Origin of the sequence: Streptomyces antibioticus, from assembly GCF_002019855.1 — a bacterium.
In the GTDB taxonomy this organism is placed as follows: Bacteria; Actinomycetota; Actinomycetes; order Streptomycetales; family Streptomycetaceae; genus Streptomyces; species Streptomyces antibioticus_B.
Genome location: NZ_CM007717.1, coordinates 3,785,993 through 4,009,320, shown reverse-complemented (window position 1 = coordinate 4,009,320; position 223,328 = coordinate 3,785,993). Strand labels below are relative to the sequence as shown.

The window sequence follows — 223,328 nt, the reverse complement described above, 5'->3', positions numbered from 1 at the left end:
CTTGTCCCCCGGACCGTGCGGTTCCGTGCGCGGGGTCCGCTCCGTGTGCGCGCCGAGCAGCGCCCGCCCGTGCGCGGACAGCGCGCCCCGGCCGGTCATGCCCAGCAGCTCCGCCTCGGCGAGCGTCCAGCGGGCCAGCCGGGCCCGCAGATCCTCCTCGGGCCGCTGACCTGGTGCGCCCGGCGCGTTCTGCGCGCCCCGCAGCGGCCGCTCCCAGCGCAGCCGGGCCAGCACCGCCTCCGGGTCCGGCGCCGCGCCCTCGGGCAGCGCGGCCAGCAGCGCCAGCACCCGGTGCCGTACCTCGGGCGCGGCGGACCGGTCCAGGCCGGGGCCCAGCGCCGACAGCGCCCGCTCCTTCGCGTCCCGGCCGCCGACCAGACCGGACGTCCGGGTCGCCGTCAGCCAGGTCTGCGCGAGCAGCGCCCAGCGTTCGGGGGCGGGCCGCTCCAGCCACTCGTCGTACGCCGGGGTCGCCGCGTACCGCTCGTCGGCCTCGCCGTCGGAGGCCAGCAGCCCCGCCGCGTACGCCAGCTCCACCCAGAACGCGGCCACCGGCTCCGGCAGGTCCAGGGCGACGGCGGTCCGCTTGAGGTCCCGCACGCTCAGCCCGCCCGCCCGCAGCACCGGGGGCCCGCCCTCGTTCCAGTCGGTGAGCAGCTCCTCGACCGTCGCCAGCGCGGTGTACGCCTGCCCGGCCGCCGTCGCGTCCACCACCTGCGGGCGGTGCGCGGAGGCCGCCGTGACCGCCGGCGGCACCGGTTCCGGCGCGCGGTGCGCCCGGCCTGCCCGCAGATGCAGGGCGACCTCCCGGGGCAGGACGACCGTCCCGGGCGCCGTCGGCAGCAGCAGCCCCCGGTCCAGCAGCCAGCGCAGCCGCGCCGCCGGATCGTGCGTGACCTGCCCGTACGGCGGCCCCCACATCAGCCGCTCCAGCACCTCGCGGGACTCGGCGGGCGCGGCGGCGAGCAGCCGGGCCATCTTCTTGCGGTGCGTGAACAGGGCGGCCAGCGCCTGGACGGCGGACACCGAGTCATGCGTGGACGGCAGGCCGACGGCCGCCACGATCTCCTGGATCCGGCCCGGCGACATCCCCGCCGTCGCCTCCCGCACACTCGGGCCGAGCCCGGTCGGCGACGGATGCTGCGGGGACGGCGCGAGCAGCTCGCGGGCGGTGCGCACCAGCCGCAGCCGGTCGTCGGCGCCCCACACCAGCGCCTGCTCGCGCAGGGCGGCCAGGGCGGCGGGCAGCGCGGCGGCCACCTCGGGGTCGCGGTCGTCCCCGGCCATCAGGCCGAGCAGTTCGTCGTACGACGCCGGATCGCCGGCCACCGCCAGCGCCTCCGCCGTCTGGAGGGCGAACCGGTCCAGCCGCTCCAGCGCCCTTACGACCGAGGCGCGGGTGCCGGCCCGGGTGGCGAGCTGGGTGAGGTCGGTGGGGACCGGGGTGATGAGGTCGGGCCGACTGCGCAGCAGGGCGCCGAGGGCGGTGTCGTCCCTGCCGCGGAGCGCTTCCGCGAGGGAGCGGGGGGCCGGGTGGTCCTCGGTGCTCATCTTGCCCACGGTAGCGGGTGCCGTCCCTCCCGGGGCTGCCCCGGGACGCCGGCTTCGGCGCCGGACCGTTTCGCCTGCCCCGCGCGCGATACCGTGCCCCCGTGGGGATCGAGAGCGACCAGGTCGTCTACGAGTATCTGAGCCGCGTCGGCGACGTCGCACAGCAGCGGCACCTGTCGTCGGCCACCCGGATGCGGCTCGTCTCCGAACTGCGCAACGAGATCGACCGGCGCCGCGCCAAGGCGCCCGTCGACTCGCCCGCCGCCGTGCGCCGCATCATCGAGCGCCTCGGCGACCCGGACGACGTGGTCGCGGCCGCCGCCGACGGCACCGACGCCGCGCCGCAGGCACCGGCGCCGTCCGTGCCCGCGCAGCGCGCCGACGGGGACCGCCCGCGGCCCGAGGTGCCGCTCGGCAAGGTGCCGCGCCCCCGGCCGAGCACACCGGTGGACGATGACGGGCCGCGCGACTGGTGGCGCGGCCCGGCGGACCTCTTCGAGACCGACGACGAGGTCCCCGGCTTCGTCGGCGGAGTAATCCCGGACCTCCTCAAGCCCCCGCCGCCCCCCGAGCCCGACCCGGAGGAGCAGGCAGCGGCCGGGCCGGTCACGGAGAAGACGGCCGAGGAGGACACCCCGCCCGCCCGGCGCGGGCTGCTGCGCACCCTGCGCCGCCGGAAGAACGCCGACACGGATGCCGGCTGGAACAACCCCCTGCTTCTCGTGGCCGCCGCGTCGCTCGTCGCCGGGGCGGTGCTCGGCAACTGGTTCGCGCTGCTCCTGGGCTGGCTGATCGCCTACGCCTCGCACAGGCTGACCGAGCGGGAGACGAAGTTCGCCGTCGTCTGGCTGCCGGGACTCGCGGTCGCCGCCGGACTCGTCTGGCTGTGGGGCCGCTCCGAGGGCCGCTGGGGCGATCCCATCGCCGACGGCCACATGACCGACGCCCTCACGGAGACCTGGCCCTGGGTGGTGAGAGGCGCGGCCGTGACGACGGCCCTGTTCCTCCTCCACCGCTCACGACGCCGACGGTAGGGCCCCGGTTCCGGGTCCCGGCGGGACGCGCTGCCGTTCCGAATCGGCCGGATTCGAAGGAAAGGGCCTGGCCGGAAGAGGGCCCGCTCGCCCTGCTGGGCAGAATGGCCCCCATGACGCCTCCCGCCCCCACCGTCGGTTTCGATCTCGACATGACCCTCATCGACTCCCGGCCCGGGATCCACGCCTGCTGGCTGGAACTGTCCGCGCGGACCGGGACGTACGTCGACGCCGATCTGGTGGTCACCCGGCTGGGGCCGCCGCTGGAGCAGGAGATGGCGCACTGGTTCCCGGCGGAGCGGATCGCGGAGACCGCCGACCTCTACCGCGCGCTGTACCCCGAGCACGCCATCACCGGCACCCTGGAGATGCCCGGCGCGCGGGACGCGATCGCGGCCGTGCAGGCGGCCGGTGGCCGGGCCGTCGTCGTCACCGCCAAGTGGGAGCCCAACGCCAAGCTGCACATGCGGCACCTGGGCCTGACGCCGGACGCGGTGATAGGCAACCTGTGGGCCGAGCAGAAGTCGGCCGCGCTGCGCGAGCACGGCGCGAGCGTGTACGTCGGCGACCATGTGGGCGACGTCCGCGGGGCGCGCGGTGCCGACGCCCTGTCGGTCACCGTGCCGACCGGACCGTGCCCGGCGCAGGAACTGTGGGAGGCCGGCGCGGACGTGGTCCTCGCCGACCTGACGGAGTTCCCGGAGTGGCTGGCCGGCTACCTGGCGGCGCCGCGCGCCTGACGCCGCCCCGCCGCCGCGGAACGCAGGACTCCGGCCCCCGCGATCAGGAAGCCGACGCCCATCAGCATGCTCAGTCCGAACATGTACGGCGGAAAAGGCGTCGTTCCGAGGAACAGCGGGGCGACCGTGACGAGGGTGGCCACGGCGCCGACGAAGAACACGATGACACCGGCACGGATCAGTCGGTCACCGGGAGCGGCGGAATTCGTTTGGGTTTTGTCACGCACCGGACCAGGGTAGTTCCCTGCGCGTAGGAACAACCGGGCGACGTCTTGTCAGCCGCCCGAAGACCATTAGCCTTGGTACGGGCGGGTCATGGTCGACCCGCCCGACTGCTATCAAGAACGCTTCCAGAACTGTTTTCCGAAGCAGTTCTCCGACGAGTACGAGGACGAGGACAGACGTGCCCACCGGCAAGGTCAAGTGGTTCAACAGCGAGAAGGGCTTCGGCTTTCTCTCCCGTGACGACGGCGGTGACGTCTTCGTCCATTCCTCGGTCCTCCCCGCCGGAGTCGAGACGCTGAAGCCGGGCCAGCGAGTGGAGTTCGGCGTCGTCGCCGGACAACGCGGTGACCAGGCGCTTTCGGTCGTCGTTCTGGACCCGACCCCGTCGGTCGCGGCCGCTCAGCGCAAGAAACCCGACGAACTGGCTTCCATCGTGCAGGATTTGACGACCCTTCTGGAGAACATCACCCCGATGCTGGAGAAGGGCCGTTACCCCGAGAAGGCGTCCGGCGCGAAGATCGCCGGTCTGCTGCGCGCGGTCGCCGACCAACTGGACGTGTGACAGGGGAGAACCGTCAGGGGAACGACAGCGCGTCCGGGCCGAGGGGCGGTACCAGTCCCTCGGCCGCGGCGCGGGTCAGCAGCCCGCGGACCGCGGCGTAGCCGTCCGCGCCGAGATCCGCCGTGAACTCGTTGACGTACAGCCCGATGTGCTGGTCGGCGACGGACGGGTCCATCTCCTGGGCGTGCTCCAAGACGTACGGGCGGGAGACCTCCGGGTCGTCCCAGGCGGCGCGCACCGAGGCGCGGATCGCGTCGGCGAGCCCGGTCAGGGCCGTCGCGCCCAGCGAGCGCCGGGCGATGATCGCGCCGAGCGGGATCGGCAGCCCGGTCGTGGACTCCCAGTGCTCGCCCATGTCGGCGAGCTTGTGCAGCCCGTAGTTCCGGTACGTGAAACGGGCCTCGTGGATGACGAGTCCCGCGTCCACCCGGCCGTCGCGCACGGCGGGCATGATCTCGTGGAACGGCAGCACCACGATCTCGCCGACCCCGCCGGGGACGGTGGCCGCCGCCCACAGCCGGAACAGCAGATACGCCGTCGACTTCTCGCTCGGCACGGCGACGGTCCGGCCGGTGAGGTCGGTCCCGGCCTCCCGGGTCAGCACCAGCGGCCCGCAGCCCCGCCCCAGCGCGCCCCCGCAGGGCAGCAGCGCGTACTCGTCGAGGACGTACGGCAGGACCGCGTACGACACTTTCAGGACGTCGAACTCGCCTCGTTCGGCCATTCCGTTGGTGAGGTCGATGTCCGCGAACGTCACGTCGAGCGCCGGGCCGCCCGGCACCCGGCCGTGGGCGAGGGCGTCGAAGACGAAGGTGTCGTTGGGGCAGGGCGAGTACGCGATGCGCAGCTTCTGGTCAGGGTCACTGGTCATACGGGTGCCAACTCTCCAGGACGGGTCCGAGCTTCCCGAAGGCCGCGGTGAGCGCGGCGAGCGCGTCGCCGATGCGCCAGGCCGTGCGGTCGCGGGGGCCGACGGGGTTGGAGACCGCGCGGATCTCCAGGACGGGCGTGCCGTGCGCGGCGGCCGCCTCGGCGACCCCGAAGCCCTCCATGGCCTCGGCCAGGGCCCCCGGGTGGCGCTCGCGCAGCGCGGCGGCCCGTTCGGCGGTCCCGGTGACCGTGGACACCGTCAGCACGGTGCCGGGGCGCGCCCCGGTGGCGTCCGTGACCTGCCGGACCAGGGCCGAGGGCGGGCGGTGGGTGACGGCGCCGAAGCCCAGCTCGGTGACCGGCAGAAAGCCGTCCGGGGTCTCGGCGCCCAGGTCGGCGGCGGTGATCTCGTCGGCGACGACCAGCGAGCCGACCGGCGCGCCGGGTGCGAAACCGCCGGCGATGCCCGCGGAGACGACGAGCGCGTACGGGGTGCCGGCGAGCGCGGCCGCGGTCAGCGCGGCGGAGACGGACGCGGCGGCGGACGCCGGGCCGACCCCGGCGGCGAGCAGGTCGTACGCCTCGCCCGTGCGGTGCAGGACCGCGCCGGGCAGCCGTACCTCCCGGCCGGGGTCCGGGAACGCCTGGGCCACCGCGTCCCGTTCGGCGGGGACGGCGGTGGCGACGAGGACGCGGACGGGGGACGTGGTCAGTCGTCCTTCTTCAGCTTGAACGACCACAGGCCGGTGACCGCCTGGCTGTCCTTCTTGCCGTCGCCCGCCTTGATGGAGACGAGGGTGGAGTCGCCCTGCGCGCCGTACTGGGCGTTGAAGAACACGCTGCCCGGGATGGTGCGGTAGGTCTTGTCGCTGTCCTCGGTGAGCGGCTGGCCGTTCATCAGGATCGTCCAGCGCTTCTTCGCGACGTCCGGGTCGACGCCGAAGCGGACGGTCTCGTCCGGGTCGACGGTGATCGACTTGATGTCCTCGTCCTTGAGGCACTTGGTCAGGTCCGCGGCGTTGAGCTTGTCGCCGTGGCCGCCACACGTCGCCTCGGAGCTGACCGAGGTCCGGCCGACGGTGATCGTGGACAGCGGCGTCGGCTTGTCGCAGGCCGACAGGACGAGCAGTCCGGCACAGACGGCGCCGGTGGCGGCGACGGCACGGCGGCGTCGCGCAACGCCGAGAACATCAGCGGCTCCGCCGCGGGACATCATGGTCATGGCCGAAGGCTATCGGGCAGCCCCGGCGCTCTCTCTACGTGGGGTACGGCGTGGCTGTGTGTTACGCCACGCGGCGGGATCCCGCGGGTGGTGTCAGGTGACGCGGGAGCGGGGGGAGCCGCTGTGGCGGGCCGAGCCGATCAGGCCGCGGACCGTGGTCAGCCAGCCGACGGCGAGGACACAGGCGGCGACCGACAGGCCCAGCGCGCCGTTCAGCGGCATCGCGATGCCGACCGCGCCGCCGAACACCCAGGACACCTGGAGCATCGTCTCCGAACGGGCGAACGCCGAGGTGCGGACGACTTCCGGCACGTCCCGCTGGATCAGCGCGTCCAGGGAGAGCTTGGACAGCGCCTGCGAGAAGCCCGCCACCGCCGCCAGGCCGGCCACCACCACCGCCCCGAAGAACACCGCCGCCGTGATCGCCATGCACAGCACGAACGCCAGCACCGTCACGATGATCAGCTCCGGCGCCCTCGACCGCAGCCAGGCGCCCACCGATGTGCCGAGCGCGTTGCCCAGGCCCGCCGAGACCGCCACCATGCCCAGCGACACCGCCGCGCTCTGCCCGGTCATCGGGTGCTCGCGCAGCAGGAACGCCAGGAAGAAGGTCAGGAACCCCGACAGCCAGCGCAGTGCCGCGTTGGCGCCCAGCGCGTGGGTGACGGCGATGCCGACGGTCCGCAGGCCCGGCCGTTTGACCGGCTGCCGGTGCGGGCCGTGCAGATGCTCCTCGTCGGCGGCGAGCAGCGCCGTGTCCTCGCCCTTGGCGGAGTCCACCTTGGCCGGCAGCGAGAACGACAGCGCCGTCCCCGCGATGAAGATCACGAACGCGCCGTAGAGCGGCCAGCGCGGCCCGGCCATCTGGAGCCCCGCCCCGACCGGCGCGGCGACCGCGGTGGCCAGCAGGCCGCCCAGGGTGACCCGGGAGTTCGCCTTGACCAGGGAGAACCGAGGTGGCAGCAGGCGGGGCACGACGGCGCTGCGCACCACGCCGTACGCCTTGGAGGAGACCAGGACGCCGAGGGCCGCCGGATACAGCTCGATGCTGCCGGTGACGACCGCCCCCGACAGGACGAGCGCGAGCAGCGCCCGCGCGAACATGGCGCCCGCCATCGCGGCCCGCCGTCCGTGCGGCAGCCGGTCCAGGAGCGGGCCGATCACCGGGGCCAGGATGGTGAACGGCGCCATCGTGATCGCGAGGTAGAGCGCGACCCGGCCGCGCGCCTCGTCGGTCGGCACGGAGAAGAACACCGTGGACGCGAGCGCCACGGTGATCATCACATCGCCGGCGCCGTTCACGGCGTGCAGTTCGATCAGCTTGCCGAGTCCGGACTCACCGGCGCCGTGCGCGTGGGTGGCCCTGCGGATGCCGCGGGCGGTGCCGGTGAACGGGAGGTGCAGGGCACGTCCGACCGCGCGGACGGACCCGCCGACCCGGCCCGAACCACCGGTCCGGCTCCTCCCCTTGAACCCCTTGGTCCCACCGGTCCCGGTGGCGCCCTGGGGTGTTCTCGCGGCTGCCACCCCGTCATAGTGCCCCGAGAACGCCCTCCGTAGTGCGGTTACCGCGCGTACGGCGGTGTCGGATTCGGGGTTTCCGGGGGCGCGTGGGGTGACGGGAGCCGCGTCGGGGCGCGAGGCGGGGGCGGCTCGGGGGCGGCTTGGGGGCGCGTCGGGGGGCGGCCGGGGTAAGGGTCGGGGGCGTGTCGAGGGGCGGCCCGGGCAAGGATTGGGGGCGGCCGGGGCGTGGGTCGGGGGCGCGTCGGGGGCGGGAAACGTCCCGTCGGTGTAGGACGAGCGTCCGCGAACAGGTAGCGTGCGTAGCGCGCCGTGGCGATTGTTCTCGGCCGCGCGCCTCCCGGCCATCCCGCAGAATGGATGACAGCAGGTGCGCCCGAGCGCGATCGGGCGCGGACGTCGACGCGGCCCCCTGGTCCGCTCCGTCCGCACCCACGCCTTCAGGCCGGCGCACTCGAGAGACGGCGTAGGAGAGAAGCGATACCTGTGAGCGCAGCGACCACGCGAAGCCGCACCCCCGACCGTCTGTGCGCCGAGGCCGTCGACCTCGCCCGCACCGCAGCCGAGGAGGCCGCCGCGCCCGGCGTGGTCGGCGAGCACGTGGGCGTGGTCGCCGAGGGCGACCGCGTGGTCACCCACTACTTCGAGTGCAAGGAGCTGGGCTACCGCGGCTGGCGCTGGGCGGCCACCGTGGCCCGCGCCTCCCGCGCGAAGATCGTCACCCTGGACGAGGTGGTGCTGCTCCCCGGCCCCGACGCGGTCCTCGCGCCCGAGTGGGTGCCGTGGAGCGAGCGGCTGCGCCCCGGCGACATGGGCCCGGGCGATCTGCTGCCCACCGACGCCGAGGACCTGCGGCTCGAACCGGGCTACACCGGCGAGGAGGAGCCCCCGCCGAACTCCCTGGTCTCCGCGGAGCTGGCCGAGCTGGCCGAGGCGGAGGACGCGGATCTGACGGCCGCGCTGCCCACCGTGCCCCGGCGGGGCACGATCTCGGCGGTCGCCGAGGAACTCGGCATGCGCCGCGCCCGGGTCCTGTCCCGCTACGGCCTGCACACCGCCGCCGACCGCTGGGAGGAGGCGTACGGCGCCAAGACCCCGATGGCCCAGGCGGCCCCCGCGACCTGTGTGAGCTGCGGCTTCCTCCAGCCGATCGGCGGCTCCCTCGGCCAGGCCTTCGGGGTCTGCGCCAACGAGTTCGCCCCGGCGGACGGCCGGGTCGTCTCGCTCTCCTACGGCTGCGGCGGCCACTCGGAGGCGGCGGTCATGCCGACGCCCCCGCGCCCGCCCGCTCCGGTCATCGACGAGACCCGGGTGGACCCCTTCCCGCTCCGCCCGGCCCCGGACTCCGGCTCGGTCCCCCCGGCGACGGACGAGGACACCGCGGAGCTGGGGCACTCCTAGCGGCTCCGGTGACGGTCGCCTCCGGGGTGGCGGGCGGGCGGGGGCGGTGCCGGCACCCGGTACCTTCGTCTCCACGCCGACGAGGAGAGTGAACGTGAGCAAGTTCGTGCGGCCGGCACCGGAGGGCGCGGACCCCTTCGGTACGGCCCGACTGCGCCGCGGAGTCCTGGACGCCTGGGCGACGAGTCCCGCCCGGTTCCGGGAGGACGCCAACGCCGAGGAGGACCTCGTCCTCGGCGGGTACCGCGACCGGCTGGTCGTGGAGCTGGCGCAGAACGCCGCCGACGCCGCCGCCCGCGCCGGTGTCCCCGGCCGGCTCCGCCTCACCCTCCGCGACGGCGTCCTGGTCGCCGCGAACACCGGCGCCCCGCTGGACGCCGCCGGTGTCGAGTCCCTCGCCACCCTGCGCGCCTCCGCCAAGCGGGAGACCCACCCGGGTGCCGTCGGCCGTTTCGGCGTCGGCTTCTCCGCGGTGCTCGCCGTCACCGACGAGCCCGCCGTCGTGGGCCGGCACGGCGGGGTGCGCTGGTCCCTCGCCGAGGCCCGCGAACTGGCCGCGGACACCGCCCGGCACAGCCCCGGCCTCGGCGACGAGATCCGCCGCCGCGACGGCCACGTGCCCCTGCTGCGGCTCCCCTTCGCCGCCGAGGGCACCGCCCCCGACCCCTACGACACGGCCGTCATCCTCCCGCTGCGCGACGCCGCGGCCGCCGACCTCGCCGAACGGCTGCTCACCGCCGTCGACGACGCCCTGCTCCTCGCCCTGCCCGGTCTCGCGGAGGTCGTCGTCGAGATCGGCGACGGCACCCCGCGCACCCTGCGCCGCTCCGCCGAGGGCGCCCTGACCGTCGTCGCGGACTCGGAACACGGCACCACCCGCTGGCGTACGGCCACCGCCGACGGCCCGCTCACCGCCGAGCTGCTGGCCGACCGCCCGGTCGAGGAGCGGCTGCGGCCGCACTGGTCGGTCACCTGGGCCGTGCCCGTCACCGCGGACGGCGCCCCGGCGGCCCCCCGCACCAGCCCGGTCGTGCACGCCCCCACTCCCAGCGACGAGCGGCTCGGCGTGCCCGCCCTGCTCATCGCGTCCTTCCCGCTCGACACCACCCGCCGGCACGCCGCCCCCGGCCCGCTCACCGACCATCTGGTGGAGCGCGCGGCCGACGCCTACACCGCGCTGCTCGCCGAGTGGCGGCCGGTGACCGCCGCGATCATCGACCTGGTGCCGGGGCCGCTGGGCAAGGGCGAGCTGGACGGCGCCCTGCGCCGGGCCGTCCTGGAACGGCTGCCGCGCACCGCGTTCCTGCCGCCCGCGGCGACCCCCGCCGACCAGGAGGACGACCACCTCGACCACCTCCCCGAGGCGCTGCGCCCCCGGGACGCCGAGGTCGTCGAGGGCGCCGGCGCCGACACCGTGCGGGTGCTGGCCGAGGTGCTGCCCACCCTGCTGCCCGCCGGTCTGGAACGCCGGGCCGAGCTGCGCACCCTCGACGTGGCGCGGATCCCGCTGGCCGACGCGATCGACCGGCTGGCCGGCCTGGAGAAGGACCCGCACTGGTGGTACCGGCTCTACGAGAGCCTCGCCGGTGTGGACCCGGACCGGCTCTCGGGGCTTCCGGTGCCGCTGGCCGACGGCCGGACCGCGATCGGGCCCCGCCAGATCCTGCTGCCCACCGGCGGCGACGGGACGGGCGAGGACGCGGGGCGGGACGGGACGGGCGCGGGCGGGACCGGCGCGGACCCGGACGTCCTCGCCCGGCTCGGCCTCAAGGTCGCCCACCCGGACGCCGCGCACCCGCTCCTGGAGAAGCTCGGCGCCCTGCCCGCCACCCCGCGCGCGGTGCTGACCACCCCGCAGGTGCGGGCCGCCGTCGCCGCGTCCCTGGACGACGACGGCGGGGCCTGGGACGACGACCGGGGCACCCCGGACGCGGAGGAACTCGCCGACACCGTCCTCGCGTTGGTCCGTGACGCGGACCTGGAGCCGGGCGACGAACCCTGGCTGGGCGCGCTCGCGCTCCCCGACGAGGACGGCGAACTCGTCCCCGCAGGTGAACTCGTGCTGCCCGGCAGCCCGTTCGCCGCCGTGATCCGCGAGGACGAACTCGCCTCGGTGGACTCCGAGTTGGTCGACAGGTGGGGCGAACAGCCGCTCGCCGCCTGCGGGGTGCTCGCCGGTTTCGCCCTGGTCCGCGCCACCGATGTCGTCCTCGACCCGGACGAACTGGAGCCCCGCGAGGGCGACTTCGCCGAACCCGACGACGCCGGTCTGCTGGACGCCGTGGACGTCTGGGCCGAGGACATCCTCGACCGCTTCCCCGACTCCCCGGTGCCGCCCGTCGCCACCGAACTCGTCGCCGTCCGCGATCTCGACCTCGTCGACGACGACCGCTGGCCGCAGGCCCTCGCCCTGCTCGCCCAGCCGCCGCTGCGCGACGCCCTCACCCAGCCGGTCCGCGTCCTGCTCGCCGACGGCACCCACGAGGTCGTACGGCCCTACACGGCCTGGTGGCTGCGCGGGCACCCGGTGCTCGACGGCCGCCGCCCGGCCGGCCTGCTCGCCGCGGGCGGCGACCCGCTGCTGCGCGGTCTGTACGACGAGGCCGACGCGACCGGCTTCGACGACGAGCAGGTGCTGCGGGCGCTCGGGGTGCGCACCACCGTGGCCGCGCTCCTCGACGAGCCCGGCGGCGCGGCCGAGCTGCTGGAGCGGCTCGCCGACCCCGAGCGTGCCGTGTCGGCCGCTCAACTGCATGGTCTCTACAGCGCGTTGGCCGAGCTGGACCCGGAGCAGGTGACCCTGCCGGACGAGCTGGCCGCCGTCGTGGACGGGCGGGTGGAGGTGGTGGACGCGGCCGAGGCGGTCGTCGTCGACTCGCCCGACCTGCTGCCCTTCACCGGGGGTGTCCCGCTGCTGCCGGTGCGGCCGTCCCGGGCCGCCGAGCTGGCCGAGCTGTTCCAGGTGCGGCGGCTGAGCGAGTCCGTCACCGGCCGGGTCGACTCCGAGGGCACCGAGCACGACGTGCCCGAGCCGGTGCGGGTGCTGCTCGGTCCGCGCGTCCCGGACACCTATGTCGAGCACGAGGAGCTGGTGGTCGACGGCGTGGAGATCGACTGGCGGCTGACCGACGACGGCGTCCTGCACGCCGCCACCCTGGAGGGGGTGGCCGCCGGGCTGGCCTGGGCGGCCGGCCAGTGGCCCCGCCGCTTCGAGGTCGCGGCCCTGCTTGAGGACCCGTCCCGCACCCAGGAGCTGGCCCGGGACCGCTGGTTCGACTGACCGCCAGGGGCACATGACGACAGAAAATGCGGTGGACACAAGTCCTCCGCATTTTCTTTGTCGAACATGCAACCATCGGACAGGGGTGCGAGTCTCACTCGACGAGTCCTCGGTCACGACCGACTCGCCGAACACTCGGGCCCCGCCGGGACGGACGCTCTGCGGGCCCACCTACATGGGGGAAGTCCATATGCGTCTCCGCGCCACCGCCGCCGTGTCCTTCGGCGCCCTGGCCCTCGCCGGCCTGTCCGTTCCCGCGGCACAGGCCACCGAGATCACCCCGTTCGACGCCGGTTCCGGCAACACCAAGATCACCAAGGTGGTCGTCGACGGCGACAACAAGGTGGCCATGACCACCAACGCCGCGAAGACCGTCTCGGTCAGCGTCACCGCCACCGACAACTCGGGCATCGCGGGCGCCGAGGAGTTCACCCTCGTGGGCCCCGACTACGGCTTCGAGATCACCGGCAAGCCGGTCTGCAAGGTCGTCAACGCCACCACCTCCACCTGCACCGCCTCGGTGAAGGTGGACCCGCGCACGGACTTCTACTCGAACAAGAACGCCGGTACCTGGTACGTCGACGCGTGGATCGACGCCAAGGACGGCGACTTCGTGTGGAAGGAGAAGGCAGGTGCCTTCCACTTCCAGCGCGCCTCGAAGCTCACCACGAACGCCGCCCCCGAGCCGGTGAAGAAGGGCAAGACCCTCACGGTCACGGGCTCCCTCACCCGCGCCAACTGGGAGTCGCTCAAGTACGGCGGCTACGGCAGCCAGTCCGTGAAGCTCCAGTTCAAGAAGAAGGGCTCCACCACCTGGAGCACCTTGAAGACGGTCAAGACCAGCTCGTCCGGTGGGCTCAAGACCACCGTCAAGGCGTCGGCGGACGGTTACTTCCGCTACACCTTCGCGGGCAACTCGACGACGGCCGCGGTCACGTCCGCCGCCGACTTCGTCGACGTCAAGTAGGACGACCCTTTCCCGATCTCAGGGATCCGATCATGCGAGCCGCGAGGCTCGACCACTCGGGCCGACCGGAGCCAACCGCCGGGGGCCCCTTCCTCCCTTGGGACAGCCATGCGCATCCGTGCCACCGTGGCCGCCGTCTCCGGCGCCCTCGCACTCTCCGCCCTCGCCGTGCCGGCCGCTCAGGCCGCCGGTGACCAGCGTGACCCGGCCGCCACGCTGAAGGCCCTGCACCAGGCCGCCTCCGGCCGGTCGGCCCTCACCGGCGCCACCACCTACGCCTCGGGCACGCCGTACGCGCTCGACGCCACCTTCTCCAGCGTGAAGATCAACAACGGCAAGCCGATCGTCGTCGGCACCACGAACAAGGTCACCGTGCCCGTCACCTTCAAGGTGACCCACTCGGCCGACATCGACGTGAAGGCCCCCGACACCGAGATCGACCTGCTGATCTACCGCGGCTCCTCCAGCGCCCCGGCCAACGTCCTGTGGGGCGACAAGTACCCCGCCTGCACCGCCACCTCGGCCACGGTCGCCACCTGCAAGGGCACCGTCGACATCCGGCCGCGTGACGAGCTGTGGAACGCCGACGCCACCGGCTGGAAGGCCGTCGGCTACGTCATCGACTGGAACGACCAGTACGGGGCCGACGAGGACGTCATCGACTGGAGCAAGGTCGGCTACGCCGAGGCCGACGGCATCGCCACCACCAAGCTCCAGCGGTACTCCAAGCTGACGGTCAACGCCGCGCCGGAGCCGGTCAAGAAGGGCAAGACCATCACGGTCACCGGCAAGCTGTCCCGCGCCAACTGGGACGACGGTAAGTACCACGGCTACTCGACCCAGTCGGTGAAGCTCCAGTTCCGCAAGAAGAACAGCTCCACCTACACCACGGTCAAGACCATCAAGACCAGCACGACCGGCGCGCTGAAGACCACGGTCAAGGCGTCCGCCGACGGCTACTTCCGCTACACCTTCGCGGGCACCTCGACCACCCCGGCGGTCACCGCCGCGGGCGACTTCGTCGACGTCAAGTAGGCCCGCCTTCGTTCATTTCCTCCGCAGATCCGTTTCACCTGGGAGTTCTCCTTGCGCAAGCGCGCCATCGTGGTCGCCGCCTCCGGTGCCCTCGCCCTGTCCGCCCTCGCCGTCCCGGCCGCGCAGGCCGCGCCGACGGCGGGCCTGAACGTCACCTTCTCCAACGTGAAGGTGAACGCGGGCAAGACCGTCGTGGTCGGCCCCACCACCAAGGTCACCGTCAACGTGACCTACACCGTCACCAAGCCGGCCAATGTCAGCGCCGGCTCCTTCATCAGCGGCCCCGTGCTCTACCGCGGTGCCACGCTCAGCGAGCAGTCGGACAGCATCTTCGGTGACAACGAGGGCACCTGCACCACGTCCTCCTCCACCGTCCTGAAGTGCACGGCCAAGATCCAGTTCCGTCCGGACGCCCCGGCGGACTACGACGACCTGGGCAACGGCGACGCCGGTGCCTGGAAGGTCGGCGCCCTGGCCATCGCCAACGACGCCTCGTCCGCGGACGACATGAAGTGGCAGAGCAACCTGGGCACCGTCAAGGTCCAGCGCGCCGCCAAGCTGACGGTCGACGCCGCGCCGGAGCCGGTGAAGAAGGGCAAGACCATCACGGTCACCGGCAAGCTGTCCCGCGCCAACTGGGACGCCAACAAGTACGCCGGATACGCGGCGCAGTCGGTGAAGCTGCAGTTCAAGAAGAAGGGCAGCTCCACCTACACCACCGTCAAGACGATCAAGACCAGCTCGACCGGCACGCTGAAGACCACGGTCAAGGCGTCGGCGGACGGCTACTACCGCTACTCCTTCGCGGGCACCTCGACCACCCCGGCGGTCTCCGCCGCGGGTGACTTCATCGACGTCAATTAGGCGCAGGCATCACGCGGGAAAGCGGCGGTCGACCCAGGTCCACGTGACCTCCAGGGCGGCCGCCGCCACCGCGGCCACGGCCACCGCGATCCACGGCATCGTCATGCCGACCAGTTTCAGCGCGAAGAACTCCTGGAGCCACGGCACGGCCAGGACCAGCAGGAACGCCCCGCCCATCGAGGCCACCAGCAGCACCCGCCACAGGGTGTAGGGGCGGGCGATGATCGCCAGGACCCACATCGAGATCAGGAACAGCGTGAGCGTCGCGACGCTGGTCTCCGCGTCCAGCGAGCCCTCCCCGGTGTAGTGGTGGCGGGCGATCAGATACGTCACGAAGGTCGCCACCCCGGCCAGCACCCCGCCGGGGATCGAGTACCGCATCACCCGGCGCACGAAGTGCGGGCGGGCCCGCTCCTTGTTGGGGGCGAGCGCCAGGAAGAACGCCGGGACCCCGATGGTGAGGGTGGACAGCAGCGTCAGATGGCGCGGCAGGAACGGGTACTCGACCTGCCAGCACACCACCAGCAGCGCCAGCAGCACCGAGTACACCGTCTTGACCAGGAACAGCGTGGCCACGCGCGTGATGTTGCCGATCACCCGCCGGCCCTCCGCCACCACCGACGGCAGGGTGGCGAAGCTGTTGTTCAGCAGCACGATCTGGGCGACCGCCCGGGTGGCCTCCGACCCCGAGCCCATCGCCACGCCGATGTCCGCGTCCTTCAGTGCGAGGACGTCGTTCACCCCGTCCCCGGTCATCGCCACGGTGTGCCCGCGGGCCTGGAGCGCGCCGACCATGTCCCGCTTCTGCTGCGGGGTGACCCGCCCGAACACGGTCCCCTCGTCCAGCGCGCGCCCCATCGCGTCCCGCTCGTCGGGCAGCCGCCGCGCGTCGACCGTACGGCCGTCCAGACCGAGCTTTCCGGCCACCGCGCCCACGGACACCGCGTTGTCCCCGGAGATGACCTTGGCCTGGACGTTCTGCTCGGCGAAGTAGCGCAGGGTGTCGGCGGCGTCGGGCCGCAGCCGCTGCTCCAGGACGACCAGCGCGGTGGGCCGGGCGCCCTTGGCCACCGCCGGGTCGTCGAGGTCGCGGGCGGCGCGGGCCAGCAGCAGCACCCGCAGCCCCTGTTCGTTGAGCCGGTCGGTTTCGGCGAGGGCGGGGTCGCCGGGGTCGAGCAGCACGTCCGGGGCGCCGAGCAGCCAGGTGCTGTTCTCGCCGTTGCCCTCGCTGAAGCTGGCGCCGCTGTACTTGCGGGCGGAGGAAAAGGGCAGGGACTCGGTGCAGCGCCAGGCGTCGGTGTCCGGGTAGGCGTCGATGATCGCCTGGAGGGAGGCGTTGGGCCGGGGGTCGGACTCGCCGAGCGCCCCGAGCACCCGGCGTACGTACGCCCCGTCGCCGCCGTCCAGGACCCGGACCTCGCTGACGTCCATGCCGCCCTCGGTGAGGGTGCCGGTCTTGTCGAGGCAGACGGTGTCGACGCGGGCGAGGCCCTCGATGGCGGGCAGCTCCTGGACGAGGCACTGTTTCCGGCCGAGCCGGATGACCCCGATGGCGAAGGCGACGGAGGTGAGCAGGACCAGCCCCTCGGGGACCATGGGGACGATGCCGCCGACGGTGCGGGCGACCGAGTCCCTGAGGTCGTTGTCCTTGACGAAGAGCTGGGTGACGACCAGACCGAGCGCGGCCGGGATCATCATCCAGGTCACGTACTTGAGGATGGTGGAGATGCCGGAGCGCAGCTCGGAGTGGACGAGGGTGAACCGGGACGCCTCCTCGGCGAGCTGGGCGGCGTAGGCCTCGCGGCCGACCTTGGTGGCCTGGAAGGCGCCGCCGCCGGCCACCACGAAGCTGCCCGACATGACCGGGTCGCCGCTGTGTTTGACGACGGGGTCGGCCTCGCCGGTGAGCAGTGACTCGTCGATCTCCAGCCCGTCGGCCTCCACGCACACCCCGTCGACCACGATCTTGTCGCCGGGGCCGATCTCGATGAGGTCGTCGAGGACGATCTCTGCGGTGGCGACCTCCTGGGCGGCGCCGTCGCGCCGGACGGTGGGCCGGGCCTCCCCGATGACGGCGAGGGAGTCCAGGGTCTGCTTGGCCCGCCACTCCTGGATGATGCCGATGCCGGTGTTGGCGAGGATCACGAAGCCGAACAGGCCGTCCTGGATGGGCGCGACCCCGAGCATGATCACCCACAGGACGCCGATGATCGCGTTGAACCGGGTGAAGACGTTCGCCCGGACGATCTCGCCGACGCTGCGGCTGCTGCGGACGGGGACGTCGTTGACCTGACCGCGTGCGACACGCTCCGCGACCTCGGCCGCGGTCAGACCGGTGGCCGTCGACAGGCCGGCGGGGGCGTCGATATGGGTCATGCCATCGACGGTACGTGCGGACTTGGGGGTTCACCCCTCGGCGGACCGGAAGATCCGACCTGGGGAGGAGACGCCGGTTTCTACCGGAGCGCCTCGGTCCGCTTGATGGCGGCGTCGCGCTTGCGGACGTACCAGATGCCGATGAGCCCGAGCCCGCCGCCCGCCAGGCAGGTCCACAGCCACCACAGATGCCCGTGGTCGTCGAACCAGCCGTAGAAGGGGAGCTGCACGAGGAAGAGGACGAACCAGACGATCGTGCCGCCGGTGATGGTGGCGACCACGGGGCCCTCCAGGGGCTCCGGCGCCTCGTGCTGGGGGGTCCACTTCGCCATGGGGACAGCTTACGGGCCGCACCGGTCTACGCGCGGAGATGGCGTTCCGAGGTTTTATACGTTCATACTGAAACGGTTTTGGGTTTGTCCACTTCTGATCGTAGGAACCTCTAATGGTCGACCGCTACTTCAAGATCTCCGAGCGGGGCAGCACGCTGCCGAGGGAGATCCGTGGCGGTTTCGCCACCTTCTTCGCGATGGCGTACATCATCGTGCTGAACCCGATCATCCTCGGCAGCGCCAAGGACATGTACGGGCATCAGCTCGACAACGGCCAGCTCGTCACCGCCACCTGTGTGACGGCCGCCTTCACCACCCTGCTGATGGGTGTCATCGGCAATGTGCCGATCGCGCTCGCCGCCGGCCTCGGGGTGAACTCCGTCGTCGCGCTCCAGCTCGCGCCCCGGATGTCCTGGCCGGACGCGATGGGCATGGTCGTCCTGGCCGGTTTCATCGTGATGCTGCTGGTCGCCACCGGCCTGCGCGAGCGCGTGATGAACGCCGTGCCGTACGGGCTGCGCAAGGCCATCTCCATCGGTATCGGCCTGTTCATCATGCTGATCGGTCTGGTCGACTCCGGGTTCGTCAGCCGGATCCCCGACGCCGCGCACACCACCGTCCCGCTCCAGCTCGGTTCCGACGGTCACCTCAACGGCTGGCCGGTGCTCGTCTTCATCCTGGGCTCCCTGCTCACGCTCGCCCTGATCGTCCGCAAGGTGCCGGGCGCGATCCTGATCTCGATCGTCGCCATGACCGTCCTCGCGCTGATCATCAACGCCGTCGCCACGGTCCCGTCCTGGGGTCTGACCGTCCCGGAGTGGCCCGGCAACCCGGTCGCCACGCCCGACTTCGGGCTGATCGGCGAGTTCAGCCTCCTCGGCGGTTTCCACAAGGTCGGCGTGCTGACCGGCATCCTGTTCGTCTTCACGGTCCTGCTGTCGTGCTTCTTCGACGCGATGGGCACGATCATGGGCGTCTCCGACGAGGCGAAGCTGACCGACGCCCAGGGCCAGATGCCCGGTATCGGCAAGGTGCTCTTCGTGGACGGTTTCGCCGTCGCCGCCGGTGGCGCCAGCTCCTCCTCCGCCACCACCGCGTTCGTGGAGTCCACGGCCGGTGTCGGCGAGGGCGCCCGGACCGGCTTCGCGAACCTCGTCACGGGCGGCCTCTTCGCCGTCTCGCTCTTCCTCACGCCCGTCGCCACCATGGTGCCGTCCCAGGCGGCCACCCCCGCGCTGCTCGCGGTGGGCTTCCTGATCCTGGCGGGCTCGGTCAAGGACATCGACTGGGCCGACTACACGATCGCCGTGCCCGCGTTCATCACGATGGTGATGATGCCGTTCACCTACTCGATCACCAACGGTATCGGCATGGGCTTCATCACCTTCGCGCTGCTGCGCCTGGCGGCCGGGCGGGGCCGGGAGGTGCCGGTGCCCATGTATGTGGTCTCGGCGGTCTTCGCCTTCTACTACCTGATGCCGGCGCTCGGTCTGACCTGAGCCGGTTCGTACGGGGGCTACGGGCTCAGGTGAGCCCGTAGAACTTCTCCGTCTCCTCGACGGCGGCCTGGAACCGCTCGTCGAAGTCGTCACGGATGAGCGTCTGGATCACATAGTCCTGGACGCTCATTCCCCTTTTCGCAGCATGGTGGCGGAGCCGTTCGAGCAGCTCCCCGTCTATCCGCAGGCTGAGCACACTGGTCCCCATGGCTACGAGGGTCGCTGCACGGTTCGGGGTGGTGGGAGCCGTTCCGCGGTCGTATCACCCGTATGAGTGATTCTGCGTTTCCTCAAGACGGAGCGGGGGTGGGGCCCCGGGTGGTATTTAGCGAGGGTAATGAGTTATGTTAAAGAACATGCCGGACCTTACGCATGGCGACGACGCTGCCGCCGTGAACTCCCTGCGATCCGCCGTGATGCGGCTGTCCCGTCGGCTCAAGCACCAGCGGGTCGACGAATCGCTGAGCCCGACCGAGATGTCGGTGCTCGGCACCCTGTCCCTGTGCGGCAGCGCCACCCCCGGTGAGCTGGCCCGCAAGGAACACGTCCAGCCGCCGTCCATGACCCGCATCGTGGCGCTCCTGGAGGCCAAGGGCCTGGTCCGGCTGGAGCCGCACCCCGAGGACCGCCGCCAGAAGGTCGTCACCAGGACCGAGCAGGCCGAGACCATGCTCGAGGAGAGCCGCCGCAAGCGGAACGCCTTCCTGGCCACGCTGGTCGACGGCCTCGACGAGGACGAGTGGGCGAAGCTGCGCGCCGCCGCACCCGTGCTGGAGAAGCTCGCGCATCTGTAGCGCAGTGGCTCCGCCGACAGCACCACGCGACACACAGGAGGCGAACCCTTTGAGTCCGGGACCCGGAGCAGACTCCGCACCCGCACCGACCACCCCCGAATCCCCGCCCGCCCGTCCCGCCCGCGCGTCGATGTTCGCCTCGCTGAAGGTCAGGAACTACCGGCTGTTCTTCGCCGGCCAGGTCGTCTCGAACATCGGCACCTGGATGCAGCGGATCGCCCAGGACTGGCTGGTCCTCAGCCTCACCGGCTCCGCCACGGCCGTCGGCGTCACGACGGCCCTCCAGTTCCTGCCGATGCTGCTCTTCGGCCTCTACGGCGGTGTCCTCGTCGACCGCCTGCCCAAGCGGCCCACGCTGCTGTTCACCCAGGCGGCGATGGCCCTCACCGGCATCGCGCTCGCCCTGCTCACGCTCTCCGGGCACGTCCAGGTGTGGCACGTGTACGTCGCCGCGTTCGCCGTGGGTCTCGCGACGGTCGTCGACAATCCGGCCCGGCAGTCCTTCGTCTCCGAGATGGTCGGCCCGGACCAGCTCCAGAACGCGGTCAGCCTCAACTCCGCGAACTTCCAGTCCGCCCGGCTCGTCGGCCCCGCCGTCGCCGGCGTGCTGATCACCGGTGTCGGCACCGGCTGGGCGTTCCTCTTCAACGGCCTGTCCTTCGTCGCGCCCATCACCGGCCTGCTGCTGATGCGCGCCCGCGACCTGCACGCCGTCGAACGCGCCCCGCGCGCCAAGGGCCAGCTCCGCGAAGGGCTTCGCTATGTCGCCGGCCGCCCCGACCTGATCTGGACGATCACCCTGATCGGGTTCGTCGGCACCTTCGGCTTCAACTTCCCCGTCTACCTCTCCGCCTTCGCCGACGACGTCTTCGACGCGGGCGCCGGTGCGTACAGCCTCTTCAACACGCTGATGGCGGTCGGCTCGCTGATCGGCGCCCTGCTGGCGGCGCGGCGCGGCACGACCCGGATGCGGGTGCTCATCGCGGCGGCCGTGGCCTTCGGCGCGGTGGAGATCGCCGCGGCGGGCGCGCCCTCGCTGTGGCTCTTCGCCCTGCTGATGGCCCCGATCGGCATGTTCGGCATGACGGTCAACGTCACCGCCAACACCAGCATCCAGATGGGCACCGACCCGGCCATGCGCGGCCGTGTCATGGCCCTCTACATGATGGTCTTCCTCGGCGGCTCCCCGGTCGGCGCCCCGATCGCGGGCTGGATCACCGACGCGTACGGCGTCCGTGCGGGCCTCGCGACGGGCGGCGCGGTGGCCGCCCTGGCCGCCGCCACGATCGGCCTGACCCTGACCCGGGTGGGCAACCTCCGCCTCACGGTCGGCTGGCACCACGGCCATCCCCGGGTACGGTTCGTCCCTCGCCGGACCGAGAAAGAGACCGACCGGGACCGGGAACTGACCTCGGCGGCGTGAGGGGGCATGGTCGTGGGCGGGGGTGCCGGAAACGGGGCGTCGGCTCCCGGCCGCCGGAAATTCGGGAGCTGATCCCGCCGGTGTGAGGGAGGGAGGCCGCGCGTGCACGGCTTCGGCTGGAGCGGGGTCCGACCCCCGCGTGGCCTGGGGCTGGTCGGCTGTGTGGCCGTCGGCTGCACCCCCCGGCGGTCGGCCGGTGCCAGTGGTTGTCCGAGGTGCAGGTGCGCTCACCCCCTGGCCGTGGCCGGTCGTGCGGCGGGCTGTGCTCCTCCTGCGGCGTCACCGAGGGCTGTCCGCGGTGTGATGCGCCTGTCCCGGGGCAGGGCGGTCACCCCGCGCGGCACCGGCGGGGCCCGTGCACATGGTGGTCAGCGGCTCAGCGCCGCCGTGCGTGCCCTCCCCGGGAAGGGTGAGCGTCCCCGTCGGCGTCCGGCTCGGCAGCGGATGTGGGCGTGGGCGTAGTCCCGGAGGGAGGGGCACCGCCGTTACCGGTGGCGCGCCCCCTGTGAGTCCGGCCACACCCGCCCTGTGCCGCGCGGTCGGTACCCCGGTTCGGGAGAATCGGCCGTATGAGACTGTTCGCCGCCGTGCTTCCGCCGGACGACGTGGTGCGGGAACTCGCCGTCGAGGTGGGGGAGTTGCGGCGGCTGCCCAGGGCGGAGGCGTTGCGGTGGACCGGGCGGCCCGGGTGGCACTTCACGCTCGCCTTCTACGGCGAGGTCGACGACGACCTCGTGGAGGAGCTGTCGGCGCGGCTGGGGCGGGTCGCGCGCCGGAGTGAGCCGTTCGCGCTCGGTGTGCGGGGCGGGGGACAGTTCGGGCACGGACGGGCCCTCTGGGCCGGGGCCGCCGGGGACGTACCGGCGTTGCGGCTGCTCGCGGACCGGGCCGAGGCGGCGGGCCGGAAAGCGGGCCTCGACCTGGGAGGACACCGCCGCTACAAGGCGCATCTGACCTTGGCCCGCAGCCGCGACGCCGTGGACGTGACGCCGTACGTCGAGGCGCTGGACGCCTTCGCCGACCGTACCTGGACCGTGGACGAGCTGACGCTCGTACGCAGCCGGCTGCCGCGGTCCGGGGTGCCGGGGGAGCAGCCCCGCTACGACCCGGTCGGGCGCTGGCCGCTCGGCGGCGCCGGTTAGGCTCGACGCGTGGACCCGAAGACCAGGAACCGGATCATGGCCGGTGCGCTCGTGCTGATGTTTGTCGTGGTGGCGATGGCGGCCGCGGTCGGGAAGTAGAAGCAGGGGAGGGGGAGGGACGCCCGGGTGCGTCTCGGCGCCCTCGCCCCGCCCGAAGCAGCCCCCCCCGACTACCAGGCGAACGCCTCCGGGGACGGCCCCGGTCCCGGGAAGATCTCGTCCAGGCCGGTCAGCAGCTCCTCGCTCAGCTCCAGTCCCACCGCACGGATCGCCGACTCCAGTTGCCCGGCGGTGCGCGGGCCGACGATCGGTCCGGTCACGCCGGGCCGGGTGAGCAGCCACGCCAGAGCGGCCTCGCCGGGTTCGATCCCGTGCTTGTCGAGGAGGTCCTCGTACGCCTGGATCCGGCCACGCGCCACGGGGTCGGCCAGCGTGTCGGCGGCCCGCCCGGCCGCGCGGCGCCCGCCCTCGACCTCCTTGCGGATGATCCCGCCCAGCGCCCCGCCGTGCAGCGGCGACCACGGGATGACGCCGAGGCCGTACTCGCGCGCGGCCGGGATCACCTCCATCTCGGCGCGCCGCTCGGCCAGGTTGTACAGACACTGCTCGCTGACGAGCCCGATGGTCCCGCCCCGGCGCGCGGCGGTCTCGTTGGCCTGGGCGATCTTGTAGCCGGGGAAGTTGGAGGAACCGGCGTAGAGGACCTTGCCCTGCTGCACCAGCACGTCGATCGCCTGCCAGATCTCGTCGAACGACGTGAGGCGGTCGATGTGGTGGAACTGGTACAGGTCGATGTAGTCGGTTTTCAGCCGCCTGAGCGACGCGTCCACGGCCCGCCGGATGCTGAGCGCGGACAGCTTGTCGTGGTTGGGCCAGGCGTCGCCCTCGGCGGCCATGTTGCCGTACACCTTGGTGGCGAGCACGACCTTGTCGCGCCGCTCGCCGCCCTTGGCGAACCAGTTGCCGATGATCTCCTCGGTACGGCCCTTGTTCTCGCCCCAGCCGTACACGTTAGCGGTGTCGAAAAAGTTGATACCCGCGTCCAGCGCCGAATCCATGATCGCGTGGGACTCGGTCTCGTCGGTCTGCGGGCCGAAGTTCATGGTGCCGAGGACGAGACGGCTGACCTTGAGTCCGGTACGTCCGAGCTGCGTGTACTTCATGGGACCCCAGCCAACGACTTGGAGTGCGCTCGACGCAAGGGGGCCGGGGTCGGCGGAGCCCGGACCGGTCAGTCGCGGGCCCCGTACTCCCCGCCCACCCCCCACCCTTGATGCATCGCCGTCGCGAAGGCCGCCGCCAGTTTGTGTTCGCCGCGTGCGTTGGGGTGGGTGCCGTCGTAGGTGTCGGTGTGGAGATCCCAGGTGTCGGGGACCGAGGCCAGGAGGATCGGGGAGGACGGGGTGTCCAGGTCGGCGGCCGCCTTCGCCAGGCGTTCGTTGAAGGCGGTGACCTCGGCGCCGAAGGGCGGGTCGTCCGCCGCGCGCACGTTGGGGATCACCGGCAGCCAGACCATCCGCACCGCCGGGTTCGCCGCGCGCGCCTCGGCCGTGAAGGACCGCACGTTCTCCGCGGTCTGCTCGGCGTTGGTGTAGAAGCCCAGGTCGATCAGGCCCAGGGAGACCAGCAGCACGTCCGCCCGGTGCTCCCGCACCGCCGCGCGGATCAGCGGGGCCATGTGCAGCCAGCCCTCGCCCCAGCCGGCCAGATGGGCGCGCGGGAAGCCCGGTTCGGCGTACGCGTACGACGTGGGCGCGTCCGCCTGCTTGTCGTGGAGCGTCTCGCGCGGGCCGACCAGGGCGCAGGGGCCGTCGTACGTCGCGCACAGGTGCCGCCACATGCGGTAACGCCATGTGTGTTCGCCCGCGCTGCCGATCGTCATCGAGTCGCCCACGGGCATGAACCTAAGCATCCGCTCATGATGAGGGATCGCCGGACGATCACAGGAGTCCGGGGGCGTGTGAGGCTGACCACGGCCGACAAGGACACGGCCAGGGCCCGGCCACGACCCGGCCACGACCCGGCCACGACCTGCGCCGCGGTGATCGCCGCGCCCGGAACGCGCGGGCGGGATGGCAGGCTTGGGGCATGCGACGACCCTTCGCCGGCCGTGCCGGAGCCCTCCTCGCCGGTGCCCTCCTCATGGGCGCGGCCGCCGTACCCGCGCTCGCCGTACCCGCCTCCGCCGATGACGGGGACAAGGCCGGGAACAAGGACTTCACCATCGAGGACCCGCGCATCACCGAGTCCAGCGGTCTCGCCGCCTCCCGACAGCACCCGGGCGTCTACTGGACCCACAACGACAGCGACGACGGCCCCTACCTCTACGCCGTCGACAGCGCGACCGGGAAGACCGTCGCCCGCCTCACCCTCACCGGCATCGGCACCCCGCGCGACGTCGAGGCCATCTCGATCGGCCCCGGCAACGAGATCTGGGTCGGCGACATCGGCGACAACCTCGGCGGCGGCTGGCCGTACGTGTGGATCTACCGGCTGCCCGAGCCGAAGACGCTCACCGACGCGACGGTCCGCGCCACGCAGTACATCGTCAAGTACGCCGACGGCCCCCGCGACGCCGAGTCGCTCCTCGTGCACCCCAGGACCGGGCGGGTCTACATCATCGACAAGCAGGAGGACGGCGGACACCTCTACGAGGGCCCGGCCACCCTCGCCGCCTCCGGCACGAACGTCTTCAAGCCGGTCGCCCCCGTCGACCTGTGGGCCACCGACGCCGCGTTCTCCCCGGACGGCACCCACCTCGCCGTACGCGGCTACTTCGGCGGCATCTCCTACGAGTGGAACGGCGGCGACCTCCGACGCAAGGGCCGCCTCGACGTGCCCCTCCAACGGCAGGGCGAGTCCGTCACCTACTCCGCCGACGGCACCAAGCTCATGTACGGCAGCGAGGGCACCGGCAGCACGGTGGTGGCGGAGGACGCCCCCGATGCCCCGGCCGACTCCAAGTCGCCGTCGGGCTCAGGGAGTTCGGACAACGCCACGAGCGAGGACGACGGTTCCTCGACGGGCGGCGAGGTGAAACTGGGCGCGTTCGCCCTGGCGGCGGTGCTCGTCGCGGCGTTCGGCGTACGACGGTTGCGGCGGCGCCGCTGAGCGCACGGCGGCGCGTCGGCGACCGGCGTGCGCGGGCCGGGTCACCCGTCCGGACCGTCCCGCGCGACAGTGGGTGTCCGGCCCGGCAGGCTGGCGGTGTCTCGCGGGACGGGGGCGGCTTCGTACGGTCCCGCTCCTCACCGATGGGAGTCCCGATGCGCGGTCATGCCATACGCGCCGCCCGCACGTTCACCGTGAAGCTCAGCCTGCTCCTCGCCGTCCTGGGACTCGCCGTCCCGTCGGCGACGGCCGCCGCCGCCCAGCCGGCCCGCGCCGGTCACGCCGTCCCCACCCTGGGCGTGGACTGGCGTTCCGCCACCATCGCGCTGAGCGGCCCGATCGCGGGCGCCTCGGAGCAGATCAACCTCACCGGCACGCTCCACGTCACCGTCGTCACCAGGACGGGCGCGGACGGCGGCGGTACGGCACAGGTCATCAGCTCGCTGGGGAACACCAGGGGCGTCGGCGCCGTCACGGGTGCCACGTACCGGTTCGTCGGCGCCGACGTCGACCGGGTCACCGTCCCGCCGAACCCGATCACGCCGCTGCTCGTGCTCCCGACGTTCCTCCAGATCAACCCGGTCGTCCCGCCCAACCCGATCGTCCCGCCGAACCCGATCGCACCGGTGCGGGTCCTGGTGAGCCTCACGGCGACCGGCGGAATCGCCGGCATCGACGCCTCGCTGATCGGCCCCGGGGGCGGCGACGGAGGTACGGACGGGGGTACGGACGGGGGTACGGACCTGGGCACCGACGGTGTCACCGACGGGCCCGTCGAGAGCGCCTGACCGATACGCGTGAGCGGCGGCAGCCACGGGGTGCCGCCGCTCATCTTGACGAGTTCATGGCATCCCAGTTTCCTGGAGGTGCGCGGCGTATGGGAGCGCTCCCATATGTTCCGGACCCGCGCCGCCCCGAGAGGAAGCAACGTCATGTTCCGCAACCTCCGCAGAGCGCTGTGCGTCGCCGTCGCGGCCCTGCTGCTCCCCCTGGCGGCAGGCGCGCAGGCGGTCGAGGCCGAGGCTGCCGCAGGTGCCGGCTACTGGCACACCAGCGGCCGCCAGATCCTCGACTCCGCCGGGCAGCCGGTCAGGATCGCCGGGATCAACTGGTTCGGCTTCGAGACCGCCGACAACGTCGTCCACGGCCTCTGGTCCCGCGACTACAAGAGCATGATCGACCAGATGAAGTCGCTCGGGTACAACACCCTCCGCATCCCGTACAGCGACGACATCCTCAAGAGCGGCACCGCCCCCACCGGCATCGACTTCAGCGGCGGCAAGAACGCCGACCTGCAAGAGCTCGGCTCCCTCGGCGTCCTGGACAGGATCGTCGCGTACGCCGGTCAGGGCGGCCTCAAGGTCATCCTCGACCGGCACCGCCCGGACGCCGCCGGGCAGTCGGCGCTCTGGTACACCCCGGCCGTGCCCGAGTCGACGTGGATCGCCAACCTCAAGGCGCTGGCGGCCCGTTACCGGGGCCAGGACACCGTCATCGGCATCGACCTGCACAACGAGCCGCACGATCCCGCCTGTTGGGGCTGCGGCGACACCGCGACCGACTGGCGGCTCGCCGCCGAGCGGGCCGGCAACGCGGTCCTCTCCGTCAACCCGGACCTGCTGATCCTCGTCGAGGGCGTGCAGACCTTCAACGGCGTCTCCGGCTGGTGGGGCGGCAATCTGATGGGCGTGGCCCAGTACCCGGTACGGCTCGACGTGCCCGGCCGGCTCGTGTACTCGGCCCACGACTACGCCACGAGCGTCGCCCAGCAGAGCTGGTTCAGCGATCCGTCGTTCCCCGCGAACATGCCGGGGATCTGGGACAGGTACTGGGGTTACCTCTTCAAGCAGAACATCGCGCCGGTCTGGCTGGGCGAGTTCGGCACGACGCTCGCCTCGACGGTGGACCAGCGGTGGCTGGCGGCCCTGGTGGACTACCTGCGGCCCACGTCGACGTACGGCGGCGACTCCTTCCACTGGACCTTCTGGTCCTGGAACCCCAACTCCGGTGACACGGGCGGCATTCTGAAGGACGACTGGCAGACCGTGGACACGGTGAAGGACGGCTACCTGGCGAGCATCAAGGCGCCGGGCTTCCCGGCCGGCGGGGGCGGTGGAGGGGATGACGGCGGTTCGACGGCTTCCTGCTCGGCCACGTACACGATCAGCAGCGACTGGGGCGGCGGCTTCAACGCGGACGTGAAGGTGACCAACACGGGGACGACGGCGCTCTCCTCCTGGAAGGTGACCTGGACCTGGAGCGGCGCACAGCAGGTCACGACCATGTGGAACGCGTCGTACACCCAGAGCGGCGGGACGGTGACGGCGGTCAACGCGGCGCACAACGGCACGGTGGCACCGGGCACGTCGGCGAGCTTCGGCTTCGGAGCGGCACCGGGCGGTGCGGGTGCACCGGCGGTGAGCTGCACGGCGACGTGACGGAAGGGGCGCCCTGCCTCAGGGCGCCCCTTCACCTGCTGAGCGGACAGGCGAGGCCGGCGTGCCGCTCACGACGCGGCGAACACGCCACCACCGCCAACGACAGGAAGACCGGCCGCTCCAGATAGAACCCGAGGGACACGTCCCCGCCCCGCCGGAGCCGCTCGGCGGCGTGAGCGAGGTGCGCGGTGAGGCGCACCTCGGCCAGCCGCTCATGGATCCACGCCGCGGCTTCTTCCGGGTCCTCCCATGTGCCCCGCACCGATGAGCGGGGCTTGAGGAGCCAGTACGCCGTCTCCAGCGGCGGGAGGTCGGAGCCGGGGAACTCGGCAGCCACCTCGCGATACCGCTGAACCAGCTCCGGCCGGCTCCCGGCCGGGGGTGGTTCCGGGTGCCTGTTGCCGCCGCAGGCCTTCCTGAACGAGGCCGAGGTGATGTCGAGGGCGTAGAGCTTGGTTGCGTCGAGCATGGGTGACCCTCTCTGGTTTGCCGCCGTGGCGGGTTGGTTGTTCTCGGTGAGCGGCGTGGGGCGGAGAGGGGTTGCCAAGTGGCGAATATTCTCAACTATTCTCACGTCGTCACTCTGAATACATGGAGATTCACTCAGAGGTACCGACATGCTGGGGGAGCAACATCGTCGAGTCTCAAGGGAGTTGTCGCGTATGGCACGTCGGTTGCGGTTCAACGGGACCGGGAGCGGGGTCACCGGATGCCCGTCGGTGCACGAGGACTTGGACAGTGGCGAGGTGATCGTCCATGGTCCTCCGCTCACCGACGCGGACGACCTGGCGCAGCTCCAGCACTTCTCGGAGGGGGAGGTCGCCGTCGTGGTCCCGCGTGATCTGCTCGTGGACTGGACCCCGAAGGAGCGGGACCGGCAGGCGCGGACGATCGATCGGGACGAGTTCCAGAGCCTGTTCGGCAAGTTCGAGCACACGGCGTGGCGGTTGGAGACCCGGCGGAGGTACGCGAGCGACGAGAAGAACGAGCGCTGGAGGCAGTTCGTGGACACCGGCTCGGTCGGCGACGACTGGGCCGACGCCCCGGAGGTCAGGTGGTTCCGCGACACGATCCGCGCGCAGACCGAGCAGGGCAAGCGCATGGAACGCGTGCGCATCGTGGATCAGCCCGCCACGCTCGGCCAGCGCTACCTCCTCAGCAGCGCCAAGGGAAACATCGGCTTCGGTGAGGACATCCGCAACCTGTGGCGGGCCGACGCCGACCGACTCCGCCTCCCCGCCGAGGACTTCTGGCTGTTCGACAGCCGCCTCGTCGCGCTCCTGCGGTTCGACGACGCCGACGAACTCACACACGTGGATCTGATCACGGAGCCCGCCGAGGTGGTGCGCTGCTGCATGGTGCGGGACGCGGCCTGGCATCACGCCGTACCGTGGAAGCGGTTCACGGCCGAGTTGGACAGCGACACGTAGGGGTCAGAGCGGATACCGGTGAGCACGGACTATCAGAGGGCGCGCGAGGAACTGGGCCGAAGACTCAGGGAATTGCGTACCGAGTGCCCTGATGGCCGGCTCACCGGCACCGAACTGGCCCAGCGGCTGGACTGGCCGCAGTCGAAGGTCAGCAAGCTGGAGAACGGCAGGCAGACCCCGACGGACGACGACCTCCGCGCATGGACGGAGGCCGTCGGGCAGCCTGCCGCGTTCGCGGAACTGCGCGCCCGGCTGAAGGGCTTCGAAAGCCACATCCGCTCCTGGCGGCGCCAGCTCGCGGCAGGCCACGGCCCTGTCCAGGAGCGGTGGAACAGCCTCGTGGACGAGTCCCGCACCCTCCTCATGTGGGAGAACAGCACGATCAGCGGCATGGTCCAGACCGCCGACTACGCACGGCACGTCTTCGACCGCTACACGGACCTCCGGTGCTCCCCGCGAGACACCGAGGACGCGGTGCGAGCGCGCATGAAACGGCAGGAGTGGCTGTACCGGCCGGGCAAGCAGTTGAAGCTGCTCATGTGGGAGGGCGCCCTGTGGTCCAAGGTGTGCCCGCCGGAAGTGCTGGTCGCCCAACTGGACAGGCTGCTCGGCATGGTGGGCATGGACACCGTCCACCTCGGGATCGTCCCGTTGGACAGCGCCCTGCGCCTTCCGCCGGCCAACTCCTTCTGCATGCTGGACGACCGTATGGTCGCCGTCGAGGACTGGCACGCCGAACTCTGGCTCGACGACGCCGAAACGATTGCCCTCTACCGCCGCGTCTGGGACACCCTCGCCGAATCGGCGGTCTTCGGCACCGACGCCCAGCAAGTCATCGCCCGCGTCCGCCGAAGCATCAAGGTCTGAGGACGTACGGCCGCACCACGTCATCGGTCGTCGTCCAGCGGGGTCCGGCCGGGCGGGCCGGTGTCTGCCAGCAGGCTTCCTCGGCCGGGAACGGCAGGCGGTACCCGGCCGCCCGGGAGCGCTTGGCCCACCGGCGCCAGCGGGCTTCGTACGGGTCGGGGAGTCGCCATACGTACGGGTCCGGCGCCCTGACCTCCTCCGCGAGGGCAGGTGGTTCAACCTTCGTCCGCCGGGTCAGCGCCTCATAGATCCGCCGGAACACGCGGCCCCTCCGGGAGCAGGAAGCGCGCCCACACGCACTTCGTGAACCGCTGCTGTGCGTGTCCCCAGCCGTGGGCCAACCGCCCGACGAGCGCGAGGCCGCGTCCGCTCTCGGCGTCCGGGTCGCAGGCCCGCGGCTTCGGGAGCCGGTCCCGGTCGGGGTCGTGGACCTCCAGGAAGAGATACGGCCCCTGCACGGTGAGTGTGACCCTGACCTGGGCGTGGGACACCCGGCCGTGGGTCACGGCGTTGGCCACGAGTTCGCCGGCCGAGAGGACCACGTCGTCGGTGAGTTCATCGGCGATCCCCCAGCCGGCCAGGGCCTCGCGCACGTTCTGCCGGGCTGTTGACACGTGTTGCCTGCGCTGGGGGATGAGGAAGGTCTTGGTCGTTGGCACGAGGACGAAGCTAGATGTGGATTCCATACGCCCACAACTGGAACCTGCGAATATATGCGAGCGTCTCACTCGATCGTGTGATGCGCCCATGAAGGTGCCGTCCCTTGTGGCAAGGTTCTGCGGAATGGAGGGGAGATTCACATGCCCGCAGGTGGACGACCGACTGTGCGCAGCAGGCGCCTGGGTACGGCGCTTCGGCAATACCGTCAGGCGGCCAAGCTGGACCAACCGCAGGCCGCCGAGGTCATCGCATCAAGTCAGGCTCGGATCAGTCGTGTTGAGAGCGGGCAGGCGACGCCGCGCGTCATCGAGGTGCGGCTGCTGTTGGATGCGTACGGCGTCACCGACGAGGAAGTCCGCGACAAGCTGGAGGACTTGGCCAAGCACTCGAAGAACCGGGGCTGGTGGCTGGAGCACGCGGAGCACTTGAGGCCGGACTACGCCGACCACATCGCGCTGGAAGACGACGCGACCTACATCCGTGAGTGGCAGCCAGTCATGGTGCCGGGCCTGTTGCAGACCCCGGAGTACGCGGAGGCGGCCATCTCCGGCGGCCCCCACTATATCGAGCCCGAACGGGTCACCCACCTGGTCAAGGTCCGGATGGCGCGGCAGGCGAAGATTGCCGAGGGCGGAGCGTCGTACACCGCGATCCTCTGGGAGTCGGTCGTCACCCACCCGCTGCTTGGTGTCGAGATTCATCGCAACCAGCTCTCCGCGATTCTCGAGGCCGGCAAGCGGAAGAACGTCACGGTGCAGGTGCTGCCGTTCAGCGCGGGCGTATTGCCCGGCTATTCCTGCGCCTTCTACTCCTTCAGCTTCGACAAGGAACCGACCGTCGAGGCGGTCGCCATGGACAATCTGCGCGGCGCGTCCGTCCTTGAAGGGCCTGAGGACCTCGCCGCTTACGCCAATGCGTACGACCTACTACGATCGTCGGCATTGGCGCCGGACGCGAGCGCGAAGCTCATCCGGGGCATACTCCGGAGTCTGAAGGAAGACACATCGTGACCGAGGTCGTAAGCCCGTTCTGGAAGTCGTCCTATTCGGGGCAGGAGAACGCCTGCGTCGAGGTCGCCGACACCGCCCCCGGCGGCCGAGCCGTCCGCGACAGCAAGCAGACCGACGGCCCTCTCCTCTCCGTGTCCCGTGAGGGGTGGCGGGCTTTCATCGGGCAGTTCTGAGCGCTGCTGTTTCCTGACCACCCCGAGGGAGACCGACTATGACTGAACTCGTGGGCCCCTTCCGGAAGTCGTCGTACTCGCAGGCGGAGAGCAACTGCGTCGAGGTCGCCGACACGTCACCCGACGGCCGCGCCGTCCGCGACAGCAAGCAGACCGACGGCCCTCTCCTCTCCGTGTCCCGTGAGGGTTGGCGGGCTTTCATCGGGCAGTTCTGAGCGCTGCTGCTTCCTGACCACCCCGAGGGAGACCGACTATGACTGAGCTCGTGGGCCCTTTCCGGAAGTCGTCGTACTCCCAACCGGAGACCAACTGCGTCGAGGTGGCCCCCACCGTTGGCGACGGCCGCGCCGTCCGCGACAGCAAGCAGACCGACGGTCCCCTCCTCACCGTCTCCCGCGACGGCTGGCGGGACTTCATCGCGCAGTTCTGAAAAGGCGCCCGGTGACAGATCACCAGGCGCCTTTCCCGTCCCCGAGTGGAGCGTTACAGCTTCTCGATCACGAAGTCGATGCACCGCGTGAGGGCCTCGACGTCGGCCGGGTCGATCGCCGGGAACATCGCGACGCGGAGCTGGTTGCGGCCGAGCTTGCGGTAGGGCTCGGTGTCGACGATGCCGTTGGCGCGCAGCACCTTGGCGATCGCGGCCGCGTCGATCTCGTCGGCGAAGTCGATCGTGCCGATGACCTGGGACCGCTTGGCCGGGTCCGTGACGAACGGGGTCGCGTGCTTGGACTCCTCGGCCCAGGTGTAGAGCCGCGAGGAGGAGTCCTTCGTGCGGGCCGTGGACCAGGCGAGGCCGCCCTGGCCGTTGATCCACTCCAACTGCTGGTTCAGCAGGAACAGCGTGGCCAGCGCCGGGGTGTTGTACGTCTGGTTCTTGCGGGAGTTGTCGATCGCCGTCGGGAGCGAGAAGAACTCCGGGATGTGGCGGCCGGACGCGTGGATCCGCTCGGCGCGCTCGATCGCGGCCGGGGAGAACACGCCGATCCACAGGCCGCCGTCGGAGGCGAAGGACTTCTGCGGGGCGAAGTAGTAGACGTCCGTCTCGGCGATGTCGACCGGGAGGCCGCCCGCGCCGGAGGTGGCGTCCACCAGGACCAGGGAGCCGGAGTCCGCGCCCGCGACCCGCTTCAGGGGGGCCGCGACGCCCGTGGACGTCTCGTTGTGGGTGAAGGCGTAGACGTCCACGCCCTCCTCGGCCCGCGGCTCCGGGTGCGTGCCGGGGTCGGAGGAGACGACGGTGGGCTCGGCCAGCCAGGGTGCGAGCTTGGCGGCCTTGGCGAACTTCGAGCTGAACTCACCGAAGGTGAGGTGCTGCGACTTGTTCTCGATCAGGCCGTGGGTCGCCACGTCCCAGAACGCGGTGGAGCCGCCGTTGCCGAGGATCACCTCGTAGCCCTCGGGGAGGGAGAACAGCTCGGAGATGCCCTCGCGCACCTGGCCGACCAGGTTCTTGACGGGCGCCTGGCGGTGGGACGTGCCGAGGAGGGATGTGCCGGTCGCGGCCAGCGCGTCCAGCGCTTCCGTCCGCACCTTGGAGGGGCCCGCGCCGAATCGACCGTCGGCGGGCTTGATGTCAGCGGGAATCTGGATCTCAGCCACGAAGGGAGGTTAGCCGGTGGAGGAAACCTCGGCGAAACCTCGTCCGTCGGGTGAGACGGCGTTTCGTCGTGAGAGGCGAACACCGGGTGGGCTGATTTGCTGGCACCCATGACGGATCTGGAAGCCGCGCTGCGCGACGGCGTCCGGGGTGACGTGGAGTTCGATGTCACGGCCCGGGCTCTGGTCACCATGGACGCCTCCAACTACCGCCGGGTGCCGCTGGGCGTCGTCGCGCCCCGGGACGCCGACGACGTCGCCGCCGTACTGGAGGTGTGCCGGGAGCACGGCGTGCCGGTCGTGGCGCGCGGCGGCGGGACGTCGATCGCGGGGCAGGCGACCGGTACGGGCGTGGTGCTGGACTTCACCCGGCACATGAACCGGCTGCTCGACCTCGACCCCGGCACCCGTACGGCCGTCGTGCAGCCGGGGCTGGTCCTCGACCGGCTCCAGGAGGCCGCCGCCCCGCACGGGCTGCGGTTCGGCCCCGACCCGTCCACGCACAGCCGCTGCACGCTCGGCGGGATGATCGGCAACAACTCGTGCGGCGCGCACTCGGTGGCCTGGGGCACGACCGCCGACAGCGTGCGCGAGCTGGCGGTCGTCACCGCGCGCGGCGCGCGTCTGCGGTTGGGCCGGGGGTGGTCCGGCGCGCCGGACGGGCTGCGCGCCCTGGTCGACGCCGAACTGGCGCGCCTGCGCACCGGATTCCCCGACCTGCCCCGCCGTATCTCCGGATACGCGCTGGACGCGCTGCTGCCCGAGAACGGCGCCGACGTCGCCCGTTCCTTCTGCGGCTCGGAGGGCACGCTCGGCGTGCTGACGGAGGCGGTCGTGGACCTCGTACGGGCACCACGCGCGCGTGCCCTCGCGGTGCTGGGGTACGCCGACGAGAGCGCGGCGGCGGAGGCGGCGGCGGGGCTGCTGCCGTACCGCCCCCTGACGGTGGAGGGCATGGCCGCCGATCTGGTGCCGTCTCCGGTCGATCTTCCGCGCGGCGGGGCCTGGCTGTTCGTCGAGACGGGCGGTGACACCGCGGAGGAGGCACGCGCGCGTGCGGAGACGGTCGTGCGGGCGGCGGACGCCGTCGACGCGGACGTCGTCACCGATCCGGCCCGGCAGCGGGCGCTGTGGCGGATCCGGGAGGACGCGAGCGGTACGGCGACCCGGATGCCGGACCATTCCGAGGCGTGGCCCGGCTGGGAGGACTGCGCGGTGCCGCCGGCCCGGCTGGGCGCCTATCTGCGGGACTTCCGGGAGCTGCTCGCCGGGCACGGGCTGCGCGGGACGCCGTACGGGCACTTCGGGGACGGGTGCATCCACGTCCGGATCGACTTCGATCTGCTGACCGCGGCGGGCGTCGGCCGGTTCCGGGTCTTCTCCGAGGAACTCGCCGACCTGGTGGTGGCGCACGGCGGTTCGCTGTCGGGGGAGCACGGCGACGGGCAGGCGCGCGCGGAGCTGCTGCCGCGGATGTACGGCCCCGAGCTGGTCGCCCTCTTCGAGCGGGCCAAGGCCGTCTGGGACCCGGACGACCTCCTCAACCCCGGCATGCTGGTCCGGCCCGCGCCCCTCGACTCGAACCTCCGCTTCGCCGTCCTGCCCCGCGAACCGGTCGACGTGGCCTTCGGCTACCCGTCCGACGGCGGCGACTTCTCGGCGGCGGTACGGCGGTGCGTCGGGGTCGCGAAATGCCGTACGACGGAGGTGACCGGGGCCGCCGTGATGTGCCCGTCGTTCCGGGCGACGGGCGAGGAGGCCCACTCCACGCGCGGGCGGGCCCGTCTGCTGCACGAGATGCTCGCCGGTGAGCTGGTGACGGACGGCTGGCGGTCGACCGAGGTGCGCGACGCGCTGGACCTGTGCCTGTCGTGCAAGGGGTGCCGGACGGACTGCCCGGTGGGCGTGGACATGGCCACGTACAAGGCGGAGTTCCTGCACCACCACTACGCCGGACGCCGACGCCCGGCCGCGCACCTCAGCATGGGCAGGCTGCCGCAGTGGCTGCGCTGGGCGTCCCGTACGCGTGTGGTGCCCCTCCTCAACGCGCTGGCCGCCATGGGGCCGTTGGCGCGCCTGGCGAAGGCGGTCGGCGGCATCGCACCGGAGCGGGCGATCCCGCGGCTGGCGAGGGAGACGTTCAGCCGGTGGTGGAGCCGCCGGCGGCCCGCGTCCGGCGGGGTGGGCGGAAGATCGGGTGGGACGTCGTCGGGTGGTGAGCCGACCGGGGTGCGTGGTGGTGAACCGGGCGATGGCTCGGGCGGGAGGCCTGATGGGGAGCCGGGGGGCGGCCTGGGCCGGGAGCCGGGTGGAGAGTCGGCCGGTGCGGCGGTCCGGGAGCCGGTCGGGACGGCGGTCCCGGAGCCGGTCGGGACGGCGGTCCGGGAGCCGGACGGGGACCTCGTCGTGTTGTGGCCGGACACCTTCACCGAGCATCTCTCACCCTCCGTCGGGCGGGCCGCCGTGCGGGTGCTGGAGGCGGCCGGGCTGCGGGTGGCGTTGCCGCCGACGCTGCGGATGCGCGGGCGGCCGGTCGGGGACGGGCGTACGAGGTCCCCGATCGCCCTGTCGGCCGTTCTGCTCGGCGGGCGCCGGGACCGGGTCTGCTGCGGGCTGACGTACGTCTCCACCGGCCAGCTCGACCGGGCGCGCGCGGTGCTGCGGCGCACGCTGGACCTGATGGAACCGGTGCTGGAGACGGCCGCGCCGGTGGTGGTCCTGGAGCCGAGTTGCGCCGCCGCGCTCCGCACCGATCTGCCCGAGCTGCTGGCGGACGATCCGCGGGCCGCGGCGCTCGCCGCCCGGGTGCTGACCTTCGCGGAGACGCTGGAGCGGTACGCGCCGCACTGGCGGCCGCCGCGGGTGGACCGTCCCGCGGTCGGCCAGACCCACTGCCACCAGCACGCCGTCCTCGGCGCCGCGGCCGACCGCAGGCTGCGCGCGGCCGCCGGCATCACCGGTGAGCTGAGCGGCGGCTGCTGCGGGCTCGCGGGCGACTTCGGCTTCACGAAGGGCCACTTCGAGGTGTCGGTGTCCTGCGCGGAGGAACAGCTCCTGCCGGCCGTGCGCTCGGCGCCGCCCGGTGCGGTGGTCCTGGCGGACGGGTACTCCTGCCGGACGCAGGTGGAGCAGTTGGCGGGGGTGCGCGGGGAGCATCTGGCGGAGGTGCTCGCGGCGGCGCTGGACGCCTCGGGGGACGGCGGGTGACGGACACGCAGGCGTCGCGGGCCTGCGGAGTCCAGCCCGGCGGAGCTGGTTACCTGGGCCGGGGCGACCGACCGTACGGCCGTCCGTGACGGCGTGTTCAGCGCGTTCATCCGATCCGAGGGAGCCCGGCGTATGCGTCTGCGTGTCCAGCCCATCACCCGTGACGAGCACCTGGCGTTCGTCGCGGCCCGCCCTTCCGTCAGCCATATGCAGATCCCCGCGTGGGGTGACGTGAAGCCGGACTGGCGGGCGGAGAGCCTGGGCTGGTTCGACGAGCGCGGGGAGGTGGTGGGCGTGGGGCTGGTGCTGCTGCGGCCGCTGCCGAAGCTGCAGAGGTATCTGGCCTATCTGCCCGAGGGGCCGGTCGTGGACTGGTCCGCGCCCGATCTGGTGGAACGCTGGCTGGACCCGATGCTGGCGCATCTGCGGGCGCGGGGCGCGTTCTCGGTGAAGATGGGCCCGCCCGTCGTCGTACGGCGCTGGAGTGCCGACGCCGTCAAGGCGGCCGTGGCCGACCCGGACGCGCGTCGGCTGGGGGACGCGGAGCCGACCTCGGTGGAGCCCGGCGCCCCGGCCGTCGCCGAGCGGCTGCGCGGGGCCGGCTGGCGGCAGGCCGAGGCGGGCGGCGAGGACGGCTTCGCGGCGGGGCAGCCGCGGTACGTCTTCCAGGTGCCGTTCGCCGGGCGGTCGCTGGAGGAGATCCAGGGCGGACTGAACCAGCAGTGGCGGCGCAACATCAAGAAGTCCGAGAAGGCCGGGGTGAAGGTGGTCCGGGGCGGGCCGGAGGATCTGCCGACGTTCCACGCGCTCTACGTCGAGACCGCCGAGCGGGACCGGTTCGTCCCGCGTCCGCTGCCCTACTTCCAGCGCATGTGGACCGCGCTGAACGCCGAGCACCCCGACCGTATGCGGCTCTACCTCGCCCATCACGACGGCGAGGTCCTCGCGGCGGCGACGATGCTGACGGTCGGCGAGCACGTCTGGTACTCCTACGGCGCCTCCACCGCCCGCAGGCGCGAGGTGCAGCCGAACAACGCGATGCAGTGGCGCATGATGTGCGACGCGCACGAGCTGGGCGCCGCCGTCTACGACCTGCGGGGCATCACCGACACCCTGGAGGAGTCCAACCACCTGCTCGGTCTGCTCCGCTTCAAGGCGGGCACGGGCGGGGAGGCGGTGGAGTACCTGGGGGAGTGGGACTTCCCGCTGAACCGGCTGCTGCACCGCGCGTTCGTTCTGTATCTCAGTTACCGAGACAGAGGTGTAATGGGTTCACACTCCTGACGAAGTCTATTAGCCTGGACTCGGCAGTACATCGAGATGAACGATCGTCGTCGACCTACGAGAACCCTCCAGGACCCACCGTGACCGTCCCCGACACCGCGCCCGTCTCCGCCTCCGTCTCCGCTTCTGCGGCGACCCTCCCCGAGACCGGCCGCCGGGGTTCCCTCGGTCCCGTCGGCCTGGTGCTCGCGGGCGGGATCTCCGTGCAGTTCGGCGGCGCGCTGGCCGTGACGCTGATGCCGCGCGCGGGCGCGCTCGGGGTGGTGGCGCTGCGGCTGCTGGTCGCGGCGGTGATCCTGCTGGTCGTCTGCCGGCCCCGGGTGCGCGGGCACTCCCGCACCGACTGGGGCACGGTGATCGTCTTCGGGATCACCATGGCCGCGATGAACGGCCTCTTCTACCAGTCCGTGGACCGCATCCCGCTGGGTACGGCGGTCACCCTGGAGGTGCTGGGCCCGCTGGCCCTGTCGGTCGCGGTCTCGCGCCGAGCGGTGAACCTGATCTGGGCGGGCCTGGCGCTGGCCGGTGTCTTCCTGCTGGGCGGCGGCGGAGGCTTCGGCAGCCTGGACCCCCTGGGCGTGGCGTTCGCGCTGTCGGCGGGCGGGATGTGGGCGGCGTACATCGTCTTCAGCGCGCGTACGGGACGCCGTTTCCCGCAGGCCGACGGGCTCGCCCTCGCCATGGCGATCGGCGCGCTGCTCTTCCTGCCGCTGGGCATCGCGGAATCCGGCACGAAGCTGCTCGACCCGGTGACGCTGGGCCTCGGCGCGGCGGTGGCGGTCCTGTCCTCGGTCCTCCCCTACACCCTCGAACTCCTGGCCCTGCGCCGCCTCCCCGCCTCCACCTTCGCCATCATGATGAGCCTCGAACCGGCCATCGCGGCCACGGCCGGCTTCTTCATCCTGAACCAGGCCCTGACGGCGACGGAGGCGGCGGCGATCGCCTTGGTCATCGCGGCGAGCATGGGCGCGGTCAGGACCCAGGTGGGACGCCGAGCCCCCAAAATCACCTCTTGACGAATTCCAGCCAACGGGGGAACAAGTGTCCGGCATGGGCCAAGACGTGAATCCTCCCGAACCAGGCATCGAGCAGGTGGCCGCAGGCCGACTGCTCGATCTCGTGCGCTCCTTCGTCACCACGCACGTGCCGTGGAAGCCGCTGTTCATCGGTGCGGTCATCACGGGTGACGACCGCATGCGCCTCTATTTCCGTTCACCTGAACGGGACCGCACATACGGCGTGGACGTGCTGATCAGTCGTACAGGCCCTGGCCTGCTCGGTTCCCTGGTGTCCCCGGCGTTCCTGGCGAACGAGCATCTGCACCAGCCTTCCGGCGATCCGCACTGCGATGTGGTCGTGGATCTCACCGACTACTGACGCAGGGCGCCGGTCTCCTCGGTCGGCCGGCCTGGCGTGGTCCCCGGAACAAATTCATGCAAGCACGCTTGATTGTTTCCGGGACCGCTGCCAAGCTCCCCCCATGGCCGACCCGACGCCCGTCATCGATGATCTGCGTGCCGAGAGTGACGCCCTGGACGCCCTCGTGGCTGAGCTGGGGCCGGAGGAGTGGGCCCGGGAGACGCCCGCGCCCGGATGGACCGTCGCTCACCAGATCGCGCATCTCGCCTGGACCGACCACTCCGCGCTGCTCGCCGTCACCGACGTGGACGCCTTCCACGCGCTGGTGGAGAAGGCGCTCACCGCCCCCGGCTCCTTCGTGGACGAGGGTGCCGAGGAGGGGGCACGGCAGCCCGTCGCCGAACTGCTCAGCGGCTGGCGGGAAGGGCGCGCCGCGCTCGACGGCGCCCTGCGCGCCGCCCCCGACGGCGCCAGATTCCCCTGGTACGGGCCGCCCATGTCCTGCGCCTCCATGGCCACCGCCCGTTTGATGGAGACCTGGGCGCATGGGCTCGACGTCGCCGACGCCCTCGGGGTCACCGTCGCCCCCACCGACCGCATCCGGCACATCGTCCGACTCGGCGTCCGCACCCGCGACTTCGCCCACATCGTGCACGACCTCGCCCCGCCGATGGAGGAGTTCCGGATCGAACTCACCTCGCCCAGTGGTGAGTCGTGGACCTTCGGGCCCGAGGACGCCGTCGACCGCGTCACCGGCACCGCCCTCGACTTCTGCCTCCTCGTCACCCAGCGTGCCCACCGCTCCGACCTCGCCCTCACCGCCACCGGCGCGGACGCGGACCGCTGGCTGGACATCGCCCAGGCGTTCGCGGGCCCGCCCGGCGCCGGCCGCGCGCCCAAGGGAGGCGACGACGCATGACCGCCGCTCCCCTCCGCATCGGCAACTTCTCCGGCTTCTACGGCGACCGCGCCGACGCACTCCGCGAGATGCTCACCGGCGGCGAACTCGACGTCCTCACCGGCGACTACCTCGCCGAACTCACCATGCTCATCCTCGGCCGGGACCGCCTCAAGGACCCCTCCGCCGGGTACGCCCGCACCTTCCTGCGCCAGTTGGAGGACACCCTCGGCCTCGCCCACGAGCGCGGCGTGCGGATCGTCACCAACGCGGGCGGGCTCAACCCGGCCGGACTCGCCGACGCCGTAAGCGCGTTGGCCGACCGGCTTGGGATCCCCGTACGCGTCGCGCACGTCGAGGGCGACGACCTCGGCTCCCGGTATCCCGGCAGCCTCACCGCCCACGCCTACCTCGGCGGCTTCGGCATCGCCGCCTGTCTGCGCGAGGGCGCGGACGTCGTCGTCACCGGACGCGTGACCGACGCGGCCCTCGTCACCGGTCCCGCCGTCGCCCACTTCGGCTGGGCCCGCACCGACCACGACCGGCTCGCCGGGGCCGTCGTCGCCGGGCATGTCCTGGAGTGCGGCACCCAGGCCACCGGCGGCAACTACGCCTTCTTCCGTGACGGAGACGTCCGCCGCCCCGGCTTCCCGCTCGCCGAACTCCACTCGGACGGCAGCAGCGTCATCACCAAGCACCCCGGCACCGGCGGCTTCGTGGACGTCGGCACGGTCACCGCCCAGCTCCTGTACGAGACCGGCGGCGCCCGGTACGCGGGACCTGACGTCACCGCCCGTCTGGACACCGTACGGCTCACCCCGGACGGGCCCGACCGGGTCCGTATCGACGGCGTGCGCGGCGAGGCACCGCCCCCGGACCTCAAGGTCGGCCGCACCCGGCTCGGCGGCTTCCGCAACGAGGTCACCTTCGTCCTCACCGGCCTCGACGTGGCGGAGAAAGCCGCGTTGGTGCAGGCGCAGATGACGGAAGCCTTCGCCAAGTCCAAGCCCCAAGACGTCACTTGGGATCTCGTCCGCACCGACCGGGCCGACGCCGGTACCGAGGAGACCGCCAGCGCGCTGCTGCGACTCGTCGTCCGTGATCCCGAACAAGCTGTCGTGGGGCGGGCGTTGACCGGTGCCGCCATCGAACTGGCCCTCGCCAGTTACCCCGGCTTCCACGTCCTCGCCCCACCCGGGAAGCCTTCCCCCTACGGCGTGTTCGAGGCCGCCTACGTGCCGCAGGGCGAGGTCGCGCACACCGCCGTGCTGCCCGACGGGCGCCGTCTGCCCGTCGCCCCGGTGGACGAGACCCGCGCCCTGGACGCCGTAGCCGAACCGCCCCTTCCCGAACCGCCGCCCGCCGGACGGCCGGTGCGGCGCGCGCCCCTCGGGCTGGTCGCCGGGGCCCGCAGCGGTGACAAGGGCGGGGACGCGAACGTCGGGGTGTGGGTGCGGACCGACGAGGCGTGGCGGTGGCTCGCGCACACCCTCACCGTCGACCTCTTCCAGCAGCTTCTCCCCGAGAGCGCCGACCTGCCCGTCACCCGCCACGCACTACCCCACCTGCGCGCCCTCAACTTCGTCGTCGAGGGCATCCTCGGCGCCGGTGTCGCCTCACAGCACCGTTTCGACCCGCAGGCCAAGGCCCTGGGCGAATGGCTGCGCTCCCGTCACCTGGACATCCCGGAGGACCTGCTGTGACCGTCCTGCCGTCGGCGCTGGACCCCAACGGCCCCGACTTCCGCGCCCACCGCGACTCCATGCTCGCCAAGCTGGCCGATCTCGACGCCGAGCACGCCAAGGCGCTCGCGGGCGGCGGTGAGAAGTACGTCGACCGGCATCGCGCGCGGGGCAAGCTGCTCGCCCGCGAGCGCATCGAGCTGCTGCTCGACCCCGACACGCCGTTCCTTGAGCTGTCGCCGCTGGCGGCCTGGGGGAGCGAGTACACGGTCGGCGCCTCGCTCGTCACCGGGATCGGGGTCGTGGAGGGCGTGGAGTGCCTGATCACGGCCAACGACCCGACCGTGCGCGGCGGCGCCAGCAACCCCTGGTCGCTGAAGAAGGCCCTGCGCGCCAACGACATCGCGCTCGCCAACCGGCTGCCCTGCATCAGCCTGGTGGAGTCCGGCGGCGCCGATCTGCCCTCGCAGAAGGAGATCTTCATCCCGGGTGGGGCGATCTTCCGCGACCTCACCCGGCTGTCGGCGGCCGGGATCCCCACCGTCGCCGTCGTCTTCGGCAACTCCACGGCCGGTGGCGCGTACGTCCCCGGCATGTCCGACCACGTGATCATGGTCAAGGAGCGGGCCAAGGTGTTCCTCGGCGGCCCGCCGCTGGTGAAGATGGCCACCGGTGAGGAGAGCGACGACGAGTCCCTCGGCGGTGCGGAGATGCACGCGCGTGTGTCGGGTCTCGCCGACTACTTCGCTGTCGACGAGCGCGACGCGCTGCGGCAGGCCCGGCGGGTGGTCGCCCGGCTCAACCACCGCAAGGCGTACGGCGATCCGGGCCCGGCCGAACCGCCCAAGTATGACCAGGAGGAGCTGCTCGGGATCGTCCCCGGGGACCTCAGGACGCCGTTCGACCCGCGTGAGGTGATCGCCCGGATTGTCGACGGCTCCGACTTCGACGAGTTCAAACCGCTGTACGGCAGCAGCCTGGCCACCGGCTGGGCGCGCCTGCACGGCTACCCGGTCGGCATCCTCGCCAACGCCCAGGGCGTGCTGTTCAGCGCGGAGTCCCAGAAGGCCGCCCAGTTCATCCAGTTGGCCAACCAGCGCGACATCCCGCTGCTCTTCCTGCACAACACCACCGGCTACATGGTCGGCAAGGAGTACGAACAGGGCGGCATCATCAAGCACGGCGCGATGATGATCAACGCGGTCTCCAACTCGAAGGTCCCGCACCTGTCCGTCCTGCTCGGCGCCTCCTACGGCGCCGGTCACTACGGCATGTGCGGGCGGGCCTACGACCCGCGCTTCCTGTTCGCCTGGCCGAGCGCCAAGTCGGCCGTCATGGGCCCGCAGCAGCTCGCCGGCGTCCTGTCGATCGTCGCCCGCCAGTCGGCGGCCGCGCGCGGGCTGCCGTACGACGAGGAGGGCGACGCGGCGCTGCGCGCGATGGTCGAGCAGCAGATCGAGTCCGAGTCGCTGCCGATGTTCCTGTCCGGGCGGCTCTACGACGACGGTGTGATCGACCCGCGTGACACCCGCACCGTCCTCGGCCTGTGTCTGTCGGCTGTCCACACGGCGCCGTACGAGGGTGCGCGCGGCGGCTTCGGCGTCTTCCGGATGTGAGGGACCTACCAGTGATCACTTCTGTGCTCGTCGCCAACCGGGGCGAGATCGCCTGCCGGGTCTTCGACACCTGCCGCGCGTCCGGGATCCGCACGGTCGCGGTGCACTCCGACGCCGACGAGAACGCGCTGCACACGCGTGTGGCCGACACGGCGGTACGGCTGCCGGGGGCCGCGCCCTCGGACACGTATCTGCGCGCCGACCTGGTCGTGAAGGCCGCCGTCGCCGCGGGCGCGGACGCGGTGCACCCCGGGTACGGCTTCCTGTCCGAGAACGCGGACTTCGCGCGCGCGGTCCTCGACGCGGGCCTGGTGTGGATCGGGCCGCCGCCCGAGGCCATCGAGGCCATGGCGTCCAAGACGCGCGCGAAGGAACTGATGGGCCTCGCGCCCCTGGCCGCGGACGCGGTGACCGACGCCGATCTGCCGGTGCTGGTCAAGGCCGCCGCCGGTGGCGGGGGGCGCGGAATGCGGATCGTGCGCCGCCTGGAGGAGCTGAGCGCCGCGCTCGACGCCGCGCGCGCCGAGGCCGCGAGCGCCTTCGGCGACGGCGAGGTCTTCGTCGAGCCCTATGTGGAGCACGGCCGCCATGTGGAGGTGCAGATCCTCGCCGACACCCACGGCACGGTGTGGGCGCTCGGCACCCGCGACTGCTCCCTCCAGCGCCGCCACCAGAAGGTCATCGAGGAGGCGCCCGCGCCCGGCCTCACCGACGCCCTCACCGAGGAACTGCACGCGCTGGCCGTACGCGCCGCGCGCGCGGTGGACTACGTCGGCGCGGGCACCGTCGAGTTCCTCGTCGCCGACGGCCGCGCGCACTTCCTGGAGATGAACACCCGCCTCCAGGTCGAACACCCCGTCACCGAGGCCGTCTTCGGGCTCGACCTGGTCGCCGAGCAGATCCGGATCGCCGAGGGCCACGCCCTGCCCGCCGAACCGCCGCCCGCGCGCGGGCACGCCGTCGAGGCCCGCCTCTACGCCGAGGACCCCGCGACCGGCTGGACCCCGCAGACCGGCACCCTGCACCGCCTTGCCGTCCCCGCCGGCGTCCGCCTGGACACCGGCTACGGCGACGGCGACGAGATCGGCGTCCACTACGACCCGATGCTCGCCAAGATCGTCGCCCACGCGCCCACGCGCGCGGAGGCGGTCCGCCGGCTCGCCGGTGCGCTGGAACGGGCCACGCTGCACGGCCCGGTCACCAACCGCGACCTCCTCGTCCGCTCCCTGCGCCACGAGGAGTTCACCTCCGCCCGCATGAACACGGGCTTCTACGACCGCCATCTGCCGGAACTGACCACCCCGGCCCCCGACCCGGTCGCCGCCCTCGCCCCGCTCGCCGCCGCGCTGGCGGAGGCGAGCACCGGATCCCGCTTCGGGGGCTGGCGCAACCTGCCGTCCCAGCCGCAGCGCAAGCGCTACGCGGTCGCGGGCGAGGAGACCGAGGTCGCCTACGCGCACGGCCGGACCGGCCCGACCGCCGAGGGCGTCCAGGTCGTGCACGCCGACCCCGCCCTGGTCGTCCTGGAGACCGACGGCGTACGGCACCGCTTCGAGGTCGCCCGCTACGGCGACCAGGTCCACGTCAACGGCGTCACCCTCACCGCCCTGCCCCGCTTCCCCGACCCCGAGGCCCAGCGCGCCCCGGGCTCCCTGCTGGCCCCGATGCCCGGCACGGTCGTCAAGATCGCGGACGGCCTTGTCACCGGATCGGGTGTCCAGGCCGGTGAACCGATCGTCTGGCTCGAAGCGATGAAGATGCAACACGTCATTTCGGCCCCGGCGACAGGAACGCTCACGTCGTTGCCGGTCACAGAAGGCCAACAAGTACAGCTCGGAACTCTGCTGGCGGTAGTGCAAGCGCCTTAGGGGCGCGGGGCCGCATCGATATGCGGCTCCGCCGCGTGAGCGCGACCAGCCACACACAAGCCGCAGCCGAAGGAGCACAGTGACCACCCACATCGAATCCGACGAGCACAAGGCACTCCGCGCAGCGGTATCCGCCTTCGCCAAGAGCCACACCACCCCCGGCGAGGAAACGGACAACCGCGCCCTGTGGCAGGAGGCGGCCAAGCTCGGCTACATCGGCGTCAACCTGCCGGAGGCATACGGCGGGGGAGGCGGCGGCATCACCGAACTCTCCCTCGTCCTGGAGGAGATGGGCGCCGCCGGGAACCCGCTGCTCATGATGATCGTGTCCCCGGCGATCTGCGGCACGGTCATCTCCCGCTTCGGCACCGAGGCCCAGAAGCGGGAGTGGCTGCCCGCCCTCGCGGACGGCAGCCGTCTGATGGCCTTCGGGATCACCGAACCCGACGCCGGGTCCAACAGCCACCGCATCACCACCACGGCCCGCCGGGACGGCACGGACTGGCTGCTCACCGGCCGCAAGGTCTTCGTCTCCGGCGTGGACATCGCGGACGCCACGTTGATCGTCGGCCGTACCGAGGACGCCCGCACGGGCCGTCTCAAGCCCGCCCTGTTCATCGTCCCGAGGGACGCGCCCGGCTTCTCGCGCCGCCGGATCGAGATGGAACTCAAGAGCCAGGAGTGGCAGTTCGAACTGGTCCTGGACGACGTACGGCTGCCCGGCGAGGCCCTGGTGGGCGACGAGGACGCGGGGCTGCTCCAGCTCTTCGCGGGCCTCAACCCGGAGCGGATCATGACGGCCGCCTTCGCGATCGGCATGGGCCGCCACGCCCTGGCGAAGGCGATCGAGTACGCGCGTGACCGCACCGTCTGGAAGACCCCGATCGGCGCCCACCAGGCCATCGCCCACCCGCTCGCGCAGGCCCACATCGACCTGGAGCTGGCCCGGCTGATGATGCAGAAGGCGGCCCATCTGTACGACGCGGGGGACGACATCGGTGCGGGCGAGGCCGCCAACATGGCCAAGTACGCGGCGGGCGAGGCGTGTGTGAAGGCGGTCGACCAGGCCGTGCACACCCTCGGGGGCAACGGTCTGACGACCGAGTTCGGCCTTGCCCGGCTCATCACGGCCTCACGCGTGGCTCGCATCGCGCCGGTGAGCAGGGAGATGATTCTGAACTACATCTCGCACCAGACCCTGGGCCTGCCCAAGTCGTACTAGTCCGCACACCGTCGTGCCAGGAGGAACCATGTTCCGCAGCCAGTACGCAGACGTACCGCCCGTAGAACTCCCCATCCACGACGCGGTGCTGGGCCGGGCCGCCGAGTTCGGTGACACGCCCGCGCTGATCGACGGCGCGGACGGCACGACCCTCACCTACGACCAACTCGACCGATTCCACCGGCGGGTGGCCGCCGCGCTCGCCGAGGCAGGCGTCCGCAAGGGCGACGTCCTCGCCCTGCACAGCCCGAACACCGTCGCGTTCCCGGTCGCCTTCTACGCCGCCACCCGCGCGGGCGCCTCCGTCACCACCGTGCATCCGCTCGCCACGGCCGAGGAGTTCGCCAAACAGCTCAAGGACTCGGCCACCCGCTGGATCGTGACCGTCTCCCCGCTGCTGGAGACGGCACGGCGGGCCGCCGACCTGGCCGGCGGCGTCGAGGAGATCTTCGTCTGCGACAGCGCCCCCGGCCACCGTTCGCTGATCGACATGCTCGCCTCCACCGCCCCCGAACCGCAGGTCGCCGTCGACCCGACGGAGGACGTGGCGGCCCTGCCGTACTCGTCGGGCACCACCGGTGTCCCCAAGGGGGTGATGCTCACCCACCGGCAGATCGCCACCAACCTCGACCAGCTCGCCCCGGCGATCTCGGCGGCCCCCGGCGACCGGGTCCTCGCCGTCCTGCCGTTCTTCCACATCTACGGCCTCACCGCCCTGATGAACGCGCCGCTGCGGCAGGGCGCCACCGTCGTCGTCCTGCCCCGCTTCGAACTGGAGACGTTCCTCGGGGCGATCCAGAAGCACCGCATCACCGCGCTCTACGTGGCGCCGCCGATCGTCCTCGCCCTGGCCAAGCATCCGGCGGTCGCCGAGTACGACCTGTCGTCGCTGAAGTACGTGATCAGCGCCGCCGCCCCGCTGGACGCCGCCCTCGCGGCCGCCTGTTCCGAGCGTCTCGGCCTGCCGCCGGTCGGCCAGGCGTACGGCATGACGGAGCTGTCCCCGGGCACCCATGTCGTCCCGCTCGACGCCATGGCCGACGCCCCCGCGGGCACCGTCGGCAGGCTCATCGCCGGCACCGAGATGCGGATCGTCTCCCTCGACGACCCCGGTAAGGACCTCGGCCCCGGCGAACGCGGCGAGATCCTCATCCGCGGCCCGCAGATCATGAAGGGCTACCTCGGCCGCCCCGACGCCACCGCCGACATGATCGACCCCGACGGCTGGCTGCACACCGGCGACATCGGACGGGTCGACGACGACGGCTGGCTGTTCGTCGTCGACCGCGTCAAGGAACTCATCAAGTACAAGGGCTTCCAGGTCGCCCCGGCCGAACTGGAGGCACTGCTGCTGACCCACCCCGGCATCGCCGACGCCGCCGTCATCGGCGTCTACGACGACGACGGCAACGAGAGCCCGCACGCCTTCGTGGTCCGCCAGCCCGCCGCCCCCGACCTGTCCGAGGGCGAGGTCGCGATGTACGTCGCCGAGCGCGTCGCCCCCTACAAGCGCGTCCGCCACGTCACCTTCATCGACGCCGTGCCCCGGGCCGCCAGCGGAAAGATCCTCCGCCGCCATCTCAGGGAGACCGCATGACCGTCCTCGCGCGCGCCAGGGAGCGCGGGATCGAGACCCTCGCGCTCGACTCCCCGGACACCCGCAACGCCCTCTCGTCCGTCCTGGTCGGCGCCCTGGCCGACGCCCTCGCCGACTGCGCGGGCGACCCCGAGGTGCGGGCCGTCGTCCTCACCCACACCGGCACCACCTTCTGCGCCGGCGCCGATCTGCGCGATCCGCCCGACCCGGACGCGTTCGTGGGCCTGCTGCGCCGGATCGTGGAGCTGCCCCTGCCGGTCGTCGCCCGGGTCACCGGGCACGTCCGGGCCGGCGGGATGGGCCTGCTCGCCGCCTGCGACATCACCGCCGCGTCCACCACGTCGACGTTCGCCTTCACGGAGGTCCGCATCGGCGTGGCCCCGGCGGTGATCTCCCTGCCGCTGCTCCCGCGCACCGACCCGCGTGCCCTCGCCCGCCACTACCTGACCGGCGAGCGCTTCGACGCCGCCGAGGCTGCCCGCGCCGGGCTGCTCACGGCCGCGGGCGACGACGTGGACGCCGTCCTCGCGCCCGTCCTCGACGGTCTGCGCAGAGCCGCACCGCAGGGCCTGGCCGAGACGAAACGGCTGCTCACGGCTAGGGTGCTGGAGACCTTCGACCGGGACGCGGCGCAGCTCACCGCGCTCTCGGCCCGGCTGTTCGCCTCCCCGCAGGCCCGCGAGGGGATGACGGCCTTCCTCGAACGACGGGATCCCGCATGGGTGCTGTGAGCGCAGTCGACCGCGACCGCGCCCCCAAGCAGGACCGCAGCCGGGCCACCCGGCAGCGGCTCCTGGAAGCCGCTGTGGCCTGCCTCGCCGAACACGGCTGGGCGGGCTCCACGGTCTCGGCCGTCGCCGAGCGGGCCGGTGTCTCCCGGGGCGCCGCCCAGCACCACTTCCCCACCCGCGAGGACCTGTTCACCGCCGCCGTCGAGTACGTCGCGGAGGAACGCTCGACGGCCCTGCGCGCCCTCTTCCCCGAGGGCGGCGCCGACCGCCACGCGGTGGTCTCCGCCCTGGTCGACCTCTACACCGGCCCCCTGTTCCGGGCCGCCCTGCACCTGTGGGTCGCCGCCTCCCACGAGGAACAGCTCGGCCCGCGCGTGACCGAGCTGGAGGCCCGCGTCGGCCGCGAGACCCACCGGATAGCCGTGGACCTCCTCGACGCCGACGAGTCCGTGCCCGGCGTCCGCGAGAGCGTGCAGGGTCTCCTCGACATGGCCCGCGGCCTCGGCCTCGCCAACCTCCTCACCGACGACGGCGGCCGCCGGGAACGGGTCGTGGCGCAGTGGGCACGGCTGCTGGACGACGCGCTCGGCTGACCGCCCTCCCGGAGCCCGAGGCCCGAACCCGCTGTCCCGAACCCGCTGCCCCGACCCGCTGTCAGTGCCCTCGCCTACGGTGGCCGGCATGGGAGACACATTCCAGACGCTCGTCGACCGCGACGCGACGCCCGAGGACGCGCCGCGCCTCGCCCGTCCCCTGGTCGACTGGCTGGTGGCCGAGGGCATCGTGCTCGCCGACGCCGAGCCCGGCTGGGCCCTGAGCGAGCACCCCGCGCATCCGCCGGGCCCGCACTGGCACAAGGCGGTGGAGAACGCCCGCTGGGGTTCCCCCGAAGGCGTCGTCGTCCACACCGAGCGCCATGTCTTCTGGAGCAACCACCACGACTCCGACGCACCGGCCGCCCACTGCCCGCGCTGCGCGACCGCCGTCGCCGACCACTCGCTCTTCTCCGCCGAGGTCGACCGCTGGCACGGCACCGGCGAGGGCGCGGTCGACTGCCCCGCGTGCGGGGTGACCGTCCCGATCCCGGCCTGGAACTGGTCCGACGACCACATGGCCTTCGCCGTTCTCGGCCTGGAGTTCTGGAACTGGCCCTGGCTCAGCGAGGCGTTCCGCGCCCGGATATCCGAGTTCTGGCCGGGGCACCGCACGGTGTTCCTCGCGGGCAAGATCTGACCGCCCGCCGACGCGGAGCGGTCAGGGGCTGAGCCGCTCCACACGCCAGCCGCCGTCCGGCTCCGCCACGTACCGCAGCCGGTCGTGCAGCCGGTTCTCCCGCCCCTGCCAGAACTCCACCGACTCCGGCGCCACCCGGAAACCGCCCCAGTGCGGCGGCACCGGCACCTGCTCGCCCTCCGGATAGCGGGCGACCAGCTCGGCGTAGGAGGCGTCGAGGTCCGCCCGGTCCGCGATCACCGAGGACTGGCCGCTGGCCCAGGCGCCGAGCTGGGAGCCGTGCGGCCGGCTGCGGAAGTACGCGGCGGTCTCGTCCCGTCCGGTCCTGCGGGCCACCCCGCGCACGATCACCTGCCGCTCCATCGGATGCCAGGGGAAGAGCAGCGAGACGTACGGGTTCTCGGCGAGGTCCCGCGCCTTGCGCGAGTCGTAGTTGGTGTAGAAGACGAAGCCGTGCTCGTCGAACTGCTTCAGCAGCACCGTCCGTGAACCGGGCCGGCCCTCCGCGTCCGCCGTGGACACGATCATCGCGTTCGGCTCGAACAGATGGGCCTCGACGGCCGCCTCCCGGAACCAGCGCGCGAACTGCTCCACGGGCGTGGCGGCCAGGTCCGCCTCGGCGAGCCCCTCCGCGCGGTACTGCTTGCGCATGGCGGCGGGATCGGGGGCGGGGCCGGAGGAGACGGCGTGTGCGTCGGTCACGGTGGTCATCCTGCCGTATCGGCCCGCCCGGACCGCCACCCCCGCAAAGGTGGCACTGAGTGCCGCAACCACTCCCCAAAGGTGGCACTCAGGGATATGGTGAGGGGGCCATCCCAGGTGGGTGACCGTCGGCCGCACGGGGCATCACCGGGGTGACCGCCCATGACCGCGAGTCCCGCACCTCGCGTGCACCGGACCGCGGATCCGCCGGCGCCATCCGTCGCCCACATCACGAGGAGCCGCCCGATGTCCGACTTCGTACCCGGGCTCGAAGGAGTCATCGCGTTCGAGACGGAGATCGCCGAACCGGACAAGGAAGGCGGCGCCCTGCGGTACCGGGGCGTCGACATCGAGGACCTGGTCGGCCACGTCTCCTTCGGCAACGTCTGGGGCCTGCTCGTCGACGGCGCCTTCAACCCCGGCCTGCCGCCCGCCGAGCCCTTCCCCATCCCGGTCCACTCCGGCGACATCCGCGTCGACGTGCAGTCCGCGCTCGCCATGCTCGCCCCCGTCTGGGGCCTCAAACCGCTCCTCGACATCGATGCCGAGCAGGCCCGCGACGACCTCGCCCGCGCCGCCGTCATGGCCCTCTCCTACGTCGCCCAGTCCGCCCGCGGGCAGGGCCGCCCCATGGTCCCGCAGCGCGAGATCGACAAGGCCGCGTCCGTCGTCGAACGCTTCATGATCCGCTGGCGTGGCGAGCCCGACCCCAAGCACGTCGCCGCCGTCGACGCCTACTGGACGTCCGCCGCCGAGCACGGCATGAACGCCTCCACCTTCACGGCCCGTGTGATCGCCTCCACCGGCGCCGATGTCGCCGCGGCCCTCTCCGGCGCCGTAGGAGCCATGTCGGGGCCGCTGCACGGCGGCGCCCCCTCCCGGGTGCTCGGCATGATCGAGGAGATCGAGCGCACCGGCGACGCCACCGCCTACGTCAAGCAGGCCCTGGACCGCGGTGAACGCCTCATGGGCTTCGGCCACCGCGTCTACCGCGCCGAGGACCCCCGCGCGCGTGTGCTGCGCCGCACCGCCCGCGAGCTGGGCGCGCCCCGCTTCGAGATCGCGGAGGCGCTGGAGAAGGCGGCCCTCGAAGAGCTGCACGCCCGCCGCCCGGACCGTGTCCTCGCGACCAACGTCGAGTTCTGGGCCGCCATCGTGCTCGACTTCGCCGAGGTCCCGGCGCACATGTTCACCTCGATGTTCACCTGTGCCCGCACCGCCGGCTGGTCCGCCCACATCCTCGAACAGAAGCGCACCGGCCGCCTGGTCCGACCCTCCGCCCGCTACATCGGCCCCGGCGCCCGCGGTCCCCAGGAGATCGAGGGCTACGCGGACACCACGCACTGAACCGCGACCCGCACGGAAAGAGCCGTCACGCGGGGCTGAGCAGCTCCGCGTGATGCCGCTCCGCGACCAGCGGATGCGCCCGCAGCTTGCCCTTCAGCTCGTTGAAGCCGTACTCGGCGAACAGGGGATTGGCCGGATCGTCCGTCACGCCCGGCGCGGCCGACGCGTGCGGGAACACCAGCGGCTCCACGCGCGCGTCCAGCCGCGGGTTGTAGAAGAACGGCACGGAGAACCGCTCGACCGCGCTCGGCGGTGACACCACCCGGTGGTTGGTGGCGACGAGATACCCGTTGGTCGCCACCTCCAGCAGCTCGCCCAGGTTGACCACGAAGGCGCCCGGCAGCGGCGGCACGTCATGGAACCGGCCGTCCTCCCGCTGCACCTGGAGCCCGCCTATCCGGTCCTGGAGCAGCAGCGTCAGGAAGCCGTAGTCCTTGTGCGCGCCCACGCCCTGGCCCGAGCCGTCGCCCGCGCTGCCCGGGTAGCGCACCAGCTTCAGATGCGGATGCGCCCGCTCCCCGAACACCGCGTCGTAGAAGTCGGGGGCCGCGCCGATCGAGGCGAGCAGTTCGTGCAGCAGCCGCTCGGCGACCGCGCTGAGCCGGTCGATCCAGGCCAGCGCGGCGGTGCGCAGCTCGGGCAGTGCGGCGGGCCACTGGTTCGGGCCCTCCAGCCACCAGTACGCGGGCTCGCCCGGCCCCGGCGCGCGGGCCGGCCGCTCCGCGCCGATGTCGAGCTGGTCGCGCCAGTCCTGCCGCCCGCCGGTGCGCTCGTCGCCGGTGCGGGTGTAGCCCCTGAAGTGCGGCGAGTTCACGTTGTCGATCGCGAGCCGGTCGGCCTCCGGCAGCGCGAAGAAGGCGCGCATGGCGGTGAGCAGCCGCTCCGTCTCCTGCGGTGGCACCCCGTGCCCCACGAGCTGGAAGAAACCGACGTCGTGGGCGGCGGAGTGCAACTGCGCGTGCAGCAGCGCACGCGCCTGCGGCCCGCCGTCGGCGGCCGAGAGGTCGATGATCGGAAGTTGCTGGTACGACGGAGTCGTCGACGCGTTCGTCATGGCTGTGTCCGTGCGGTGGGAGGACGGAAAGAGGGGATACGGCGGGTGAGCCGGGAGAGCGCCGCCCGAGGCGGCCGGACGGACCGGTGGGTCCGTGAAGGTGGCCGGACGGCTCAGATAGAGCGTCGACAGCCCATGCTTGTGACGCGGACGTAGTCCACGTGGCGGCGTCGAACGAGCGCAAGCATGTCCCCACCCTACCGCCGACCGAAAAATCTCTCCGTGACGCCCACCACGTCCCGAAGATCCTTCGCCCCGGCTGCCCGTCGCCGCCGAAATGCGTGAACGGGCCCGGCAACGCAGACGACCCGCGAGTCGGGTCCTCCCAGGGGAGGGCCGGCCGGACGTACCGGCGACTCGCGGGTCGGGTGACTGCGTCGGATTGGCCGGCTGCACGCGTCTCACACGTGCTGGTCCGGCACCGCACTGGATGTGGTGACGGGCCGCTAGCCCGCAGCCACCTCACGCGTCCGGTTCTCATACATCTGCCGAACCACCTCCTTTCAGTGTGCTGCCACCTTAAGAACGGCCTCGCCACGCCATCAACCGTTTTTTCGGGAAGCGAACGCGACGGCGCGCAAACGCGTTGACGCGCGCGTGGGCGCACGGTTCCCTGCCCCCATGACTGAACTGCGTATCGAGGCCGTCGACGACGAGGCCGCCCTGGAGGACTGGCGGCACGTCCACAACGTGATCGTCCCGCCGGCCGCGCTCTCCCTGGAGGAGGTGCGGGAGCGGGCGGGCCGCTACCGGCTGGAGAACGCGTACGCCGGTGACGTCCTCGTCGGCTGCTCCACGGTCCGCCCGCCGCAGGGCGAGGGCGAGCCCGCGACCGTCATCGCGCGCGTGCTGCCCGCGCACCGCCGCCGCGGTTACGGCGGCGCCCTGTACGAGCACGCGCTCGCCCACGCGCGCGTGCTGGGCGCCGGGGCGGTCGAGACGTGTGTGCTGGCCGTGAACGAGGACGGGCTGCGGTTCGCGGCGGCGCGCGGCTTCGTCGAGACCGAGCGGTACGTACTGGACGGCGAGCGCGACGAATGGGTCGACCTGCGGCTGGAGAGCGTGCCGACCCGCGGCTGACGTCCGCAAACTTCCTCCGCAAACTTCCTCCGCAATCTTGCGGGAACCGCGTGTGTGCTGCATCACGTTCGAGTTGAATGAGGGCAAGCGAGCGAACCTGTCAGGGGGTCCAGGTGAGTGCTTCCCGGCGTAGCGGGACCACCGACGAGCTGGGGCCGGACGAGCCCGAGCGGCCGGACGGCCCCAAGGGCCCCGGCGGCGCGCACCTGCTCGCCGCACTGCTCGACGGCATGGACGCGGCCCTGTGCGCCTTCGACGCGGACGGGGTCGTCACCCACTGGAACCGCGAGGCGGAACGCATCCTCGGCTGGAGCGCCGCCGAGGCGGTGGGCCGGCCGGGCTTCGCCGGATGGGCCGTGCGGGAGGCGGACGCCGAGGAGATCGAGAACCGGCTGCTGTCGGCGATGCGCGCGACCGGCCGCCAGGTGCACGAGTTCGCGCTGCTCACCAAGGACGGCGGCCGGGTCCTGGTGCGGACCCAGTCCGCGGCCGTGCGCGGGCCCGACGGCAGGCCCGCCGGGCTGTACTGCGCGTTCAGCGAGGTCCACGCGCAGATCGACCTGGAGCGTTCCATCGCGCTCAGCGAGGCCCTCTTCGACGACGCCTCCTGGGGTGTCGTCCTGGTCGACGCCGACCTGCGCCCCGCCGTCGTCAACGCGCACGCCGCCCGCGCGCTGGGCACCAGCCGTACGGCGGTCCTCGGCCGTCCGCTGGGCGAACTGCTCACCCGGGGCGTCGAGGAGCTGGAGAACGCGCTGACGCACGTCCTCGCCGAGGGCGCGCCGCCCGCGCCCGCCGAGATGTGGGTCGGGGTGCGCACCCCGGAGGGCGAGCAGCGGCGCTGCTGGCGCAGCGGCTTCCTGCGGCTGGCCTCGCCGCTGGCGGAGGAGCCGGTGCCGCTCGGGGTGGGCTGGCTGTTCCAGGACGTCACCGAGGCCAAGCAGGGCGAGCAGGAGGCGGCGCTGCTGCGCTTCCGCGTCAACCAGTTGCACCGGGCGGCCCGCGCGGCGGCCGAGTGCGAGGACCCGACCGAGGCCGCCACGGTCCACCTCGACTTCGCGCTCGCCGGATTCGCCGACCACGCCGTCCTCGACCGGCTCCTGACCCCTCGGTCGGCCACCACCGCCCCGGAGGGCCCGCCGCGGCTGGTGCGGACCGCCGCCACCCCGTCCGGCGGACCGGGCCCCAGCGCGCTCACCGGCCACGCCGGGCTGCCCGTCCGCTACGGCGAGACGCACCCCGTGCTCCAATGCGTGGCCCGGGCCGGCTCGGTGCGGGCCGGCGCCGGATCCGTACCGGCCGAGGAGGCCCGGGAGTGGGCGCGGGCCCGCCTGTGGCCGGAGGACACCGTGCACGCCCTGTGCGCGGTGCTCCGCAGCCGGGGCCGCACCCTCGGTGTCGTCACGTTCCTGCGCGGGGCGGGCCGCAGCGCCTTCCAGCGGGCCGACGCCGCCTACGCCGAGGACGTGGCCGTCCGGATGGCGGCGGCGCTGGACCTGGCCGACCTCACCCGAAGCGGCGGGAACGACAGCGGCGGGAACGACGAGGATCAGCGCCGGTAGAAGATCCGGTCGCCGTACTCCCGCATGATCCGCGTGTTCCACTCGTGGCCGCCGTCGACGTTCCCGGAGCGCAGCAGCGGCGGTTCGACACCGCGCGCGGCGAGGTCGCCGGCGGCGGTGGCCATGACCGCCTGGAGCAGTGCCGAGGTGACGACGGTGGAGGCGGGCGCGAAGGGCGCCGGGACCGTGTCGAGGGTGAGCTCCGCGTCCCCGACGGCGATCTTCGAGTCCAGTACGACGTCGCAGTGGTCCTTGAGGAAGGTCCCCGAGGGGTTCCGGGCGGTGGTCTGGGAGGCGTACGCCACCGAGGTCACGCCGATGACCTTGATGTCCCGCGCGCGGGCGGTGCTCGCCATCTCCACGGGCAGCGCGTTGCGGCCGGACAGCGAGATGACCACGAGGGCGTCGCCGGCGCCGATCGGGGCGGTGTCCAGGACGGCGCTCGCGAGACCCTCGACGCGTTCCAGGGCGGAGCCCAGCGTGGCCGGCATGACGTCGACGCCGACGACACCCGGCACCACCAGCAGGTTCATCAGGGCCAGACCGCCCGCGCGGTAGACGACGTCCTGCGCGGGGAGCGAGGAGTGCCCGGCGCCGAAGGCGAAGAGCCGGCCGCCGTCGGCCACGGTGTCGGCGAGAAGCGCGCCGGCCGCTTCGACGGCCTCCGCCTCCTCGTCGCGGACCCGCTGGAGCAGCGAGATCGCGGCGTCGAAGAACTGCGCGCCGAGCTGGCGGTCGCTCATCCGAGGGGCCCCTTTGCCGTGTCGAGATTCTGCGTCGCGTGTCCGTGTCGCGGATCACCGTGCGGTCTGGACCAGTGCGCTGTCAATACGGCGGCGCGGGGCGGTGCGCCGGGCGGGAGTGGGGCGGGAGACGGGCGGGAGAGCGGCGGGAGACGGGGTCCCGAAAGCGGGGTGTAACCACCTCGTTTCACCGGCGCGGCACGCTTGTCAGTGGTATCCGGCAGAATTGACGTCAGGGCCAGCGCACGCGCACGCGCCGGAGAGCCGTCGAGCCTTCGGCAGATCTCATCGAGGGGCACGAATGTCCGGACTGATCGACACCACGGAGATGTATCTCCGCACCATCCTCGAGCTGGAGGAGGAAGGTGTGGTCCCCATGCGCGCCCGGATCGCCGAGCGGCTCGATCAGAGCGGACCGACCGTCAGCCAGACGGTGGCGCGCATGGAGCGGGACGGCCTGGTCGCCGTGGCCAGTGACCGGCATCTGGAGCTGACCGACGAGGGCCGCCGGCTGGCCACGCGCGTGATGCGCAAGCACCGGCTGGCCGAGTGCCTCCTGGTCGACGTGATCGGCCTGGAGTGGGAGCAGGTGCACGCCGAGGCCTGCCGCTGGGAGCACGTGATGAGCGAGGCGGTGGAGCGCCGCGTCCTGGAGCTGCTGCGCCACCCCACCGAGTCGCCGTACGGCAACCCGATCCCGGGCCTGGAGGAGCTGGGCGAGAAGGACGGCGCCGACCCGTTCCTGGACGAGGGCATGGTCTCGCTGGCCGACCTCGACCCGGGCCTGGAGGGCAAGACCGTCGTGGTGCGCCGGATCGGCGAGCCCATCCAGACCGACGCGCAGCTCATGTACACGCTGCGCCGGGCGGGCGTGCAGCCGGGTTCGGTGGTGAGCGTGACGGAGTCGGCCGGCGGGGTGCTGGTGGGCAGCGGCGGCGAGGCGGCCGAGCTGGAGGCGGACGTCGCGTCGCACGTGTTCGTCGCGAAGCGCTGACTTCCCGCGGTTCAGGCGGTTCTGACGGCTGGTCGCCTTCTGATGGCCGCTCAGGTTCTGTGTCGAATCGCAGCGCGGCGGCGGTTCGCGTGCCAGGCTGGCGTGAGGCATATGACCTGAGGGGGCGGGGATGGCGTGCCGCGGACATGTGGAGGGCCCCGGTGCCGTGCGGCACCGGGGCCTGTCCTCCCCTGGTACGACCTGGAGCCCCGAGCTCTCAAGGTCGTTCCCCTCGGACCGTTTTCCCCGAGCGGTCCGCCTCCCGTTGAAGATCTCCCCTCGACGACGGCGATCATTCCTTGCGAGTGGTCACTCGAACGAGGGGTGTTGCTCGCGGATGCGACGTTTTTCGAATAGGCATTCGATACTGTGCGTGTGACGGCGTGACGGAGCGCACCCGGCGTGCGCTGTTCCAGAGCTGATCCAAGGCAGCGGCAGCACAAGCGGTACGACGGCTAGGGGGTGCCAGGACCTATGGCGCGACGCATCGACGTGACCGGGGCGGGCGGTGTACGCCTCGCGGCCTGGGAGTTCGGTGACCCGCCGAAGGACGGGGCGGACGCCGTGATCCCCGCCCAGTCCACCGGGGAGCGCACCGGGGCCCCGGACATCCCGGCCGGACCCGAGAACAGGCCGGGCGTCCTGTTATTGCACGGGCTGATGGGCCGGGCCTCGCACTGGGCGTCCACCGCCCGCTGGCTCTCCGAGCGCCATCGCGCCGTCGCTCTCGACCAGCGCGGCCACGGCCGCAGCGAGAAGCCCCCGGAGGCCGCCTTCACCCGCGAGGCGTACGTGGAGGACCTGGAGGCGGCCATCGAGCAGCTCGGCCTCGCCCCCGCCGTCCTCATCGGCCACGCCATGGGCGCGCTGACCGCCTGGCAGCTCGCCGCGAAACGCCCCGACCTGGTGCGCGCCCTGGTCATCTGCGACATGCGGGCCTCCGCCCTCGGCGCCGCCTCCCAGCGCGAGTGGGCCGACTGGTTCAAGTCCTGGCCCCTGCCCTTCGCCACCCTCGCCGACGTCCGCAAGTGGTTCGGTGAGGACGACCCCTGGGTGGAGCGCCCGCACGCCTCTCGCGGCGAGTTCTACGCCGAGGTGATGCAGGAGTCCCCGGACGGCTGGCGCCCCGTCTTCGCCCCCGAGCAGATGCTCAAGTCCCGCGAGACCTGGGTGTACGACGCGCACTGGGAGGAGCTGGCGCAGGTCCGCTGCCCCGCCCTGGTCGTGCGCGGCCTCGACGGCGAACTGGGCCGCGCCGAGGCCCAGGAGATGGTCCGCGTCCTGCCGCGCGGGCAGTACGCGGAGGTCGCCGACGCCGGCCACCTCGTCCACTACGACCAGCCGGAGGGCTGGCGCACGGCGATCGAACCGTTCCTGGACTCGGTGTTCAGCACGCCGTAGCGACGCCGTAGCGATGCCGCGGCGGCCCGGCGGCCCGGCGGCCCGGCGGCCCGGCGGCCCGCTCACGCCTTGCTGACCGCCGCCAGGATCTCCGGCAGCCGGTCCGCCGTCCGCGGCGCCGCCAGCCGCAGCCCCAGCAGCGTGAGCGCCGCCCCGTACGCCGCGCCCCCCGGCAGCAGCAGCCAGGTCCACGCGTCGCCGTCCGCGCTCACGTTCAGCCAGATCGTCACCGCGATCACCGGCGCGCACAGCAGGGCCGCCGAGACCATGCCGCCGAAGACCGAGATCCAGGCGAGCCCGGTCTGGCCCGGCGCCACGTTCTTGTAGCCCTCCTGCGGGATCGAGTAGGGGAAGCGCGCCGAGGTCCAGACGCCGGTCGTCAGCATCGCGCCCAGCAGCGCGAGCGAAAGCCCCAGCACCTCGGGCAGTTGCTCCCAGGCGCCCAGCAGCGCGGTCGTCAGGACCGTCACCAGCGTGGCGTACGGCAGGGTGATCACCAGCAGGGCCAGCGCCCGCGCGCGCAGCTCGACGTACGCGTCCCGGGGCGAGGAGATCGTCATCGCGACCATCCAGAAGGCGGACGTGTCCTGCCCGAACTGGTTGTACATCTGGATGCCGAGCATCCCCGCGGCGAAGCAGGCGAAGTAGACGGAGCCGGTGCCCTGGAGCGCGTTGAAGACGGGCACGATCAGCCCGATCGCCAGCGAGGTCGCCCAGGCCGCCTTCGTCTTCGGGTCCCGCCACACATAGCGCAGGCTGCGCTCCATCACGGTGCCGGTCCGCCCGCCCGGCAGCAGCCGTGCCAGTCCCGACGCGCCGCGCCGCTCCCGCTCGGCCGGTTCGGCGGCCCGCAGGGTGGAGCCGTCCGGCGAGACCATCAGCCGGGTCAGACTGCGCGTCCACACGCCCAGCAGCAGCGCCAGCGCGCCCGCGCCGACCAGCAGTTGGGCGGCGGCGACACCGTACGAGCCGTCGCTCGCGGAGTCCGCCGCGCCGATCGCGGAGGCGGGCGGCAGCCAGCGCAGCACGTCCGCCACCGCGTCGAGCCGGCCGAGACCGCCGGATCCGAGCTGCTGCGCACCGAAGTTGACGGCCTGCGCGCCGATCGCGACGACCAGCCCGCTGAGCACCGCGAGATCGCGCCCCTTGCGGCTGCTCAGCAGGCGGATGTTGGCGGCCGCGACGGCGCGGGCGAGGGCCACGCACACCAGCAGGGCGAGCACGGCCCCGGCCACGCCGACCGCGATCGCGGCCGCGCCGTGCGCCACCGCGATCACCGACCCGGCCAGCAGGACCGCCGTGAACAGCGGGCCGATCCCGACCAGCGAGGCGGCGAGCAGCGCCCGTACCAGCGGACGGGGCCGCAGCGGCAGCATCACCAGCCGGGTCGGGTCCAGGGTCTCGTCCCCGCTCGGGAAGAACAGCGGCATCACCGCCCACCCCAGCCCCAGCACCGCCACCAGCGGCACCACGAGCGACGCGGCGTGCGCGTGCCCGCGCAGCGCGATCAGCGCGATGAGCTGCACCGCGGAGAACAGCAGCACGAAGGCGGCCGAGGCGATATACGCGGCCCGCCGCCCCGCGGACCGCTGGAGCCCGTTGCGCAGCAGCGACAGCTTCAGCCGTACGACGGTGGCGACCAGCGGTGTCATCGGGCGGCCCCGCCGCCGAGCCAGTCCAGATCGGACCCGGCGTCCCGGCCCTGTGCCCCGACCAGCTCCAGGAACGCCTGCTGGAGCGAGGGCGCCGACCCGCGCACCTCCGCCAGCGGACCGTGGGCCCGGATCCGCCCGGCGGCCATCACGGCCACCCAGTCGCACAGCGACTCGACCAGCTCCATGACGTGGGAGGAGAACACCACGGTGGCGCCGGAGGCCGTGTACCGCTCCAGGACGCCCCGGATGGTCTGCGCGGAGACCGGGTCGACGCCCTCGAACGGCTCGTCCAGGAAGAGCACTTCGGGGTTGTGGAGGAGCGCGGCGGCGAGCCCGATCTTCTTGCGCATGCCGGTGGAGTAGTCGACGACGAGCTTGTGCTGCGCGCCGGACAGATCGAGGACGTCGAGGAGCTGCCCGGCCCGCTTGTCGACCTCCGGGCCGGGCAGGCCGCGCAACCGCCCGCTGTAGACGAGCAGTTCACGACCGGAAAGCCGTTCGAACAGACGCAGTCCCTCCGGCAGCACCCCGATGCGCGCCTTGACCTCCACCGGATCCCGCCACACGTCGTGCCCGACGACCTCGACCGTCCCCTCGTCGGGCCGCAGCAGTCCGGTCACCATCGACAGGGTGGTCGTCTTCCCGGCGCCGTTCGGCCCGACCAGGCCGATGAACTTCCCGGCGGGAAGGTCGAGATCGATCCCGGCGACGGCGACCTGCTGACCGAACCGCTTCCAGAGATTGCGCACGCGTACGGACGTCATGCCGGAACCCTACGGTGACGGAACCGGCCGGGACCGGTACGGAGGCCCTACCGGTCGCGGCCGCACGCGTACGCGAGCGGGGAGATCAACTCCTCGGCGTCGGGCAGCCAGCGGTTCGCGGCGGTCGGCCGGCAGGCCCACTGCACGGCGCCGCGCTGCCCGAACCGGGTCGGCGGCGCGGCCACGTACGCCCCCTCGCCGAGGGTCACCAGATCGAGCGCCGACAGCGACCAGCCGAGCTTGCGCACCAGGTCCGGCACCTTCGCCGCCGCCCCCGGCAGCACGAAGAAGTGCATCCGCCGGTCCGGGGTCAGGATCACGGGACCGAGCGTCAGCTCCATGCGCTCCATCCGCGCGAGCGCCAGGAACCCCGCCGTCTCGGTGACGGAGATCGCGTCGAACGTGCGCCCCGTCGGCAGCAGGATGGACGCGGTCGGCTGTTTCTGCCACATCCGGCGGGCGACGGTCGCGCTGCCCGTCGCCTGGCTCGCCCAGTCGGGGCGCGTGGGGTGCGCACCGGGCGCATCGCACGCGGTGTCCTCGCAGGAGCAGCGCTGCACCCCGTCGACGGCTTCCAGCCAGGTGCCGGCGAAGACGTCCCAATGACGTTCCTCGGCATAGCGGACGGCGGTCTCCAGCAGCGATTCCCCGCGCTGCTTCGGGATTTGGGTGGCGTCGGCGCCGGCGATGGTCTCTTCCACGATCAGCACAACTCCCGCGGTCACCAGGGGTTACGCCCACCCCGACGGCGGTCGGCAGGAGCATCGGGTCCGCGTCCGGGGCGCATGGGTGCACGGGCGGGGGCGCGCGGCAGGAACGGGCGCGGGAGCGGGTAGTCACGAGGGGGGCGGGCATCCGTCGGAACCCGGAGACAGTCGGCAATCCTCTCATGCCTCGCATTTTCGTCATGTGTGCGGGGCATTGATCTTCCCGGCCGGAACTTTTCGGTGCGGAACTCCACAGGGGGTAGTGCCCATGGCCGCAAGGCCGCTAGTCGCGCGGCAGCCGAACGAACGGTTGCAGGCGCTCATCCAGGAGGCGGGCTGCTCGAACGCCGGGCTGGCCCGCCGGGTCAACATGTGCGGTGCCGAGCACGGGCTCGACCTGCGCTACGACAAGACGTCCGTGGCCCGTTGGCTGCGCGGACAGCAGCCGCGCGGACGCGCCCCGGCGATCATCGCCGAGGCGCTGGGCCGCAAGCTCGGCCGGACGGTCACGATCGACGAGATCGGCATGGCCAACGGCAAGAACCTCGCCTCGGGCGTCGGCCTCCAGTTCTCGCCGACCGTCCTCGGGGCCATCGAGCAGGTCTGCGAGCTGTGGCGCAGCGACGTGGGCCGCCGTGACTTCCTCACCGGATCCTCGGTCGCGGCGTCCGCGCTGGTCGAGCCCAGCCGCGACTGGCTGATCTCGTCGCCCGACGCCCAGGTGGCGCGGACGGCGGGACCGCGCGTGGGACTGTCCGACGTGGCCGCCGTGCAGGCGATGACCCAGGCCCTGGTCGACCTCGACCACCAGTACGGCAGCGGACATGTCCGCCCGGTCGTCGTGCACTACCTCAACAGCGTCGTCTCGGGGCTCCTGGCCGGCTCCTACCGGGAGGCGGTGGGCCGCGAACTCTTCGCCGCCGTGGCCCGGTTGACGGAACTGGCCGGGTACATGGCCGTCGACACCGGCCAACCGGGCCTGGCCCAGCGCTACTACATCCAGGCGCTGCGCCTCGCCCAGGCGGCGGGCGACCGCGGGTACGGCGGTTACGTCCTGGCCGCGTCCATGAGCCACCTCGCCGCCCAGCTCGGAAACCCGCGCGAGATCGCCCAGTTGGCGCGCGCCGCCCAGGAGGGCGCACGCGGGCGGGTCACCCCGCGCGCGGAGGCGATGTTCCACGCGGCCGAGGCGCGCGGGCACGCGCTGCTGGGCGACGCGCGGGCCGCGCAGCTCTCCTCCGGCCGGGCGGTGTCCGCGCTGGAGGCGGCCGATCCGGCGGCCGGCGACGACCCGGCGTGGATCGCGCACTTCGACGAGGCGTATCTGGCCGACGAGTTGGCGCACTGCCACCGCGACCTGGGACAGGCCGAGGCCGCCGCGCGCTGCGCCGAACAGTCCCTGGCCGGGCATCCGCAGAGCCGTGCGCGCCGGCGCGCGATCGGCTATGTGCTGCTGGCCACCGCGCAGGTGCAGCAGCGCGAGGTCGAACTCGCCTGCCACACCGGCCTGAAGGCGGTCGAACTGCTCGGCACCCTGCGCTCCAACCGGGGCGCGGAGTATCTGGAGGACCTTCAGCAACGGCTGGAGCCGTACCGGGAGGAGCCGGTGGTAAGGGAGTTCGGGGCCCGGCTGGATCTCCGGACCGCGGCGTGAACGGGCGCGACAGCGCCTCGGTCGTGTCACCTACGTCACTGGGAGGGAGATCACCACCTGAGCTGCGTGGCACGGGGTTCCGGGGACCCGGTAGCGTGAGCCGACGGTTCCGAAGGTTTCCCAGGCACAGGAGTCCCGGTGACGCAGAGTGGACAGGGCGAGGAGCCCTCGGCGCGGCCCGCGCGCGAAGGCATCGTGCTGCCCTCCGACGGTGGTGAACCCCTGCTTCCGGGGATGACGCCCGGCGGATCGCAGCCGGCCGCCCCCACGGGCGCGTACGGCTCGCCGCAGTACGGGCGGCAGGAGTACGGGCAGCAGCAGTACGGGGAGCAGCAGTACGACGGGCAGTCACCGGCCGCCGGCCAGACCTGGGGCGACCCCTGGGGCCCCGCCCAGCAGCAGCCGCCCGCCCAGCAACCGCCCGCCCCGCAGCAGTGGGGGACCCCGCAGCCGGACGCCTGGGGCGCGGGCGCGGGCGTGGGAGCGGGCCCGCTCCCGCCGGAGGCCGCGCCGGCGCCGTCGTACGACCAGGGCCCGCCGCAGCCGTCGTACGGCCAGGGCGGGCACGGCGGGCACGGGTCCACCGGTGTGCCGCTGCCGCCGGCGGACGAGGGCGCCACCCAGTACATCCCGCCGGTCGCGGCCGGTCCGGCCGACGACGGCCGCACCCAGTACCTGCCGCCCGTGCCCGCCGCGCCCGGCGGCGACGAGGGCGCGACGCAGTACATACCGCCGGTCGGGCCGGGCGCGCTGCCGCCCGAGAACCCGGCCGAGTCCACGCACTACCTCGGCGCCCGGCACACCGCCCAGGGCCCGACCCCGGGTGCGGCGCACTCCGACGCCGACGCCACCCAGTACATCCCGCCGGTGCCCGGACAGCAGTACCCGGCGCCCGGCGGCGGACCCCAGCCGCCCGCGGGCTTCGAGAACCTCTTCCGGGACGGCCCCGGCGGCGACGGCCCGGCCGGCGCCACCCAGCATCTGCCGCGCATCCCCGGCCAGGGCCAGGGCTACGGCACCGGCCCCGCCGCCGGGCGCACCGCGCCGCCGTTCATCCCGCCCGTCTCGCGCGACGACGACTACGGCGACGACGGCCGGGGCGGCGGCCGCGGCGGCCGTACCGGATCGCGGGTTCCGATGATCGCGGCGATCGGCGTGGCCCTCGCGGTCCTCGGGGTCGGCGCCGGCGCGCTGCTCGGCGGCGGCGGGGGAGACGACGGGGGCGACGACGGCAGCAAGAACGTCGCCGCGTCGGCACCCGCGGCCGAGCAGTCGCCTTCGGCGAAGGCCGACGCGGCGAAGGAGCAGGCGGTCGCGCTGGACAAGCTGCTCGCGGACAGCGGCAGCAGCCGGGCCGCGGTGATCGCCGCGGTGGCGGACGTCAAGGCGTGCAGCAACCTCCAGCAGGCCGCCTCGGACCTGCGGGACGCGGGCAAGCAGCGCACCGGCCTGGTGACGAAGCTGGCCGATCTGTCCGTGGACCAGCTCCCGGACCACGCCGCGCTGACCGCCGCGCTCACCAAGGCGTGGCAGGCGTCCGCGTCGGCCGACAACCACTACGCGGCCTGGGCCGACCAGGTCGCCCAGAACCGGAAGCGCAACTGCAAGAAGGGCCAGGCCCGGGGTACCGCCGAGACCCAGCAGGGCAACCGGGACAGCGGCACCGCCTCCACGCAGAAGGCGCAGGCGGCCGAGCTGTGGAACGCGATCGCCAGGAAGTACGGCCTGACCCAGCGCCAGCCGACCCAGCTCTGACCGGCTGACCCGACCCGGCTGACCGGCGGCAACCGCCGGTCAGCCGGGTCGGTCGGTCAGTCGATCTCCGCGGCCTCCAGCGTCTCCGTGGTGTCCACGAAGCCGCCCTTGGCCGCGACCAGCCGGCCCTCGCGGACGGTCTGGAGGGTCACGTCGGCGTTGACCATGCGCGGGAAGCCGATGGCGCCCAGCGGACCGGAGAACTGCCAGCGCAGCGTCGGCGTGAGCCCGTCCGTGCCGATGGACTGCCGGTCCAGGGCGCCGCGCACCCGGGTGGCGGTGACGTCACCGCCCTCCAGGGACTCCACGGCCTTGCGCAGCACGGTGTAGGCGATCCAGGTGGTCTGCACACCGGTGTCGTTCGGGCTGATCCGGGTGTCCGAGAAGGCCGCCTCGCTGATGACCTTCTTCATCGGCGCCCAGCGCTTGTCGCTCGCCACCGGGTACCAGCCGGTGACGTACGCCCCCTCGTACGGACCGGAGCCGCCGCCGGTGGCGTCGATCACGGTCTGGTCGACGCTGCCCAGCACACTGCCGGTGCGGACGTCGGGATAGTCGGCGCGGGTGCGCCGGAAGGAGTCCATGAAGGTGCTGGTGCGGTCGCCGAGGGCGGGCACCACACAGCCCTTCGTGCCGTCCGCCGTGGAGCCCGCCGGGGAACCGGCGGCGCCGGAGCCGCCCGTCGCCGTGTCCAGGGCGCTCTCGGCCTGCTCGGAGTACTCGGTGGCGTCCTCCGCCGCGAGCTGGTCCCGGGCGTCCGCGTGGCCGCCCGCGCGCAGCCCGGCGTTGAGCATGGTCGGCAGGGCGTCACCGGCGATGGTGTCCGGGCGCACCAGGGCGACCGGACCGCAGCTCGCGGCCAGCTCCTTGCCGAGGCCGGCCAGCAGGGCGGGCTGCCCGCCGTTGACCGGGTAGGACAGCGGGCTGGTGAACTCGGTGTTCGTGACGCCGTAGCCGCCTATGTAGGGGATGCCCGCGCCCTCCAGGTGCGGGAAGAACGCGGCGGAGTGCTGGCTGTAGGAGCCGACGACCGCGACGGCGCCCTCCTTGACCGCGCGCCGGGCGCAGGCCGCGGCGCCCACCGTGTCGTTGTGGTCGTTGCAGGTCAGGACCTTGAGCTTGCGGCCGTTCAGACCGCCCTGGTCGTTGATCCAGCGGGCGTAGGCGCGGGCGAAGGCCGGCATTCCGGGCATGTTGGTGGCGGCCGTGCCCTCGGGCGCCCAGGTCATCACGACGATCGGGCCGTCCCCGGAACCCGCCGCCGACCCGGGGACCACCCCGCATCCGGCGACGAGCGAGGAACACGCGGCCAGGGCGCCCGCCGCGAGGGCGGAGGCTCTGCCGCGCCCGGTGCGGCGGAGGGACCTGGGGAGGAAGGTGCGTCCATGGAACATGCGTCGCCTGCCGGTCATGGACACGCACGATTCCGTCACATCGATAACCCAGGAGTGACCCTTGCTCAACACCGGGTGACGGGAAGGTGAATTACCGGGGCCGAAGGGGGCCGGTGAGGCCCCCGGGACGGGAAAACGTACGATCTATCACCGTGCAAGGTTCGGAGAACTCTTCCCGTCGCGGCCGTCGCTCCCCCACCATGGGCGGCATGCCACTCAACGACATGCCGTGGTGGCGCTGGCGCAGCAATGTGCGCTCCGCGCTGCACATGCTCTCCGATCCGGTGTTCCAGCAGAACGTCTGGCTGGCCGGTGTCGACGGGTACGGCGACGTCACCGACGCCGTGTACCGCCTGGTCGAGGACACCTGGCTCGACAACTGGTCCGCCGAGAAGTACGTCGGCACGATCTTCCGCGACTCGCAGGAGGCGGCCCTCGTGGACACCGCCGTGCTGCGGGTGCTGCGGATCATGCACCAGGTCGGGCCGGACGCGCACGTCTCCGTCTACGTCCAGAACGAGGGCTGGCCGGAGGCCGTGCGGGCGGCGCGGGACGCGCATGTGCGGATGGCCGTGGCCGACGGCGAGGACCCGGACGCGCCGCCGCGCACCCTGGAGGTCCTGCGGATCATGACCAGGTCCGCGTAGCGGACGGAGCCCTCGCACGCGCGCGCGGTCATGAGACCCTGTGCTGCATGAACGAGCAGTCCACCCGAGCCGCGGCGGTCCCGGCCGACCAGTACGTCCTCACGCTCTCCAGCCCGGACAAGCAGGGCATCGTGCACGCCGTGTCGAGCTATCTCTTCATGACCGGCTGCAACATCGAGGACAGTCAGCAGTTCGGCGACCACGACACGGGTCTGTTCTTCATGCGCGTGCACTTCTCGGCGGACGCGCCCGTCACCCTGGACAAGCTGCGCGCGAGCTTCGCGGCGATCGGTGACTCCTTCCAGATGGACTGGCAGATCAACCGGGCCGACGAGAAGATGCGCATCGTCCTGATGGTCAGCAGGTTCGGGCACTGCCTGAACGACCTGCTGTTCCGCGCCAGCATCGGGGCGCTGCCGGTGGAGATCGCCGCGGTGGTCTCCAACCACACCGACTTCGCCGAGCTGGTCGGCTCGTACGGCATCCCCTTCCACCACATCCCGGTCACCCGGGAGACGAAGGCGGAGGCCGAGGCGAAGCTGCTGGACATCGTGCGGGAGCAGGACGTCGAACTGGTCGTCCTCGCCCGGTACATGCAGGTTCTCTCGGACGATCTGTGCAAGCGGCTCAGCGGGCGGATCATCAACATCCACCACTCGTTCCTGCCGAGCTTCAAGGGCGCGAAGCCGTACCACCAGGCGCACGCGCGCGGGGTGAAGCTGATCGGCGCGACCGCGCACTACGTCACCGCGGACCTCGACGAGGGGCCGATCATCGAGCAGGAGGTCGAGCGGGTCGGCCACGGTGTCACGCCGGACCAGCTCGTCGCGGTCGGCCGGGACGTGGAGTGCCAGGCGCTGGCGCGGGCCGTTAAGTGGCATGCGGAGCGGCGTATTTTGCTCAACGGGCGTCGGACGGTGGTTTTCGCCTGACAGCTCGGGGCGATCCGTTCGCGGGCGGCTGCGGGTGCGTGGGGCTCGTTCGCGCAGTTCCCCGCGCCCCTTGACGAGCGCCCGGCGTAGAAGGGGCGCGGGGAACTGCGCGATCGGCCACAGCCGGCCCGCAGCCGCCCACGAAACCGGTCGCACCCCTTACATCCGGCTCAAGCTCGCCGCCGCGAACAGGACGTCCCTGATCGCCTCGCGGTCGCCCAGTTGCCCGGCCGCCGCTTCCTCCGGAGGAACGTGGCCCGCGGCCAGTCGGCAGAACTCCACGTCGTCCAGGGCGACATGGGCCACCTCGTGCGCGGCGGAGCCCACCGCGGCCGGGGAGTCGAGGGGGATGAGCCACTGGCCGCCGCCCTCGCCCTCGATCTCCAGGCGCAGGCTGCGGCCGGGCGCCCCGGCCGCCACCAGCCGGCGTCCGGCGGGCGCGCCCAGCCCCGCGCGCCGGCGCGCCGCCAGCGCCTGCGGCAGCAGCCGGGCGGCCAGGTCGATCATCGCGTGCAGATGGCGGGGCGCGGGCGGCGCGTACGGGTAGTCGACGGCGTCCGCGATGTCCTCGGCGTGCACCCAGCACTCGAAGGCGCGGTCCAGCATGGCGTCCCGCAGCGGCAGGTCGAACGGACCGTACGACACCGGGAGCGTGCCGGGGCCACCGCCGGTGAAGGAGACCGTCCGCACCAGGGCGTGGGTCTGTTCGCGCCACGGGCCGCGCACCGAGCGGGTGCGCGGGAAACGCGCCGCGTCCCAGTACGCCTCGGTGCGCTCGCCCGGGGTGCGGGTGTCCCGCTTGTCGGGATCGTCGGTGCCCAGCGGGTCGTCCAGGCCGAGCGCGACGGCGACCAGGCCGTCCACCGCGACGAGATGGGCGATCACCCCGGCCACGGTCGTCCGGCGGCTCTGCGACCCCTCGCCCCGGTACCAGCGCAGCCGCACCGGCGCGTGCCATTCGGCGTCGCCGAAGTCCTGGAGCAGGGCGTCGAGACGCGCGGTCTCGGCGTCGTACGAGGCGGCCCAGGCGGGGACCGGGATGTGCGGCGGGCGCCGGTCGAGGCAGCCCTCCAGGACGCGGGTGCGCAGGCCGGGGTCGAGGTCCAGGCTCTCCGGGCGCTGGAGCAGGCCGACCGCCTCGCGCAGCCGACGGGCCTCGTCGGCGCAGGCGCCGCAGTCGCCGAGGTGCTCCTCGACGGCCGCCGTCTCCTCCGCCGAGCAGGCGGCGAGCGCCCACGCGCCCAGCAGGGACTTCAGCACCGGGTGCTCCAGGCGCAGCGGCGCCGGGCCGGGGAGGGGCGCCGGCGCGGGCAGCGGCAGCCCGGTGTCCTCGACGGAGGCGCGGGGCAGCGGGATACGGGCCGAGGGCGGGGGCGGGGGCGTGGGCACGGGCGCGTCCGCGCCGCCGGTGCCGTCGGGTGCGTCGTACCGCCGCCTGTCGTCGTCCTCCTCGCCGTCACCGTCGTACGCCTGGAAGCCGTCCGTGCCGCTCACGCCGCACCTCCGTAGCCGGGCGGGGCGCCCGGGGGAGCGGTCTCGTGGGCCGTGGCGAGGAGTTGGAGGCCGAGGCGGAGCCTGCGGCGCGCCTCGTCCTCGGTGACGCCGAGGTCCGCGGCGGTCTGGCGGTAGTCGCGGCGCTGGAAATAGGCCAGTTCCAGAGCGGCGCGCAGCGGGGCGGGCATGGCCTGGACGATGTAGTCGGCGCGGGCGGCGACCGAGGCGTGGCGCACCTTCAGTTCCAGTTCTTCGGTGGTGCCGGGGCCGCCGTCGGCGAGCGCGGCGGTCTCGGTGGCGCGCAGCCGCTGGACGGCGAGGCGGTGCGTCAGGGCAGCGATCCAGGTGCGCAGGGGGCTGAGCTGGGGATCGTAGGTGTCGGGGTGTTCCCAGACATGGGCGAAGACCTCGCGCGTGACGCCGTCCGCCGCGCGTTCGTCCCCGAGCACGCGATGGGCGAGTCCGTGCACGAGCGAAGCGAAACGGTCGTACAGCTCGCCGAGGGCGGCCGCCTCACCGCGTGCCAGCCGCTGCTGCATCCTGCGGTCCCAGCGGGGCGGTGCGTCCTTCTCGGTCATACGGCCCCCTCACCCGTGCTCGTGCGTGTGTCCAGCGTGCGTCCACCGTCACCTCGAATGTAGTCGGCACGTCCGACGACGCACGCCCCATTGTGGCAATGTGCGCCCCCTGCCGGGCGGGTGGTGGTATTGCGCCCCTACCCTCCCTTCGTGCGATCAGACCTGATCGACTTCGACTGAGAGGGATCGAACAGGACTGGAAGTGATTGAAACAAGCCTGTTTCCTGCGTTTTCTGTTTTCAGCGCCGTGTTTTGGGGCAGCGCCGCTGGGCAGCCGCGCTGCAAGGAAGCGAAGGGACAGCTTCCGTTTCGGCGAGGGAAAGGCTTGGTGGTGGCCTTCAAAGTGACCGGCGGCGAGCGGGGCGGATGGGCCGTGCTCCATGTGTCGGGCGAACTGGACCTGGTGACGTCGCCGGTGCTGCGTCAGCGGGTCCACGACGAGGTGGCCGAGGGCCGCCACGATCTCGTCCTGGACCTCTCCGAGGTGTATTTCTGCGACTCCAGCGGCGTCGGCGTCCTGATCGCCGCCCGCCGTCTGATCCGTTCCTGCCGGGGCCGCCTCAGACTGATCCTGCCCGCGCGCGGGGCCGCGGAGGGCTCGCACGTCAACCGGGTCCTGGGCGCGCTCGGCGTGCGCCGGCTCTTCGACGTGTACGGCGACCTTGCCGAGGCGGTGGACGAGGAGGCGGCGGACGAGAAGGGCACGGAACCGCTGTCGGCGTGACACGCGCGTGTGCGGAGCCGCCGTCCGCGTGACACGCGTGTGTATCGAATTCCCCCCGGTCCTGGCACAGCCGTCACCTCCCCGGCGCCCGCGCGGCGCCGGCGTCGTACGCTCCGTGCCGGGGCACACCCCGCAGACATCCGACGTGACGACGTGAGGCGGCGTGAGAGACATGGTCAGCAGCGAGTACGAACGCAGGATCGCCGCCCGGTTCGCCACTTTCGACCAGGACGGCAACGGCTACATCGACCGCGTGGACTTCGCCGCCGCCTCCCAGGCGCTGCTCGCCGAGTTCGGCACCGCCGCCCGCTCCGACAAGGGCCAGGCCCTGTACGCGGGCGCCGAGGCGTTCTGGCAGGGCATGGCCGGCATCGCCGACCGCGACGGCGACCAGCGCATCACCCGGGACGAGTTCGTGACCGGCGCGGTCAAGCGACTGCGCGACAACCCGGACCGGTTCGCCGAGATCGCCCGCCCGTTCCTGCGTGCCGCCCTGCGCCTCGCCGACGTGGACGGCGACGGCCGCGCCACGGTCGAGGACACCGCGCGCCTGCTGACCGCCCTGGGCGTCCCCGCGGACCTGGCCCGCTCCAGCGCCGCCGCGCTCGACGGCGACGCGGACGGCCGGGTCGGCGAGACGGAGATCGTCCCGGCGTTCGCCCGCTACTTCACGGTCCCCGAGTAGCCGTCCGCCACCGGCCCTCCGTCACTCGCTCCCGTCACCCGCCCTCCGCGTACCGCTCGCGCAGCTTGTACTTGAGCACCTTGCGCAGGGTGTCGTTGCGCGGCAGGGCGTCCACCACCTCCACCTGTTCGGGCACCTTGTGCGGGGCGAGTCCCGCCGCGCGCAGATACGACGTCACCGCCGCCAAGGTCAACGCCCCGGCCCCGGCGGGCTGTTCGATCACCGCGCAGACGCGTTCCCCGCGCTCGGCGTCCGGCAGCCCGATCACCGCGACGTCCCCGACGGCCGGGTGGGCGGCGAGCAGGTCCTCGATCTCCTTCGCGGAGATGTTCTCGCCCTTGCGGATGATCACGTCCTTCAGCCGTCCGGTGAGCACGAGATGCCCCGAGGCGGTCAGCCGCCCGAGGTCCCCGGTGCGCAGGAACCCGTCCGCGTCGAAGGCGGCCGCGGTCTGCGCCGGGTCCAGATACCCCCGGCAGACGGCCTCCCCGCGCAGCCGTATCTCGCCGTCCCCGGCGATCCGGATCTCCATGCCCGCCGGCGGCCGCCCCTCGGTCGTCGCGAGGTTCTCGTCGGTGTCGTCGGGCGCCCCCATGGTGATCATCGGCACCTCGGTCATGCCGTACCCGTGGGTGAGCCGCACGCCCATCTCGCGGACCACCGCGTGGTACAGCTCGGGCGGCTTCGGCGCCCCGCCCCCGGCTAGCAGCCGCAGCGAGGGGATCAACGGGGCCCCGGGACGCGCGCGTTGCTCGGCGAGGAACATCGAGTAGAAGGCCGTCGACCCGCCCGCCATCGTCACGCCGTGCCGCCGGTAGTCCTCCAGCGCGCCGGGCAGCGCGAACTGCTCGAACAGCACCGCCGGGAAGCCGTAGAGCAGCAGCATCACGGTGTAGTCGGGGCCGCCGATATGGGCGTACGGGAACGCGATCGAGCCCACGTCCTCGGCGGTGGGGCGCAGCGCGTGGGCGAGGCAGGAGCCGCCCGCGATCAGTGAACGGTCGGTGTGCAGCACGCCCTTGGGGTCGGAGGTGGTGCCCGAGGTCCAGTAGATCCAGCGCACCGAGGTGCCCTCGGCGGGCGGCGCGGGCAGCACCCGCGGATCGCCCTCGGGGAGGTCGTCGTACGCCTCGAAGACGCCCTTGGCGCCCAGTCGGCGGGCCATCTCGCCGTGGTCGAAGCCGCGTTGGACGCCGGGTACGGCGAAGAACTCGGCCCGGGACTCGCGCAGGGCGAAGCCCACCTCGCGGTCCCGGTAGAACGGGATCACCGGCGACTGGACGGCGCCCAGCCGGGCCAGCGCGAAGGACAGCACGGCCGTCTCCAGGCGCGTGGGGAGCTGCCAGGCGACGACCGTGCCGGGGCGCACTCCCATGCCGTACAGGCCGGCGGCGACCCGCTCGGCCCGGTCGTGGAGCCCGCCGAAGGTGAGGACCCGGTCGTCCTGGAGGAGGACGGGGCCGTCGGGGGTGAGGGCGGCGCGGCGGGCGAGGAGGTCCCACAGGGTGCGGGACGCGCTCAGTTCGCGGGCGGTCAGCTCGTGGGCGGTCTGGTGCACGGCGGCCCCCTGCCGATGGATGACGTGACCTGACGGAGTGACCTGACGGACAGTCAGATCGTGCGCAGAGCGTAGGGCCGCTCGCCTTGTCGGTCCAGAGCCGCGGGACTAGCCTTCGGGGGAGTGATATCTGACGAACCGTCAGATGCGTGTCGTGAGCGCCGGACCCATGCCTCAGGCCGGAGGGGACCATGACGGAACTGCCCCGCATCATCAGCGTCGACGACCATGTGATCGAACCCGCCCACCTCTTCTCGACCTGGCTGCCGCGGAAGTACCACGACCGCGGACCGCAGCCGCTCACCGCCGGGATCGGCGAACTGGCCTACGTCGCCGGGAAGTACCAGATCACCATGGACCCCGCGGGCACCCCCACCGACTGGTGGATCTACGAGGACCTGAAGTTCCCGTACAAGCGCAACATCGCCGCCGTCGGCTTCGACCGCGACGAGATGACCCTGGAGGGCATCACCCGCGAGGAGATGCGGCGCGGCTGCTGGGACCCCAAGGCGCGCCTCGCCGACATGGACCTCAACCATGTCGAGGCGTCCCTGTGCTTCCCGTCCTTCCCGCGCTTCTGCGGGCAGACCTTCGCCGAGGCGCACGACAAGGAGGTCGCGCTGGCCTGTGTGCGCGCCTACAACGACTGGATGGTCGAGGAGTGGTGCGGCGACAGCGGCGGCCGGCTCATCCCGCTCTGTCTGATCCCGCTGTGGGACATCGGCCTCGCGGTCGCCGAGATCCGGCGCAACGCGGCCCGCGGGGTGCGCGCGGTGACCTTCTCCGAGATCCCGACCCACCTCGGGCTGCCGTCCATCCACTCGGGCTACTGGGACCCGTTCTTCGCGGTGTGCGAGGAGACGGAGACGGTCGTCAACATGCACATCGGCTCGTCCTCGCAGATGCCGGCCGCCTCCCCCGACGCGCCCCCGGCCGTCCAGGCGTCCCTGTCCTTCAACAACGCCATGGCCTCGATGATGGACTACCTCTTCAGCGGCGTCCTGGTGCGCTTCCCACGGCTCAAACTCGCCTACTCCGAGGGCCAGATGGGCTGGATCCCGTACGCCCTGGAGCGCGCCGACGACGTGTGGGAGGAGCACCGCGCGTGGGGCGGCGTCCGCGACCTGATCCCGGAGCCGCCGTCGACGTACTACTACCGGCAGATGTTCTGCTGCTTCTTCCGCGACAAGCACGGAGTCGCCTCCCTGGACGTCGTCGGGCGGGACAACGCGACCTTCGAGACCGACTACCCGCACGTCGACTCGACCTTCCCGCACACCAAGGAGGTCGCCCTCGACCACGTCAAGGGCCTCGACGACGAGACGGTCCACAAGCTGATGCGCGGTAACGCCATCCGCATGCTCGGCCTGGACCTGGACGCGTAGGGACGCCCGGTGGACCTCTCGGACACCCCGAGCGACGCCGAGTTCCGTGCCCGGCTGCGGGAGTGGCTGGGCAAGGTGCTGCCCACGCTCCCGCCCCCGCCGCCCCCGGACGACTGGCCGGGCCGCCGCGCGCACGACCTCGGCTGGCAGCGGACCCTGTACGACGCCGGGTACGCGGACGTGCACTGGGCGGCCTCCCCGGCGGTACGGATGATCTTCCTGGAGGAGACCGAGCGGGCCGGCGCGCCCTATGTGGGCGCCAACTTCGTCGGACTGCTGCACGCGGGTCCGACCATCGCCGCCGAGGGGACGGCGGCCCAACGGGAGCGCTGGCTGCCGCCGATCCTGCGCGGCGAGGAGGTCTGGTGCCAGGGGTTCAGCGAACCCGGCGCCGGATCCGACCTCGCGTCGCTGCGCACACGCGCGTGGCGCGACGGCGACGACTACGTGGTGAGCGGCTCCAAGATCTGGACCTCGCACGCCGAGGTCGCCGACTGGTGCGAACTGCTGGTGCGCACCGACCCGGCCGCCCCCAGGCACCGGGGCATCACCTGGCTCGCGCTGCGCATGGACGCGCCCGGGGTGACGGTCCGCCCGCTGCGCACGCTCGCCGGATCCGCCGAGTTCGCCGAGGTGTTCCTCGACGACGTGCGGGTGCCGGTCGCGCACCGGGTGGGGGAGGAGAACGACGGCTGGCGCGTGACGATGGTGACGCTGTCCTTCGAGCGCGGCACGGCCTTCGTCGGCGAGGTCGTCGCCTGCCGGCGCGTGCTCGGCGAACTGGCCCGTGAGGCGCGCCGCAACGGCCGCTGGGACGATCCGGCGCTGCGCCGGCGGCTCGGGCTGCTGGACGCCGAGTTCCGCGCCCTGTGGCGCCTCACGCAGTGGAACGTGAGCGCGGCCGCGGCCGGCGGGGTCCCCGGCCCCGGCGGTTCGGTCTTCAAACTGAGGTACTCGCACGCGCGTCAGGAGCTGTACGACGCGGCGGCCGAGGTGCTGGGCGACGACGCCCTCGACCTGGACCGGCCCTGGGTGCTCGACCGGCTCTCCTCGCTGTCGTACACGATCGCGGCCGGTACCTCGCAGATCCAGCGGACGATCGTGGCCGAGCGGATCCTGGGCCTGCCCAGGGGGCGCTGAGCGGGGGAGATGACATGCGTTTCCAACTGAGCGACGACCAGCGGGCGTTGCGGACCGGGATGCGTGAGCTGCTGGCCCGGCGATTCGACCGGGAGGCGCTGCGCGCCGCCGTCGGACGGCCCGGCCTGGACCGGGCGCTGTGGCGGGAGCTGGGCGCGGCCGGGTTCTTCGCGCTGCGGCTGCCGGAGGCGGAGGGCGGGGTCGGACTCGGCCTGCCGGAGGCGGTGTTGGTGTTCGAGGAGGCCGGCCGGGTGCTGCTGCCGGGACCCCTGATCGCCACCCACCTCGCCGCCGGGACCGTACCCGGCGCGGCCGAGGGGGAGACGGTCGTGGCGGCCGCCGACGGCGGCGGACTGCTGGAGTGGCGGGACGCGGCGGACGTCGTCCTGGGGGAGACCGAGGGACCTGGGGGGACCGAGGGGCCCGGGGAGGCCGAGGGGCCCGGTCCCGGGGAGGCCGTGGCGCTGCGCTCGGTGGACCCGCTGACGCCGCTGCACCGGGTACGCGCGCGGGGCGCCCCGGACCCGGTGGCCGTCCTGCTCACGGCCGCCGAGCAGCTCGGCACCGCCACGCGCGCGTGCGAGCTGGCCGTGGAACACGCGCGGACCCGCGAGCAGTTCGGACGGCCGATCGGGGCCTTCCAGGCGGTCCAGCATCTGTGCGCGGACCTGCTGGCGCGCGTCGAGACGGCCCGTGCGGCCCTCTACGCGGCCGCCGTGACCTCCGCCCCCGCCGACATCGCGGCGGCCCGTCTGCTGGCCGACGAGGCGGCCGTACGCGGCGCCCGGGACTGCCTCCAGGTGCACGGCGGCATGGGGTTCACCTGGGAGGCGGACGTCCATCTGCTGCTGAAACGGGCCTGGGTGCGCGCCCGCCGCGCGGGGGGCGGCGCGGACGCCGAGGAGCTGCTCGCGCGCGAACTGCTGTCCGGGGCGGGCCGGTAGCGGAACCCGGCCGTACGGATGTCGCGGATTGTGGCATACCGGAATCACTGAGCGTCGATATCGGGTTGTGTCCGATGCGTGACCCGTCACGTCCCGGAGTCGGCGGGGTGCTCCGGTACCTTCTGTGGGATGCGAGTGGTTCTCGGCACGAGCCATGCCGGCGACGCCCCCGGGGCGGAGCCGGATCCGGCGGTGTGCGCCGCCACTCGCAGGGCCGACGGGCGGCGGGACCGCGCCTGTTCGACTCCCCTGGGCGAGCGTCGCACAGTATGCCGCACGAGTAATCCTTCGCGCTGGAATATGCCCGAAGCGCTTGTTGAGGTGACTGTCCGTCAACCAAGCTGTCTCGTAAGGGATTCACGTTCCGTCACCTTGCCTCTGGCCGTTGTTCTGGCCATGCAGAAAATGGCTACGATCGTGGCTCTCGTCGTCATGGTGCGCACGCGACTCGCGTGGCTTGCGTGGCGCACGGCCATGTGTCCGCCGGTTCGGATGGTGTGAGCGGTGCAGGTGCTTCAAGTGCAACTGGAGATCCGGCCCGACCCCGCTGAGGTGGGGCGCGCCCGCAGGTGGGCCCGTTCGCGCCTCGCCGGGTCCGGCATAGGGCCCGACGAGCCGCTCGCCGAGACCCTGATCCTGCTCATCTCCGAACTCGTCACCAACGCCGTGCTGCACACCGGGCGTCCGGCCGTGCTCCGGCTGTCCCTGCCCGGCCACGACGGCGACGGCGAGGCCACCGTCCGCCTGGAGGTGGCCGACAGCAGCGAGCGGGCCCCCGTGCCCCGCTGCGCGGGCGACGAGGCCACCAACGGCCGCGGCCTCGCCCTCGTCGACGGCCTCGCGGACCGCTGGGGCTGGAGCGTCGAGGGCGGCGGCAAGCGGATCTGGTGCGAACTGGACCGCTGTGCGCGGCCGTACGAGGAGACGGCCGAGCGGGGCGGGGCGGCGGACCTCGGCGGCGCGGTCTGTCACGCGTCGACCTACGAGGGGTTCGCCTTCGAGGTCGTGTGACCGGTGCCGGTGCCGGTGCCGGTGCCGGTGGCGGTGGCGGTGGCGGTGACTGGGGCGGTGCACGGTGGTGCACGGTCGCAGAAAGCGCTGTCGTCCGGTCGGGAACGGCCGCGGTGCGCCCCGGACGTGCTTCCGTGCGCGCCGTGACGCATCGGGCGTAAGTGATAAATCCCCTTCCAGGTGTTGACGTGCCCTGTCCGTTTGATCACGCTTGTGGCAGCGATTCGCCGTGAGGGGACGGCAAGGGTCTCGGTGACGGAGTCCCTCGCCGAGCGCGGGTCGTGACACGGCGTCGGCTCCCTCGGGGCCGGAGGGGAACCGGTGCCGGTACGCCGGGGTGGGACGGCGGCGCGCGGTGCCGTGCTCGGGGCGGGCAGCCGAGCGCCGCCGTCCGGGGCCCCGCGGAGACGGCTACAGGACGGCCACGGGGGCCACCGGCGTTCCCGTGCCGCCCATGAACGGCTCGGGCATGGCCGACAGCAGGAACGCGTACCGGCCCGTTTCTCCACAGGCTGTGGACAACTCTTCGAGATTCCAGTTCTGGCCCTGGAGCATCCCCATCTCGACCAGGTCGAGCGCGTGCACCGGCAGCCACAGGTCCTCGATCTCCGGCGGGAAGATCTCGAACGTGAGCGTGTCGTTGGCGACGGCGGCCACGTCGCGCGCGTGGAACCACTCCGGCGTACGGACCGACAGACCCGGCGAGGGGAAGCCGTACCCGTGCTTGTCGCCGGCCAGGTAGAGCTGGATCTGCCCGGTCCGTACGAGCACGACGTCACCGGCACGCACGCGCGTGCCCGCCAGTTCCTCCGCCGCCGCCAGGTCCTCCGGGGTGACCGCGTGGCCGCCGGGCAGCCGGTCGACGCCCCGCGCGCGGGCCACGTCCAGCAGTACCCCGCGCGAGACGACGTGCCGCGCCGTGCCGATCCCGCTGAACTCGGCGCCGCCGTGCGCGGTGACGGTGGACGCGGGGCGGCCGTTGTAGAGCGTCCCGGAGTGCGAGACATGGGTCAGCGCGTCCCAGTGGGTGGCCGCCTGGAGGCCCATCGTCACGGCGTCGTCGCTGCACGCCACCGTGCCGGGGCCGAAGATCTCCTGGTTGATCTGCACCATCGTGTGCAGCGGGTTGATCCGCCCCGGGATCAGCCCGGTCTGCACGCCGTCCTCCCGCAGCGGCAGCGCCAGCGGCACCCGGCGGCCGGTGCGGATCTCGGCGGCGGCCCGGCGCACCACCTCGTCGGTGATCAGGTTCAGGGTGCCGATCTCGTCGTCGGCGCCCCAGCGCCCCCAGTTGCGGACGCGCCCGGCGATGTCGTGGAACTCCTTCGGCAGTGCCATCCGGTGCCTCCCGGGGCTTGTCCTCGCCCGTCCGGCGGGACGTAGAATCTAACGGACCGTCAGATACGGTTCCGAGAGCATCTAACCGTCCGTCAGAAACCGCTGGAAGGGGAGAGGCGTGGGGAACTTCTTGGCCGGCAGGGTCATAGCCGTCACCGGCGCGGGGCGCGGCATCGGGCGGGCGGTCGCGCTGGCCGCGGCGGCCGAGGGGGCGCGGGTCGTCGTCAACGACTACGGCGTGGCCGTGGACGGGGGTTCGCCCGCGAGCGAGGTCGCCGAGGGGGTCGTCAAGGAGATCGAGGCGGCCGGCGGGCAGGCCGTCGCCGTCGCCGACGACATCTCCACCATGGCGGGCGGGCAGCGGGTTGTGGACACCGCCCTGGAGGCGTTCGGACGGCTCGACGGGGCGGTGTGCGTCGCCGGGATCCTGCGCGAGCGGATGCTGTTCAACATGACCGAGGAGGAGTGGGACCCGGTCGTCGCCACCCATCTCAAGGGCACGTTCACGGTCTTCCGGGCCGCCGCCGCCGTGATGCGCCGGCAGGGCTCGGGCACGCTGATCGGCTTCACCAGCGGCAACCACCAGGGGTCGGTGTCACAGGCCAACTACAGCGCGGCGAAGGGCGGGATCATCTCGCTGGTGCGCAGTGCGGCGCTCGGCCTGCACCGGTACGGGGTGACGGCGAACGCGGTGGCGCCGGTCGCGCGGACCCGGATGTCGGCGGGGGTGCCGACGGAGCTGGCGGAGATCGGCGAGCCGGAGGACGTCGCCGCCATGGTGATTTACCTCTTGTCCGACCGCGCGGCCGAGCTGGGGATAACCGGACAGGTCTACACGGTCGCCGGTGCGAAGATCGCCGTGTGGGCCCAGCCGCGGGAGCTGCGGGCGGCCTACGCGGAAGCGGGCGCGTGGACTCCGGAGCGGATCGCCGCGGTGCTGCCGGGGTCGGTGGGGACGGATCCGATGCCGATGCTGGAGCGGCTGGAGGAGATGCGGCGGGCGGCGGCGGAGGGGGCGCGGCCCAACGGGTGAGGTCCCCTGCCCGGGGTGGGTGCGGGTCGGGTGTGGCTGGTCGCGCTCACGCGGCGGAGCCGCATGTCGATGCAGCCCCGCGCCCCTGGGTGGGTCGTGGGTGTCGTTCGCTCAGGGAGGTGCACGTGGATTTCGGGTTCGATGCGGTGGACGACGGCTTTCGTGCCGAGGCGCGTGTCTGGCTCGCCGAGCACGCGCCGGGGGCCTCGGACCGGCGGGGCTGGGAGCGGACGCTCGGGGCCGCGGGATGGATCGGCCTGGGCTGGCGGGAGGGCGGGTACGGCAACCGGACCGCCACCCTCACCCAACAGGTCGCCTGGGCCGAGGAGTACGCGCGCTCGGCGGCCCCGGCGCGCTCCGGGCACATCGGGGAGAACCTCCTCGCGCCGACCCTGCTCGCGCACGGCTCGGCGGAACAGAAGGACCGGTTCCTGCCGCCGATCGCGGCGGGCGCGGAACTGTGGTGCCAGGGGTACAGCGAGCCCGGCGCGGGCTCGGACCTGGCCGGGGTGCGCACCCGGGCGGAGCGGTCGGCCGACGGCTTCCGGGTCACCGGCCAGAAGATCTGGACCTCGCTCGCCCATGAGGCGGACTGGTGCTTCGTGCTCGCCCGCAGCGATCCGGAGTCGACGCGGCACAGGGGCCTGACCTTCCTGCTGGTGCCGATGGACCAGCCGGGCCGTATCGAGGTGCGGCCGATCCGTCAGCTCACCGGCACCAGCGACTTCAACGAGGTGTTCTTCGACGGGGCGCGCGCCGCGCACGTGGTCGGCGCGGAGGGCGACGGCTGGCGGGTCGCGATGAGCCTGCTCGGCTTCGAGCGGGGGGTGTCGACGCTCGCCCAGCAGATCGGGTTCGCCGAGGAGCTGGGGCGGGTGATCCGGGCGGCCGTGGCGTCCGGGGCGGCCGACGACCCGGTGACGCGCGAGCGGCTGGTGGGGCTGTGGGCCGAGCTGCGGACCATGCGGTGGAACGCGCTGCGGACGCTGGGCGGTTCCGGCGGGCCGGGCGCGCCCAGTGTCGCCAAGCTGCTGTGGGCCGGCTGGCACCAGCGGCTCGGGGAGGCCGCGGTGGGGGTGCGGGGCGCGCCGGCGAGCGCGGGCCCCTCGGACTGGACGCCCACGACGCCGTACGAACTGGACGAGGCGCAGCGGCTGTTCCTGTTCTCCCGGGCCGACACGATCTACGGCGGCTCGGACCAGATCCAGCGCACGATCATCGCCGAGCGGGTGCTCGGCCTGCCGAGAGAGCGCAAGGGGGCCGTCTGATGCGTGGGGTGCTGTTCGACGGGAAGCGGGCCGAGGTCGTCGACGACCTCCAGGTGCGGGAGCCGGGCCCCGGGGAGGTGCTTGTCGCGGTCGCGGCGGCCGGGCTGTGCCACAGCGACCTGTCGGTGATCGACGGGACGATCCCGTTCCCCGCGCCGGTGGTCCTCGGGCACGAGGGCGCCGGGGTGGTGGCGGAGGTCGGGGCCGGGGTCACCCATGTCGTCCCGGGTGACCATGTGGCGCTGTCCACGCTGGCGAGCTGCGGGGCGTGCGCGGAGTGCGACCGGGGGCGGCCGACGATGTGCCGGCGGGCCATCGGACGCCCGGGGCGGCCGTTCACGCGCGCGGGGCGTCCGGTGCACCAGTTCGCCTCCAACTCGGCCTTCGCGGAGCGGACGGTCGTCAAGGCGGTCCAGGCGGTGCGGATACCGAAGGACATCCCGCTGACCTCCGCCGCGCTGATCGGCTGCGGGGTGCTGACCGGGGTCGGCGCGGTGCTCAACCGGGCCCGGGTGGGCTTCGGCGAGAGCGTCGTCGTCATCGGCGCGGGCGGCATCGGGCTGAACGTCCTCCAGGGCGCGCGGCTCGCGGGCGCGCTGCGGATCGTCGCCGTGGACGCCAACCCGGGCAAGGAGGAGGTGGCCCGGAGGTTCGGGGCCACGCACTTCTTTTCCACGGTGGACGGCGTGCGGGAGGTGCTGCCGACGGGCGCGGACCATGTCTTCGAGTGCGTGGGCCGGGTGGAGCTGGTCCGCGCGGCGATCGACCTGCTCGACCGGCACGGCCAGGCGGTGCTGCTCGGGATGCCGGCGGCGACCGCGGAGGCGTCCTTCGTCGTCTCCTCCCTCTTCCTGGACAAGTCGATCCTCGGCTGCCGCTACGGCGCCTCCCGCCCCCAACGCGACATCGCCCTCTACGCCACCCTCTACACCGAGGGCCGCCTCCTCCTCGACGAACTCGTCACCCGCACCTACCCGGTGGAGGACTTCGAGAAGGCGACGGAGGACGCGGAGGCGGGGCGGGTGGCACGGGGGGTGCTCACCTTCTGACGGCGGCGCCGCTGTCCGCCTCGACGGCGGTACCGCTCTCCGTGCGGAAGGTCCGCCGGTAAGCCGTCGGGGTCACGCCCAGGGCCGCCTGGAGGTGTTGGCGCATCGACTGGGCCGTGCCGAAGCCGGCGTCGCGGGCGATGCGGTCGACGGAGAGGGCGCTGGATTCGAGCAGGTGGCGGGCCCGTTCCACCCGCTGCTGGGTGAGCCATTGGCCGGGGCTGATGCCGGCCTCCTCGCGGAAGCGGCGGGTGAAGGTGCGTACCGACATGGACTCCTGGCCGGCCATGTCCCGCAGTTGGATCGGCTCGTGCAGCCGGGCCAGTGCCCAGGCCCGTGCCGAGGCCGTGCTCGACTGCTGGGGGTCGGGCACGGGCCGTGCGATGTACTGCGCCTGTCCGCCGTCGCGGTGCGGCGGGACGACGGTGTAGCGGGCCACGTGGTTGGCGACGGCGGTGCCGTGGTCGCGGCGCAGGATGTGCAGGCACAGGTCGATCCCGGCGGCCACGCCGGCCGAGGTCAGCACGTCCCCGTCGTCGACGAACAGCACGTCCGGGTCGACCCGCACGCGCGGGAAGAGCCGCTGCATGTGGTCGGCCTCGGCCCAGTGCGTGGTCGCGCGGCGGCCGTCGAGGAGACCGGCGGCGGCGAGCACGTACACGCCGGTGCAGATGGAGGTGAGGCGGGTGCCGGGCCGGATGTGGGCCAGGGCGGCGGCCAGTTCCTCGGTGAGCACGCCCCGCTCGAAGACCGGGCCCAGCTCGTAGGAGGCGGGGACGACCACGGTGTCGGCGGTGGCGAGCGTCTCGGGTCCGTGCTCGACCATGAGGGCGAAGTCGGCGTCCGTCCTGACCGGCCCCGGCGGCCGGACCGAGCAGGTCACGACCTCGTACAGCGGCCGCCCCTCGGCGTCCTTGGGGCGGCCGAAGATCCGGTGCGGGATGCCCAGCTCGAAGGGGATCAGCCCGTCGAGGGCGAGCACGACGACGCGGTGCGGGCGGTGGTGGGCGGCCGGAACGGCTTCCTGCGGCATGGCCCGATCCTAGCGAATGCTGACCCTCGGGCCACTAGTTGAAAGTGCATGAATATCGGAGTCTGTACGGCGTGTCCCAGACAGACGTGCCCCAGGCAGACGTGCCACCGACCGACGTGCCACCCACCGACGTGTCACCGACAAGCGAAGCGCCCGCCCCGGCCGGGGCGCGGCCCCCGAGGAAGCCGGCCCGGATCCACCGCGCGTGGTTCGTCGCCGCCGTCACCTTCGTCACGATCATCGGCGCGGCCGCCTTCCGCTCGCTGCCGAGCCTCCTCATCGACCCGCTGCATCAGGAGTTCGGCTGGTCGCGCGGCACGATCGGCGCGGCCGTCTCCATCAACCTCGCGCTCTACGGGCTCACCGCGCCGTTCGCGGCCGCGCTGATGGACCGGTACGGCATCCGCCGGGTGGTCGCCGTCGCGCTGACCGTGATCGCCGTCGGCTCGGGCCTGACCGTGTGGATGACGGCCGCCTGGCAACTGCTGCTGTGCTGGGGCCTGCTGGTCGGCCTCGGCTCCGGCTCGATGGCGCTCGCCTTCGCCGCGACGGTCACCAACCGCTGGTTCACCGCACGCCGGGGCCTGGTCAGCGGCATCCTCACCGCGGCCTCCGCCTCCGGCCAACTGATCTTCCTGCCGCTGCTGTCGTGGATCGTCACCCGGTACGAGTGGCGTCCGGCGGCCGTCACCGTCGCGCTGGCCGCCCTCGCCGTCGTCCCCTTCGTCTGGCTGCTGCTGCGCGACCACCCGGCCGACATCGGCGTCGCGCCGTACGGGGCCGAGGAGTTCGTGGAGAAGCCGCCGCCGGTGACGGGCGCCGCCCGCCGCACGGTCACGGTCCTGTTGAAGGCGGTCCGCACCGGCCCGTTCTGGCTGCTCGCCGGGACCTTCGCGATCTGCGGCGCCTCCACCAACGGCCTGATCCAGACGCACTTCGTGCCGGCCGCGCACGACCACGGCATGCCGGTCACGGCGGCGGCCTCGCTGCTCGCGGTCATCGGGGTGTTCGACGTCGTCGGCACGATCGCCTCCGGCTGGTTCACCGACCGCTTCGAACCGCGCCGCCTGCTCGCCGTGTACTACGCCCTGCGCGGCGTCTCGCTGCTCTTCCTGCCCCTCCTGCTGGCCCCCTCGGTCCACCCGCCGATGATCTTCTTCATCGTCTTCTACGGCCTCGACTGGGTCGCCACCGTCCCGCCCACCCTGGCCCTGTGCCGGGAGCAGTACGGCGAGGACAGCGCCATCGTCTTCGGCTGGGTCCTGGCCTCCCACCAGGTCGGCGCCGCGCTCGTGGCCTTCCTGGGCGGCGTCGCCCGCGACACCTTCGGCTCCTACGACGTCGTCTGGTACGCCTCGGGCGCGCTGTGCGCGGCGGCGGCCCTGATGGCCCTGGTGATCCGACGGCGTCCGGCGGCCCCCGTGCCGACGGCCGCCCTGCCTGCCTGACGGCCCAGCCGGCCCAGGGCTTCAGAGGAACCGCCCCCGGTGGAACAGCAGTGGCGGTTCCTCACCGGCCGTCGTGCCGAGCGCGGTCACCCGGCCCACCACGATCAGATGGTCGCCGCCGGTGTGCACCGCGTGGATCGCGCAGTCGATCCAGGCGAGGGCGCCGGTCAGGCGCGGCGCCCCGGAGACGGGCGCCGGATCGTGGCGGACACCGGCGAACTTGTCCGCGCCGCTCACCGCGAAGGCCCGGCACAGGGCGGCCTGGTCCGCGCCCAGCACGTTGACGCAGAACACGCCCGCGCGGGCGATGCGCGGCCAGGTCGTCGACGTACGGCCGACCATGAAGGCGACCAGCGGCGGGTCCAGGGACAGGGACGAGAAGGACTGGCAGGCGAACCCGGCCGGGCCCGGCTCGCCGTCGCCCGCCGGGGCGGTGATCACGGTGACGCCCGAGGCGAATGCGCTCAGCACGCGCCGGAACTCGCCCCGGTCCACCGGCGCGCGCTCGTCGTCGCGTACGCAGCGCAGCTCGGGCCGGGGCAGCGCCTCGACCGGCCGCGGATCCGGCCGCGCCCGCAGATACCGGACGGCCGCCGCCGCCATCCCCGCGTGTCCCATCACGCCATCCATTGAAACTGACGGAGCGTCAGATCGGAAGGGGTGTGCATCGCGCGTATCACGTACGCTGCCGCCCATGGGGTGGGAGAACATGCGTACGAAGACGGGTCTGAACTGGGGGAAAGCCGCGACGTCCGCCGCCGCGGCGGCAGGGGCGGCACAGCTCCCCGTGGCCTTCCTGCTGTGGTGGTTCCAGCGGCTGGACACCGAGGACTACGGACTCATGGGCCCCTCCTGGGGACTGGCCTGTCTGGCGGTCTTCGCGCCCCTGTACCTGCCGTTCCTGGGCCTGGCGCACGCCTGCGCGCAGACCCTGCCCGCCCTCACCCTCGCCCGCACCGCGCTGCGCCCCCTGCCCTGGCCCGAGTGGGTACGGCACCTGCTGGGCACGGTGCTGGTCGCGGTGGCCTGGGCCGGGGCGGCGGCCGCCCTGTGGAGGCTGCCGTTCGTCACCACCGCCGTGGTGCTCGCGGCGCTCGGTGTCCTGCCCGTCCTCGCCGTGTACCGGACGAGGCAGCGTCCCCGGGGGACCTGGGGCACCTGGTGGCGGGCGGGGGTCGCCTCCGTCGCGCTGTCCGTGCTCACCGTGCTGGGCGGCCTCCTCGCCACGGTCACCGGCCTGATCGAGGAGTACGAGCCCCCCGAGCTGTCCGCCGCCCGGCTCGCCGGCGTCTGGCGCGGCGCGGACGGCGCGGAGCTGCTGCTGCGGCCCGGCGGCCGGGCCGAGCTGACGGAGATCCCGGCGGACGAGCCCGGCTCCTACGGCGCGGTGATCGTCTGCGAGGGCACGGGCAGTTGGGCGCTCGGCCGAGCCGACGACTACGCCCGCCGGGACGCCGTCGTCCTGCGGATCGCCGAGGGCAGCGGCACCGGCAGCGGCTGCGGCGACGAGCTGACCTGGACGATCAGCGGCACGGACCGGGCCCCCGAACTCTTCGCGGTGCTGGGGGACCCGGACGCGGGGGACGTACGGATCCTGAAGTGGGCGCCGTCCTGAAGTCCCCCTGAAGTCCCCCTGGGGTCACCGGCCCCGGAAGCGTGCCCCCCGCCGTTCCACGAAGCTCGCCACGCCCTCCCGGGCGTCCGCCGTCGTCATGTTGATCTCCTGGGCGGCAGCCTCGGCCGCGAAGGCGGTGGCGCGGTCGGTGTCGAGGGAGGCGTTGACGAGCTGCTTGGTCAGGGCCAGGGCGCGGGTCGGGCCCGCGGCGAGCCGGGCGGCCCAGTCGTGGGCGGTCTTCGGCAGGTCGGCGTCCGGGACGACCCGGTTGACCAGACCGAGGCGTTCGGCGTCCGCCGCGGTGAGCGCGTCGCCGAAGAACATCAGCTCCTTGGCGCGCTGCGGGCCGATCAGCCGGGGCAGCAGATAGGCGCCGCCGCCGTCCGGGACCAGGCCCCTGCGCACGAACACCTCGATGAAACGGGCCGATTCGGCGGCCAGCACCAGATCGCAGGCGAGCGCGAGATGCACGCCGAGCCCGGCCGCCGTGCCGTTCACGGCGGCGATCACCGGCTTCTCGCAGTCGAGAACGGCGGAGATCAGCCGCTGGGCGCCGAGCCGCAGAGTCCGGGCCACGTCCCCGGCCAGGCGCTGTTCGGTTACGGGTTCCCCGGCGCCGTGCTCTGGGGCCGGGTGCTGTTCGGTTACGGGTTTCCCGGCGCCGCGCTGTGCGGCCACGCGCTCTCCGGCCCCACGCTGCTCGGCCACGGGCTCCCCGGCCCTCCGCTCTCCGCCCACGTGCTGCTCGGCCAGGCGCTCTCGGGCCCCGCGCTGCTCGGCCTCGCGCTCTCCGGCCCTTCGCTCTCCGCCCCCGCGCTGCTCGGCCTCGCGCTCTCCGCCCACGCGCTCTCGGGCCCCGCGCTCCTCGGCCACGGGCTCCCCGGCCCTTCGCTCTCCGCCCCCGCGCTGCTCGGCCTCGCGCTCTCCGCCCACGCGCTCTCGGGCCCCGCGCTCCTCGGCCACGGGCTCCCCGGCCCTCCGCTCTCCGCCCACGCGTTCCTCGGCCAGGCGCTCTCCAGCCCCCCGCTCCTCGGCCAAGCGCCTCCCGGCCCCCCGCTCACCCGCCCCCGCCCCGCCCCGCAGATCCGCGCCCGCGCAGAAGCCCCGGCCGGTTCCCGTGAGGATCACCGCCCGGATGTCCGGATCGGCGGAGGCGGCGGCGAGCAGGCCGATCAGCTCGTCGCGCAGGGCGGGGGTGAGGGCGTTGAGGGCCTCGGGCCGGTCGAGGGTGAGGCGGGTGACATGGCCGTCCACCGTGACCAGGATCCCGGCGCCGGGCGGCGTCACCGGCACACCGCCAGCGCGTCCAGGGCCACCGCGCCCTGCCCCCGGGGCAGCACCATCAGCGGGTTGATGTCGAGTTCGGCGAGGTCGTCGCCCAGCTCCAGCGCCATCCGCTGCACCCGAAGGATCACCTCGACGAGCGCGTCCAGGTCGGCCGGGGGACGGCCGCGGACGCCGTCCAGCAGGGCCCGGCCGCGCAGTTCGGCCGCCATCGCGCGGGCCTGGTCCTCGCCGAACGGCGGGACGCGCACCGCGGTGTCCCGCAGGACCTCCACCAGCACCCCGCCGAGCCCGACCGTCACCGTCGGCCCGAACAGGTCGTCGTGGGTGACGCCGACGAACATCTCCACGCCCCGCTCGACCATCTGGCACACCAGGACACCGTCCAGGCCGACGTCCTCGTAGCGGGCGATGTCGGTCAGCTCGCGGTAGGCGTCGCGGACCTGGCTGGCCGAGGTCAGGCCGATCTTCACCAGGCCCAGTTCGGTCTTGTGGGCGATCTGGCCGCCGGACGCCTTCATCACCACCGGATAGCCGACCAGCCCCGCCGCCCGGACGGCGGCCGCCGCGCTGGTGACGAGCTGCTCGCGCGGGACCCGGATGCCGTAGGCGCGCAGGAGCTGTTTCGCCGCGTGCTCGCTGAGCTGATGGCCCGGCCGCATCAGCATCCGCGCCTTGCGGCAGGACGGCGACGGGGTGCGCGGCGCCTGGTCGAAGGGGGAGCGGTAGTCGCGGACGAAGCGGTGGTGGTCGAGGAAGGCGCGGACCGCCGCGACGCAGTTGGCGAGGGTGCGGAAGGTGGCCACCCGCGAGGAACCGAGCAGGACTTCCCGGTACGCGGCCTCCGTGCCCACCGGGGAGCCCCACACCACGCACACCAGCTTGTCCGTGTGCTCGGCCGCGTCCACCAGGTCCTGGACGAGACGGTCGCTGAGCGGCGGGAACGGGCCGGTGATCGGACAGATCAGGACGCCCACGGCCGGATCGGCGAGGATCGTGTCGATGATCTTCCGGCCGCGCCAGTCGCCCACCGGATGGCCGCCGTTGTCCACCGGGTTGGCCACGTTCAGGTACTCGGGGATCCACTGGTGCAGTTCGGCCTGGCGGGCCGGTGAGAACACCGGCAGCCGCAGCCCCGCCGCCGTCGCGAGGTCGGCCGCGTGCGCGCCGGTGCCGCCCGAGATCGAGTAGACGACGACCCCGTCGGCCTGCGGCGGCCTGGCCCGCGCCAACAGGGCCGCGGTGTCCTGGAGTTCGTCGAGGCCGTCGACGCGGATCACCCCGAACTGGCGCATCGCGGCGTCCACGACCTCGTCGGCGCCGGTCAGTTTCCCGGTGTGGGAGGCGGCGGTGCGGGCGCCGGTCTCGGTGCGGCCGACCTTCACCGCGACCACCGGCACCCCGCGCCGGGCGGCCCGGTCGGCGGCGAGCAGGAAGGCACGCCCGTCCTTGAGTCCCTCGACATAGGCGGCGATGGCGCCGACGTCGGCGTGTTCGGCGAAGTAGGAGAGGAAGTCGGCGGTCTCCAGATCGGCCTCGTTGCCGGTCGGCGCCCAGTGGGAGAGGCGGACGCCGTTCTCCTGGAGGGCGAAGACCGGACGGCCCTGGTGCCCGGACTGGGTGATCAGCGCGATGGCCGGGCCCTTCAGGTCGTCGCGGAACAACTCGAAGGCGTTGAGGTTGGTGTTGGGCCCGAGCAGCCGCATCCCGGAGCGCCGCACCGCCGCCGTGAGCCGGGCCTGCGCGGCGGCCCCCGCCTCGCCGGTCTCCGCGAAACCGGAGGCGAAGACGACCACGAACCGCACCTTCGCCTCCGCGAGCCGCTCGATCACCGGCAGCGGATCGGCCACCAACAGCACGGCCACGTCGACCTGTTCGGGCAGCTCGGTCACCGAGGGGACGCAGGGGATGCCGAAGACCGAGGTGCGGGTGGGATGCACCGGGTGCAGCCGGGCCCCCACCCGCTCGGCCCAGCGCACCAGTTGCCGGGTGACGCCGGTGTTCGGGCGGCCCTCGGTGTCCGAGGCGCCGACGACCGCGACCGACCCGGGCCGGAAGAACCGGTCCAGATCGGGGGTGTCGGCGTACAGCGGACGGCCGCTGACGTCGAGGTCGTCCGCGTCGCCCGGCCGCCCGTGCACGGCCGGACCGGGCTGCTCGCCGCAGGCGAGGACACGGGCCCGGCGGGAGTCGGTGGTGAGGGTGCCGTGGGTTGATCCAAGCATCGGTCCGCCCCGCTCCTGTGTGACTGGAACTGCACTGTGACCGCCAAGTAACTGACGCTCTGTCAGATTACAGAACTGACAGAGTGTCAGGAATGGGTGTGCACACAGAAAGGACGAACGGGTGGTCGCACCGGCGGGACGGCCGCCCTACAGGGCGGCCAGCACCTCCTTCGCCACCCGCTCGCCCGACCGCACCGCGCCGTCCATGAACCCCATCCAGTGGACGGAGGTCTCCGTCCCGGCCCAGTGGATGCCGCCGACCGGCTCGCGCAGCGCGCGCCCGTACCGGGTCAGGACGCCGGGCGCGGCGATGGAGACGGGGCCGCCCCGGGTGTAACGCTCGTTGTTCCAGCGTTGCAGGACGAACGCCGTGGGGGAGGCGGCTTTCGGGCCGAAGTAGGTCACGTAGTCCTTGAGGACGGCCGCCCTGACCTCCGCCTCGCCCGCCGCGTCCAGCTCGCGTGCCCGGTCGGCCTCGATGAAGCCCATCAGCGCGCCGAAGGAGGCGTCCGGCGGGGAGTTGTCGAAGGTGGAGCTGATCACCCCGGTGTCGCTCACCACTTGGCCGTTGAGTCCGTCCGCCCGCCAGAAGGGGGTGTCGTAGACGGCGATCGCTTTGCCGACCGAGGCCATCGGCAGCCGCTGGGTGAGCTGGTCCCGGGCGGCCGGCAGCAGCGGGTCGTAGGAGATCCGGGCCGCCAGCGGCGGGGGTACGGCGACCACGACCCGCTTCGCCGTGACGGTGACGCCGTCCGCCGTCACGACGTACGAACCGCCGCCGGACCGGGTGATCGTGCGCACCGGGGCGTTGAGGACCACGCGGTCGCCGAGGGTGGCGGCCAGTTTCTCCGGCACCTGCTGCGAACCGCCGGTGAACCGCAGTTCCTGGGCGCCGTTCGCGGTCTCGGTCAGCCGCTCCAACGTGCCCGGCGTGCCCGGCTCTCCGGCGGCGGCGATGTAGAACAGCACGAACAGCAGGGAGAGTTCACGCGGCTCGGCCGAGAAGATCGACGTACAGGCCACGTCCAGCAGGAACTTGGCCGACGGGACGACGGCGTGGGCGCGCAGCCAGGTCTCGAAGGTCTGCCGGTCCCATTCCTCCGCCTTGGCGGCGGTCCAGGGCGCGTCGACCGGCACCTGCCCGGCCATGTCGTCCAACGCGGCCTGTACGGCGGCCGCGTTGGCGAGTCCGGCGACGTCGACCGGCGGGACCGAGCCGAGCAGGCCGTCGGTGGCGTACGGGGTCTTCCTGCCGTCCTTGTAGAGGAGGTTGTTGCCGGTGTTGTAGGTGGCGAAGGTCCGTACGCCGAGGGAGTCGGCGAGGGCCTTGATACGGGTCTGGGTGGGGCCGATGAACTCGCCGCCGCCCTCGGTGACTTCGCCGTTCGGCAGGGTGAGGCCGAGCACCCGGCCGCCGACGCGGTCGCGGGCCTCCAGGACGGCGACCGTCCGCCCGGCGGCGACCAGGTCGTTGGCCGCGGTGAGACCGGCCAGACCGGCGCCGACGATCGCGACGTCCACGTCCCGGGAGGCCGCGGCGGCCGTACCGGCCGAGGCCGCGGTCAGGGCGGTCGCGCCGGCGGCCACGGCCGTGACGGCGGCGGTCCGGCCGAGCAGGGAGCGACGGGAGAGGGGTCTTTCACTTGCCGTGTGCGGTCTTTCACTTGCCACGTGCGGCCTCCGTGGGAGAGGGGCGGGCGGAGCCGGAAAGATGAACAGGGCTCACATTCTGGCTCCGCGCCCGGGCACGGGACAACGCTCGGGTCACATTCGGCGCACGAGTAAGTGGGTTGGCGGCTAACGGAGTTGGTCGCCGCGGGGTGTCACCGGAACTGCCGGCGCACGGCCTTGGCGATCCGTTCCGCGTCGATGCCCAGCTCGCGCAGGGTGCCGCTGATGGGTGTGGTGAACCCGGTGAAGTACAGGCCGGGCGCGTTGGCCGGGGACTGCGGTCCGTGCGCGAGGGGCAGGCCGCGCTCGTCGAGCACGCCGAGATGACCGACCAGGGGCTCCAGGGCGCGGACGTAACCGGTTGCGGCGACCACGGCGTCCGGCGAGATCCGGGTGCCGTCCGCGAGGAGCACCTTGCCGCCCTCCTCGAAGGCGTCCACGGCGGCGACCACCTCGATACGGCCCTTGCGCACACCGTCGATCAGACCGACGTCCTGCACCGGGATCGCGCCCTCCCGGGCCCGGGTGTAGAGCCCGCTGTCGGGGCGCGGCAGCCCCTGCGCGGAGAGGTCGGGCAGGGTCAGCGCCATGACCCGGCAGATCCGGTCGACCAGGCCGACGGGCAGCCGCCGGACCAGGATGCCGCTGTACTGGGCGGGCCAGCCGGCGGTCGAGCGGCGGACGATGTGCGGGACCGTGCGGACCGCCAGCCGGACCCGGGACGCCCCGTGCTCCACCAGGTCGACGGCGATCTCGGCGCCGGTGTTGCCGACGCCGACGACGAGCACGTCCCGGCCCGCGTACGGGGTGCCGTCACGGTAGGCGGCGGCGTGCGCGAGGTCGCCGTCGTAGGTCTCGCGGCCCGGCCAGTCCGGCAGGTGCGGGGTGTGGTTGTAGCCGGTGGCGACGACGACCGCCGCGCCGGTCAGCTCCCGTCCGCCGGTGCCGTGCAGCAGCCAGCCGGTGCCGTCGGCCGAGCGCTCGATCCGGGAGACCTCGACGCCGGTGATGATCTCCAGCTCATGGACCTCGGCGTACTTCTCCAGGTACCGCACCACGTCGTCCCGCTTGGCCCAACGCCCGAAGCGGCGGGGCATCTTCAGCCCGGGGAGGGCGGAGGTCCGCCGGGTGGTGTGCAGCCGCAGCCGGTCGTAGTGGCGGCTCCAGGACGCTCCGACCTCGGCCTTCTCCACCACGACCGCGCGTATCCCCCGGGCGCGCAGGGCGTGCGCGACGGCGAGCCCGCCGGGGCCGCCGCCGACCACGTAGACCGGGCGGTCGGCGGGGTTCGCGGCGGGAGCGGCGCTGGTGGTCGCCACGGGAGCGGGGGTGGGCCCGTTGCCGGGCTCGGGCGGTGCGGAGTCTTCCATGAGCGCGAGCGTAATCACGTGCGCGGTTGATGGGTCTCGGTCAAGACCGGAATTGGTTGCGGATCGATCACGCTTGGGGGAGCGGTGGGTGGGACCGGTGACGTACTTCACCCGGTCGTGGAGGCGGGGCTTCCCGGTGTGCTGGATCTGACGTACCGTCAGATCCATGGACGCTATCTGGCTCACGGGTGCGGAATGGCTGGCCGTCCTGCGGATCGGGCTCGGGCTGTGGTGGCTGGAGAGCTGGCGGCACAAGGACAAGCGGAGCTGGTTCGAGGGCGGCGGTATCGCCTGGGCGGCGGAGATCGCGGCCAAGCACCGCTGGAACGCGGTCCGTTCGGGTTTCGGGGTGGTCGTACGGCCGCGCCCGCGCGTGATGGCGTACGTCGTCCTCTACGCCGAACTGGCCCTCGGGCTGGGTCTGGTCCTCGGCTTCCTCACGCCGATCGCCCTGGCGGCCGGGCTGCTCCTCAACCTGATCTATCTCGTCCTCATGATCCATGACTGGGCCGAGCAGGGGCAGAACGGGATGATGGCGCTGATCTCGCTCGTCGGCCTGGGCGGGATGGCGTGGCAGACATGGTCGGTGGACAGTGCGCTGGGGTGGTTCTGACCGGGGAGGCGGTGGTGACGATGGCCGGGACACGGCGGTACGACCTTCCCGAGGCGGACGCCTTCACGCGCGCGTACTGGGACGCGGCGGCGGAGGGCCGGCTGCTGATCCGGCGCTGCGGGGACTGCGGGCGGGCCCACCACTACCCCCGGGAGTTCTGCCCGTACTGCTGGAGCGAGTCCGTGACCTGGGAGAACGCCAGCGGCCGGGCCACGCTCTACACCTGGTCCGTCGTCCACCGCAGCGACCTGCCGCCCTTCGGGGAGCGCACGCCGTACGTCGCCGCCGTGGTCGACCTCGCGGAGGGGCCGCGGATGTCGACGGAGGTGGTGGACGTGGGGGTGTGTGCGCTGCGGGCGGGGATGGTGCTGGAGGTGCGGTTCCGGGAGGGGGTACCGGTGTTCGGCCCGGCGTAAGGGCCGGGTGTTTCAATGGCGGGATGATTCTCCACGGCCATGACCTGCTGCTTCGCCCCTGGGACCCGGAGGACCCCGGTGACGTCGACGCGTGGCTGCGCGGGCACGCCGACGAGGACTTCCGGCGCTGGAACACCCCGCTGCGGACGATCACCGACCTCGCGAGCGCCCGGGCCGCGCTGGAGGCGAGGGCGGCGGACATGTCCGCCGGCACGGGCATGACCTTCTGCGTCACGGACGCGGCCGACGGGGCGGTCCTCGGCCAGATCGGCGTCCACGCGATCGACCGGGTGATCAGCGTGGCCCGGGTCGGCTACTGGGTCCTCCCGGAGGCCCGCGGCCGCCACGTCGCCACCCGCTCCCTCCTCCTCGCGTCCCACTGGGCCTTCACCGACCTCGGCCTCCACCGCCTGGAACTCGGCCACGCCCTGGGCCACGAGGCGTCCTGCCGCATAGCGGAACACTGCGGATTCCGCCCCGAGGGCACGCTACGAGGCGCGATGTGGCAGGCCAACCGCCGCGACGCGTACCGAGACGTCCACCTCCACGGCCGCCTGTCCACGGACGGGGAGCCGGAGGTGTCGTGAGCGGGGGGCGCTCGTTCGGGTGAGCGCGGTGCCGGACGCGGCGAATGCGGTAGCTGCCGACGTACTTTCGACGCCATGCCCCCAGAGAACCCTGTCCCCTTCCCGTGGGTCCGCTTCCTGCCCGAGGCTGACGTCCAGGTCTTCACCGCCGAACTCTCCGACGCGTTGGGGGCGCCGGACTCCGCCGACAAGGACGCGTCCATCGCCCAACTCCTCACCGCCTGGCAGCACACGGCGGAGATCCACGCCGACCCCGAGCTATTGGCCGCGCTGACCAGGGACGCGGGTCAGGATTAACTGCCCTGGCGAGCACTGCCGTTCACAGCAGGTGGTCGGCTTTGCCTGCCTTGATGTTGAGGATGAGGGCGCGGAGAGCCTCGTGGGTGTCGGTGAGGGGGGCGTCTTCCTGGCCGGTGACGGCTATGTAGGCGTTGCCGGTGGGGTCGGTGCCTATGCGGAAGCAGTTGTTGCCTTCGCCGCAGTAGGGGTCTTCCCAGGTGATCTCGGTGCTCATGGGCCGTCCTCAGAGTTCGCGGGCGATAGCGAGGATGAGGTCACGTGAGGCCGCCGTCGGCAGCGCCGCCTCGTCCATCCAGTCCAGGTGAGCACGGTACTTGGTGAGTTGGGTCTCCGCGTCCGTGAATACCGGCCCGTGTGCCGAGTCCAGTTGCACGGTGTCGAGTTGGCGCACGGGGCCGTCCGCATAGAGCATCGCGTGTCCGGCCCCGGGGAAGCCGCTGACGCTCATGGGGATGATCCGTACGTCGATTCCGTCCTGCTCGGACCGCTCGGCCACGTGCCTCAACTGCTCGCGGGTCGTCCCGTCGCCGAACCGCATGCGCAGCGCCGCCTCATGGACGTAGGCGAGGTACCCGGGAGGGGAGGGCCGCTCGAAGACCTGCTGGCGCTCCATGCGATGGGCCACGCGCAGTTCGACGTCCAGACGCCTGATGGGTGGCAGTACTGCGCTGAAGACGCCTCGGGCGTACTCCTCGGTCTGGAGCAGCCCAGGTACGTGCATGAATTGCACGGTCCGGATACGTGCCGCGTGCCATTCCACCTCGGCGATGTCCAGCAGGCCCGTGGGGAGGGTGCCGCGATACTGCTCCCACCACCCCCGCTCCTTGGACTCAGTGATTGCGATCAGCGCATCGACGTAACTCTCGTCAGGACAGCCGTAGTTGCAGGCGAGGGTGCGAATCCGGTCCGCCGAGAAGGGGCGGATGCCGGACTCCATGTTGGACAGGCGCGTTCTGTTGATGCCGAGCAGCCCGGCGGCGTCCTCGGTGGTCACCCCCGCCGCCAGCCGCATTCTCCGCATCTCCGCGCCCAGGCGTTTCTGCCGCTCGGTCGGCGTGCTTCTCGTGGTCATCCCTGCCCTTTCCTGCCGAGGACACCCCGAGTCTGGCCCTCACGCCGCATCCAAGTCCAACCACGATAGGGGTAATTACCCCCATCTTTCTGGACACTGTGACCCCGCGATCTCTACAGTCAGTCATGGCTCGACCACAGAGCCGTCACAGATTCGCCCGGAAGCGCATCACGCACGTTCGCTCGGCTTCTCCTTCCCTGGGAGGGGTGGGCGTGTGGCAGGGAGACAGGCCACCGGGAGAAACCCCCCGTGAGGAAAGGGAGTTGTCGTGCACCTCGACGTCGTGTCCTGCCTGTCGCCGACCTCCGGCAAGGGTGACGCCCCGTTCGTCGCCAGTCGGCCCGAGGATCTCTGCTACAGCTTCACCCTTCCGGCGGCGCCCCGTAGTCCCGGGGTCGCACGGGCCACCACCCGCGCCGTCCTTCGGGCGCACCGGCTGGATGATGTGGCCGAGCCGGTCGTCCAAGTCGTGAGTGAACTGACCACCTGCGCCTACCGTCTCTCCCTCACCAAGGAGATGTACGTGTCGCTGCGTTACCGCGACGCCGCCCTCCGGGTGACCGTGTACGACGGGCACCCCCGCCACACCCACGCCCGCCTCGGCGCCCTCTGCGTGCTGAACCGGCGGGCCACCCTGCGGCTCCTGGACGAGGTCGTCCGGGCCTGCCGGGGCGACTGGGGCATCGGCGGGGCCCGTGAACCGGGCGGGGGCACCCGGATGTGGGCCGTGCTGCCCCGGGCGGGGGCCATGAACTACCTGGGCGGCCAGGACTGAGACCCCCGGTGTCTCATGGCCACAGAAGGCCCCGGGACCAGCCTTCACCCTCCCTCCGGTACGTCACCCGCACATGCCGCCGCCGTTCGTCGCCCTGGAAGAACTCCGCCTCCTCGGGGTGGAGGTGGTACAGCGTCCACGTCGGCGACTCCGCCGTGGGGTCCGCCTGGGCCTCGTGCCAGGCCGCCTCGGAGACGGCGGCCAGCTCCTCCAGGGACGTCAGGGGCTCGCTCTGGCGGCCGGTCAGCGCCGCGGCCAGCGCCCCCGTCGAGCGGGCGTGCAGGTCGGCCTGGGCTGCCCGGGCGGGGGCGATCGAGACCGGGCCCCGCAGCCGGACCTGGCGGCCGAGCACCGGCCAGTAGAAGGTCAGGGCCGCGTACCGGCGGGCGTCGAGCTGCCGGCCCTTGCGGCTCGTGGCGTGCGTCGCGAAGGACCAGCCGTCGGCGTCGGCACCGTGCAGCATCACGATCCGGGCGTCCGGCATCCCGTCCGCGTCCGCCGTCGCGAGGGTCATGGTGTGCGGCTCGCGCTCACCCGCCGCCACCGCCTGCGCGAACCACTCCGTGAAGAGGGCCAGCGGGGAGCCGGGGGCCGCCGCCGGGTCGAAGGGCCGCAGCTCCGTCACGCCGGGCGCCCACACCCGGAGCGACCTCAGCAGTTCATCAAGATCCCTGGTCATGGATCGAGTATCCGGGTGTCCGGCCCCGGCCCCCGCCCCGCTCCCGTCAGCGGCGGGCGAACTGGACCCCCGTCCCCTGCACCGCCTCCGCCCGCACCGCGAGCCCCTCCACCGTCAGCCGCTCGCCGTAGATGTCCGTGAGCCGGATCGCGCCCCCACAGCCGGTGCCCTGCTCGGAGAGGAAGTAGTTGTACTCCGCGCGCGGCAGGCTCAGCCACGAGCCGTCGCCGGTACGCACCTCCAGACGGGCCAGCGGATTGCGGTGGCCGAGCGCCTGGATCCCGCACCAGTACCGGCTGGAGCCCGTCTTGTAGCGGATCGAGACCGTGTCGGAGATCGCCGGGCTCAGCAGACTCCAGTCGACCGTGATACGGCCCGCCGAGAGCGGGGCCAGCTTCGCGAACGCCTCCCGGCTGAGGTCCAGTTGGCCCGCCACACAGGGCGCCGGGCACTCGTTCGTGATCCGGACGGTGATCGACTTCCCGCCCGCCCGCACCCGCACGAACGCCCCGCACGCCTTCGACGTCTCGTAGTCCGCCGTGTTCATCGCCGCGGTCATCACGTCCGAGGACGGCCCGAAGGAACAGGCGCCGTCGCCGTCCCCGATGTCGTACGAGGTCGCCACGCCCCGATAGCTCGCGCCGGGACGGATCCGGCCCGCGAGGGAGCCGGTCGCCGCCGGTGTGCGGGGAGCGGGCCGCGCGGAGGTGGAGGGGGAGGGGGCGGAAGGGGTCGGCTTCGGGGAGACGCTCTTCTTCTTCCCGGCCGTCGGGCTCGGTGACGCCGAGGACGGCTCGGCGGAGACCGACGGCGAGGCGCTCGCCTTCGCGCTCACCGCGGGTGCGGCGGCCGGTTCGCCGGAGCCCCCGTCGGGGCGGAACGCCACGACCAGGGACACGACGAGCGCCACGGCGGCCAGGGCCACCACGGAGACGACCGAGGCGCGGGCGGTGCGCCGCTCGGGGCGGGCGCGGTGGCGGCGGTGCGAGGCGGAGGGCACGGGGGCATCCTTACGTGGTTCAGGGGCCCACGTATGTCGAACGTGGCGAACGTTACGCGGCCCACCCCCACGGGCCCACCCCCGCGGGCCGACTCTCACTCCCGCCCCACCCCCACGGGCCGACCCTCACTCCCGCCCCACCCCCCACGGGCCGACCCTCACTCCCGCCCCAGCACCACCGTCCCCGAGGAGCAGAACCACCCGCCCGTCCCCGACGCCACCCCCAGCCGCGGCAGTTCGCCGTCCGGGCGCCGCACCTGCCGTTCCCCGGCCTCGCCGCGCAGTTGCCGTACCGCCTCCACGAGGAGGAACAGGCCCCGCATTCCCGGGTGTTGGGCCGAAAGGCCGCCGCCGTCCGTGTTCACCGGCAGCTCCCCGCCCGCCACCAGGAGCCGCCCCTTCTCCACGAACGCCCCGCCCTCGCCCTTGGCGCAGAAGCCGAGGTCCTCCAGCGTCACCAGCGTCATGTAGGTGAACGCGTCGTAGATCTCCGCGAAGTCCACCTCGTCCGCCCGCACCCCGGCCCGTGCGAACGCCAGCCGCCCGCTGACCGCCGCCGGTGAGACCGTGAAGTCCTCCCACTCCGACAGGCTCGCGTGCGACACGTGCTCGCCGGTGCCCAGCACCCACACGGGCGCCGTACGGCAGTCCCGTACGTACTCCTCGGCCGCCAGCAGGACCGCCGCGCCGCCGTCGGAGCGCAGGCAGCAGTGCAGCTTGGTGAAGGGGTCGGCGATCATCGGGCCGGACAGCACGTCGTCCACCGTCACCGGGTCGCGGAACATGGCCTCCGGGTTCAGGGCGGCGTTCGCCCGCGCCTGGACGGCGATCTGCGCCAACTGCTCGATCGTCGTGCCGAATTGCAGCATGTGGCGGCGGGCGGCCATCGCGTACTTGGCGACGAGCGTATGGCCGTACGGCACCTCGAACTGGAGCGGGCCGCCCCCGCCGAACGCGAACGTGCCCGTGCGCCGGCCGGCCCGGATGTCGGCGCGGGCCGTGGAGCCGTAGACCAGCAGGACGGCGTTCGCGTGCCCCGTCGCGATCGCGTCGGCCGCGTGGGCCGCCATCACCTCCCAGGTCGCGCCGCCGACCGAGGTGGAGTCCACCCACGTGGGGCGGAGTCCCAGGTAGTCGGCCACTTCCACGGGGGCCAGGGTGCCGAGTCCGGCGGAGGCGAAGCCGTCCACGCGGGACCGGTCGAGGCCCGCGTCCGCCAGCGCGCGGCGGGCCGCCTGGGCGTGCAGGGCGTACGCGGTCGCGTCGTCCACCCGGCCGCAGTCGGAGAGGGCCACGCCGACCACCGCCACGCGTCGGCCTCCTGCGACCATCGACGGTCACCTCCCTCTGTGCATCTCGTTGCCGGGCTCCTAATATGACGGACCGTCAGATGCGGAGGGAAGTGCCATGGACCCCAGCTTCACCGCCGAACAGGACGAGATCCGCCGTACGCTGCGCGAACTCCTCCACAAACGCTGCGGCTTCGAGGAACTGCGCGCCGCCGTCGGCACCCCCGCCGGACACGACCGCGCCCTGTGGACCGTCCTCGCCGAGCAGTTGGGGCTGCCCGGCCTCGCCCTGTCGGAGGCGTACGGCGGGGTCGGCTGCCCCGTCACGGACCTCGCCCTCGCGGCCGAGGAGCTGGGCCGGGCGCTCGCCCCCTCCCCGTTCCTCGCCACGTCCGTCCTCGCCGCGCCGCTGATCCTCGCCCTCGGCACCGACGCCCAGCGCACCGCCGTGCTGCCCCGGCTGGCCGACGGCAGCCTGACTGCCGCACTCGCCGTCCCGGCCCCGCGGCTCACCACCGCCCTCGCCCTGACCTGTGCGAACGACGGCGCCTGGGCCGGGGACGGGCGGGCCGGCGGGATCCAGGCACGCCGCACCGGGGACGGCTGGCGGCTGTACGGGGAGGCGGCCCAGGTGCTCGACGGGCACAGCGCCGGCCTGCTGGTCGTCGCCGCGCACACCGGCGGGTTCGTACGGTCCCGGGTGCTGCTGTTCCTGGTGCCGGGGGACGCCCCCGGGCTCGTCCGGACACGGCAGACCGCCCTGGACGCGACCCGGCCGCAGGGACGCGTCCAGCTCCGTGACGTGGCGGCCGAACCGCTGGGCGGGGAGGACGGGGACGTCACCGGGGCGCTCGCCGCCGTGGGGAACTCCGCCGCCGCGGTCCTCGCCTGCGAGGCCGTCGGGGCCGCCGGGCGGGTGCTGGAGCGGACCGTGGAGTACGCCGGGCAGCGGGAGCAGTTCGGGCGGGCGATCGGGTCCTTCCAGGCCGTCCAGCACCGGCTCGCCGATGTGTACGTGGCGCTCCAGGCGGCCCGCTCCGCCGCCTACTACGCGGCCTGGGCCGCCGGGCACGGGGAACGGGCCGGCGGGCTCGCGCTCGCCCAGGCGCTCCAGGCGCTGCGGACCGCCGCCGGGGAGGCGATCCAGGTGCACGGCGGCATCGGCTTCACCTGGGAGCACGAGGCGCACCTGTACTTCAAGCGCGCGGCGGGCGACGACCTGCTCTTCGGGCCCGTGCACCGGCTGCGCGCCCACGCGGCCGACGAGGCGGGGCTCTTCGCCGGGGCGGAGGTGGCGGTGTGACCGGCGTCGGAGGTGGTGTGGGCGGCGGTGCCGGTGCCGGAGGTGGTGTCGGCGGCGGTGCCGGTGCCGGTGCCGGTGCCGGTGCCGGTGTTCGCGCCGCCCTCGGCGTCCGCGCGGTGCGGAAGGTCTCCTCGACCCGGGGCTTCGCGAAGGTCGCCCCGCATGTCGTCCCGGCGCTCGACCGGGCCGTCCACCGGCTCACCCGGGGGAAGCTGCTGCTCAGCGCCCTGATGCTGCCGGGCGTGATCCTCACCTCCACCGGCGCGCGCAGCGGCCTGCCCCGGCGCACCCCGCTGGCCTGCATGCCCACGCCCGACGGTCTCGGCTGGACCCTGGTCGGCTCCAACTTCGGCCGCCCCGGCCACCCCGCCTGGACCACCAACCTCCTCGCCCACCCCGACGCCGACGTCAACTGGAAGGGCACGGACATCCCGATCACGGCCCGACTGCTGACGGGCGAGGAACGGGCGGCCGTATGGCAGGACCTGCTGGCGTTCTGGCCGCCGTACGCCACGTACCAGGCACGGGTGGAACGGGAGATCCGCGTCTTCCGGCTGGAACGGCGGACCTGAGTGACGGCCCCCGCCCCTCAGAACGCCCGCTGGATCAGCAGGAACGCCCCGATGCCCAGCATCGCCGCGCCCGAGGTGCGGGTGACCGCGCGGGCCGCCGTCGGGCGGGTGCCGAGGAGGGTGCGGGCCAGGGCGCCCACCGTGAGGTAGACGGCCGCGCAGCACGCCATGTGCAGCAGGCCGAGGACGGTGGTCTGCGCGGCGACCGGGAGGTGGCCCTCGCCCGGGGTGAGGAACTGCGGCAGGACGGAGAGGTAGAGGAGCAGCCCCTTCGGGTTCAGGCCGCTGATCGTGGCGCCCCGCAGGAACACCCGCGCCCCGCCCTCCGTGACCGCCTCGCCCGCCCCCGGCACCCCGGGCCGCCGCAGCACGCTCCACCCCAGCCACACCAGATACGCCGACCCCGCCACCGTCAGCGCCGTGAGCAGCGCCGGGGACCCCGCCACCAGCACCGCGAGCCCTGCCGCCGCCAGCGCCGTGTGCAGGGCGTAGCCGCTGACCAGCCCCGTCACCGCCGCGCCCACCGAGCGGCCGCGCAGCCCGGCGGAGATCACATACGCCCAGTCGGCGCCCGGTACGCAGACCAGCAGCAGGTCGAGGGCGAGGAAGGAGAGCAGGGTGGCGGAGTCCATGAAGGGGACATTAGGCGCGATGCGGCCGAAAGTGTTCCCGATGTTTTCCCGAAATGCGGGAGGGTGGGGGAAGATTTCCCTCATGGACGACGTGGACCGGAAGATTCTTGCCGAGCTTCAGCAGGACGGGCGGCTGACCGTGACCGAGCTGGCCGCGCGGGTGCGCCTCAGCGTCTCGCCCTGCCACCGGCGGCTGCGCGAGCTGGAGCGGTCCGGGGCGATCAGCGGGTACCGGGCGATGGTGGAGCCGACGGCCGTAGGGCTGGCCTTCGAGGCGCTGGTCTTCGTGTCCATGCGGCAGGAGGACCGGGACACGGTCGTGGAGTTCGAGCGGGCGGTCGGCGAGGTGGAGCACGTCCTGGACGCCCAGCGGCTCTTCGGGGAGCCCGACTATCTGCTGCGGGTGGCCACCGCCGACCTCGCGGCCTTCCAACGGCTGTACGACGAACGGCTCGCGACCCTGCCGGGGGTGCAGCGCCTGACGTCCACGCTGGTGATGAAGCATGTGGTGAAGGACCGGCCGTTGCCCGCGTGAGAGCCTCCCGTGCGGGCCCCGCGTAACGGCGCGGGCGGTGGTCCACCCTGTGAACCACCGCCCGCCAGACAGGACTTGGCGCCGCAGGCTGCTCGATCGCCTGCTTCGACTGCTTCGCCTACTTCGTCGGCTTCTTGCCCGTGATGCCCAGATACACCAACAGGGCGAGGTTCGGCTTCAGTTCAGCCTGCTTGACGCCCCACGACTGGAAGCCCTTCTGGTGCGAGGCGACCGCCGCGAGCATCGCGACCAGCGAACCGGCGACCGCGGCCGGGTTCACGTCCTTGTCGACCTTGCCCTTGGACTGCAACTCCGTGACGGCGTCCGCGAGGGAGTTGTTCACCGAGTTCAGAATCTTCATGCGGAGCTTGTAGAAACGCTTGTCGCCCTCGGCCGCGCCGAGATCGACGACGCGCAGGATCGCGTCGTTCCTCTTCCAGAACTCCAGGAATCCGTCGACGAGTTCCTGTGCCGTCTGCCATCCGGCCTTGCCGACCCAGGAACGGCCCTCCAGCACCTCGGTCAACCCGGCGCCCTCGGCGGCCATTTGGTCGGCGATCTCCAGGACGGCGCCCTCGACGTCCGGGAAGTACTGGTAGAAGGTCGCGGGTGAAGTGCCCGCCTTCCGGGCGACGTCGATGACCTTGACGTCGCGGTACGGAGAAGAGCTGAGCATCTCGCTGAGGCAGTCCAGCAGCTTCTGCCGCGTCGCCTGCCCGCGCCGACCGGCCACGCGGCCGTCGACGGTACGCACTTGTCCTGTCATGCCGTCAGCTTACCGAGGGGTGATCGGAGCGCGATTCGGCCGACTGCAAATGGGGTGCGCGAGGGTGCGGAGGCGGGTGTGCCTGGTCTGCGGGCCGCGGGGTGCGCCGTTAGTTTGGCAGCATGGCCGAAAACAGGGCATCGGTGTACACAGGGGGATCCCCGCAGGGATACCCTGAGGGCGTCCCCTGCTGGGTGGACGCGCAGCTCCCCGACGTGGACGCGGGCAGGCGGTTCTACGGTGAGCTGTTCGGGTGGACGTTCGAGGACGCGTACGGAGGCTCAGGCTCCTCAGGCTCCTCAGGAGGATCAGGCGGCTCCAGTGGCTCCGGCGGTGCCGTATGGGCCCGGCTGGACGGCGCGGTCGTCGCCGGGCTCGCCCCCAAGACGGACGGCAGGATGCCCACCGTCTGGACGGTGTACTTCGCGACCCCGGACGCCCAGGCGACCGTACGGCGGATCCGGGACGCCGGCGGACAGGTGGTGATGGACCCGTACCCGGTGGACGGCGCGGGCACCGCCGCCCTCGCCTCCGACCCCGAGGGCGCCGTCTTCGGCCTCTGGCAGGCCGCCGCGCCGCCCGGCGGCCACCCCGGCTTCGGCCTGCGGCACACCCCCGGCTCCTTCGCCTGGGCCCAGCTCTACGCCCGGGACACCGCCGCCGCGAACACCTTCTACGGCCATCTCTTCCACGACGCCCTCTTCGGACCCGGCGCCGAGCCCGACTTCGGGCGGGCGCCCGTCGGGGACGTCTTCGCGGAGTTCATGCCGCCGCACTTCCTGGTGCACTTCGGCGTCGAGGACTGCGCGGCCGCCGTCGGCGCCGTGAACCGGCTCGGCGGGCGCGTCCAGGCGGAGCCGTTCGACGCTTCGTACGGCACGGTGGCCGTCGTCACGGACAATCAGGGGGCGTCGTTCGCGCTGCTCCAGCGCTGAGCGGCGCACGGAACGTACACGATCGACCGCGGGAGACCCGCGCGGTGGCCGTGCGTGCCCGCGTCCTGCCCACATCTTGCCCGCATATGAGATGAGACACCCCGATTGCCCCCGGGTTCGCAACCGGCCGCCCGGTTAGGAAGAATCAGGGTGCGCGTGCCGCCATGGCGGTGCGGTGGTGAGACGCTGCACGGGGCCGTGTACACAAGTGGGTGACAGGGCCCGTACGGGGAGGTGGCAGGCAAGTGGTGGATCAGCTGACGCAGCACGATCCGCGGCGGATCGGTCCGTTCGAGGTGCTGGGACGGCTGGGGGCCGGCGGCATGGGGCTGGTCTATCTGGCGCGCTCCGCGTCCGGCCGGCGCGTGGCGATCAAGACCGTCCGCACCGAGCTGGCCGAGGACCAGCTCTTCCGCGTGCGCTTCACGCGCGAGGTGGAGGCGGCGCGGGCGGTCTCCGGCTTCTACACGGCCGCGGTCGTCGACGCCGATCCGCGGGCCGCGGTGCCCTGGCTGGCCACGGCCTACGTCCCCGCGCCCTCCCTCGAGGAGATAGTGAACGAGTGCGGGCCGATGCCGGCCCAGGCGGTGCGCTGGCTGGCGGCGGGGGTCGCGGAGGCGCTCCAGTCGATCCACGGCGCCGGGCTCGTCCACCGTGACCTCAAACCGTCGAACGTCCTCGTCGTCGAGGACGGCCCCCGGGTGATCGACTTCGGTATCGCGTCCGGCGTTTCGAACACGCGTTTGACGATGACGAACGTGGCCGTCGGTACGCCCGCCTACATGTCCCCCGAGCAGGCCAAGGACTCGCGCAGTGTCACCGGCGCGAGCGATGTCTTCTCGCTCGGCTCGATGCTCGTGTTCGCCGCCACCGGTCACCCCCCGTACCGCGGCGCGAACCCGGTCGAGACGGTCTTCATGCTGCTGCGCGAGGGCCCGGACCTGGAGGGCCTCCCGGACGAGCTGCGGCCGCTGATCGAGTCCTGTATGCAGATGGAGGCGACGGCCCGCCCCAACCCGGCCGACCTCCAGGCCCAACTCGCCCCGCACCTCTTCGGCTCCGGTTCCGACGACAGCGGTACGGCGTCGGCGTGGCTGCCCGAGAAGGCCGTCGCCCTCATCGAGACCCGCCGCGGCGGCCTCCGGCCGGTCAGACCGGCACCCACCACGTCGCGCAGCGTGGGCGGTGCCGGAGGCGGCGGCGGTGGAGTGGGCATGGCCCGTCCCGCCGTACCCCCGCCCCCGGCGCACGACCCGGTGGTGCCGGCCCCGCCCGTGCCCCCGGTCCCGGCGCTGCCCGCGCCGGTCGCGGTCGGCTCCCCGGACACCGGCCCGGTGCTGCTGGCCGGCGCGGCCGTGCCGATCGGGCCCGGCCCGCGCGTCGCCGACGTCCGCGCCACCGCCGCCGTCAAGGCGCCGGTGCCCGAGCCCGGCCTGGTCGCCTCCTGGACCCGGATCCGCCCCGGCGTCAACGGCGCCGACACCGCCCTGCCCGCGCCGCACGGGGCCCCGGCCCTGCCGCCGGCCCCGGAGACCCCGGCGGGCTGGCGCCCGTGGCGGTTCCGCATGTCCAACGACGTGTGGGGCACCCCGGCGGTCGCCGGCGACCTCGTCTACGTCACCTCCTTCGAGGTGCACGCCCTGGACGTGGCGACCGGCAGGCGCCGTTTCAAGACGCGGGACGTGGCCTGGTCGATGGCGGTCGCCGACGGCAGGGTGCACGCCTCCGACGGCCCCACCCTCTTCGCCCTGGAGGCCCGCGAGGGCGGCGACCTGTGGCGTCTCCAGACGGACGCGTGGGTGTACTCCCTCAAGGCCGAGCGCGGCACGGTCGTCACCGGCACCCGGGGCGGCGGCGTCCAGGCGTGGGAGGCGTCCACCGGCCAGAAGCTGTGGGAACTCACCGGCTGCCAGACCGACTTCGAGTCCCCGGAGGCGGGCCCCGCCCTGCACGACGGCACCGTCTTCGTCTGGCAGGACGCCCGGCTGCGGGCCCTGGACGCCCGTACCGGCGACGAGCGCTGGGCATACCCCATCGGCGACGCGGCCTCCTGCGGCGGCGTCCCGGTCCGGGTCACGCCCGCCCCCGACGGCCACGTCTACCTCACGGCCGGCACCCGGGTGCTCGCCGTGGACGTCACGAGCGGCCGGGTGCGCTGGCACTTCGAGGCCCCGGCGGTCTTCCTCTCCCCGCCCACCTTCGTCCCCGGCCCCGCCGTCACCGGCGGCGGCGTGTACCTCGCCGACTACCTCGGCACGGTGTACGCCCTCGACGCGGGCGACGGCCGCGACCGCTGGCGCATCGCCACCGAGGCCCGCTCCTCCATCGACCCGGTGCTGGTCGCGGCGGGCCACGTCCACGTCGGCAGCGGCAAGGGCCTCTACACCCTGGACGCGGTCACCGGCACACCCAAGTGGCGCTTCCAGGCGGGCGGCGACATCGTCGGCGCCCCGGCCGTCGCCGAGGGCCGCATCCACTTCGGCTCCTCCGACCACCTCCTCTACACCCTCAAGGCCGACGACGGCCGCCTCCGCTGGAAACTCGCCACCGGCGGCGAGATCACCGGCTCGCCGGTGGTCCGAGACGGCGTGGTCTACGCCTGCAGCAAGGACCGCTGCGTGTACGCCCTGGACGCGGAGAAGGGGACGGGGACGGCGCGTACGGCTTGACCGGGGCGGCTGTCGTGCCGGGTGCCCGGCGGGGATCGGGGCGACGGCCGCCATGGGGATCGCCCACCGGCCGCTCTCTCTACCCCTGATGCCATGCCGGGGTGGGGCGCCCGCCCTGGCCCAGATCTCGGTCGAGGAAGACATCAGGCGGCAAGACGCACCACTGCCTGGCAGAGGGCGTCCACCTGCTCAGGCGTCATGTCGTAGTCGTAGGCGATGTCCTCGACGGACTCCCCGGCCTCCCACAGATCGGTGATGGCCTTGACCGAGACCCGGTTGGCGGCCACCACGGGGAGGCCATGGCCGAACCGCGGGTCGATCACGACGGGGACCGAGTCCGGGTACTGCCGCAGCCGCAGGCTGGAGGGGAAGTCGTCGCCGGGCTCCCAGGTCAGGTGGCGGAGATGGTCGGAGAGCGCTCGGCTGGCCGGGGCCCAGCCGTGCTCGACCAGCAGGCTCACCCCGTCCGTGGCGATCCCCCGGGACACAAGCCCGTACGGGGTGTCGAAGGCGTCCCGTACGGCGGTGGCCGCCTCCCTGATCTCGCTCATCCGGAGCCCCATCGAGCGCAGTGACCGAAGGACGTATGCCTCGGCGACCCCGATGAACGGCACCGACGGCTGACCTTCGCGCAGCCGCTTCACCTGGTGGACCAGCGACGCTCCCGCGGCTCTGTCCTCCAGCCACGAACTGAGGGTCGACTGCGGAATCTCAAGGTGGGAGGCCACCTCCGCGGGCGTCAGAAGGCCGTTGTCGAACCGCCTGACCACGGGCCGGATCAACAGGCCGTGCGGAGATGGGCGTTGTGGCGGCAGTCGCGGCAGGGGCCCGGGGTGGGGGAGCGGAAGGCTCGTTCGCAGCCGTCGCAGGTCTGGAACGGGGGGATCGGTACCGGGCGTTCCACGGGGGGCGTCGGGGGTGCGGGGAGTGGGGTCTCGCGGAGGCGGTAGGCGAGGATGCCCGCGGGGCGGGTGAGGAAGTGGTCGGGGAGTCTCGCGGTGAGCACCTCGGTGATCCGCGCGGCGCCCACCCCCGCCGCGAGCCAGCCCGCGACCGCCGGTGCCAGGCGGACGGCCTCGCGTTCGGAGAGGATCAGCCGCGGGTCGACCCGGCGCAGGGCGGCGAGTACGGCGACGGCGCGCGGGTCGGTGTCGGCCGTTGGCTCCGCCGGGGCCGGGGCGGGCGTCGGTTCCTCTACCGCGGTCGCCTCGGGGCGCTTTCGGGGGCGGCGAGGCGGCTTCATCCGTTCCCTGAGGTCGCCGGGGACGTCGTAGAAGTACGTCCGGGTGCGGATCTGGCCGGTGGGCGTGCGCTCGCGGGGGCGTCGTACGTACCCCGCCGCTTCCAGTTCCCTGAGCGCCCGCGAGATCAGGATCTCGCCCTCGCTGAAGTGCGCGCACAGGGCCGCGATGGACACGGGTGCCCCGGCGGGCAGCGAGGAGATGTACACCGCGACGCCGACCGTGACCGCGCTGCCGCGCCGCTGGGCGAGGGCGTTGGAGATCACCGTGAAGTCGGCCGTGAGGCGGGTCCGAACGTGGATCACACCGGATGCGGGAGCTACGGCGTCGGCGCGCAGGGGCGCGTTAGACTGCGATTCAGCCATCGGGAAGGCGTTCACTTCCTGATCGGTCAGGCCCTCGTTCGGGATTGCCGTCCCGGCCGGGGGCCGTATCTGTTTGCGGTTGTCGCGGCGAACGTAACCGTCCGTGACCCGGACCCGCAAGCCAGTCACCCGGACGGGTGACGAGACCCTCGCGACCAGGGAGGGTGGGTGGGCGGGAGTTCTTTTCCCCGGTTCTTTAGGGAGGCCCGTGGCTCACCGAACCCCGGCGGGCCAGGCTTCGGTGAGCCCGTGGGGCGGTGGGGGTCAGCCCTTCAACTCGCCTATGAATGCCGCCCAGGAGGTGGAGTTGAAACAGAGCGCCGGGCCGTGCGGGCGCTTGCTGTCACGGACCGGGACTATGGCCTCCGCGTGGAGGTCAGCCGCCACCTCCACGCAGTCACCGCCCTCCTGGTTGCTGTAGCTGCTCCTGCGCCAGGCGCGGTCGTTGTCCTCCATCACGGACGGTCCTGTCCTGCCTTCAACTCGCCTATGAATGCCGCCCAGGAGGCAGCGGCGAAGCAGAGTGCCGGGCCTTGCGGCACCTTGCTGTCACGGACCGGGACGACGGTCCCGGCGCGGAATCCGTCGGCCACCTCCACGCAGTTGCCGCCCTCCTGATTGCTGTAGCTGCTCTTGCGCCACGCGGCGCCGGTCAGTTCGGGACGGGACCTTCGCTCCACGGTGGTTGTCCTCCATCACGGATCGGATCATGCCGAGCGACATGAGCGGGGGCAGGGCCACCGCCCGCAGCCGATCGTAGGTCAGTGCGAAGTCTCTGACCTCGTCCGGATCCTCGACCAGTTGGCCGTAGTGCGCGCCCTCCGTGTAGGCGGTGTCAGATCCGTCCGGCATGGTGAGCACTGTGAGCGAGCCGCCCATGACATCGTGCTCGCCCTGGTCGAACGGCAGCACCTGCACGGTGATGTGCGGTTCCGCGGCAGCGCTCAGCAGCCGTGCGAGTTGCTCACGCATCACCGTCTCCCCGCCGACCGGGCGTCGGAGCACCGCCTCATCGAGGATCACCCACAACTCAGGACGGTCGGGGCCGACGAGACGCTCCTGTCGGCCCATGCGCAGGGAGACGCGCTCCTCCAACTGCTCCTTGCCGTCCAGCGTCCGACCCACGCTCAGCACCGCCCGTGCGTAGTCCTCCGTCTGTAACAGGCCCGGCACCAGGTGAGCCGCGTATTCACGGACAGCCACCGCCCGCTCCGACAACCCCATGAACCTCCGCGACCAGTCCGGAAACGCCTCCCGGTACACGTACGGCCACAGCTCGACCAGCAGGTTGTCCGCGTTCAGCGCCGCGTCCAGGGCGCGGGCCAGGTCCAGTGTCGGTTTTGCCCCGGAGGCCCGTTCGATCTGGGTGATGCGGGTGCTCACCACGTGGGTTCTGTCGCCCAGTTCGGCCTGGGTCAGGCCGGCCGTCGTGCGGAGTCTGCGGACCCGTGCGCCGAACAGCGCGGCCATCGACGTACTGGGATCAATTGCGTTGGCCAAGGCGTCACTTCCGTTCCTTACAGACAGAAAAGTAAGGCTGTGTCACCTTTCGAGCGTAGGGCGATCGGACGACTCTTGAGCACGGAAAGTGATGACTCGACCAGAACGGGCAAGCCGTGCTGACAGACAAGACCACCGCCTCCTCACTCACCGAGCAGTTCGTCTCGTCGCCGCGAGGCGCGCGGCTCGCCCGGCGGCTCGCCGTCCGGTGCATGGCGGAGTGGGGGTACCCGCCGCCGTCCGACGCCTCGTGCGCCGTCGCCCTCGTCGTCGGCGAACTCGCGGCGAACGCCGTCCGGCACGGCCGAGCCCCCGGGCACGACTTCGGCCTCCAGCTCGTTCTCGACGCCGCCGAGGGCCTGGTGCGGGTCGAGGTCGCCGACGCCGTCGGAGAGAAGCGGCCGCCCGTGACCGGTCCCTCGTCGTGTCCCGAGGGTGAGTCCGGGCGGGGGCTGCTTCTCGTGGACGCCCTGGCCGTGCGCCGGGGGACGGATGACCGGTGGCCGGTGGGCAAGACCGTGTGGGCCGAGGTGCCCGTCGGGTCGGTCAGCGGATTCGGGGACCGTCCGTCGAGCGCGCCGCGAACAGCTTCGCCTGCTGTTCCGGCGGCAGGTTGCCCAGGGTGATGAGGTGGGGGGCGTGGGAGAAGGCCATCAAGCGGGTTGCCTCCTTCGCCGACCAGAGGGCTCGCACCGTGCCCTGGACGGCGGTGGCCGGGTAGCTCGCGAGCGTCGTCGCGCAGGCCGTCGCCGCGGACAACGCCCCTCCCACCTCAGTGAGTTCGCTGACCAGGCCCACCGCGTACGCCCGCTCCGCCGAGAGGCGTTCCCTCGTGCCCATGAGCATCAGGCGGGCCGCCTCGCCGTACGGCATGCGGTGGGCCAGCAGGATCGACTCGTACGCGCTGACCATGCCGTACGTGGTGTGCGGGTCGAAGAAGACCGCCCCGGCGCCGGCGACGATGAACTCGCACTCGCCGAGGAGGTAGAAGGCGCCCCCGCAGGCCATGCCCTCCACGGCGGCGATCACCGGCTTCCATAAATCGTTCGCCTTCGGGCCTACGGTGAGGAGGGGATCGTCCTGCATGAAAGGGGAGTTGGGCTGGGGGACGGTCGTGTCGCGGTCCAGGCCCGTCGTGAAGGCTCGGGTGCCCGTGCCCGTGAGGACTATCGACCGTGTCGTGTCGTCGTAGCGCAATTGCCGCCACGCCGCGCGGAGTTCGTCGGCCATGGCGACGTCGATCGCGTTCAGGCGCGCCGGGCGGTTCAGGGTGACGACCGCCACCCCGGTGTCCTTGTCGGTGGTCACGCGGATGCTCACGGGCGCTCCAGGATCCAGCGCGGCAGCCCCGCGTCGTCGAAGACGGCCTGGACTCGGGCGCCGATCCGGATGCGGTCCGGTGGGAAGGCGCCGAGGGGTGCGTTCGCCTCCGGCACCAGGTTGCCGATCAGGCGGATGCGGGGCGCGTCGGTGAGTTCGACGACGATGACGTTGTACGGGGCCTGCGCGGCGTAGTCGGGGAGGAGAGGGGGGTGCGGGACCACGTAGGACCAGATGCGGCCTCGGCCCGAGAGCCGTCGCCATTCGCTCGTGAAGGACTGGCAGTGGGGGCAGCAGGGGCGGGGCGGGAAGCGGGGTTCGGCGCAGTCGGCGCAGGTCTGGACGCGGAGTTCGCCCTGGGCGGCGTACCGCCAGAAGGGGGCGCCGTCGGCGTCGGTGACGGGACTCAGCACGGGTCAGCTCCTCAGCAGCAGGGCGGAGGTGGGGACCCCTTCGCCGGCGGTGACGAGGCAGGTCGCGGCGCCCGGGACCTGCGCGGTGGCGATGCCGCGCAACTGCTTGACGCCCTCGTTGATCAGGTTGAAACCGTGGACGTACGCCTCGCTGAGCCCGCCGCCGCCGGTGTTGACCGGCAGCCGTCCGCCGATCTCCAGCGCGCCGCCCTCGGTGAAGGCGCCGCCCTCGCCCCGGCCGCAGAAGCCGTAGCCCTCCAGGGAGAGCGGGACGAGCGGGGTGAACGCGTCGTAGATCTGGGCCACATCGACGTCCGCGGGGGTGAAGTCGGCGTGTTTCCACAGGTGTCGGGCGGCGGTCCAGGACGGGCCGGTGAGCGGGTCGTCGTTCCAGTAGTTGACCATGCCGTGGTGCTGGGCGGGCAGCCCCTGCGCGGCGGAGTGGACGTACACGGGACGGCGACGGCAGTCGCGGGCGCGTTCGGCGGAGACGATCACACAGGCCAACGCGCCGTCGGTTTCGAGGCAGTTGTCGTAGAGGCAGAGCGGTTCGCTGATCCAGCGGGAGGTCATGTACATCTCGCGGGTGAGCGGGCGGTCGTACATGATCGCGGCCGGGTTCTGATTGGCGCGGTTGCGGCAGGCGAGGGCGACGTTGAAGAGGTGGTCGCGGGTCGCGCCGTACTCGTGCATGTAGCGGCGGGCGAGCATCGCTATCTCGTCGGCGGGGCGGAGCAGGCCGAAGGGGCGCGTCCACTGGGCCGGGGTGGGGAGTTGGGCGGTGGTGTTGGTCCAGGGGCGGGGGCCGCTGCCGCGCTTGCGGGACCGCCAGGCGACGCCCACCGTGGCCTGGCCCGCGGCGATCGCGGCGGCCAGATGGGCGACCGTCGCGCAGGAACCGCCGCCGCCGAAGCCGACCTTGCTGAAGAAGGTGAGGTCACCGAGGCCGACGGCCTTGGCCAGCTCGACCTCGTCGGTCTCCTCCATGGTGTAGGAGGCGAGCGCGTCGACCTCGCCGGGGGCGATCCCGGCGTCGTCGAGGGCGGCGAGGACGGCACGGCAGGCGAGCGTCCTCTCGTCCTCGGGGAGCCTCTTGGCGAAGGGCGTCTGGCCGATGCCGACGATCGCTGTGGCGTCCTTGACGCCTGGTCCTCCGGTCACCGTGCGCACACCTCCGCAGACGGACGGGCGAGCTGACAGACCGTCAGGTTAGCGTTAATCTGACGGACAGTCAGCTACCGGGGTGGAGTGGAGGCTGCGGTGGAGTGGGAGAGCATTCCGGCCCTCGTGCGGTGGGCCGCGGAACGGTACGCGGACACCGAGGCCGTGGTGGAGGGCCGTACCCGGATCTCGTACGCCGAACTCGGCGCCCGCGTCGAACGCGCGGCGGCCGCGTGCCTCGCGAACGGCGTCGCGCCGGGCGACCGCGTCGGCATCTGGGCGCCCAACTCGCTGGACTGGATGGTCGCGGCGCTGGGCGCGGTCTCGGCGGGCGCGGTCCTGGTGCCGTTGAACACCCGCTTCAAGGGGACGGAGGCGGCGGACGTGCTGCGCCGCAGCGGGGCGGGGCTGCTCTTCGTCACCGGAACCTTCCTCGGCACGTCGTACGTGGCTTCCCTGAGGAGGGCGGCGGGTGCGGGGGCCTCAGCCCCCGCCCCGGGTGGTCCCCTTCCCGGGCTCCCCGCGCTCAAGCAGGTCGTCGTTCTCTCCGACGACGCCCCCGCCGACTTCCGTACCTGGAAGGACTTCCTGGCGAGCGGGGAGGGGGTGAGCGGGGCGGAGGTCCGAGCGCGGGCGGACGCGGTGCGGGCGGACCAGCCGTCGGACATCGTCTTCACGTCCGGTACCACCGGGCGGCCGAAGGGTGCCGTCATCACCCACGCCCAGACCCTGCGCGGCTACGAGATCTGGAGCGACCTCGCGGGCCTGGTGCGCGGCGACCGCTATCTGATCGTGAACCCCTTCTTCCACACCTTCGGCTACAAGGCCGGCGTGATCGCCTGTCTGATGCGGGGCGCGACGATGATCCCGCAGCCGGTGTTCAACGTGGACACGGTCCTCGCGAACCTGGCGGCGGAGCGCGTCTCCGTGCTGCCCGGCCCGCCCACGCTCCACCAGTCCCTCCTGGACCACGCCTCGCGCGACGCCCACGACCTGTCGGCGCTGCGGCTGGTCGTGACCGGCGCGGCCGTGGTGCCGCTGCGGCTCGTCGAGCGGCTGCGGAGCGAGCTGGGGGTGGACACGGTCCTGACGGCGTACGGCCTGTCGGAGGCGAGCGGCATCGTCACGATGTGCCGGCGCGGCGACGACCCGACGGTGATCGCGTCCACCTCGGGCCGTGCGATCCCCGGCGTGGAGGTGCAGGTCCAGGCGTCGCCGGGGCAGCCGGGGGAGGTGCTGGTCCGCGGCTTCAACGTGATGCGCGGCTACTACGAGGACGAGGCGGCCACGGCCGAGGTCCTCACGCCGGACGGCTGGCTGCGCACCGGGGACGTGGGTGTGCTGGACGAGGCGGGCAACCTGCGGATCACCGACCGGATCAAGGACATGTACATCGTCGGCGGCTTCAACGCGTACCCGGCGGAGATAGAGCAGCTCCTCGGCCTGCATCCCGATGTGCGTGACGTCGCCGTCGTCGGCGTACCGGACGCCCGGCTCGGCGAGGTGGGACGGGCGTACGTGGTGCGGCGCCGGGGTTCGGTGCTCACCGGGGACGATCTGATCGCCTGGGCGCGGCGCGAGATGGCGAACTACAAGGTGCCGCGGGAGGTGGAGTTCGTGGGCGCGCTGCCGAGGAACGCGAGCGGGAAGGTGGTGAAGGGGGAGCTGCGGAGGCGGGCGGGTGGTGCCTCCGCGGAAGCACGCTCTGCATGAGTGCTTCGTATGAGCGGCTTTGCACGACCGCTTTGCATGACCATGCGTTGTGGTGCATACTCTTCCTATGTCCAAGGTCCTCACCTCCCTGCCCACGGGGGAACGCGTCGGTATCGCCTTCTCCGGCGGTCTCGACACCTCGGTCGCCGTCGCCTGGATGCGCGACAAGGGCGCGATCCCGTGCACCTACACCGCCGACATCGGCCAGTACGACGAGCCCGACATCGCCTCCGTGCCCGGCCGCGCGAAGACCTACGGTGCCGAGATCGCGCGCCTGGTCGACTGCCGCGCGGCGCTGGTCGAGGAGGGCCTGGCCGCGCTCACCTGCGGCGCGTTCCACATCCGCTCGGGCGGGCGGGCGTACTTCAACACCACCCCGCTCGGCCGTGCCGTCACCGGCACGCTGCTGGTGCGGGCGATGCTGGAGGACGACGTCCAGATCTGGGGCGACGGCTCGACGTTCAAGGGCAACGACATCGAGCGGTTCTACCGCTACGGTCTGCTCGCCAACCCGCACCTGCGGATCTACAAGCCCTGGCTGGACGCGGACTTCGTGACCGAGCTGGGCGGCCGCAAGGAGATGTCGGAGTGGCTGCTCGCCCATGAGCTGCCCTACCGGGACAGCACGGAGAAGGCGTACTCCACGGACGCCAACATCTGGGGCGCCACCCACGAGGCGAAGACGCTGGAGCACCTCGACACCGGGGTCGAGACCGTCGAGCCGATCATGGGCGTGCGGTTCTGGGACCCGTCGGTCGAGATCGCCGCCGAGGACGTGACGATCGGCTTCGAGCAGGGCCGGCCCGTGACGATCAACGGCAAGGAGTTCGCCTCGCCGGTCGACCTGGTCATGGAGGCCAATGCCATCGGCGGCCGGCACGGCCTGGGCATGTCCGACCAGATCGAGAACCGCATCATCGAGGCGAAGAGCCGCGGCATCTACGAGGCGCCCGGCATGGCCCTGCTGCACGCGGCCTACGAGCGGCTGGTCAACGCCATCCACAACGAGGACACCCTCGCCCAGTACCACAACGAGGGCCGGCGCCTCGGCCGTCTGATGTACGAGGGCCGCTGGCTGGACCCGCAGGCGCTGATGATCCGCGAGTCCCTCCAGCGGTGGGTCGGCGCGGCCGTCACCGGCGAGGTCACCCTGCGGCTGCGGCGCGGCGAGGACTACTCGATCCTCGACACCGCGGGCCCGGCGTTCAGCTACCACCCCGACAAGCTGTCGATGGAGCGCACCGAGGACTCCGCGTTCGGCCCGCTGGACCGGATCGGCCAGCTCACCATGCGCAACCTCGACATCGCCGACTCGCGCGCCAAGCTGGAGCAGTACGCCGGCCTCGGCCTGATCGGCACCGGCAGCCCGGCGATCGGCGCGGCCCAGGCCGCGGCGACGGGCCTCATCGGCACCATGCCGGAGATGCCCCAGGGCGGCGCCGAGGCCATCGCCTCCCGAGGCGAGGTCGACGAGGACGACGCGCTGCTGGACAGGGCGGCGATGGAATTCGGCACGGACTGATCCCCCCCGCGCCTGCGTACGACAAAGGCCGCCCCCGACGCGCACTCTGCGTCGGGGGCGGCCTTCGTCATGTGGTTCAGGCGTAACGGTCGAGGAGAGCCCCGACGTATCCCTCCAGCCGTCGGGTCAGGACACCGGCCGTCAGATCGACGCGGCCCAGTTCACGCCAGGGAACGGCCACCTTCTCCGCGTCCGGGGCGAATCCCAGCGCGTCCAGCAGCCGCCAGTACAGGTGGGAGCCGTCGTCCTCGGCCAGGGTTCCGCCCGCCGCGACGTAACGATCGGCGAAGCGCAGGCCCGCGGGCACCCCGTGCAGCAGGGCGAGGGCCGTCGAACAGTGCGCCACGTCCAGGTCGGCAGGACCCCAGGAGGTCTCCACCCAGTCGACGACCCCGCTGATCCGGGGATCGTCGTCGGGGCCGGTGAAGAGGACGTTGCCGGGATGGAAGTCCCGGTGCAGGAAACAGCCCTGGTGGGCAGGGGGTTCGCGGCAGATGAGATCGACGGCCCGCCGCCAGAGGCCGGGCCGTTCGGTGTCCGGGGGCACCGTCACCCGCTCGGGAGAGGTCCACGCCTGGTAGGCGCGGGGCCGTTGCCGCGCGGTCACCGGCAGGCGGTGGACACGCACGAGTTGCCGGGCCAGCAGATCGGCGCGGGCATCGGCGCCCCGATCGCCCGGACGAACGGTCCCCGGCAGATGGGACATCAGCAGGGAGGGGTGAGCGCAGTGCCGTGCCGTCGCGTCGACCGCGACGAGCGTGGCCGCGGGCACGTCCGTGTCGGCGAGGAGGCGCAGGATGTCCGCCTCGCGGGTCAGCAGGCCCTCGGCGTGCTGGACGAAGAAGGGCTTGACGAAGGACCGCAGGACGAGTGAGCGCGGGCCGTCCGGACCGCGGAGGTCCAGGCGGCGCATCTCCGACGTCCAGCCGCCGCGCAGCCGTACGACGGCCTCGACGCGCTCCGCACCGGCGAGTTGTTTCTCCACCCAGGAGCGTGTGGTGTCCCAGCCCTGAGTGTCCTGCTCCACACCGATGTCCACAGAGGCAGCGTAGCCGTACGTCCTGGCCGGTCACGGCGGCAGCTCCCCCGCGGGCCGCCGTGACCGATCCCCCTTCCGCGGACAGCTACTTGCCGTCGCGGCCCAGGGCCGGCGGGGCCGGCATGTGGTTGTCCAGCGTGGTGACGACCTCGGCGGCCGGCGGGGCCGGCATGTGGTTGTCGAGCGTGGTGACCGTCTCGTCCTCGGCCGGCACGGCGGGCGTCGTGCCCTCCGGCGCGGTGGCTTCCGTGTCCTTCGTGGTGTCGCTCATGGTCTTCCTCTGCTGTGGTGACGAGTGAGGAACGCCCGCCCGCCGGCCCCCCGTGAGCCGTCGGACGGGCGTTCGGAGCCGCAGACTAACCGGCCGGGCTCCAGGTCGGACCATCTGCCCCCCGACGCGACGGGCCGACACAGAACAGCGTGCACGGTGGCGATAAACGAACGATGAACGCCCGTCCCCTCCCTGGTCGGCGCTACGCCGCCGGTGACGTCAACAGCGCCCGTACGTCGTCCACTTCCGAGGCGCCATTCTGCTCCAGCAGGCTCAGCGCCTCCTGCCAGCACGCCCTGGCGCGGTCGGCCTGGCCGAGGGCGGAGAGCGCCCGGCCGAGCAGCGTCAGGACGTTGCCCCGCATACGGTCGCCGCCGATCGAGCCGAGCGCCAGGGCCTGTTCGGCGTGCCGGGCCGCATGTGCGGGATGCCTGGCGGCCAAGTGGGCCTCGGCGATACGGAAGTTGGTCGCGCCCTCCCAGAGCCGCTGCCGGTGTTCGCCGAAGATTCCCAGCGCCTCGGAGAACTGCTCCAGCGCGTCACCGTGCCGGCCCGCCTTGGTGAGCGCGACGCCCACGGCGTAATGGCCGTTGGCGAGCCGCATGGTCCGGCCCATCTCCACGTACAGGGCAAGACCGCGCCGGGCGATCTCGACCGCCTCGGTCACGTTCCCGGCCCCCAACTGGGCACGGGAGAGGTTGGACAGGGCGGACGCCTCGCCCGGCTTGTTCCCGGCGGCGCGGAAGCCGTCGATGGCCTGGTCGAAGAACGCGTTGCCCTCCGCGTACCGGTGCTGGTGCAGACGGATCAGCCCGCGGTTGTTCGCCACCCAGCTCACCGCGGTGGAGTCCCCGGCGGCCGCGGCGAGTTCCATGGCCCGCCGTGCCTCGTCCTCCGCCTGCTGGATCCGCCCGGACACCAGAAGGACGTCGGTGAGCACCGTCCGGGCCCGCCCCTCGGCCCTGACGTCCCCGGTCGCCCGCGTCGCGACGCACATGGCCTCGGCCGTCGTCGCGTACTGCCGTGAGTTCGCGCCGGACTCCGTCAGGTCCTTCGCCGCCCACAGCAGGTCGACCGCCCGCCGCGTCCGGTCGGTTCCGGCCGCCTGCTGGACGCAGGCCAGGAGGGGGGCCGCCTCCGAGTACAGCCAGTCGAGAGCCGCCGCGCCGTCGGTGAACCGCAGCCCCGGATACTCGGTCGCCTCCAGATGGTCCACCAGCCGGTCCCCCGGCCGCTCGATCGCATACACCCCCGCCGCCGTCGCCAGATAGAAGTCCAGCAGGCGGGACAGGGCCGCCGTGCGTTCACCGGGAGGGCGTTCGTCGCGTTCGGCGCAGGCTCGGGCGTAGAGGCGGACCAGGTCGTGGAAGCGGTAGCGGCCGGGGGCCGCGGACTCCAGGAGGGAGGTGTCGACCAGGGACTCCAGCAGGTCCTCGGTGTCCTCCGGCGGCAGGTCGAGGACCGCCGCGGCCGCCGCGAGGGAGATGTCCGGGCCGTCCGCGAGGCCCAGCAGGCGGAACGCCCGCGCCTGGACCGGCTCCAACTGGCCGTAGCCCAGCTCGAAGGTGGCCTTCACCGCGAGGTCCCCGGCCTGGAGCTCGTCCAGCCGGCGCCGTTCGTCCGCGAGCTTCGCCGCCAGCACGGACACCGTCCAGGTCCGCCGGGCCGCCAGCCGCGACGCCGCGATCCTGATGGCCAGCGGCAGGAAACCGCAGGCCGCGACCACGTCCAGCGCCGCCTTCCGCTCCGAGCCCACCCGCTCCTCGCCGACGATCCTGGTGAACAGCGCGATCGCCTCGTCCGGCGACATCACGTCCAGGTCGACGAGATGCGCGCCCGCCAGCCCCACCATCCGCACCCGCGAGGTGACCAGCGCCGCACACCCCTCGGTGCCCGGCAGCAGCGGCCGTACCTGCGCCGCGTCACGGGCGTTGTCCAGCAGCACCAGGACCCGCCGCCCGTCCAGCACCGACCGGTACAGCGCCGCCCGGTCCTCCAGGGAGTCCGGGATCGCCGAGTCCGCGGTGCCGAGCGCCCGCAGGAAGGAACCGAGGACCGTCTCCGGGTCGGCCGCCCGCGCGCCCGCGCCCTGGAGATCGACGTACAACTGCCCGTCGGGGAAGGCCGGTCGGGCCCGGTGCGCCACATGCACGGCCAGCGTCGTCTTGCCGACCCCGCCGATCCCGGCCAGCGCCGACACCGCCATCACCCGGCCGCCGCCGTCGCCGCCGCGAGCACCGTCGCCGCCGGCCCCCGACGCCCCGGCCAGCACCTCGCTCAGCTCCCTCACGAACGCCGTCCGGCCGGTGAAGTCCGGCACGTTCGCCGGGAGTTGCGCAGGGCGCACCGGCGCCACCGCGGGCTGAGCCGCCGGGGCCGACGGTTCGGCCAGCTCCGGGTCGGCCTGGAGGATCCTGCGCTGCAACTCCCGCAGCCCCGCCCGCGGATCCACCCCCAGCTCCTCCGCGAGCAGCCGCCGGGTGTCGGCGTAGACCGCCAGCGCCTCCGCCTGCCGGCCGGCCCGGTACAGCGCCAGCATCAGCAGCTCCCGCAGCCGCTCGCGCAGCGGATACGCGGCCGTCAGCGCCGTCAGCTCGGAGACGGCCTCCGCGTGGCAGCCCTGCTCCAGGTCCATGTCCAGCCGGGATTCCAGCAGGCCGAGCCGCCACTCCTCCAGCCGTACCCGCTGGGCCTCCGCGTACGGGCCGGGTACGCCGGCCAGCGCCTCGCCGTCCCAGAGGGCGAGCGCGCGGTTCAACAGGTCCCGGGCCAGGGTCAGATCACCCGCGCCGCGCGCCTTCTCCGCCTGCCCTGACAACTCCTGAGCCACGGTCAGGTCGAGCGCTCCCTCGCCCAGCCCGCGTACCGCGTACCCGCCGGACTCGCTCACCAGGACACCCTGGTCCAGTACCTTCCGCAGCCGCGAGGCGTACGTCCGCACCGCCGCCAGCGCCTGCGACGGCGGGTCCTCGCCCCACAGCGCGTCGATCAGCTCGGCCGCCGTCGCCGTCCGGCCCTCGCGCAGCAACAGGGCGGCCAGCAGGGCGCGTTGCTGGGGGGAGCCGGTGGCGAGCGGCTCCTCGCCGCGCCGCGCGCGCACCGGTCCGAGCACGTCGAAGCGGAGCGCCGCCGGCTCCCCGGAGGGGCCGGGACGCCACTGCCTCGGCACACGCGGGCCGCCGTGTCCTCCACGGTCGTCCATCAGGCTCCCCTAACAAGCTTCTGCACTACTAGGTCAGTTTGCCCTCTCGGGGCGGAACCGTCAGCCTCCCGAGGTTCCGGACGCCGCCGCAGCGCACACGGTTCACACGCCCCTCACAAGCGGGCGCCCCACTTCGGCCCACCCCGGCCCACCCCGGTCCACTCCGGTCCACCCCGGCCCACCCCGGTCCACCTCGGCCCACCCCGGTCCACAGGTCGGCCCGCACGTTAGCTGACGATCCGTCAGATCAGCGCTACCGTGCCCACCATGGAGACCACAGCCGAATCGACGACCCAGACCCCCACCACCCCCCTCCCCGCGATCATCTCCGTCGACGACCACACCGTCGAACCCCCGACCGTCTGGCAGGACCGCCTGCCGAAGAAGTTCCTCGACACCGGCCCCCGGATCGTCCGCGCGCCGCTGAAGGAGATGACCTTCCTCGGCGGCCGGTTCAAGCCCGTCATGGGCGAGCCCGGCGACGAGGGCCCGGTCGGCGACTGGTGGGTCTACGAGGACCTGCACCGCCCCCTCACCCGGCTGGACACCGCCGTCGGCTTCGACCGCGACGAGATCAAGCTGGAGGTCATCACCTACGAGCAGATGCGCCCCGGCTCCTACGACGTCCCCTCCCGGCTCGCCGACATGGACGTCAACCACGTCCAGTCCGCCGTCTGCTTCCCCACCTTCCCCCGCTTCTGCGGGCAGACCTTCACCGAGGCCGCCGACCACGAGCTGGGCCTGCTCTGCGTGCGCGCCTACAACGACTGGATGGTGGAGGAGTGGTGCGGCCCCGAAGCGCGCGGCCGGCTGATCCCGCTCACCCTGATCCCCCTGTGGGACGCCGAGCTGGCCGCGGCGGAGGTGCGGCGCAACGCCGCCCGCGGGGTGCGGGCGGTCGCCTTCTCCGAGATACCCCCGCACCTCGGCCTGCCGTCCGTGCACACGGACTACTGGGACCCCTTCCTCGCGGCCTGCGCCGAGACCGGCACGGTCGTCGCCATGCACATCGGCTCCAGCAGCCGGATGCCGTCCACCTCCGCGGACGCCCCGCCCGCCGTCGGCTCCACCATCACCTTCGCCAACTGCTGCTTCTCGATGGTCGACTGGCTGATGAGCGGCAAGTTCGAACGCTTCCCCGACCTGAAGGTGATGTACGCCGAGGGTCAGATCGGGTGGATCCCCTACATCCTGGAGCGCGCCGACGTCGTCTGGGAGGAGAACCGCGGCTGGGGCGGCGTCGCCGACAAGGTCCACCGCCCGCCGTCGGAGACCTTCACCGACCACGTCTACGGCTGTTTCTTCGACGACGCCTTCGGGCTCAGGAACCTGGACGCGATCGGCGTCGGCAACGTCCTGTACGAGACCGACTACCCGCACTCCGACTCCACCTGGCCGAAGTCCCGCGAGGTCGGCGAGGCCCAGATGGGGCACCTGGACCCGGACGTGGTCGAGCGGATCGTCCGCGGCAACGCCATCGAACTGCTCGGACTCACTTCCGACGGCCTGTGGAGCCCGCGGTGAGCCTCGCGCACGGCATCCAGCTCCCCGTCCAGTCGCAGTCCACGATCTACACCGAGCCCTGGGAGGCCGACGCGGGCGCGGCCGAGCTGGTGGCGGTCGCGCGGGCCGCCGACCGGGCCGGGTTCGCGTACATCGCCGTCTGCGACCACGTGGCGATCCCGCGCCGGCTCGCGGGCGCGATGAGCACGGTCTGGTACGACCCCGTGGCCACCCTCGCCCACCTGGCGGCCGTGACCGAGCGCGTCCGGCTGCTGGCCCATGTCGCCGTCGTCGGCCTGCGCCACCCCCTTCTCACCGCCAAGCAGTACGCCACCCTCGACCATCTCAGCGGCGGCCGGCTGATCCTCGGGGTCGGCGCCGGGCACGTCAGGGAAGAGTTCGAGGTCCTCGGGGTCGACTTCGAGCGGCGGGGCGCCGTCCTGGACGAGACGATCGACGCGCTGCGGGCCGCGCTGGGACCGGAGGAGTTCCCGGCCCACCACGGGAAACGGTTCGACTTCGAGGGGCTCGGGCAGCGCCCCCGACCCGCCCAGGAGCACGTCCCGCTGTGGGTCGGCGGCTCCTCGCCCGCGGCCGTGCGCCGGGCCGCGCTCAAGGGCGACGGCTGGCTGCCCCAGGGCGACCCCAGGGACCGGCTGCCCGCGCAGATCGAGCGGATCCGGCGGCTGCGCGAGGACGCCGGTATCACCCGCCCCTTCACCGTCGGCGCCCTCACCGAGCCGCTGTACGTCGGCACCCCCGGCTGGGACGTCGGCCGCCGCACCCTCACCGGGTCCGCGCAGGCCCTCGCCGAGTCCCTGCGCGCCTACGCCGCGATGGGCGTCGACCAGATCCAGGTCCGCTTCCGCAGCCGCGACCTGGCCGAACTCACCGACCAGATAGCCGCGTTCGGCACCGAAGTCGCCCCGCACCTCTGACCGAAGGAGCACGGCATGGGCAAGCTAGACGGACGGGTCGTCCTCGTCACCGGCGCCGCGCGCGGCCAGGGCGAGCAGGAGGCGCGGCTGTTCCGCGAGGAGGGTGCCGAGGTCGTCGTAGCGGACGTCCTCGACGCCCCCGGCGCGGCCCTCGCCGAGGAGATCGGCGCGCTCTACGTCCATCTCGACGTCGGCCGCGAGGAACAGTGGACCGCCGCCGTACGGGCCGCCAAGGAGGCGTACGGTCGTCTCGACGGGCTCGTCAACAACGCGGGCATCCTGCGCTTCAACGCCCTCGTCGACACGCCCCTCGACGAGTTCCTCCAGGTCGTCCAGGTCAACCAGGTCGGCTGCTTCCTGGGGATCAGGACCGTCGCGCCGGAACTGACCGACGGCGGCACGATCGTGAACACCGCCTCCTACACCGGTCTGACCGGGATGGCGGCCGTGGGCGCGTACGCGGCCAGCAAGCACGCCGTGCTCGGGCTCACCCGGGTCGCCGCGCTGGAGCTGGCGCCCCGCAGGATCCGGGTCAACGCGGTCTGCCCCGGGGCCATCGACACCGCGATGTCCAACCCGTCGCTGCTCGACCCGGACGCCGACCCGGAGGAGACGAGCCGGGCGCTGGACGGGCTCTACCGCAAGCTGGTGCCGCTCGGCCGGATCGGCAGGCCGCGGGAGGTGGCGCGGCTGGCGCTCTTCCTCACCTCGGACGACTCCTCGTACATCACCGGTCAGCCGTTCGTGATCGACGGGGGCTGGCTGGCGGGCGTCTCCGTCATCTGACGAGCCGTCAGCTATTGACCGCTGAGGTGTTCTGACGGATCGTCAGGTAATCGCAGCGGCACCTCACTGCATTCGACCCCATCCAGGACCTGGGACGGTGAACCTCCGTGGAGTTCGGGCTCTTTGTACAGGGATACGTGGGCAAGCGCGCCGAGACCGATCCGCTCGCCGAGCACAAGGCGCTGATGGAGGAGACCGAGTACGTCATCGAGGCGGACCGCTCGGGCTTCAAGTACGCGTGGGCCTCCGAGCACCACTTCCTGGAGGAGTACTCCCACCTCTCCGCCAACGACGTGTTCCTCGGCTATCTGGCGCACGCCACCGAGCGCATCCACCTCGGCTCCGGCATCTTCAACCCGCTCGCCCAGGTCAACCACCCGGTGAAGGTGGCCGAGAAGGTCGCCATGCTCGACCATCTCAGCGGCAACCGCTTCGAGTTCGGCAGCGGACGCGGCGCCGGCTCGCACGAGATCCTCGGCTTCCTCCCCGGCATCACCGACATGAACCACACCAAGGAGATCTGGGAGGAGACGATCGCCGAGTTCCCCAAGATGTGGACGCAGGACGAGTACGTCGGCTTCCAGGGCAAACACTGGCAGCTCCCGCCGCGCAAGATCCTGCCCAAGCCGTACGGGAAGTCCCACCCGGCGATGTGGTACGCGGCCGGGTCGCCGCCGTCGTACGCGATGGCCGCGCGCAAGGGGCTCGGCGTGCTGGGCTTCAGCATCCAGAAGGTCGCAGACATGGAATGGGTGCTGGAGCAGTACAAGACGGCGATCGTGGACGCCGAGCCGATCGGCGACTTCGTCAACGACAACGTGATGGTGACGACGACCGCGATCTGCGCGCCGACCCACGACGAGGCCATCCGGATCGCCGTGAACGGCGGGCTGCACTATCTGCCGTCGCTCGTCTTCCGCTACCACGACACCTTCCCGCGCCCCGAGGGCTTCCCGGTGTGGCCCGACACCCTCCCCGAGTACACCCCCGAGTTCGTCGAACTCCTCGTGGAAGAGGAGCTGTTGATCTGCGGGGATCCGGACGAGGTGCTGCGCCAGTGCAAGCGCTGGGAGCAGGCCGGCGCCGACCAGCTCTCCTTCGGACTGCCGGTGGGCGTGCCGAAGGAGGAGACGCTCCAGACGATCCGGCTGATCGGGGAGCACGTGATCCCGAAGATCGACACGGACCCCGTCCACCGGACGACCCGGTTCCGGCAGGCCGTCTGAGCGCCGAGGAGCCGAAGGAGGCAGCCAGCCATGCTCGATCATGTCATCAAGGGCGCCACCGTCGTGGACGGGACCGGCGCGCCCGCCCGGGTCGCCGACGTCGGGATCCGGGACGGCCGGATCGCCGTCGTCGGCGAGGTCACCGAGGAGTCCCGGACCTCCGAGGACGCCGGCGGGCTCGTCCTCGCCCCCGGCTTCGTGGACCCGCACACCCACTACGACGCCCAGCTCTTCTGGGACCCCTACGCCACCCCGTCCCTGAACCACGGGGTGACCACCGTCGCCGCCGGGAACTGCGGCTTCACCCTCGCGCCGCTCAACCCGGACCGTCCCGAGGACGCCGACTACACCCGCCGCATGATGTCCAAGGTGGAGGGCATGTCCCTGGTCGCCCTGGAGGAGGGGGCGCCCTGGACCTGGAGCACGTTCGGGGAGTATCTGGACGCGCTCGAAGGGCGGATCGCCGTCAACGCCGGTTTCATGGTGGGACATTGCGCGCTGCGACGGCACGTGATGGGTCCGGACGCGATCGGCGGGCAGCCGAGCGCCGGGCAACTCTCCTCGATCGTCCGGCTGTTGCACGAGGCGATGGACGCGGGCGCCTGGGGTTTCTCCACCACCCAGTCCTCCACCCACTCCGACGGCGACGGCCGTCCCGTCGCCTCCCGGCACGCCCGCCCCGAGGAACTCCTCGCCATGTCCCGGGCGGTCGGTGAGCACGAGGGCACCCAGATCGAGGCGATCGTCGCGGGCTGCCTGGACCAGTTCAGCGACGCCGAGATCGATCTGTTCGTGGAGATGAGCGCGGCCGCCGGACGCCCCCTGAACTGGAACGTCCTCACCGTCGACGCGGCCGTCCCGCAGCGGGTGCCGCGCCAGCTCCACGCGAGCGAGCGGGCCCGGAAGGCGGGCGGCCGGGTCGTCGCCCTGACCATGCCGATCCTCACGCCGATGAACATGTCCCTGGGCACGTTCTGCGCGCTGAACCTCATCCCGGGCTGGGGACCGGTCCTCGGCCTGCCCGTCCCCGAGCGCATCGCCCGCCTGCGCGAACCCGCCGTCCGCGCCGAGATGCTGCGCCACGCCGCCTCGAAGGAGGCCGGGGTGTTCCGGCGGCTGACCGACTTCGGGCGGTACGTCATCGGCGACACCTACAGCGCCGCCAACGACGGCCTCACCGGCCGGGTCGTCCGCGACATCGCCGCCGAACGCGGCCTGGACCCCTTCGCCTGCCTGGTCGAGATCTGCGCCGCCGACGACCTGCGCACGGTGCTGTGGCCCATGCCGACCGACAACGACCCCGCGTCCTGGGCGCTGCGCGCGGAGACCTGGCAGCACGAGGACGTCCTGCTGGGCGGCTCCGACGCCGGGGCCCATCTGGACCGGATGTGCGGGGCGCCGTACACCACCCGGTTCCTCGGGGACTGTCTGCGCGGGCGGAGACTGGTCGGGCTCGAACAGGCGGTGAAGATGCTCACCGACGATCCGGCCCAGCTCTTCGGGCTGCGCGGACGCGGCCGTATCCAGGAGGGCTTCCACGCCGACCTCGTCCTCTTCGACCCCGAGCGGATCGACGCGGACAAGGCGACCCTCGTGCACGATCTGCCGGGCGACAGCCCCCGCCTGGACTCCCGGGCGCTCGGCGTGCGCGCGGTCTGGGTCAACGGGGTGGCCGCGATCCGCGACGACGTGGTCACCGGCGCGGTACCGGGCCGCGTCCTGCGCTCCGGCCGGGACACCAGGACCGTGAGCACCCGGTGAGCGGCGGGCAGCGGCTGTTCGTCGGGGGCGCCTGGACCGAGCCGGACGGCGGGTACTACGAGGTCACCGACCCGGCGACCGAGGAGTGCGTCGGCCTGGCACCGGAAGCCTCGCCGGACCAGGTGCGGGACGCCTGCGCCGCGGCCCGGGAGGCGTTCGGGCCGTGGTCGCGCACCCCGCCGGAGGAGCGCGCGGCGGTGCTCGGCCGGGCGGCGGAAGTGATCCGCGCCCATGCGGAGCCGTACACCACCCTCGCCCGCGCCGAGACGGGGGCGACGACCGGGACCGCGCGCGGCATGCAGGTCGGCGTGGCCGCGGCCCGCTTCCGCCGGTACGCACGCGTGGAACCGGCGGAGTGGGCGATCCCGCCGCAAGTGAATGAAGCCGGGCCGATGGGGCGGGCGGCCGTCATGGGCGCGCTGGCCGTCCGCCAGCCGGTCGGTGTCGTCACCTGCGTGACTTCCTACAACAACCCCTGGGCGAACGCGGCGGGCAAGGTGGCCCCGGCCCTCGCGATGGGCAACACGGTGGTGGTGAAACCGGCCCCGCAGGACCCCTTGTCCGTCTACCGCATGGCCGAGGCCCTCGAATCGGCCGGCGCCCCGCCCGGCGTGGTGAACGTCGTCTCCGGGCGCTCGGTGGCGGTCGGTGAGGCGGCGGTGGACTCCCCGGACGTCGACATGGTGAGCTTCACCGGCTCGACCGCCGTGGGCCGGCGCATCGCCGAGGCGTGCGGCCGCGACATGAAACGCCAGCTCATGGAACTGGGCGGCAAGGGCGCGGCACTCGTCTTCGACGACGCGGACGTACCGTCGGCGGTGGCGGGCATCGGCACGACGTTCTCCTTCTACAGCGGCCAGATCTGCACGGCGCCGACGCGGGTACTGGCGCAGAGGGGGGTGTACGACCGTCTGGTGACCCAACTGGCTGCTTACGCGGGCCGTTTGAAGGTCGGTGACCCCAGCGACCGCACCACGGCCGTGGGCCCGGTGATCTCGTCCCCCCACCGCGACCGGGTGGAGTCGTACGTCGAACTGGGCCGCAAGGAGGGAGCGGTGGTCGTGACGGGCGGCGAACGCCCGCCCCTGGACCGGGGCTTCTACATCTCCCCCACCCTCCTGGCCGACTGCACCAACGACATGCGGGTCGCGAGGGAGGAGATCTTCGGCCCGGTGGTGACGGTCGTCCCCTTCGACGACGAGGAGGAGGGCATCGCCCTCGCCAACGACAGCGACTACGGCCTGATCGACTACGTCTGGTCGACGGACGTCGCCCGCGCCTTCCGCGTAGCCCGCCGCCTCCGCGCCGGCGGCGTCGGCGTCAACACGGTCGCCCGCAACATGGAGGCCCCCTTCGGCGGCTTCAAGAAGAGCGGAGTGGGCCGCGACGTCGGCTCCTACGCCCTGCACGCGTACAGCGAGATCCAGTCGATCGTCTGGCCGGGCTGAGAGCCGCTCCCTCAGCCCCGGTCCAGATCCACCCGGACCGTCAGCAGGTTCGTGCCCAGGGCGCGGACGCCCGTGCTGTTGAAGCGGGGGAGGGTGCGCAGGCGGGCCACCGGGTCGTCGTCGGGGAGGGGGTGGGCCGTGCCCGTGTACCAGCGGCCGCGGATCCGGACCCGGACGCGGGGGTCGGCCAGGATGTTGCGCACGTACTGCGAACGCTCCCCGAACTCCGACACCAGCCAGAACGAGTCCCCGACCCGACGCCCGCCCAACGGCGTCCGCCGAGGCTGGCCCGAGACCCGGCCGGTGGTCTCCAGCACGGTGTGGAACGGCAGTCTGCGCAGAACCGGGTTGGCGACATACCGCTGAAAACCGGTCGTCGCACGGAAACGGAGATCACTGCTCGGCCGGGACATGGTCCTTCGCACTCCTTCACGCGAGGTGCTGTTGCTTCAATGGTCCCCGACACCGGTGGGGCGACGGCGGGTGGTGGGGCATGCGTGTGGTGACCTGGAATCTGTGGTGGCGGTTCGGGCCCTGGGAGGCTCGGCAGAAGGCGATTCTCACCGTGTTGCGGGAGTTGCGGCCGGACGTGGTGGGGTTGCAGGAGGTGTGGGCCGCCGGGGGTGAGAATCTCGCCGGGTGGCTCGCCGACGATTTGGGGTTGTACTGGGCCTGGGCGCCCTCGCCCGCGTCCGAGCGGTGGCGGCGGCGGCTTCCGGAGGGGGAGGAAGGGGGCGTCGACATCGGCAATGCCGTCCTCAGCCGGTGGCCCATCACCGCGCAGGACACCCTGCTGCTGCCCGCCCCCGACGACCTCGCCGACGGCCGCCTCGCGCTCCACGCCCGGCTGGCCGCCCCGGCGTACGAGGTGCCGTTCTTCACCACCCACCTCACCTCCGCACCCGGCGCCTCGGCCGTTCGGCAGGAGCAAGTCACCGCGCTCGCGCGGTTCGTGGAGCGACACAAGCACGGCACCCCGTTCCCGGCCGTCGTCACCGGTGACTTCAACGCCTGGCCCGACTCCGACGAGATACGTCTCTTCGGCGGGTACAAGGCTCCTTCCGCCGTGCCCGGTCAAGTCCTTCTCGATGCCTGGGAGTATGCCGAGCCGGGTGCGCCAGGCGTGACCTGGTCGCCCGAGAATCCCTATGCCGCGCGGCTGTTGGAGCCTCCCGTGCGGATCGACTACATCCACGTGGGGCCGCCCGGTCCCGTCGGCGAGGGGCATGTGCGGGCCGTACGGCGGGCCGGGCACGGGCCCGTGGACGGCATTTGGCCCTCCGACCATGCCGCGGTGGTCGCCGACCTCGCGATGCCGTGAACCGCTCACACCTCGTCCACGGCTTCCACACGAGGCCGTGTTAGCCTCCCCGCGGTCGCGAGCGGCGGCGGCGAGACAGTACGGGGGAAAGTCGATGGCCTCTTCGGACGGCTACCAGATCAAGAAGTCCGGCATGACCGGCCAGGCCAAGGAACTCGACGGCGCGGGCGACGACATGGGCAAGGTCCGCGCGGCCGTGGCCCCCTCGCTCTGCTACGCCGCGGACACCCTCGGCGGCACCGACGCCGCGACGGCCGTCAACGCGTTCATCGCCGCCTGGGAGGCGGAGGCCCGCACCCTGGAGTCGGCCCTGCACGAACTCGCCGACAAGGTCCACCTCGCCAAGGGCGCCTACACCGGCAGCGACGGCCTGGTGGAGACCGGCGTCAGCGGAATCGCCGTGAGCGAGGGGCAGTTGAGCGCCATGCCGGCGCCTGCCGAGCGCTCCTCCGTCCTGTCGAGCTATTGAGCAGCCACCCCCGACACCCCAGTACCAGCACCAGCACCAGTACACCGACACCGCGAGACGACAGAGCAATGCAGGACAGGACGGGGCGGACCACGCGATGACAGGCTCCCTGCGACCCGCCGACTCCCCGACGGGCCGGCGCGCCTGGCTGGCCGGGCTGTGCGAGAAGATCCCCGGGGCCGGCAGCAAGAACGACCTGCTGGACATGATCGACAGCGCGCTCTCCGTGGCCGCCCCCAAGGGCGACCCGGGCACCATCGAGACGCTGGGCAAGCGCTACCGCGACCAGATCGACGAGGTCGGCCGGGTCTACGACCGGGTGGACCGGGTGGCCCGCAAGGGGCTGCCCGAGGTCTGGGTCGGCGACACCAGCGTGCTCGCCTCCGAGGTGGTGTCCGCCGCCAACCGCGCCGTCCTCCAGATGGGCGAGGCGTTCGGCGGCGGCGCCGTGGTGCTGCTCACCCTCGCCGACGCGCTCACCGTCGCGCAGAAGCAGGACACCGAGGGCCGCGGCAAGCTGGGGCAGGCCAGGAGCAGCCTCGGCGGCCGGGACGGCTTCTTCGACGACTGGCACGAGGACGACGGCGAGGAGGCCGCGCGGCTCGCCGCTCGCTCCGTCGCCTCCGACGGCATCGAGCTGATGCACAAGGCCGCCGTCACGGCCGAGGACGCCGTCCGGGTCGCCGTCCGCGACCTCAACAAGTGGGCGGCCGAGGCCCGTGCCGGGAAGATGAAGACCGGCGAACTGACCGCCGTCGACAAGCTGATGCTCGCCGACACCGGCGCCGCCAACACCCCCACCGAGCTGAACGAGATCCTCAGCGCGAGCGATCTGGAACGCGCGGGACAGCGCATGGACCGGCTCAGCGGCGCCGACGAGGCGGCCATGGAACGCATGCTGACGCAGGCGGGCAGCCCCGAGGAACGGGCCTATCTGATGAAGGCGCTGGCCGCCGGCCACAGCGTCAAGGAGATCGAGGAGTTCCAGGGCAAGATCGCGGGCAAGGACCCCGAGTGGCTGCGCCGGCATCTGACCCCGGTGGTCACCGCCGAGGACAGCATGGACGACGAGGGCCTCGCCCAGGACGGCTCCAACAACAACAAGGACTCCGTCCTCTTCCACAACCAGCTCTGGATCCAGGGCGGCGACGGCTCCGAGGGCACCTGCGTGGCCTCCTCCACCGTCAGCGCCCGCGCCATGCTCGACCCGCTCTACGCCCTCGACCTCACCGGCGGCCCCAGCGGCCAGGAGGACGACCCCGCCGCCTTCAAGCAGCGCCTGGTGGCCGAACAGCACCGGCTGCACACCGAGGGCGAGGGCGGCGACAACTGGACCGGCATGGGCCAGGAGGGCCAGGAACGCATCGCCGACTCCACCCTCGGCAGCGCCACCGGCGACGACTACCGGCGCCACGACCTCGACAGCGCCGACGACCGCAGGGCGATCCTGGACGACGTCGAGAAGGCGGTCGCCGAGGGCAAGCCGGTCCCGGTCGACGTCTCCGGCGACACCGGCGCCCACGCGATGATGATCATCGGTCAGGACGGCGACAAGCTCCAGATCTACAACCCCTGGGGCACGACCACATGGGTCAGCGAGGACGACTTCATCAACGGCAACATGGGCAAGGCTTCGAACAGTGAACTCAGCAACGCGTACCAGGTCTATGTCCCGCAGTAGGACGCGCAGTTGGGCGTGCAGGAGGGCACGCGGCAGGGCGCGCGGCACGGCGTTCGCGGCGGCCGCGCTGCTGGCGCTCGCGGCCCCGGCGATGACCGGGTGCGGATCCGGCGACGACGCGCCCACCAGCCACCCCGTGGACGACACGACCGTCACCGCGAGCGTCGGCGAGCGCTTCACGCTCACCGTGGCCGACAACGCCTCCACCCGCTCCCACTGGTACCTGGTGGACCCGAAGCCGGACGGCGCGGTGGTGCGGGAGCGCGGCCGTGAGACGGCGTCGGACGACGACGCGGCCCCCGGCTCCAGTACCGACGTCACCTTCACCTTCGAGGCGACCGGCGCGGGCAGCACCGAGATCGTGCTCCTGCACTGCACGTTCTCCAGCACCTGCGACACCGGCGAGGGCACCCCGGCCCCCGCCCCGACGGGCGGCGCCACCCCCGCCGAACCAGAGCGGGTCACCTACAAGGTCACCGTCGAATGAGGCCCACGATGGAACACCCCGAGCAGCCCGCGCACACGGAGCACCCCGAGCACACCGAGGACGACCTCGCCGGCCTCGACATCACCGCCCTCCTGCGCTACGGCCTCACCGCCGCCCCCGGCCCGCTGCGCACCGCCCTCTTCGGCGACGGCGCGGTGGGCGCGGCCGTCCTCCTCGACCGGCTGGGCACCGAGCCCCGTTCGGTCGCCTACCTGGCGGAGGTGGTCCGCGCGGGTGGTGTCCGCGCCGCCGCGGACCTCCCCGAGCCCCTGCCCCGCCCCGAGGCGGCGGCCCTGGTCCGCGACTGGCTGGAAGCAGCCGCCTCCGCCCCTCAAGGCCCGGCCCCTCAAGACCCGGCCCCTCAAGGCCCGTCGACCCAGGACCCGGCCACCGACGACACGGCGGCCCGCTGGCTGCACGCGGTCGCCACGATCATCGAGGTACGGCGCCGGACCCGCCGCTGAGGGAGCACTGGGCCGACCGGTCGGTATGGACAGTGGGCGTCTCTCCCGGTACAGATGAGGGCGGCACCCCGGGAAGCCAGCAGGAAGCCATCAGGAAGCCACGGTCCCGCGACGAAAGGCCGCCCCCCATGCGCATCGCCGTCACCATCTTCCTCACCGACGAGACGATCACCCCCGTCCGCCTCGCCCGTGAGCTGGAGCAGCGCGGGTTCGCCGGGCTCTACCTCCCCGAGCACACGCACATCCCGGTCGAGCGGACCACCCCGTACCCGGCGGGCGGTGAACTGCCGCCCGAGTACGGCCGTACCCTCGACCCGTTCGTGGCGCTCGGTCAGGCCGCCGCCGTCACCGAGACGCTGGGCCTGGGCACCGGCATCACGCTCGTCGCCCAGCACGACCCGATCGACCTGGCCAAGCAGATCGCCACCCTGGACCATCTCTCCGGCGGCCGTTTCACCCTCGGCCTCGGCTACGGCTGGAACGTGGAGGAGGCCGCCGACCACGGCGTCGACTGGCCCACCCGGCGCGAGCTGGTCCGCGACCGGATGGGGCTGATGCGCGCCCTGTGGAGCGAGGAACCCACCGCCTACGACGCGCCGTACGCGAGCGTGCGGGCCAGCCACGCCCACCCCAAGCCGGCGCAGAAGCCGCGCGGCCCGGTCGTCGGCCCGCGCACCCTGATCGGCGGGGCGGCCGGGCCCAAGCTGTTCACCCACATCTGCGAGTACGCCGACGGCTGGCTGCCGATCGGCGGGCGCGGCCTGTCGGAGACCGTGCCGGCGCTGCGCTCGGCGTGGGCCGACGCCGGCCGCGACCCGTCCGCGCTCCAGATCGTGCCGTACGCCGTCCTGCCGTCCGCGGGCAAGCTCGCCCACTACGCGGACCTCGGCATCGAGGAGGTCGTCCTCCAGCTCCCGCCGGCCGGCGAGAGCGAGGTGCTGCGGGTCCTCGACGACCTGGCCCCCTTCGTGTGACGCCCGGTCCGGCGGCGGGCCTCAGCCGTGGGGCGAGTCCCGCCAGCGCGGTCCGGGGGCGGCCGTCCAGGCGGAGGCCGCCCGCGTGAACAGGCGGTCCGCGTCCGGCCACACCGCCCTCGAAGGGCCCTGCGCGGCGGTGCGGCCGGAGCCTGCCCCGACGGCCCCGGCCGTGCGCAGGGCGGTGAGGACCGCCAGGACGGCGGCCAGTTCGTCGGGGCCGGGCGCGCCCCGCACGACACGCACCACGGCACCGGCACCGGCACGGGCATCGGCACCGGGGTCCCAGGCCGCGCTCACTGCGGCTGGTTCCCGTGCTTGCGGCTCGGCAGCGACGCGTGTTTCGCGCGGAGCATGGCGAGCGCGTCGATCAGCCGGGCCCGGGTCTCGGACGGGTCGATGACGCTGTCCACGAGCCCCCGTTCGGCCGCGTAGTAGGGGTGCATCAGCTCCGTGCGGTACTCCTTGACGAGCCGGGCGCGGGTGGCCTCGGGGTCCGTGGCCGCCGCGATCTCCCGCCGGAAGATCACCCCCGCCGCGCCCTCCGCCCCCATCACCGCGATCTCGTTGTGCGGCCAGGCCAGCGACACGTCCGTCCCGATGGAACGGGAGTCCATGACGATGTACGCGCCGCCGTACGCCTTGCGCAGGATCACCTGGACCCGCGGCACGGTGGCGTTGCAGTAGGCGTACAGCAGTTTGGCGCCGTGCCGGATGATGCCGCCGTGCTCCTGGTCCACGCCGGGCAGGAAACCGGGCACGTCGACCAGGGTCACCAGCGGGATGTTGAAGGCGTCGCAGGTCTGCACGAACCGCGCCGCCTTGTCCGAGGCGTCGATGTCCAGCACCCCGGCCGACACCGAGGGCTGGTTGGCGACGATCCCGACGACCCGGCCGTCGAGCCGGGCCAGGGCGCACACGATGTTGGCGGCCCAGTGCTCCTGCACCTCGAAGACGTCCCCGTCGTCGACGACCTCAGCGATCACCGCCCGCATGTCGTACGAGCGGGCCGGGTCCGCGGGCACCAGATCGAGCAGGGCGTCGGTGCGGCGGTCCGCCGGATCGGTGCCCGCCTCGGCCGGCGGGAGTTCGCGGTTGTTGGCGGGCAGCATCGACAGCAGATGCCGTACGTCCTCCAGGCAGGACACCTCGTCGTCGTACGCGAAGTGCGCCACGCCCGACAGCGTGGCGTGGGTGTCCGCCCCGCCCAGGCGCTCGTGCGAGACGACCTCGCCGGTCACCGCCTGCACCACGTCGGGGCCGGTGACGAACATCTGCGCGGTGCCGCGGACCATGAACACGAAGTCGGTCAGCGCGGGCGAGTAGGCCGCCCCGCCGGCGCACGGTCCCAGGATCACGCTGATCTGCGGGATGACGCCGGAGTTGCGGACGTTGCGGGTGAAGATGCCGCCGTAGCCGGCCAGGGCCGTGACGCCCTCCTGGATGCGGGCGCCCGCGCCGTCGCACAGCCCGACCAGCGGGGCTCCGGCGGACTCCGCGAGATCCATCAGCTTGTGGATCTTCTCCGCGTGGGCCTCGCCGAGTGCCCCGCCGAAGACCCGGAAGTCATGGGCGTAGGCGAAGACGGTACGGCCGTGCACCCGGCCCCAGCCGGTGACGACGCCGTCGGTGTGCGGGCGGCGGTGCTCCAGGCCGAAGCCGGTCGCGCGGTGCCGGCGCAGTTCCTCGGTCTCGGTGAACGTTCCCCCGTCGAAGAGGAGGGCGAGCCGTTCCCGTACGGTCAGTTTGCCCTTCGCGTGCTGGGCCTCGGTCGCCCGCTCGCTGGGGCCCCGCCGCACCTTCTCGCGCAGATCGGCGAGTTCGGCGACACGGTCGGCGGGCCGGTCGGTGACATGGTCGGTGGGGCTGGTGGTCGGGCTGGTGGTCGGGCGACTGTCCTGGGCGTTCCTGACGCCCGCCGGCGATTCGTCGACAACGCTCATGCCGGGCAGCGTGCGCCCGGACACTCAAGAGGGGCTCGACACCGCCTCCACCCGCGGATGGAGAACGGCTCCAACCGGCCGCGCCAGCCTTGCGGCATGTCATCTGGTCGTGAATCTGGTCGTGAGAGTCGTCAGGAGGGCCAACAGCGGTCCGTCGTCCTGATGTTCCCGGGAACCGGCGCGCAGCACGCCCGTATGGCGGCCGGTCTGTACGGGCACGAACCGGTCTTCACCCGGGCCGCCGACGCCGTACTGGACCTGCTCGGACCGGAGAGCGGGGCGGTCCGCGCCGACTGGCTGACGCGGGAGCCCGCGCCGCCGCTCGACGCCGACGACCGGGCCGCGCCCCTGCTGTTCGCCGTGGAGTACGCGATGGGCCGGCTGGTGGAGAGCTGGGGCGTGCGCCCGGCCGCGTATCTCGGGCACAGCATGGGCGAGTGCGTCGCCGCGGTCCTCGCCGGGGTGCTCACCCTGTCCGACGCGGTCATGCTGCTGCGGGAGCGGGTCAGGGCGCAGCGCGCCGTGCCGCCCGGCGGGATGCTCGCGGTCGCGGCCACCCCGGCGGAGCTGTCGGGACACCTCGGCGACGGCGTCGTGGTGGGCGCGCTCAACGCGCCCCGGCACACCGTCCTGTCCGGCCCGGAGCGGGCGCTGCGCGCGGTGGAGCGCCGGCTGGCCGCCGACGGCCGCACCAGCCGGCGGCTGGCCACCCGCACCGCGTACCACAGCCCGGCCCTGGACCCCGTGGCGCGGGAGACGGAGACGCTGCTGCGCACGGTACGGCGGGCCGCGCCCCGCCGACCGCTCTACTCGGCCTACCTCGCCCGGCCGGTGCGCGAGGAGGACGTGCTCAGCACCCGGTTCTGGGCGGCGCAGCCGACGGCTCCCGTGCTGTTCTGGCCGACGCTGGACCGGCTGCTGGGCGACGGTGACCGGCTGCTGGTGGAGGCCGGGCCCGGACAGAGTCTGACCGTGCTGGCGCGCGGGCACCGGGCCGTGCGGTCGGGCCGCAGCGCCGTCCTCAGCACCCTCCCGGCGCGGGCCCTGGGCCCCGAGGAGGACCGGCGGGCCGTCCGCGCCGCCCGAGCGCGGCTGGCCGCCGAGGGCCTCCTCGGGGCGCCCGGTCACTCGGGCGTGTTGCCGGTGGACGCGCCCGTCTCGTAGGGGCTGCTCACGCCGTCGTAGGCCAGGTGCAGGACCATGCCGTCCCGGGCGTGGTCCAGGTTGTGGCAGTGGTCCGCCCACACGCCCGGGTTGTCGGCGCGGAACGCGATCTCGTAGCGCTCGCCGGGCGCCACGTTCAGCGTGTCCGTCCACCACGGGCTGCCGTCCGCGCGCTCGCCGTCCCGGGACAGCACCAGCATGCGGTGGCCGTGCAGATGCATCGGGTGGTCGTCGAGGCTGCGGTTCAGGAACGTGACCCGCACCAGGTCGCCCTCCTGGACCAGCAGCGACGGGATGTCCGGGTAGACCGCGTTGTTGACGGTCCACAGCATCATCGGGGCGCCGTCGTAGAAGCCGACGCTGTTGCCGAGGACCATCCGGAAGTCACGGTCGAAGCCGTCGTCGCCCGGGGTGAGGGGGCGCGGGCCGGTGGCGGTGCCGTAGTGGAGCGGGTCGAACAGGGGCGCGTCGGTGTCGGCGGCGGGGGCCTCGGCGGTCGCGTCCGGGGCCAGGATCAGCGACGGGGACTCGCGGGTGCCGTGCGTTCCGTAGGCGCCGTCCTCGCCGCAGCCCTCGAAACCCTGGCTGCCCGCACCGGCGTTGGCGTCTCCCGTCACGGTGAGCCTTACCGCGCCTCGTGGTTGACGGAACGTCAGGTCGTAGCGGCCGCCGCCGGCCACCCGCAGCAGCGTGCCGTCCAGGTCGGTCGGCGCCGACACCTCGTTGCCGTCGATCGCGGCGACCTTGAACGACGTCCCGGTCAGCGCGTACGTACGGGGGCAGTTGTCCGCGTTCACCAGGCGCAGCCGGACCGGCGTACCCGCCGCGACGCGCTCGCGGCGCTCGCCGGTGTCGTCGCCGAAGGCGGTCCGCAGGTCGCCGCCCAGGCCGTTGCGGCCGCTGAGCGCGCCGCCCGAACCGCGCACCGCCGAACCTCCGCCGCGGGTGTCGCCGACGGACCAGGCGTGCGCCACGACGGTGCGGTCGACGCCGTCCGGCGGCGTGGGCTGCCGCGCCTCGTCCGTCACGACCAGGGCGCCGAACAGGCCGCGGGCCACGGCGGAGCTGGACTGCTGGTGGGCGTGGTACCAGAAGGTGCCGGTGCGGTTCGCCCGGAAGCGGTACACGTGCCGGCCGCCGGGCCGTACCGCGTCCTGGGTGACACCCGCCACGCCGTCCTCGGCGTTGGGCACGTCGACGCCGTGCCAGTGCACGGTGACCCCTTCCGTCACGTCCTGGTTCACGAGCGTGACCTCGACCAACTCCCCTTTCTCCACTCGAAGTTCAGGGCCGGGCAGCACTCCGTTGAAGGTGAGCGCGTCCACCGTCTCGCCCGACGCCAGCCGGACCGTCCGCGCGGACGCGGTGAGGGTGAAGCGCCGGTCGGCCGCACCCGTCGACGGCCCGGTCAGATCGGCGACGGAACGGGCCGGGGCGGCGCCGGGCCCCGGGCCGCCTCCGGTGTCGTAGGCGTGGTGGTGGGCGGTGGCCATCCGGTCCGGCAACCGGCTCTCCCGCGCCGCGAGACCGTACCCGCCGGCCACCAGCAGGGCCCCGCAGGTCACGACGGCCAGCGCACGGACCAGCCGCCGCCCGCGCGACGCCGGACGCCACCCCGGCACCCCGACCGCGGCCCGCCGCCGCTGCTGCAACAGCACGAGCCCGCTCGCCGCCAGGGCGAGCAACGTCATCTCCAGCACCAGGAACCCGGTGTACGGCGGCGCCGGCGGATGCAATGTGAACAACGCCCCCAGCCCGACCGCGACCCCACCCACCCGCACAGGCACGACCAGCCGGGGATCGGCGGCGGCGGACCGGGTGACGGGGGTGGGGCTGGCGGCCCCCTGGACCTCGCCCTGGGCCGCGCTCCCGACCTCGGCGGCCGCCGGGCCGGTCTCCGTCAGGGTGGTCGTCCCTTCGCCGGCGGGGCCGGCCAGGCCGAAGGCGGAGGGTACGGGGGCCGGCACGGCGGAGGACGCCGGGGTGGCGCCCTCGGCCTTCGGCCTGCCCGCGCCAGCACCCGCCCCCGGCACACCCGCACCAGCACCCGCCCCCGGCACACCCGACCGGCGCGCCCCCTGATCCCACCCCGTCAGTCGCCAATACGCGGGCACGCTCAGCCATGTCACCACCGCGCCCGCGGCCACCTGTGGTGCGACCGCCAGTAGGAGGAAGTCGGTGGCGCCCCACCAGTCGGTTTCGGCGGCCAGGGCCACGGCGAGGGCGGCGCGGACGGTGAGGGTCAGGAGGGCCGTGGTGAGGAGGGCGAGGCCCAGGCGGGCCCGGCGGCGCAGGGCGCGTGAGTGCGGACGGGTCGCCAGGCGGCGCGCGCCGCGTGCGGCGAACAGCCAGCAGACCGCGGCCAGCACCGCCCACAGCAGGTTCTGTTCGAAGAGGTTCTCCACCATGGGGGCAGCCTGGCCGACGCCCTTCGAGGCTCCCTCGAGGCCGTTCGCCGATCCTCGCCGTGACCGCGGGCCCTCCGCGGTCACGGCGGCCCCGTGCCGTCGCACCGCCGCGCCGGGAGGTACGGATGCAGGAGAACCGCTGTGTACTGGTGACCGGTGGATCGCGGGGCATCGGCCGCGCGATCGCCGTCCGGCTGGCCCGCTCGGGCCATGCCGTCGGATTCTGCTCCCGCGCCGCCGACGAGGCGGCCCTGGAGACCGCCCGGCTGGTCGCCGAGGCGGGCGCGCCGGTCCATCACGTCGTGTGCGACGTCACCGACGCCGACGCGGTCCGCGCCTTCGTGGAGGAGTGCGAGGAGAAGCTGGGTCCGCCGTACGGCGTGGTGAACTCCGCCGGGGTGCTGCGGGACCGTCCGATGGCGCTGATGTCCGCGCGGGACTGGCAGTCGGTCGTGGGCACCAGTCTGGACGGCGCGTTCCACGTCTCCCGGGCGGTGCTGCGCGGCCTGATCTCCCGGCGGGCGGGCGCGATCGTCAACGTCTCCTCGGTGATCGGCGTGTACGGCAACCCCGGCCAGACCAACTACGCCACCGCGAAGGCAGGACTGAACGGTCTCACCCGCGCCCTCGCCAAGGAGGTCGCGCCCTACGGGGTGCGGGTCAACGCGGTCGCCCCCGGGTTCATCGACACCGACATGCTCGACGGCATGACGGACAAGGCCCGTGAGGCAGCCGTCGGCAAGATCGCCATGCGCCGCTTCGGGACCCCGGAGTCCGTCGCGGAGCTGGTGGCGTTCCTGCTCTCCGACCGGGCGGACTACGTCACCGGTCAGGTGGTGCAGATCGACGGCGGTATCTCCCTGTGAGCGGCCCCCCGGCCACCGTCCGCGCCGAGACCGCCCCCGCCGACCGCCCCGTCTGGACCCTGCTGCGCGAACGCTGGTTCAGCACCCTGTTCCTCACCGACATGTGGGAACGCTTCAGCTTCTACGGCATGCAGGCCCTGCTGTTCCTCTACGCGACCGCACCCGAGACGGACGGCGGGCTCGGCCTCTCCGACGGGACGGCGGGCGCACTGTTCGGGCTGTACGTCTCCGCGTCGTTCCTCGCCGCGATGCCCGGCGGCTGGCTCGGCGACCGGGTGCTCGGCACCCACCGGGCGATGCTGACCGGCGCGATCGTCATCGCCGCCGGTCATCTGTGCATGGCGTTCCCGGCCCGCGCCGGGTTCTACACCGGGCTGGCCCTGGTGGCCTGCGGCACGGGGCTGCTCAAGCCCAACCTGCCGGTGATGTTCGACCAGATGAACCCGGGCGCCGACAGCGCGCGGCGCCGGGCCGCCTTCTCGCTGTTCTACATGAGCATCCAGGTCAGCGCGCTGATCGGCCCGCTCGTCACCGGCACCCTCGGGGAACGCGTGGACTGGCACCTGGGCTTCGGGGCCGCCGCCGTCGGCATGCTCCTCGGCGTCCTCCAGTACGTGTGGGGCGCCTCCTCGCTGCGCGGCGCCCGTACCGGCCCGAGCCGGCCGCTGCCGCCCGCCGCGCAGCGCCGCCTCGTCCGTGGCGCGTGGATCGCCCTGGCCGCGGCGGTGCTGGTCGCGGCCGGTGTCGCGGCGGCCGGCGGGGTTCCGCTGCGGCCGGTGCTCGCGCTGTGCGGGCTGGCCTCGCTGGTGCTGCCCGTCGTCGCCTTCCGCCGGCTGCTGCGGGCCGACGGCGGCCTGGACGACGCCGCCCGCGAACGGATCCGCGCCTACCGGGTGGTGTTCGTGCCGTCGGTGCTGTTCTGGGCCATGTACGGCCAACTCGGCTCCGTGTTCTCGCTGTTCGCGCGCGAGCACACGGACCGGGAGATCGCCGGGTTCACGGTGCCCGCGAGCTGGTTCCAGTCCGCGCACCCGCTGTTCCTGCTCCTGCTGGCCCCGCTCTTCGCCTGGTTGTGGCTGCGGATCGGCGGCCGGGCCGGCACCGTACGGAAGTTCTCCGCCGGGCTGCTGTGCGCGGCGGGCGGCTTCCTGGTGCTGGCGGTCGGCGCGGCCCTCGCCACGGACGGCCGTCAGGTGTCCGCGCTGTGGCTGCTGGGCGCCTTCCTGTTCATGACCTGCGGGGAGCTGGTCTTCGGTCCTGTCGGTCTGAGCACCACCGCCGAGGCCGCGCCCGACGGCCACCGCAGCCGCATGATGGGCCTCTTCTATCTGGGCGCCGCGCTCGGCGCCGGCGCGGGCGGCCAGCTCTCGCACCTCGTCGGCGTCCTGCCGCTGTGGGTCTACCTGTCGGGATTCACCGCCGCGGCCGTCGCCACCGCGCTCGCCCTGGCCCGCAGAACCGTTCGAATCTGATGTCGAGTTGGCCTGGACGCCCCCTCAAGGCGGCCGACCCACCATCGAAATCAGGCCGGACGACGCCCCCGCTCAGGCCGAGTCCGAGTCTCCGTCCCTGCCCGTCCCTGTCCCTTTCCCCGAGGGAGAACCCATGGCTCACCGCACCCTCATCGTCGCGCGGATGGACCCCGCCGACGCGGAGAAGGTGGCGGCACTCTTCGCCGAGTCCGACGCCACCGACCTGCCGCACATGATCGGCGTCCAGCGCCGGACGCTGTTCCGCTTCCACGGCCTGTACTTCCACCTGGTGGAGGCCGAGGACGCCATCGGCGACCGCCTCTACCAGGCCCGCAGCCACCCGCTCTACGAGGACATCAACGTCCGGCTCCAGCAGTACATGACGCCCTACGACCCCGCGTGGCGCGAACCGAAGGACTCCATGGCCGAGCCCTTCTACCGCTGGACGCCCTGACCTGCCGCTTCCGCACTCCGCCGCACACCTTCCCCGCCAGACCGGGATCCCCACTCCCCACTCCTGTGGAGCAACCATGCAGACCACCGACCTCATCAAGGTCGCCCTCGACGACGTGGAACCCAACCGCAGGCGCGGGGGCGATCTACGCGTGCTGCTCAGCCCCAAGACCTGCGGTGCGACGTCCGGCTTCATGGGCGTCGGCACGCTGGAGCCCGGCGAGTTCGTCTCCGAGCACTACCACCCGTACTCCGAGGAGTTCTTCCACACCATCCGGGGCCGGATCCTGCTGCGGGTCGAGGGCAGGGAACTGGTGCTGGGGCCGGGGGAGTCCTTCATGGTCCCCATCGGCGTACGGCACCGCATCGAGAATCCGGGCGACGAGCAGGCCCACGTCGCCTTCTTCCTCGGCCCGCTCGCACCCCGCCCCGAACTCGGCCACGTCGACTGCGAGCCGCTGCCGGGCGAGGGGACCCTGCCCGAAGTGGGGGACGCCCGATGACCGCCCGCGCGGTGATCACCGGCATCGGCGTCGTGGCCCCGGGCAGGCCGGGCCGCGAGGAGTTCTGGGAGATGATCGTCAAGGGCCGTACGGCGACCCGGCGCATCACCCTCTTCGACCCCGCCCCGTTCCGCAGCCGGATCGGCGCCGAGGTCGACTGGGACCCCGAGCGGGCCGGACTGTCGTACCAGGAGATCCGGCGCACCGACCGGGCCGGCCAGTTCGCGCTGGCCGCCGCCCGGGAGGCGGTCGCCGACAGCGGCCTCGACCTGGACGCCACCGACCCGCACCGCCGGGGCGTGAGCATCGGCAACGGCGTCGGCAACGCGATCTCCATGGAGCAGGAGTACCGCACCGTCAGCGACAACGGCCGCCGGTGGCTGGTCGACCCCGACTACGGGGTGCCGCATCTGTACTCGTACGTGATGTCCAGCTCCCTGGCCACCGAGGTGGCCTGGGCGGTCGGCGCCGAGGGGCCGTCCACCGTGGTCAGTTCGGGCTGCTGCGCCGGTATCGACGCCGTCGGGTACGCCGTCGACCTGATCCGCGAGGGCTCCGCCGAGGTGATGGTCGCCGGGGCCACGGACGCGCCGATCTACCCGGTCACCGTGTCCTGCTTCGACACCCTGCGCGCCTCCTCCACCAGCAACGACGACCCCGAACACGCCTGCCGCCCGTTCGACCGGCGGCGCAACGGCCTGGTGCTCGGCGAGGGTTCGGCCGTGTTCGTCGTCGAGGAACTGGAGCACGCCCGCCGCCGCGGGGCCCGGATCTACTGCGAGGTGGCCGGGTACTCCGCCCGCGCCAACGGCTACCACATGACCGGACTGCGCCCCGACGGACGGGAGATGGGCGAGGCGATCACCGCGGCGCTCGACGAGGCCCGGATCAACCCGGACGAGGTCGACTACGCCAACGCCCACGGCTCCGGCACCCGTCAGAACGACCGGCACGAGACGGCCGCCTACAAGCGCAGCCTGGGCGACCACGCCTACCGGATCCCCGTCAGCTCCATCAAGTCGATGGTCGGGCACTCGCTCGGCTCGATCGGCTCCATCGAGATCGCGGCCAGCGCCCTCGCCATCGACCGCGGCACGGTCCCGCCCACCGCCAACTACGAGGAACCCGACCCCGAGTGCGATCTGGACTATGTGCCGGGCACCGCGCGCGAGGCGGACCTGGACGTGGTGCTCAGCGTCGGCAGCGGCTTCGGCGGCTTCCAGAGCGCCGTGGTGCTGACCTCGCCGAGGAGGATCGCGTGAGCGCCGTACGTGACCGGGAGAGCGCGCCCGTCATCACCGGTGTCGGGGTCGTCGCCCCCAACGGGCTGGACCGGGAGACCTGGTGGCGGGCGACCCTGGAGGGCAGCTCGGGGCTGGGCCGGATCAGCCGCTTCGACCCGGCCGGCTATCCGGTGACCGTCGCGGGCGAGGCCACCGGGTTCCGCGCGGCCGACCACGCCCCGGCCCGGCTGGTCGCCGAGACCGACGCCATGACCCAGTACGCCTTCGCCGCCGCCAACGAGGCGCTCGCCGACGCGGGCGTGGCCGAGGACTCGCTCGCCGACCTGGACATGGCGGCCATCACCGCCAACTCCTCCGGCGGGGTCGAGTTCGGCCAGCGGGAGCTGCAGAAGCTCTACTCCGAGGGGCCGCAGGCGGTCGGCGCCTACATGTCCATCGCCTGGTTCTACGCGGCCACCACAGGACAGTTGTCCATCCGGCACGGCATGCGCGGGCCCTGCGGGGTGCTCTGCTCGGAGCAGGCCGGCGGCCTCGACGTCCTGGCCCAGGCCCGCCGGGTCCTCGCCAAGGGCACCCGGCTCGTCCTGTCCGGCGGCACGGACGCCTCCCTGTCGCCGTACGGGCTGGTCTGCCAGCTCTCCAACGGGCGGCTGAGCGAGGAGCCGCGCCCCGAGCGCGCGTTCGTGCCCTTCGACCCGGCGGCCGGCGGCTATGTGCCCGGGGAGGGCGGCGCGATCCTCGTCGTGGAGAGCGCGGCCGACGCCCGCGCCCGGGGCGCCGGCCGGATCTACGCCGAGCTGGCGGGCTACGCCGCGACCACCGACCCGCGCCCCGGCTCGGGCCGTCCGCCCGGCATCCGGCGCGCGCTGGAACTCGCCCTCGCGGACGCGGGCACGGCCCCTGAGGACATCGACGTCGTCTTCGCCGACGGCTACGGCGTTCCCGAGCTGGACCGTCAGGAGGCGGAGGCCGTCACCGGCGTCTTCGGCCCGGCGGGGGTCCCGGTCACCGTCCCCAAGACGATGACCGGCCGACTCTACGCGGGTGGCGCCGCCCTCGACGTGGCGGCGGCCGTCCTGGCCCTGCGCGACCAGGTGATCCCGCCCTCGGTCAACGTCCGCCCCGACCCCGCCCACCACCTCGACCTGGTCACCGACCGGCCCCGCGAGGCGTCCCTGCGCACCGCCCTGGTCCTCGCCCGGGGCTACGGAGGCTTCAACGCGGCCGTCGTGCTGCGCGCGGCGTGACCGCAGCGTCCGCCCCGCCCACCGCGCCCTTCCACCCCACCCCGTACGCCGAAACGCGCCGCTTTCCCGGAGGAACGGCCGACATCCAGGAGGAACACATGAGCAGCATCAGCTTCGACGACCTGAAGGCGGTCATCGGCCGTTGCATCGGCGAGGCCGACGGCCAGGAGATCACCGAGGGCGATCTCGGCACGCCCTTCACCGACCTCGGCTACGACTCGCTCGCCGTGCTGGAGATCGCCAGCCAGCTCCAGCGCGAGTACGGGCTGAAGATCCCGGACGAGGCCATCGAGTCGATGGAGTCCCCGCAGGCCGTGATCGACTACGTCAACACCAGCCTGGCGGCGGTCTGACATGGCCCGTACCGACAACGCGATCGTCGTCGACGCGCCCATGGAGCTGCTGTGGGACATGACGAACGACGTCGAGTCCTGGCCGGAGCTGTTCTCCGAGTACGCGGCGGCCGAGATCCTGGAGCGCGACGGCGCGACCGTCCGCTTCCGGCTCACCCTCCACCCGGACGAGCAGGGGCAGGTCTGGAGCTGGGTATCCGAGCGCACCCCGGACCCCGTCACCCGTACCGTGCGGGCCCGGCGGATCGAGACCGGCCCGTTCGAGTTCATGAACCTGTACTGGTCGTACACCCCGACCGAGGCCGGTGTGGAGATGCGCTGGCAGCAGGAGTTCACGGTCCGCCAGGGCCTGCCCTTCGGGGACCCCGAGATGGCGGAGCGGCTGAACACCAACACCCGGCGGGAGATGGCCCGGATCAAGGGGCTGGTGGAGGAGGCCGCGCGGCAGGCGGTGCCGCGGTGAGCGCCGGGCTGCGGGTCCTGCTGGAGATCAGGATCGCGCCCGGCCGCGAGAGCGAGTTCGAGGAGCTGTGGCGCGGCCACGCCGAGGAGGTCCGCCGGCTCCCCGACAACCACGGCCAGCGCCTGTACCGGCAGGCCGGCCTGGACGGCTGCTACACGGTGCTGACCGACTGGACGGACGAGCCGTCGTTCCGCGCCTTCGAACGCAGCGACGCCCAGCAGGCGTACCTCAAACGGCTCTGGCCGATGCGCGAGGGCGGCGCGATGAGCCTGCTGGAACCGCTCCACGAACTGTCCGGCACCGACCTGTCCCGCCACGAAGTGGCCGGCTGAAACGAACGGGAGGAACGCATGAGCACGCAAGCCGAACAGGTGACCGAGCTGATCGAGCTGGTGGAGTCCGTGCCGGCCAAGTCGCTGGAGGCCACGGTGGCCGAGCGCGAGGGCGGTCTGGACGCCGCCCTCACGCTGATCTTCGACCTGCTGGTGTCGGAGTTCAACCCCGAGAAGGCCAAGGGGCAGAAGGGCGTCTTCCAGTTCGACATCGCCTCCGCCGAGGGCCAGAAACTGCACTACGTGCATGTCGAGGGCGGCACCTGCCGCACCGACAAGGGCCTGCACGAGAGCCCGGACATCACCATCGGGATCAAGTTCCCGGACATGCTCGCCATGGGCGTCGGCAAACTGCCCGGCGCGAAGGCGTTCCTGACCGGGAAGCTGAAGCTGCGCGGCAGCCCGCTGATGGGCACCAAGCTGGGCGAGTGGTTCGACCACCCCGAGGTCTGACGGCACCCCTGGCCGCACGGAAACCGCCGCCGGTGCGCACCGGCGGCGGTTTCCGTGCGGAGGACGCGGTGTCAGCCGACCCCCAGCGCCGACATGTGGGCGATCATCAGCATCGCCTGCTCGTGCACCAGCGCCAGATACGCGTCCGGATGCTCGGGCCGCCCGTCGCCCTCCAGATACGGGTCCAGCCACCGCTCGGCGTCCTGTCCGTGACAGCGGTCCGTGAGGTAGCCGACGACGTCGTAGGGATGGCCGTCGTACTGCACGACCCGCACCAGGGCGTCCTCGTGCAGGAACAGCGCCGTGCGGATGATCGACGGATGTTCTCGGGCCAGGGTCAGGGAGGCTTTGCTGTTGACGGTCTTGCGGGACGCGGTCAGCTCCGCGCCGGCGCCGGGCCGCAGCGGGTAGCGCAGCGCGACGGTGCCCAGGGCGGGCCGCTCGTCGGGGCTGTGCTGCTCCAGCACCGTCATCAGACTGCGGTGGAAGTGGCGGCGGAAGCCCTCGGGGGTCTCGGTGTCCCGCAGCTCGGTCAGATAGGGGCTGATCGCCCGCTCGGCCTCGCGCACCCCCTTCTGCACCGACATGTGCTGGGCGACCTGGGCCGCGCCCACGCCGTCGTGATGGATCACCCGGACCAGGACGTCGTCCTGGACGAACAGACCGGTCCCCAGCAGCATCCCCACTTCCGCCCCGGAGGGGTCCCTGATGATCGGGGAGTCGACCCGGGTGAAGGTGTGCGGCGAGAAGACCTCGGTGAGCTCATCCTCGTGACCGGGACGGACGCGGTAGGTGATGGCGTCCAGAGGCATGACGGTTCCTCCTGTCGGAACTCTGGGAACTTCAGCGGGTGGTGAGCACCGTGAAGGTGACGACGACCAGGGCCAGCGCGGCCAGCGCGGTGCGCAGCCGGTGCCAGGCCCGCCACAGCGGACGCGGGTCCTGCCAGGGGCCGTCCGCGGCGAGCGCGCTCAGGGAGCGGTTGATCGGCACATTGCCGAGGTGCGAGACCGCCTGCACCCCGATGAGCAGCACGGAGACCAGCGGGAACAGCACCCGGCCCGGCCCCTCGGCGAGGAAGGCCAGGGCGAACCCGCTGAGCGTCACCGCGTTCACCAGGAGCGGCATCAGCGGGTGGTACCCCTTGCCCAGCAGGGCGTGGGCCCGCAGATAGTCCGCGCGGTCCATGGCGGACATCGCGGGACCCACGCTGACCAGCACCGCCACGAAGACGCCCGTGACGGTTCCCGTTCCGATCAGCACGACCCCGCTCAGCACTTCTTCGAGCATGACGACTCCCGGTCCTGCGGCCTTGGCTGTGGTGTCCGACACCGTGCCCCGGCCTGCTCGATTCGCTGTGGAGCGGTGCTCGACACGAGCGCCGCCCGTGATCGTCAAGCGGTCTTCGAGTTCGCTTCGACCGCGGGCCCGGACAGTCGTGGCAGGTGTTCGCCGCACCGGGCGGCGACAGGTCCGGAGGGTGGAGTCGTGGTCGAGCCGGTTCAGATCCTGCTGCCCGTAGCACTGTTCGCCGGCGGCCTCGCGGCCGGTGGCCTGGCCATATCCGTTCTCGCGGCGCCCCTGTTCACCACCCTGCCCACCGGGATGTACGTGCCCGTGCACAAGGGGCTCGTGACCCGTTTCGACCCGTTCATGCCGGTGTCGCTGCTGAGCTGCCTGCTGTGCGACCTGGCCCTGGCCGCCCTCGGGGACCGGACCGCGGTGCGTCTGCTCGCCGCCCTCGCCGCGCTGCTGCTGGCCGCCGCCATGACGGTGTCGCTCACCCGCAACGTCCCGATCAACCGGTGGCTGTCCACGCTCGATCCGCAGGACCTGCCCGTGGACTTCGACCGGCTCGACCCCCGGGAGCGCTGGATCCGCTGGAACCGGGTGCGCGGCTCGCTCGCCGTCGCCGCGCTGCTCACCAACGTCGCCGCGGCCGCCGTACTCATCTGAGAAGGAGAAGGTGTGGACAACTCCATGACCGCAGTGGTCGGCCCGGCGATGACCGCCGCGCTGCCGCCCCATGTGCGGCTGCTGCTGCTCACCGACGGCAAGCGCATCTCCCGCGTGCTGCACGTCGTCGCCGAACTCGACATCGCCGGAGCCCTCGCCGACGGCCCGCTCACGGTCGCCGCCCTCGCCGAGCGGACCGGCACCCACGCGGACGCGCTGGGCCGGGTGCTGCGGGTGGCCGCCGCGTTCGGCGTCCTCGCCGAGGAACCCGACGGCCGCTACACGCTCACCGACGTCGGCCAGGCCCTGCGCGCGGACGTGCCCGGCAGCCAGCGGGACATGGTCCTCTACAACGGCGACGACATGCTGTGGCGCTCCTACGGCGAGCTGATGCACACCGTGCGCACCGGCCGCCCCGCGTTCGAGAAGGTCTACGGCCACGGCTTCTTCGAGCACCTGGAGCGCGACCCGGCCGCGGGCGCCCTGTTCGACCGGGCGATGACCGGGATGAGCCGGGCCACCTCCCGCATGCTGCTGGACTCCTACGACTTCGGACGCTTCCCGCGCCTCGCCGACGTGGGCGGCGGCCGGGGCCTGTTCCTCGCCGAGCTGCTCGCCCGCCACCCCGGGGTACGGGGCACGCTCGTCGACCGGCCCGCGGTGGTGGACGAGGCGCCCAAGCTGCTGGAGGAGGCCGGGGTCGCCGACCGCGTCGAGGTGGTGCCGGGCGACTTCTTCGACGAACTGCCGGCGGGCCGCGACGCCTATGTCCTCAAGGCCGTCCTGCACGACTGGGACGACGAACGGGCCGCCGCGATCCTGCGCCGGATCCACGAGGCTCTGCGGGAGGTGCCCGAAGGGCGGCTGCTGATCTGCGAGTTCCTGGTCGGTCCCGCCAACGACTGGGACCGCGGCAAGTTGCTCGACCTGGACATGCTCGTCCGGTTCGGCGGCCGGGAGCGCGGCGAGGACCAGTGGCGCGCGCTGCTCGCGACGGCGGGCTTCGAGCTGGTGAACGAGCCGGTCGCCGGGCGCTGGGCGGTGCTGGAGTGCCGCCCGGTCCCCGACGGCCGATGACAACGGACCGATCCGATCGGACGCGGCAGGAGCCGCGAGAGCACGGAGGATGGCATGGAACTTCGACTGGTCGGCAGGAACGCACTGGTCACGGGTGGCAGCCGGGGGATCGGGCGCGCCATCGTCCTGGCCCTGGCCAGGGCTGGCGCCACGGTGGTGACCTGCTACCGGCAGGAGGGCGAGGCCGTCGACAGCCTGGCCCGCGAGCTGAAGGAGATCGGCGGTGACCATGTGCTGGTGCGCGCGGACGTCGGCACCGCCGAGGGAGTGGAACGGCTCCTGGAGGAGACCCGCCGCCGGTTCGACACACTGGACGTCCTCGTCAACAACGCGGGCGTGATCAGCCAGATCCCGTTCGCGAAGCTGCCGTTCGAGGAGTGGGAGCGGGTGCTGACCACCAACCTCACCGGCCCGTTCATGGTCATCAGCAAGGCGCTGCCGCTGCTGCGCGAGGGCTCCTCCGTCATCAACATCGGCTCCCGGGGCGCCGTCGCCGGCATACCCCTGCGCGGCCACTACACCGCGTCCAAGGCCGGACTCGTGGGCCTCACCCGCTCGCTGTGCAAGGAACTCGGCGGCAAGGGCATCCGGTTCAACGTGGTCGCGCCCGGCGTCATCGACACCGCCGAACCCGACGAGCTGACCGACGAGCAGCGGGCCGCGTACAACGAGCGCTATCTGCGCATGATGGCCCTGGGCCGCTTCGGCCGCCCGGAGGAGATCGCCGGCGCCGTGCTGTTCCTGGCCAGCGACCTGTCCACGTACGTCAACGGCGAGACCCTGCACGTCGACGGAGGGGTCTGAGATGGCCGAGGAGAGCGGGCCGTTCCGGGTGCTGCTGACCGTGCGGGTCAAGGCGGGCATGGCGGCCGACTTCGAGAAGGTCTGGGCGCAGGGCAGCGCGGAGGTCACCGCCCAGCCCGCCAACCTGGGGCACGCGCTCGCCCGCAGCGCCCTGGAGGACGACGTCTACTACGTGGTCAGCGACTGGACCGACCGCGAGGCGTTCCTGGAGTTCGAGAGCAGCCCCGGGCATGTGCGCCACCGGGAGAAGCTGCACCCGTACCGTGAGGGCGGCTCCCTGGCGATGATGCAGGTCCTGGAGGGCGTCCGATGAGCACCGCCCCCGGCCGGGTCCGGGTGCTGCTGCATCTGCGGGCGGAGGCCGAGCAGGTGCCGCAGGTCGAGGAGGCGTACCACCTCATCAGCAAGGAACTCGACGGCACCCCGGGTCTGTTGGGCAACGAGCTGCTGCGCGATCTGACCGCCCCCGGCGGGTACGCGGTCCTCAGTGCCTGGGACAGCCTGGCGGCCTTCCGGGCCTGGGAGGAGGGGGCGGCCCACCGGGGCACCACGTCCCCGCTGCGCGCCTTCCAGGACCGCGGCCGTCCGAGCCCGTTCGCCCTGTTCGAGGTGGCGGCCGCGTACTGACGACGAGCACGCACGGCGACGCCGCGGGGAGTCCTCCTCTCCGCGGCGTCGCCGTGCGTGGCGGGCGGCGCGGCCGTCGTACGGCATGAGAACGGGCGCCCGGACCGCCGACCGGCCGGGCGCCCGTTGTCGTGGGCGCGGGTCAGGGGAGCCGTACGACCTGTCCCGCGTAGACCAGGCCGGCGCCGAAGCCGATCAGGAGGGCGAGGCCGCCGGAGGGGGCGCGGCCGGAGGAGAGCAGCTCTTCCATGGCGAGCGGGATGGAGGCGGCGGAGCTGTTGCCGGAGGTGACGATGTCGCGGGCGACGGCGGTGCGTCCGGTCAGGCCCAGCTCGCCGACGACATGGTCGGTGATGAGCATGTTGGCCTGGTGCGGGATGAACGCGTCGAGCTGGTCGGCGGTGACGCCCGCCAGCTCCAGCATCCGGTGGGCGGCGGGCACGAGTTCCTCGGTGGCCCAGCGGTAGACCTTCCAGCCGGACATGGTGATGGCCGGCCGGTCGTCGGGCCGCCGGCCGGTGCCGTCGTGCCAGGGGGCGGTCATCTTCAGGGCCGCGTTGCGGGTGCCGTCGGCCCGCCAGACGACGGGGCCGACGCCGGGCTCGTCGGAGGGGCCGAGGACGACGGCGCCCGCGCCGTCGGCGAACAGGAAGGCGGTGTCGCGGTCCTGGTGGTCGAGGATGTCGGTCATCCGCTCGGCGCCGATGACCAGCACGTACTCGGACCGGCCGAGCCGGACCAGGTCGGAGGCGAGGGCGACGGCGTGGCAGAAGCCGGCGCAGGCGGCCGAGACGTCGAAGGCGGCGGCCCGTGCGGCGCCCAGCCGGTGCGCGACCTCCACGGCGACGGCGGGCATCTGTTCCATCGAGGTGATGGTGGCGACGACGACCGTGCCGAGCTGGTCGGCGCCGATGCCGGCGGCGGCCAGGGCCTTCTCGGCGGCGGCCGTCGCCATGGCGGGCAGGGTCTCCTCGGGTGCGGCGTAGCGGCGGGACCGGATGCCCGAGCGGCGTTCGATCCAGTCCGGGTCGAGCCCGGTCCGTTCGGCTATCTCGCTGTTGGGGACCGACCGCTGCGGCCGGTGCACGCCGACCGAGAGGATGCGGCTGTGGCGCAGGACCTGGGTGTCCTGGATCGCTGTCATGACTGTCCTTCGGATACGGACGGGCGGGCGGGACGCGGGGCGGTGCGCGCGGCGGCGTTCGCGGCGGGGGCGCGGTTCCAGCGGGTCGTGCCCCAGGGCTTGTACGTCGAGACGGCGGTCATGAAGACCAGGGACAGCAGCGCGAGGAGGGCGGTGCCGCTCATCGCCCAGCCGACGCCGTCCAGCCGGCCGCCGCGGACGGGCGCGCCCTCGTCGACGAGCGTGTTGGCCTCGAGGATGAGCTGATGGATCACGGAGAAGCCGAGGATCATCACGCCCATCGTGAGGAAGAACTTCGTGGCCACCCATCTGCGGCGCAGCAGGCCCCACTTGGTGCCCGCGCTCACCACGACTCCGCTGATCAGCGCGAACATGCTGGTCATGCCGAGGAAGATCTCGTCGAGCAGCGACATGGTGCGGTACATCGCGGCCTGGAGCTCGGCGTCGTGCGTGGTGGCTCCGGTCACCGACATGGCGAACATCCCGGTCACCAGGCCCAGCCAGCCGACCGAGATCGCCACATGGACGGTGAGGACCGCCTTGCGCAGCCGCGGGGAGATGGTCCGGCTGCGGTCGCGGACCGCGGCCATCCAGCGGTTCACGGAGGGGACGTACATCAGGACCAGGCCGATGACGGACGGGATCAGGCTGGCCACGGCGAGGCTCGCCTGGAGCGGGCCGACCAGCGGCCGGCCGCCGAGCTGGGCGAGGCCGAGGCCGGTGAAGACCAGGCCGAGGGACGTGAAGATGGTCAGCAGCACCCGGCCCCACTGGCGGCCGGCCCGGAGCATCTCGGCGAAGAAGCCGAACAGCGCGCAGAAGGCGATGGTCAGGGCCAGGTCACCGGTGGTCGCGGCGCCGGCCACGCCGGTCTCGACCTGGTGCCTGATCTCGAAGACGTTGCTGGCGATCGCGGCGAGGGTCGCCACGATCACCATGAGGTAGGCCCAGCCGACGGCGGCCGGGGGGCGCAGGGGCGGGGCCGTGGAGTCCTGCCGGGCAGGGGGCCCGGGGGCCGTCGTCGCGGTGCGGGGCGACCGGCGGTCGCCCCGTGCCTTCGGGGGCTGTGCCCCTGTGGTCCGGTCGGTCGTGCTCACCGTCGCGCCTCCTTCGGGACCGGGCGCGAACTCCCCCGCGGCAGCGGGGCTCCGACGCGCCGTCGATGCGGGGTTCTGGCACCGTCAGCCTCGCCGGGCGGTCTCGAAGCTCACTCGAAGGGCGGTCAGCCGCCCGCCGCGTCGTCCAGCGCGTGCACGAACTTGGTGAGCAGCCGCGCGAACTCCTCCTGTTCGGCCGGGTCCCAGTTCTCCAGGACGGTGGCGTAGAAGTCCTGGCGGGTGCGGTGGGCGGCCGCCACCGCGTCCTGGCCGGCCGCCGTGAGCTCCAGGCAGCTACGGCGTCCGTCCTCCTGGGAGGCGACGCGGCGCACGAATCCGGTGCGGACCGCGTCGGCGACGATCCGGCTGGCCCGGGACGGGTCGATGGCGAGGCGGTCCGCGACGAATCCCACGGTCACGTCCTTGTTGCCCTCGCCGGTGCCCTCGTCGACCGCGTCGACCACCGCCAGGGTGCTGAGGTCGACCGGCTCGGACATGCCCTGCACGACCGGTCGCGCCAGGGTGCGCCGGGACTGCCGCCGGCGAATGCGGATCAGTGCCCTTTCCACGGCCGTCAGCACCTCGGGCCGGGCGGGCGGGTGTTCCGTCGTCGTCTCCGCGTCCTCGGAGGTGTTCGCAGCGCTCACGTGTTCAACGGTACCCGCATGTATGTGGGGCGGACAGCGTTGGGTCCCGAGCAATCATGTGCTAACGTCATACATGTGTCATTAGCAGCAATCCTTGGCGGCAATCCTTGGCCGGTCGGCCGTCGTCCCGTTCCCCAGGAGGTCCGGATGTCCGCAACCCCCGCCCGTTCCGGCGCGCGCGGCGACAGCCGGGTGCGCGTCCGCGCGCTCGCCGTCGTCGGCGCGGTCCTCGCCGGCGCCCTGATCTGGCTCGTCGCCCACGGCCCGTTCGACCTGGACCTGCGGGTCCCGGACGGCCCCGGCTCCACGTCCACCAGCGAACTGCCGCTCACCGTCGTGGTCGTCTCGGTCGCGGTGGTCTCCCTGCTGGGCTGGGGCCTGCTCGCCCTGCTGGAGCGCTTCGCGCCCGGCCGCGCGCGTACGGTCTGGACCGTCCTCGCCGTGGCGGTGCTCGTGCTGTCGCTGTTCGCCCCGCTGTTCGCCGAGGGGCTCTCGGCGGGCAACCGGATCACCCTGGTCCTGCTGCACCTCACGGTCGGGGCGTTCCTGGTGCCCGCCTTCCGCCGGGGAGCGGCGCCGGAGTGACCTTGGGTCCATCGCTCCTCCACGCCGTTTCGAGCGCCCCGGACGACGGTTGCGGCCGACGCAACTCACCGGACACGGAAGGGGATTCCCCATGTGCGGCATCGCAGGCTGGGTGGTCCGAGAGGGCGGACCGGGCCGAGAGGACCCCGGGCTCCCGGAGGGCATGGCACGGACGATGTCCTGCCGCGGACCGGACGACCGGGGCGTGTGGCGGGACGGGCACGCGACACTCGTCCACACCCGGCTGGCCGTCATCGACGTACCCGGCGGCCATCAGCCGATGACCGCGGCCCGCCCCGGCGTCCCGGTGGACGGCCCGGCCGACGGGGAGCAGCCGCTCGCGGTCCTCGCCTACAACGGCGAGGTGTACAACTTCCGTGAGCTGCGCGCCGAGCTGGCCGGCCGCGGCCACCGCTTCACCACGCGCAGCGACACCGAGGTGGTCCTGCACGCCTATCTGGAGTGGGGCGAGCGGTGCGTGGAGCGCCTGGAGGGCATGTTCGCCTTCGCCGTCTGGGACCCGCGCCGCCGCAGCCTCTTCCTCGCCCGGGACCGCTTCGGCATCAAGCCCCTCTACTACGCGCCGCTCGCCGACGGCCTGGTCTTCGCCTCCGAGCCCAAGACCCTGCTGGCCCACCCGGCGGTGCGGCCCACGGTCGACCTCGACGGCCTGCGCGTGCTGTTCTCCATGGCCCGCGCGCCCGGCGAGAGCGTCTACCGCGCCATCCGCGACCTGCCCCCCGGCCACACCCTCGTCCACGGCGAGGGGGGCACGGTCCTGCGCCGCTACTGGCAACTGGAGGCCCGCCCGCACGAGCACGACCTCGACACCACGGTCCGCACCGTGCGCGAGCTGCTCGAGAGCAGTGTCGCCCGCGAGCTGGTCTCCGACGTGCCGCTGAGCGTCCTGCTCTCCGGCGGGCTCGACTCCAGCACGGTCGCCGCGCTCGCCGCCCGCGCGCTCGCCGCGGAGAACGGCGGGCGGGTGCGCACCACCACCGTCACCTACAGCGGATACAGCGACAACTTCCAGCCCGACCTGGTGCGCAGCGCCCCCGACGCGCCCTATGCGCGCGCGGTCGCCGACCACATCGGCGCCGACCACCTGGAGATCGAGCTGACCACGGCGGACCTCATCGCCCCGGCCGCCCGCCGGGCCGTGCTGCGCGCCCAGGACATTCCCGCGCCGTTCGGCGACATGGACACCTCCACGTACCAGGCGTTCGCCGGGGTGAGCCGGCACTCCAAGGTGGCGCTCACCGGCGAGAGCGCCGACGAGATCTTCGGCGGCTATAGCTGGGTGCACATCCCCGACCTGGCGTACGAGGAGCAGTTCCCGTGGGTCGCCTTCGAGCAGTGGCACCCCGGCACCCGCGAGGGCCTGGGCCAAGGGCTGCTCTCCCCGGCCTTCAAGTCCCGCCTGGACATGGGCTCCTACTACGCCGAGCGGTACGCGCAGGCCATGGCTGGCATCCCCCGGCTGCCCGGTGAGGACACCGAGGAGCGCCGGGCCCGCGAGGTCTGCCACCTCCACCTCACGCACTGGCTGCCCCGGCTGCTGGAGCGCAACGACCGGCTCAGCATGATCTCCGGCCTGGAGGTGCGGGTGCCGTTCTGCGACCACCGCCTCGTGCAGTACGCGTACAACATCCCCTGGCGGCTGAAGACCTTCGACGGCCGGGAGAAGAGCCTGCTGCGGGCCGCCGCCGCGGACCTGCTGCCCGAACAGGTGCTGGAGCGGCCCAAGGCCCCCTTCCCGGTGAGCCAGGACGCCACCTACACCAAGGCCCTGCACCAGGAGTTCGCCGAGGTGCTGGCCGATCCGGCGGCGCCCGTACGGCCGCTGCTGGACCTGGAGGCGGCCCGTGCCGTCATCACCCCCGAGGGCGAGGCGGCCGCCCAGGACTGGCTGCACCGGATGAACGTCGAGATGGTCGTCCAGGTCGACCGCTGGCTCCGGGACCAGGGCGGCGTCCTGGATCTGTGAGGGCGCACGCGACGGCGCGCCGGGCGGCACGGGACCGGTGCTCCCGTGCCGCCCGGCGCGCGCCCGCCGCGGGCGAGGCCGTCAGGCGTAGGCGGGTGCCACCCGTAAGGCGGTGCGCAGCAGCCGGGGCAGCCGGTACTGGAAGAAGCCCTCGGAGGGCGAGCAGCCGACGGACAGCTCGACGTCGAGGAGGAACAACTCGACCAGTTCCTCCAGGAGTTCCTCGGCCTCGATGGTGCTGCGGCCGAGGACCGAGGCGACCTCCTCCACCGTCACCACGTTCTGCGGCCGGGCGGCGAGCTTGCCGAGCGTCTCGCGCAGACCGGGGTCCAGGCAGCCGCTGCGGCGGATCAGACGGTCGCAGGGGTGGGTCCGCTGGGCCGCGGCCGTCTGCTGCCGTTCGCGGTTCATCCAGTCGATGAGCCGCCACACCGTCCAGTGCGGCCGCAGCGCCAGCAGATTCACCGCGTCGAGCACCGGTCCGGGCAGGTGGTCGCAGAGGTCGAGCAGCGTCCGCAGTCCGGGTTCGTCGGCGAGCTGCGGACCGCGCCCCAGCGTGGCGCGGCACAGGTCCACTGCGTCCTCCGCGCGCAGCGGGCCGATGTCCACGCGCATCCGGATACGGCTGCCGCTCAGCCGGCGCAGCCCGGCCACGAGGACGGCCGAACCGGAGTCCGCGGGCAGCAGATCGGTGATCTGATGGCTCGACGTCACATCGTCGACCACCAGCAGCACCCGGCGGCCCGCGGTCCACGCGCGCAGCAGCCGGGCCCGCGCGGCCCGCCCCTCCGGCAGCTCGGCGCGCCGGTGCCCGGCGGCGATGAGCACATCGGCGAGCACGTCCTCGACCGGCCGGGGTGCGGCCGGGTCGCCGAAGGAGACGTACAGCCGGCCGTCGGCGAAGACGTCCCCGAGGCGGTGGGCGACCGCCACGGCCACCGCCGTGCACCCCGCCCCGGGTGGCCCTCCGACGGCCACGCACATCGGGCCCTGTCCTTCCGGGTACTCGGTGAGCGCCTTGCAGACCTGGGCGCACTCGGTCCGCCTGCCGATCAGCGGGACGTGGGCGGGCAGGGTCACGGGCGGCTCGCCGCCCGGCGCCGTGGGCACGGTGAGCTGCCCCTCGGGCAGGTCGAGCCGGCTGTCCCCGGCCAGCAACTGCTGGTGCAGCCGCTGGAGTTCCGAGCAGGGTTCCAGACCGAGCTCCCTGGCCAGGACACCGCGCAGCCGCTGGAACACCTCCAGTGCCTCCGGCCGCCGGCCGGCCCGGTGCAGGGAGAGCATCAGCTTGGCGTGCAGGCCCTCCCGGGTGGGGTTGTCCGCGGCCAGCGCGGTCAGTTCGCTGATGAGCTGGTGGTGACGGCCGAGCAGCAGATCGGCGTTGATGCGCTGCTCCAGGACCTCGTAGCGGCGCTCCTCCAGCCTGAGCGCGTCGATGCCGACGACCGGGCCGGGGGTCATGTCACCGAGAGCGGGCCCCCGCCATACGGCGAGGGCCCGCTGGAGCAGGTCGGCGCCGTCGGCCACGGCGCCCTTCTCTATGGCGGCTCTGCCCCGGTCGGCCAGCTCCGCGAACTCCTGGGTGTCCAGGCAGCCGTGCGGTCCGGAGAGCTGGTAGCCGCCGGGGGTGGTCACGAGCGCGTGGCCGGTGGCGGGGGAGCCCGGCTGCTGGTCGGAGAGTCCGGGCAGCTTGCGCAGTTGGTAGATGTACGTCTGCAAGGTGGTCGCGGCGCTGGACGGCGGGCGCTCCTCCCACAGTTCCTGGACGAGCTGGTGGAGCGGGACTGTGGAGTTGGTCCGCAGGGCCAGCAGCGCCAGCACCTGTCTGACCTTGGGGGCGGACGGCGTGACATCCACGCCCCGATGGACGACCTGAAGCGTTCCGAGCAGCCCTATCTGGAGCACTGACCCTCCCGTTTCGCTTGCATCGTTCTCACGGCCTGAAGCTTTTCGTCGGTGCGTGCCGCACTTCCTGGGTGCGTGTCGCTACTTGACCCCCGCCCGCTTGACGACCGCTTGAGCGGTCCTGGACCGGTCCCCGTGCGAACGGCCGGGCGGGCCCTCCCACCTGCGCGTGGTCAATCGCACAGGACATTTATATGCTGATGTCATACACTTGCGGAAGTCTGCTTATCTGGTACCGACCGCCTCTGGAGGATCGATGACCGAAGCCGGCCCGGCGCGTGCTCGGGGGGTGGCCGCGGGAGATCCGGCCTCACCCTCGCTGCCACCCCGCTTTCCGCTGCTGCTCGCCGCGTTGCTGCTGACGAGCATGATGTCGATGATCGACCAGTCGATCACCGCGACCGCGGGGCCGAGCCTGACAGGCGAGCTGGGTGCTCTGGATCTGTACGCCTGGACCTCCACGGCCTATATGCTCACCTTTAGCGTGTCCATGCCGATCTACGGGAAGTTGGGCGATCTCTTCGGCCGGCGGGCGGTCTATCTCTCGGCGATCGTGATCTTCCTGATCGGATCGTCGGCCTGCGGCGCCGCCGGATCGATGGAGCAGCTCATCGCCTTCCGCGCGCTCCAGGGACTCGGCGGCGGCGGTCTCCAGGTCAGCGCCTTCTCCGTCCTCGGCGACCTGATGCCGCCCCGGCAACGCGCCAAGTACCAGGGCTGGTTCGCCGGAGTCATGGTCATCGCCAACCTCGCGGGCCCGCTCGCCGGCGGTGTCCTGACCGACCAGCTCGGCTGGCGCTGGATCTTCTACGTCAACCTGCCGCTCGGCCTGCTCGCCCTCGTCGGCATCCGCGCCCTCCTCCCGGCCACCCCGCGCTCCGGTGCCCGGCCGCGCATCGACCACCTGGGCACCGTCCTGCTCGCCGGCCTCATCGCCTGCCTCGTCCTCGGCACGGACCGGGCCGGCCGCGAGGGCTGGGGGGATCCTGTGGTGCTCCTCCTGGCCGCCGGTGCCGTCCTGCTGGCCGTCGTGTGGCTGCGCCACGAGCGTTCCGCGCCGGAGCCCGTGGTCCCCCTCGGACTGTTCCGCGACCGCACCTTCACCATCTGCGTGGTGGTCGCGTTCGCCGTCAGCTTCGCCTTCTTCGGCTGTGTCACCTTCGTGCCGCTGCTGTTCCAGGCCGTCCAGGGAGTCAGCGCGACCGACACCGGTCTGCTCTTCCTGCCCGCGATGATCGGCATGGCCGTCGCCACCGTCGTGGCCGGACAGATCATCGCGAAGACCGGGCGCTACAAGTGGTTCCCCGTGGTGAGCACCGCCCTGGCCGCGACGGCCGCCGCGCTGATGGCGACGACCACCGAGGACACCGGCACCGCCGTCGTGGCCGCGCTGCTCGCCGTGATGGGCGTGGGCGTCGGCCTCTCCTCCCAGGTCACCACGCTCGTCGCCCAGTCCACGGCGCCTCGCGCCCAGATCGGCGTCAGCACCTCCACGGTCGGCCTGGCCCGCAACCTCGGCACGGCCTTCGGCGTGACGGTCTTCGGCTCCATCCTCAACGCCCGGCTGGCCGCGGTGGCCCCCGACCGCCTCCCACCCACCACCGCCGACAGCATCACCACCGGCACCTGGGACCCGTCGAAAACGGCCACCGTCCCCCCGCGCACACTGAGCGAGATCGCCGCCGTATACAGCGACGCCCTCTCCACGGTGTTCCTGTCGGCCGTGCCGGTCCTACTGGCGGCATTCCTGCTGGCCTTGCTGCTGAAGGACGCGCGACTGGAGAAGCCGGGTGGGCCTGGCGGCCCCGGAGGCCCGGGCGGCCCCGGCGGTCCGGGCGGCCCCGGGGGTCCCGGCGGTCCAGGTGGCCCCGGGGGGCCTGGCGGGCCTGGCGGGTCTGTGGGGTCTTCCGGGCTTGAGGGTCCGGGTGACCCGGGCAAGGCTGGCGGCGCGGACGGCTGAGGCAGGGGTCCTGGCGGGCCTGGTGGGGTCCGGCGGTTCGGGCGGCTGAGGCGGGCCCGGTGGCCTGGACGGCCGGGTGTGGTTTCGGGTGGCCCCGGTGGCCTGGCGGCTGGGGCAGCCGGGCGGTCGCTTGGCCAGTACGATCCCGTCGGCCAGGTCGGCCAGGTCGGCCAGGTCGGCCAGGTCGGCCAGGTCGGCCAGGTCGGTCCCGGCGGCCGGAGTGGCTGCGAAGGTCCCGGCGGTTGCGGCGGCTTGGACAGCCCCCAGACTTTGCGGGTCCGCGTGGACGTGACCGCCTGGGCCAGGTAGCGGTGGTCCGGGTGGCCTGGCAAGCCTGGCGGCGCGGACGGCTGAGGCGGCGGGCCTGGCGGGGTCTGGCTTCGGGCAGGTGAGGTGGTCCCGGCGGTTGGGTCGGCCCGGCCAGCCCGGCCGGCCCCGGCGGCAGGGAAGCGCCGTCGGTCCGGTCGTGTTCGCGCAGGGGACCGTCAGTGGGGCCGATGGTGTCGGTCTGTCGGCTCGGTGGTCTTCAACTGCCGTACCAGTCCCCGCCACTGGGCCCGCTCCTGGGAGGACAGGGCCGAGTCCGGGTCGGGGCCGTCGGGTGCGCGGTCCGTCGTCGGGGCGTCCTCCGTCGGGGTCCAGGAGACGCGGCCGTAGCACTCGGGGGGTGTCAGGGCCCCGAAGTACTGCCCCATCGAGGCCAGTCCGGCCCCGAACTCGCGCAGCAGCCATGCCAGCAGGCGTCCCATGTCCGTCCCCTTCCGTGCGGTCGGGCCGAGGCTAGGGAGTCCCGCTCGAAGGCCGGTGGAGCCGCGGAGGACACAAGGGAGAACGATGAAGGTTCCACGATTCAGCAGGTGGTGACCGATCGACCAGTGCGCCTCGAGCGCCGATGGGCAGGCTGCTTCCCGGGAGCCGCGCCTACGGCCTGGCGTGCCCCCATCGGCGTGGGCGGACCTCCGCCTCCCCCGTGGCGCAGTGTCCGCCCACGCCCACGTCCCGGGCCCGGTCCCGCACCGACGTCCCGCACCGACGTCCCACCCCCGCGCCTGACCAGCCCGAACGTATGCTCAAGGAATGACGACTTCGGCGAACTCCGGAACCGGCCCCACCGAGCGCCCCGGCGCCACCGGCCCGACCGAGAACTCCATGCGTCGCGCCCTCAAACGCGCCCGGGACGGCGTGGCCCTCGACGTCGGTGAGGCGGCCGTCCTGCTCCAGGCCCGCGGCGAGGCGCTCGACGACCTCGCCGCGTCGGCCGCCCGGGTCCGTGACGCCGGCCTCGCGGCGGCCGGCCGGCCCGGTGTCATCACCTACTCGAAGAGCGTCTTCATCCCCCTCACCCGGCTGTGCCGGGACAAGTGCCACTACTGCACGTTCGTCACCGTCCCCGGCAAGCTGCGCCGGGCCGGCCACGGGATGTTCATGTCCCCGGACGAGGTGCTGGACATCGCCCGCAAGGGCGCCGCCCTCGGCTGCAAGGAAGCCCTCATCACCCTCGGCGACAAGCCCGAGGACCGCTGGCCCGAGGCCCGCGAATGGCTCGACGCGCACGGCTACGACGACACCATCGCCTACGTCCGGGCGATCTCCATCCGCATCCTGGAGGAGACGGGACTGCTCCCGCACCTCAACCCGGGCGTCATGACCTGGACCGACTTCCAGCGCCTCAAGCCCGTCGCGCCCAGCATGGGCATGATGCTGGAGACCACCGCGACCCGGCTGTGGTCGGAGCCCGGCGGCCCGCACTTCGGCTCCCCGGACAAGGAACCCGCCGTACGGCTGCGGGTGCTGGAGGACGCCGGACGCTCCTCCGTCCCCTTCACCTCCGGGATCCTGCTCGGGATCGGCGAGACGTACGAGGAGCGCGCCGAGTCCCTCTTCGCGCTGCGGAAGGTCTCCCGCGCCTACCACGGCGTCCAGGAGCTGATCATCCAGAACTTCCGCGCCAAGCCGGACACCGCGATGCGCGGCATGCCGGACGCCGAACTGGACGAACTGGTCGCCGCGGTCGCCGTGGCCCGGCACATCCTGGGCCCCGCCGCCAACCTCCAGGCGCCGCCCAACCTCGTCGACAGCGAGTACGAGCGGCTGCTCGGCGCCGGCATCGACGACTGGGGCGGGGTGTCCCCGCTCACCATCGACCACGTCAACCCCGAACGCCCCTGGCCGCAGATCGAGGAGCTGACCGAGCGCTCCCGCGCGGCCGGCTTCGAGCTGCGCGAACGGCTGTGCGTGTACCCGGAGTTCGTGCTGCGCGGCGAACCCTGGCTGGACCCGCGGCTGCTGCCGCACGTGCGCGCGCTCGCCGACCCGGAGACGGGCCTCGCGGTGCCGGACGCCGTGGTCGAGGGCCGCCCCTGGCAGGAGCCGGACGAGGCGTTCACCGCGTCGGGCCGCACCGATCTGCACCGCACCATCGACACCGACGGCCGTACCTCCGACCGCCGTGACGACTTCGACGAGGTGTACGGCGACTGGGGCGCCCTGCGCGAGGCGGCCGCCCCCGGCATGGCGCCGGAGCGCATCGACACCGACGTCCGCGAGGCCCTGCGCACCGCCGCCGACGACCCGACCCGGCTCACCGACGCCGAGGCCCTCGCCCTGCTGCACGCCGAAGGCCCGGCGCTGGACGCGCTCACCCGGATCGCGGACGACGTGCGCCGCGCGGCCGTCGGGGACGACGTGACGTACATCGTCACGCGGAACATCAACTTCACCAACGTCTGCTACACCGGCTGCCGGTTCTGCGCCTTCGCCCAGCGCCGCACCGACGCCGACGCCTACACCCTCTCCCTCGACCAGGTCGCCGACCGCGCCCAGCAGGCGTGGGAGGTAGGCGCGGTGGAGGTGTGCATGCAGGGCGGCATCCACCCCGACCTGCCGGGCACGGCGTACTTCGACATAGCGAAGGCGGTCAAGGAGCGGGTGCCGGGCATGCACGTCCACGCCTTCTCGCCGATGGAGGTGGTGAACGGCGCGACCCGCACCGGTCTGTCGATCCGCGAGTGGCTGACGGCCGCCAAGGAGGCGGGCCTCGACTCGATCCCGGGCACCGCCGCCGAGATCCTCGACGACGAGGTCCGCTGGGTGCTGACCAAGGGCAAGCTGCCGACGGCCACCTGGATCGAGGTCGTCACCACCGCGCACGAGCTGGGCATCCGCTCCAGCTCGACCATGATGTACGGCCATGTCGACCAGCCCCGGCACTGGCTCGGCCATCTGCGCACCCTGTCCCGGATCCAGCAACGGACCGGCGGTTTCACGGAGTTCGTGACCCTGCCCTTCATCCACACCAACGCCCCCGTCTATCTGGCGGGCATCGCCCGGCCCGGCCCGACCGCGCGCGACAACCGGGCGGTGACGGCGATGGCGAGGCTCCTGCTGCACCCGCACATCCCCAACATCCAGACGAGCTGGGTGAAGCTGGGCACCGAGGGCGCGGCGGAGATGCTCCGCTCCGGCGCGAACGACCTGGGCGGCACGCTGATGGAGGAGACCATCTCCCGGATGGCCGGCTCCTCCTACGGCTCCTACAAGTCGGTCAAGGACCTGATCGCCGTCGCCGAGGCGGCCGGCCGGCCCGCGAAGCCGCGCACGACCCTGTACGGCGAGGTCCCCGAGGAGCGGCAGCGGGCGGCCCGGGCCTCGGACGGGCATCTCCCGGAACTTCTGCCCGTCCTGGAGTGAGTACGATGATCCGACCTCTGTTGGATGAGGACATGTAGCTGAGGAGATGCGTGCCCGTGGCTGCCCGACGGCTTCCCTCGTGGGTCTGGGTCACCGGTCTGACGGCCGGCGCCCTCGCCGGGGTCGCCGTGCTGACCGTGCAGGCCGACCGGGGCCCGCATCCCACGGCGGCGGCGGTCCGTCCGGGCGCGTCGGCGTCCGCGGCCCCCGGCGCCGAGGCGTCCCCGTCCCCGAAGCCCTCGGCCGCCCCGGCGCGGACCGGGGTGCCGAAGGGCTCGGGGAGCGGCCGCAGGATCGTCTACGACCTGTCGGACCACCGGGTCTGGCTGGTCGACGCCGACGACACCGCCCGCCGGACCTTCACGGTCTGGCCGGGCACCGTCGAACCGGGGCCCGGCACCTACACGATCTCCGTGCGCAAGGCCGCGACGACCGGCTCCGACGGGGTCGAGATCGAGCACATCATCTACTTCTCGGTCGTCTCCGGTGTGAACATCGCCTTCTCCAACGCGGTCGACGGCTCCTCGCCGCCCCCGGCCGCCGAGGGCGCCCGCACGGGCGGCATCCGGATGCCCACGGCGGACGGGGCGGCGCTGTGGGCCTTCGGCGACCTGGGCACGAAGGTCCGCGTCGTCGAGTAGTCCCCGTCGGTCAGGCCGAGGGCTTCTCGGCCGGCAGATGGTTGACGAGCAGCGCGATCCCGGCGAACACGAGGACGCGGGTCGCCGCGTCCAGGCCGTTCCAGGTGTCCGACTGCCACATCGCGAACCACTCCCCGCCGATCGCCATGAACCCGGCGCCGAACAGCAGCATCAGCATGAGCAGGCCGTACGTCGACAGCGCCCGCCCCCGGGCGTGGTCGCGGCGCGCCCAGAACCAGGTCCCGGCGGTCAGCAGCACGGCGGCCACGGTCTCCCAGGCGATGATCGCGACATAGGCGGTGTCCTGGAGCCCGGTGCTCGTCACCGCCCGCCACATCAGGTCCTCGTCCTTGAACGTGGTGTCCATCGCCAGCACATGCCGGACGAACTGCTGATTGGTCCCGAAGTCGGTGATGTTCCCGAACGCCACCAGGGCTATGTAGAGCGCGACGCTCGCCGTGAGCACGGTCGCCGTGAGGGGAACGAGCCGCGAGGCGTGGGAGGTTCGTGAGGTGGGGGTGGTCATGCGGATCTCCCTACCCCACCAGGTCTTCATCACCCCTCCACCCCGCCGCCCCCGTCGGGCAGGGCGGGCCGACGGCATTCGATTACAGTGACGGTCGTCGTACGTGCGGTCGGTGCCCGGGAGGACTTGGTGAGTACGACGACCGGCGCCGTCTGGGGCCGTGCCGATCAGCAGGACTTCCGCAGCCGGGTACGCGGCACGCTGCTCGCCGCCGCCGTCGGGGACGCCCTCGGGGCGCCCGTCGACCGGCTCGCCCTCGACGGGATCCGGCAGCTCCACGGACCGGAGGGCGTCGTCGACCTCGCCCCCGCCCACGGCCGCCGCGGCGCCGTCACCCATCTCACCCAGCTCACCCTGTTCAGCGTGGACGGTCTCATCCGGGCCCAGGTCCGCCGGGACACCGGCGCCTGGCATCCGCCGACCGATCTGCACCGGGCGTATCTGCGCTGGGCGGCCACCCAGCGCGACTGGGGCCCCGACCTGCGCAAGGACGACGGCTGGCTGGTCCGCGAGGAGTGGCTGTACGCCCGCCGCGACCCGACCCGCCCGCTGCTCACGGGGCTCGGCGACGAACACCTCGGCACCCTGGACGCGCCCAAGAACCCCGACGCCGACGGGCCCGAGCCCACCGTCCGTTCCGCGCCCTTCGGGCTGCTCGTCGGCTGGGAGCCGCAGCTCGTCGCCCAGCTCGCCGTGGAGTGCGCGGCCCAGACCCACGGCCACCCGGCGGCGTACCTCACGGCGGGCGCGTACGCCGTCACCGTGCACGCGCTGGCCCGGGGCGACAGTCTGGACGGCGCCGTGCAGCGGGCCCTCGCCCTGCTGGCGGCCCGCCCGGACCACGACCCCGTCTCGGCGGCTCTCCAGCACGCCCTCGGCGCCGTACGGCAGGGGCTGCCCGGTCCGGAGCGGGTCGCGGAACTGGTGGGGGACGGGGCGGCGCCGGGGGTCCTGGCCAGTGCCGTGTACTGCGCGCTCGTCGCCGAGGACGTCCGGCACGGGCTGCGCCTCGCGGTGAACCAGGACGGCCCCTCCGCCCCGACCGCCGCCCTCACCGGCGGTCTGCTCGGCGCCCTGCACGGCGAGACGGCCCTCCCGCCGGCCTGGCTGGCCGAACTGGAGGGCCGTCCCACGATCCTCGAACTCGCCGACGACTTCGCCATGGAGATGACCCAGGGCCCGGCCCTCCACGACCCCACGGGCGCCTCCCCGGGCTGGCTGGCCCGGTACCCGCGCGGAATCTAGGCGTGCGGCGTGCCGATGCGGAGCCGGTTGCCGTCGGGGTCGCGCAGTTCGACCTCCCGCGCCCAGGGGGCGTCCTCCACCGGCACCCCGAACTCGGCCGCCACGGCGTCCACATCGCGCACCCGGAGATAGACCAGCGTGTCGGGGCGGGCGTCGCCCGTGTGCTCCGACAGGAACAGCCGGACCCCGCCCCGGGCCACCTCGACGAACGCGGGAAACCCCGGTTCGAAGCGGTGCTCCCACTGCTGGGCGAAGCCCAGCCGCTCGTACCACGTGACCGCCGCGGCGGCGTCCGCGACGCGGAGCACGGGAATGACCTCTTCGTCCATGACGCCATCGTCGCAGACGGGTCCCGGCACCCTCAGTCCTTGGCGGGGACCGCCGCGTCCCGCGGGCCCGGGACGGCCGCCGCCGCGCCGGAGGAGTCGTCGTCCGTGTTGACCCGCTCGACGACCGCCAGCCGCTCCGGGGTGTCCTCCGGCTTCAGGAAGCCGATGAGCACGTACAGCACCAGGGAGACGGCGAGCGGCACCGAGACCTGGTACTGGAGGGGCACCCCGCCGTCGACGTTCCAGTTGATCGGGTAGTTGACCAGCCAGAACGCCAGCAGGCCCAGCGACCAGCTCGTCAGGGCCGCGGTCGGCCCCGAGCGGCGGAAGGGGCGCAGCAGACCCAGCATCATCGGGATCGCGATCGGGCCCATGAGACCGGCCACCCACTTGATCACGACGGTGATGATGTCCTTGAACGTGGGGGAGTTGACCTGGGTCGCCACCGCCATGGACAGCGCCAGGAACACCACCGTCGTCAGCCGGGCCGCGATCAGCCCGCTGCGCTCGTTCCAGGCCCGCGCCCTCGCGGACAGCACCGGCGCCACGTCCCGGGTGAACACCGCGGCGATGGCGTTGGCGTCGGAGGAGCACATGGCCATGGTGTGCGAGAAGAAGCCGACGATGACGAGCCCCAACAGGCCGTGCGGCAGGAGCTGTTCGGTCATCAGGCCGTAGGAGTCGGAGCCGTCCGGCTTCTGCGCCTCGACCAGCAGGGGCGACATCCACATGGGGAAGAACAGCACCACCGGCCACACCAGCCAGAGCACCGCCGACAGCCGGGCCGAGCGCTCGGCCTCGCGCGGCGAGGGGGTCGCCATGTAGCGCTGGGCCTGGTTGAGCATGCCGCCGTTGTACTCGAACAGCTTGATGAAGAGGAACGCCAGCAGGAACACCGTCCCGTACGGCCCGACCAGCGGCTCGCCGTGGCCCTTCAGGGCGGGCTCGTCCCAGGCGCCGAAGAACCCGATGCCCTTGTCGTTCAGTTCCAGGACCACCGCGACGAACATCGCGACACCGGCCAGCAGTTGGATGACGAACTGGCCCAACTCGGTGAGCGCGTCGGCCCACAGACCGCCGATCGTGCAGTAGACGCCGGTGATCACACCGGTGATGAGGATGCCCTGGTTCAGGGAGACGCCGGTGAAGACGGACAACAGGGTGGCGATCGCCGCCCACTTGGCGCCGACGTCCACGATCTTCAGCAGCATGCCCGACCAGGCCAGCGCCTGCTGGGTGCGCAGGTCGTAGCGGTTCTTCAAGTACTCCAGCGGCGAGGCGACATGGAGCCGGGAGCGCAGCCGGTTGATGCGCGGCGCGAACAGCTTCGAGCCGACGGCGATCCCCAGGGCGATCGGGAACGACCAGGTCACGAAGGACGTGACGCCGTAGGTGTAGGCGATACCGGCGTAGCCGGTGAACATCACCGCGCTGTAGCCGGACATGTGGTGCGAGATGCCCGAGAGCCACCACGGCATCTTCCCGCCGGCGGTGAAGAAGTCGCTCACGTTGTCCACCCGCTTGTGCGACCAGACGCCGATGGCCACCATCACGCCGAAATAGCCGATGAGCACGGCCCAGTCGAGACCGTTCATGTGCGTCCTCCCAGGGTCGACCGGCGCTCATCGTGGGTGCTGCCGCGTGAGCACGACAAGTGAGCGTGAGGTCAAAGGGAGGTAAAATCATTCGAGATGATGGCCTTGGTTCACAGATATGAACTCATCGCATCAGCTCACCCGCGTTGACCAGCAACGACTGTCCCGTGATCGCCCGCGACCGGTCCGACACCAGGAACGCCACCGCATCGGCCACGTCCCCGTCCGTCGCCAGCGCGGGCAGCGCCATCCGCTCCGTCAGCCGCCGCAGCACCTCGGACTCCGGCACCTTCTCCGTGTGCGCCGCGAACCGTACGTACGCCTGCACCGGCGGCCCCCACATCCAGCCCGGCAGCACGGTGTTGACCCGGATGCGGTCGGGCCCCAGCTCCCGGGCGAGCGAGTACATCGCGCTGGTCAGCGCCCCCTTGGAGGCCGCGTACGCCGCCTGCCGCACCTGCGAGGGCGCGGCCACCGCCGACTGCGTACCGATGATCACCACCGACCCGCCGCGCTCCCGCAGCAGCGGCAGGCAGGCCCGGGTCATCCGCAGCGTCCCCAGCAGATTGACGTCGATCACCTTCTGCCAGGTCGTGAAGTCCGCGTCCGCGAGACCGCCGAAGTACCCGTCCCAGGCCGCCACATGGACCACCGCGTCGATCCGCCCGAACCGCTCCCGCGCCAGCTCGGCCAGCGCCTCGCACTGCTCCTCGTCGGTGATGTCCGTCGACCGGTACGCCGTGTGCGCCCCGCCGGGATCGACCTCGGCCGCGCAGGCCGCGAGCGCCGCCTCCGTCCGCGCCCCCAGCACGGCGTTCCCGCCGTCCCGCACCACCGCCGCCGCGACCCGGTGCCCGAGCCCGGCCCCGACCCCCGAGACGACCACGGTCCTGTCCGTGAGCAGCGACATGAGAGCCTCCCTCGCTCTGGCGCATCATCTGACGGTCCGTCAGAGTATGGGCGACCGAAGGAAAGGGGAACGGGCATGAGCGACGACACCCGCAGCGATCCCTACGCCGAGCTGGCCTCCACCGGCCCCTACGGCGTCCGCCCAGGACACGCCCTGATCACCATGGTCGAGCCGCACCCGGGCCACGAGTACGCCTACAACCGCTGGTACGAGGACGACCACTACTACGCCGGCGCGATGGCCATGCCCTGGATGTTCGCCGGGCGCCGCTGGGTGGCCACCCGCGATCTGCAACTCCTGCGCTCCCCGGAGAAGTCGGCCGTCGCGCAGCCGGTGACGGCCGGCTGCTACCTGTCCGTCTACTGGATCACGGAAGGCCGCTACGACGACCACATGCGCTGGACCGTCGCCATCAACCGGCGCCTCAACCGCGACGCGCGCGTCTACCGCGACCGCACCCATGTGTTCACCGCGTTCCAGGACCACGCGGCGACGGTCTACCGGGACGGCGCCGCCGGACCGAGGGACGTCCACGCCCTCGACCACCCCTACGCCGGTCTGGTCCTGGAGGTGATCGACACCGACACCCCCGAACAGTGCGCCGGCCTGCTGGAGTGGCTGCGCGCCCGCCATCTGCCCGCGCGGCTCGCCGGCTCCCCGGCCGCCCTGGTCACCGTCTTCCGCCCCACCCCGCTGCCCGGCGACCGCATGACCTACGTCAAACAGGTCGAGGGCGTCGGCACCCGGCTGACCCTGCTGTGGTTCCTGGAGCGGGACCCGCGGGAGTGCTGGGAGGAGCACTTCACGGGCCTCGACGCCGAGATCGCCGCGTCGGCACCGGGCGGCCGGGTGGAGCTGCTCGCCCCGTTCGTCCCGACCGTGCCGGGCACCGACACCCACGTCTCCGCACTGCGCTGACCGCGGCACGCCGCGGCCGGGGTCACCTCAGCTCGTCCGGGCAGGGCGTGCCGCGCGGCAGTTGGTAGGGCGCGGCCAGCCGGTACACACCGGCCTCCGGGGCGAGCAGCATGGTCCACTTGTCCCCCTCCGCGTCCTCCTCCGTCTCGTACAGACAGCCGTTGACGTTGTCGTACGTCCGCTTCTCGCCCTCGGCGCGGTCCTTGGACCCCTTCGTCTCCTGCGGCGGCTTCAGGCTCTTGCCCTGCTCGTCGACGACGCTCAGCCACGGCGAGTAGGGGATCCGGATCATGATCCGGCCCGCCTTCTTCACCTGGATCGTCATCTCGCCCTGCTCGGCGCGCTCCACGACCGCGTGGGGCTCGGCGAGCGGCGCCGGATCGGTCACCCGGAAGAGCTGCCAGTTGGCGTCGCCCCAGATCTGCTGGAGATACGGCAGCCCGCGCTGCACCAGCTCCCGCTCCCGTTCGCCGCCGTCCCCGTCCAGCGCGTCCTTCGGGACGACCACGAAGTGCACGGCCCAGCGCTGGAGCCACTCGTGGTAGTTCGCCGAGTTGAGGGTGTCGTCGTAGAAGAGGGGGTTGCGCTCCATGTCGGCCTGCCGGTTCCAGCCCCGGGCCAGATTGACGTACGGCGCGAGCGCGGACGCCTCGCGGTGCGAGCGGGCCGGTACGACCTCCACCCGGCCCTTCTCCGCGCCGACCCCCTGGAGTTCGTTGACCAGCGGCGCCAGCTCGCGCGCCCAGGAGGCCGCCGGGGTGGTCCGCACCACGTCGTCGACCGACTTGAAGCCGATCCAGGTCACGAACCCGGCGGACGCCACGACGATCACGTACCACTTGCGGCTGCGCGGCACCGCGAACGGCAGCGCGGCCATCAGCACGACCCCCGAGAACAGCATGGCGAGCCGCGTGATGTTGGACCCGATCTGCGAACTGACGATCCACACCGCGAGGACCCCGAGCCCGTACACGGCCGCGGTGATCCGTACGGTCTTCCAGTCGCGCGGCACGACGGCGAACACGATCGCCGAGTACAGCAGCGGCAGCGACGCCGAGCCGAACGACATCGGCTGGGTGCCGGAGAAGGGGAACAGCCAGGCCGAGACGGCGACCACGGCCGTCGGCGCGAGCCCCAGCGCCCACGCGCCGGGCCGCCGCTTCTGGAGGAACAGCGCGACGGCGACGATCCCCACGAACAGCCCCGCCACCGGCGAGCCCATGGTGGCGAGCGCGGCGAGCGGCGCCGCGCACAGCGCCTTCGCCCAGCGTTTGTAGCGCCAGCGGTACGGCCAGCAGAACACGACGGCGACCGCGGCCAGCGCGAACATGTTGCCCAGGCCGAAGGTCACCCGCCCGGACGCGGCGTTGCACAGCAGCGCGAAGACCCCCGCCAGCGCGGGCCACAGCGGATTCCTCACCGGGCGGCAGCGCAGCAGGATCAGGGTGAGCAGGGCCGCCGAGATCGTCCCGGCGATCATCATCGTCGTCCGCACGCCGAGGACCGACATCAGATACGGCGACACCACGCTGTACGACACCGGGTGCATACCGCCGTACCAGGCGAGGTTGTACGCGGAGTCGGGGTGCCGGCCGACGAACTCGGCCCAGGCGTCCTGCGCCGCCAGATCCCCACCGCTGTTCGCGAACGCGAAGAACCAGACGACGTGCAGCAGTCCGGAGAGCGCGGTGACGAAGAGCACCGGGTGCCGGTCGAGGGCGGCCCTCACGCGGGTGAGCCGCCGGCCGTCCCGGCCGGCGTCGGTGTCCTCGCCGGTGAGGCCGTCGCGGTCGTGGTCACCGGACTGGGGCGCGGGCACCTTCGCCCGTGGGCCGCGCTCCGGGTCCGGACCGGTGTCGTCGGCGCGTGTCGGCTCCGCAGTGGCCACTCGAAGGCACTCCCCGTGTCCTGATCTTTCGTGCTCGGCCGCGTCCCGTTCGCGCCCGCGTCACGGCCGCGTCACCGCGGCCGCCGACCTGTCCCGTTTCGTGACGCTAGCACGCACCCCGCCGGGCGGCTGCCCGGCGGGGTGGAGGAGAGCTGCGCAGGTGGGGCGAGGTCAGGTGATGCGCGTCAGCTTGTCCGAGAAGCCCGGCTCGGCCAGGTCGCTCTGGAGCGCCACCGGCACCTTCACCGCGCCCGAGGCGCCGTCGCCCACGGTGAGCGTGCCCACCTGGGTCCCGGCCTTCGCCGTGTGCGGCACCTCGTCGGCGGCGAACGACAGCTTCACGGTCAGCCCGGCCCAGCCGACCGCCGCCACGTCCTTGGTGACGACGACGGGGGTACGGCCGCCGAGCTGGTCGTCCACGTACCCGACGACGTCGCCCTTCTTGAGGATCTTCGCCGAGGTGATGGCGTCCTGTGCGGCCAGCAGGGCGGTCTTGCTGACCGCGTTCACGGTGTCGATGATCGGCGCCGTGTGCTGGCCGAGGATCGCGCCGACGACGGTGACGGTCTCGCCGCCGCTCTCCTTGGTGGCGGCGAAGAGCAGGTTGCCGCCGGCCTTGCTGGTGGAGCCGGTCTTGATGCCGATGGCGCCGTTGTAGGGGACGAGCGTGTTGTAGTTGCGCCACTTCTGGCCCGAGGGGTCGATCCACTCGGGCAGCCTGGTGATCTCCACCAGCGCCGGGATCTTCACCAGCTCGTTGCCCAGCTTCACCTGGTCCGCGGCGGTGGAGACGGTCGTCTCCTTGAGGCCGGAGGCGTCGGTGTACGTGGTGTTCGTCATGCCCAGTTCCTTGGCGGTGTCGTTCATCTTCTGGATGAACTCCGCCTCGGTGCCCGCGTCCCAGCGGGCCAGCAGCCGGGCGATGTTGTTCGCCGACGGGATCATGATCGCCGAGAGGGCCTGGCGCTCGGTGAGGGTGTCGCCCTCCTTCACGGTGTTGAGCGTGGACTCGCCGTCCTTGTCGTACCCGCCCTCCTTCTCGGCGGTGGCGTCGACGGGGATCGCCGGGCCCTCCTCGCCGGACTTCAGCGGGTGGTCCTTCAGGACGACGTACGCCGTCATGGCCTTGGCGACGGAGCCGATGGCGACCGGCTTCTCGTCGCCGAAGGCGTCCATGGTGCCGATGCCGTTCACGTCCATCGCACCCTGGCCCTCCTTGGGCCAGGGCAGGCCGAGCTTGCCGCCCTCGAAGGTGTACGAGTCCTTCGCGGTCAGCTCCAGCGCGGTCGCCGGGAGCGGGCGCACGGCCTGCGCGATCGCAAAGACGACGAGCAGCAGGACGACCAGCGGCGTCCAGATCTTGATCCGCCGGCCGAGCGTCCGCAGCGGGGTCGGCGGGGGCGGCGGGGTGTTCGTCAGCTCGGCCAGCAGATCCAGCGGCGGCTTCGGCGGCAACGGCTGCTGCGTGGTCCGCTCGGGGCCGATCTGGGGGACGTGCGCGGTGACGTCCGGCTTGAGAGCGACGAACTTGCTGGTGCGCTGGTCGGTCGCGGGCGCGGGTGCGGGTGCCTCGGGCTTGTCGGTCTCCTCGGGCTTGGTGGCCCCGCCCAGCTTCAGCATGGTCGTCGGCTGATCGACGGCGGGCTTGGGCCGGGGAGCCTTGAAGACGGCGGTGGGCTGATCGACGGGGGTGGAGTCGGCCCACTTGGGCGCGACCTTGTCCCCGGCCGCGTCGGGCTTGGCGCCGGCCTCGGTCTTGGCGTCGGCGTCCGCCCCGGGCTCGGCGTCGGCCTTGTCGGCGTCCGCCGCGGGCCTCTCGGCCGGCTTCGCCGGGGTCGCCCACTGGGCCACGGCGGCCGGGAGGCCCTCATCGCCCCCGTCAGCCCCCTCGGAGCCTCCCGAGGCGTCCGACCCGCCCTCGGATCCCCCAGGGCCCTCAGAGGCGCCCTCAGGGCCTTCCTCGACGCCCTGAGCGTCCTCGGCCTCGGTGGTCTCTTCGGCGTCGGCCGCGTCACGGTTCGCGGAGTCTCCGGTGACCTCGGCGCCTGCCGTGGCGTTGCCGAGGTCTCGGGTCGCGTCATCGCTCACGGCACCGGTCGTGGTGGACCGGGCCTCGTCCGCGTCGCCGTCGGCATCCGCCGTGGCGTCGCCGGAGTCGCGGGTCACGTCGTCGCTCGCGGCACGGGGCGTCGCGGACCGGGCGTCCGCCGCGTCTTCGTCCGCAGCACCGGTCGTGACGTTCCCGGCGCCCGTGGCCTCTTCGGCATCCGCCGTGGCGTCGTCGGCGTCTCCGGTCACGTCGTCGCCCGCACTGCGAGCCGGGGTGTTCCGGGCGTCGTCGCTGTCCGCCGTGGTGCCGCCGCCCGCCGTACCGGCGTCAGCCGTGGCCGCGCCTGCGTCCTCCGACGCGTCGTCGTCGGCGTCGCCTGCCGCCGCGTCCTCGGCGTCGCCTGCGCCACGGGCCGTGGCGTTCCCGGCAGCACCAGCCGTGGCGTTCCTGGCAGCACCGTCCGTGGCGTCGCTCGCCGCGCCGGTCGGCTCGCCGGTCGGGTCCTCGGTCGCTTCGTCAGCCACCTCGCCGGTCGGCTTGTCGTCCAGACCGCCGGTCACCCCGCCGGTCGACTCGTCGCTCGGGCCGTCGGCCGACCCCTCGATCGGCTCGTCGTCCAGACCGTCGGCCGACCTGCCGGTCACCCCGCCGCCCGATTCCTCGCCCGACCTGCCTGCCGACCTGCCGCCCGATTCCTCGCCCAACCCGCTGCCCGAGCCCTCGCCCGAGCCCGCGCCCGAACCGCCAGCCGACCCGCCGCCCGACTCCTCGCCCGACCCGCCAGCCGACCCGCCGCCCGACCCCGCGCCCCGTCCGTCGGCCGACCCCTCGCTCAGGTCGGCGTCACCGGAAGGCTCCCCTTCCGCCCCGTCTGCCGACCCCCCGGTCAGCTCACCGGTCGCGACCCCCGTCGTCGCCCCCGCGTCCCGTTCGATCTCCAGTTCGCGTACGGCGAAGACCCGGGTCGCCGTGTCCACGCCGCCGCGCGGGGGGTCGCTGTCCCGTGCCACCGCGAGGCGCGGATCGCGGGGCTCGCGCGATTCGGGAACCGTGCCCGCGCTCCCCGACGTCGGTTCCGCCGACGACTCGCGCTGCTTCGACCTGTCGGGGGACTCGCCCGCCACCGATGCCTCCTCGCCTGTGCTGCATGTGCTGCCGAACCTCGAACCGCCCGCCCGGGACCGCCTCGTGGGCCTGTCCGAACCATGTACCAGTGTCCTGTGTCGTGGGCTCGGCTCCTGCGGTAGACGAGAACGACATACCTACTGGTTCCACTACAAACAGGTCACGCACCCTCGACAGACCAATGTGAGAGGGGTCACCCTGTCATTCATCCACGCGGGGAGGCATGGATGGGCAGGAGCCGCAGAACGATTCCGGAAGAGCTTCTTCTGCTGGCGTTGGACCCGACCACGGGTACCACCGCACAGCCGCAGTCGCTCGACCTTGGTCTGGCCGGAGCACAGCTAGTGGAGCTGGCGCTGGCCGGACGGATAGCCCCTGACGGGGATCGTATCGCCGTGGTGTCCCCACGGCCGACAGGAGATCCGACACTGGACTGCGCGTTGGAGTTGCTGCGAAGGCGTGGCGCTCCGGTTCGGGCCGTCCACTGGATCGGCGGGCCGCGTCTCGGGCTACGCCAGACCTACCTCTCGCATCTCGAACGGTGCGGCATGGTGCATGCCGTGGCGGGACAGATGTGCGGGGTGTTGCCGACGACTCGCTACCAGGCGACGGACACCGAGATCAGCCGGGAGATCAGGGCCCGGCTGGACTCCGCGATCCGCACCGGCGTCCCGCCGGACCCGCGGACCGCGGCGCTCGCCGCACTGGCGCACGCGGTCGGCCTCGGCAAGCACCTGTATCCGGGGAACGAGGGACGCTCGTCCCGCTCCCGGCTGCGGGACCTGATCAGGCACGACCCGATGGGCGGACTCGTGGCGCACGCCGTGATGGACGTCCAGAACGGCGCGGCTGCCCAGCCGCGCCGCAACCCGGCGGCCCCGGCCGGCCGACAGGCCGGACCAGGACCGAGGCCCGCTCCGGAACCCGCCCGTGGCGTTCCGGCGCAGCCGCGCCGCGGTCCGATGGCGCGTGTCGTGGCCCACTGAGCCGCAGTTCCACGACACCCGCGCCGGCAGGACGGCGCACGGCAGGAAACAGACGGGACCCGTCGGCAGCAGTGCCGGCGGGCCCCCTACGACCCGTTCGGGAGCCGCCGCGGCCCGCGCGGGACGGTGATGCAGTCACCGTCCCGCGCGGACGCATGTCACGGCAGGCGACCGAGGCTGATCCGAACTGGCGTGTACCGCCCGCATATCCACCGTTTTCCAGCGGTGGAAAGTGCCTTGGTGGCAGTCTGCTGAACAGCAGATACGCAAAGTGTCGAATACAGGCATGCAGCCGGAGGTGCGCGTCCCGTGGCGTCCAATGTCAATCCCACCGTCAGGCGACGCCGGTTGGGCCAGGAGCTGCGTCGGCTCCGTGAGCTCAAGGGCATGACAGCCGAGGAGGTCGCCGAGCGGCTGCTGGTGTCCCAGTCGAAGATCAGCCGGCTGGAGAACGGCCGCCGCAGCATCAGCCAGCGGGACGTCCGCGACCTGTGCGGGGTGTACGAGGTCGAGGACCAGCGGATGGTCGACTCGCTGATGGAGATGGCCAAGGACTCCCGCCAGCAGGGCTGGTGGCACGCCTTCGGCGACGTCCCGTACAGCGTCTACATCGGGTTGGAGACCGACGCGGCGAGCCTGCGCGTCTACGACCCCCAGGTCGTGCCCGGTCTGCTCCAGACCCGGCAGTACGCCGAGGCGCTGATCTCGGGCGCGCTGCCCGAGGCTCCGCCGCAGGACATCGACAAGCGGATCCAGGTGCGGCTGCGCCGACAGGAACGTATTTCCACCGGCGAGAACCCGCTGCGGCTGTGGGCGGTCCTGGACGAGGCGGCGCTGCGCCGCCGGGTCGGCAACCGCCAGGTGATGATCGAGCAGCTCGAATACCTGCTGGAGATGTCCCAGTTGCCGCACATCACCGTGCAGTTGATCCCGTTCACGATGGGCGCCCACCCGGGGGTGAGCGGGCAGTACGCGATCCTGGAGTTCCCGGACGCGGCCGACTCCAGTGTGGTCTACATCGAGGGTGTCACCAGCGACCTGTATCTGGAGAAGCCGCAGGACGTGCAGAGGTACAGCGTGATGTACGAGCATCTGCGCGCAGGCCCTGAACGCGGACCAGACACGGGAGTTCATCCAGCAGGTGGCGAAGGAATACGCCAGGGAAGGCACCTCGTAGCCACCGGTCGAGGTGAGGCGCCGCAAGATACACCCTTGCCCAGGGTGGCGGAAACTCCCCGGGGAATATGTCATCCGGACGGGTGAACGGCCGCTCCGCATCTCGATGTTGGCGAGTAGCGTCGATCACGCCATCGAGCAACAACGTTGGCGCAATCCTTGCCGTGCAGACGGAGACCAACGCACGGCGTGGTGACAGCAACTCAGCAACTGACTACCGGAGCGAACATGGCAATCCAGCAGGGCGCCGCGAACGAGTGGGTCAAGTCCTCCTACTCCCAGGGCAACGGCGCGTGCGTCGAGATCAAGTCCCCCGTCCCGGCGGCCATGGCCGTCCGCGACTCCAAGGTCACCGAGGGCCCGACCCTGGCCTTCCCCGCCGACGCCTGGAACGTCTTCGTGGCATCGGTCAAGGCATAGGGCACCTCCCTCAGCCTCGGCCGGTTACGCACGACAACTGCACAGGTACCACCCAAAGAGCCCCCTCGACCAGCTCGCCGTCCTAGCCGAGGGGGCTCGGCGTTTCCCCGTCCGGGCAGTCGTCAGGCCCGCTTCACCGGGAACGCCACGTCGCACACCGGGTCCTCCGGGCCCGCCGCGTCCCAGTCCGCGAAGTAGATCTCGCGGCAGGGACCGTCGTACTGCCAGCCCTCCCGCTCGATCCACGCCTCCACGGCCTCGTAGGCGGCGAGGATCTGCGGGGCGGCCACCTGGGCCTTGGTGATCCGGGTGCGGGCCAGGCGCCGGGCCGGTTCCACCCGGGCCCGGACCTGGCGGGTCCGGGCCTGGCCCTCCGCCCAGGCCCGCGCGGCCGCCCCGTCCCCGACGGGGACGCAAGCCTCGGCGGGACCGTCGCTCTCCTCGGAGACGTCGGCGTAGTACACGACGAAGGGAGCGGCGGCGATCCCTCCGCACACGCCGGCCGCCTCCTCCAGCCGGCCGAGGGACGCCGGGATCCACACCGGCAGGTCCTCCGCGAGGGTGTGCCGCGTCTCCCCGATGATCACCTGCTCGGGCACCTCGACCAGGCTGACCTCGAACTTCTCGTACATCTCGGAACTCCTCCCCGACAGTCGGCCACGGAGGTACCCGGCGAGCGCGCGCTGCGCGGCGAACCGGCTCTCGACGTCCGCCCAGTAGGCGGCCAGCAGTTCGCCCGCCGCCTCCGGCTCCGGGGTGTCGAGCACCTCGGCGATCCGGGCGAGCGGCATGTCGAGCCGTCGCAGCAGCGCGACCAGCCGGGCCCGCTCCACCTGGCCGGCGCGGTAGTAGCGGTAACCGCTCACCGCGTCGACCCGGGCCGGAGCCAGCAGGCCCAGCCGGTCGTAGAGCCGCAGCGCCTTGGCCGACAGCCGGGCCCGCGCGGCGAACGCGCCGATCGTGAGCAGCTCGCCGTCCCCGGACACGTCCACCATGTCGTCCTCCGTCACCGGGCGGCCGTTCCGCCCGGCGAGGAGAAGGCTCGACTCTGCCCCTGGGGGAGGGTCAACCGGCGAGCTGCGCCTCGACCGCGGCGACGATCTCGGCGGACTCCGGCTCGGTCTGCGGGGAGAACCGGGCGACGACCGTGCCGTCCCGGCCGATCAGGAACTTCTCGAAGTTCCAGCGGATGTCGCCGGTGTGGCCCTCCGCGTCCGCGAAGCCCACCAGACGCTCGTAGAGGGCGTGCCGCGCGTCGCCGTTCACCTCGACCTTCTCGGTCAGCGGGAACGTCACACCGTAGGTGGCCGAGCAGAACTCGGCGATCTCCTCGGCGGTGCCGGGCTCCTGCCCGAGGAACTGGTTGCAGGGCACCCCGAGCACGGTGAAGCCCTGCGCGGCGTACCGCTCCTGGAGCTTCTCCAGACCCGTGTACTGCGGGGTCAGACCGCACTTGGAGGCCACGTTCACGATCAGGACGGCCCGGCCCGCGTACTGCGCGAGCTCCGCGGAGCCGCCCTTGAGGGCGCCGATCTCGACGGCGAGGGGGGAGGAAGCGGCATCAGTAGTCATGCCCGGATGCTAACTCCGGCGCCTCCACCACCGCCTCGCCCGCCCCCGTCCGCGAGTACAGCACCGACCGGCCCGCCCGCCGCCGCTCCACCAGGCCCGCGTCCCGCAGGACCCGCAGATGCCGGCCCACCGAACCGAGCCGCTGCCCGGTGAGGGCGACGAGCTGGGTCGTGCTCAGCGGTGTCGCCAGCAGGACGAGGACGGCGGCCCGCGCGGGCCCGAGCAGGGCGCCCAGGGCCGCCGGGACCGCCCGCTCCCGCCGGTCCCCGGCCAGCACCCCCGCGCACGGGTACACGAGCGCGTACCGCTCCCGCCCCTCCCACGACACCCAGCCCGTCCGCGGGGTGACCGGCACGAACAGCAGCTCGGCGCCGGAGACCTCGCGCGGCGGGTACGCGTGGAGATTGACCTGGAAACGGCTCCCGCCCAGCCAGCGCGTGCCCGGCCGCAGCGAGTCCAGCACCGCCGCCCAGCCGCCCCGGCCGACCTGCGCGGTCCGCGCCACGGCATCGGCCTCCAGCACCCGCCGCCGACGCTCCCAGTACGGCCGTACGGACGTCTCCCACACCCGCTCCAGGAGCGCCGCCGCCCGCTCGGGCAGGTCGTCGCGGTCCAGCTCGGCCGGGAGCGGTCCGGCGAGCGAGAGACGCAGATGGGCGCGGGCGTCCGCCGGACCGGCCGCCCGGATCCGGGCCACGCCCTCCGCGAACGTCTCGCCCTCGCGAGGGGTGGGCGTCAGGAAGTCGGCGATCCAGTCCCGCCCGAGCCCGGCCCGCACCAGCCGCGCGGTCACCGGGTCGGCGGCCAACAGGGCGCGGTAGTCCGGCAGATGGGCACGCAGCCAGTCCCGCTCACCGGGGTGCGCGCCGGTGCCCGCGTGCAGCAGCTTCAGGCTCGCGAAGGTCTCGGCGAGCGGCGAGACCACGAAGCGGCTGCCCGCCAGCGTGTCCGCGTTCACCTGCCACCAGCCCATCTCCCCAACCCTCCCGGCCCGTACGACGTTTCGCGCTGCCGCGCAACACTATCGACGGCCGACGGGCCCGCCCGAGACTCCGCCCATGACCGCCCCCTCCTACCGACTCCTCTTCCGCACCCCCGAGTTCACCCCGCTCTTCCTCTCCACCGCCGCGCACACCGCCGCCCAGACGGCCGGCGGACTCGCCCTCGGCACCCTCGTCCACCGCGCCACCGGCTCACCGCTGCTGTCGGCGCTCAGCATGTTCGGCCCGTCCCTCGCCCAGGTGCTGGGCGCGACCCTGCTCCTCTCGGCCGCCGACCGGCTGCCCCCGAGAACGGCACTGACCGGCGTCTCCCTCTCCTTCGCCGCCGCCACGGCCCTGCTCACGCTGCCGGGACTGCCGGTCGGGGCGGTCGTCGCCGTGGTCCTCCTCCAAGGGCTGACCGCCTCCCTCGGCGGCGGCGTCCGCTGGGGCCTGCTGACCGAGATCCTGCCCAAGAACCGCTATCTGACCGGGCGTTCGCTCTTCAACATCGCGAGCGGCCTCACCCAGATCACCGGCTACGCCATCGGCGGCGCCCTGCTCACCACCCTGCCCCCGAGCGCCGTCCTGCTCCTTGCCGGGCTCCTGTACGCGACCGCCGCCGCGATCACCCGCCTCGGCCTCACCGCCCGCCCGGCGCGCGCCTCCGGCCGCCCCTCACCCGCGGCGACCTGGCGGACCAACGCCGTCCTGTGGTCCTCCCGCCCCCGCCGCCTCCTCTACCTGGGCCTGTGGCTGCCCAACGGCCTGATCGTCGGCTGCGAGGCCCTCTTCGTGCCGTACGACCCCGAGGCGGCGGGCCTGCTGTTCGCGTGCGCGGCGCTCGGCATGCTCACCGGGGACGTGACCGTCGGACGGCTCCTGCCGCCCGCCGTCCGCACCCGCCTGGACACCCCGCTGCTGCTCCTGCTGGCCGCGCCCTACCTCCTGTTCGCGCTGCGCCCCGCGCTGCCGCTCGCCGCGCTCTGCGCCGGACTCGCCTCCGTCGGCTTCGGCGCGAGCCTGGTCCAGCAGGAGCGTCTGATGGCCCGCACCCCGCCCGAACTGAGCGGCCACGCCCTCGGGTTGCACTCCTCCGGCATGCTCGCCGCCCAGGGCGTGAGCGCGGTCCTCGCGGGCTCCCTGGCCCAACTCACCTCCCCGGCAACGGCGATGACGGCCCTGGCGCTGGCCTCGACGGGGGTGACCGGGGCGCTGGCGGTTGCGGTCAGGCGGGTTCCGTCGCCGACACCGCGGTGACGGTCACGGTGTTGTCGCACTCCGCGAACACCCCGTCGTCCAGGGCGACCTGGTGCGCACCCGAGCCCGGCAGACCGACGACCAGCGTCGGGTACGTGACCGGATCCGCGCCCGACGCGCAATAGCCGTCCCCCTCGCCCTGCACCTGCACGAAGGTCAGCTTCACCCACGCCTTGCCGCCCGCGGCCACCGTCACCGGCGCCGCGGAACCGGAGGGGGTCACGGCCAGCGGGGAGTTGTGCTCGGGCGAGCCGTTGCCGGCGCCCGCGACCGACGGATGACCCTCCAGGACGCACGGCGTGCCCGACACGTTCGTGAACGTCACGACCGCCGCGCCGGTCCCCGTGCCCTGCGGCCGCTCGGCGGCCTGCCGGGCGGCCACCTCCAGCGCGTCGGCGGCACACTTCGCGGCGGAGGCGTCGGCGCTCGGGGAGGCGGTGTCCTTGCCCGGCGTTCCCGAGGCGCTCGGCGCACTCGGCGCACTCGGCGTGCCCGGCGTGCTCGTGGTCGAACCGCTCGTCCCCGGCTCCCCTCCCGCCCCCACCTCGCTGTCACCGGGCTGGCACCCGGCCGTCCCCACCGCGGCCACCGCCACCGCCGCCATCGTCACCAGCGTCCTGCGCACACCGTGTCCGTACCGCATCGAGTCCCCCGAGGCAGATCGTGCGGGCACCGGCTCTCGGCGCCCCGTGCAGGCAGACAGAGCGGACGAACCAGAAGGTTCGCCCGATAGCCGACCTGTGACGTGACGGTGACAGGAACCGGCCCGAACCGGAGGGTGAGGACATGGTCACGTACGCGTGAGTACGGCATGGAAAAGGGCGCCAAGACTGCCGGAACACGGCAATGAACCCGGTGGCACCCGTATGCGAGGATCGACCCACGCCGGAGACCGGCGGCAGGTGAGAGGGGGACGGTGCGCATGGCCTGGTTTCTCGGACTCGGCTTCACGGGGGTCGCGCTGCTCGCCCTGTCGCTGGTCTTCGACGGAATTCTTGAGGGAGTCTTCGACGGCGCGCTGGACGGCCTGTTCGACGGCTGGCTCTCGCTGCCCGTCATCGCCGGATTCACGGCGATGCTCGGATTCGGCGGGGCCATCGCCATGGGGGCGGCCGGCGCGGGCCCGGTGGGCGCCACGGCCGTCGGCACCGTTCTCGGCGCGGGCACGGCCTGGACGACGTACCGCTTCTCACGCGCCCTGATGCGCGGGCGGACCGCCGTCGCGCCGCGCGGGGACGACCTCGTGGGCACGGCCGGCAAGGTCGTGACCGCCATTCCCATGGGCGGCTACGGCGAGGTGCTGCTGCGGCTCGCCGGGCAGCCGGTGAAGTGCGCGGCGCGCAGCGCGGTGGCGATCGCCCGGGGCGCCGAGGTGTGGGTGGAGGCGGCGCCGTCGGCGACCTCCGTCGTGGTCCGCCCCGTCGACCGCTGAGCCCCGCCGGCCTCGATCTTTTTCTGTTCATTCCGTACGTGATGTGGGGGCACTCTCATGAGTCCAGTCGTACTCGCGGTCGTGGGGGTCTTCGTCCTCCTCGTGCTGCTCGCGCTCGTCGTCGTCACCCGGTACAAGGTGGCCGGACCGAGCGAGGCGTTCATCGTCACCGGCCGGCGCGGCAAGACGGCCACCGACCCGGAGACCGGGCGGGTGTTCACCGACAACAGCGGCCAGAAGGTCGTCGTCGGCGGCGGAGTGTTCGTCGTGCCGTTCGTGCAGCAGCGGTTCACCCTCGACCTGTCCTCGCGGCACATCCCCGTCGCCGTGCGCGGCGCGGTCACCCTGCGCGGCATCAAGGCCAACCTCGAAGGCGTCGCGATCGTCAAGGTCGGCGGCACCGAGGACTCGATCCGCGCCGCCGCCCAGCGGTTCCTGATGCAGCAGGACGGCATCGTCGGCTTCACCCAGGAAGTGCTGTCCGGCGCGCTGCGCGCCATCGTCGGCCGGATGTCGGTCGAGGACGTCATCCGGGACCGGGCCGCGTTCGCCGGGCAGGTCGCGGAGGAGGCCGAGGCCAGCCTCTCCGGCCAGGGCCTCGTGCTGGACGCCTTCCAGATCCAGGACATCACCACCGAGGGCTCCTACCTGGAGGACCTCGGCCGCCCCGAGGCCGCGCGCGCCAAGCAGGAGGCCGACATCGCCGAGGCCGTGGCCCGGCGGGCCGCCGAGCAGGCCCGGCTGAAGGCCGAGGAGGAGATCGCCGTCGCCCAGCGCACGTTCGCGCTGAAGCAGGCCGAGATCAAGGCCGAGACCGACGAGGCCGCGGCCCGCGCCGCGGCGGCCGGTCCGCTGGCCGAGGCCGCCCGTCGGCAGGAGGTCCTCAGCGAGCAGGAGAAGGTCGCCGAGCGCCAGGCCGCGCTGACCGACCGTGAGCTGGACACCAAGGTCCGCAAGCCCGCCGACGCCGCCCGCTACCAGGCCGAGCAGGAGGCCGAGGCCCGCCGGGTCGCCCTGGTCAAGCAGGCCGAGGCCGACGCCCAGCGCTCCCGGCTCACCGGTGAGGGCGAGAAGGCGCACCGCGCCGCGCTCGCCGACGCCGTCCGCATCGAGGGTGAGGCCGAGGCCGCCGCGATCGCCGCGAAGGGCTCCGCCGAGGCCGAGGCCATGCGCAAGAAGGCCGACGCCTTCGACCAGTACGGCGACGCGGCCGTCCTCCAGATGCTCGTCGAGGTGCTGCCGCAGGTGGTCGCCAAGGCGTCCGAGCCGCTCAGCGCGATCGAGAAGATGACCGTGATCTCCACGGACGGCGCGGGCCGCCTGCCGCGCGCGGTCGCCGACAACGTCGCCCAGGGCATGGAACTCCTCGGCGCCACCACCGGCTTCGACCTCGCCGAACTGCTCAAGGGCATCACGCGGCGTGACAGCGCGCCCGCCGAGGTCACCGCGGGCACGGCCGGCGCGGCCGCCACGACCGACCCGGCGGCGCTCAACGGGAAGGTCGAAGTAACCGACTGACCTGCGGTTTTACCTTCTCATGGGTGCCGGCCCCCACGCGAAATGGGGGTCGGCACCGATGGTTGTGAGGGGCACGGTCGTGAAAGCGTGGATCACACCCACCGCACGCCGTGAACGAAGGAGGGCCGGTATCCAGCCCCGCGATGTGAAGCGACCGCGACGACCGTACACGTATGCGAAGGCGGTGATCCGTGGGACATGCTGACACGCTGCTGGCCATGGGCGGCGCCTTCGTCGCCGCCGCCGTTCTCGCCCGGCTGGGGGGCAAGATCGGACTCCCGACCATCCCGCTGTTCATGCTCGCCGGCATACTGCTCGGCCCGCACACCCCGGGGCTCGTCCTGGTCCAGGACGCGCACGACTTCGAGATGCTCTCCGCGCTCGGTCTCGTGCTGCTCCTGTTCTATCTGGGGCTGGAGTTCCAGGTCGACGACCTGCGCAGCGGCGGCCGACGGCTGCTGGCGGCGGGCGGCATCTATCTCGCGCTGAACGTCGGAGCCGGCCTCGGCTTCGGCCTCGCCCTGGGCTGGGGCGTCCGCGAGGCGCTGGTGCTGGCCGGGGTCCTCGGCATCTCCTCGTCCGCGATCGTCACCAAGATCCTGATCGACCAGGGCCGGATCGGGCGCCCCGAGACCCGGCTGATCCTCGGCGTCATCGTGGTCGAGGACATCTTCCTCGCCCTGTACCTGGCCGCGCTCCAGCCGGTCATCGGCGGCGCCCAGGGCGTCACGAACATCGTCCTGGAGGCCGGCAAAGCGTTCGGGTTCCTGCTGGTGCTGGCCGCCGCCGCCCGCTACGGCATCCGGCTGATCGGCCGTCTCATCCAGGTCCGCGACAACGAGCTGCTCGTGATCAGCTTCCTCGGCGCGGCCGTCCTCGTCGCCGGGGTCTCCGAACTCCTCGGGGTCGCCGACGCCATCGGCGCCTTCATGGTCGGCCTGATCCTCGCCGGGACCCCGTCCGGCCCCCGGATCCGCAAACTGGTCCATCCTCTGCGGGACGCCTTCGCCGCGATCTTCTTCTTCGCCTTCGGGCTCGCCATCGACCCCGGTGTCGTCGCCGCGGTCGCCGGCCCGGTCGCCGCGGCCGCCGGCCTGACCATCGTCATGAACGTGATCGCCGGCCTGCTCGTCGCCCGGCTGTACCACTACGGCCCGACGCACGCCGCCGACATCGCCACCACGCTGGTCGCCCGCGGCGAGTTCGCGCTGATCCTGGCCGCGATGGCCGCCAGCGCCGGTCTCGACCGCAGGCTCGGGCCGTTCATCGCCGGATACGTCCTGGTCCTCGCCGTGCTGGGCCCGGTCGTCGCGCAGCGGGCGCATCTGCTGGCATGGGTGCTGAGGGCGATGGGGGCGGGACGGAAGCCGACGGACGCCGCTGTGGAGGCGGCCGCAGACGTGGCCGGGGACGCGGCCGGGGACGCTGAGCACGCGAGGGGTGCCGAGGGCGGCGTCGAGGACGTGAGGCCGTCGGCGGGCGGGCCGGAGGCGGAGCGGCAGCCTTCGCTCCGGGAGCCGGATCGGGAGCCTTCGCCGGAGCGCGGGCTGTCGCTGGAGCGCAGGCCCGCGCCGGAGCGGGAGCCGGTCACCGTGCCGGACGACGACCCGCTCACGGCTCGATGAGACCCACCCGGATCGCGTACCGGGTGAGTTCCAGACGGTCCTTCATCCCCAGCTTCTGCAACAGGTTGGCGCGATGCCGCTCGACCGTCTTGGGGCTGATGACCAGCAGATCCGCGATGTCCTGCGAGGTGTGCCCCTCGGCGACCAGCTTGAGGATCTCCTCCTCCCGTTCGGTGATGGCCCGCGGCGGCAGCGCCCGGCCCTCCCGGACGCGGTCGAGGTAGTTGCGGACCAGGGCGCTGACCGCGCCGGGGTACAGGAACGGCTCCCCGCGCATCGTCGCCCGGCACGCCTCGACCAGATCGCGGTCGGCGACCGACTTCAGCACGTACCCGGAGGCGCCGGCGCTGAGCGCCTCGAAGAAGTACTGCTCGTTGTCGTACATGGTCAGGATGAGGATGCGCAGGTCGGGCAGGACGCGCGAGAGTTCCCGGGCGGCCTGGAGGCCGGTCAGCCGGGGCATGGCGATGTCGAGGATCGCCAGATCGGGGCGGAGGGCGCGGGCCTGCGCGACGGCCTCCGCCCCGTCGTCGGCCTCGGCGACGACGACGAGATCGGACTCCCCGTCCAGGATGAGCCGCACCCCGCGCCGCACGAGCGCGTGGTCGTCGGCGAGGAGGATGCGGGTGGGCGGCTGCTCGGCCTGGCCCTTGGGCTGGTTCCTGGGCTGGTTCTTGGACTGGTCGGTCATGAGGTCAGGGCGTCCGGTCGGGGTCGGGGGCGGCTGGGTCGAGGACGGCTGAGCGGGGGACGTCGGGTTCGGCGGGGGAGTCCGGGGCGGTGTCGGGAGCGGCGGCGGTGGCTCTCGGGTGGGTGGGGACCGGGACGGCCAGGGACACCGTCGTGCCCCCGGCCGGGCCGGGTCCCACCGTGAGGTCGGCGCCGATCAGCAGGGCACGTTCCCGCATGCCCCGGATACCGGCGCCCTCGGGCGCGTCGCCGATGCCCTTGCCGTCGTCCCGGACGATCAGCCCGACGCCGGACGGGGTGCGGTGCAGGGCGAGTTCGGCGTGCTGGGCGCCCGAGTGCCGGGCGGTGTTGGTGAGGCCCTCCTGCGCCACCCGGTACAGCACGAGTTCGGCGTCGCGGCCGAGCGGCGGCAGATCGGGGTCGAGCCGGTGCCGTACCGAAAGGCCCGGCTTGGTGAACTCGGTGGCGAGCGCCTTGAGGGCCTTGGCCAGGCCCAGCTCGTCCAGGACGCCGGGTCTCAGCCGGCGCGCGATACGGCGGATCTCGTCCAGGCTGCCCCGGGTGGTCTCCTGCACCTGGTGCAGTTCGGCGCGCATCTCCGGCGGCCCGTGGTCGGCGACCCGCTTGAGTTCGAGGAGGACGGCGGTGAGGGTCTGGCCCACCTCGTCGTGCAGCTCCTGGGCGATCCGGTGGCGCTCGGCCTCCTGGGCGGAGAGCGCGCGGGCGCTGCTGGTGGCGCGCTCGTCCTCCAGCCGGTCGAGCATGGCGTTGAACGCCGCGATCAGCTCGGCGATCTCGCCGTGCCCGTGGACCGTGAGACGCCGCCCCGGGCGGAGCAGATCGGTGGTGCGCATGGCGCGGGCGAGGCGCTGGAGCGGACCGAGCCCGACCCGCAGCAGCAGCGCGTTGGCCACCAGCATCGCGGCGAGACCGCCGGTGAGGACCGCGGCCTCGGTGAGCAGGACGGGCGTGGAGACGGTGACCGGTCCCAGCAGCAGCGCGGCGGCCGTCACCAGCACGACGGCGTTCAGCAAGAAGATCCGCCAGAACAGGGGCACCGCGCATCGCCTCCTCGACATGGCCCTCCGCACCCGCCGGGCCTCCACGATTCAGCCTGGTCGGTGAGGCGGACGGCTGCCATCCGTGACAGCACCCATGTAGGTGACAGCACCCATGTAACCGTTCCTAATCAGTGCGCAGGAGTGAGTCCTGGACCCATGCCTGGTCACCGCGGGCATCCCCAACGGTCTTGGATGTCCTGGTCGCCCGCGTGCTCGCCGCGTTCGGCGGCACGGATCGTGTCCGTGGTCCGGGGATGCGGGGGCGGGGTTCCTCATGCCCAGGGGCACGCCGGTCGGCCTGGACGGTCCGATGCCCGTGCATATCGCTCTGGTGTGCACGGGGCGGTGTCGTCCGTCGCCGGATCGGGTGTCCTTGGGCGCGTCGTCCGATCGCGATGCTCGCCGCATCGTGCCGGGTGGTGGTGCGGGTGGGGCCGGTCAGCGGCTGTTGCCAGTGCTGGGCGCCCCACTTGCTGGTGTAGGCCGGGTCCACGGCGATGATCGCGATACCTGTGGCGTCGGCCATGGAGGCCAGCCGGGCGCGGAGCCTGCTGGTCGGCATGCCGGAGACGAGGTGCCGGAATCGGCGTTTGCGTCCGTGTTTCTCTCTTGTCTTGTCGGCTTGGAAGTCGAGGTCTTCGACCGCGATGGCCTGGACGCCGCAGGTCTTGGCCCAGTTCAGCAGGCGCGTGAGGGCGTGCCGGACCTGGGCGTCGCGGTGCTGGGCGTTGCCCGACAGGTCGTAGGAGAACCGGCGTGGTCGGCCCATCGGGTTGCCGTGTGTGTCGAGGCGCCAGGCGGCGAGGTGATCGGCGTTGGTGTCCACGCCGATCACACCCTCGACGAGGGCGGCTTCGAGCGGGATGGTCCAGGCGGGAGGGATCTGCCAGGAGGCGTCCACGTACCAGCGTCCGCGCCCTGTGTCGTAGTGGATGCGGTAGGCCACGGCCCGGTTCGCCTCCACACGGTCGGCCCACTCCTGCCCCCGGTGCGGGAAGCGCACCTTCGCAGCGAGTACGTACCGGCCGTGCCTGGCGTTGCACAGATCGGCGAGCGGGGCCGGGAGCCTGATCGACACTTCGCCCTCGGGCGTGATGCGGATCGTCTCGTTGCCGAACCTTTTCCCCGACTCGCCGTCCGCTCGGAGGAACCGGCGCCCGGCTTCCCACCGCTCACGCCACCCGGCCTCCGTGAGCTGAGCCTTGTCGAGGTTGTGACGGGTGCCCAGCAGACGGCTGCCGCCCCGCACGACCTGCACCCGGCCCGCTTCCCGGTCGGCCCGAACCTGATCGAGCCGGTTCTCCAGCACATGCAGGCGGCGTGCTTTGTGGAACCACTCGTGCGCGCAGCGGTAGCCGCCCGGCGTCCGCTTGGTGCCCTTCATCCCGACCGGCAGCGACAGCCGGTGCCGGATCGTCGTGACACCGGCTTCGAGGGACTGGATGTGCGCGGCCTGGCCGCGCCGGGCGAGTGCCCATTGATCATGCGTGGCCTTCGTGATCGACCCGGCCCACCGGGACGACGACTCGGCCGTCAGGTCCCGCTTACGGGCCGCCCATGACGGGGCGGAGTGCTCCAGGCCGTCCCTGCAACGCGCTTTGAGGTCCCTCGAGGCGAGCGAGCCCAGGTGCGCACCCACCGTGCGCAGAACCCTCTCGTCCTCGGGCGTGAGGTCCCCCAGCCGGGTACGAACCGCCACACCGAACGGACCGGGAGCGACGAACGGCGCGGTGATCGGGCGGAGGTCAGCCATGCTTGGCGGCTTCCAGTGCTTTGCGGGCGCGGTTCCTGGCCGACCTGCGCCCGTACAGGCGGGCGCAGAACGACGTCATTGCCTCCATCATGTCCCGCACCGGATCGTCTTCGGCCTCGCCGTCGTCCAGGACCAGCAGGCGACGGCCCGCGGCGGACAAGGTGGCCTCGACAAGCTCGACGTTCGTCCGGCCGAGCCGGTCCTTGTGCTCCACCACCACGGTGATGACGTTCGGGTCGGCCAGCAGACGTCGAGCCTTTGAACGGCAGCCGTTCATCCCGGAAGCGATCTCCGCCTCGACCCGAACGACCCGGTGACCGGCCTTCGCCGCCCACGCCGACAGCCGGGCGACCTGGCGTTCCAGATCGGTCTTCTGGTCGTGCGAGGAAACGCGGGCATACAGACCCAGACCCCCGATGGCCTCGGGCGTCGTGTTCGCGTTGATGTTCACCAGGATCGTGCGCGGCCCGACCCGCTGAGCCGGTACCGGCAAGGTCCCGTCACGGAACCAGCGATAGGCGGTCTGCGGATGCACGCCCTGCGTCTTCGCCCATTCCGTCAGATTCACGCTCTGGCAACGACACTCACTCATACATGGTTACGCTCACTTGCCCGACTTCGAGGACCAGCGGGCGGAGACCCTGCTCCCACCCCTGACATGGGGGACGCGCACGGGCGTTTGTAGGGGTCGGGCCCCAGGAAGAATGCAGGGTGAGCCTGATGGCGGGAGACGCCGAAGGGCGAAAGGCTGAAGTCGGTCGAGACAGCCGCACCACGTCTCCCGTGCCGGGGCCCCCACCGGAGAAACGGCCCCGTGCCGGCGTCCCGGAGGACCACCCCGCCGCACCCGTCCGCCCGCGTCCCACCTCACCGGCCGGTACCGACGGCCCCGCGCCGTCCGCCCGCACCACCGGCCCCGCACCGCCCGCCTCGTCACGCTCACCCTCTCGACGCTCGTCCCCTCATGCTCGTCCTCACGTTCGGCTCCACGCGCATCCGCGTCCCCGGCCCACCCGCCGCCGTACGGCGGTCCGTGACCGGTGGTGGAACCGCGTCGCGCCGTGCCGCGTCCCGTCCCGGGAAGGAGAAGCCATGGCCGCCCAGTTCGACGACGAGAGGCTGATCGCCCTCGCGGCACGGTTCGAGCGCGACGATCCCCGGTTCGCCCGGGCCATGAGCACGGGCCGCCCCTCCCGCCCCCGCGAGTACCGGCGCACCGGCGCCTGGTGGGCGCTGGCCGTCGCCCTCGCCGTACTGATCACCGGGGTGGTGATCCCCGACGGGCTGCTGATCGCCACCGGGCTGGTGCTCGCCGGGATGGCGGGCCAGCTCTTCGATCCGCACCGGCCGCGCGGACGCCGTCGGCCGTATCGGCGCTGACCTGCCCTGACCTGCGTAAACCCTTGCTCCGCCGGTTCAGGTGATCTTCGGTTGCCGGTATGAGGTAGACTCCTTTACCAAACACTTACACTCCGCCCGGGCGCGTGCCCGCTCCGGCGGGGTGTTCGGTCGTGTAACCGGCACCGACGCGAGCAGAGGGGGCGTGACATGGGTCGAGTCATCCGCGTGCGCGTCGACAACGCCGCTCGCGACCGCGTTCCTGATACCGACGCCGCGGTCTGAGTCACCGCCCGGCGCGCCGGCAGGCCCCGCCGCCCCCGCGCCGCACTTCACCCTTCACCCGCCGCACCAGCACGCCGTAGCCCCGCAGCACCTCTGACGGGGGCCACCGGCCCGACGCACCGGCGCACACCCCACAGCCACCACACCCCGCACGCGACCGACGACCGCACGCGACCGACGACCGTACGCCACCCGTACGACCGACCCGTACACCCGGCCCGCACACCACCCCCGTACACCCGGCCCGTACGACCCGCACCCGCGACCGTACGACCCGTACGGGAGCCCTGACCCGAACCCCACCGCACCCCCAAGGCCCCGCCCGGGTCCCGTAGGGGACGGACGACCCATCCGCGCCGAACAGCGCGCCGCCGGCACCCGCAACGGCACAGACGCCGCCACCGAATCGACACGGAGGACAGACGCCCGTGCACGACACCACAGCCATGCTCATCGAACTCGGCGCCATCATCCTCGTCCTGGGCCTGCTGGGACGCCTCGCCGGACGGGTGGGTTTCTCCCCGATACCCCTGTACCTGCTGGCCGGCCTCGCCTTCGGGCAGGGCGGCATCCTGCCGCTGAGCGCCAGCGAGGAGTTCGTGTCCACCGGCGCGGAGATCGGCGTCGTCCTGCTGCTGCTCCTGCTCGGCCTGGAGTACAGCGCCTCCGAACTCGTCACCAACCTCAAGACGCAGTACCCCTCGGGCGCCGTCGACTTCGTCCTCAATGCCGCCCCCGGCGCCGCCATGGCCCTGCTGCTCGGCTGGGGCCCGGTCGCCGCCGTCGCGCTCGCCGGAGTCACCTGGATCTCGTCGTCCGGCGTGATCGCCAAGGTCCTCGGCGACCTGCGCAGACTCGGCAACCGCGAGACCCCGGTCGTCCTCGGCATCCTGGTCCTCGAAGACCTCGCCATGGCCGTCTACCTGCCGATCCTCACCGCCCTGCTCGCCGGGGTGAGCCTGGCGGGTGGCACGGTCACCCTGCTGATCTCCCTGGGGACGGTCGGCGGCGTCCTCTACGTCGCCCTGCGTCACGGCCGGCTGATCAGCCGCGCGGTCTCCTCCGACAACGCCGAGATGCTGCTGCTCGTCGTCCTCGGCCTGACCCTGCTCGTCGCCGGTATCGCCCAGCACCTCCAGGTCTCGGCGGCCGTCGGCGCGTTCCTGGTCGGCATCGCGCTGTCCGGTGAGGTCGCCGAGGGCGCCAGCAGCCTTCTCACCCCGCTGCGGGACCTGTTCGCCGCCGTCTTCTTCGTCTTCTTCGGCCTGCACACCGACCCGTCGGCCATCCCGCCCGTCCTCCTCCCGGCGCTCGCGCTGGCCTCCGTCACCACCCTCACGAAGATCGCCACCGGCTACTGGGCGGCGCGGCGGGCCGGCATCTCCGCGAAGGGGCGCTGGCGGGCGGGCGGCACGCTGGTCGCGCGCGGCGAGTTCTCCATCGTCATCGCCGGTCTCGCCGTAGGGGTCGAACCGCGTATCGGACCGCTGGCGACGGCGTACGTGCTGATCCTGGTCGTCCTGGGACCGCTGGCCGCCCGCTGGACGGAGCCGGTGGCCCGCAGGATCACGGCGCGGACCGGGTCCCGCCGGGGGACCGGGGCGGTGGGCGCCACGGGCGCGGCCGGTACTGTCGGGACAGCCGGTGCCACCGATGTCTCTGGTACGACCGATGCCCCTGGTGTCAGTGATGCCCCTGGTGTCGCCGGTGCTGCTGATGCCGATTCTGCCGACGCCGCGGGAGCCGTCCATGCAGGCCACTGAGTACGGCAGCCGGCCGGTGTTCGCGCCCGGCGCGGCGGCCGCCTTCCCGGCGCCGGAGCCGGCTGCTCAAGAACCGCGCGAGGCCGAGACCCCCGAGGCGGCCGGTGCCGACGAGGGCCTGCCCTACGCACCGTTCCTCGACGGCTTCCAGCAGATCGTCGCGGACGCCGCCACCACCGGCCGCCGGCTGACCCGCGACGAACTGGAGTCCCGCCGGGCGCTCGGCGCGCGGGCCGCCGAGGCCGGGCACGGCTGGCGCGGCCTGGTGCGCGCCCATCTCGTGGTCGGCCGCGAAGGCAGGCCGCGGGCGGCCGACCCGGACAGTGTCCTGGCCGTCGTCGAACAGGCCATGGACGCCTTCGCCGACGGCTACGAGCGCGCGCAGCGCCTCGTGATCCGCAAGGAGGAGGCGGCCCGCCGGGAGTTCATCGACGACCTCCTGCACGGTCGCGGCGACTCCGGCGCGCTCGCCGCCCGCTCCGAACGGTTCGGGTTCCGGCTGTCCCGCGCCCACGCGGTCGCGGTCGCCGAGGGCCCCGAGAAGTACGACGAGACGGACCCCGTGCCCCGTCAGGTGGCGAGCGAGCTGTTCGCCCGGTTCGAGAACCGGCGCATCCTGTTCACCACCAAGGACGGCCGGATGGTGTGTGTCGCCCCCTCCGACCAGGACGACGTCCTCACCCACTTCGCCAAGCACGCCTACGCCGCCGTCGGTGACCGGGCCCAGGCCGCGATCGGCCGCCCGCGGCCCGGCACGCTCGGCATCGGCCACAGCTACGAGGAGGCGCTCAACGCGCTGGACGTGGCCCAGCGGATGGGCTTCGACGAGCCGCTGCTGCGCGCCGCCGACATGCTCGTCTTCCCGGTGCTCGCGCGGGACCGGCAGGCGCTGGTCGACCTGGTCCACAACGTCCTCGGGCCGCTGGAGGGGGCCCGCGGGGGAGCGGTGCCCTGGCTGGAGACCCTCGGCGCCTACTTCGACACCGGGTGCGTGGCCGCGGCGGCGGCCCGGCGGCTGTCGCTCAGCGTGCGGGCCCTCACCTACCGGCTCGACCGGGTCCACGCGCTGACCGGCGCGGACCCGACCGACCCGGCCCAGCGGTACATGATCCACACGGCCGTGATCGGGGCACGGCTGCTGGACTGGCCGGCGCGCCCGCTGCGCCCGGTGTGAGACCGCCGGCCGGCTGCGGGGTCCCGGTCACTCCCGTTCGAGGATCGCCGCCGCCGCGTCGACGCCCTCCCGGGTGCCGATCACGATGAGGATGTCGCCGCCGACCAGCCGGAAGTCCGGCTTCGGCGACGGCACGGCCTCGGCGCGGCGCAGCACCGCCACGATCGACACCCCGGTCTCGGTGCGCATATGGGTGTCGCCGAGGAGCCGCCCGTTCCAGTACGAGACCGACGGCAGCTCGATGCGCTCGGCCACCAGTCCCAGCTCGGTGGTGTACAGCAGGTTCGGGCTGTGGTGCGTCGGCATCATCGCGTCGATGAGCGCCCCCGCCTCGTTCGCGGTCAGCCGCACCGACAGGGCGCAGGCGTCCGGATCGTCCTCCTGGTAGGCGTTGAACGTGCGGGCGCCGTCGCGGTGCGCGACGACGGACACCCGGCGCTGTTCCCGCGTGGTCAGGTCGTAGCGGACCCCGATCCCCGGCAACGGCGTACTGCTCAGGCGCGGACCACCCACGACTGCCCCCTGTCTGCTGAGTCCTGCATGTTGTGCGCTGTCCGAAAGCGACGTTACGTCGAACAACGGCCCCTGACACCCTAGCCAGCGCGGAATTCCGGCGGCGGGACAGGGGCCCGACCGCCGAGTGGGACAATGGCCGAGGTCCACGACGGCGTGGCGGCCGGTGCCCCGCGGGCCTGGGGAGGACCGGAAGGAGACGTGGAGCATGGTCGAGTGGGTGGCGTTCCGGACCGGCTCGCGTCCCGTGCCCCGTCCCGTCGCGACACCGCTGGTGTGGGCCACCGCCTGCGGCGGGGCGCTGGCCCTGGTCGCCGTCCACACGTTCCTGGTGGGCACGGACCACCCCGGCCTCGCCCTCGCCGCGCTGTCCCTGCTGGCCGCGCTGCTCGGTGTGTGCGCCCGCTTCACGGCGGCGCCCGGGACGGCCGTGCTGTGCTGGCTGTTCCTCAACGGCTTCGCGATCCCGCCGGCCGGCACCCTCACCTGGGCCGGGCACCGGGACACCCTGTGGCTGTCCTGCCTGTGCGCGGCCACGCTCCTCGGCACGGCCCTCGCCCGCGTCGTCCACGCGCGGGCCGCGTACCACCGGGTCACGGGCGGGCCTCCGACGCCGTCGCTGTGGCCGGACGACTGACGCCGCGTCACTCATTGAGGCCAGGGCGTACGGCCGAAGCGCCGATTTTCGGATGACTTTCCTACTTTTACGAGCTTTTACGTGTCTTCACGGGCAATTCATCTCACTGTTCCCGTGCATGCCCGGTGCATGCCTGGTGAAGGCCCGGTGAAGGTCCGTGAAAGTAGGAAAGCGACGATGACGCCTGCGACGAAGCGACCGCATTCCGCCCGTTGTCCACGCACGGTGCCCGGCACGGCCGCTGCCGCCGTCGCCGCCGTCCTGACCCTGGTGGCGACCCTCGTCCTCGCCGGTGCGGCCCCGGCCGCCGCGCTGACCAAGCCGGTCGTCGGCGGCCCCGTCTTCAACGACCCGCTGGGCACCCCGGCCCAGCAGAAGGCGGTCTTCACCCAGCTCGTCCAGCTCATCGACGCGACCCCGGCGGGCGCCCAGATCCGCGGCGCCGTCCTGGAGTTCAACGACCAGGAGGTCGCGAACGCCCTGCTCGCCGCCCACCGGCGCGGCGTCGACGTCCGGCTCGTCGTGGACGACTCCACGTACGTCAACGGCGACGGCGTCGAGTACCCCAACGCCCCCTACCAGGCGCTCAAGGCGGGCCTCGGCACCAACGACTCCGCCCGCTCCTGGATCGTCGTCTGCGACGACCGGTTCGAGGACGCCGACGGCGTGGACGACGTCCAGCGCGGCTGCCTGGCCGTCGCCCCGCCCCAACCGGCGTACAACCACAACAAGTTCTTCGTCTTCTCCCGGATCGGCCCCTTCGACGACGGCACCAGCTACTCCAAGGTCGTCTTCCAGACCTCCTCGAACCTCTCCCACTGGTACAAGGTCGAGTCCTTCAACGACGCCGTCACCTTCGCCGACAACGCGGTGTACGACGGGTACGTCACCTACCACGAGAGGCTCCGCGTCGGCCGCACCCTCGTCCGCGGCAACAACAACGCGTACTTCTCCACCCCGACCGGATCGCCGTACCGCGCCTTCTTCTTCCCGCGCGCCGACCGCTCCTACTACAACCCGGCCACGGACACCGTCGTCAACGCGCTCGACGAGGTCCGCTGCGCCTACACCGGCACGGACGGGCTGCGCCACCAGACCGACATCCGCATCGTGATGCACAGCTTCTTCGGCTCACGCGTCCAGGTCGCCCAGAAACTCGCCCAACTCCGCGCCAGGGGCTGCTGGATCGACATCGTCTACGCCGAGAGCGACTCCGCGATCACCACCCGGCTGACCGCCGCCGGCATCCAGCACCGCCGCTGCCGTATCCCCAACGGCCCCGGTATCGACGTACGTCCGCACAACAAGGAGATGCTGATCGACGGCGACTACAACGGCGACCTGACGCCCCGCGTCTACACCGGGAGCGCCAACTTCATCGGCTCGTCGCTGCGTTCGGCCGACGAGGCACTGGTCCGCATCGCCGACGCGACGTACCACGCCCGTTACCTGAGCACGTTCTACAAGATCCGCACGGCGTGCGGCGGTTGAGGCGGCCCCGGAGCGTGAGCGTCACACCCAGGTGTCGAGCCACATCCGGGCCCGCCAGCCGTCGTAGGGAATGCTCTGCCCGGTGTAGAGCGGGTAGAAGTAGACGAAGTTCCAGACGATGAGCAGCACGAGCACCCCCGCGGCCACCGCACCCCGCACCCGCCTCGGCCGCCCCGCCCCCGGCGGCCCGAGCAGCGCACCCAGCAGCATCGCCACGGCCAGACAGAGATACGGCACGAAGACGACGGCGTAGAAGGAGAAGACGGTGCGGTCCTGGTACAGGAACCAGGGCAGATACCCGGCGCCCACCGCGCACAGGACCGCCCCGGCCCGCCAGTCACGGCGCAGCGCCCACCGGTAGAGCAGGTACCCGAGCGCGGCGCACGCCGTCCACCACAACAGCGGCGTACCGAGGGCGAGAACGGTCTGCACACGGCCGCCTCCCGACGACTCGTAGTGAAACAGCACGGGCCGGCCGAGCACGAGCCAACTCCAGGGATTGGACTCGTACTTGTGCGGCGTATGAAGCCCGACGTTGAACCGGTACACCAGAGCCTCGTAGTGCCACAGACTCCGCAGCGGAGCCGGTATCCACGACCAGGGGCCGCCGCGGCCGTCGGCCCAGTGCCGCCCGTAGCCGTCGTCGGACAGGAACCAGCCCGTCCACGTCACCAGATACGTCACCACGGCGACCGGCACGAGCGACAGCAGCGCCGGTCCGGCGTCCCTGCGCAGCACCGCCCGGTACGGACGCCGGGCCCCGGCGACGCGCCGCGCGCCGACGTCCCAGAGGAGCGTGAGCACCACGAAGAAGGCAAGAAAATAAAGCCCGTTCCACTTGGTGGCGGCGGCGAGCCCCAGCAGACACCCGGCCGCGATCCGCCAGGGCCGCCACCCGGCAGTGGCCCGCCCGCCCACATCGGGATCCGGCCGTACGTGCCCGTCCCCGTCCCCGTCCTCCGGGAGCGCATCGGCGAGCCGCGCCCGCGCCCCGTCCCGGTCGAGCAGCAGACACCCGAACGCCGCCAGGACGAAGAACATGACGACGAGATCGAGCAGCGCGGTCCGGCTCATCACCAGATGCAGACCGTCGACGGCCATCAGGGCGCCGGCCAGACACCCCAACACGGTGGACCGGAACAACCGCCGCCCGATACGGCACAGCATCAGCACGGACAGGGTGCCGAGAAGCGCCGTCATGAACCGCCAGCCGAAGGGATCGAGCCCGAACCCCCACTCCCCGACGGCGATCACCCACTTCCCGGCGGGCGGATGCGCGACGAAGGCCCCGGCGTCGGAGAGCGGCACGACCTGCGGATCCGCCAGGATCCCCGGATCGGCAGTCTTCCGATCCGGCCAGCTCCCCTCATACCCGAGCCGCAGCAACGCCCAGGCGTCCTTGGCGTAATACGTCTCGTCGAACACCAGCCCCCGAGGCCGCCCCAACTCCCAGAACCGCAGAACCCCGGCCACCACGGCGACGACGAGGGGACCGACCCACCCCGCCACACCGGAACCCCCCGAATACCCCGGCACAAGCCGTTCCCGCACACCGACGAGGGCCTTCTGCGCGCTGCTAGTTGTCACCGGATGACCCTAGAGGGACAGGAGTGGGAGGGTCCCAGGTGCTCCCTACTTCAGGTACACGAGGCCGTCGGTGGTGATCGTGGGCCGCTTGGACGTCCCCACCACCACGATCCTGACCGTGTGCTTCGCGGCGGAGGACCAGGTCTTCGTCCAGATCGCGTTGCGGTAGGACGTGGTGGACGACTTCAGGTCCACGGTCGTCACCTTCTTGCCGTCGACATAGACGTACGCCTGGCCGGAGGTGGAGGCCCGGGAGACCACCCAGGCGACGGAACGGCCGGTGAAGGTCCAGGTCAGGGAGGCGTTCTTGGTCTTGCTGGTGAGGGACTTGCCGCCCAGGTAGCTGGTGGAGGACTTGGACGTCCAGGTGCCGGTCCGTTTGGCCGAGGTCTCCTGGAGGATCACCGGGGTGCCGGTGACCGAGGCCGTGGCGGTGTTGCCGACCATGTCGTACGCCTTCATGGACCATACGGTCGCGGCGCCCGGCTTGGCGGTGTGCTGGGCGGTGGTGACGGTCGGGCCGTACGTCTTGGCCGCCGGGGCGGTGAGGCGCACGTCCTTGAGGGCGGTGGTGTCGGCGGCCTTCCAGTTCAGGGTCAGCGGGACGGCCGTGGCGGTCACCGTGCCGGTGCGGAGGGCCAGGTTCGGCTTGGTGGTGAAGGTGGGCGCGGTGGTGTCGGCGACGACGGTGACGGCCGTACTGGTCGCCGTCCTCCCGGACTGGTGCACGGCCCTGACCTGCACCTGGTGCTTGCCGGAGCCCAGCGTGACCTTGGCGGAGGTCGCACTGCCCTTGGCCGTGGCCGCCGTCTTCCCGTCGACCAGCACCTGGAACTCGGAGATCAGCGCGGACGGGGTCGTCGCCGACCAGTTCACCGTGACGGGGCCACTGGTGTACGGCGTCGAGCCGATCGGTGTCGTGCCGGTGACGGAGGTGAGGGTGAGCCCGGTGACCGGACCGGCGGCCAGCTCGCGCACCGTGCCGAGCGCGGCGTAGTAGGCGTCGCCGGGGCACAGGGTGTTGTAGCCGTCACGGTGACCGTGGATCGCCGGAAGCCTCATCTCCTCGCCCGGACCCCAGGACTTGCCGGCGAGGTTCTGGCCGTCCAGCGCGGTGGTGAGCGTGACGGTCGAGTCGGGGGCGATGCCGTACTGGCCCAGCTTCCACGCGGCGAGCCGGGCGACGGACGTCATCGCGGCCTGCGACGGCACCGAGTCGGTGTACGTGCCCAGGACCGCGATGCCGGTGGTCTGCGAGTTGAACCCGTAGGCGTGCGCGCCCACGACCGGCAGATCGACGCCACCCTTGCGGCCCTCGTACACCGTGCCGCACTTGTCGACGACGAAGTTGTAGCCGAGGTCCTTCCAGCCCAGCGTCTTCACGTCGTACGTGTAGATGGAGTTGATGATGGAGGGCGCTTCGTCGCAGGTGTACGCGTTGCTCTGGGCGGTGTGGTGCAGCACGACCGCCTTGATCCTCCCGTCCGGCGTGTAGCTCGGCTCCTCCGGGCTGAGACCCTCGTCCGCGTTCCAGCCGGAACGGGGGGTGATGGGGGGCTGGGGGACGGTGGAGGGCGGGGCGGTGGGGGTGGACGGGGACGGGGACGGGGATACGGTCGCTGAGGTGGACTCGCTGGGGGCGGGGCTCTCGGACGAGGACGAGGACGAGGTCGGGGACGTGGAGCCGGACGGCTCGCCCGTCACCGATTCCGATTCGGATTCCGACGGGGACGGCTCGACGGTGGTGCCGTCGGTCAGGTCCGGGGCGGCCGACGTGGAGGGACTCTCGGACTCGGACTCGGTCTCGGGGGCGGAGGGCTCGTCACTGCTGTCGCCGTCGGCGACGAACGCGGCGGGCTCGAGACCGCCACCGGGGCCGGAGTTCTCGTCGGAGCCGCCGATCATGTCCACGCGAAGTCCCTCGGGCAGCCGCGCCCCCGACTTACCGCCCACCCGCACTTCGACACCGTCGGACGGCCCGACCCACGCGGGCTCGGTCCCACCCCGTGCGGCACTGTTCTCACCTGCACCGGTGTCACCGTCGAGGCTCAGCCAGTCCGACCACTGCCCGGAACCAACCGCCCGGGTACGCACCTCGACGGTGCCGGCGACCTTGGCGGAAGGCTTCTCCCAGGTGACGCCGAGCATGCTGAACACGTCGGTGTCCCGCCGCTCCAAAGAGGCGGAGCCCCCGCCCCCGCTCACCTTGAGCGCGGCGGACCGCACCTCGTGCGTGACGGCCCCGGGCCTGCCATCACCACCCCCACCACCACCAAACCCCCCGAAAACCCCCTGCGCCACCAACGTCCCACACACGCCCGCCGCAACGACCGCGCCCGTCCCCCACCAGCGACGCACTCTCATATCCGCCCGCACACCCTCCCCCTGACGCACGGTCAGAGAATCTCTAGGACCTTCATACTCGTGAAGCTAATGTGAAGAAAGCTTCACGAGTATGACAGAGACCAGCACGCGCTTACTGGGGCAGGTCGGCAGGTCGGAGAAGGACGTGGGGCGGGCAGACGGCGACGTCACCCGCCCCGCGCCCGGGATCAGTCCTGACCGAGCAGGGCGCTCATCCGGGTGATCTCCGCGGTCTGCGAAGTGATGATGTCTCCGGCCATCGCCTTGGCGGGGGCGTACGCGCCGTCCGCCTGCTCGACCTCGGCCATGGCGACGGCGCCCTTGTGGTGCTCGATCATCATGCGCAGGAAGGCGGTGTCGAACGCCGAGCCGGAGGAGTCCTGGAGCCGCCCCATCTCCTCGCCACTCATCATGCCTTCCATGCCCTCCATGCCCTGCATGTCGCCGTGCGCGAAGTGATCCATGGCGCCGGGGGCGGGAACCTCCTCACCCCAGGAGGTGAGCCAGCCGGACAGGGTCTCGATCTCGGGCCCCTGGGCCTTCTCGATGTCCGCGGCGAGCTTCTTCACCTCGGGCGACTGAGCCCGCCCGGCGGCGAGCCCGGCCATCTCCACCGCCTGACGGTGGTGAGGAATCATCCCCGTGGCGAACGCGACGTCGGCCGCGCCGTACGTGCTCTGGGCGGCGGACGTCGACGCGGCCTTCCCGCCGTCGCGGTCGCGGTCACCACCACAGGCGACCAGAACGAGCGCCGCAGCACCGGCGGCAGCCACCGCGACGGTGCGGCGAACGAGGAAACGCTTACTGTGCATGAAAGATGCAACTCCTTCACGCGCGGCCATGGCAGGCCACGCGGGGTTCGCGGATTTCAGGGCGTGCGCGAGCACGGCACGACGTACCAGCCGGTGCCGTGCGGGCAGCTCTAAATCCGCAGAAGTTGCAGTTCGGACAGATCGGGCGGCGCCCGTGCGCTCTCGGCCGACGCAAGCAAGTCGACGGGCAAGGCAGAAGGAACGGGCACGTCGAGAACGGCCACGCTCAATGCCGGCGGCGCGTACGACGAGCCGATCCCGGCGGCCGCACAGGTGCCGTCAGCGTGATCGAGGTGATCACTGGTGTGCGAACAACCGGCGTCCACATGCTCCCCGACGGCGGCCTGAGCCATCGCCATCGAGTGCCCCTCCGGCACCCCACCGGGAGCAAGCCCATGCATGCCCAGCAAGCCACAGAGCACCACCATGACCAACAGCACCAGGAACCGCCCGCCCGGGCGATTCCTGAACACGAGGCCAGTGGTCATGCCCGCATCGTACGGTCAGCTCTCCACGAGGTCGGGGTAGGGACAGACGTCGAGCGGCGCGGCCGACTTCGCGATCGCCCGGGAAACCTGTGCCGTAGGCCGCTGTCACGGCGATCGCCGCTCCGCCGCGCTCCCGCCCGCGTCTGCTGACGCTTCGGCTTCGCCGTACATGCTGACGCGGAGGCGCTCTTTGGCCGCGTCGAGCCGCTCGGCGTAGTCGGCCATGAAGATCTCGCTGAGCGTGGTGTCCAACGTTCCCGAGATCGCGTGGATCGGTGACCATACGGCTCGGTCGCGCACGATTCCCTCCAGGTCGTCGGACTGGAACATCACTTGATGAAGCCAGTCCGACAGTACGAACGCTTGATCGTGCGTGAGCCTGAGGGTGATTCCTTCGTCATCCACGAGGCTCAAGCTAGCTCCCCGCGCCCAACGGCATTGGACGAGACGGCAACTGACACGACCCGACCTCGCCAAGCTTCGGTGGTTCACAGGGTTGGCGGCGGCCCTCGCTCGTGATCGAATTCCTGCAGGCTCGGGGGGCGCGGTCCGCGTCTCCGGCGAGCGTGGACCGACTTCCGATGAGGCAGCGTGACCGACTATCTGACGGCTGTGAAGGACATGCTGGGGCCGCCTGAGAACCGATACGCCGATCCCACTGCCTGGGCCGCCTTGGAAGCTGAACTGGGTCTCGCCCTGCCCGCGGACTACAAGGCCATCGTCGACGGCTACGCCCCCGTCACCGTCAATGTGCACTTGTCGCTGGCGCACCCTGCCACCGAGTGGTGGAATCTCGCCAAGACGATCCGGGACACCTCGGAAGCATGGTCGCGAACCCGATGGCAACACGACTGGGCGGAGGGTTCCCTGTCTGACCCGCGTGTCATCTGCGGGGTCCGGGACCTCGCCTTCGGCCCCCGCGACGGTCTGATCCCGTTGGCGTCCACGGACCGAGGTGACGTGGTCTTCCTGGCGCCTCAGGCGTACGGGTTCTCCGGCGGCATTTGCGTGGCTTGCGGAGACGGTGACTGGGCGGGCTACCCGATGCCCTTCGCCGAGTGGTTCTACCGGTTCCTGATCGGCGAGGACATGGCTGGCTACAAGAGCGCGGCGCTGTATCCGGGCCCCGTACAGCTCGAATATCCGCCGATGGGGCCCGGAGACCAGGGACGGGTTGCTTACGGTCCGGAACGAAGCTGGTAGGGAGGGCGCCCCCACCAGCCCAGCCGCTCAAAGCGGGTCAGCTCGCAATCGGGGAGCTTGACGTCGTGGCGATACGTGAAGGGGATGAAGGGCGCTCGTCGGACGGTCCACGCGCTCTTGACCGCTGGGTACGCGTCGGGAGAAGAGCTCCGCGGTGACCGCGTGGCCGACCTCGCTGTCGTGGACGACTACCTGGCGGGCGAGGGAGCTGACCAGCCGCGCCCGCGCCCCGGATGTGGCGCGGGCTGCTACCCGTCAGACCTTCTCGACCAGCACGGGGTGTCCCGCGAGGAGTTGATTCATGTCGCCGGTGTCCGACGTGAAGACGGTCGCCTGCGCTCCCTGCGCGGCTTCCCGTCCGGCCACGGCTGCCAGGACGGCGTCGATGGCGTATTTGTGCCCGTGCAGGCCGGCTGCCTTCAGTATGTCGCGCGCCATGGCGATCACCTGGTCGTCCGTGTGTACTACGCGAAGCCGGGACAGAGTCCAGTTCCACAGTGCCTGCCGCGACGTTTCGCGAGGATGCCATGCCTAAAGGGTCGTGAGTGCCGAGGTGACGATCGGGATGTCGAGCCGTGGAGCGGCCTTGATCAGTGCAGTCATCTCCCGATCGCCCTGAACCGCTTTGGAGAGAGCCTCGCAGCCGAACGCGAAGTCGCGCTGTGGCGGACGGTGCAGCTTTGCCCGGCCGGTACGGCTCACGCGGCCTCGTCCGAATGTGGCCGCTGCTTGTCGTGCCAACTGTCCATAGCTGCGATGCGGTTCAGCGCTGCCTGCTGGTCGTCGTTCGTCACGGCGCCGTGTTCTTCTTCGATGCGTTCGGCCAACTCGCGCAGTCGGTCCATGGCGTCCTGATGCGCGGCAGCGGCGGCGATGTAACCGGACACCCCGCGCGGGTCGACGCGCTCCTTGATCGATTCCACCAGCTCTTCAGGCACAGTGATGGTGATCTTCCGAGTCGCCATACTTAAAGCATGCCGTGCGTGGCGAGGTTCTACTGGGCCGTTCCACGGCTCGTGAACTGGTGCCGCACGCGGCTGTTGGTTGCGCCGCCCGTGCTCGTGCATGTTCGGAACGGCACAACCACGTGCAAGCATGTCGCCGTGATCACCATTGACGTCAGCGAGGTGACCGACGAGCGCGCCCTGCACCTGCTTCTGATGCGCGACCTGGGCTTCCCTGGCTTCTACGGCATGAACTTGGATGCCTTCTGGGACTCGATCACCGGCTCTGGATCCCGACCATGTGCGCTTCCTCGGCTGGGACCAGCTCGCGGCCCACTTTCCCCGCGGGTCCACCATTCTTCAGTGGGCGCTCGACAACTACCGAGCCATATACCGCGCAGACTTCGTCGCCGAGTTTGCCTAGCCATGAGTGATCTCCGGCTGCGGGCTCAACACGTCCAGAGAGAGCGCGGGTGAGGCCCACAGCAGTCTGTCTGCCGGATCGGCCAGGACTTACACGTTCATGCTGTGTTTCTTGTGCTTGCCGGCATAGAAGGGCTTGGTCGGCAACGATGCGGTCGGTCGGTAGGTCGACGGCCTCCCTCACTTACCGCAAGATGGTGCTAAAGCTGATGCCGACCCCGTGGCCAGTTGGGCGCAGGTGTGTCCGCATCGCAGGTGGGCCAGGACCAGCAGGGCCTGCCGATCCGTTCCGAGCCGGCGCCACCGTTACCAGGAGTCTCTGCATCAGTACTCAGGACGCAGGCAGTGGAAGCGTCACCCGTCGCCCCAGACCGAACTCCTCGGCCTCGTCGTTGCTGACGACCGCAACAACGCCCGCAGGAACCCCAGGCAACCTGGCCACGCGGGACGCCACCGCCAGAAGGTTCCCCTCACCGGCTCCGGTTACGAAGAAGACGTAGACGTCTCCGTCCTCCTCTCCCTCGTTGAAGATTTCCACGTCGCCTTGGTCTTCAAGATCGGACAGGAAGTCCTCGATCTCCTCGATCCAGGGAAACGGGTGGGAGCCGTCCGGAAGGCCGGGCGTCGGCAGCAACGGCACGTGGATCTCAACAACCATGGTGGGCACGAAGACATCCTTCCTCATGGCCTCCGCCCGGCTCGATCAGGGGCGAGTCCGTCAGCAGCCTCGCCGAGGTTGAAAAAGGCTCATGCCTGTAGAGAAAGTTTCAACGCAGTCGGTCGTCTGGGCCGTTCGGGGCGTTAGGGGCTTGAAGGTGTGTGCGCACATGGGGAGTTCGATGCTCTGGTGGTGTGGGAGTGGCAGGTAGTTCACCGGGGCCACGGTCCAGGTGATGAGCGTGCTGGCGTGGGTGACGGACACCGTCCAGGGCACACGGTGCAGCAGGGCTCGTCGGGTGTTCACGCGGTGGTCGTGGAGCCGTTCCTATGCTGCTTGTGACGCGTCCGTGTCGAGTGCCGGTGAGATGGTCCGCAGGATCGTGGAGATCCAGTTGTTTGCCTCGGCCTCGGTGTGCGCGGCGTAGGAGCCGATGAGTGTCGGCGGCTGTTCATCGTGCAGGTTCCGGGTCCAGCACTCGCACCAGAATCCGGGCCTGGTCGTCGCCCTCAACATGTGTGTCCGTTCGTGAAGAGTTCCGCGGTGACCGTGTGGCCGGCCTCGCTGTCGTGGACGACGAGCCGGTGGGCGAGTGTGCTGACCATGCCGAGTCCGCGGCCGCCTTCGGCGTCGTGGTCCTGGTGCTCGGCCTTGGGGGCCGTGCCGGTGCCTCCGTCGTCTGTCACCGATACCGCGACCACCTGCGCCGAGACGGCTACGGCCAGGTGGAAGCTGCCGCGCTCGTTGCCGCTGGCCGTGTGGAGGATCGCGTTTGCGCTCAGTTCGCTCACGATCAGTTCGGCGTCGTCGGCTAGAGGTGAGCCGTGCAGGATGTCGCGGGTCCAGCGGCGGGCCCGGCTGACCTCTTCCGGGAAGCCCGGGCAGGAAAGGCCCCAGACTCGCACCGTACTCGTATACTCGTGCATACAAGTTCCTTCATGCTGATAGGCCGCCATGTGCAGCGGGTTCGGACTAGACGAGTTTCACGCCGTCATGGGCGCGGACGGCCGGCGGAGACGCCGCGTCCAGTGCGTCGAGGACGCGGATCGCGTATGCCTCGTCGGCGAGTTCGGCGACTTCCTCGCGGGTGGCCCAGCACAGGGCGCGGGTCTCGTCGCCGGTGGTGGGGGTGCCGTCGGCGGCCTCACAGCGGAAGACCAGGGAGACGATCAGGCCGCTCATGTTCTTGTAGACGCCGGTGAGGGTCGCGGGAAGGGCGATCTTCACGCCGGTCTCTTCCAGGACCTCGCGTTGCAGGGCCTCGGGGATGGTCTCCTCGCGTTCGAGGACGCCGCCCGGGGGTTCCCACTTGCCGTTGTCGCGGCGCTGGATGAGGAGGGCCCGGCCCTGGTCGTCGACGACGACGCCGGCCACGCTCACGGAGTGCGGGCGTTGTGTGCTCACGTTCCTCGGCCCTCTCGGATGGCTAGGCTCACCACCGTAGCAACTGCACTCGCCCACTCGTCTAGATATCTAAAGGAGTACATGCGTGAGCCCTTCGCTTCCCTCCGGTCTCCTCGGTGATCTCGACCCCACGAGTGATCGTGCGGTCTTCCGGCAGATCGCCGACCAGTTGCGCGAGGCCATCGACCGTGGGCGGTTCCGGGAGGGCGAGAAGCTGCCTTCCGAGGCCGAGTTGGTGGACCACTACGGGGTGTCCCGTATGACGGTCCGCAACTCCTTCTCCGTTCTCATCGGTGAGGGGCTGGTGCACGCCGAGCACGGCAAGGGCGTGTTCGTGCGGCCGCGGCCGCCGGTGCGGCGCCTCGCCTCCGACCGGTTCGCCCGCCGTCACCGGGAGGAAGGGAAGTCCGCGTTCCTCGTGGAAGCGGACGCCGCCGGTGGTCATCCCCAGGTCGACAGCCTTGAGGTGAAGGAGGAGAAGGCCGACCCGGATGTCTCCGCCCGACTTGGCTCGCTCCGGCGGGTGCTCGCACGTCGGCGCCGGTATCTCCTCGACGGGCGGCCCGTCGAGTTCGCGACCTCCTACCTCCCGCTCGACATCGCGCGCGGTACGCAGATCGCGGAACCCAACCCCGGACCCGGCGGCATCTACGCCCGCCTCGAAGAACTCGGCCACCATCTCGACCACTTCGAGGAAGAGATCCGCGCCCGGATGCCCACACCCGCCGAAGTGAAGACGCTGCACCTGGCGGCAGGTGTGCCCGTCATCCACCTGATCCGCACCGCCTTCGACGCCGAGGGACGGGCCGTCGAGGTCTGCGACACCGTCATGGCAGCCGATGCCTACGTCCTGTCGTATCAACTCCCGGCCACGTAAGTGACTTACCGGGCGTCAGGCCTCCGGTGTGAACATGGCGCCGATGTTGTTCCACATGAAGCCGTCGCGCCAGTTCGGCTTGTCGGCTGCCCAGTTGAGGAGGGCGTGCAGGACCTTCTCCTGTGAGACGGTCTGTGTCTGGTAGTGCTCGGCGGCAATGCCGTCCCTGTACTCCAGTTGGTAGGTGTTGTTGTCGCGGAGGAGGACCTGGATGTACCAGTCCCCTTCGCGGTTCTCCTCCTGGCGTTCGAGCACCATGTGGTCGTTGCCGCGTCGCAGGTTGGCGAGCATGGTTCCGATGGCCGGCTTCGAGGGGCGTTTCACCACATGGCCCCGGCCGTTTGTCGCGATGAGCATGGGTGGAGTCTGGCGGACGGGTCGGACAGCGGCGCCGCAAGCCAACCGCGGAGCGCGAAGGGCCAGCCTCGGAGGAAGTCCTCCTGAGCTGGCCCCTGACCTGTGCCCCCGGCAGGATTCGAACCTGCGACACCCGCTTTAGGAGAGCGGTGCTCTATCCCCTGAGCTACGAAGGCGGCAGTGACGGTTGCGTCACCGCCGACAGTGTAGCGGGTGCCGTTCGGCGGGTGCGGTGGGTTGATCGTCCCCTCCGTCGCCTCAGCCCCTGCTGACCCGCACCCGGTAATCCCCCTTCACGTCCGCCCCCGTCACCGTGATGCGGATGTCGCGTTTGCGGTCGAGGAAGGACTCGCCGGGGGTGAACGGGGCGTCGGAGAGTTCCGCGTGGACGTTGGGGCTGCGGGTGCAGCCGCCGCTGTCGGTGCGGGAGTCGTAGACGGTCACCGGGCCCATGCCGGTGTCGACGTCCGCGTCGACCTTGTAGATCAGGATGCCGGGGCGGCACACCGTCTCGTCGTTGCCGCCGCGGGTGCGCAGTTCGACGGCGTAGCCGGTGCGCGGGCCCGTCGGGACGAAGACGAGTTTGGGGCCGCCGGTGCGGGAGAGCGGGGTGAGGGTGTACTCCGTCGTCGTGCCGGGCTGGGCCGCGCAGGCGATCTGCGTCGCGTCCAGCCAGCCGAGCTTCCACTTGTGCCAGCCGAGGAGGTCGTTGTTGGCGCCCCAGTCCTCGCTCATGATGTCCCAGTGGCCGACCGCGCCCCCGCCCTCCTGGGTGTAGAGGTCGGGCAGGCCGAAGACGTGCCCGTTCTCGTGGGGGAGGACGCGGTAGCCGGTGCGGTCGTAGGAGCCGGAGCCGTCGTCCTGGCGGGAGTAGACGAAGGACGCGTTGGCGACCGGCACACCGTCGGCGACCGGGGCCTCGCGGTTCCCGGCGAACGTCACCGACAGGACCGTGTCCAGCGCCGACGGGCCCGCGTTCGGGGTCACCAGCACGTTCAGCAGGTCGTACGCGCGGAAGTCCACCGTCGGGTCCGCGGCGGCCACGATGTCCTGGACGAGTTCGCGGTAGCCGGGATCGAAGGGCGCGCCGCGCTCTATGCCGTACGCGCGGAACGGCTTCGGCATCCGCAGCCAGCGCTTGATCGGGGTCTCGGCGCGGTAGTCGAGGCGGCCGTAGGACGCGGTGCGGAACCACTCTCGGGTCTGCGGGAAGAACTCCTCGTAGCGGGAGCGGGCGCTGCCCCGGCCGGGGGCGTCCGGGAAGTCGATCATCAGGGTGAGGGCGCGGACGGTGCCGGTGGAGCGCGCGTAGCCGCCGGGTGTGGGGACGCCCTCCGACATCTGTACGGCGGCGTCGCCGGTGATCATGCAGGGGGCGAGGGCGGAGGAGCGGGCCAGCGAGACGGGGCCGGCGCCGGCCGGGGTGGATCCGGCGGGCGGGGTGAGCCGGCCGGTGCCGGCGGAGGTGCTGACGGCGAGGGTCAGGACGGTCACGGAGGCGAGGGCGGCGGCGCGGCGCGGGCGTATCCGTCGGCGGAGCGGTTCCCCGGCACGGGCCGGGGAGGGTCGCTCGGTCTCGGGCTGCGGCTGCATGCAGGGGCCTTTCGCTCCAGGCAGCCACCGTCACCGGCTGCACCCTCGCATTCACCCTCTGTCGGCGTGTCGCGGTGCGCGCGCCGGGAGGGCCGATCGTGGGTTACCGGGAGGTATGAGGATTTTTCGGCCACCCGCACGACCCTCCTCATGGGTGTGAGCCAGGTCACATCGGAAAAGTTCTCCGTTCGGGAAATAACCGGGGACCCCCTCCCCGTTTAGCCCTGTGTCCGAGTGAAACGGGGAGTGGATCCCCGGATCCGATCCATCCGATCCATCCGATCCGAGAGCCTCCGAGAACCTCCAAGACCCGAGGAGTACGCCGTGGAGACCGCGACCGCGACACCCGCCGTGCGCAAGGCACCCCGGCCCCGCGCCGACGCTCTGCGCAATCGGGAGCGGATCGTCACCGCCGCCCGCGAGATGTTCGTAGAGCTGGGCCCGGACGTCCCGCTCGACGACATCGCCCGCCGGGCCGGCGTCGGCAACGCCACGGTGTACCGCAACTTCCCCGACCGTGACGCACTGGTTCGCGAGGTCGTCTGCTCGGTGCTGGACCGTACGGTCCAGGCCGGTCAGCTCGCGCTCGCCGAGTCGGGCGACGCGTTCGGGGCGCTGGAACGGTTCGTGCACGTCGCCGCCGACGAGCGGATCAGCGCGCTGTGCCCGATGGTCGCCAGCACCTTCGACCAGCACCACCCCGACCTGGAGGCCGCCCGCGAACGTGCTGAGCAGATCATCGAGCAGGTCATGAACCGCGCCAAGGAGGCCGGGCAGCTCCGGACCGACGTCGGTGTCGGCGACCTGATGATCGCGGTGGCCCAGCTCAGCCGGCCCCCGGCGGGCACCGCCTGTCTGAGCGCCGACCGGTTCGTCCACCGGCATCTCCAGCTGTTCCTGGACGGGCTGCGGGCCCCCGCCCGCTCCGCCCTGCCGGGCACGGCCGTGACCATGGAGGATCTGCGCCAGGCCCAGTGAGCCAACCAGCCATCTAGTCATTCGTACGGCCGTCCCTACCGACGCGCCGCCCCTTATCTCACCTTTTTTCCGTCACGAAGTCCCGAAGTGGGTACCTCCATGTCTCAAACAGCCCAGAAGGCCCCCGGCGCGACCGGCGTCCCCGATCCCAACCGCTGGAAAGCGCTGGCCTTCATCGCCATCGCCCAGCTCATGGTCGTCCTCGACGCGACCATCGTGAACATCGCGATGCCCTCCGCCCAGCAGGACCTGGGCATCTCCGACGGCAACCGGCAGTGGATCGTCACCGCCTACGCCCTCGCCTTCGGTGGTCTGCTGCTCTTCGGCGGCCGGATCGCCGACCTGTGGGGCCGTAAGCGCGCCTTCGTCACCGGTCTCGGCGGCTTCGCCGTGGCCTCCGCGCTCGGTGGCGCGGCCACCAACGAGGCGATGATGTTCGGCGCCCGCGCGCTCCAGGGCGCGTTCGGCGCGCTGCTCGCGCCCGCCGCGCTCTCGCTGCTCGCCGTGATGTTCACGGACGCCAAGGAGCGTGCCAAGGCGTTCGGCATCTACGGCGCGATCGCCGGTGGTGGCGGTGCCGTCGGTCTGATCCTCGGCGGATTCCTCACCGAGTACCTGGACTGGCGCTGGACGTTCTTCGTCAACATCCCGTTCGCGATCGTCGCCGCGGCCGGCGCGTACTTCGTCATCCGTGAGCCGGAGGGCGGCCGCAACCGTTCCGCGCTCGACATCCCGGGTGTCGTCCTGTCCACGCTCGGCCTGGTCTCGCTGGTCTACGGCTTCACGCGCGCCGAGTCGGACGGCTGGAGCGACTCCGTGACCGTCGGCATGTTCGTCGCCTCGGCGGTGCTGCTGGCCGCGTTCGTCGTCGTCGAGTCCAAGGTCAAGGCGCCGCTGCTGCCGCTGCGCGTCATCACCGAGCGCAACCGCGGCGGTGTCTACCTCTCCCTCGGCCTCGCGATCATCGCGATGTTCGGCCTGTTCCTCTTCCTCACCTACTACCTCCAGATCGTGAAGGGCTACTCGCCGGTCAAGACCGGCTTCGCCTTCCTGCCGATGATCGCGGGCATGATCACGGGCTCCACCCAGATCGGCACCCGGCTGATGACCCGGGTCGCGCCGCGGCTGCTGATGGGCCCGGGCTTCCTGGTCGCCGCGCTCGGCATGCTGTTCCTGACCCGCCTGGACATCGGTTCCTCGTACGCGGCCGTCCTGCTGCCGGCGATGCTGCTGCTCGGCCTCGGCATGGGTACGGCGTTCATGCCGGCGATGTCCCTGGCCACGTACGGCATCGAGCCGCGTGACGCCGGTGTCGCCTCCGCGATGGTCAACACCTCGCAGCAGGTGGGCGGCGCGATCGGCACCGCCCTGCTGAACACGATCGCCGCGTCCGCGACCACGGCGTACATCAAGGACCACATGGCCTCCGCGACCTCCGGGCCGCAGCAGAAGCTCGTGCAGTTGGAGGGCATGGTCGAGGGCTACACCAGCGCGATCTGGTTCGCCGTCGGGATCCTGGTGGCCGCCGCGGCGATCGCCTTCACCCTCGTCAACGCCGGCAAGCCCGACATGGGCGCGGGCGCGGTGGCCGGTTCGGGCGACCAGGAGGCCGAGGGCGCGGTGCCGGTGATGGCCCACTGATCCTCTGAAGGACCTGCTCCAGGCCCGAGAGGACCTAGCGGAGCCAGGGCAGGTCCGCACCCGCTTCGTTGGGCTGAAGTCCCTCGGCGACGATCTCCATGATCTCGCCGAGGGACTTCTGCTGTTCGGGGGTGAGCCGGTCGAAGAGCGCGGCGCGGACGACGGCGACATGGCCCGGCGCGGCCCGCCTGAGGACCTCCAGACCCTGGTCGGTCAGGACGGCGAACTGGCCGCGCTTGTCGGAGGGGCAGTCCTCGCGGCGCACCCAGCCGTTCTTCTCCAGGCGGGCGACGGCGTGCGAGAGACGGGACCGGGTGATCTTCGCGTCCATGGCCAGCTCGGTCATCCGCAGCCGGCGCCCGGGGGACTCGGCGAGCTTGACCAGCAGGCCGTAGTAGATGTGCGGCATGCCCGCGTCACGCTGGAGCTGGCGGTCGAGGTGGTCCTCCAGGAGGGTGGTGGCATGGAGGTAGGACCGCCAGACGAGCTGTTCCCCGGCGGTGAGCCACTGGGGCTCGACGGCGGATGCGTTCTTCATGTACTCCACCACTTCACTCCACCACTTCACGCTCTCGACGGCTCCTCCTTGAACTTTAAACCAATCGGGCGTACGTTGTCCCGTGTCTACGTTTTAGATTTCAAGCAACTTGCTGTCAGGTGACAGCCGGGAAGCCGACAGCCCAGGAAAGGGGTGGCCGTCATGTCCGCCGTATCCCAGGTGCCCGCGGAGCGGATGCCCGCCCTGTATCTCAGCCACGGCGCCCCGCCGCTCGCCGACGACCCGGTCTGGCCCGGCGAACTCGCCGCCTGGTCCGCGGGACTGCCCCGCCCCAAGGCGATCCTCATGGTCTCCGCCCACTGGGAGGAGGCCCCCCTCGCCCTCGGCGCGGTCGACCCCGTCCCGCTGGTCTACGACTTCTGGGGCTTCCCCGAGCACTACTACCGGGTGACGTACGGCGCCCCCGGCGCGCCCGCGCTCGCCGAGAGCGTCCGCAAGCTGCTGCGCGCCCCCGGGGTTCCCGTACAGGACATCCCCGACCGCGGCCTGGACCACGGCGCCTACGTGCCGCTCGTCGAGATGTTCCCGGACGCCGACATCCCCGTGCTCCAGATCTCGATGCCGACCCTCGACCCGGTCGCGCTCATGGACATCGGCCGCAAGCTGGCGCCCCTGCGCGACGAGGGCGTCCTGATCGTCGGCTCCGGGTTCTTCACCCACAACCTCGCCGCGCTGCGGCACAGCGGGGTGCCGAGCTGGTCGGCGGAGTTCGACGACTGGGGACGGCGGGCCATGGAGGACCGTGACTGGGACTCCCTGCTCGACTTCCTGCACAAGGCCCCGGCCGGCCGGTACGCCCACCCGCGCACCGAGCACTTCGCGCCGCTCTTCGTGACCATGGGCGCGGCGGAGGTCGCCGGCGAGCTGGACACGCAGAAGTCGGTGATCGACGGGTTCTGGATGGGGCTGGCGAAGCGGTCGGTGCAGTTCGGCTGAGCGGCCTCACCCGGCCCCGTGCCTCACAGCTCCTTCTCGTACCAGGCCACGTCCCAGTACCGGCCGAACTTGCGGCCCACCTCGCGGTACGTGCCGACGTACCGGAAACCGAAGCGTTCGTGCAGCCGCACGGACGCTTCGTTCGGCTGGGCCACGCCCGCGTACGCCCGGTGCAGGTCCTCCCCGGCCAGCGCCGCGAAGAGCGCCTTGTAGAGGAGCGTGCCGACGCCGCGGCCGCCCGCGTCCGGGCGGAGGTACACCGACACCTCCACCGACGTCGAGTAGGCGGCCTTCGGCCGGTAAGGGCTGGATGTGGCGTACCCCAGAATTTCCTGTGAGTCCGCGCACACGGCAACCAACAGGCGATACGGGCCGTCTTCAGGGTGGGAGAGCAGCCAAGGGCGGCGCTCTTCCGGAGTGAGAACCGCGGTATCGAATGTGATGGGCGTCTCACGTACGTAGTGGTTGTAGAGGGACGTGAGGGCATCGAGGTCCGCCTCGACTCCCGGCCTGACCTGCACCTCTGTACGTTCCGACGACATCGTGCCTCCTCGTGTGGCCGGGCAGGGTACTGCATGATCAGGAAAATCGGGGTGCGGGTTGGGAATTCTGTCCTGATTCCAGTCGTTGTTTCCATCAGATGCAGGGCACCCGAGCAGAGTCCCGGTGAGAGTCCGGGGACGGCCTGAGCGAGTGCCCCGTGTCCACGGACCACCCGCTGACCCCACCATCGCAAGGGAGCACGCATGGCAACCCGTGCCGTCGCCCGTCGTAAGTCCGCCACCGGCGAGACGGCCGACGCGGCAAGCAGTGTTCGCGTCCACGGCGGCGAAATCGCCGACCGCGATCTGGTCGGCATGTATCTCGACGAGATCGCGCGCACACCGCTGCTCGACGCCGCCAAGGAGGTCGAGCTGTCCCAGATCATCGAGGCGGGTGTGTTCGCGCGGCAGGTTCTCGACGGATTCGAGGAGTCCAAGGCCGACGCGACCCGTGAGGAGCTGGAGGCCCTGGTGGCCGCCGGTGAGCGCGCCAAGGACGTCTTCATCCGCTCCAACCTCCGTCTGGTCGTCGCGGTCGCCCGCCGATACCCCCGCAGCGGTCTGCCCCTGCTGGACCTGATCCAGGAGGGCAACGCCGGCCTGGTGCGCGCGGTCGAGAAGTTCGACTACCGCAAGGGCTTCAAGTTCTCGACGTACGCCACCTGGTGGATCCGCCAGGCGATCACGCGCTCGATAGCGGACCAGTCGCGCACCATCCGGCTGCCCGTCCACCTCGTGGAGGAGCTGGGCCGTATCCGCCGGGTCCAGCGGGAGTTCAACCGCGAGCACGGCCGCGACCCGGAGCCCGCGGAGATCGCCACCGAGCTGGGCTCCACGCCCGAGCGCGTCGTCGACGTCCTCGACTGGGCCCGTGACCCGGTCTCGCTCAACATGTCGGTCGACGACGAGGGCGAGACGCAGTTCGGCGACCTGCTGGAGGACACGTCCGCGGTCTCGCCCGAGCAGTCCGTCCTCACGCTGCTGCGCAGCGAGGAACTCGACGGCCTGATCGAGCGCCTCGACCCCCGCACCGCGTCCATCATCAAGATGCGGTACGGCATCGACGACGGCCGCGAGCGCACGCTCACCGAGGTCGGCAAGGAGCACGGACTGACCCGTGAGCGGATCCGGCAGATCGAGAAGCACGCGCTGCTGGAGCTGAAGAAGCTCGCGCGGGACACCGGCTTCGAGGCGGCGGCGTAGGCGAGGCGAGGGCGAAACACCGTCGCGGGCGAGCGAGGTGATGTACGGCCGGCCCCGGGCCGGCCGTGCCCGCCCGCGTGCGCCAGGTGGCGAAAGCCCGCGCGAACATGGCGATACAACGCCGCTTCAAGCGGCGGGACGGGGGGAACATGACTTCAAGGCACGGGAGTTCGGGCGTTCGGACCCCGCAGCCGGCCCGGTGAGTACGGTTCGACCAAGTACAAGTACCGCGTACGAGAAACCACTTGAGCCACGTCCCGGAGCACATCCCCCCCCGGCGCCGGGACTTTCCCCGAGTCGGGCTTCGGCGCCCCTCCCCCTGGGTGCCGGGGCCCGGCTCGTTCTCATGGACGGCGAGTGGATGGCGAGCGGATTGCGAGTGGATTGCGAGCGGGAAGGCGGGCAACCCGCGGGCGCGCCGAAGAAGACGGGGCACCCCGTACCTGAACCACGGGGTGGCCCGCCCGAATGGCAGATTGTGCCACATGGGCATAGCCTGCCGAGGTGATCAGCTCCACCCCCGCCTCGGCTTCGCTGACCGAGCGGCGCAAAGCGGCCACCCGGATGGAGATCGCCCGGGCAGCGGCCGGCCTGTTCGTCAACCGCGGCCTCAGGGCCACCCGGGCCGAGGACATCGCGCAGGCCGCGGGTATCGCCCCGCGCACCTTCTACCGGTACTTCGCGACCAAGGAGGAGGCCGTCGCCCCGCTCTACGCGGCGGGCGCCGACCGCTGGGCGGAAGCGGTCCGCGAGGCCCCGCCGGGCCTCCCCGTGCCGGAAGCCCTGGAGCATGCCGTACGGCACACCCTGGTCCCCGGCCGGGTGGTGTCGGCGTCGTCCTGGGAATGGGTGCGCACCTTGATCCGGTTGGCCGGAACCAGCCCCGCCCTCGGCAAGGTGTGGGCGGAGGTCTGCCACACCTCGGAGGCCACGCTGGCAGAGGTGTTGGTGGGCAGGGCGGAACACGTCGAGCAGGCTGAGGAAGCCGAAGAGGCCGAAGAGGGTGAGGAGGGTGTGGCCGTGGGGCCGCATCAGCTCTTTGCCGCGGCCGTCGTCAGCGCCGCCGTCCGCGTCGCCGTGGAGAGCTGGGCCGCCACCGATCTCCCGCCCAGCGGAGCGCAGGGCCCGGCGGAACGGGCACTGCGCAACCTGCGGGCGCTGCGGGGGTTCGCGTGGGCCGAGGGGGACACCGGCGCTGACAGAGACGCTGGCAGAGACGCCTCTTAGCCCTGGAGATCCGGCGCCCCCGCCCGAGCCAACCTCCCGCCCAACTCCCGTACGCACTCCGTCAGCGCCACCGGCTCCCGGACCGTGAACTCGCAGCCCAGCAGGGCCAGTCGCATCGCCACCCACTCCAGGGGATCACTGGTCGAGGCGCGCAGCCGACAGGAGCCGCCGCCGTCGCCTCCGCTGTCGCCTCCGCCTCCGTCGTCGTCACCGATGTCCTCGGGGCGCCCCAGCCACGCCGGGAGCCGGGCGGCGACCCACTCCGCCGGTGCCGCGAAGGTGACGTCGTACGTGTACTCGTTCGAGTCCAGGCGCCGGTGGATGGACCGCCGCAGATACTCGGCGGCGCTGCCGGTGGGCAGCTCGCGCGGGGTGAAGCGGGCGCCGGTGGCGAACGGGTCGCTCACGCGGTCCACGCGGAACGTGCGCCAGTCGCCGCGATCGAGGTCGTAGGCCACGAGGTACCAGCGGCGGCCGGTCGACACCAGCCGGTACGGCTCGGTGAGGCGGCGGGACTCGATGCCGTCCTTGGCGCGGTAGCCGAACCGGAGCCGCTCCTGTCCGGCCACCGTCGAGGCGATGACGGTCAGGGTCTCGGGGGCGATGCTCGCGCCGTCGCCGCTGGTCAGAGGGGTCGTCGCGGCCTGGAGGGTGGAGACGCGGTGGCGCAGCCGGGCCGGCAGGACCTGCTCCAGCTTGGCCAGCGCGCGCACGGACGCCTCGTCCACGCCCTCCAGCGCGTGCCCGGCGCCCGCGCGCAGGCCGACCGCGATCGCCACCGCCTCCTCGTCGTCGAGCACCAGGGGAGGCATCGCCTTGCCCGCGACCAGCCGGTATCCGCCGTCCGAGCCCTTGGTCGCCTGGACGGGATAGCCGAGTTCGCGCAGCCGGTCGATGTCCCGCCGGACCGTGCGGCGGGAGACGCGCAGCCGGTCGGCCAGTTCGCCGCCGGGCCATTCACGGGGTGTCTGGAGGAGGGAGAGGAGCTGGAGCAGCCGGGCCGGGGTGTCCGTCGTCATGAGTTCGAGGATGCCGTACCACTAGGACATGATCTGACCTAATGAGGATCTAGGTTTGTTCCATGACCTCCACCGAAACCCCTTCGGACCTCGGCGCCGGCACCGCGCCGGACCGTCGCCGCTGGTTCGCCCTGGCGATCGTGATGACCGCGGCCTTCATGGACCTCGTCGACGTCACGATCGTCAACATCGCGATCCCGTCCATCAAGGCGGAGGCCGGCGCCTCCGAGAGCCAGATCCAGTGGATAACCGCCGGTTACGCGCTCGCCTTCGCCGCGGGCCTGATCACCGGCGGCCGCCTCGGCGACATCCACGGCCGCAAGCGGCTGTTCCTGCTCGGCATCGGCGGCTTCACCCTGGCCTCCGCGCTCTGCGGCTTCGCGGCCAACCCCGAGATGCTGGTCGCCTCCCGCATCCTCCAGGGCGGTATGGCCGCGCTGATGGTGCCGCAGGTGCTGTCGATCGTGCACGCCACGTTCCCGGCGCACGAACGCGGCAAGGTCTTCGGGCTGTTCGGCGCGATCGTCGGTCTCGGGGCGGTCTCCGGTCCGCTGCTCGGCGCGCTGCTGACGGAGTGGAACCTGTTCGGGCTGGAATGGCGGCCGATCTTCCTCATCAACCTGCCCGTCGGCATCGCGGGTCTGATCCTCGGCAGCCGCTTCATCACCGAGTCCAAGGCGCCGAAGGCGCTCAAGCTCGACCTCGTCGGCGTCGCGCTCGTGACGCTCGGCATGCTGATGCTGATCTACCCGCTCACCCGGGGCCGTGAGCTGGGCTGGCCGCTGTGGGGGCATCTGATGATGGTCGGCTCGCTGGTGGTGTTCGGGGCGCTCGTCGCGTACGAGCGGAGCAAGGGCGCGCGGGACGGCTCGCCGCTGATCGAGCTCTCCCTCTTCCGGGTGAAGAGCTTCGCCGCGGGCATCGCCGTGCAGACCGTGTTCGGGATCGGCCTCGGCATCTTCTTCCTGGTGTGGACGCTGTACATGCAGATCGGCCTGGGCTGGAGCCCGCTGCGCGCCGGTCTGACCGGGGTGCCGTTCTCGATCGCCGTCTCCACGGCCGCCGGTCTGTCCGTGCAGAAGCTGGTGCCGCGGTTCGGCCGCAAGGTGCTCCAGGCGGGCGCGCTGACCATGGCCGTCGGTGTCCTGCTCTACATCTGGGAGTCCGACCACTACGGCCTCGGCATCGCCTCCTGGCAGATGGCGCTGCCCCTCATCGTGATGGGCGTCGGCATGGGCCTGATCGTGGCGCCGCTGACGGACGCGGTGCTGTCGGAGGTGCCGCGCGAGCACGCCGGTTCGGCGTCCGGCCTGATCAACACCGTGCAGCAGATGGGCAACGCGCTCGGTCTCGGCCTGGTGTCCGTCGTCTTCTTCGGTGAGATCGGCGACCGGCTGGCCCGCTCCGAGGTGGGCCCCGCCTTCGCCAACGCCTTCGAGCACGCCCTCGGGTGGGTGGCCGCGGTGATGGCGGCGATCTTCCTGCTGATGTTCGCCCTGCCGAAGCGGCCGGCGCAGCATCTGGAGGGAGGCGGGGACGACGCCTCCGGGGCCGCCCCCGCCAAGGAGCGGGAGGGCGCGCTCGCCGGCTGAGCGCGCACGCGCCACGACCGCCTTCGAAGGGCCCGGTGTCCACGGACACCGGGCCCTTCCGTATGGGAGGAGGAAGGCGGGTGCAGGGGAGAGGGGGAAGGCGGGCGGAAGTCCGTTCATGTCCGAACCGGGCCCGAACCTGTTTACTTTCCGGAAATCCGGGCGTAGCCTCCGAGTGAAACCACACGTTCGGGCATCAAGTACAGATGAACGGAAGGCGGACGGACATGTACGCACCGGAGCGGCAGCAGGAGATCCTGCGGCTCGCCCGTGAGGGCGGCCGGGTGGACGTCCTGTCGCTGGCCGAGGAGTTCCAGGTCACGGCGGAGACGATCCGCCGCGACCTGAAGGCCCTCGACCGGGCCGGTCTGGTGCGCAGGGTCCACGGCGGAGCCATACCGGCCGGCCGTCTCGACTTCGAGCCCGACCTCGCCGAACGCGAGGGCACCTCCACCGACGAGAAGGACCGCATCGCCAAGGCGGCCCTCACGGAACTGCCCGCCGAGGGCACACTGATCCTCGACGCCGGTACGACGGTCGCCCGGCTGGCCGCGGCCCTCCCGCTGGAGGCCGAGCTGACCGTCGTCACGCACAGCCTGCCCATCGCGGCCCGGCTGGCCGACCACCCGGGCATGCAGCTCCATCTCATCGGGGGGCGCGTCCGCCACCGTACGCGCGCCGCCGTGGACGCCTGGGCGCTGCGCGCGTACGGCGAGATCCGCGCCGACGTGCTGTTCCTCGCCGCCAACGGCTTCTCCGTCGAGCACGGCCTGACCACCCCGGACCTCGCCGAGGCCGCGGTGAAGCGGGCGGCCGTCGCCGCCGCACGCCGCGTGGTGCTGCTCGCCGACTCCGCCAAGCACGGGCAGGAGCACTTCGCCCGCTTCGGGGACCTGGCCGACGTGGACCTCCTGATCACCGACAGCGGGCTGAGCCCCGAGGACGCGGCCGCGATCGAACGCGGCGGCACGGAAGTAGTACGAGCATGAGCGACACCGGCGTGAACAGCGCGAACGGCGAGACGGGCATGAGCGGGACCGGCGCGAGTGGGACCGGCATGAGCGAGACGGGCATGGGCGGGACCGGCGCGAGTGGGACCGGCGGCGGCGTGATCCTCACCGTCACCCCCAACCCCTCCCTCGACCGCACCTACGAGGTCCCCGCCCTCGACCGCGGTGAGGTCGTCCGGGCCACCGGCGAGCGGATGGACCCGGGCGGCAAGGGCGTGAACGTCTCCTGCGCCGTAGCGGCCGCCGGACGGCGCACGGTCGCCGTCCTGCCCCTGGGTGGTGCGCCCGGCGCACTCGTCGCCGAACTGCTCGATGCGCAGGGCATCGAGGTCGCGCCGGTGCCGGTCGCCGGCGCCACCCGGTCGAACATCGCGCTCGCCGAACCCGACGGCGTCCTCACGAAGATCAACGCACCCGGCCCGGAACTGACCGCGGCCGAGCAGGAACTGCTGCTGGACACCGTGCGCGAGCAGTCGCGCGGCGCCGACTGGATCGCCTGCTGCGGCAGCCTGCCCCGCGGCCTCGCACCGTCCTGGTACGCGGAGGTCGTCGCCCGGGCGCACGCCGGGGGCGCGCGGATCGCCCTCGACACGTCGGGGCGCGCCCTCCTCGAAGCGCTGCGGGAGCGGCCCGACGTGGTCAAGCCGAACGCCGAGGAACTCGCGGAAGCCGTCGGACGCCCCCTGGCGACGGTCGGCGACGCGGTGAAGGCCGCCGAGGAACTGCGCGCGATGGGCGCCCGCGCCGTGCTCGCGAGCCTCGGCGCCGACGGCCAGCTCCTGGTGGAGGACACGGGCACCTGGTTCGCGAGCGCGCGGGTCGACGTCGTCCGCAGCAATGTCGGGGCCGGCGACTCCTCGCTCGCCGGTTTCCTCGTCGCCGGCGGGCGCGGACCGGGGGCGCTGGTCTCCGCCGTCGCGCACGGAGCGGCGGCCGTTCAGCTTCCCGGCAGCGTGATGCCGACCCCGGACGACCTGGACCCGGCGGCGGTGACGGTCACGGCGGAGATCCCGACGGACCGCGAGCTGAGGGAGCCGGTGCTATGACGCCGCCCCTGCTGTTACGCCCCGCGCGGTGCGGCGCCCTGACCGTCGGCACTCCCACCCTCCCCCTCCCCCTTGCCTCCCCCCACCTCACCCCCGTCCCCACCCTCGCCCACCCCACATCCCGGGCGATACGCGTGCGAAGGAGCTCGCGATGAGCGACATGATCACCGCGGACCTGGTCGATCTCGACCTGTCCGCCGAGACCAAGGAAGCGGCGGCCCGGTCGCTCGCCGCACGCATGGTGGCCCTGGGCCGGGTGACCGACCTCGACGGCTTTCTGGCCGACGTGGCCGCCCGTGAGGCCCAGATGCCCACCGGCCTCGACGGCGGCATCGGCATCCCGCACTGCCGCAGCGAGCACGTCACCGAGCCGACGCTCGCCTTCGGGCGCAGTGCCGCCGGAATCGACTTCGGCGCGGCGGACGGCCCCGCCGACCTGATCTTCCTCATCGCCGCGCCCGCCGGTGCCGACGACGCGCATCTCACGATCCTGTCCTCCCTGGCCCGGCAGTTGATGAACAGCGAGTTCACCGACGCGCTGCGCTCCGCGGACGACGCGGCGACGGCGG

216 protein-coding genes, 1 tRNA gene and 2 pseudogenes (2 of these 219 running past the window's edge) are annotated in these 223,328 nt (G+C 72.3%); 126 read left to right on the top strand and 93 right to left on the bottom strand.

The window, feature by feature from the left end; all coding sequences use genetic code 11:
• Positions 1-1,551: the 5' portion of a helicase C-terminal domain-containing protein gene (locus tag AFM16_RS17945; protein ID WP_078637002.1), read on the bottom strand. Its footprint begins 1,011 nt before the window's first position; only the first 1,551 of its 2,562 coding nucleotides appear in the window; the start codon lies at positions 1,549-1,551; the stop codon falls past the left edge of the window.
• Positions 1,552-1,652: 101 nt separating this feature from the next.
• Here AFM16_RS17945 and AFM16_RS17940 point away from each other — a divergent pair, with 101 nt between their 5' ends.
• A complete protein-coding gene (locus AFM16_RS17940) occupies positions 1,653-2,585 on the top strand; it encodes an ABC transporter permease family protein (protein WP_078637003.1) in 933 nt (310 codons plus the stop codon).
• A gap of 104 nt (positions 2,586-2,689) precedes the next feature.
• Positions 2,690-3,325: an HAD family hydrolase gene (locus AFM16_RS17935; protein ID WP_030785415.1), complete on the top strand. Its 636-nt coding sequence runs from the start codon at positions 2,690-2,692 to the stop codon at positions 3,323-3,325.
• Here AFM16_RS17935 and AFM16_RS17930 read toward each other — a convergent pair.
• Positions 3,301-3,552 (bottom strand): hypothetical protein, encoded by a 252-nt coding sequence (locus AFM16_RS17930; RefSeq protein ID WP_030785407.1) that lies wholly within the window; start codon positions 3,550-3,552, stop codon positions 3,301-3,303. The two genes, AFM16_RS17935 and AFM16_RS17930, sit on opposite strands and share 25 nt — an antisense overlap.
• Positions 3,553-3,728: 176 nt before the next feature.
• On the opposite strand from AFM16_RS17930, the gene AFM16_RS40485 reads away from it, so the two are divergent.
• Complete coding sequence (locus tag AFM16_RS40485; protein ID WP_030785403.1) at positions 3,729-4,112, top strand: cold-shock protein; 384 nt, start codon at positions 3,729-3,731, stop codon at positions 4,110-4,112.
• A gap of 13 nt (positions 4,113-4,125) precedes the next feature.
• On the opposite strand, the gene AFM16_RS17920 is transcribed toward AFM16_RS40485, so the two are convergent.
• The 4 genes from AFM16_RS17920 to AFM16_RS17905 all read right to left on the bottom strand — a co-directional run bounded on the left by AFM16_RS17920 (position 4,126) and on the right by AFM16_RS17905 (position 7,731).
• The gene (locus AFM16_RS17920; protein WP_078633929.1) at positions 4,126-4,983 is read right to left on the bottom strand and encodes a 1,4-dihydroxy-6-naphtoate synthase; all 858 of its coding nucleotides are present in this window, start codon (positions 4,981-4,983) and stop codon (positions 4,126-4,128) included.
• Positions 4,973-5,722: a futalosine hydrolase gene (locus AFM16_RS17915; protein WP_078633928.1), complete on the bottom strand. Its 750-nt coding sequence runs from the start codon at positions 5,720-5,722 to the stop codon at positions 4,973-4,975. Before AFM16_RS17915 ends, AFM16_RS17920 begins: the two co-directional genes overlap by 11 nt.
• Entirely contained in the window at positions 5,692-6,204 is a 513-nt protein-coding gene (locus AFM16_RS17910; RefSeq protein ID WP_030785394.1) for a hypothetical protein, read from the bottom strand. Before AFM16_RS17910 ends, AFM16_RS17915 begins: the two co-directional genes overlap by 31 nt.
• Before the next feature lie 93 nt (positions 6,205-6,297).
• Positions 6,298-7,731, bottom strand: coding sequence for an MFS transporter (locus AFM16_RS17905; RefSeq protein WP_030785392.1), 1,434 nt, complete (start codon positions 7,729-7,731; stop codon positions 6,298-6,300).
• 480 nt (positions 7,732-8,211) lie between these two features.
• On the opposite strand from AFM16_RS17905, the gene AFM16_RS17900 reads away from it, so the two are divergent.
• From AFM16_RS17900 to AFM16_RS17880, 5 genes are all read left to right on the top strand, one after another.
• The gene (locus AFM16_RS17900; protein WP_030785391.1) at positions 8,212-9,126 is read left to right on the top strand and encodes a DUF3027 domain-containing protein; all 915 of its coding nucleotides are present in this window, start codon (positions 8,212-8,214) and stop codon (positions 9,124-9,126) included.
• Positions 9,127-9,220: 94 nt separating this feature from the next.
• Positions 9,221-12,406: a sacsin N-terminal ATP-binding-like domain-containing protein gene (locus AFM16_RS17895; RefSeq protein ID WP_078633927.1), complete on the top strand. Its 3,186-nt coding sequence runs from the start codon at positions 9,221-9,223 to the stop codon at positions 12,404-12,406.
• Between the two features lie 190 nt (positions 12,407-12,596).
• Complete coding sequence (locus AFM16_RS17890; RefSeq protein ID WP_030785389.1) at positions 12,597-13,373, top strand: hypothetical protein; 777 nt, start codon at positions 12,597-12,599, stop codon at positions 13,371-13,373.
• 108 nt (positions 13,374-13,481) lie between these two features.
• On the top strand, positions 13,482-14,408 hold the full coding sequence (locus AFM16_RS17885) for a hypothetical protein (RefSeq protein ID WP_078633926.1): 927 nt from the start codon (positions 13,482-13,484) through the stop codon (positions 14,406-14,408).
• A gap of 51 nt (positions 14,409-14,459) precedes the next feature.
• Entirely contained in the window at positions 14,460-15,272 is an 813-nt protein-coding gene (locus AFM16_RS17880; protein ID WP_078633925.1) for a hypothetical protein, read from the top strand.
• 9 nt (positions 15,273-15,281) lie between these two features.
• Here the strand turns inward: AFM16_RS17880 and AFM16_RS17875 are convergent, their stop codons facing one another.
• Both AFM16_RS17875 and AFM16_RS17870 read right to left on the bottom strand, forming a co-directional pair.
• Positions 15,282-17,648: an HAD-IC family P-type ATPase gene (locus AFM16_RS17875; protein ID WP_078633924.1), complete on the bottom strand. Its 2,367-nt coding sequence runs from the start codon at positions 17,646-17,648 to the stop codon at positions 15,282-15,284.
• A gap of 80 nt (positions 17,649-17,728) precedes the next feature.
• Positions 17,729-17,980 (bottom strand): DUF2530 domain-containing protein, encoded by a 252-nt coding sequence (locus AFM16_RS17870; RefSeq protein WP_030785377.1) that lies wholly within the window; start codon positions 17,978-17,980, stop codon positions 17,729-17,731.
• A 113-nt stretch (positions 17,981-18,093) separates the two neighbouring features.
• Here AFM16_RS17870 and AFM16_RS17865 point away from each other — a divergent pair, with 113 nt between their 5' ends.
• The gene (locus tag AFM16_RS17865; RefSeq protein WP_030785374.1) at positions 18,094-19,479 is read left to right on the top strand and encodes an NCS2 family permease; all 1,386 of its coding nucleotides are present in this window, start codon (positions 18,094-18,096) and stop codon (positions 19,477-19,479) included.
• Positions 19,480-19,504: 25 nt separating this feature from the next.
• Here AFM16_RS17865 and AFM16_RS17860 read toward each other — a convergent pair whose 3' ends face one another.
• On the bottom strand, positions 19,505-19,687 hold the full coding sequence (locus AFM16_RS17860) for a ribbon-helix-helix protein, CopG family (protein ID WP_030785370.1): 183 nt from the start codon (positions 19,685-19,687) through the stop codon (positions 19,505-19,507).
• 148 nt (positions 19,688-19,835) lie between these two features.
• Between AFM16_RS17860 and AFM16_RS17855 the strand changes: the two genes are divergently transcribed.
• The 3 genes from AFM16_RS17855 (at position 19,836) to thpR (ending at position 22,838) form a co-directional block, all read left to right on the top strand.
• Positions 19,836-20,273, top strand: coding sequence for a MarR family winged helix-turn-helix transcriptional regulator (locus tag AFM16_RS17855; RefSeq protein WP_030785368.1), 438 nt, complete (start codon positions 19,836-19,838; stop codon positions 20,271-20,273).
• 49 nt (positions 20,274-20,322) lie between these two features.
• Positions 20,323-21,696 carry an MFS transporter gene (locus AFM16_RS17850; protein WP_078633923.1) on the top strand — a complete coding sequence of 458 codons (1,374 nt, stop codon included), beginning with the start codon at positions 20,323-20,325 and terminating at the stop codon, positions 21,694-21,696.
• Between the two features lie 569 nt (positions 21,697-22,265).
• Positions 22,266-22,838 (top strand): RNA 2',3'-cyclic phosphodiesterase, encoded by a 573-nt coding sequence (gene thpR / locus AFM16_RS17845; RefSeq protein ID WP_078633922.1) that lies wholly within the window; start codon positions 22,266-22,268, stop codon positions 22,836-22,838.
• Positions 22,839-23,008: 170 nt separating this feature from the next.
• Here thpR and AFM16_RS17840 read toward each other — a convergent pair whose 3' ends face one another.
• Both AFM16_RS17840 and AFM16_RS17835 read right to left on the bottom strand, forming a co-directional pair.
• Positions 23,009-24,001: an aldo/keto reductase gene (locus tag AFM16_RS17840; protein WP_078633921.1), complete on the bottom strand. Its 993-nt coding sequence runs from the start codon at positions 23,999-24,001 to the stop codon at positions 23,009-23,011.
• A gap of 68 nt (positions 24,002-24,069) precedes the next feature.
• The gene (locus tag AFM16_RS17835) at positions 24,070-24,750 is read right to left on the bottom strand and encodes a GDSL-type esterase/lipase family protein (RefSeq protein WP_078633920.1); all 681 of its coding nucleotides are present in this window, start codon (positions 24,748-24,750) and stop codon (positions 24,070-24,072) included.
• Between the two features lie 176 nt (positions 24,751-24,926).
• Here AFM16_RS17835 and AFM16_RS17830 point away from each other — a divergent pair, with 176 nt between their 5' ends.
• The 3 genes from AFM16_RS17830 to AFM16_RS17820 all read left to right on the top strand — a co-directional run bounded on the left by AFM16_RS17830 (position 24,927) and on the right by AFM16_RS17820 (position 28,387).
• Positions 24,927-25,949 carry a TolB-like translocation protein gene (locus AFM16_RS17830; protein ID WP_078633919.1) on the top strand — a complete coding sequence of 341 codons (1,023 nt, stop codon included), beginning with the start codon at positions 24,927-24,929 and terminating at the stop codon, positions 25,947-25,949.
• A 155-nt stretch (positions 25,950-26,104) separates the two neighbouring features.
• Complete coding sequence (locus AFM16_RS17825) at positions 26,105-26,737, top strand: hypothetical protein (RefSeq protein WP_078633918.1); 633 nt, start codon at positions 26,105-26,107, stop codon at positions 26,735-26,737.
• A gap of 144 nt (positions 26,738-26,881) precedes the next feature.
• Complete coding sequence (locus tag AFM16_RS17820) at positions 26,882-28,387, top strand: cellulase family glycosylhydrolase (RefSeq protein ID WP_078633917.1); 1,506 nt, start codon at positions 26,882-26,884, stop codon at positions 28,385-28,387.
• Positions 28,388-28,418: 31 nt separating this feature from the next.
• On the opposite strand, the gene AFM16_RS17815 is transcribed toward AFM16_RS17820, so the two are convergent.
• Positions 28,419-28,856, bottom strand: a complete 438-nt coding sequence (locus AFM16_RS17815) for a hypothetical protein (protein WP_370628044.1) — start codon at positions 28,854-28,856, stop codon at positions 28,419-28,421.
• A gap of 193 nt (positions 28,857-29,049) precedes the next feature.
• Here AFM16_RS17815 and AFM16_RS17810 point away from each other — a divergent pair, with 193 nt between their 5' ends.
• Both AFM16_RS17810 and AFM16_RS17805 read left to right on the top strand, forming a co-directional pair.
• Entirely contained in the window at positions 29,050-29,817 is a 768-nt protein-coding gene (locus AFM16_RS17810; protein ID WP_078633916.1) for a DUF6879 family protein, read from the top strand.
• Positions 29,818-29,835: 18 nt separating this feature from the next.
• On the top strand, positions 29,836-30,684 hold the full coding sequence (locus AFM16_RS17805; protein WP_030785341.1) for a helix-turn-helix domain-containing protein: 849 nt from the start codon (positions 29,836-29,838) through the stop codon (positions 30,682-30,684).
• Between the two features lie 242 nt (positions 30,685-30,926).
• Here AFM16_RS17805 and AFM16_RS17800 read toward each other — a convergent pair whose 3' ends face one another.
• Positions 30,927-31,343, bottom strand: coding sequence for an ATP-binding protein (locus AFM16_RS17800; protein ID WP_078633915.1), 417 nt, complete (start codon positions 31,341-31,343; stop codon positions 30,927-30,929).
• 141 nt (positions 31,344-31,484) lie between these two features.
• Between AFM16_RS17800 and AFM16_RS17795 the strand changes: the two genes are divergently transcribed.
• The 4 genes from AFM16_RS17795 to AFM16_RS17780 are packed head-to-tail and all read left to right on the top strand — an operon-like array spanning position 31,485 to position 32,957.
• Positions 31,485-32,354, top strand: a complete 870-nt coding sequence (locus AFM16_RS17795; RefSeq protein WP_078633914.1) for a helix-turn-helix domain-containing protein — start codon at positions 31,485-31,487, stop codon at positions 32,352-32,354.
• The gene (locus tag AFM16_RS17790) at positions 32,351-32,527 is read left to right on the top strand and encodes a DUF397 domain-containing protein (RefSeq protein ID WP_078633913.1); all 177 of its coding nucleotides are present in this window, start codon (positions 32,351-32,353) and stop codon (positions 32,525-32,527) included. The genes AFM16_RS17795 and AFM16_RS17790 overlap by 4 nt, the downstream gene beginning before the upstream one ends.
• A 38-nt stretch (positions 32,528-32,565) precedes the next feature.
• Positions 32,566-32,742: a DUF397 domain-containing protein gene (locus AFM16_RS17785; RefSeq protein WP_078633912.1), complete on the top strand. Its 177-nt coding sequence runs from the start codon at positions 32,566-32,568 to the stop codon at positions 32,740-32,742.
• Positions 32,743-32,780: 38 nt separating this feature from the next.
• A complete protein-coding gene (locus tag AFM16_RS17780; protein WP_078633911.1) occupies positions 32,781-32,957 on the top strand; it encodes a DUF397 domain-containing protein in 177 nt (58 codons plus the stop codon).
• 53 nt (positions 32,958-33,010) lie between these two features.
• Here the strand turns inward: AFM16_RS17780 and serC are convergent, their stop codons facing one another.
• Positions 33,011-34,129, bottom strand: a complete 1,119-nt coding sequence (serC, locus tag AFM16_RS17775) for a phosphoserine transaminase (RefSeq protein ID WP_078633910.1) — start codon at positions 34,127-34,129, stop codon at positions 33,011-33,013.
• 108 nt (positions 34,130-34,237) lie between these two features.
• Here serC and AFM16_RS17770 point away from each other — a divergent pair, with 108 nt between their 5' ends.
• From AFM16_RS17770 to AFM16_RS17710, 13 genes are all read left to right on the top strand, one after another.
• A complete protein-coding gene (locus tag AFM16_RS17770) occupies positions 34,238-37,333 on the top strand; it encodes an FAD-binding and (Fe-S)-binding domain-containing protein (RefSeq protein WP_078633909.1) in 3,096 nt (1,031 codons plus the stop codon).
• A gap of 132 nt (positions 37,334-37,465) precedes the next feature.
• Complete coding sequence (locus AFM16_RS17765; protein WP_078633908.1) at positions 37,466-38,617, top strand: lipid II:glycine glycyltransferase FemX; 1,152 nt, start codon at positions 37,466-37,468, stop codon at positions 38,615-38,617.
• Positions 38,618-38,697: 80 nt separating this feature from the next.
• The gene (locus tag AFM16_RS17760) at positions 38,698-39,633 is read left to right on the top strand and encodes an EamA family transporter (RefSeq protein ID WP_030785328.1); all 936 of its coding nucleotides are present in this window, start codon (positions 38,698-38,700) and stop codon (positions 39,631-39,633) included.
• 25 nt (positions 39,634-39,658) lie between these two features.
• Entirely contained in the window at positions 39,659-39,994 is a 336-nt protein-coding gene (locus AFM16_RS17755) for a hypothetical protein (RefSeq protein WP_143648385.1), read from the top strand.
• A gap of 103 nt (positions 39,995-40,097) precedes the next feature.
• Positions 40,098-40,895, top strand: a complete 798-nt coding sequence (locus AFM16_RS17750; protein ID WP_078633906.1) for a TIGR03084 family metal-binding protein — start codon at positions 40,098-40,100, stop codon at positions 40,893-40,895.
• Positions 40,892-42,577 carry an acyclic terpene utilization AtuA family protein gene (locus tag AFM16_RS17745; protein ID WP_078633905.1) on the top strand — a complete coding sequence of 562 codons (1,686 nt, stop codon included), beginning with the start codon at positions 40,892-40,894 and terminating at the stop codon, positions 42,575-42,577. The genes AFM16_RS17750 and AFM16_RS17745 overlap by 4 nt, the downstream gene beginning before the upstream one ends.
• Complete coding sequence (locus AFM16_RS17740; protein ID WP_030785316.1) at positions 42,574-44,172, top strand: acyl-CoA carboxylase subunit beta; 1,599 nt, start codon at positions 42,574-42,576, stop codon at positions 44,170-44,172. Before AFM16_RS17745 ends, AFM16_RS17740 begins: the two co-directional genes overlap by 4 nt.
• A gap of 11 nt (positions 44,173-44,183) precedes the next feature.
• Positions 44,184-46,040: an acetyl/propionyl/methylcrotonyl-CoA carboxylase subunit alpha gene (locus AFM16_RS17735; protein ID WP_078633904.1), complete on the top strand. Its 1,857-nt coding sequence runs from the start codon at positions 44,184-44,186 to the stop codon at positions 46,038-46,040.
• A gap of 79 nt (positions 46,041-46,119) precedes the next feature.
• Positions 46,120-47,262 (top strand): acyl-CoA dehydrogenase family protein, encoded by a 1,143-nt coding sequence (locus AFM16_RS17730; protein WP_078633903.1) that lies wholly within the window; start codon positions 46,120-46,122, stop codon positions 47,260-47,262.
• 28 nt (positions 47,263-47,290) lie between these two features.
• A complete protein-coding gene (locus AFM16_RS17725) occupies positions 47,291-48,859 on the top strand; it encodes a 4-coumarate--CoA ligase family protein (RefSeq protein WP_030785300.1) in 1,569 nt (522 codons plus the stop codon).
• Positions 48,856-49,590, top strand: a complete 735-nt coding sequence (locus tag AFM16_RS17720; protein ID WP_078633902.1) for an enoyl-CoA hydratase family protein — start codon at positions 48,856-48,858, stop codon at positions 49,588-49,590. The genes AFM16_RS17725 and AFM16_RS17720 overlap by 4 nt, the downstream gene beginning before the upstream one ends.
• Positions 49,578-50,183, top strand: a complete 606-nt coding sequence (locus AFM16_RS17715; protein ID WP_030785297.1) for a TetR/AcrR family transcriptional regulator — start codon at positions 49,578-49,580, stop codon at positions 50,181-50,183. The genes AFM16_RS17720 and AFM16_RS17715 overlap by 13 nt, the downstream gene beginning before the upstream one ends.
• An 88-nt stretch (positions 50,184-50,271) precedes the next feature.
• On the top strand, positions 50,272-50,823 hold the full coding sequence (locus AFM16_RS17710; RefSeq protein ID WP_078633901.1) for a hypothetical protein: 552 nt from the start codon (positions 50,272-50,274) through the stop codon (positions 50,821-50,823).
• A 21-nt stretch (positions 50,824-50,844) separates the two neighbouring features.
• Here AFM16_RS17710 and pdxH read toward each other — a convergent pair whose 3' ends face one another.
• Positions 50,845-51,534, bottom strand: a complete 690-nt coding sequence (pdxH, locus tag AFM16_RS17705; RefSeq protein ID WP_051780386.1) for a pyridoxamine 5'-phosphate oxidase — start codon at positions 51,532-51,534, stop codon at positions 50,845-50,847.
• A 237-nt stretch (positions 51,535-51,771) separates the two neighbouring features.
• Here pdxH and AFM16_RS17700 point away from each other — a divergent pair, with 237 nt between their 5' ends.
• Positions 51,772-52,872, top strand: coding sequence for a citrate synthase 2 (locus AFM16_RS17700; protein ID WP_078633900.1), 1,101 nt, complete (start codon positions 51,772-51,774; stop codon positions 52,870-52,872).
• Between the two features lie 25 nt (positions 52,873-52,897).
• Here the strand turns inward: AFM16_RS17700 and AFM16_RS17695 are convergent, their stop codons facing one another.
• The gene (locus AFM16_RS17695) at positions 52,898-53,926 is read right to left on the bottom strand and encodes an isopenicillin N synthase family dioxygenase (protein WP_078633899.1); all 1,029 of its coding nucleotides are present in this window, start codon (positions 53,924-53,926) and stop codon (positions 52,898-52,900) included.
• Between the two features lie 621 nt (positions 53,927-54,547).
• Here AFM16_RS17695 and AFM16_RS17690 point away from each other — a divergent pair.
• On the top strand, positions 54,548-55,006 hold the full coding sequence (locus AFM16_RS17690) for a GNAT family N-acetyltransferase (protein ID WP_078633898.1): 459 nt from the start codon (positions 54,548-54,550) through the stop codon (positions 55,004-55,006).
• A gap of 77 nt (positions 55,007-55,083) precedes the next feature.
• Positions 55,084-56,568 carry a PAS domain-containing protein gene (locus AFM16_RS17685; protein WP_078633897.1) on the top strand — a complete coding sequence of 495 codons (1,485 nt, stop codon included), beginning with the start codon at positions 55,084-55,086 and terminating at the stop codon, positions 56,566-56,568.
• Here AFM16_RS17685 and AFM16_RS17680 read toward each other — a convergent pair.
• A complete protein-coding gene (locus tag AFM16_RS17680) occupies positions 56,556-57,311 on the bottom strand; it encodes an SIS domain-containing protein (protein WP_078633896.1) in 756 nt (251 codons plus the stop codon). The genes AFM16_RS17685 and AFM16_RS17680 overlap by 13 nt on opposite strands.
• Before the next feature lie 301 nt (positions 57,312-57,612).
• Here AFM16_RS17680 and AFM16_RS17675 point away from each other — a divergent pair, with 301 nt between their 5' ends.
• Positions 57,613-58,305 (top strand): iron-dependent transcriptional repressor DtxR, encoded by a 693-nt coding sequence (locus AFM16_RS17675; protein ID WP_030785279.1) that lies wholly within the window; start codon positions 57,613-57,615, stop codon positions 58,303-58,305.
• A 474-nt stretch (positions 58,306-58,779) separates the two neighbouring features.
• A complete protein-coding gene (locus AFM16_RS17670) occupies positions 58,780-59,706 on the top strand; it encodes an alpha/beta fold hydrolase (RefSeq protein ID WP_078633895.1) in 927 nt (308 codons plus the stop codon).
• A gap of 62 nt (positions 59,707-59,768) precedes the next feature.
• Here AFM16_RS17670 and AFM16_RS17665 read toward each other — a convergent pair whose 3' ends face one another.
• The 3 genes from AFM16_RS17665 to AFM16_RS17655 are packed head-to-tail and all read right to left on the bottom strand — an operon-like array spanning position 59,769 to position 62,835.
• Positions 59,769-61,358 carry a transporter gene (locus AFM16_RS17665; protein WP_107419104.1) on the bottom strand — a complete coding sequence of 530 codons (1,590 nt, stop codon included), beginning with the start codon at positions 61,356-61,358 and terminating at the stop codon, positions 59,769-59,771.
• Positions 61,355-62,125: an ABC transporter ATP-binding protein gene (locus AFM16_RS17660; protein ID WP_030785273.1), complete on the bottom strand. Its 771-nt coding sequence runs from the start codon at positions 62,123-62,125 to the stop codon at positions 61,355-61,357. The genes AFM16_RS17665 and AFM16_RS17660 overlap by 4 nt, the downstream gene beginning before the upstream one ends.
• A gap of 47 nt (positions 62,126-62,172) precedes the next feature.
• Complete coding sequence (locus tag AFM16_RS17655) at positions 62,173-62,835, bottom strand: bifunctional DNA primase/polymerase (protein WP_107419103.1); 663 nt, start codon at positions 62,833-62,835, stop codon at positions 62,173-62,175.
• Between the two features lie 265 nt (positions 62,836-63,100).
• Here AFM16_RS17655 and AFM16_RS17650 point away from each other — a divergent pair, with 265 nt between their 5' ends.
• Both AFM16_RS17650 and AFM16_RS17645 read left to right on the top strand, forming a co-directional pair.
• Positions 63,101-64,486, top strand: coding sequence for an NsdA family TPR-like regulatory protein (locus AFM16_RS17650; protein ID WP_030785268.1), 1,386 nt, complete (start codon positions 63,101-63,103; stop codon positions 64,484-64,486).
• 138 nt (positions 64,487-64,624) lie between these two features.
• Positions 64,625-66,241: a hypothetical protein gene (locus AFM16_RS17645; protein ID WP_078633894.1), complete on the top strand. Its 1,617-nt coding sequence runs from the start codon at positions 64,625-64,627 to the stop codon at positions 66,239-66,241.
• Between the two features lie 56 nt (positions 66,242-66,297).
• On the opposite strand, the gene AFM16_RS17640 is transcribed toward AFM16_RS17645, so the two are convergent.
• Entirely contained in the window at positions 66,298-67,653 is a 1,356-nt protein-coding gene (locus AFM16_RS17640; protein WP_078633893.1) for an ABC transporter substrate-binding protein, read from the bottom strand.
• A 128-nt stretch (positions 67,654-67,781) separates the two neighbouring features.
• On the opposite strand from AFM16_RS17640, the gene AFM16_RS17635 reads away from it, so the two are divergent.
• Together AFM16_RS17635 and purU are read left to right on the top strand one after the other, a co-directional pair.
• A complete protein-coding gene (locus tag AFM16_RS17635; RefSeq protein WP_078636998.1) occupies positions 67,782-68,282 on the top strand; it encodes an SCO4402 family protein in 501 nt (166 codons plus the stop codon).
• A 47-nt stretch (positions 68,283-68,329) separates the two neighbouring features.
• A complete protein-coding gene (gene purU / locus AFM16_RS17630; RefSeq protein WP_078633892.1) occupies positions 68,330-69,214 on the top strand; it encodes a formyltetrahydrofolate deformylase in 885 nt (294 codons plus the stop codon).
• 159 nt (positions 69,215-69,373) lie between these two features.
• Here purU and AFM16_RS17625 read toward each other — a convergent pair whose 3' ends face one another.
• Positions 69,374-70,708, bottom strand: coding sequence for a maleylpyruvate isomerase N-terminal domain-containing protein (locus AFM16_RS17625; RefSeq protein WP_078633891.1), 1,335 nt, complete (start codon positions 70,706-70,708; stop codon positions 69,374-69,376).
• A complete protein-coding gene (locus tag AFM16_RS17620) occupies positions 70,705-71,286 on the bottom strand; it encodes a sigma-70 family RNA polymerase sigma factor (protein WP_030785258.1) in 582 nt (193 codons plus the stop codon). The genes AFM16_RS17625 and AFM16_RS17620 overlap by 4 nt, the downstream gene beginning before the upstream one ends.
• A 325-nt stretch (positions 71,287-71,611) precedes the next feature.
• Between AFM16_RS17620 and AFM16_RS17615 the strand changes: the two genes are divergently transcribed.
• Positions 71,612-72,010 (top strand): STAS domain-containing protein, encoded by a 399-nt coding sequence (locus AFM16_RS17615; RefSeq protein WP_078633890.1) that lies wholly within the window; start codon positions 71,612-71,614, stop codon positions 72,008-72,010.
• A 172-nt stretch (positions 72,011-72,182) separates the two neighbouring features.
• The gene (locus AFM16_RS17610; RefSeq protein WP_078633889.1) at positions 72,183-72,695 is read left to right on the top strand and encodes an EF-hand domain-containing protein; all 513 of its coding nucleotides are present in this window, start codon (positions 72,183-72,185) and stop codon (positions 72,693-72,695) included.
• A gap of 34 nt (positions 72,696-72,729) precedes the next feature.
• Here the strand turns inward: AFM16_RS17610 and AFM16_RS17605 are convergent, their stop codons facing one another.
• Positions 72,730-74,253 (bottom strand): class I adenylate-forming enzyme family protein, encoded by a 1,524-nt coding sequence (locus tag AFM16_RS17605; protein ID WP_078633888.1) that lies wholly within the window; start codon positions 74,251-74,253, stop codon positions 72,730-72,732.
• Between the two features lie 191 nt (positions 74,254-74,444).
• Between AFM16_RS17605 and AFM16_RS17600 the strand changes: the two genes are divergently transcribed.
• The 4 genes from AFM16_RS17600 to AFM16_RS17580 all read left to right on the top strand — a co-directional run bounded on the left by AFM16_RS17600 (position 74,445) and on the right by AFM16_RS17580 (position 78,733).
• Positions 74,445-75,638, top strand: coding sequence for an amidohydrolase family protein (locus AFM16_RS17600; RefSeq protein WP_030785246.1), 1,194 nt, complete (start codon positions 74,445-74,447; stop codon positions 75,636-75,638).
• A gap of 9 nt (positions 75,639-75,647) precedes the next feature.
• Complete coding sequence (locus tag AFM16_RS17595; RefSeq protein WP_078633887.1) at positions 75,648-76,778, top strand: acyl-CoA dehydrogenase family protein; 1,131 nt, start codon at positions 75,648-75,650, stop codon at positions 76,776-76,778.
• 14 nt (positions 76,779-76,792) lie between these two features.
• A complete protein-coding gene (locus AFM16_RS17590; RefSeq protein ID WP_078633886.1) occupies positions 76,793-77,722 on the top strand; it encodes an acyl-CoA dehydrogenase family protein in 930 nt (309 codons plus the stop codon).
• Between the two features lie 519 nt (positions 77,723-78,241).
• Positions 78,242-78,733, top strand: coding sequence for an ATP-binding protein (locus tag AFM16_RS17580; protein WP_078633884.1), 492 nt, complete (start codon positions 78,242-78,244; stop codon positions 78,731-78,733).
• A 411-nt stretch (positions 78,734-79,144) separates the two neighbouring features.
• Here AFM16_RS17580 and AFM16_RS17575 read toward each other — a convergent pair whose 3' ends face one another.
• A complete protein-coding gene (locus tag AFM16_RS17575) occupies positions 79,145-80,071 on the bottom strand; it encodes a cyclase family protein (protein WP_078633883.1) in 927 nt (308 codons plus the stop codon).
• Positions 80,072-80,189: 118 nt separating this feature from the next.
• Here AFM16_RS17575 and AFM16_RS17570 point away from each other — a divergent pair, with 118 nt between their 5' ends.
• The 3 genes from AFM16_RS17570 to AFM16_RS17560 all read left to right on the top strand — a co-directional run bounded on the left by AFM16_RS17570 (position 80,190) and on the right by AFM16_RS17560 (position 83,421).
• Positions 80,190-81,104 (top strand): SDR family oxidoreductase, encoded by a 915-nt coding sequence (locus AFM16_RS17570; RefSeq protein WP_078633882.1) that lies wholly within the window; start codon positions 80,190-80,192, stop codon positions 81,102-81,104.
• Positions 81,105-81,229: 125 nt separating this feature from the next.
• Positions 81,230-82,372: an acyl-CoA dehydrogenase family protein gene (locus AFM16_RS17565; RefSeq protein WP_078633881.1), complete on the top strand. Its 1,143-nt coding sequence runs from the start codon at positions 81,230-81,232 to the stop codon at positions 82,370-82,372.
• The gene (locus AFM16_RS17560; protein ID WP_078633880.1) at positions 82,372-83,421 is read left to right on the top strand and encodes a Zn-dependent alcohol dehydrogenase; all 1,050 of its coding nucleotides are present in this window, start codon (positions 82,372-82,374) and stop codon (positions 83,419-83,421) included. Before AFM16_RS17565 ends, AFM16_RS17560 begins: the two co-directional genes overlap by 1 nt.
• Here AFM16_RS17560 and AFM16_RS17555 read toward each other — a convergent pair.
• Entirely contained in the window at positions 83,411-84,454 is a 1,044-nt protein-coding gene (locus AFM16_RS17555; RefSeq protein ID WP_078633879.1) for a GlxA family transcriptional regulator, read from the bottom strand. The genes AFM16_RS17560 and AFM16_RS17555 overlap by 11 nt on opposite strands.
• 131 nt (positions 84,455-84,585) lie before the next feature.
• Here AFM16_RS17555 and AFM16_RS17550 point away from each other — a divergent pair, with 131 nt between their 5' ends.
• Positions 84,586-85,902, top strand: coding sequence for an MFS transporter (locus tag AFM16_RS17550; protein ID WP_078636997.1), 1,317 nt, complete (start codon positions 84,586-84,588; stop codon positions 85,900-85,902).
• A 21-nt stretch (positions 85,903-85,923) separates the two neighbouring features.
• Here AFM16_RS17550 and AFM16_RS17545 read toward each other — a convergent pair whose 3' ends face one another.
• Positions 85,924-86,520, bottom strand: coding sequence for a flavin reductase family protein (locus tag AFM16_RS17545; protein ID WP_078633878.1), 597 nt, complete (start codon positions 86,518-86,520; stop codon positions 85,924-85,926).
• A gap of 91 nt (positions 86,521-86,611) precedes the next feature.
• Between AFM16_RS17545 and AFM16_RS17540 the strand changes: the two genes are divergently transcribed.
• Positions 86,612-87,517, top strand: a complete 906-nt coding sequence (locus AFM16_RS17540) for a hypothetical protein (RefSeq protein ID WP_256861321.1) — start codon at positions 86,612-86,614, stop codon at positions 87,515-87,517.
• 24 nt (positions 87,518-87,541) lie between these two features.
• On the opposite strand, the gene AFM16_RS40650 is transcribed toward AFM16_RS17540, so the two are convergent.
• From AFM16_RS40650 to AFM16_RS17515, 4 genes are all read right to left on the bottom strand, one after another.
• Positions 87,542-88,771: an enoyl-CoA hydratase-related protein gene (locus tag AFM16_RS40650; protein ID WP_370628139.1), complete on the bottom strand. Its 1,230-nt coding sequence runs from the start codon at positions 88,769-88,771 to the stop codon at positions 87,542-87,544.
• Positions 88,772-88,800: 29 nt separating this feature from the next.
• On the bottom strand, positions 88,801-91,026 hold the full coding sequence (locus AFM16_RS17525) for an acetate--CoA ligase family protein (RefSeq protein ID WP_030785203.1): 2,226 nt from the start codon (positions 91,024-91,026) through the stop codon (positions 88,801-88,803).
• A 147-nt stretch (positions 91,027-91,173) separates the two neighbouring features.
• On the bottom strand, positions 91,174-92,697 hold the full coding sequence (locus AFM16_RS17520) for a flavin monoamine oxidase family protein (RefSeq protein WP_078633877.1): 1,524 nt from the start codon (positions 92,695-92,697) through the stop codon (positions 91,174-91,176).
• A 152-nt stretch (positions 92,698-92,849) separates the two neighbouring features.
• A complete protein-coding gene (locus AFM16_RS17515) occupies positions 92,850-94,067 on the bottom strand; it encodes a flavin-containing monooxygenase (protein ID WP_078633876.1) in 1,218 nt (405 codons plus the stop codon).
• 166 nt (positions 94,068-94,233) lie between these two features.
• On the opposite strand from AFM16_RS17515, the gene AFM16_RS17510 reads away from it, so the two are divergent.
• From AFM16_RS17510 to AFM16_RS17495, 4 genes are all read left to right on the top strand, one after another.
• On the top strand, positions 94,234-94,680 hold the full coding sequence (locus tag AFM16_RS17510; protein WP_078633875.1) for a DoxX family protein: 447 nt from the start codon (positions 94,234-94,236) through the stop codon (positions 94,678-94,680).
• Between the two features lie 20 nt (positions 94,681-94,700).
• The gene (locus tag AFM16_RS17505; RefSeq protein ID WP_078636995.1) at positions 94,701-95,096 is read left to right on the top strand and encodes a Zn-ribbon domain-containing OB-fold protein; all 396 of its coding nucleotides are present in this window, start codon (positions 94,701-94,703) and stop codon (positions 95,094-95,096) included.
• 23 nt (positions 95,097-95,119) lie between these two features.
• A complete protein-coding gene (locus AFM16_RS17500) occupies positions 95,120-95,683 on the top strand; it encodes a GNAT family N-acetyltransferase (protein WP_078633874.1) in 564 nt (187 codons plus the stop codon).
• Between the two features lie 75 nt (positions 95,684-95,758).
• On the top strand, positions 95,759-95,980 hold the full coding sequence (locus AFM16_RS17495) for a hypothetical protein (protein ID WP_179123285.1): 222 nt from the start codon (positions 95,759-95,761) through the stop codon (positions 95,978-95,980).
• Positions 95,981-96,002: 22 nt separating this feature from the next.
• Here the strand turns inward: AFM16_RS17495 and AFM16_RS17490 are convergent, their stop codons facing one another.
• Together AFM16_RS17490 and AFM16_RS17485 are read right to left on the bottom strand one after the other, a co-directional pair.
• Positions 96,003-96,197: a hypothetical protein gene (locus tag AFM16_RS17490; protein ID WP_078633873.1), complete on the bottom strand. Its 195-nt coding sequence runs from the start codon at positions 96,195-96,197 to the stop codon at positions 96,003-96,005.
• A 9-nt stretch (positions 96,198-96,206) separates the two neighbouring features.
• A complete protein-coding gene (locus AFM16_RS17485; protein WP_078633872.1) occupies positions 96,207-97,055 on the bottom strand; it encodes a helix-turn-helix domain-containing protein in 849 nt (282 codons plus the stop codon).
• A gap of 268 nt (positions 97,056-97,323) precedes the next feature.
• Between AFM16_RS17485 and AFM16_RS17480 the strand changes: the two genes are divergently transcribed.
• Entirely contained in the window at positions 97,324-97,830 is a 507-nt protein-coding gene (locus AFM16_RS17480; RefSeq protein WP_245177722.1) for an ATP-binding protein, read from the top strand.
• Between the two features lie 13 nt (positions 97,831-97,843).
• Here the strand turns inward: AFM16_RS17480 and AFM16_RS17475 are convergent, their stop codons facing one another.
• The 3 genes from AFM16_RS17475 to AFM16_RS17465 form a co-directional block, all read right to left on the bottom strand.
• Positions 97,844-98,509 carry a pyridoxine/pyridoxamine 5'-phosphate oxidase gene (locus AFM16_RS17475; protein WP_078633871.1) on the bottom strand — a complete coding sequence of 222 codons (666 nt, stop codon included), beginning with the start codon at positions 98,507-98,509 and terminating at the stop codon, positions 97,844-97,846.
• A 46-nt stretch (positions 98,510-98,555) separates the two neighbouring features.
• Positions 98,556-99,509: an expansin EXLX1 family cellulose-binding protein gene (locus AFM16_RS17470; protein WP_078633870.1), complete on the bottom strand. Its 954-nt coding sequence runs from the start codon at positions 99,507-99,509 to the stop codon at positions 98,556-98,558.
• A gap of 158 nt (positions 99,510-99,667) precedes the next feature.
• Positions 99,668-100,840 (bottom strand): thiolase C-terminal domain-containing protein, encoded by a 1,173-nt coding sequence (locus tag AFM16_RS17465; RefSeq protein WP_078633869.1) that lies wholly within the window; start codon positions 100,838-100,840, stop codon positions 99,668-99,670.
• Positions 100,841-100,916: 76 nt separating this feature from the next.
• Here AFM16_RS17465 and AFM16_RS17460 point away from each other — a divergent pair, with 76 nt between their 5' ends.
• Both AFM16_RS17460 and AFM16_RS17450 read left to right on the top strand, forming a co-directional pair.
• The gene (locus AFM16_RS17460; protein WP_078633868.1) at positions 100,917-102,101 is read left to right on the top strand and encodes an acyl-CoA dehydrogenase family protein; all 1,185 of its coding nucleotides are present in this window, start codon (positions 100,917-100,919) and stop codon (positions 102,099-102,101) included.
• A gap of 116 nt (positions 102,102-102,217) precedes the next feature.
• A complete protein-coding gene (locus tag AFM16_RS17450) occupies positions 102,218-102,673 on the top strand; it encodes a nitroreductase family deazaflavin-dependent oxidoreductase (protein ID WP_078633866.1) in 456 nt (151 codons plus the stop codon).
• 17 nt (positions 102,674-102,690) lie between these two features.
• Here the strand turns inward: AFM16_RS17450 and AFM16_RS17445 are convergent, their stop codons facing one another.
• Entirely contained in the window at positions 102,691-103,305 is a 615-nt protein-coding gene (locus tag AFM16_RS17445) for a LysE family translocator (RefSeq protein WP_030785143.1), read from the bottom strand.
• A gap of 82 nt (positions 103,306-103,387) precedes the next feature.
• Here AFM16_RS17445 and AFM16_RS17440 point away from each other — a divergent pair, with 82 nt between their 5' ends.
• Positions 103,388-103,840 (top strand): Lrp/AsnC family transcriptional regulator, encoded by a 453-nt coding sequence (locus AFM16_RS17440; protein WP_030785140.1) that lies wholly within the window; start codon positions 103,388-103,390, stop codon positions 103,838-103,840.
• A gap of 118 nt (positions 103,841-103,958) precedes the next feature.
• On the opposite strand, the gene AFM16_RS17435 is transcribed toward AFM16_RS17440, so the two are convergent.
• Positions 103,959-104,594: a TetR family transcriptional regulator gene (locus AFM16_RS17435; RefSeq protein WP_030785137.1), complete on the bottom strand. Its 636-nt coding sequence runs from the start codon at positions 104,592-104,594 to the stop codon at positions 103,959-103,961.
• Between the two features lie 134 nt (positions 104,595-104,728).
• Here AFM16_RS17435 and kbpA point away from each other — a divergent pair, with 134 nt between their 5' ends.
• Both kbpA and afsK read left to right on the top strand, forming a co-directional pair.
• Positions 104,729-105,541: an AfsK-binding protein KbpA gene (gene kbpA / locus AFM16_RS17430; RefSeq protein ID WP_078633865.1), complete on the top strand. Its 813-nt coding sequence runs from the start codon at positions 104,729-104,731 to the stop codon at positions 105,539-105,541.
• A 245-nt stretch (positions 105,542-105,786) separates the two neighbouring features.
• The gene (gene afsK / locus AFM16_RS17425) at positions 105,787-108,210 is read left to right on the top strand and encodes a protein serine/threonine kinase AfsK (RefSeq protein ID WP_078633864.1); all 2,424 of its coding nucleotides are present in this window, start codon (positions 105,787-105,789) and stop codon (positions 108,208-108,210) included.
• A 143-nt stretch (positions 108,211-108,353) separates the two neighbouring features.
• Here afsK and AFM16_RS17420 read toward each other — a convergent pair whose 3' ends face one another.
• The 5 genes from AFM16_RS17420 to AFM16_RS17400 all read right to left on the bottom strand — a co-directional run bounded on the left by AFM16_RS17420 (position 108,354) and on the right by AFM16_RS17400 (position 111,286).
• Positions 108,354-108,980: a DUF433 domain-containing protein gene (locus AFM16_RS17420; RefSeq protein ID WP_078633863.1), complete on the bottom strand. Its 627-nt coding sequence runs from the start codon at positions 108,978-108,980 to the stop codon at positions 108,354-108,356.
• 8 nt (positions 108,981-108,988) lie between these two features.
• Positions 108,989-109,816, bottom strand: a complete 828-nt coding sequence (locus tag AFM16_RS17415) for a hypothetical protein (protein ID WP_078636994.1) — start codon at positions 109,814-109,816, stop codon at positions 108,989-108,991.
• 264 nt (positions 109,817-110,080) lie between these two features.
• Positions 110,081-110,272 (bottom strand): DUF397 domain-containing protein, encoded by a 192-nt coding sequence (locus AFM16_RS17410; protein WP_078636992.1) that lies wholly within the window; start codon positions 110,270-110,272, stop codon positions 110,081-110,083.
• Positions 110,272-110,409: a DUF397 domain-containing protein gene (locus AFM16_RS40075; protein ID WP_245177983.1), complete on the bottom strand. Its 138-nt coding sequence runs from the start codon at positions 110,407-110,409 to the stop codon at positions 110,272-110,274. Before AFM16_RS40075 ends, AFM16_RS17410 begins: the two co-directional genes overlap by 1 nt.
• On the bottom strand, positions 110,366-111,286 hold the full coding sequence (locus AFM16_RS17400; protein WP_078633862.1) for a helix-turn-helix domain-containing protein: 921 nt from the start codon (positions 111,284-111,286) through the stop codon (positions 110,366-110,368). The genes AFM16_RS40075 and AFM16_RS17400 overlap by 44 nt, the downstream gene beginning before the upstream one ends.
• Before the next feature lie 146 nt (positions 111,287-111,432).
• Between AFM16_RS17400 and AFM16_RS17395 the strand changes: the two genes are divergently transcribed.
• A complete protein-coding gene (locus AFM16_RS17395; RefSeq protein WP_078633861.1) occupies positions 111,433-111,942 on the top strand; it encodes an ATP-binding protein in 510 nt (169 codons plus the stop codon).
• Here AFM16_RS17395 and AFM16_RS17390 read toward each other — a convergent pair.
• From AFM16_RS17390 to AFM16_RS17380, 3 genes are read right to left on the bottom strand one after another with little or no spacing between them, the layout of a single operon-like run.
• Positions 111,863-112,636, bottom strand: coding sequence for an enoyl-CoA hydratase/isomerase family protein (locus AFM16_RS17390; protein WP_245177720.1), 774 nt, complete (start codon positions 112,634-112,636; stop codon positions 111,863-111,865). The two genes, AFM16_RS17395 and AFM16_RS17390, sit on opposite strands and share 80 nt — an antisense overlap.
• On the bottom strand, positions 112,633-113,049 hold the full coding sequence (locus AFM16_RS40070; protein WP_078633859.1) for a Zn-ribbon domain-containing OB-fold protein: 417 nt from the start codon (positions 113,047-113,049) through the stop codon (positions 112,633-112,635). Before AFM16_RS40070 ends, AFM16_RS17390 begins: the two co-directional genes overlap by 4 nt.
• A gap of 3 nt (positions 113,050-113,052) precedes the next feature.
• Positions 113,053-114,210, bottom strand: a complete 1,158-nt coding sequence (locus AFM16_RS17380; protein WP_078636991.1) for a lipid-transfer protein — start codon at positions 114,208-114,210, stop codon at positions 113,053-113,055.
• A 99-nt stretch (positions 114,211-114,309) separates the two neighbouring features.
• Here AFM16_RS17380 and AFM16_RS17375 point away from each other — a divergent pair, with 99 nt between their 5' ends.
• Both AFM16_RS17375 and argG read left to right on the top strand, forming a co-directional pair.
• Positions 114,310-115,923, top strand: a complete 1,614-nt coding sequence (locus AFM16_RS17375; protein ID WP_078633858.1) for a FadD3 family acyl-CoA ligase — start codon at positions 114,310-114,312, stop codon at positions 115,921-115,923.
• 67 nt (positions 115,924-115,990) lie between these two features.
• Positions 115,991-117,445 (top strand): argininosuccinate synthase, encoded by a 1,455-nt coding sequence (gene argG / locus AFM16_RS17370; protein ID WP_030785096.1) that lies wholly within the window; start codon positions 115,991-115,993, stop codon positions 117,443-117,445.
• Between the two features lie 76 nt (positions 117,446-117,521).
• Here the strand turns inward: argG and AFM16_RS17365 are convergent, their stop codons facing one another.
• From AFM16_RS17365 to afsR, 3 genes are all read right to left on the bottom strand, one after another.
• Positions 117,522-118,484, bottom strand: coding sequence for a phosphotransferase family protein (locus AFM16_RS17365; RefSeq protein WP_107419100.1), 963 nt, complete (start codon positions 118,482-118,484; stop codon positions 117,522-117,524).
• An 85-nt stretch (positions 118,485-118,569) separates the two neighbouring features.
• On the bottom strand, positions 118,570-118,755 hold the full coding sequence (gene afsS / locus AFM16_RS17360) for a regulatory protein AfsS (protein WP_030785094.1): 186 nt from the start codon (positions 118,753-118,755) through the stop codon (positions 118,570-118,572).
• Positions 118,756-118,957: 202 nt separating this feature from the next.
• Complete coding sequence (gene afsR, locus AFM16_RS17355; protein ID WP_030785093.1) at positions 118,958-121,957, bottom strand: SARP-family global regulator AfsR; 3,000 nt, start codon at positions 121,955-121,957, stop codon at positions 118,958-118,960.
• Positions 121,958-122,224: 267 nt separating this feature from the next.
• Here afsR and AFM16_RS17350 point away from each other — a divergent pair, with 267 nt between their 5' ends.
• The 6 genes from AFM16_RS17350 (at position 122,225) to AFM16_RS17325 (ending at position 129,619) form a co-directional block, all read left to right on the top strand.
• Positions 122,225-123,481 carry an amidohydrolase family protein gene (locus AFM16_RS17350; RefSeq protein ID WP_078633857.1) on the top strand — a complete coding sequence of 419 codons (1,257 nt, stop codon included), beginning with the start codon at positions 122,225-122,227 and terminating at the stop codon, positions 123,479-123,481.
• Positions 123,478-124,398 (top strand): TIGR03619 family F420-dependent LLM class oxidoreductase, encoded by a 921-nt coding sequence (locus tag AFM16_RS17345; RefSeq protein WP_078636989.1) that lies wholly within the window; start codon positions 123,478-123,480, stop codon positions 124,396-124,398. Before AFM16_RS17350 ends, AFM16_RS17345 begins: the two co-directional genes overlap by 4 nt.
• A 15-nt stretch (positions 124,399-124,413) precedes the next feature.
• Entirely contained in the window at positions 124,414-125,184 is a 771-nt protein-coding gene (locus AFM16_RS17340; protein ID WP_078633856.1) for an SDR family NAD(P)-dependent oxidoreductase, read from the top strand.
• Between the two features lie 107 nt (positions 125,185-125,291).
• On the top strand, positions 125,292-126,410 hold the full coding sequence (locus AFM16_RS17335; RefSeq protein ID WP_078633855.1) for an LLM class flavin-dependent oxidoreductase: 1,119 nt from the start codon (positions 125,292-125,294) through the stop codon (positions 126,408-126,410).
• A gap of 30 nt (positions 126,411-126,440) precedes the next feature.
• Positions 126,441-128,171, top strand: coding sequence for an N-acyl-D-amino-acid deacylase family protein (locus AFM16_RS17330; RefSeq protein WP_078633854.1), 1,731 nt, complete (start codon positions 126,441-126,443; stop codon positions 128,169-128,171).
• Entirely contained in the window at positions 128,168-129,619 is a 1,452-nt protein-coding gene (locus tag AFM16_RS17325; protein ID WP_078633853.1) for an aldehyde dehydrogenase family protein, read from the top strand. The genes AFM16_RS17330 and AFM16_RS17325 overlap by 4 nt, the downstream gene beginning before the upstream one ends.
• A gap of 11 nt (positions 129,620-129,630) precedes the next feature.
• Here the strand turns inward: AFM16_RS17325 and AFM16_RS17320 are convergent, their stop codons facing one another.
• Positions 129,631-130,032 carry a nitroreductase/quinone reductase family protein gene (locus AFM16_RS17320; protein WP_078633852.1) on the bottom strand — a complete coding sequence of 134 codons (402 nt, stop codon included), beginning with the start codon at positions 130,030-130,032 and terminating at the stop codon, positions 129,631-129,633.
• A gap of 80 nt (positions 130,033-130,112) precedes the next feature.
• On the opposite strand from AFM16_RS17320, the gene AFM16_RS17315 reads away from it, so the two are divergent.
• The 6 genes from AFM16_RS17315 (at position 130,113) to AFM16_RS17290 (ending at position 135,015) form a co-directional block, all read left to right on the top strand.
• The gene (locus AFM16_RS17315; protein ID WP_078633851.1) at positions 130,113-130,940 is read left to right on the top strand and encodes an endonuclease/exonuclease/phosphatase family protein; all 828 of its coding nucleotides are present in this window, start codon (positions 130,113-130,115) and stop codon (positions 130,938-130,940) included.
• 94 nt (positions 130,941-131,034) lie between these two features.
• Positions 131,035-131,409: a hypothetical protein gene (locus tag AFM16_RS17310; RefSeq protein WP_078633850.1), complete on the top strand. Its 375-nt coding sequence runs from the start codon at positions 131,035-131,037 to the stop codon at positions 131,407-131,409.
• A 97-nt stretch (positions 131,410-131,506) separates the two neighbouring features.
• A complete protein-coding gene (locus tag AFM16_RS17305) occupies positions 131,507-133,090 on the top strand; it encodes a cysteine peptidase family C39 domain-containing protein (RefSeq protein ID WP_030785070.1) in 1,584 nt (527 codons plus the stop codon).
• Positions 133,077-133,577, top strand: coding sequence for a protease inhibitor I42 family protein (locus AFM16_RS17300; RefSeq protein WP_078633849.1), 501 nt, complete (start codon positions 133,077-133,079; stop codon positions 133,575-133,577). The genes AFM16_RS17305 and AFM16_RS17300 overlap by 14 nt, the downstream gene beginning before the upstream one ends.
• 8 nt (positions 133,578-133,585) lie before the next feature.
• The gene (locus AFM16_RS17295) at positions 133,586-134,041 is read left to right on the top strand and encodes a hypothetical protein (protein WP_078633848.1); all 456 of its coding nucleotides are present in this window, start codon (positions 133,586-133,588) and stop codon (positions 134,039-134,041) included.
• A gap of 128 nt (positions 134,042-134,169) precedes the next feature.
• Positions 134,170-135,015, top strand: a complete 846-nt coding sequence (locus AFM16_RS17290) for an LLM class F420-dependent oxidoreductase (RefSeq protein WP_030785060.1) — start codon at positions 134,170-134,172, stop codon at positions 135,013-135,015.
• 21 nt (positions 135,016-135,036) lie between these two features.
• On the opposite strand, the gene AFM16_RS17285 is transcribed toward AFM16_RS17290, so the two are convergent.
• On the bottom strand, positions 135,037-135,315 hold the full coding sequence (locus AFM16_RS17285; protein WP_030785057.1) for a hypothetical protein: 279 nt from the start codon (positions 135,313-135,315) through the stop codon (positions 135,037-135,039).
• A complete protein-coding gene (locus AFM16_RS17280; protein WP_078636988.1) occupies positions 135,312-136,958 on the bottom strand; it encodes an acyl-CoA carboxylase subunit beta in 1,647 nt (548 codons plus the stop codon). Before AFM16_RS17280 ends, AFM16_RS17285 begins: the two co-directional genes overlap by 4 nt.
• 162 nt (positions 136,959-137,120) lie before the next feature.
• Between AFM16_RS17280 and AFM16_RS17275 the strand changes: the two genes are divergently transcribed.
• The gene (locus AFM16_RS17275) at positions 137,121-138,122 is read left to right on the top strand and encodes an acyltransferase domain-containing protein (RefSeq protein WP_245177718.1); all 1,002 of its coding nucleotides are present in this window, start codon (positions 137,121-137,123) and stop codon (positions 138,120-138,122) included.
• On the opposite strand, the gene AFM16_RS17270 is transcribed toward AFM16_RS17275, so the two are convergent.
• Entirely contained in the window at positions 138,083-140,530 is a 2,448-nt protein-coding gene (locus AFM16_RS17270; protein WP_078633846.1) for a multicopper oxidase family protein, read from the bottom strand. The two genes, AFM16_RS17275 and AFM16_RS17270, sit on opposite strands and share 40 nt — an antisense overlap.
• Positions 140,531-140,655: 125 nt before the next feature.
• Here AFM16_RS17270 and fabG point away from each other — a divergent pair, with 125 nt between their 5' ends.
• The 10 genes from fabG (at position 140,656) to AFM16_RS17220 (ending at position 147,916) form a co-directional block, all read left to right on the top strand.
• Positions 140,656-141,396, top strand: coding sequence for a 3-oxoacyl-ACP reductase FabG (gene fabG, locus AFM16_RS17265; RefSeq protein ID WP_078633845.1), 741 nt, complete (start codon positions 140,656-140,658; stop codon positions 141,394-141,396).
• Positions 141,393-142,868, top strand: coding sequence for a peptide MFS transporter (locus AFM16_RS17260; protein WP_078633844.1), 1,476 nt, complete (start codon positions 141,393-141,395; stop codon positions 142,866-142,868). Before fabG ends, AFM16_RS17260 begins: the two co-directional genes overlap by 4 nt.
• Positions 142,869-143,001: 133 nt before the next feature.
• Positions 143,002-143,322, top strand: coding sequence for a TcmI family type II polyketide cyclase (locus tag AFM16_RS17255; protein WP_078633843.1), 321 nt, complete (start codon positions 143,002-143,004; stop codon positions 143,320-143,322).
• 76 nt (positions 143,323-143,398) lie between these two features.
• Positions 143,399-143,824: a cupin domain-containing protein gene (locus AFM16_RS17250; protein WP_030785034.1), complete on the top strand. Its 426-nt coding sequence runs from the start codon at positions 143,399-143,401 to the stop codon at positions 143,822-143,824.
• On the top strand, positions 143,821-145,086 hold the full coding sequence (locus AFM16_RS17245) for a beta-ketoacyl-[acyl-carrier-protein] synthase family protein (protein ID WP_030785031.1): 1,266 nt from the start codon (positions 143,821-143,823) through the stop codon (positions 145,084-145,086). The genes AFM16_RS17250 and AFM16_RS17245 overlap by 4 nt, the downstream gene beginning before the upstream one ends.
• Positions 145,083-146,315 carry a ketosynthase chain-length factor gene (locus AFM16_RS17240; RefSeq protein WP_078633842.1) on the top strand — a complete coding sequence of 411 codons (1,233 nt, stop codon included), beginning with the start codon at positions 145,083-145,085 and terminating at the stop codon, positions 146,313-146,315. Before AFM16_RS17245 ends, AFM16_RS17240 begins: the two co-directional genes overlap by 4 nt.
• A gap of 98 nt (positions 146,316-146,413) precedes the next feature.
• The gene (locus AFM16_RS17235) at positions 146,414-146,668 is read left to right on the top strand and encodes an acyl carrier protein (protein ID WP_030785025.1); all 255 of its coding nucleotides are present in this window, start codon (positions 146,414-146,416) and stop codon (positions 146,666-146,668) included.
• 1 nt (position 146,669) lies between these two features.
• On the top strand, positions 146,670-147,131 hold the full coding sequence (locus AFM16_RS17230) for an SRPBCC family protein (protein ID WP_078633841.1): 462 nt from the start codon (positions 146,670-146,672) through the stop codon (positions 147,129-147,131).
• Entirely contained in the window at positions 147,128-147,463 is a 336-nt protein-coding gene (locus AFM16_RS17225; protein WP_078633840.1) for an antibiotic biosynthesis monooxygenase family protein, read from the top strand. The genes AFM16_RS17230 and AFM16_RS17225 overlap by 4 nt, the downstream gene beginning before the upstream one ends.
• Positions 147,464-147,481: 18 nt before the next feature.
• The gene (locus tag AFM16_RS17220) at positions 147,482-147,916 is read left to right on the top strand and encodes an SCP2 sterol-binding domain-containing protein (RefSeq protein WP_078633839.1); all 435 of its coding nucleotides are present in this window, start codon (positions 147,482-147,484) and stop codon (positions 147,914-147,916) included.
• Positions 147,917-147,987: 71 nt separating this feature from the next.
• On the opposite strand, the gene AFM16_RS17215 is transcribed toward AFM16_RS17220, so the two are convergent.
• Positions 147,988-148,728 carry a SchA/CurD-like domain-containing protein gene (locus AFM16_RS17215; RefSeq protein WP_037875022.1) on the bottom strand — a complete coding sequence of 247 codons (741 nt, stop codon included), beginning with the start codon at positions 148,726-148,728 and terminating at the stop codon, positions 147,988-147,990.
• A gap of 31 nt (positions 148,729-148,759) precedes the next feature.
• Complete coding sequence (locus AFM16_RS17210) at positions 148,760-149,206, bottom strand: anthrone oxygenase family protein (RefSeq protein WP_030785013.1); 447 nt, start codon at positions 149,204-149,206, stop codon at positions 148,760-148,762.
• A gap of 198 nt (positions 149,207-149,404) precedes the next feature.
• On the opposite strand from AFM16_RS17210, the gene AFM16_RS17205 reads away from it, so the two are divergent.
• Genes AFM16_RS17205 through AFM16_RS17185 form a run of 5 tightly spaced genes read left to right on the top strand, consistent with a single transcriptional unit; the run spans position 149,405 to position 152,380 of the window.
• Positions 149,405-149,872, top strand: a complete 468-nt coding sequence (locus AFM16_RS17205; protein ID WP_030785011.1) for an anthrone oxygenase family protein — start codon at positions 149,405-149,407, stop codon at positions 149,870-149,872.
• A gap of 24 nt (positions 149,873-149,896) precedes the next feature.
• Entirely contained in the window at positions 149,897-150,949 is a 1,053-nt protein-coding gene (locus tag AFM16_RS17200; protein WP_078636987.1) for a methyltransferase, read from the top strand.
• Positions 150,950-151,003: 54 nt separating this feature from the next.
• Complete coding sequence (locus AFM16_RS17195) at positions 151,004-151,753, top strand: SDR family NAD(P)-dependent oxidoreductase (protein WP_030785006.1); 750 nt, start codon at positions 151,004-151,006, stop codon at positions 151,751-151,753.
• Position 151,754: 1 nt separating this feature from the next.
• Positions 151,755-152,066: an antibiotic biosynthesis monooxygenase family protein gene (locus AFM16_RS17190; protein ID WP_030785003.1), complete on the top strand. Its 312-nt coding sequence runs from the start codon at positions 151,755-151,757 to the stop codon at positions 152,064-152,066.
• Positions 152,063-152,380 carry an antibiotic biosynthesis monooxygenase family protein gene (locus AFM16_RS17185; protein ID WP_078633838.1) on the top strand — a complete coding sequence of 106 codons (318 nt, stop codon included), beginning with the start codon at positions 152,063-152,065 and terminating at the stop codon, positions 152,378-152,380. Before AFM16_RS17190 ends, AFM16_RS17185 begins: the two co-directional genes overlap by 4 nt.
• Positions 152,381-152,522: 142 nt before the next feature.
• Here the strand turns inward: AFM16_RS17185 and AFM16_RS17180 are convergent, their stop codons facing one another.
• From AFM16_RS17180 to AFM16_RS17170, 3 genes are all read right to left on the bottom strand, one after another.
• Positions 152,523-153,524 (bottom strand): beta-ketoacyl-ACP synthase 3, encoded by a 1,002-nt coding sequence (locus AFM16_RS17180; RefSeq protein WP_030784998.1) that lies wholly within the window; start codon positions 153,522-153,524, stop codon positions 152,523-152,525.
• Positions 153,521-154,621 carry a hypothetical protein gene (locus AFM16_RS17175; protein ID WP_179123284.1) on the bottom strand — a complete coding sequence of 367 codons (1,101 nt, stop codon included), beginning with the start codon at positions 154,619-154,621 and terminating at the stop codon, positions 153,521-153,523. Before AFM16_RS17175 ends, AFM16_RS17180 begins: the two co-directional genes overlap by 4 nt.
• 125 nt (positions 154,622-154,746) lie before the next feature.
• Positions 154,747-155,268 carry a MarR family winged helix-turn-helix transcriptional regulator gene (locus AFM16_RS17170; RefSeq protein ID WP_030784991.1) on the bottom strand — a complete coding sequence of 174 codons (522 nt, stop codon included), beginning with the start codon at positions 155,266-155,268 and terminating at the stop codon, positions 154,747-154,749.
• A 147-nt stretch (positions 155,269-155,415) separates the two neighbouring features.
• On the opposite strand from AFM16_RS17170, the gene AFM16_RS17165 reads away from it, so the two are divergent.
• Both AFM16_RS17165 and asnB read left to right on the top strand, forming a co-directional pair.
• On the top strand, positions 155,416-155,853 hold the full coding sequence (locus AFM16_RS17165; protein WP_030784988.1) for a DUF6069 family protein: 438 nt from the start codon (positions 155,416-155,418) through the stop codon (positions 155,851-155,853).
• Between the two features lie 91 nt (positions 155,854-155,944).
• Entirely contained in the window at positions 155,945-157,840 is a 1,896-nt protein-coding gene (gene asnB, locus AFM16_RS17160) for an asparagine synthase (glutamine-hydrolyzing) (RefSeq protein ID WP_078633837.1), read from the top strand.
• Between the two features lie 81 nt (positions 157,841-157,921).
• Here asnB and AFM16_RS17155 read toward each other — a convergent pair whose 3' ends face one another.
• Positions 157,922-159,697 (bottom strand): AfsR/SARP family transcriptional regulator, encoded by a 1,776-nt coding sequence (locus tag AFM16_RS17155; RefSeq protein ID WP_167797203.1) that lies wholly within the window; start codon positions 159,695-159,697, stop codon positions 157,922-157,924.
• Between the two features lie 304 nt (positions 159,698-160,001).
• Between AFM16_RS17155 and AFM16_RS17150 the strand changes: the two genes are divergently transcribed.
• Entirely contained in the window at positions 160,002-161,705 is a 1,704-nt protein-coding gene (locus AFM16_RS17150; RefSeq protein WP_078633836.1) for an MDR family MFS transporter, read from the top strand.
• A 485-nt stretch (positions 161,706-162,190) separates the two neighbouring features.
• Here the strand turns inward: AFM16_RS17150 and AFM16_RS17140 are convergent, their stop codons facing one another.
• Positions 162,191-162,454, bottom strand: coding sequence for a hypothetical protein (locus AFM16_RS17140; RefSeq protein ID WP_078633834.1), 264 nt, complete (start codon positions 162,452-162,454; stop codon positions 162,191-162,193).
• 328 nt (positions 162,455-162,782) lie between these two features.
• On the opposite strand from AFM16_RS17140, the gene AFM16_RS17135 reads away from it, so the two are divergent.
• Complete coding sequence (locus tag AFM16_RS17135; RefSeq protein ID WP_078633833.1) at positions 162,783-165,395, top strand: bifunctional FO biosynthesis protein CofGH; 2,613 nt, start codon at positions 162,783-162,785, stop codon at positions 165,393-165,395.
• A 50-nt stretch (positions 165,396-165,445) separates the two neighbouring features.
• Complete coding sequence (locus AFM16_RS17130; RefSeq protein WP_030784971.1) at positions 165,446-166,036, top strand: L,D-transpeptidase; 591 nt, start codon at positions 165,446-165,448, stop codon at positions 166,034-166,036.
• Positions 166,037-166,046: 10 nt separating this feature from the next.
• Here AFM16_RS17130 and AFM16_RS17125 read toward each other — a convergent pair whose 3' ends face one another.
• Entirely contained in the window at positions 166,047-166,562 is a 516-nt protein-coding gene (locus AFM16_RS17125; RefSeq protein ID WP_030784968.1) for a DUF2165 domain-containing protein, read from the bottom strand.
• A gap of 129 nt (positions 166,563-166,691) precedes the next feature.
• Here AFM16_RS17125 and AFM16_RS17120 point away from each other — a divergent pair, with 129 nt between their 5' ends.
• Positions 166,692-167,807 (top strand): ADP-ribosylglycohydrolase family protein, encoded by a 1,116-nt coding sequence (locus tag AFM16_RS17120; RefSeq protein WP_078633832.1) that lies wholly within the window; start codon positions 166,692-166,694, stop codon positions 167,805-167,807.
• On the opposite strand, the gene AFM16_RS17115 is transcribed toward AFM16_RS17120, so the two are convergent.
• From AFM16_RS17115 to AFM16_RS17105, 3 genes are all read right to left on the bottom strand, one after another.
• Positions 167,804-168,136 carry a glyoxalase superfamily protein gene (locus AFM16_RS17115; protein WP_078636985.1) on the bottom strand — a complete coding sequence of 111 codons (333 nt, stop codon included), beginning with the start codon at positions 168,134-168,136 and terminating at the stop codon, positions 167,804-167,806. The two genes, AFM16_RS17120 and AFM16_RS17115, sit on opposite strands and share 4 nt — an antisense overlap.
• A gap of 32 nt (positions 168,137-168,168) precedes the next feature.
• Positions 168,169-169,731, bottom strand: a complete 1,563-nt coding sequence (locus AFM16_RS17110) for a sodium:solute symporter family protein (protein ID WP_078633831.1) — start codon at positions 169,729-169,731, stop codon at positions 168,169-168,171.
• Positions 169,732-169,855: 124 nt separating this feature from the next.
• Positions 169,856-170,641 (bottom strand): SDR family oxidoreductase, encoded by a 786-nt coding sequence (locus AFM16_RS17105; RefSeq protein WP_078633830.1) that lies wholly within the window; start codon positions 170,639-170,641, stop codon positions 169,856-169,858.
• A 75-nt stretch (positions 170,642-170,716) separates the two neighbouring features.
• Between AFM16_RS17105 and AFM16_RS17100 the strand changes: the two genes are divergently transcribed.
• Positions 170,717-171,559, top strand: a complete 843-nt coding sequence (locus AFM16_RS17100) for a hypothetical protein (protein WP_078633829.1) — start codon at positions 170,717-170,719, stop codon at positions 171,557-171,559.
• 22 nt (positions 171,560-171,581) lie between these two features.
• On the opposite strand, the gene AFM16_RS17095 is transcribed toward AFM16_RS17100, so the two are convergent.
• On the bottom strand, positions 171,582-173,447 hold the full coding sequence (locus AFM16_RS17095) for a DUF8823 domain-containing protein (RefSeq protein ID WP_078633828.1): 1,866 nt from the start codon (positions 173,445-173,447) through the stop codon (positions 171,582-171,584).
• 171 nt (positions 173,448-173,618) lie between these two features.
• Positions 173,619-176,621, bottom strand: a complete 3,003-nt coding sequence (locus tag AFM16_RS17090) for a D-alanyl-D-alanine carboxypeptidase family protein (protein WP_078633827.1) — start codon at positions 176,619-176,621, stop codon at positions 173,619-173,621.
• Between the two features lie 228 nt (positions 176,622-176,849).
• On the opposite strand from AFM16_RS17090, the gene AFM16_RS17085 reads away from it, so the two are divergent.
• The 3 genes and pseudogenes from AFM16_RS17085 (at position 176,850) to AFM16_RS17075 (ending at position 179,204) form a co-directional block, all read left to right on the top strand.
• A complete protein-coding gene (locus AFM16_RS17085; protein WP_030784949.1) occupies positions 176,850-177,608 on the top strand; it encodes a GOLPH3/VPS74 family protein in 759 nt (252 codons plus the stop codon).
• Positions 177,609-177,917: 309 nt separating this feature from the next.
• A pseudogene (locus AFM16_RS17080) lies at positions 177,918-178,785 on the top strand (helix-turn-helix domain-containing protein).
• Between the two features lie 227 nt (positions 178,786-179,012).
• Positions 179,013-179,204, top strand: a complete 192-nt coding sequence (locus AFM16_RS17075; protein ID WP_030784945.1) for a DUF397 domain-containing protein — start codon at positions 179,013-179,015, stop codon at positions 179,202-179,204.
• A 122-nt stretch (positions 179,205-179,326) separates the two neighbouring features.
• Here AFM16_RS17075 and AFM16_RS17070 read toward each other — a convergent pair whose 3' ends face one another.
• Genes AFM16_RS17070 through AFM16_RS17060 form a run of 3 tightly spaced genes read right to left on the bottom strand, consistent with a single transcriptional unit; the run spans position 179,327 to position 181,749 of the window.
• Positions 179,327-180,214, bottom strand: a complete 888-nt coding sequence (locus AFM16_RS17070) for a MerR family transcriptional regulator (RefSeq protein ID WP_078633826.1) — start codon at positions 180,212-180,214, stop codon at positions 179,327-179,329.
• Between the two features lie 55 nt (positions 180,215-180,269).
• Entirely contained in the window at positions 180,270-180,776 is a 507-nt protein-coding gene (locus tag AFM16_RS17065; RefSeq protein WP_078633825.1) for a glutathione peroxidase, read from the bottom strand.
• The gene (locus tag AFM16_RS17060) at positions 180,766-181,749 is read right to left on the bottom strand and encodes an ArsR/SmtB family transcription factor (protein ID WP_078633824.1); all 984 of its coding nucleotides are present in this window, start codon (positions 181,747-181,749) and stop codon (positions 180,766-180,768) included. Before AFM16_RS17060 ends, AFM16_RS17065 begins: the two co-directional genes overlap by 11 nt.
• Positions 181,750-181,834: 85 nt before the next feature.
• Between AFM16_RS17060 and AFM16_RS17055 the strand changes: the two genes are divergently transcribed.
• Complete coding sequence (locus AFM16_RS17055) at positions 181,835-183,016, top strand: MFS transporter (protein WP_078633823.1); 1,182 nt, start codon at positions 181,835-181,837, stop codon at positions 183,014-183,016.
• On the opposite strand, the gene AFM16_RS17050 is transcribed toward AFM16_RS17055, so the two are convergent.
• Entirely contained in the window at positions 182,985-183,659 is a 675-nt protein-coding gene (locus AFM16_RS17050; protein ID WP_078633822.1) for a DUF4232 domain-containing protein, read from the bottom strand. The genes AFM16_RS17055 and AFM16_RS17050 overlap by 32 nt on opposite strands.
• A gap of 279 nt (positions 183,660-183,938) precedes the next feature.
• On the opposite strand from AFM16_RS17050, the gene AFM16_RS17045 reads away from it, so the two are divergent.
• The 3 genes from AFM16_RS17045 (at position 183,939) to AFM16_RS17035 (ending at position 187,591) form a co-directional block, all read left to right on the top strand.
• Complete coding sequence (locus AFM16_RS17045) at positions 183,939-184,448, top strand: NfeD C-terminal domain-containing protein (protein WP_078633821.1); 510 nt, start codon at positions 183,939-183,941, stop codon at positions 184,446-184,448.
• 57 nt (positions 184,449-184,505) lie between these two features.
• On the top strand, positions 184,506-185,966 hold the full coding sequence (locus AFM16_RS17040; RefSeq protein ID WP_030784926.1) for a flotillin family protein: 1,461 nt from the start codon (positions 184,506-184,508) through the stop codon (positions 185,964-185,966).
• 191 nt (positions 185,967-186,157) lie between these two features.
• Positions 186,158-187,591 (top strand): cation:proton antiporter, encoded by a 1,434-nt coding sequence (locus AFM16_RS17035; RefSeq protein WP_245177716.1) that lies wholly within the window; start codon positions 186,158-186,160, stop codon positions 187,589-187,591.
• Here AFM16_RS17035 and AFM16_RS17030 read toward each other — a convergent pair.
• The 4 genes from AFM16_RS17030 to AFM16_RS17015 all read right to left on the bottom strand — a co-directional run bounded on the left by AFM16_RS17030 (position 187,578) and on the right by AFM16_RS17015 (position 191,663).
• On the bottom strand, positions 187,578-188,282 hold the full coding sequence (locus tag AFM16_RS17030; RefSeq protein ID WP_078633820.1) for a response regulator: 705 nt from the start codon (positions 188,280-188,282) through the stop codon (positions 187,578-187,580). The two genes, AFM16_RS17035 and AFM16_RS17030, sit on opposite strands and share 14 nt — an antisense overlap.
• A 4-nt stretch (positions 188,283-188,286) precedes the next feature.
• Complete coding sequence (locus AFM16_RS17025) at positions 188,287-189,339, bottom strand: HAMP domain-containing sensor histidine kinase (RefSeq protein WP_078633819.1); 1,053 nt, start codon at positions 189,337-189,339, stop codon at positions 188,287-188,289.
• Positions 189,340-189,466: 127 nt separating this feature from the next.
• Positions 189,467-191,095: an IS200/IS605 family element transposase accessory protein TnpB gene (locus AFM16_RS17020; RefSeq protein ID WP_078633818.1), complete on the bottom strand. Its 1,629-nt coding sequence runs from the start codon at positions 191,093-191,095 to the stop codon at positions 189,467-189,469.
• Positions 191,088-191,663, bottom strand: coding sequence for an IS607 family transposase (locus AFM16_RS17015; protein ID WP_078633817.1), 576 nt, complete (start codon positions 191,661-191,663; stop codon positions 191,088-191,090). The genes AFM16_RS17020 and AFM16_RS17015 overlap by 8 nt, the downstream gene beginning before the upstream one ends.
• A 524-nt stretch (positions 191,664-192,187) precedes the next feature.
• Between AFM16_RS17015 and AFM16_RS17010 the strand changes: the two genes are divergently transcribed.
• The 3 genes from AFM16_RS17010 (at position 192,188) to AFM16_RS17000 (ending at position 195,655) form a co-directional block, all read left to right on the top strand.
• A complete protein-coding gene (locus tag AFM16_RS17010) occupies positions 192,188-192,475 on the top strand; it encodes a DUF3040 domain-containing protein (RefSeq protein WP_030784913.1) in 288 nt (95 codons plus the stop codon).
• Positions 192,476-193,146: 671 nt separating this feature from the next.
• Positions 193,147-194,481 carry a cation:proton antiporter gene (locus AFM16_RS17005; RefSeq protein ID WP_078633816.1) on the top strand — a complete coding sequence of 445 codons (1,335 nt, stop codon included), beginning with the start codon at positions 193,147-193,149 and terminating at the stop codon, positions 194,479-194,481.
• Positions 194,468-195,655, top strand: coding sequence for a PucR family transcriptional regulator (locus tag AFM16_RS17000; protein WP_078636984.1), 1,188 nt, complete (start codon positions 194,468-194,470; stop codon positions 195,653-195,655). The genes AFM16_RS17005 and AFM16_RS17000 overlap by 14 nt, the downstream gene beginning before the upstream one ends.
• A 27-nt stretch (positions 195,656-195,682) precedes the next feature.
• On the opposite strand, the gene AFM16_RS16995 is transcribed toward AFM16_RS17000, so the two are convergent.
• Complete coding sequence (locus tag AFM16_RS16995) at positions 195,683-196,168, bottom strand: cation:proton antiporter regulatory subunit (protein ID WP_470648940.1); 486 nt, start codon at positions 196,166-196,168, stop codon at positions 195,683-195,685.
• Positions 196,169-196,376: 208 nt separating this feature from the next.
• Here AFM16_RS16995 and AFM16_RS16990 point away from each other — a divergent pair, with 208 nt between their 5' ends.
• Complete coding sequence (locus AFM16_RS16990; RefSeq protein ID WP_030784900.1) at positions 196,377-196,805, top strand: hypothetical protein; 429 nt, start codon at positions 196,377-196,379, stop codon at positions 196,803-196,805.
• Between the two features lie 225 nt (positions 196,806-197,030).
• Positions 197,031-198,296: a phospholipase D-like domain-containing protein gene (locus AFM16_RS16985; RefSeq protein ID WP_245177715.1), complete on the top strand. Its 1,266-nt coding sequence runs from the start codon at positions 197,031-197,033 to the stop codon at positions 198,294-198,296.
• Between the two features lie 21 nt (positions 198,297-198,317).
• Here AFM16_RS16985 and AFM16_RS16980 read toward each other — a convergent pair whose 3' ends face one another.
• From AFM16_RS16980 to AFM16_RS16960, 5 genes are all read right to left on the bottom strand, one after another.
• Complete coding sequence (locus AFM16_RS16980; protein ID WP_245177981.1) at positions 198,318-199,847, bottom strand: dolichyl-phosphate-mannose--protein mannosyltransferase; 1,530 nt, start codon at positions 199,845-199,847, stop codon at positions 198,318-198,320.
• 81 nt (positions 199,848-199,928) lie between these two features.
• A complete protein-coding gene (locus tag AFM16_RS16975) occupies positions 199,929-202,247 on the bottom strand; it encodes a peptidoglycan recognition protein family protein (RefSeq protein ID WP_078633813.1) in 2,319 nt (772 codons plus the stop codon).
• Positions 202,248-202,435: 188 nt separating this feature from the next.
• Complete coding sequence (locus AFM16_RS16970) at positions 202,436-203,059, bottom strand: DUF305 domain-containing protein (RefSeq protein WP_078633812.1); 624 nt, start codon at positions 203,057-203,059, stop codon at positions 202,436-202,438.
• A gap of 110 nt (positions 203,060-203,169) precedes the next feature.
• Positions 203,170-203,547: a DUF6153 family protein gene (locus AFM16_RS16965; RefSeq protein WP_078633811.1), complete on the bottom strand. Its 378-nt coding sequence runs from the start codon at positions 203,545-203,547 to the stop codon at positions 203,170-203,172.
• 105 nt (positions 203,548-203,652) lie between these two features.
• Complete coding sequence (locus AFM16_RS16960) at positions 203,653-203,952, bottom strand: hypothetical protein (RefSeq protein ID WP_078633810.1); 300 nt, start codon at positions 203,950-203,952, stop codon at positions 203,653-203,655.
• Between the two features lie 186 nt (positions 203,953-204,138).
• Here AFM16_RS16960 and AFM16_RS16955 point away from each other — a divergent pair, with 186 nt between their 5' ends.
• Positions 204,139-204,750, top strand: coding sequence for an SMI1/KNR4 family protein (locus AFM16_RS16955; RefSeq protein WP_030784884.1), 612 nt, complete (start codon positions 204,139-204,141; stop codon positions 204,748-204,750).
• Between the two features lie 255 nt (positions 204,751-205,005).
• On the opposite strand, the gene AFM16_RS40060 is transcribed toward AFM16_RS16955, so the two are convergent.
• The 3 genes from AFM16_RS40060 to AFM16_RS16945 form a co-directional block, all read right to left on the bottom strand.
• Positions 205,006-205,188 carry a hypothetical protein gene (locus AFM16_RS40060; RefSeq protein WP_245177714.1) on the bottom strand — a complete coding sequence of 61 codons (183 nt, stop codon included), beginning with the start codon at positions 205,186-205,188 and terminating at the stop codon, positions 205,006-205,008.
• A 93-nt stretch (positions 205,189-205,281) separates the two neighbouring features.
• Complete coding sequence (locus tag AFM16_RS40055; protein ID WP_245177713.1) at positions 205,282-205,452, bottom strand: hypothetical protein; 171 nt, start codon at positions 205,450-205,452, stop codon at positions 205,282-205,284.
• Positions 205,449-205,715: a hypothetical protein gene (locus AFM16_RS16945; protein ID WP_078633809.1), complete on the bottom strand. Its 267-nt coding sequence runs from the start codon at positions 205,713-205,715 to the stop codon at positions 205,449-205,451. Before AFM16_RS16945 ends, AFM16_RS40055 begins: the two co-directional genes overlap by 4 nt.
• A gap of 9 nt (positions 205,716-205,724) precedes the next feature.
• Here AFM16_RS16945 and AFM16_RS40480 point away from each other — a divergent pair, with 9 nt between their 5' ends.
• Positions 205,725-206,171, top strand: coding sequence for a barstar family protein (locus AFM16_RS40480; protein WP_306293474.1), 447 nt, complete (start codon positions 205,725-205,727; stop codon positions 206,169-206,171).
• Here AFM16_RS40480 and AFM16_RS40050 read toward each other — a convergent pair.
• The 4 genes and pseudogenes from AFM16_RS40050 to AFM16_RS16920 all read right to left on the bottom strand — a co-directional run.
• A pseudogene (locus tag AFM16_RS40050) lies at positions 206,118-206,423 on the bottom strand (IS5/IS1182 family transposase); the annotation flags it as partial. The gene AFM16_RS40480 and the pseudogene AFM16_RS40050 overlap by 54 nt on opposite strands.
• A gap of 25 nt (positions 206,424-206,448) precedes the next feature.
• The gene (locus AFM16_RS16935) at positions 206,449-206,802 is read right to left on the bottom strand and encodes a hypothetical protein (protein ID WP_245177712.1); all 354 of its coding nucleotides are present in this window, start codon (positions 206,800-206,802) and stop codon (positions 206,449-206,451) included.
• Positions 206,803-207,284: 482 nt separating this feature from the next.
• On the bottom strand, positions 207,285-207,701 hold the full coding sequence (locus AFM16_RS16925; protein ID WP_078633808.1) for an ATP-binding protein: 417 nt from the start codon (positions 207,699-207,701) through the stop codon (positions 207,285-207,287).
• Positions 207,702-207,747: 46 nt separating this feature from the next.
• Positions 207,748-208,155, bottom strand: a complete 408-nt coding sequence (locus tag AFM16_RS16920; RefSeq protein WP_078633807.1) for an NUDIX hydrolase — start codon at positions 208,153-208,155, stop codon at positions 207,748-207,750.
• A 109-nt stretch (positions 208,156-208,264) separates the two neighbouring features.
• Here AFM16_RS16920 and AFM16_RS16915 point away from each other — a divergent pair, with 109 nt between their 5' ends.
• Positions 208,265-209,056, top strand: a complete 792-nt coding sequence (locus tag AFM16_RS16915; RefSeq protein ID WP_078633806.1) for a GntR family transcriptional regulator — start codon at positions 208,265-208,267, stop codon at positions 209,054-209,056.
• Between the two features lie 15 nt (positions 209,057-209,071).
• Here AFM16_RS16915 and AFM16_RS16910 read toward each other — a convergent pair whose 3' ends face one another.
• The 3 genes from AFM16_RS16910 to AFM16_RS16900 all read right to left on the bottom strand — a co-directional run bounded on the left by AFM16_RS16910 (position 209,072) and on the right by AFM16_RS16900 (position 211,006).
• Positions 209,072-209,413 (bottom strand): hypothetical protein, encoded by a 342-nt coding sequence (locus tag AFM16_RS16910; protein WP_245177711.1) that lies wholly within the window; start codon positions 209,411-209,413, stop codon positions 209,072-209,074.
• A gap of 103 nt (positions 209,414-209,516) precedes the next feature.
• Positions 209,517-209,589, bottom strand: a tRNA-Arg gene (locus AFM16_RS16905).
• Between the two features lie 82 nt (positions 209,590-209,671).
• The gene (locus AFM16_RS16900) at positions 209,672-211,006 is read right to left on the bottom strand and encodes a M6 family metalloprotease domain-containing protein (protein ID WP_078633805.1); all 1,335 of its coding nucleotides are present in this window, start codon (positions 211,004-211,006) and stop codon (positions 209,672-209,674) included.
• Positions 211,007-211,330: 324 nt separating this feature from the next.
• Here AFM16_RS16900 and AFM16_RS16895 point away from each other — a divergent pair, with 324 nt between their 5' ends.
• A complete protein-coding gene (locus AFM16_RS16895; RefSeq protein ID WP_030792291.1) occupies positions 211,331-211,984 on the top strand; it encodes a TetR/AcrR family transcriptional regulator in 654 nt (217 codons plus the stop codon).
• A 99-nt stretch (positions 211,985-212,083) separates the two neighbouring features.
• A complete protein-coding gene (locus AFM16_RS16890; protein ID WP_078633804.1) occupies positions 212,084-213,625 on the top strand; it encodes an MFS transporter in 1,542 nt (513 codons plus the stop codon).
• A gap of 34 nt (positions 213,626-213,659) precedes the next feature.
• Here the strand turns inward: AFM16_RS16890 and AFM16_RS16885 are convergent, their stop codons facing one another.
• Positions 213,660-214,163, bottom strand: a complete 504-nt coding sequence (locus tag AFM16_RS16885) for a MarR family winged helix-turn-helix transcriptional regulator (RefSeq protein ID WP_030792295.1) — start codon at positions 214,161-214,163, stop codon at positions 213,660-213,662.
• A 162-nt stretch (positions 214,164-214,325) separates the two neighbouring features.
• On the opposite strand from AFM16_RS16885, the gene AFM16_RS16880 reads away from it, so the two are divergent.
• Complete coding sequence (locus tag AFM16_RS16880; protein ID WP_078636981.1) at positions 214,326-215,120, top strand: dioxygenase family protein; 795 nt, start codon at positions 214,326-214,328, stop codon at positions 215,118-215,120.
• 23 nt (positions 215,121-215,143) lie between these two features.
• On the opposite strand, the gene AFM16_RS16875 is transcribed toward AFM16_RS16880, so the two are convergent.
• The gene (locus AFM16_RS16875; protein WP_030792297.1) at positions 215,144-215,662 is read right to left on the bottom strand and encodes a GNAT family N-acetyltransferase; all 519 of its coding nucleotides are present in this window, start codon (positions 215,660-215,662) and stop codon (positions 215,144-215,146) included.
• Positions 215,663-215,866: 204 nt separating this feature from the next.
• On the opposite strand from AFM16_RS16875, the gene AFM16_RS16870 reads away from it, so the two are divergent.
• The gene (locus AFM16_RS16870; protein ID WP_030792299.1) at positions 215,867-216,865 is read left to right on the top strand and encodes a sigma-70 family RNA polymerase sigma factor; all 999 of its coding nucleotides are present in this window, start codon (positions 215,867-215,869) and stop codon (positions 216,863-216,865) included.
• Between the two features lie 564 nt (positions 216,866-217,429).
• On the top strand, positions 217,430-218,092 hold the full coding sequence (locus AFM16_RS16865; protein ID WP_078636980.1) for a TetR family transcriptional regulator: 663 nt from the start codon (positions 217,430-217,432) through the stop codon (positions 218,090-218,092).
• Here the strand turns inward: AFM16_RS16865 and AFM16_RS16860 are convergent.
• Positions 218,089-219,111 (bottom strand): helix-turn-helix transcriptional regulator, encoded by a 1,023-nt coding sequence (locus AFM16_RS16860; protein WP_078633803.1) that lies wholly within the window; start codon positions 219,109-219,111, stop codon positions 218,089-218,091. The genes AFM16_RS16865 and AFM16_RS16860 overlap by 4 nt on opposite strands.
• A 62-nt stretch (positions 219,112-219,173) precedes the next feature.
• Here AFM16_RS16860 and AFM16_RS16855 point away from each other — a divergent pair, with 62 nt between their 5' ends.
• From AFM16_RS16855 to AFM16_RS16840, 4 genes are all read left to right on the top strand, one after another.
• A complete protein-coding gene (locus AFM16_RS16855) occupies positions 219,174-220,703 on the top strand; it encodes an MFS transporter (RefSeq protein ID WP_078633802.1) in 1,530 nt (509 codons plus the stop codon).
• Positions 220,704-220,930: 227 nt separating this feature from the next.
• Complete coding sequence (locus AFM16_RS16850; protein ID WP_030792310.1) at positions 220,931-221,692, top strand: DeoR/GlpR family DNA-binding transcription regulator; 762 nt, start codon at positions 220,931-220,933, stop codon at positions 221,690-221,692.
• A 119-nt stretch (positions 221,693-221,811) separates the two neighbouring features.
• Positions 221,812-222,759 (top strand): 1-phosphofructokinase, encoded by a 948-nt coding sequence (pfkB, locus tag AFM16_RS16845; protein ID WP_030792314.1) that lies wholly within the window; start codon positions 221,812-221,814, stop codon positions 222,757-222,759.
• 151 nt (positions 222,760-222,910) lie between these two features.
• Positions 222,911-223,328, top strand: the 5' end (the start) of a protein-coding gene (locus AFM16_RS16840; protein ID WP_030792317.1) for a PTS fructose transporter subunit IIABC. The gene runs 1,652 nt beyond the window's last position; 418 of the gene's 2,070 nt are visible here — the first part of the coding sequence; the start codon lies at positions 222,911-222,913; its stop codon lies beyond the right edge, outside the window.

What these genes read in the sequence shown, in the direction of transcription:
- AFM16_RS17910 (WP_030785394.1), bottom strand. Translation starts at nt 6,204, where the DNA reads ATGACCATGATGTCCCGCGGCGGAGCCGCTGATGTTCTCGGCGTTGCG.
- AFM16_RS17065 (WP_078633825.1), bottom strand. Translation starts at nt 180,776, where the DNA reads ATGACTACTGATGCCGCTTCCTCCCCCCTCGCCGTCGAGATCGGCGCC.
- AFM16_RS16890 (WP_078633804.1), top strand. Translation starts at nt 212,084, where the DNA reads ATGTCTCAAACAGCCCAGAAGGCCCCCGGCGCGACCGGCGTCCCCGAT.
- asnB (WP_078633837.1), top strand. Translation starts at nt 155,945, where the DNA reads ATGTGCGGCATCGCAGGCTGGGTGGTCCGAGAGGGCGGACCGGGCCGA.
- AFM16_RS17700 (WP_078633900.1), top strand. Translation starts at nt 51,772, where the DNA reads ATGTCCGACTTCGTACCCGGGCTCGAAGGAGTCATCGCGTTCGAGACG.
- AFM16_RS17085 (WP_030784949.1), top strand. Translation starts at nt 176,850, where the DNA reads ATGGGCAGGAGCCGCAGAACGATTCCGGAAGAGCTTCTTCTGCTGGCG.
- AFM16_RS17555 (WP_078633879.1), bottom strand. Translation starts at nt 84,454, where the DNA reads ATGCCGCAGGAAGCCGTTCCGGCCGCCCACCACCGCCCGCACCGCGTC.
- AFM16_RS17150 (WP_078633836.1), top strand. Translation starts at nt 160,002, where the DNA reads ATGACCGAAGCCGGCCCGGCGCGTGCTCGGGGGGTGGCCGCGGGAGAT.
- AFM16_RS17020 (WP_078633818.1), bottom strand. Translation starts at nt 191,095, where the DNA reads ATGGCTGACCTCCGCCCGATCACCGCGCCGTTCGTCGCTCCCGGTCCG.
- AFM16_RS17835 (WP_078633920.1), bottom strand. Translation starts at nt 24,750, where the DNA reads ATGCTTAGGTTCATGCCCGTGGGCGACTCGATGACGATCGGCAGCGCG.
- AFM16_RS17295 (WP_078633848.1), top strand. Translation starts at nt 133,586, where the DNA reads ATGGAACACCCCGAGCAGCCCGCGCACACGGAGCACCCCGAGCACACC.
- AFM16_RS17545 (WP_078633878.1), bottom strand. Translation starts at nt 86,520, where the DNA reads ATGGGACACGCGGGGATGGCGGCGGCGGCCGTCCGGTATCTGCGGGCG.
- AFM16_RS16875 (WP_030792297.1), bottom strand. Translation starts at nt 215,662, where the DNA reads ATGTCGTCGGAACGTACAGAGGTGCAGGTCAGGCCGGGAGTCGAGGCG.
- AFM16_RS16990 (WP_030784900.1), top strand. Translation starts at nt 196,377, where the DNA reads ATGGTCGAGTGGGTGGCGTTCCGGACCGGCTCGCGTCCCGTGCCCCGT.
- AFM16_RS17110 (WP_078633831.1), bottom strand. Translation starts at nt 169,731, where the DNA reads ATGAACGGTCTCGACTGGGCCGTGCTCATCGGCTATTTCGGCGTGATG.
- AFM16_RS17490 (WP_078633873.1), bottom strand. Translation starts at nt 96,197, where the DNA reads ATGAGCACCGAGATCACCTGGGAAGACCCCTACTGCGGCGAAGGCAAC.
- AFM16_RS17870 (WP_030785377.1), bottom strand. Translation starts at nt 17,980, where the DNA reads ATGGCGAAGTGGACCCCCCAGCACGAGGCGCCGGAGCCCCTGGAGGGC.
- AFM16_RS17485 (WP_078633872.1), bottom strand. Translation starts at nt 97,055, where the DNA reads ATGACCACGAGAAGCACGCCGACCGAGCGGCAGAAACGCCTGGGCGCG.
- AFM16_RS17215 (WP_037875022.1), bottom strand. Translation starts at nt 148,728, where the DNA reads ATGCCTCTGGACGCCATCACCTACCGCGTCCGTCCCGGTCACGAGGAT.
- AFM16_RS17780 (WP_078633911.1), top strand. Translation starts at nt 32,781, where the DNA reads ATGACTGAGCTCGTGGGCCCTTTCCGGAAGTCGTCGTACTCCCAACCG.
- AFM16_RS17330 (WP_078633854.1), top strand. Translation starts at nt 126,441, where the DNA reads ATGCTCGATCATGTCATCAAGGGCGCCACCGTCGTGGACGGGACCGGC.
- AFM16_RS17525 (WP_030785203.1), bottom strand. Translation starts at nt 91,026, where the DNA reads ATGCTTGGATCAACCCACGGCACCCTCACCACCGACTCCCGCCGGGCC.
- AFM16_RS17575 (WP_078633883.1), bottom strand. Translation starts at nt 80,071, where the DNA reads ATGGCACTGCCGAAGGAGTTCCACGACATCGCCGGGCGCGTCCGCAAC.
- AFM16_RS17350 (WP_078633857.1), top strand. Translation starts at nt 122,225, where the DNA reads ATGGAGACCACAGCCGAATCGACGACCCAGACCCCCACCACCCCCCTC.
- AFM16_RS17745 (WP_078633905.1), top strand. Translation starts at nt 40,892, where the DNA reads ATGACCGCCGCTCCCCTCCGCATCGGCAACTTCTCCGGCTTCTACGGC.
- AFM16_RS16910 (WP_245177711.1), bottom strand. Translation starts at nt 209,413, where the DNA reads ATGCTCATCGCGACAAACGGCCGGGGCCATGTGGTGAAACGCCCCTCG.
- AFM16_RS17045 (WP_078633821.1), top strand. Translation starts at nt 183,939, where the DNA reads ATGGCCTGGTTTCTCGGACTCGGCTTCACGGGGGTCGCGCTGCTCGCC.
- AFM16_RS17505 (WP_078636995.1), top strand. Translation starts at nt 94,701, where the DNA reads ATGGCCGGGACACGGCGGTACGACCTTCCCGAGGCGGACGCCTTCACG.
- AFM16_RS17540 (WP_256861321.1), top strand. Translation starts at nt 86,612, where the DNA reads ATGCGTACGAAGACGGGTCTGAACTGGGGGAAAGCCGCGACGTCCGCC.
- AFM16_RS17710 (WP_078633901.1), top strand. Translation starts at nt 50,272, where the DNA reads ATGGGAGACACATTCCAGACGCTCGTCGACCGCGACGCGACGCCCGAG.
- fabG (WP_078633845.1), top strand. Translation starts at nt 140,656, where the DNA reads ATGCAGGAGAACCGCTGTGTACTGGTGACCGGTGGATCGCGGGGCATC.
- afsR (WP_030785093.1), bottom strand. Translation starts at nt 121,957, where the DNA reads ATGGACGACCGTGGAGGACACGGCGGCCCGCGTGTGCCGAGGCAGTGG.
- AFM16_RS17460 (WP_078633868.1), top strand. Translation starts at nt 100,917, where the DNA reads ATGGACCCCAGCTTCACCGCCGAACAGGACGAGATCCGCCGTACGCTG.
- AFM16_RS17770 (WP_078633909.1), top strand. Translation starts at nt 34,238, where the DNA reads ATGACGGATCTGGAAGCCGCGCTGCGCGACGGCGTCCGGGGTGACGTG.
- AFM16_RS16900 (WP_078633805.1), bottom strand. Translation starts at nt 211,006, where the DNA reads ATGCAGCCGCAGCCCGAGACCGAGCGACCCTCCCCGGCCCGTGCCGGG.
- AFM16_RS17300 (WP_078633849.1), top strand. Translation starts at nt 133,077, where the DNA reads ATGTCCCGCAGTAGGACGCGCAGTTGGGCGTGCAGGAGGGCACGCGGC.
- AFM16_RS17690 (WP_078633898.1), top strand. Translation starts at nt 54,548, where the DNA reads ATGACTGAACTGCGTATCGAGGCCGTCGACGACGAGGCCGCCCTGGAG.
- AFM16_RS17795 (WP_078633914.1), top strand. Translation starts at nt 31,485, where the DNA reads ATGCCCGCAGGTGGACGACCGACTGTGCGCAGCAGGCGCCTGGGTACG.
- purU (WP_078633892.1), top strand. Translation starts at nt 68,330, where the DNA reads ATGAACGAGCAGTCCACCCGAGCCGCGGCGGTCCCGGCCGACCAGTAC.
- AFM16_RS17340 (WP_078633856.1), top strand. Translation starts at nt 124,414, where the DNA reads ATGGGCAAGCTAGACGGACGGGTCGTCCTCGTCACCGGCGCCGCGCGC.
- AFM16_RS17060 (WP_078633824.1), bottom strand. Translation starts at nt 181,749, where the DNA reads ATGGGCTGGTGGCAGGTGAACGCGGACACGCTGGCGGGCAGCCGCTTC.
- AFM16_RS16975 (WP_078633813.1), bottom strand. Translation starts at nt 202,247, where the DNA reads ATGAGAGTGCGTCGCTGGTGGGGGACGGGCGCGGTCGTTGCGGCGGGC.
- AFM16_RS17315 (WP_078633851.1), top strand. Translation starts at nt 130,113, where the DNA reads ATGCGTGTGGTGACCTGGAATCTGTGGTGGCGGTTCGGGCCCTGGGAG.
- AFM16_RS16970 (WP_078633812.1), bottom strand. Translation starts at nt 203,059, where the DNA reads ATGCACAGTAAGCGTTTCCTCGTTCGCCGCACCGTCGCGGTGGCTGCC.
- AFM16_RS17465 (WP_078633869.1), bottom strand. Translation starts at nt 100,840, where the DNA reads ATGGTCGCAGGAGGCCGACGCGTGGCGGTGGTCGGCGTGGCCCTCTCC.
- AFM16_RS17825 (WP_078633918.1), top strand. Translation starts at nt 26,105, where the DNA reads ATGCGCGGTCATGCCATACGCGCCGCCCGCACGTTCACCGTGAAGCTC.
- AFM16_RS17650 (WP_030785268.1), top strand. Translation starts at nt 63,101, where the DNA reads ATGGCCGCAAGGCCGCTAGTCGCGCGGCAGCCGAACGAACGGTTGCAG.
- AFM16_RS17135 (WP_078633833.1), top strand. Translation starts at nt 162,783, where the DNA reads ATGACGACTTCGGCGAACTCCGGAACCGGCCCCACCGAGCGCCCCGGC.
- AFM16_RS17275 (WP_245177718.1), top strand. Translation starts at nt 137,121, where the DNA reads ATGTTCCCGGGAACCGGCGCGCAGCACGCCCGTATGGCGGCCGGTCTG.
- AFM16_RS17750 (WP_078633906.1), top strand. Translation starts at nt 40,098, where the DNA reads ATGGCCGACCCGACGCCCGTCATCGATGATCTGCGTGCCGAGAGTGAC.
- AFM16_RS17105 (WP_078633830.1), bottom strand. Translation starts at nt 170,641, where the DNA reads ATGTCGCTGCTCACGGACAGGACCGTGGTCGTCTCGGGGGTCGGGGCC.
- AFM16_RS17180 (WP_030784998.1), bottom strand. Translation starts at nt 153,524, where the DNA reads ATGACAGCGATCCAGGACACCCAGGTCCTGCGCCACAGCCGCATCCTC.
- AFM16_RS17860 (WP_030785370.1), bottom strand. Translation starts at nt 19,687, where the DNA reads ATGGGGACCAGTGTGCTCAGCCTGCGGATAGACGGGGAGCTGCTCGAA.
- AFM16_RS17515 (WP_078633876.1), bottom strand. Translation starts at nt 94,067, where the DNA reads ATGGAAGACTCCGCACCGCCCGAGCCCGGCAACGGGCCCACCCCCGCT.
- AFM16_RS17255 (WP_078633843.1), top strand. Translation starts at nt 143,002, where the DNA reads ATGGCTCACCGCACCCTCATCGTCGCGCGGATGGACCCCGCCGACGCG.
- AFM16_RS40060 (WP_245177714.1), bottom strand. Translation starts at nt 205,188, where the DNA reads ATGGCGCGCGACATACTGAAGGCAGCCGGCCTGCACGGGCACAAATAC.
- AFM16_RS17680 (WP_078633896.1), bottom strand. Translation starts at nt 57,311, where the DNA reads ATGAGCGACCGCCAGCTCGGCGCGCAGTTCTTCGACGCCGCGATCTCG.
- AFM16_RS17290 (WP_030785060.1), top strand. Translation starts at nt 134,170, where the DNA reads ATGCGCATCGCCGTCACCATCTTCCTCACCGACGAGACGATCACCCCC.
- AFM16_RS17640 (WP_078633893.1), bottom strand. Translation starts at nt 67,653, where the DNA reads ATGACCGGCAGGCGACGCATGTTCCATGGACGCACCTTCCTCCCCAGG.
- AFM16_RS17320 (WP_078633852.1), bottom strand. Translation starts at nt 130,032, where the DNA reads ATGTCCCGGCCGAGCAGTGATCTCCGTTTCCGTGCGACGACCGGTTTT.
- AFM16_RS17190 (WP_030785003.1), top strand. Translation starts at nt 151,755, where the DNA reads ATGGCCGAGGAGAGCGGGCCGTTCCGGGTGCTGCTGACCGTGCGGGTC.
- AFM16_RS17810 (WP_078633916.1), top strand. Translation starts at nt 29,050, where the DNA reads ATGGCACGTCGGTTGCGGTTCAACGGGACCGGGAGCGGGGTCACCGGA.
- AFM16_RS17675 (WP_030785279.1), top strand. Translation starts at nt 57,613, where the DNA reads ATGTCCGGACTGATCGACACCACGGAGATGTATCTCCGCACCATCCTC.
- AFM16_RS17475 (WP_078633871.1), bottom strand. Translation starts at nt 98,509, where the DNA reads ATGACCAGGGATCTTGATGAACTGCTGAGGTCGCTCCGGGTGTGGGCG.
- AFM16_RS40480 (WP_306293474.1), top strand. Translation starts at nt 205,725, where the DNA reads ATGCCGTGCGTGGCGAGGTTCTACTGGGCCGTTCCACGGCTCGTGAAC.
- AFM16_RS17920 (WP_078633929.1), bottom strand. Translation starts at nt 4,983, where the DNA reads ATGACCAGTGACCCTGACCAGAAGCTGCGCATCGCGTACTCGCCCTGC.
- AFM16_RS17050 (WP_078633822.1), bottom strand. Translation starts at nt 183,659, where the DNA reads ATGCGGTACGGACACGGTGTGCGCAGGACGCTGGTGACGATGGCGGCG.
- AFM16_RS16880 (WP_078636981.1), top strand. Translation starts at nt 214,326, where the DNA reads ATGTCCGCCGTATCCCAGGTGCCCGCGGAGCGGATGCCCGCCCTGTAT.
- AFM16_RS16850 (WP_030792310.1), top strand. Translation starts at nt 220,931, where the DNA reads ATGTACGCACCGGAGCGGCAGCAGGAGATCCTGCGGCTCGCCCGTGAG.
- AFM16_RS16860 (WP_078633803.1), bottom strand. Translation starts at nt 219,111, where the DNA reads ATGACGACGGACACCCCGGCCCGGCTGCTCCAGCTCCTCTCCCTCCTC.
- AFM16_RS17125 (WP_030784968.1), bottom strand. Translation starts at nt 166,562, where the DNA reads ATGACCACCCCCACCTCACGAACCTCCCACGCCTCGCGGCTCGTTCCC.
- AFM16_RS17885 (WP_078633926.1), top strand. Translation starts at nt 13,482, where the DNA reads ATGCGCATCCGTGCCACCGTGGCCGCCGTCTCCGGCGCCCTCGCACTC.
- AFM16_RS17620 (WP_030785258.1), bottom strand. Translation starts at nt 71,286, where the DNA reads ATGACCGAGAAGGACGCACCGCCCCGCTGGGACCGCAGGATGCAGCAG.
- AFM16_RS16870 (WP_030792299.1), top strand. Translation starts at nt 215,867, where the DNA reads ATGGCAACCCGTGCCGTCGCCCGTCGTAAGTCCGCCACCGGCGAGACG.
- AFM16_RS17665 (WP_107419104.1), bottom strand. Translation starts at nt 61,358, where the DNA reads ATGACACCGCTGGTCGCCACCGTCGTACGGCTGAAGCTGTCGCTGCTG.
- AFM16_RS17245 (WP_030785031.1), top strand. Translation starts at nt 143,821, where the DNA reads ATGACCGCCCGCGCGGTGATCACCGGCATCGGCGTCGTGGCCCCGGGC.
- AFM16_RS17100 (WP_078633829.1), top strand. Translation starts at nt 170,717, where the DNA reads ATGAGCGACGACACCCGCAGCGATCCCTACGCCGAGCTGGCCTCCACC.
- AFM16_RS17820 (WP_078633917.1), top strand. Translation starts at nt 26,882, where the DNA reads ATGTTCCGCAACCTCCGCAGAGCGCTGTGCGTCGCCGTCGCGGCCCTG.
- AFM16_RS17875 (WP_078633924.1), bottom strand. Translation starts at nt 17,648, where the DNA reads ATGACCCATATCGACGCCCCCGCCGGCCTGTCGACGGCCACCGGTCTG.
- AFM16_RS16965 (WP_078633811.1), bottom strand. Translation starts at nt 203,547, where the DNA reads ATGACCACTGGCCTCGTGTTCAGGAATCGCCCGGGCGGGCGGTTCCTG.
- AFM16_RS16885 (WP_030792295.1), bottom strand. Translation starts at nt 214,163, where the DNA reads ATGAAGAACGCATCCGCCGTCGAGCCCCAGTGGCTCACCGCCGGGGAA.
- AFM16_RS17000 (WP_078636984.1), top strand. Translation starts at nt 194,468, where the DNA reads ATGCAGGCCACTGAGTACGGCAGCCGGCCGGTGTTCGCGCCCGGCGCG.
- AFM16_RS16865 (WP_078636980.1), top strand. Translation starts at nt 217,430, where the DNA reads ATGGAGATCGCCCGGGCAGCGGCCGGCCTGTTCGTCAACCGCGGCCTC.
- AFM16_RS16945 (WP_078633809.1), bottom strand. Translation starts at nt 205,715, where the DNA reads ATGGCGACTCGGAAGATCACCATCACTGTGCCTGAAGAGCTGGTGGAA.
- AFM16_RS17185 (WP_078633838.1), top strand. Translation starts at nt 152,063, where the DNA reads ATGAGCACCGCCCCCGGCCGGGTCCGGGTGCTGCTGCATCTGCGGGCG.
- AFM16_RS17310 (WP_078633850.1), top strand. Translation starts at nt 131,035, where the DNA reads ATGGCCTCTTCGGACGGCTACCAGATCAAGAAGTCCGGCATGACCGGC.
- AFM16_RS17670 (WP_078633895.1), top strand. Translation starts at nt 58,780, where the DNA reads ATGGCGCGACGCATCGACGTGACCGGGGCGGGCGGTGTACGCCTCGCG.
- AFM16_RS17510 (WP_078633875.1), top strand. Translation starts at nt 94,234, where the DNA reads ATGGACGCTATCTGGCTCACGGGTGCGGAATGGCTGGCCGTCCTGCGG.
- AFM16_RS17610 (WP_078633889.1), top strand. Translation starts at nt 72,183, where the DNA reads ATGGTCAGCAGCGAGTACGAACGCAGGATCGCCGCCCGGTTCGCCACT.
- AFM16_RS17495 (WP_179123285.1), top strand. Translation starts at nt 95,759, where the DNA reads ATGCCCCCAGAGAACCCTGTCCCCTTCCCGTGGGTCCGCTTCCTGCCC.
- AFM16_RS17040 (WP_030784926.1), top strand. Translation starts at nt 184,506, where the DNA reads ATGAGTCCAGTCGTACTCGCGGTCGTGGGGGTCTTCGTCCTCCTCGTG.
- AFM16_RS17660 (WP_030785273.1), bottom strand. Translation starts at nt 62,125, where the DNA reads ATGACGTCCGTACGCGTGCGCAATCTCTGGAAGCGGTTCGGTCAGCAG.
- AFM16_RS17235 (WP_030785025.1), top strand. Translation starts at nt 146,414, where the DNA reads ATGAGCAGCATCAGCTTCGACGACCTGAAGGCGGTCATCGGCCGTTGC.
- AFM16_RS16935 (WP_245177712.1), bottom strand. Translation starts at nt 206,802, where the DNA reads ATGAGGAAGGATGTCTTCGTGCCCACCATGGTTGTTGAGATCCACGTG.
- AFM16_RS16855 (WP_078633802.1), top strand. Translation starts at nt 219,174, where the DNA reads ATGACCTCCACCGAAACCCCTTCGGACCTCGGCGCCGGCACCGCGCCG.
- AFM16_RS17410 (WP_078636992.1), bottom strand. Translation starts at nt 110,272, where the DNA reads ATGGAGGACAACGACCGCGCCTGGCGCAGGAGCAGCTACAGCAACCAG.
- afsS (WP_030785094.1), bottom strand. Translation starts at nt 118,755, where the DNA reads ATGAGCGACACCACGAAGGACACGGAAGCCACCGCGCCGGAGGGCACG.
- AFM16_RS17250 (WP_030785034.1), top strand. Translation starts at nt 143,399, where the DNA reads ATGCAGACCACCGACCTCATCAAGGTCGCCCTCGACGACGTGGAACCC.
- AFM16_RS17195 (WP_030785006.1), top strand. Translation starts at nt 151,004, where the DNA reads ATGGAACTTCGACTGGTCGGCAGGAACGCACTGGTCACGGGTGGCAGC.
- AFM16_RS17765 (WP_078633908.1), top strand. Translation starts at nt 37,466, where the DNA reads ATGCGTCTGCGTGTCCAGCCCATCACCCGTGACGAGCACCTGGCGTTC.
- AFM16_RS17165 (WP_030784988.1), top strand. Translation starts at nt 155,416, where the DNA reads ATGTCCGCAACCCCCGCCCGTTCCGGCGCGCGCGGCGACAGCCGGGTG.
- AFM16_RS17305 (WP_030785070.1), top strand. Translation starts at nt 131,507, where the DNA reads ATGACAGGCTCCCTGCGACCCGCCGACTCCCCGACGGGCCGGCGCGCC.
- kbpA (WP_078633865.1), top strand. Translation starts at nt 104,729, where the DNA reads ATGGCCGAAAACAGGGCATCGGTGTACACAGGGGGATCCCCGCAGGGA.
- AFM16_RS17935 (WP_030785415.1), top strand. Translation starts at nt 2,690, where the DNA reads ATGGCCCCCATGACGCCTCCCGCCCCCACCGTCGGTTTCGATCTCGAC.
- AFM16_RS17075 (WP_030784945.1), top strand. Translation starts at nt 179,013, where the DNA reads ATGGCAATCCAGCAGGGCGCCGCGAACGAGTGGGTCAAGTCCTCCTAC.
- AFM16_RS17720 (WP_078633902.1), top strand. Translation starts at nt 48,856, where the DNA reads ATGACCGTCCTCGCGCGCGCCAGGGAGCGCGGGATCGAGACCCTCGCG.
- AFM16_RS17210 (WP_030785013.1), bottom strand. Translation starts at nt 149,206, where the DNA reads ATGCTCGAAGAAGTGCTGAGCGGGGTCGTGCTGATCGGAACGGGAACC.
- AFM16_RS17140 (WP_078633834.1), bottom strand. Translation starts at nt 162,454, where the DNA reads ATGGGACGCCTGCTGGCATGGCTGCTGCGCGAGTTCGGGGCCGGACTG.
- AFM16_RS17400 (WP_078633862.1), bottom strand. Translation starts at nt 111,286, where the DNA reads ATGGCCGCGCTGTTCGGCGCACGGGTCCGCAGACTCCGCACGACGGCC.
- AFM16_RS17865 (WP_030785374.1), top strand. Translation starts at nt 18,094, where the DNA reads ATGGTCGACCGCTACTTCAAGATCTCCGAGCGGGGCAGCACGCTGCCG.
- AFM16_RS17695 (WP_078633899.1), bottom strand. Translation starts at nt 53,926, where the DNA reads ATGACGAACGCGTCGACGACTCCGTCGTACCAGCAACTTCCGATCATC.
- AFM16_RS17115 (WP_078636985.1), bottom strand. Translation starts at nt 168,136, where the DNA reads ATGGACGAAGAGGTCATTCCCGTGCTCCGCGTCGCGGACGCCGCCGCG.
- AFM16_RS17030 (WP_078633820.1), bottom strand. Translation starts at nt 188,282, where the DNA reads ATGACCGACCAGTCCAAGAACCAGCCCAGGAACCAGCCCAAGGGCCAG.
- AFM16_RS17440 (WP_030785140.1), top strand. Translation starts at nt 103,388, where the DNA reads ATGGACGACGTGGACCGGAAGATTCTTGCCGAGCTTCAGCAGGACGGG.
- AFM16_RS17445 (WP_030785143.1), bottom strand. Translation starts at nt 103,305, where the DNA reads ATGGACTCCGCCACCCTGCTCTCCTTCCTCGCCCTCGACCTGCTGCTG.
- AFM16_RS17500 (WP_078633874.1), top strand. Translation starts at nt 95,120, where the DNA reads ATGATTCTCCACGGCCATGACCTGCTGCTTCGCCCCTGGGACCCGGAG.
- AFM16_RS17590 (WP_078633886.1), top strand. Translation starts at nt 76,793, where the DNA reads ATGCGTTTCCAACTGAGCGACGACCAGCGGGCGTTGCGGACCGGGATG.
- AFM16_RS17685 (WP_078633897.1), top strand. Translation starts at nt 55,084, where the DNA reads ATGAGGGCAAGCGAGCGAACCTGTCAGGGGGTCCAGGTGAGTGCTTCC.
- AFM16_RS17280 (WP_078636988.1), bottom strand. Translation starts at nt 136,958, where the DNA reads ATGAGCGTTGTCGACGAATCGCCGGCGGGCGTCAGGAACGCCCAGGAC.
- AFM16_RS17270 (WP_078633846.1), bottom strand. Translation starts at nt 140,530, where the DNA reads ATGGTGGAGAACCTCTTCGAACAGAACCTGCTGTGGGCGGTGCTGGCC.
- AFM16_RS17840 (WP_078633921.1), bottom strand. Translation starts at nt 24,001, where the DNA reads ATGAAGTACACGCAGCTCGGACGTACCGGACTCAAGGTCAGCCGTCTC.
- AFM16_RS17715 (WP_030785297.1), top strand. Translation starts at nt 49,578, where the DNA reads ATGGGTGCTGTGAGCGCAGTCGACCGCGACCGCGCCCCCAAGCAGGAC.
- AFM16_RS17200 (WP_078636987.1), top strand. Translation starts at nt 149,897, where the DNA reads ATGACCGCAGTGGTCGGCCCGGCGATGACCGCCGCGCTGCCGCCCCAT.
- AFM16_RS17220 (WP_078633839.1), top strand. Translation starts at nt 147,482, where the DNA reads ATGAGCACGCAAGCCGAACAGGTGACCGAGCTGATCGAGCTGGTGGAG.
- AFM16_RS17230 (WP_078633841.1), top strand. Translation starts at nt 146,670, where the DNA reads ATGGCCCGTACCGACAACGCGATCGTCGTCGACGCGCCCATGGAGCTG.
- AFM16_RS17830 (WP_078633919.1), top strand. Translation starts at nt 24,927, where the DNA reads ATGCGACGACCCTTCGCCGGCCGTGCCGGAGCCCTCCTCGCCGGTGCC.
- AFM16_RS17560 (WP_078633880.1), top strand. Translation starts at nt 82,372, where the DNA reads ATGCGTGGGGTGCTGTTCGACGGGAAGCGGGCCGAGGTCGTCGACGAC.
- AFM16_RS16925 (WP_078633808.1), bottom strand. Translation starts at nt 207,701, where the DNA reads ATGCACGAGTATACGAGTACGGTGCGAGTCTGGGGCCTTTCCTGCCCG.
- AFM16_RS17890 (WP_030785389.1), top strand. Translation starts at nt 12,597, where the DNA reads ATGCGTCTCCGCGCCACCGCCGCCGTGTCCTTCGGCGCCCTGGCCCTC.
- AFM16_RS17055 (WP_078633823.1), top strand. Translation starts at nt 181,835, where the DNA reads ATGACCGCCCCCTCCTACCGACTCCTCTTCCGCACCCCCGAGTTCACC.
- AFM16_RS17415 (WP_078636994.1), bottom strand. Translation starts at nt 109,816, where the DNA reads ATGGCTGAATCGCAGTCTAACGCGCCCCTGCGCGCCGACGCCGTAGCT.
- AFM16_RS17855 (WP_030785368.1), top strand. Translation starts at nt 19,836, where the DNA reads ATGCCGGACCTTACGCATGGCGACGACGCTGCCGCCGTGAACTCCCTG.
- AFM16_RS17600 (WP_030785246.1), top strand. Translation starts at nt 74,445, where the DNA reads ATGACGGAACTGCCCCGCATCATCAGCGTCGACGACCATGTGATCGAA.
- thpR (WP_078633922.1), top strand. Translation starts at nt 22,266, where the DNA reads ATGAGACTGTTCGCCGCCGTGCTTCCGCCGGACGACGTGGTGCGGGAA.
- argG (WP_030785096.1), top strand. Translation starts at nt 115,991, where the DNA reads ATGTCCAAGGTCCTCACCTCCCTGCCCACGGGGGAACGCGTCGGTATC.
- AFM16_RS17010 (WP_030784913.1), top strand. Translation starts at nt 192,188, where the DNA reads ATGGCCGCCCAGTTCGACGACGAGAGGCTGATCGCCCTCGCGGCACGG.
- AFM16_RS17815 (WP_370628044.1), bottom strand. Translation starts at nt 28,856, where the DNA reads ATGCTCGACGCAACCAAGCTCTACGCCCTCGACATCACCTCGGCCTCG.
- AFM16_RS17785 (WP_078633912.1), top strand. Translation starts at nt 32,566, where the DNA reads ATGACTGAACTCGTGGGCCCCTTCCGGAAGTCGTCGTACTCGCAGGCG.
- AFM16_RS17725 (WP_030785300.1), top strand. Translation starts at nt 47,291, where the DNA reads ATGTTCCGCAGCCAGTACGCAGACGTACCGCCCGTAGAACTCCCCATC.
- pdxH (WP_051780386.1), bottom strand. Translation starts at nt 51,534, where the DNA reads ATGACCACCGTGACCGACGCACACGCCGTCTCCTCCGGCCCCGCCCCC.